We start from the raw sequence: 230,686 nt of genomic DNA, 5'->3' as shown, positions 1-230,686 counted from the left end.
GCACGCGCATCTGGCGGCAGGTGCTCGTGCCAGCGGTGGCACCGCTCATCACACGCGTGCCATTGGACCATGGGCTGAAGATGTACAGCCAGTCCTTCGTCTGCACCGCACGCATCGGCGTGTTTTGACCACCAGCGTTTTCATTGTGCTCCTTGAAAATCATCGTGCGCTCAGGCTGTGAGCCGCCTTTGAGCACTTCCGCAAAAGACGCGCCGTCAAATCCGCCCGGCGAAGCGATGCCGAGCATATCGAGGATCGTCGGCAGCAGATCGACGGTGGAAATCAGGTGCGCCTCATCCACCGCGCCGTCTTTCGTCAAACCGGGCCAGCGAATCATGAGAGGTGTGCGGCTGCTGTGATGGTAGAGCTGCGTTTTCGCAAACGGCAGCGGCATGCCGTGATCGGAGAGGAAGATGATGATGGTGTTTTCCTCCTCACCGCTGGCTTTCAGCGCCGCGAGGATCTCACCGACGCAATCATCCGCGCGACGCACGCTGCTGTAGTAATGCGCCAGCTCTTTGCGCACCACCGGATCGTCCGGCAGAAAGCCCGGCACCGGACTTTCCTCCGGGGTGAAGACTTGGCTCGGCACGTTTTCATCCGGCACCGTCTGACCCTTGTTTCCCTCAGCATAGAAAGGTTTGTGCGGGTCCGCGACATTGAGCAGCAGGCAAAACGGCTTCCCGGCAGCCTTCGCGGCGTCCATGCCGCGTTTCGCCGCACGTCCCCACGACGCGGCGTTCTTCACATCGTCCTTCTTTTCCTCCCGCAGGTCCACATCCCACGGAAACGGCGAGTAGGGCGTGCTGTGCTCCACCTTGTGCCGGATGCCGGTGAACCAGCCCGCGTCCTTCACGAGATCGCCGAGCACGGGATAGGTCTTCGCGGCCTTCGACATCGCACGAAAGCCCTCGATGCCGTTGTTGTGCGGATATTTGCCGCTCCACATCACATTGCGCGAGGGCATGCAGTTCCCTACGACGACATGCGCATGATTGAAACGCAACGACCGCGCTGCGAGCCGGTCCATGTGCGGCGTGGTGTCCTTCAGCTTGCAGCCAAAAGCGCCCACTGAGTCACAGCTCATGTCATCCGTGGTGATGATGAGCAGATTCGGCTTCGCAGCCGTGGCGAGCAGCGGACAAAGTGTGGCGAGAAAAAGAATGAGGCGGCGCATGGCAGTTATCGGGAGGGTTGGGTGAATTCCTCACGCGTCAGTTTGCCATCGTTGTTCTTGTCGAAGCTTTGGAAGCGTTTTGGCGCGTCGTCTTTCTTCGCGAGGCCGTTCGTGTATTCTTCGAGGGTGAGGATGTTGTCGGCGTTTTTGTCCCAGCGCTGGAAAGCGGCGGCGCGGTCCACGGTTGGGGCTTTTTTCGGCTTGGCGGCTGCTTTGACGACGGTGGCGCGGCTGCCGGATTGCACAAAGGGCGTGGGCAGGGTTTTGCGCCAGACGTCGAGCTTGGCTTTGAGTGTGGCGACGACATCAGGCTGCTTGTCCGCGAGGTTCTGCTGCTGCTCGCGGTAGGTGATGACGTTGTAGAGCTCGATGCGGGCGAATTTTTCGTCGTGGAGCAGGACGTGGTCGCCATCGCGGATGGCGTGGGTGGGCCAATCGGCTTCCTGAGAATGCGGACCGCGCCATTCCCAAAAGACGGGGGCTTCGCGTTGGAAAGGCTGGCCTTTGAGGGCGGCGAGCACGTTGAGGCCATCGCTTTGATAACCGGCGGGCGCTTTCACCTCGAGCGCAGCGAGGATCGTGGGCATGACATCGACGCCGGCGAGCACGCTCGTTTTGTCCACGCGGCCTGCGGGCACGACGCCGGGCCAGCGGACGATGAAGGGCACGTTCACGCCGCCGAGGTAGAGGCTGCGTTTGCGCCCGCGAAGGCCGCCGGTGGTGCCGACGCTGTGATAAAATTTTTCGCCGGGCTTGGCGTGCGAGTTTTCGGGGCCGTTGTCGCTGGAGAAGAAGACGAGCGTGTTTTCGGCGAGCTTGAGTTCATCCAGCAGAGCAAGCACGCGGCCGATTTGTTTGTCGGCACGCGTGACGGCTGAGTAGTAGGTGCGCTGCGGCTCCGCAGTGTCGGGATATTCTTTTTTGTCCTCATCGGAAGCGGCGACGAGGTGATGCGTCTCGTGCAGCCAGAGGTTGAGGTAGAAAGGCTTGTCTTTGACGCTGCGGATGAAGCGCAACGCGTTCTCGGCGGCGGCGGTGGTTTGGTAAATGGGGCCTTCTTTAGCGGGCACTTTGGCGAGGCTGGTGCCTTCAAACACATCGCGACCTGGACCGACCCACACGGCGGCATCGTCGTAGCCGTATTCAGCGGGCAGCGGAGCGCTCATGCTCTTCTCCTGGCCGCTGAGATGCCATTTGCCGTAATGCGCGGTGGCGTAGCCGGCCTCATGCAGCGTGCGCGGCAGCAGTGGTGCCTTTGGATCAAGCCAGTCCGGCATGCCGCGAGCGACATTCTCCGCATGACCCGCGAAGTGCTGATGCACGCCATGCCGCGCCGGATACTGGCCGGTGACGATGGCCGTGCGGCTCGGCGAGCAAACCGGATTACACACGGTGAACTGATGGAAGTCCGTGCCCTCACGCGCGAGTCGGTCGAGATTCGGCGTCTTCAAATGCGGATGCCCGTGGCAGGCGAGATCGCCGAAGCCCCAGTCGTCGGCGTAGATGAAGAGGATGTTCGGACGCGGCGGAGCCGCGAATGACGAAACCAGAGCCGAGCAAAGCGAGACAGCCAGCATCGCGAAGCGTATGCTGCCCCGCAGGGGTGAGCGAAGCGAAGCAATGACGAATGATGAAAAGAAGACGGCGAGTGTGCGCATGAGAGCTAAGGATTGCCCACGACGGGCTGGAAGTCGGCTTTCGGAGCGTTCGTGGTGCGGACGCGGAGGACCTCGATCGAGTTTTCATCCACGTTGGCGGAGTTGGACCATTTGAGGCCGATGGCTTTGCCGGGTTGGTCGAGGCGATGAAAAAGGCCGTCGATGACGATCTCGGTGAGCACGGAATTGGCACTGAGAGGGGCCATGTTCGCGCCGATGGGCGGTGTGAGGAAGCCGGCGGCGTAGCGATCATTGTAGATGAAGCGATTGTTCTCCAGCCGGGCCATGGCGAAGTTATCCATGCGCAGATGCTCGGCGCGGTTCGCGTCGAACTCGCAGGCTCGCACGAGGCCGCGTGACACGCTGGCACCGGGCGTGAGGATTTGCAGGCCGATGCCTTCGGCGTTCACCAATGTGGTCTCGCCGCTCCATCCGCAGCCCGCGAAAGAGCTGCGGTCGATGACGAAACCAGCGCTGCGGATCAGCGCACCGCCTGCGCCGCACATATTGAAGACGCTGCGCTCGATGGATACGCTCGGGCAGCCGATGGGATGATGATCGCGAAAGCCAAGGCCACCGATGCGGCTGATGGTGCAGCCTTCGATGGCGAGGAAGATGGTAGCGGTGAAGTCGGGGTTCGCATCCTTCGTGAGATCGCCGATCACGCGAATGCCATCGCCACCGAAGCCGGTGATGGAGACGTTTCGAATGCTCGGAGCATAGCAGCCCATCAACTCGATGGCGTGCTCGTCTTTGTCGCGGCCTTTGCCGACAAGGCGGAGTTTTTCAAAGCTCAGATCATGCAGGAACTGGCCCGCTTTTTTCACGCCCGTGACGCTGAACAACGGTCCGCTGGCACCACGAAACTCAATGCTGGTGAACTCCGAACCGCGACCGCGAAGCGTGGGTGCGGAGGCTCGTGTGTCACCCGGATTGCTGATCGTGAGCGTGCGATGGACGAGGTAACGCTGTGCGGGGAAAAACAGCACGCAGGGCGTCTCGCGGGCAAAGTCGAGTGCGGCCTGGATCGCCGCCGTGTCATCTGAGGGAAAGCCCGTGGCTCCCCAGCGCTCGACGGAATAGACTTCGTCTCCGCGTGGCACTGGGCTTTGCGCCAGAGTGATCTGCGAAAGCAGCACGAGACAAAAAACGACGTGCTTCATGGTGCAGTGATCCAGTCGAGGTTGAAGCGGGCGCATTGGATGTCGTTCTTCGTTTCCCACAGGCACAGCACGGTGCCGTCGGGCAGCACGGCGAGGTCGGAGTAAGCGCTGGGGCCCGCGTCGAGTGTTTTGCTGATGGGCCAGGTCTTGCCGTCGTCGCGACTGAGTTTGATGCTGAGGTTTTCGCGTTTGCCACGGCCTGCGGGCGTTTCTTTGCCGTCCTTGTCGAGCTTCAGCGTGTGGGGATTGGAATAGATGAGCGTTCCGGGCTTGGTGGGATGGGCGGTGATGCTGGCCATGCAGATCGGTTCCCAGAGTTGGTCGTGAAACGCGGGCTTGCTCCAGCCGGTGGCTCCGTTCGGGCTGAGGGTGATGATTTTACGATTCGGCTTCGACACACTGCGCGTGACGAGCATCACGCCGCCATCGGAAAGCTCCGCGAGCATCGTTTCATTCGGATTGCCGAACTCGCTGTTGTTTGGCACGGCGAGATCACCTGCGAGCCAGGTCTTGCCATGGTCGTCGCTGTAGATCGTGGCCGCTGCGGAGGGTGAATGATCGCCTTCTTTGCCGTAAGCGAGCCAGATGGGCACCACGAGGCGCCCGCTTTTGAGCTGAATGCCATGCCCGGGGCCGGTGGCGATGACTTTCCAGTCGTAGTGCTTCCGAAACGGCTCAAACGTGGCTGTGACATCCACCGGCGAGCTCCAGGTGAGGCCATCATCGGTGCTGCGCATCGCGTAGCAGCGGGCGTAGTTGATGCAGTAAAGAAACTCGATGGCCCCCGTCTCGCGATCCACGATGGCGACGGGATTGTTCACCGTCTGCTCCTTCTCGCCGCCGTCCTTTTTCTTGTGCGGATTGCCTTCCAAGCGTGCGCCATGATGCGCGATGTGTTTGGCCGCTTCCCACGTCTTTCCGCCATCCGTGGAGCGGCGTAGGTGGATTTCGATCTCGCCCCAATCGGAGCTGCTGTTCCGCCGTGCTTCTGAGTAAGCCAACACAGTGCCATTTTGCGTCACCACGATGCCCGGAATGCGGTAGCGGGCGATGCCATTCGTGTTGGCGGTGAAGACATCGACTTTTTCGAGAACTGGCTCGGCAGCCGCGATGGAGGCGAAAAGGGTGAGAAGGAGAAAGCGGATCATGGGTGGCGCTTGAGAGAACGCATCGAAGTCGTCAGCCAAGCAGCATTTTTGCAAGAACGCGATAGGTCGTGAGCGGACGACTCAGCGACGGCGGCGCATGATCGCCGCGAAGAGGCCTGTCATGAGCAGCAGTGCACGCGATGGCTCTGGCACGACGACGATGGCGATGGTGCCCGTCGTGGTGAGGGCGCTGATGTCCCAGGCAAAGCCAGTGCCGGAAATATCTGGCAGGTCGAGGCCAGCGGCCTCATCACCATTGCCGAAGAGCTGACTGATGAAGGTGAATTGGCTGCCAAAAGTGGGGGCACTGGCGAGGCCGGTCCAGTCGAGCAGATTGAAAACCTCCGCCGTGGTGGGCACGAGGGTGGCTGGGCCGACAGTGAGATTGGCATTGAAGGTGAGGGTGTTGGTGCCGGTACCGACGATGTCGATGCGGTCGGAGGTTCCGCCAGGGCTGATGCCGAGGATGACGCTGCCCCCAGACTGAAACTGGATGCTGCCAGAGCCGCTGGCGGGCGTGAAGGTGAGTGTGCCGTGGCTGCTCGCATCCGTGGAATCGCCCACCTGGATGGTGGAGCCACTGGCGGCGGTGAAACTGCTGCCGCGGACGTTTCCAGTGCCAAAGAGAGTAGCGGTATTGGCGATGGTGACGGCTCCCGTGCCAGTCTGGCCGGTGCCACTGCTACCGACCTGGAGTGCGCCTGCATTCACAGTGGTGACGCCGTCGTAGGTGTTGGCTCCGGTGAGGGCGAGCGTGCCTGCGCCAGCTTTGATGATGCCTGCAGTGGCTCCACTATTGGAGATGGCACCGGACACGAGCACATCGGTCGTGGCATTGGTGCTGTCATTGATGGTGAAGGTGCGATTGGCTCCATTCAGGTCCACATTGGCTAAGATGGTGCTCATAGAATTGTGAAAGCTGGCCGCGCCAGCGTTGTAGTTCACGGCACCGCCGAGCTTCAAGACGCCACCGCCGGTGGAGTCGATGATCTGGCTGGCGGAGTTCACGACGGTGGTGGAGTTCCCGCTGAGCGTGAGCGTGGTGATGGCATCGCTATGGCCAGCGAGGTCGAGCGAGGAGACACCGCCGAGGCGCTGATCGAGCGTGAGGGGTGTGTCCGGTAGAGCATTGTCCGTGCCGAGCTTGAGCGTGCCAGCGTTGATGGTGGTGGTGCCGTTGTAGGTATTGGCAGCAGAGAGCACGAGCGTGCCAGTGCCTGCCTTGGTGAAGCCTGCGGCGGTGGCACCGCTATTGCTGATGGTGCCACTGATGACGAGTTCCTCGGTGAGGGTGGCATTGTCATTCACGGTGAAGGTGCGGCTGGCGTTGTTGACATCCAGATTGGCGGAGATGGTGGCCTGTCCGTTTTCAAAGCCGACGGAGCCCGCATTGTACGTGGAATTGCCGCTGAGACGGAGGATGCCGCCGGTGGGTGTGTCGAAGACGCTTGCGGTATTGCCCGCGACGGTGGTGGTGGCAGCACCGAGAGTCAGAGAGGTGATGGTTTCCGCCTGTCCGTTGAGCTGGAGGGTGCCTTTGTTGATGGTGACGACTTCGGCGTTCGGGATGACTTCGGAGGCTCCGAGCTTGAGCGTGCCGTTGTTGACGGTGAGCGTGCCGGTGAAGTCGTTGGCCGTGTTATTGAGCGTCAAAGTGCCTGCGCCATCTTTGAGCACCTGATCGACGGGAGTGGTGCCGCCGGAGCCGATGCGGCCACTGGCGATGTGATCGCCATCGCCGCCGAAAGTGACATCGCGTCCCGTGCCACCTGCGGTGATGGCGGAAACGGTGAGCTGTGATCCTGCATCGGCCTGGATGCGTGCATCACTACCGAGGTCGATGGTGCCGGTCCAGGCATTGGTGCCGCTGAGGCTGCGCAGCCCACCCGTGGTGCTGACACCAGAGCCATTGAGAAGCAGCGCCTCACCCGTGACGGTGATGCCGCTAGTGATTTCCAGCGCATCCCCGCTATTCACCGTGGTGCCGCCCACGATGGAGCCGAGCGCATTTGCGTGCTGGATGCGCACGACACCATCCGCCACAGCAAAGACGTCGGCAAAGGTGTTGTTTCCGGTGAGCACGAGGCGTCCGAGGCCATTTTTGGTCAAGGTGCCGACAGCGCCGGTGTTTTGAATGACGGAGGACACGGTGAGATCGGCATCCACCGACGCGGAGTCGTCCACGGTCCAGGTGCGGGGGCCATTGATGTCGATGGTGCCGCCATTGATGAAGGAGGGCTGGCTGTTGACGTTGTCATTGGAGACGAGACTGCCGGTTTGAGTGAGCGTGGCGCCGGAGGCGAGGGTGAGCGTGGCCGGGGTGCTCTGGGCGGTATTGGTGGTAGAGCCAAAGGTGAGCGTGCTCACGGTCTGCGCTGTGTTGTTGAGCTCGACGGTGCCATTGATGATGGCGAGCGAGCCGGTGCCGAGGCTGCCTGTCGAGGTGGTGCGCAGCGTGCCACCCACACCATTCATCGTAGTGGCTCCGGTGTAAGTGCCTGCGCCGGAAAGCGTGAGGATGCTGGTGCCGGTGTAGCTGAGGCCATCCGCTCCGGTGCCTGGGCCGTCTGTGATGGAGCCGGTGATGTCCACCGCCGCAGTGCCCGTGATGGTCTGCGTGCGGCCCTGGTTGTTTTCTCCGAGCACCATGCCGCCGAGCACGAGCTTGTTGCCACTGCCCGCGTCGTTGACGGTGAGGGTGTTCGAGCTGGTGAAGCTAACCGGGCCAAACGTGAGCGTCTTGCTGGTGCCATTCAGCGTGAGAATGCGGCTACCGCCGATGCTGGCCGTGCCATTGGCAAAACTGAGGCTGTGTGTGCCGCCAAAGGCCAGATTGCCACCGATCACGACATTATTGGCTGTGGCGACGGTGATGTCCGCAGCGCTGGTATTGTCGATGGTGCCCGCAGTGAGCGTCAGCGTGCCAGCGCCGATGGCGGAGGCATGGTTCACATTCAGCCGGCCTGCCGTGAGGGTGACCGCACTCGTGGTGCTGGAGCCTGCCAATGTGAGCGTGCCCGCCGCATTGTTCATCGTGGTAGTGCCCGTGTAGGTATTGCTGCTGCCGCCGAGGGTGAGCGTGGAGCTGCCGGTGTAGCTCAGGCTATCCGCGCCAGTGCCCGCACCATCGGTGACTGGTCCGGTGATCTCGATAGCGGCATTGCCAGCAAAGGTTTGTGCACGGGCTTGGTTGCTCTCCGCCAGCACCAAACCGCCGAGCACTAGCTTATTTCCGCTGCCGCCATCATTCACGGTCTGCGTGGTCGCACTGGTGATGGAGAGGGTGCCAAAGGTGAGCGTCTTGCCGGTGCCATTCAGCGTGATCGTGCGGCTGCCAGTGGCGATGCTGGTGCCATTGGCAAAGCTCAGATCATTCGTGCCACCAAAGGTGAAACTACCGCCCCACGTCACCGCATTCGCCGTGCTGAGCGTGAGGGGCGAGCCGCTGCTGTTATCGATGGTCGTCCCCGTGCCGATAGAGAGGGCGCTGGTGCCGATGGCCGAGCTGGTGCCGCCGCTGCCCGCATTATTCAGGTGCAACGTGCCCGTCGTGAGCGTGGTGGCACCGCTATAGGTATTCGCACCGGCCAGCACCCAGGTGCCAGTGCCCGTCTTTGTCACCGCCAGCGTGCCTGAGGCACCGTTCGTGTTTTGGATCACGCCAGAGATGGTGTTGAGGTCTGTATTGCTACCGCTCAGCGTCAGCGTGCGAGGTACCGTGACACCTGCCACGGCCACATTGAAAGTGGGCGCATCCAGCACCAAAGCACCCGTGCCATTGTTCGTGATGCCTCCGCCATTGCCGTGAGTCGCCGTGCTGGTGCCGAGCTGAAAGGTGCGGTCCGAGCTATCTCCACTACCGATGTATTCCAGCGTGCCCGAGCGAAACTGCGAGCCCATCTGGATCGGCACGCCCGCCGTACCCTGGCCCAGGGAGCTGTTCTGGCCGTAATCCGCCATCTTGGGCACCATCGTGACATTCACCGCGAGATTCGTCTGCCCAGTGTAGCTGCTATTCGTCGCCCTCAGCGACAGTGTGCCATCGCCATTCTTCGTGATGCCTCCCGCGCCGCTGAGTGTGCCACTGATGATAGCATCCACGGCAACGGCGGTGGCATTGGTGATCTCCAGCGTGCGCACCGCCGAACCGAGGTCGATGGGGTTCTGGAAATCCACTGTATGCGTCGCAGAATTCGCCCCGAGATATAAAGCCGAACCGTTCGGCACAAAGCTACCCATCGCCCATGTCACCGTAGCTCCCGCTCCGCCGAGATTCACCACGCGATCCGCATTGTAGGCTGCGAAACCTCCACCACCCGTCCACTGCACCTGCGTCACCCCGGTGCCCAGCTCCCGCGTGAAGTCTCCCGTGCCCAGCCCGACCAGACCATTCCCACCGATCCGCAGATTGCTCGTGCCGCCCGTCGTGCCGACACCGCCCGGCAGCGCATTCGCGTGGTTGAGCAGCAGCACACCACCATTCGCATAGGTCTGCCCGGTGTAAGTGCTCGCCGCGGTGAGGCTTAGCGTGCCAGCGCCATTCTTCGTCAGCGCACCCGTGCCCGTGCTGTTCACGAGGCCGCCGCTCATCACCGCATCGATCAGCGCATTCACCGTTCCATTCCCATCGTTCACCGTGACCGTTCGCGTGCCGCCATTCAGATCCACCGGATTTTGGAAATCGACCGTGTGCGTAGCATCCTGCGTATCGGAGCCATTTCCGTAACCAAAGATCAAAGCACTGCCCGTGGGCACAAAGCCGCCCGCATTCCACGTCACCGTGGCACCACTACCGCCGAGATTCACCACGCGGTTCGCATCAAAGGCCGCAAAACCACCCACACCCGTCCACTGCACCTGATTGGCCCCTGTGCCGAGTCCTCGCGTAAAATCCCCCGCGGCCAGTCCCAGCAGCCCACCAGCAAAAGTCAGCCCACTCGTCCCACCTGTCGTGGCCGTGCCGCCAGGGAGTGCATTCGCATGGGTCAGCACCACCACCGCCGTGCCACCCAGCGTCGTCGTGCCGGAGTAGGTATTCGCAGCCGCCAGTGTCAGCCTCGCTCCGCCTGCCGTCGTCAGGCCAAAGCCGCCGCCGCCATCACTGATCACGCCGTTGAGCGTCAGGTTATGAAGAGCCGTGCCATTTGCAGCCACGGTAATCGTTCGCGTGGCATTCAAGACCATGTCGAGACCGATCGCGTCCGTCGTGATGGCATTAAAACTCGTGCTCGTAGAGGCTGTGGTGATGTTTCCACCCAAAGTGATCCGATTTCCGCTCAACGAAAAAGCAGACACGTTCGGGTTCAGATTGTTCGTGAAGTCGATTCCCCCCACCAGCGTATCCACCGCCAGGTTATTCACCGCCCCCAGCCGCGTGCTCCCGCCGAATTGCAGGATGTCTCCCGCCGTGAAAGCCACGCCCGTCCAGTTTCCCACCGTGGACCAGTTATCATCCGCCCCGCCACCATTCCAAACGAGTGTAGCGCCACGCAAAGAAACGCCTGTAATGGCCATGCAGAGAGTGCCGGTGAGTAGTCGGTAAATCATAGGGCTGCCAGTGTGGTAATTACGCGACGCTCCACAGCCTGCGGCTTGTCCCGTCGCCAAGGACGGCGCTTAAACAGAGTGGCATCCAATAATCTAGCAGCCGAACCCAGAAAATATTCCTATACCACCCAAAACCTCCCCAGACCGATTAAAAGAAGCACGGACTGAAGGTGATACACCGTGCCATCGGCAAAAAACGCTATGCTAAGTGGCTACCGCGCACATTTGGAAAGGGTATCGAAATAAATCCACATATCACCGCTCATATGCTCGCGGCCCAGGTAGTGAACGCCTACCTCAAGAGTCTGTCTAGTAGGCCCTTCGGCATCTTATCTCTGATGAAAACAAAGAGATCGTCAAAGACCTTGAAAATGTCATTGCTTGGCTCCAGGCTGAACAAGGGAAAAAAGGGCTTTTTTATCGTTGGGTTGCTGCTCAGTGGGATTACGGCGTTTCCGTTGCTCACGGAGTTGCGGGTGTTGGGTTCATGGTTGGGGATCACGGATCATGCGGCGTATGCGCAGCATACTGGGCTGGTGTGGTGGATCGGCTATGTGTGGCATGGGCTGGAGGAGACGTATGCGCGGTTCCCGTTTATGGCTTATGGCACGGATTGGCTGGCTTTCGGGCACATCATGATCGCGTTTTTCTTCATCGGGCCGTGGCGTGATCCGGTGGGGAATGCCTGGGTGCTGAAGGTGGGGCTTTTTTGCTGCGCAGCGGTGTTCCCACTGGCGCTGATCTGTGGGGCGATCCGCGGCATCCCGCTCTACTGGCAGGTGATTGATTGCAGCTTCGGTGTTTTCGGCTCGTTGCCGCTGCTGTACTGCCTGCGGTTGGTGCGGCAGATGCGTGAGTGAGGCGGGCGCTGCGTGCTGAGCGTCACGCTTTGGCCTTATTCAGCCGCATATCCATCCAGACGGCGAGGATGAGCACGGCACCACGGGCGATGAATTTGCGCTCGGGCTGGAAGGACATGAGCGTCATGCCATTGAGCAGCGCGGTCATGATCATGGCACCCAGGAGCACCCCTAGCACACCACCACGCCCACCGCGTAGGCTTACACCACCGATCACACAGGCTGCGACGGCATCCAGCTCCATGAGCTCGCCCACGGTGGTGGTGGAGGAGCCTGCGTAGGCGGTCTGCATGAAGCCCGTGATGGCGACGATGCCGCCCATGCACGCGAAGGCGGCTACGATGGCCTTTTTCACCGGCACGCCGGAAACGAAGGCCGCTTCGGCATTCCCACCGATGGCATAGAGATGCCGCCCGAATGCGGTATGCTGCGTGAGCACATACACGGCGAATGTCACCGCGCCGAGGATCAATGATGGCAGCGGAATGCCGCGAAACTGCCCCGTGACGATGACGAAGAGGGCCAGCGCCTGCGCCGCGATGAAGATGCGCATGAAGCGTGCCTCACCGCTCTCCACATCAAATCCATGCGCCTGCTGCTGCCGCCGTGCGATGCCGCTGCTGATGATCAAGGCCAGCACCAGCACCGCCGCGAGCACCCAGCCGAGGTGTGCGGGCAAATAATACGTGGTGAGCAGGGAGTAGGCATTGGTCTCTCCACCACGGGCTACGGGCACGGTGGCGTTCTGGATGACCTGCCAGAAGGCTCCTTTGAAGATGAGCAGGGCTCCGAGCGTGACGATGAAGCTGGGCATATTCTCCCGCACGATGAAGCTGCCCATGCCCAGCCAGATCAGCACGCCACAGGCCAGGCCAGCGGCTAGGGCGAGTGGTGCTGGCCATCCGTGATGAAAGACGAGCACGCTGGCGATGCCACCGAGCAGACCCACGCCGCTCCCGGCAGAGAGATCGATGTGACCGGGCAAAATGATCAGCAGCATGCCCATGGCCAGCGTGGCGGTGATGGAGAGCTCCACCATGAGATTGCTCAGATTCCGTGCGCTGAGGAACTCGGGCGCCATAATGGCGAAAAAGGCCATGACGCTCAGTAGGGCGAGCGGGATGGAGAAATCACGGAGGGCGAGGCGTGTCTGCGGCATGTGACCGAGACTAAAATGCCCACGGTGGAATGTCGAATGCCGATTCGGCTGCCGCCATCTGCGCATACGCATCATAATGATGTCAATCGTACAGAGCGAAAATGAGGACAGGATTAACAAGATTTTCAGGATTATGCAGGATTAACGGCCTGTAACTTGTTGGCACCTTAACAATCGAAAGGATAAAGCTTTGAGATCGTCGCGGCCCGACCGAGTTGCCCAGGGAAATCCTGCATAATCCTGTCATCTGTTTGATTGGCTCCAGGTTCACTTGGACAAAAGAGGCGGCACGCATGCACCGCCTCGTGGGAATTCGATTTGGAGAAGTGGGAGGATTATTCCACGCCTTTCCAGGCTCCGAAGTTGGCTCCTTCGGTGATCCATTTCTTGATCAGGTCGATGTTCGCGGCGCTGACGCGGTCGCCTTTGCCTTCTGGTGGCATGGCGAGGTCATCGGACTCGGGGAGGAGCATGGATTTGACCAGCCAGCTCGCATCGGGCTTGCCGGCGACGACGTTTTCGTTCGGGTACTCTTTGCCACCCTTCATGATGACAGCGGCGCCATCGAGGCGGAGGCCGCCTTTGGGCTTCTTCACCTTACCTTCTTCTTCATGCTGTTTCTGGTGGCACTTGAAGCAGCTCTCCTTGAGGACAGGGAGGATTTGCTTTTCGAAGTCCACTTTACCGGCGTCTTGGGCCTGGCTGGTGGTGGTGGCGAGAGACGCGACGAGCGCGAGGGCGGCAGCGGTGAGGGCGAGGGGCTTTTTCATGGGTTAGGATTCGTATGGACGAAGCGGCGCAATTTTTGTTCGAGGGAAGAATGGCGTCAAGAGCGGGATCGGCCACAAATCGCGAAATAGCGCCATGCGCTTTATTCAATGACGGTAGCGGCATCATCCATGTAAATCACTGGCTGGCTGGCGTATTCTCCGGCGCATGAAATGCCTCGTTTTCACCCTACTGATCTGTTCGCTCGCATCCGGTGCCGCAGCGCAGGCCGTCCCGAAAGCCCCCGCCGCAGCTAAAAAGGCGGTGAAGGCCGAGATCACGCGTGTGACGCCGCCTGGGCTGCAAAGTGGCGCAGAGAGCCTATGGACGATCACGGGCAAAAATCTCGATGCAGTGGGCTTGCAGGTGATGAGCTCACACCCGGCGCTGAAGGCGCAGATCGTGCCGAAGTCGATCAAGCCGACCACGGCCCGTGTACGAGTCATGGCGGGTGCAGAGTTGCCCCGTGGGAAGCATGAAGTGTGGCTGAAGAATGAAGCAGGCGAGTCTGCAAAGGTGAAGGTCTTTGCCGATGACCTGCCGATCACCACGCAGCCGGGAAAGGCCGAATCCCTGCCCGCGAGCTTGTGGGGCACACTCACGGCGACGGGGCAGCATGATGCCTGGCGCTTTCAGGCGCGGGCGGGTGAGGAGCTGGTGCTGGATCTGGCGGTGGCGCAGGTGGAGAGCAAGGCGAAGTCACCGACGCTGGAGATCATGGATGCCAGCGGCACCGTGCTGGCGGTGAATCGCGGCCTAGACAGTGGCAGTGACCCATTTCTGGCCTGGAAAGCACCTGCAGATGGCGAGTACACCGCTGTGGTGAGCAATACCACGATGGATGGCAGCGCCGAGCATGTTTACCGGCTGAATATCGGTGCGCTGCCCTATGTCACGGGTTGGTCCCCGCTCACTGCGCAGGCCGGCCAGGAGACGAAGATTACACTCATCGGCCATCATCTCGGAGAAAAGGCCACGGTGATGATGAAGCCGGATAAAGAAGGCATGGCCAATGTGCCGCTGGATGCCAAGACGCTGCGTTTCCGCTCGCAGCCCGTGCTACGCGTCAATGCACTGCCCCAGGTGCGTGAGGCGGATGCTGTGGCTGCACAGTCGGTGACGCTACCGGCGACGATCCATGCGGCTTTGTCCCGAGTGGGTGAGGTGGACACCTTCGCCTTTGATGCCAAGAAAGGGCAGCAGTGGATCATCGAGACGCTGGCCGGCCAGGCTGGATCACCTGCGGATACGAAGATCGAGCTGCTCGATGCGCAGGGCCAGCCGGTGCCGCGCATGCGCATGCAGGCCATGCGTGACAGCTACAATAACTTCCGCAGCGTCGATGCGAACAATCCAGACATCCGCCTGCAAAACTGGGAGGAGATGGAGCTCAATGAGTATGTGTGGTTCGCGGGCGATGTGATGCGCATCGTGCGCATGCCGCGTGGGCCGGATGGCGGCTGCTTTTTCTACGCACAGGCAGGCATGCGCCGCGCCTACTTTGACACCAGCGCCACCTCACACTCATTGGATGAGCCATGCTACATCGTGGAGCCGCGTGCGCTGGGCAGCCAGATCGTGGCGAATGGGCTACCCGTCTTCACCCTGCATTACGCGAATGATGACAGCGGTGATCGGAAGCTCGGCAGGGACTCGCGGCTGAGCTTCACGGCACCGGCGGATGGGCGCTACGCCGTGCGAGTGACCGATACGCGTGGTCAAGGCGGTGAGCGTGCCGTGTATGCACTGACGATTCGCCATCCGCGCCCGGATTTCTCCGTCAAGCTAGCCGGTGCAGATGCCAAAGTGATGCCTGGAGCCAGCGTGGGCTTCTCCATCCGTGCGGATCGTCAGGACGGCTTCGATGACGACATCGTGATCGACATCACAGGCCTGCCTGCGGGGTATTTTGCCTCTTCGCCGTTAAAAATCGAAGCGGGGCATGATTTGATCAGCGGATCACTGCACGCGGCGGCAGATGCACCTGTTGGCGCAGATTGGAGTAAGGTGAAAGTGACCGCGCATGCCCGCATCGGCAGCCAGGAGGTGGCGCACACGATCCCTGGCGGCTTGGGCAAAGTCACCCTCGGTGCGAAGCCGAAATTCATCATCGTGATGGAGCCAGATGTGGGCGGAAAAGCCGTGATGCGTGAGCTGAAGGACGAAACCAAGCCGCTGGAGATCACGCTGGTGCCTGGTCAAACAGTGAAGGCCTGGATCAGAGCCGTGCGCCAAGGCGATGAAGGCCTGATCAATCTCGATGTGCATGGATTGCCACACGGCGTGATCGTCGATGACATCGGCCTCAATGGAGTGCAAATCCGCCCAAAGGAGAATGAGCGCCCCATCTTTTTCCGCGCTGCGAAGTGGATGACCGAGCGTGAAGCTCTCTGCCACGCTGCCCTGAGCAGTGCGCGGAACGAGCACGACAGCGCTGGCCTCCAGACGAGTTTCCCGATTCTGCTGAAGATCCGCAAAGCGGAGGTGGCGGCGAATACTCAGCCGAAGCTCTGAATGCGAGATGAACCAGAGTGGTGACGTTTCACCTCTCTCCATGAAACGCCGCTCCTTTTTCAAGCAAACTGCCGCCTATATCTCCGCCCCTGCCATCCTGAGTGCGCGGTCGCCGAACGGAATGTTTCAGGTGGCGTCCATCGGTGTCGGCGGCATGGGCGGGAATACGATGATGAGCGTGCTCCAGCATCCGAAAGTGCGCATCGTGGGCATGTGTGATGTGGATGCGAAGACGCTGGAGCTGGCCACCAAGGGCATGTCCTCCCGGCGAAAAGAACTCCAGGACCCCGCCGCAAAGGAGCGGCTAGGGGATGCGGCGACGTATCGTGATTACCGCGAGATGATCGCGAAAATGGGCGACTCGGTCGATGCGATCACCATCGGCACACCGGATCACATGCATGCACCCATCGCCGTGAGTGCTCTGCGAGCAAAGAAGCACATTTATCTCCAAAAACCGCTCACCCATCACATCCATGAGGCACGCATTCTCGGCGCAGAGGCAGCCAAAGCCGGTGTGACGACGCAAATGGGCACGCAGGGCCATTCCAGCGTGGAGACCTCCCTCGCCGTCGATTTGATCAAAAATGGCGCGATCGGCAAAGTGAAGGAAATCATCTGCTGGGAGAACAAAAAGGCCAATTGGTGGCCCAAAGTGACGCAGCGGAAGCCCCAGGCCGATGCGGTGCCTGCAAACATCGACTGGGATCTATGGCTAGGCATCGCCCAGGAAGTGCCCTTTCTCGAAGGAGCCTACCATCCGTCCATGTGGCGTTCGTGGGTCGATTTTGGCGTGGGGATGATGGGCGATATGGGCTGCCACTACTTCGATGTGGTCTTCGCCTGCCTGGGGCTGGCGGCTCCTACGCGTGTGCGCTGCCTCGATGAGGGCAGCACCGGTGATCTCTATGCGATGAAGCGCCACCTGGAGCTGGAATTCCCCGGCACGGCACTCACAGCGGGTGATACGATCAAGATGACCTGGACCGATGGCGGCTATCCGTATGATCCCAAGGTCGTCATCAAGCCCGCTGCACTGACGAAAGAGGTCACCAGCGGCATATTCTTCATCGGTGAGACCGGCAGCATCTTCAAACCGCACAGCCAGCGCCCCTGGCTGGTGCCGGAGGAGAAATTCACCGGCTTCACCTATCCAAAGACACGCCTCGCCAATCACTACACCGACTGGGTCGATGCCTGCATGAAAGGCGAGAAAGCCGCCACCGATCTGCCGACCTACGGCTGCCCCGTGACCGAGGCCGTGCTCCTGGGCGTGCTAGCGGAGAGGAATCCAGGCAGCTGGATCGAGTGGGATGCCGCCAAAGGTCAAGTGAGCAACAAACCGGAGCTCAATGCCCAGCTCACCCGGAAATACCGGGACGGATGGAGCGTGGCGGGCCTAGGCTAAGCCTAAAACCAGTTTCAAACCGAGAACTGCGAACACCAGTCAAATTCCCCCCCCCACTCCCTATGGGCTCAGCTACTCGCCCTCTGCTGCGTCTGGATGCGGTAGATCATCTCGCGGACATGGGAGGCCTTGCCAGCACGGGGCTTTAGCACCGCCAGACTCTTGCTCATCGAGCCCCAGCGCAGGATGTGAATGTCCACGCGGCGGGTACCCCAGCGGTTCATGAGCCGGGTGGAGGGCTGATAGATGTCGATCGTGCGGGTGCCGACCAAGGCACTGCCATAATCATCGACCACATAGACGGAGGAGTCCCCCTTGATCTGGAAGACCGTGCCTAGCGGGTAAATGGACCAGTCGGCGGCGGCGCTGCGGATTTTCCCACTATTGAGCCGGGTGCCTACGGCACTCTGGGCACCGTATTGGAGATGATCTGCCTCGGAATGCGTGTAGGCCGTGGTGCGCACACCAGAGATGACCTGGCCAGGCTTCGCAGCGGCGACTTGGGCCACAGGGGCCTTTTTCGCGGGTGCGGCAGTGGCGACGGACTTTTGCAACTGGCCAGTGATGGACTGGGCACAGAGGGCGACGACGCAGACGAGTGTATTGGTGATCAAGATGAGGTTGGGGTAGTTTATCACGCCTCCCCAGGCTGGCAGCCAGCCCGAAGAAGGGGCGCGGATGCTGTAGAGATGCCCGGAATGGTCAATTCCGTGAAATTTGCCTCATTATGGCGAGTCGAGTCCCTGGACTGAAAACGCCCGTTTCCACTCAGTTAGCCTTTTTTGTGCCATGACGGCACAGTTTTCGCCCTCCGAGGTAGAAAAAGTTTTCGCTCAGATGTCTCTTTTGCCCGTTTAGCGCCAGCCCATGGGCTGTGTCCAGGCCATTTCCTTCTGATTGGGGAAGGTGGGATTCGGATGCGCCTTCGAGCTAGTAATGACAGCGCGGAAGTAGAGTTCATCACCCGTGGGTCGCCACTCGATGCTGGTGCCGGTGAGCGTGGCGAGTGTAGTCCCGATGTCCGTGCTGTACCGAAGGCGTGTGGGATGCGGATCACCCGCTGGCATGGATTCCTCCTTCGTCGTGGCATCAAAGCCGCGCCGGGTGCCCACGATGCGGGTGGTGTAGGTGATGCCGGGCTCGGCTTTGATCTGAAGATGCAGGGTGCCGCTGGTGAAGCGGACGTCATCGAGCGAGACGCCGCTGCTGGCGTAGAAGTCACCGGCTTTCATGGCATTGACCAGGGCATCAGGCTCCAGGCTGGCAGAGCGGACCATGACCCAGCCGCGTCCGGGGCTGCTCTCCTCGCCGTGGTAGTCGTGGCTGTCATCCGTGCCGACTCCGAAGAGCGGGGCGGCTTTGTATTTGGAGATACGCAGCGTGTTGGCGATGTCCCAGATGCGCTCATGGCCATCCCGCTGGGCATCTCCTTCATAATAGATGAGTGGGTGGCCATTGTAGATCTCAAAGAAGTTCTCCTCAGTCACGGCAGCGAGATCATCGGCGGTCAGTGCCCAGCGGAAGTTCGGGTGATTGATGTGGGTGAAGATGGGGGGGCCGAGCTTCGCCGCCTGCTCGGCGACGAGGCGCAGATTCGCCCGCATGGTCTCCTGGATGCTGACGTGGTCTTTCACCGGCTGGATTTCCTGCTGGATGTTCACCGCATTCATGTGAATGGGCGCTTTTTGGAAGGAGGCGCTGATTTCCTCCGCCTTGACGATGAGGAACTTGCCCGGCTCATCGAATTTCGGGGCGTATTCGCTCATCTGGCGCAGGCGGACCTCGGTGGAGCCGTCCTTCTCGCGGGTGATGACCCAGTCGTTGCCAAAACGAGACCGGTACTTGTCCATGGTGGCCTTTCCCAGCATCTTTCGGCGCTTTTCCACGGCTTTCACATCCATCCACAGCTCCTTGGCCTGGAGCACATTGTGATCGGAGAGCGCGATGAAGTCGTAGCCCTTCGACTTGTACCAGTCGATGATCATTTCTGGGAAGTCATCACCGTCACTCCAGAGCGTGTGGGTGTGCGTGTTGCCCTTGTACCAACGCGTTTCGGCAGATGCGGAGGTGACGAGGAGCAGCAGGGCAGGGAGGAGGGAGCGGAAGGACATGCACCAGTCAGAACGCGCTTCTGCCTGGCATTTTTCCGTTTGCCGGCCAAAGGCTGTGCGTGACAGCCGCCTTACCGGAGGATAAGATTTTTCCAATAATCCCCTTCCGAAAAGCCATGCACCCCGCGCAATCACTCCAAAAAGCAGCCTGCTTTATCGGGTTAGTCTTTTTGAGCGTCGGCTGCGTGAAGCGTGAGGACTACGACCGCGTCCTCGCAGAGAAAAAGGCCCTCCAGACCCAGCTCGATCAGCGTGCAGAGCAGCTCAGGCTCATCTCCACGCAGTACCTCGCCGCCCAGCAGACGCTGGGGCAGCTACCGGAGCTTCAGGCACGGCTGAAGGCCGCCCAGGAGCAGGTGGAGCAGAAACAAAAGGAAATCGACGATGTGAATGCCCGCTGGGACCAGTTCCGCCAAGAGCGGCGCAAGGCCATGCTCGGACGTGAGTACCCAGAGCTGCGCCTCGATGAAGGCCGCGTGCTGAAGCATGTCATCATCACCGCGATTCAGGATGATGAGCTCGCGCTGCGTCATGATGAAGGCGTGATGAAAGTACAGCTCGCCAAGAGCAATGACGAGCTGCGCTGGCAGTCCTGCTATGATCCCTCGGAGAGTGCGGAGTCGAAGCGCAAAGCCATGCTCGCCCGCACCAAGCTGCTGGAGCAGCGCCTCGCGGAGGATGCCAAAAGAGGCACCGCATCCGTTAAAAGCACCACCTCCACGAAGACCAAAGAGGTCCAACTGATGCGTGATGTCATCCGCAACCAGCGCAAAGCACTCAATGATGCCTACTTCCGTCTGCGAAAAGAGCACCCAGATGCTCTACGCGGTGCAGATTGGAACTCTGCCCGTCCAGAGGACAGCGGCCTCATCAATGTCTTTGCCAAGCGCCGCGCCGTCATCGGCATCAATGAGCTCGATAGCCTAGCCACTGCCATCAAAGCCAACTTGCGTAAGCTCAGCGATCTCGAATAGGCAATATCTCCCACCCGACACCCTTTCATCACACACCCAGACAACAGCCCATGAACCACCGCACCCTCCTCCTCGCCACCGCCACCTTTGCCGCCAGCGCACTCAGTGCCGCCGCCGTCGATTACAAATCACAAATCGCACCCATTTTCCGCTCCAAATGCTTCGAGTGCCATAGCGAGACCAAAAAAGTCAAAGGCGACCTCGCTCTCGATGATGCAAAGATGACGGAAAACGTCGGGCCAGGTAAACACATCGTCCCGAACAGTGTCCCCAAGAGCACGCTCTACTATGCCTGCACCCTGCCCGATGATGATGAGGATGTCATGCCCCCCAAAGGCAAAAACCGCCTCACACCCGCCGAGCTGAAGCTGCTGGAGACCTGGATCACCGAAGGTGCACCCCTGACCGCCGGTGGTGCAGCCCCAGCGCCTACCGCTGCCGCACCTGCTGCCGCTGGTGCCCCGATGAAATGGACCAGCAATGATGGCAAAGTCATCGAGGCTAGTTTTGAGCGCCTGGAGGGCGACGGCGTCGTGCTGACCATCGCTGGCAGTGGCTCCTTCCTCGTCCCCCTGAGCCGTCTTTCTCCCGAAAGTCAGGAACAGGCCAAAACAGCGAAAAAATAACACCCCACTCACTCCGCAGCGATGAAGCGGGTTTTTCTCCTCTCGGCAGGTTTGATCGCATTCGTGTCCGCGAGTGCGGAAATGCGCATGTGGACGAATATCACCGGTCAGATCATCGAGGCGGAGATGACCGGTGTGAACGCCGTGAAGCGCAGCGTGCAGATCCGCCTCAAAAACGGCTCCATCGCAGAAATCCCCATCGAAAGCCTCAGTCCGCCTGATAAAGAATACGCACGGCAGCACTGGGAGCAAATGCAGTCCGCAGGAGGCGCACCTGCCGCTAGCACGCCTGCGGTGGATGTGAAAAAGCTGCCACCGCGCTACGCCTCCCGCTTTAGCGCAGATGCACGCCTCGCGAAGCTGCTCGAAAGCGGCCTCACAGCCGATGCAGAGGCCGCCGTCATTCGCTCGCTCGATGGCTTCAAGGCCAAGCAAAATGCAGACGGCTCCTGGGGACGTGGGAACAAGTGTGCCATGACTGGATTCGCCCTCCAGTGCTTCCTCGGTCACGGCGAAACGCCCGATTCAGAGGCCTATGGTGATAGCATCATGCGCGGCCTCATGTTCCTGATCGAAACGGCGAAAAAGAACCCGCACGGCATGCTCGCAGAGACCTGGGAGGGCGGCAAAAGCGGTGCTGGCACCTATGAGCACGCCATCGCCACGGATGCCCTCGGCCAATACACCCTCGCGAGACTCGGTAGTAAGTCGCTGCCTGGATTGCGCGAGGCGTATGAAAAAGCCATCGCCCTCATCATCTCCCAGCAGACTCCAGAGGGATCATGGAGCTACGGCGGCAGAGACATCGCCTACAATCCACAAAAAGGAAAAGACCTCTCACTCGCCAACTGGCATTTCCTCGCACTGCACACCGCGCAGGATTGTGGATTGAAGATCCAGGGGCTCGAATCCGCGATGAAAAAAGCCTCCTCCTATATCCAGGACATGCAGACGAAGGATGGCGGCTTTGGTGCTAGCAGCCGCGAGTTTCACTACAATCAGTGGTCCCTCTCCGGTGGTGCTACCGCCGGTCTGATGCTGCTCGATGACAGTAGCGCCGCACAGGCGCAAAAAGGCATCCGCTTCATTCACAACTACCTCACTGCCGAGCCGCCAGAATGGGATCAAAGCTGCAATCTCTATTGCTGGTATGGCTACACCAATGCCCTGCATCAAGCTGGCGGCGCAGAATGGCTCTCCTACGCGAAAAAAGTCTCCCCCCAGGTCACTGCCGCTCAGGAGTCCGATGGTCGCTTCAAGAGTGGCAGACCGAATTACCCCGCTGGAGACGCCACAGACCCCACCTACCGCCAGGCACTCTGTACGCTGATTTTGGAGACACCCTACCGCATGGCGAAGTGAGGCAAAATCGGGGCTCCAAACCGCCTCCGAGGCGTTGCAGCCCCGCGAAACCGCTGCTAGCTCACGGAAGCCATGCCAACCCCCGCTTTCCACTACCAGCCCCTCCTCGAACTCGGCACCGATGACACCGAATACCGCCTGCTGACGAAGGAACACGTCCGCGTCGAAAAGATCGGCGACAAAGAGCTGCTCGCCGTCGATCCCGAGGCGCTCACGCTGCTGGCGAACCAGGCCTTCCACGACATCAATTTCTTCCTGCGCCCGAAGCACCTCAAGCAGGTCGCCGCCATCCTCGATGACCCCGAAGCGAGCGAGAACGACCGCATGGTCGCCCTCACGATGCTCAAGAACGCCGACGTGGCCTCCGCAGGCCTGCTGCCGTTTTGTCAGGACACCGGCACCGCCATCATCATGGGCAAAAAAGGCCAGCAGGTCTGGACCGGCGGCGGTGACGAGGCCGCGCTCTCGAAGGGCGTCTATCTCGCCTACACGGAGAACAACCTGCGCTACTCGCAAAACGCCGCGCTGAACATGTTCGACGAAAAGAACACCGGCACCAACCTGCCCGCGCAGCTCGATTTGTATGCCACCGATGGCGACGCCTATAAATTCCTCTTCATCGCCAAAGGCGGCGGCTCGGCGAACAAAGCCTTCCTCTACCAAGAGACCCGCGCCGTGCTCAATCCGAAGAGCATCGTGAAGTTCCTCAGCGATAAAATGACCTCGCTCGGCACCGCCGCGTGCCCGCCGTATCACCTGACCTTCGTCATCGGCGGCACCTCGGCCGAATCGACGATGAAACACGTCAAACTCGCCTCCACGAAGTATTACGACGGCCTGCCCACCACCGGCAACGAACACGGCCGCGCCTTCCGCGATGTCGAACTCGAAGCCCAGATGCTCCAGGCCGCCCGCGAGTGCGGCATCGGCGCCCAGTTTGGCGGCAAATACTTCGCGCTCGATGTGCGCGTCATCCGCCTGCCGCGTCACGGCGCCTCATTGCCCATCGGCATCGGCGTTTCCTGCTCCGCCGACCGCCAGGCGAAGGGCAAGATCACACGTGACGGCGTCTTCATCGAGAAGCTCGAAACGAACCCGCTGCAATACATCCCCGAGGAGCTGCGCCACCGCAAAGACACCAACGCCGTGCGCATCGACACGAACCGCCCCATGGCCGAGATCCGCGCCGAGCTCAGCAAGTATCCCACCACCACGCGCCTCCTCATCAACGGCCCCATCATCGTCGCCCGCGACATCGCGCACGCGAAGCTCAAAGAGATGCTCGATGCCGGCAAGCCGCTGCCCGATTACTTCAAAAATCACCCCGTCTATTACGCCGGCCCCGCCAAAACCCCCGCCGGCATGCCCAGCGGCAGTTTTGGACCTACCACCGCGGGCCGCATGGACAGCTACGTCGATCTCTTCCAAAGCCACGGCGGCAGCATGATCATGATCGCTAAAGGAAATCGCGGCCAGCAAGTCACCGACGCCTGCAAAAAGCACGGCGGCTTCTACCTCGGCAGCATCGGCGGCCCTGCAGCCATCCTCGCCAAAGAGAACATCAAAAAAGTCGAAGTCGTCGAGTTCCCCGAACTCGGCATGGAAGCCATCTGGAAGATCGAAGTGGAGGACTTCCCCGCGTTCATCTTGATCGATGACAAGGGGAACGACTTCTTCCAGACCGTCGGGCCGGGGTGCTCGGTGAAGCATTGAGATTCAAGATAGCTGCAGAGGACAAAATCATGAAAATTAAAGTTGTGGCTGCATTGTAGTTTTGTGGTGTGTTCGTCCTGACATGATTGACTCTGGCTCACCTTCACTTGCCAGCCTCCGCGCCAATGATTCCCGTGCGTGGCAAGCGGCTTATCCGCTGCTGTGGCAGGCGGCTTTGGCGGCTGTTTATGCGGTGCTGGGGCCGGTGAAGGCGGATGCGGAAAACATCGCGGCGGATGTGTTAGCGCGAGAGGTCGTTCCCGGTGTTTTGCGCCCCCAGACAGATTCCTTCAATCAAATTTCCAGCTTTGACGATCTACTGGGGATGACACGCAGCATTGCCAGAAACCGGGCCATTGATTTCATCCGCCGTTCCGCACGGCGGCCAGAGGTGCTCATGGATGAGCTGCCGGACATCCCGGCCGCTAGCGCCAGTGGGGCAGGCCCAGACCTTATGGAGATGGTGCAGCGCCACCTCCAGCCGCCAGATCCAGAGCTGTTTCACGCCCGCTTTATCCTGGGCCACACCACGCGGGAGATCGCCGCCCTGCGCGGCATGAGTCATGGCACCGTCGTCAGCCGCTTTGCCCGTGCTCTGGAAAAACTACGTCACTTGCTGCGGGAGGAACTGGAATCATGAATGCCCCACTGAACATGTCAGATCGAGAACGCGAACTGCTCACGCTGGCTGCGCTAGGTGAGTTGACGCCCGAAGATCAGCTTGCGTGGCAGAACCTCATTGAGTCACGTCCAGAGCTGCGGACCGAGGCCGCTGAACTGCAATCTCTCACCACTCGTCTCGCCTTCGCAGGCTCCGAAATGCCTGCGCAGGTTCTCCGGCGGCTGGATGAAGCCCGCTCCGAGCACGTTGTTCACGCTTTAGCGTGTCCGCCGGATTCCCAGAGCACGCTAAAGCGTGAACAACGTACGGGACAACGTACAGCCACCCGCTGGCGGAGCTTCAGCCTCATCGCCATGCCGCTCGCAGCGGCCGTGGTGCTGGGCTTTTTCTTCCTCCAGGAGCAGGGCTTGGCACCTGATCCAGGCTTCAAATCCGGCCCCGTCTCCTTCCCTGAGCAGGCCGTGCAGTGGATCGCCCCGGGGCCAGAGACCCGCTTGCTCCAGCCCACGCTGATGTGGAAAGGCACGCCCGGAAAAACCTACTCCGTCCAGATCACCGATAGCACCGGGAAGGTGCTCGCCAGTGCCAGTGATATCCAGTCTCCATGGTTGGTGGAGACGCCTTTGCCAGTGGGTGCTAGGTTGACGCTAGAGCCTGAGCGCCACGGGTGAGAAAGCTCCCCATACCCATCTCTTCCAGGTTCTTCCTGGGGCCGCACCTTTGAGCGCCGATCTCCTCGCTCAAATGCAGGCGCTAGCCGCCGCAGGAAACAAAACCGACGCCCTCATGCTCCTGATGCGCCTGCCGGAGGATGCCCTCAGCCCGGAGGCGTACGCTGAATGGAAGAAAAAACTCAGCCCAGACGCAATCAAATAGATCTCGCCAACGATTCATCTTCTAGATAGCCTCATTTCCCTTAGCCATGAAAGCCACACTCCTGCTTCTCTGTCTCACCTTGACCACCCACGCCGCCGAGCGCATCGCCCTCGTCATCGGGAATGATGCTTACCAGCACGCACGGAAGCTAAATACCGCCGTCAATGATGCCACGGCGGTCGCCGCCAAACTGAAGCAACTCCAGTTTGACGTCATTTCCTTGCCGAATGCCGGAGTGGAGCAGATGCTCACCGCGCTGGAGAGTCTCAAAACCAAGGCCGCTGATGCCAGAGCCGTGCTGGTTTATTATGCCGGGCACGGCATCGAGAGTGATGGGGCCAATTACCTCGTGCCTGTGGACGCCAAGCTGGAGCGTGAGATTCAGGCTCAAGACTCAGGCCGTGAGCCTGGACAATGTCTTGGACGAGTTGAAGCGCATCAATGTCCCCGCCCGCATGGTCATTCTCGACTGCTGCCGGGACAATCCACTGGAAGGCCGCTCTTGGCTGGCCACCCGCAGCGCAGGAGGTGGTGGTGGTTTGGGTGCCCTGGCACAGGATACGTTGAGCGAGGCCACCCTCGTGGTCTATTCCGCCAGCCCAGGCAAGCCAGCCTTGGATCGCGTCGAGCAGGCAGATGACCACAGCCCCTTTACCAGTGCGCTTCTGGCAGAGATGCCAAAGCCCGGCGTGCATTCCTTCGAGATGTTTGGCCGCGTGGAGGACACGGTGATTCAAAAGACCAGTGGCCGCCAAGCGCCCCGCATTTTTTACAACGGCAGCACCCAACCCTTCCGCAACTTCATCTTCACGCCTGAAACCGCAGCCCCCATCGCCGCAGCGGACACGCCCCCCGCACCTGCTGCGCAGCCGATGCCTCAGCCGCCCAGCGTCGTTTCCAGCCCTCCCTCCACAGCACCACAGCCCGCCATACCAACGCTGCCCGCCAGTGGCTACTTTGATCTGGATGCCCTCTACCTCTCCGGCCCCTACGCCGCCTACAATCGCTACTCCCGCAGCCAGATCCTCAAACAAGCCCAGCAGAAGCTCAAAACCGCCGGCCTCTACACCAGCACCCCCGATGGCGAGTCCGGCCCCGGCACCCAGCGGGCGATCTTGGCTTATCAGCAAGCTCAAAATCTACCACTCACTGGCAAGCTAGACTCCGCCACTCTGGAGAGCTTGGGATTGAGCGGGCAAAGCCAGATGAGTGTCCCGGGTGATCATGAAACCGAGTGTAAGACCAACAACCTCAAGGCCGCGTCCGGCCCAAGTCGCGCCAAAGACCACAGGTCCTCGTTCTATTGATGACATTCTTTTCGGCCGCTGAAATCATCACGCTTATTCCATATACCACCATGAAGACTCCAGTCCCATATCTGAAAAAAAACAGCCTCGTTATTTTGTGCGCAGCACTCATGTGCCAATGCACCTCACCTGACCTCGCTAAACACGGCAAACCGCTCGTCAAAGATGGAATGCTGTACTATCAACCGGTGCAGCTTGAAACGGAGATTGCGAGAAACGTCAAAAAGTTTCTCGCTCTCCACAAAGCCAGCCAGATGACCTGCGTTTACACGGGCAGTGTCACGAAATCAAAAGATGTCAGCCCATCTCAATTTGACCCATCCCAACAAAGAATGGGCATAGTACGAGTCGAAAAAGTGTATCAGTTGGGCGGCGGCCCTTTCATGTGCTCCAAGGATGAGGTTGTCGGCCTTGCCGCCAGCGCTTGGGTTAATGGACAACGGACAGATAATCTCACAGCTGCAGGGGTGGCGGGCAATTTATATGCTATCCAGAGCGATGGCGGCAGAGTTTTAAAAAGAAACGGTGAAACAGTTCTTCTGTTCAGTGGAATGATCGAATTGCTGCCGACAGTTTCATTCCGAGTCTCCGATTCTTTCGGGCCATTTTCCATAAAGGCCAACGCCATCAGCGAATTTGATCCTGTTTCCCAAACTCGTGTTAGCTGTGCAAAATTCCGCCATTCAAGCCGTGCTCATGCGGGTGAGATGGTGCAGGAAGCACTAATCTGCGACGAGGTTCCTGGCAGAGTGCTTACCCTTACCGAAAAAACGCACGATCTTCAAAAGATCGAGCTTCGTTTGGCCAGTGTGACTTATCGGTGACCAAATGGTTTCAGCTACTCCCTTTATCGTACAAACTATACAAACTCATGAACACTGATCCCTCCCGTCGCGAATTTGTCGCACTATCATTAGCAAGCACACTTGGTTGCTTGAGTTCTTGTGTAGCGCCCAGCTCTTCTTCGCGTGCGCCTAATTTGGATTATTCGTATGATCAAAGCGGATTGCCATACGCCTTGAAAATTAAACCATTGAGACCTGACGTATTGACGCCCCTTGCCAAAAGTTTGGGAAGTTTTCTTGATGGGTCAGGGCGCACCTCAGTATCCACAGTCTATTCGGGTCTCCTTAGCGCCTCCAAAACGGACGGCGTGATGATTGTGAATTCTGACAACCGACGCATGGGATCATTGACTGTCACCTATACATGGAGGTTACCCGCCTCTGGCTTGATCGGTGTCAACGTGAAAGCTAAACTCAATGGACAACCCCTCGTTGAATTACCCATGCCGTTTAGTTGGCCTCAAACACCAATTCGCTTAAGCACAACGGGAATGTTCGCCTTTGTCGAATACAATAGTGGAATGAATGCGCCGGAAATTCCTTTCACAGCCTCGAACAGCGGAGAGACATTTAAGCTCAAGTTTATGGGGGATCAGTGGGTATCGGCCTTGGGGCGACAAGTGCCAGTGTGGAATTGGAAACATGTTTCCAAGTTGGCGAATAGGGGCGGCCAATCAGTCAACACAACCTATGATACAATGCTGAGCCCCAAGGTTCCAGGGCAGCTACTATCTTATTCTTATCACAAAGAAATTAATGGTAAGTCCATAGAGTCCTCAACTGGGCAATTGGTAAGCGTTTCTTAGATTCTGTGAATCGTGAGAAAGATGGCGCTAGTCTCCCCAATGTCACCTATCTTTGATCCCCCAGTTTTCACTTAGAACCTATTTCATACAAATTCATGAACACTGACCCCTCTCGCCGCGAATTCCTCACACTGGCCAGTCTCGGTCTTGCCGGAGTCATTCCTGGATGTACTACCAACCAATCCGCGCAGGCGGTGTCAGATTACAAAATTCACATCATTGGGGACTTGGTGCCGGTGAAGTTCTGCAAGGCCGCCAATGAAGCATCAGCATCTGGTCTTATTACTCCTCTAGGGGGCAGCATTGAGCGTTTTTTAGCTAAATCAGGTGGCAAGTCAGTCACCGTAGTTTTTGTGGGAAATTTTGTCACTTCCAAACAATTGCATAACCACTCTCTGCCAACTTATGATCCGAGTCAGCAGCGCTCAGGTGTTCTCCAAACCACAATTACCTACACCGCAGCCAAAGCAGGAAATTTTTCTGTGAAAGCCCATCAAACCCTCAATGGAGTGCCGTGTCAGACCAGTGGCTTTTTTTCGGGCCTTGCCGCTCCATTTTTTATGTTTGATGATGCCTATGGGGTGCCAATTCGATTCGAGAGTCCTGCTCACGGTTGCATGATCAATAACTCTACAGGTGTTGGCTCTCCGGAGATTTCATTTTCTTCCACTGTTGGTCCGGAGGTTTTGAAACTCAGACCCGCAGGCAGCAAACACGTTGTTGCGCTCGGTCGGAGCGTGAACGTCTGGAACTGGAAGCTAAGCACACGCAATACTAACCGAAGCGACCAGCCCGTGCGCCAATTCTATGACACTATGCTGAGCACCGAGATCCCAGGCCAACTCGAATCCTACTCATATCGCTACGAGGTCGGCGGCGACCTGATCGAATCGTCCACCGGTCAACTAGCCAGCATCCGCTAGCCGCCAGCCAGTCCGTTCCATTCATTCGTTGCTCACGCTTTAGCGTGCTCTGATGCCGCTCGGAGCACGCTAAAGCGTGAAGAACAAACTCAAGCCTCCGCCCTTCAAAGTATCGATCTTCGATTGGTCAGTGTGACTTATCGGTGACCAAATAGTTACAACCACACCCTACATTACCTCAAACTCATGAACACGGATCCCTCCCGCCGCGAATTCCTCGCCCTGGCAAGCCTCGGGCTTGCCGGAATCATTCCTGGATGTGCCACGACTCAATCTGCGAGCGACGGGGGAGCACTCAAGATTGATATGAGTTTAGCGCCTAGCATGTTCTGCAAACCTGTTATTGCCGCAGCAACATTAGCGGAACTCACCACACCGCACGGTGGCAGTATTGAACGTCATTTGTCGAAATCAGGCGGCAAGTCGGTCACTGCCGTTTATACAGGCAGCCTTGTCACATCCAAACAAGTTGGTAGCAACATGCTGCCTGCTTCTGATCCAAGAAACCAACGCGCAGGCACCCTCCAAACGACCATCACCTATTCTCTTACAAGACCAGGAGTTTATGGTGCCAGGGTCCATCAAACGTTGAACGGCATTCCTTGTCAGGTGGGCGGATTTTTTGGTGGCTTAGTTGAGCCGTTTTCCTGGTTTCAAAATATCATCATGGGAAACATGCCTGTCCGACTGCACTCACAATATGGATGCTTTATCGACACCTTCACAGGCATTGGGGCACCTGAGGTTTCATTTTCTGGCTCTGCCAGTGGCTATGCCCTCAAACTTAAACCAGCAGGCAGCAGACTGGTTGCTGCGCTCGGCCGAAGCGTGAACGTCTGGAACTGGAAGCTCACCAATCGCGACACCAATCGTTTAGGTCAGTCTGTGCGCACGATCTATGACACCATGCTGAGCACCGAGATCCCAGGCCAACTCGAATCCTACTCATATCGCTACGAGGTCGGCGGCGACCTGATCGAATCGTCCACCGGACAACTGGTCAGCATTCGCTAACCGCCAACCAGGCTGTTCAATTTGTTCGTTGTTCACGCTTTAGCGTGCTCTGATGACGCTTGAGACACGCTAAAGCGTGAACAACGTACTCAAGCCTCCGGCCTTCAGGGCGATTCCTGCGCGGGAGGGCAATTTCGGCATCCTGCCCTCCATTGATTCTCATTCGGAAATAAATGGGCTCATTCGACCGCAGCGATTCATGCAATCAAATCAGCCGCCCTGTCGATTCAGTAGTCAGCCATGAAACGCTTCCTTCTCTGCCTCCTTCTTCCCACTGCGACACTCATCGCCAAGGAGACCACCTTCGCTCCACCCGCACAGCCAGCGGAATACTCAGCCAGCAAGGCTTTAGCGGACTTGGCATCTCCGGCTGAAGTCGCGGCCATGCAGCGCCTCCGCTCCTGGAGCCTGCATCAGTCGTTTGGCGATGCGCAGGAAAACAAGGCAGCCCTGGAGCAGCCACGGAATGCCCTCGCTCTCTGGCTGGCACTGTCCACCCATGCGATTGAGGTCAAGGCCACTTCGCCAGCCGAAGCCTGTGATCTACTGAACCATCTGCATCGCCAAAAAGCGCTCAGTGCGGCCACGGTGGCTTTCTTCTCCCAGCTTTGGCATGACAAAGCCCCACAGCCGCAGCGTGCCGCCGATTTCCTGCGTGGCTGGCTGCAGGAGCAGGCGGTGCCAGCTCTCAGTGCCGCAGAAACCGCTGCGATCCAAGCCGCCATCCGCGCGGGATGCACCGCACTGAGTTGCTTTGAGAAAAATTCACCCGCTGTGCAATCACCCCCCAAGCCCTGACGATCCAGAAGTACGTTGTTCACGCTTCAGCGTGATTCCCCGCCTCCCAGAACACGCTAAAGCGTGAACAACAAACGAGTTCCCAATCCTACGCAATCCCATGAAACCGCTCCTCCTCACCCTCGCACTTCTCACCGCGCCGCTTCACGCCGCGCAGTATGCCGTGATCGCCACCGTCAATGACTACCCTGGCACCGCCAACGATCTCAAAGGCTGCAACGCCGATGGCGATGCCATGGCGCAGATCCTCACCAGCCGCTTCGGCTTCCCAGCGGCGAACATCCTGCGCCTGAAGGACGGTGAAGTTACCACGCCAGCGCTGCGCAAGGCCATCGCCGAACATCTCGTGGGCAAAGCGCAGCCAGGCGATGCGGCGGTGCTTTTTTACTCCGGCCACGGCACCCAGGTGCCCGACATGGATGGCGATGAGCGTGACGATGCCGACGAGGCTCTCTGCACCGTCGATATGACCGCCACCAGCCCGGACTCCTGGCTCAGCGATGACGTGCTGCGCAGTGACTTCTCCAAGCTCAAGACCAACCGTCTCACCATCATCCTGGAGTGCTGCCACTCTGGCACCGGCACACGCGGCGTGGAGAGTGATGCCGCCGAGGGTGGCAAATACCTCGACCTCGGCTTTGGCCGCCCGCAGGAAATCTACCGGAATCTCAGCATCAGCACTGCCATGAAGGCCCCCACAACGAACACCCAGCACGTCCTGCTGGCCGCCTGCGCTTCCCACGAACTGGCACGCGAGGACGGCGTGAAAGGCGGCTACTTCCGCCTCGCTCTGGAAAAAGCCCTCAGCGAGCGCGGTGAGAGCGTGCCGCTGGAGAAGCTCTACGAGCCCATCCGCAGTGACATCACCCAGCGCATGAGCCGCACGTCGAACCCGAAGAAGCAGACCCCACAGATTGAGGGCGACGCCCGCCTCAGTCTGAAAGACCTGCTCGGACCCACCGCACCCGCAGGCACGCCGCTGGCCCAGCCTCCGGCTCCACAACCGCCCGTGATCCTCGCCAATGCCGCCTCACTCGCAGGCGATGTCGGCATCACTCTCACCACGGACAAGACCGACTACGTCGTCGGTGAGCGCATGAGCGTGACCCTTAAGCTCGCCAAAGACGCCCACCTCCGCCTCTACTACACCGATGGTGAGCAAAAGAGCTACCTCATCTTCCCCAACAAATTCCACCCCAGTGACGAAGTGAAGGCCGGTGAGGAAATCAAGCTCCCCAGCGCCGGAGCCGCCTTCGCCTTTGAGATGACTCACCCCCAGGATCGCGGCCCCGCGCCCGTCAGTGAGGTGCTCACCGCCGTGGCCTCCACCGCAGGCTTCTCCGACACCCGCAGCCTCCAGTGGGGAGCCTTCAATTTCATTGAATGCACCGGCCAGCGTTACCATGAGATGATCACCCGTGGCATCGACATCAAAGCAGAGCTTCAGCCCGGCCGTGCCACCACCATCTACCGCGTGCGCCCGAAGAAACCCTAAACCGTACGTTGTTCACGCTTTAGCGTGTCTCTCGGTACGTTGTTCACGCTTGAGCGTGCCTCCCCGACTCCCAGAACATGCTAAAGCCTGAACAACAAAACCAACCCCAAGAAGCCAGACTCCACATTCCTTCATTCCCCGACTCCCACTCCCCAGAACACGCTCAAGCGTGAACAACGTACTCAATCCTATGAAAACGCACCTCCTCCATTCGCACGCTCTCGCGTGCCTTCTCCTCCTCACCACGGCTGCCCTTGCCAAAGACGGCGAGTTCAAAATGCCCGCCGCCCCCGCAGGCAAAAGATCATCCCCGCCGCCGAACTCACCCGCGCCTGGGATGAGACACGCTCCCCTGAATGGCCCCGCCAGTGAGAAGCGCACCACCCGCATCAGTGACGAGCACCTCCGCACCCTCCGCGCCAGCGGAGCCGACCGTGGGATCAGCGTCGTGCCAGATGGTCAGGGGCAAAACCAAATCACCGTCACGGTGAATCCCGCCAGCAGCATCACCTTCCAGAACATTCTCTTCAAACTCAACTCCACCGAGCTAGCCGATGACACCTCCCGCCAGCAGGTGGAGCAGATCGCCCAGGCCATCAAGACCGCCACGGGCAAGACCTTCGTGCTGGAAGGCCACACCTGCGATCTCGGCACCGACGGGCATAATCTCACCCTCTCCGAGCGCCGCTCCGCCGCCATCCTTCAGATGCTCAGCACACGCGGCGTCACTGCCACCCAGCTCCTCCCCCCTCGGCTTTGGCGAGTCCAAACCCGCCGTCCCCAACACCTCCGACGCCAACCGCGAGGAAAACCGCCGCGTCGTCATCTCCCTGCGGCAGTGATCGTCTGTGTACGTTGTTCATCGTACGTTGTTCACGCTTTAGCGTGCTCAAAGAACCCCCGCACCAACCTCCAGACACGCTAAAGCGAGAACAACGTACCCACATAGAGCGTGACGAGCACGATCATCTCATGATAAAACTTGGCCGCCCAAAAATGCCCAGGCTCCTGCTTCAGCATTAGAACCATGAAACCACTCCTCCTCCCCCCTCACCGCTATCACGCTCCTCTGCCACTGCGCCGCCCCATCCGGCACCAGTGGCGGCAACAAGGAGGCTCTCACCACCGCAACAAAAGAACAGCCGTTCGTGAATTCCCTCGGCATGAAATTCGTGCCGGTGGCGGGGACGAACGTCCTTTTCTGCACGACGGAAACGACGGTAGCGCAGTATCAGGCGGCGGGTCTGGGTTATGAGGCACCGCAGTTTAATCAAGGGGGTGATCACCCGGCGGTGAATGTGTCCTGGAACGATGCCAAGGCTTGGTGCGCTTGGCTGAGCAAGGTGGAGGGCAGGAAATACCGTCTGCCCACAGATGCGGAATGGAGTGCAGCCGTGGGCAGCAGCACCTACCCCTGGGGCTATTCCTGGCCACCGCCGAATAACTGCGGAAACTATCCTGGGCAAGAAATGCGATCATGCACCCCTGCGGAGAGAGCTATTTTATTTAAAGGCTTCGATCTCATCGGAGGCTTCAGTGACCGGCACAAATTCACGGCTCCCGTGGGCGCTTACCCCGCCAATACTTACGGTTTGCATGATCTTGGCGGGAACGTGTGGGAGTGGTGTGAGGAAAAGCTTCCGGGTAGCTCCAGCTCCCGCATACTCCGCGGCGGCTCCTGGTTCGGTGACTTTCGGAACTTCTTCGCTTCTTCGAAGCGCATTGGTGCTACACCCATCGGCCGCAACTTCAGCTATGGCTTCCGTTGTGTATTGGTGCGGTAAAGTACTGCGCTCTGGGCTGGGTGGGCTTGGGGTTCGTTGTTCACGGTTCGCTTCGCGGCTTCGCAGCAGCGTGCTCAGGAAACGCCACCGCCACCGCCAGACATGCTAAAGCATGAACAACGTACCCACATACAGCGTGACGAGCACCATCATCTTATGATAAAATTTCTCCGCCACCAATTCCCAATTCCTTCCGCCTCACCCGAAACATGAAACCACTCCTCTTCTCCCTCACCACCCTCACACTCCTCTGCCACTGCGCCGCCCCATCCGGTGGTGGCAGCAGCGGAAACAATGCCGCCCTCGCCTCCGCCACGAAAGAGCAGCCGTTCGTGAACTCTCTCGGCATGAAGTTTGTGCCCGTGCCGGGGACGAATATTTTGATGTGTACCACCGAGACAACGGTGGCGCAGTATCAGGCGGCGGGGATGGGTTATCAGGCTCCACCATTCCCTCAGGGATCGAATCATCCGGCGGTGAATGTCTCCTGGAATGATGCCAAGGCGTATTGCGACTGGTTGAGCAAGAAGGAGGGACGAAAATACCGTCTGCCGAGCGATGCGGAGTGGAGTGCGGCGGTGGGAGCGAGCGCGTTTCCCTGGGGCAACTCGTGGCCTCCGCCGAACAACTGCGGTAACTACATGGGACAGGAACACAAAAGCAGTTCAGCGTCAGTCGCCTTTTTCAGTCGCTTAGTTATGAGAGAGGGATGCTGGGCGTGATTGGCGGGTTTAGGGATGGGCATGTATTCACAGCGCCTGTGGGCAGTTATGTGGCCAACGGATTGGGTGTTCATGACCTAGGAGGCAATGTGTGGGAATGGTGCGAGGACAAGCATCCTGTTGTGTCTGTCGCCCGCGTGTTGCGCGGCGGTTCTTGGGACGTTGATGGGCGCGAGTATCTTGCGTCTTCCTTCCGCTACGGCTTCTCCCCTGCTGGCCATCGCCCCTACGATTACGGTTTCCGTTGTGTGTTGGAGCAATGACGTTCTGCGCCGTGTGCTGGCTGGGCTTGGGGTTCGTTGTTCACGTACTTTCCCCGCAATCAAAAAGCACTGGCCGTCGATTCATCTCCTGACTATCCTCCCCTTGCCATGAAAAGCCTCCTCGCCGCCCTTTCCGTATTTGCTGTCTGTTCCGCTGGGCATCTTCACGCCGCCGAGCGAGTGGCCCTCGTCATAGGCAATGACGCCTACCGTCATGCGCGACCGCTGAAGACCGCCGTGAATGATTCCAGCGCCGTGGCCGCCACGCTGAAGAGCCTGGGCTTTGACACCATCACCGCCAGCAATGCCGGACTGGAGCAGATGGTGGATGCGCTGGAAAAACTCAGGCAGCAGTCCGTCGGCGCACGGGCCGTGCTGGTCTATTACGCCGGGCACGGCATCGAGGCCCAGGGCGGGAACTACCTGGTGCCGGTGGATGCCAAACTGGAGCGTGAGATCCAGCTCAAAACCCAGGCCGTGAGCCTCTCCGACGTGCTGGAGGAGCTCAAGCTCATGGCTGTGCCTGCCCGCATGGTCATCCTGGACTGCTGCCGGGACAATCCCCTGGAAGGCCGCTCCTGGCTGGAAACCCGCGCCTACGGTGGCGGTCTGGCCACTCTGGCGGAGGACTCCTTGCAGGAGGCCACGCTCGTCGTCTATGCCGCCAGCCCTGGTAAACCCGCGCTGGATCGCGTGAGCGGCGCGGACACACAGCCCTTTCACCCAGGCGCTGCTGGACGAATTGCCCCAGCCCGGCGTGCATTCCTTTGAGGTCTTTGGCCGCATCGAGGAGCGTGTGCTGCGCAGCACCGACTCCCGGCAGAAGCCCCGCATCTTCTACAACGGCAGCACGCTGCCCTTCCGCAACTTCACCTTTGCCACGGCTGTTGCTCCCGCCCCTGCGCCCGTCATGCCCGTCGTCGTACAGGCACCTCCCGCTCCGGCTCCCATGCCCCAGTCTACGATCAGCGACGCCCCGCCACCCTCCCAGCCCACCGCGCCAGCGCTGCCCGCCAGCGGCTACTTTGATCTGGATGCCCTCTACCTCTCCGGCCCCTATGCTGCCTACAATCGCTACTCCCGCAGCAGCATCCTGGTGCAGGTGCAGAAGAAGCTGAAAGCCGCAGGCCTCTACACCAGCAGTGCGGATGGCGAGTCAGGACCCGGCACGCAGCGGGCCATCCTGGCCTACCAGCAGGCCCACAGCCTGCCCCCTCACCGGCAAGCTCGACACCGCCACCCTGGAAAGCCTAGGCCTCAGCGGCCAAAGCCAAATGACACCGCCCAAGCCCGCTCCACGGCCTCAAAGCGCCCCGTCTAAGCCCAAACCCCGCCCCCGGCCATCCGCCCCTCAGACGACTTCTTCAGGAATACCTGAGGCCGTGCGTTGTTCACGGTTTTGGGTACGTTGTTCACGCTTTAGCGTGTTCCGAGAGTTTTAGGACACGCTAAAGCGTGAACAACGTATATGAACAACGTTCCAGCTCCGTCAGTCATCCCAGCCTGCTCCATAGTCCAGCACCGGGTAGCTCTTCCATACCCGCACGGCCTCCTCACGTCCCACAGCAGCCAGATAGTCGCTCGCACTGCTGTAGGGCCAGTCCTGCCAGCCCTTCGCCCAACCATGCTTCACCGGATTGTGATGGATGTAATTCAGCGTAGCCCAGAAATGTGCATCGCCCCGGATCTCCCGGTCTGCCGGAGCGCACCAAACCTTCCGCCCACGCTGCCCGTCCTCGCCATTCCAAGCAAAGGAGCAGCGCCCATGCAGTTGACCCAGCGCAGACATGACTTGCTTCAAATCCGGCACATCCACCAGCAGGTGGTAATGATTCGGCAGCACACACCACGCATGAGTCTCAGCCCCGGCCTCATCCAAGGTCCTCAGAAGGTCCACGCTGAAAGTGCCCATCCGCTCCGTGCTCGCACCCACGATCTCCGCATGCTCATAGCAAGCCGCCGTCAGATGAAACCGACCCGGTCCCTCGACAAAATGCGGCGGGCTATGCCAGGGTCGGTTCAGTTGCTGCCGCCACGCCAGCAGGGTGGCCTGGTCATCCTGGTTCAACTTTCTCCAGCGATACATGAGGGTGGATTCAATAGATTCCTTCTGCACGCTTCAGCGTGCAGATTGAGATGTTGTTCACGCTTTAGCGTGTTCAGACAACGCCCGCAACACGCTGAAGCGTGAACAACGTATCAATTACAGCTCCACCACCACCCTGAAGCCATTGTCATTGATGGTGTGATTGACGGGGTCACTGTTGTAAACTCGCGATGAAGCCACATTTCCACGGCTGGCACTCAACCAGGAGCCACCGCGTATGATTTGGCCGTAAACACTCTGATTGCTGCACAGCTCCCAGACATTGCCTCCCAGATCGTGAAGACCCAGACTGTTCGCCGGATAACTGCCCACTGGAGCCGTGAAGATGTGTCGGTCACTGAAGCCGCCGACGATGTTGATGCCTTGGTAAAGCAGGGAACGCTGCGCAGCCGTGGAGCCACGCATCTCCTGCCCGGCATAGTTCCCACAGTTGTTGGGCGGCGGCCATGCAGAGCCCCAAGGGTATTCAGAGGTGCCGACAGCCGAACTCCATTCCAGATCCGTCGGCAGGCGATACTTGCGCCCTTCCACCTGTGAAAGCCACTTGCACCACTTCGCCGCAGTGTAGGAATTAATGTTCACCGCCGGATGATTCGCTCCCTGGGCAAACTGAGGAGCAGGGTTTCCGAGGCCTGCTGCCCGGCACTGCGCCACGGTCGTCTCAGTGGTATACATCAAGATATTAGTGCCGGGGACAGGAACGAACTTCATGCCCAACGAGTTCACGAAGGGCGCGTCCTTGGTGACTGAGGAGAGATTGGTTTTATTGCCATTGCCACCACCAGACGGAGCAGCGCAGGAGGAAAATAGCACAAACAACGTACCAATAGAGCAGGCTGAGCAAATGATCAGGGGTGATTTCATGATCGGAAATGGAATTGACTTTCACTTCATGACTACACAACGAAAGCCGGAGTCTCGGGCACCATATCGAGTCCCAGGTCCTAAGCCGTAGGAAGTTAAGAGTGTGTGGCGAATAGACGAGTACAAGAGCCACCGCGACACACCCCGAGCGTCCCAAGACAAAACGGATGGTAGCTTATCCTCACACCACTCGCGCACATTCCCAGTAAGATCATGGAGCCCCAGTTGGTTCGCTGGGTAACTGCCCACGGGCGAAGTGAACTTGTGCCGGTCAATGAACCCACCGATGAGCAATGCACTTGCTCCACCGGGGTACTTAATACCAAGGGGGTCAAGTAGCCCGTTGTTAATCTGAGATCGCTCCGCAGGCGTATGGCCTCGCATTTCCTGCCCAGCGAGGTTCCCACAGTTGTTGGGCGGCGGCCACTGATTGCCCCACGGATAAGTCCCGCTCCCAACCGCCGCACTCCACTCTGCATCCGTCGGCAGGCGGTACTTCCTCCCCTCTTTCTTGCTTACCCAAGCACACCAGGCTTTTGCGTCATACCAGTTCATCCCAACCGCCGGATGGTTGCTGCCTTGAATGAACGTCTGTGCCTGATAGCCCAGTCCTGCCCCCTGATACTGAGCCACCGTCGTCTCGGTGGTACACATCAAGATGTTCGTTCCAGGCACCGGAACAAACTTCATGCCAAGCGAGTTCACAAACGGCTGTTCTTTCGTAACGGCGGCGAGAGGGGCTTTGTTACCGCTGCCACCAGCAGACGGAGCTGTGCAGGAGGACAATACGACAAGCACCGCACCAACCGAGCAGACTGAGCAAAGGATCAGGGATAGTTTCATGATTCAGAATTGGGGTTCACTTTCACTTCACCACAACACACCGGAAGCCATATCCACCAATAGATTTCCCAATAGACCCGACATCGAAGCGACCCGAGCACGCCAGATTGATCTGACCTACACTGTACCAAGAGCCACCTCGCATCACGCGGTATTCACCTTGTAAATCAGGGTGCCTATCTTCACACCACTCCCACGCATTGCCGCCCAGGTCATGCAGGCCGTAGCCATTCGCGGGGTAGCCCCCCCCCGTGGAAGTGAATTTGTGCCGGTCACTGAACCCGCCGATCAGCGAGTAGCCTTTGAACAAAAGCGCCTGCTCCGCCGGCGTAGAGCCGCGCAGCTCCTGCCCAGCATAATTTCCAACGTTGTTCGGCGGCGGCCAGGAGTTGCCCCAGGGGTAGGTGCTGCCGCCCACCGCTGCGCTCCACTCCGCATCCGTCGGCAGACGGTATTTCCGTCCGTCCCTCTTGCTCAACCAAGCGCACCAAGTCTTCGCGTCGTTCCATGACACATTCACTGCTGGGTGGTTGCTGCCTTGAGGAAACTTCGGAGCCTGATAGCCCAGTCCAGCCGCCTGATACTGCGCCACGGTCGTCTCGGTGGTGCACATCAATATATCCGTCCCTGGCACCGGCACGAACTTCATGCCCAGCGAGTTCACGAAGGGTGCGTCCTTCGTGGCCGACGGGGCACCGCCGCCACCTGAGGTTGGGATGGTGCATTGGGATAAGAAGCAGGCGGCGGTCAAAGCAACGGTGAGCGTGAAGAGATGCTGTTTCATGAGGTGGAGTGTGAATCGTGCTTGAGTCTGCCAAAAGCCCTTTGGCTTGGCAATACATCAATCGAACGCGCCTGCTCTTTGATTGCATGAAGTCAGCTTTTCACCTTTCAGCGTACGTTGTTCACGCTTTAGCGTGTCTGGAGAGTGCCCTGAACACGCTAAAGCGTGAACAACGTATTTCCAAACCGCACGCTAAAGCGTGAACAACGTATTTCAAACCGCACGCTGAAGCGTGAACAACGTATACAGAGCGTGCAATCAGATTTCCGCTGCCAGCGATTCACCCTGGAGCAGCCATGCTGCCGGCTCCACCTCACCACACCTCCTCAACCAATCCCTAAACACGCTAAAGCGTGAACAACGTACCCAAACCAACCCTTCAAGCGTGAACAACGTACTGCCCCCCATGAAAACACCTCTTCTCCTCCTCCTAAGTCTCCTCACCCTGTCCTCCTGTGCTCACCGCGATGGCTCGCAGCTCCAATCTGCCCTGCCGGGCACGCAGATGCGCAGCGGAGACATCCAGCTCGACCTACGCACCGACAAGCCCCGCTACCGAGCAGGCGAAAAAGTGAGCATCACGCTCAAGAGTGACCAGCGCTGCCGGGTGAAGCTCTACAGCCTAGACGCCCAAGGTCAGCGCACGGAGATCTGGCCGCGCCCCCGGCGACCGGGCCACCACCCTGGCTGCTGGACAAACCCTGACTCTACCACCTGCCAATGCCACCTGGGACCTCAAAGCCAGCGAGCCACGCGGGACCAATACCCTAGTGGCAGAGGCCCACACATTGCCAAAGGCCGCCCGCCCTGCTACCCCAGCCAGCACAAGTAGCTCCCCCTATTTCCAACTTCACGGTGGCGGCTGGAAAGGCATGACCGTGGAACCCAAAAAAAAGCCGGCCCCAGAACATGCATTTCAACAAAAACGTTCTGGTGAAGTCCGCTGGCTCTACGAAGTAAAGTGAAGTACTACTCTAGGCATGCTTGTTGCCTGCCAGACCCGCGCGTGCCCTTCTCGCGCCCTTCCAGGGCGCGTTTCGTGTTTCGTGGGCGTTGTCCGGTGGTTTCACCACCGGCTCATTTCTGGCGTGCCTCCGGCACGGGCACCGAATTCGCGATTGCCATCTTACATCCATCTGAAATCCTCCCGCATGGCCTCGACGCATCTCTCGTTGCATTACCATCTCGTGTTCAGCACGAAAAACCGGGAACCCTGGCTCTCACCGACGCATCGGCAACGCGTTCACGCATCCATCGGCGGCATCATCCGAAGCATGGACGGCGTGGCGCATGCCGTGGGCGGCACAGGCGATCACCTCCACATCGCTGCTGGCCTACGGGCGACACATTGTCTGGCGGATGTGATGCGGTAGGTGAAGAGCGAGTCCTCACGCTGGATTCACGAGGAACTGCGGCTGGCGGGCTTCGCGTGGCAGGAGGGCTACGGTGCCTTCACTTTCGCGGCACCGGATCTGGAGGCGGTGCGGGCGTATGTTTTCAACCAGGAGGAGCATCACCGCATGAAGACATTCCAGGACGAATACGTGGCTATGCTGAAACGCGGCATGGTGGCGTATGAGGAGCGGTTTTTGTGGTAGCGGGGACTCAATCGATTTTTGATGCTGGATGAAGAAATCGCCGATCTACGCCGCAAACGCAAAATGCGCCAAATGACGGTGGAACGCGTCTTTAAGCGTGATCACAAGATCAAAGCCCGAAATCGCGAAGACCGCCGCGAGATCGAAAACGACCTGAAGCCAAACCGCAGGTAGTACGGGCAGTGGAGCGGGTGAATGGGGTCTGCGTCATTGGTGATCGGCATAGACCATGCAGCATCGTGATCTTTGATTTCCAACAGATTCAAGGAGGCCAGCGGATTCCTTCTGAAGCCAATCTGCTGGCCTCCCTGAATCTGTTGGGAAAGCCTTTCAGCCCAAGTCCTACTCCAGCCGCTGGAGGCTGGGGATGCGGTACATGCCACCACGGAGGCTCTGGTTATCACGCTCGACGGCTTGGGCATCGAGATGGAGGAAGTGGGGGTAATCATCGAGCTCGATGATGTGGGTGGGGCCTTGGATGGCTTTGAAGGCGGCAGAGAGGTCGTTGAGATCGGCGATGACTTTGCCGTTCACTTTATTGACGACGATGCCGCCGAGTTGGTCATAGCCCTGCACGCTGGGCGTGGGGAGGACGAGGGAGAGGAAGACCAGCTTTTTGCGGCCTGCCCCCTCCAATTCGTCTGGATGACGGGCGATGTGGTCGAGACGGAGGAGGGAGGGATTTTCCTCCTGGCCACCGAAGGCGTCGAGATAGGGGCGTGAGAGCTCCTGAAAGAGCAAGCCGCCCATCAGGACGTAGCGTGGGCCTTTGTCAAAGCGGTACGGGGGCACGAGGTAGTCGTCTGCTGCTTTGCGGGCCAGCTTGCCGCTGAGGGTGAGGGGCTTGCCTGCACGGATGACCTGGAGCTCGAACTGATCCCCGATGTAGCCACGGCCACGCACGAGGTGACTGGCACTGAGTGGGCCATAGACGGGGTCACGGTAGTCGCCGCGTGCGTCGATGTTTTGGCCATTGATGGCGAGGAGGATGTCGTCTTTTTTGAGCCCGGCACGCTCGGCAGAGCCACCTTTGACGACGCCGGTGATGAGGACGCCTGGTGACTCTGGAGCGAGGCCGATGAACTCACGCAACTGCTCATCGAGGGTGAACTGCAGTTCCATGCCGAGTCCAGGAAAGCCCTGGTATTCACCATCGGCGTAGTCTTTGAGGAAGTGCTGGATGATGGGCCCAGGGAGGATGGTGGTGACCTGGTTTTTCGAGTCGTAGGTGAGGAGTAGGCCTGCGAGCTTGCCGTCTTTGATGAGAGGGAGGGTGAAGCTATTGGCCTCGCTGCGGATGATGCCGGTGGCCTCGTAAACGAGGAAGCTGGAGCCTTCGACATTGTAGCGGCGGACGAGCACTTTGCTGATGCGCAGGGGTGTCTCGATGAGGTCGCCTACGCGGCCCGTTTGCCAGACGGCTAGGGTGTCACCGATGCGTGCGGTGGCATCGATGGCCATGGGGCGCAGCGTGGCGAAGAAGGTTTTTGCCTTGGCTTCATCCATGACGGCCTCAATGAGGGCGAGATTGGCCTCGTAATCGACGGCGAGGACTTTCGCAGGGGCTTTTTGGCCGCTCTCGGGGAGCTCGAGCTCGATGTAGGTGGCATCAGCGACGAGCTGGGCTGTGACGAGGACGCGGTTCCCCTGTAGCACGACGCCGAGGCCACGGCTGTTCACGGGAGACTGCTTTTGCCAGGGCAAGTGGAGGTCGTAGGGCTGGGAGGTGACATTGACCTTCAGCAGTGAGCGTGGCTGAGATGGTGCGGCGGGCCGTGCAGCCACGACGGGGGCGGGGGCTGCTGCGGGTGCCTTTTTGCTGCCGGACTCCGGCGTCTGTGCAGCGGAATGGGTGAGAGCGGCCAAAAGGATGCCGAGGGTGAGGATGCGCTGCATGGGCGTGAATCAGTTTTTTGAAAAGTGGGCAGACAGATGGATGCGTGGACTATTCTTTGCCTAGGAAGTGGTCTTCCTGGATGTTGTAGGTCTGCATGATGCGTGGATGGGCACTCTCAGCGAAGACTCGCTTCAGGATGAGCGGACGGCTTTTCTCATGCAGTCGGATCTCGATGAAGGGCTTGTCTTTCTTGGAGAGTGCGGTCTGCACATCGGCGAGGGTTTTGATGGGCATGCCGTTGATCTCTTCGACGATGCCGGGTGCGTAGGGGGCGATCCAGGTATTTACTTCATCGGGGAGGATGCTGGTGAGGACGACGGGGTCTGGGCGCTGGACGTAGAGCTTGTCCGTGAGGTAGCGCTCAAAGATGTAGTTCACGGAGGAGTCGCGGATCTGGTGTGCATCGACGAGATTGCGATCGAGCGGCTGAAAGACGAGGCCGGCATAGACGACGTAGCGCGGGCGCTGATTGTACTGGGAGCCCAGCTTCACGTAGGGGTCGAAGCGCTTGAGCTTGGTGCTGGCGCTTTGTTTTTTGCCTTCACGCATGTAGCTGATCTCGATGGTGTCGCCTGCGTATTTGCGCTCGGCGATCTCGTTCATGTTCACGAGGTCGCCTTCGATACGGACGAGACCGTTGTTGAGGACGGGATTGCCGTCGATGGCGAGCAGGACGTCCCCTGGGCGGAGGATCTCGCCCAGACTGCCCTGCGGCTCAGAGTCACCGATCATCACGCCGATCCCGTCATCTGCCAGCCCCAGGGCGTGGCGCTGGGCAGCATTTTGGATGGCGAAATCGCTGACGGCGAGGTCCACGTAGTGATCGTAGTGGCCGTCTTCGATGTCTTTGAGGAAGCGGCGGATGACGGGCACCGGGATCATGTAGCCGACATTTTGTGCGGTGCGGCCTGTGAGGCCCTGGAAGGCGACGCCGACGACCTTTCCATTTTGCACCACCGGGCCGCCCGAGTTCCCCGGATTGATGGCGGCATCCACCTGGATCGAAAGGTGGGAGTCCACCCCGGTGTGGCTGTATGGGCGGAAGTCGATGCGGGAGACGACGCCACGAGTGACGGACATACGGTCTCCACCGATGGGGTAGCCGACGGCGATGACTTCTGTATTCAGGCGCGGGATACCGCCGAAGGTCATGGGCTGGAGCTTTTCAAAGGGCGTGCCGTCTTCCGCCTCGATGAGGGCGAGGTCGCAATCATGGGCGATGTGGACGATGCGGGCCGGGTGAGGCTTCGGATCATCGCTCGTGCGGATGATGATGCGGGTGCCATTGCTGACGACATGGGCATTGGTGAGGAAACGGTTTTTGCCGATGAGGAAGCCCGTCCCCGTGCCGGAGGAGGGCTGGCCTGCGTTCCAGGGCTCGCGGTAATCTGGGAAGAGGAAGGAGACCTCGATATTGACGATGCCCGCCCATTCATTGGGGGCCTGCGCGGCTACGACAGGTTCCCCGACAGGTAGTTTCACGGGCTCCTCGTCCTGTGCCTGCAGGATGCCGGTGGGCAGAAGCGTCGCAGAAAAAAGCAGGACTTGGGCGAGATGGAGTAGTTTCATTCGTGGGCCGTGTTAAACGCTATCTTTACATGCTTCTTGGCATGATTCAGGGCATACGCAAGAAACAAGGATTTAAGTGCCGCTGACCCAGAGCTTACAAATGAAAGGGCGGACTGAACCTGGAGCCCATTCAATCGATCACAGGATTTGCCGTGGGCGGAAAAGCCAGCGCGGCGCGGATTGATTGAGGGTTGAAGAACAAACGATTGCTGATTGTTGAGGTGTTTTGTCCTCCGCAGCAGCCGGTTTGGTCCCCGAAAATCAACCATCGAGTGAGCCAATTCCGAAACCTCTGTGTTTCTCGGTGCCCTCTGTGGTAGGCCAGGGGCGATCTCCATTGGGATACTTCGCGTCGTGAGGTTTTGTGATTTTTTAACCGCTAATTCGACGCTGACCCGACGCTAATCCCAAACCAAAAATCAGCGTTAAATGAGCGTCATATAAGCAGTTTAGATTCCCCATCTTCTTCTCATGAATTCACAAATCATGATGAAGCGAAACATAATCTGATGGGCTTCTCTGTGTTTCTCGGTGCCCTCTGTGGTAGGCCTGGGGGGATTTACCACAGAGCACACGGAGAAGCACAGAGATTCAGAGGGTTTTGCAACTGGCTTGAATGATCATCCACCGTCATTCCAATAGGTGCTCACTAACTTTTTGAAAGCGTCCAGGTCCACTCCCCTATTACATTCGTAGAGCTCTACTTCATCGTTCTGAAGGTGGGAAGACTGGCTTGCCGAAGCGGAAGCGCGTGGGCAGCGCCTCTGCGCGGATGAGGGGCTCAAGGCGCTCCAGCAAATGGGAACCGATTCCCTTCACTTCCGCGAGGTCTTCCACGCGATGAAACGGACGTTTTTTCAGGATCGCTTTTGCCAAAACGGGGCCGATTCCAGGCAGCGCCACGATCTGCTGCTGCGTGGCCTGATTGATGTCCAGGCGCTGAAGATAACGCTGCATGAGCTGGCGGTGCCGCCCCACCTCCGTCTCGCTGAACACCCAGAGTGTCAGAAACGCCAGTGTGACGATGGCCAAGACACTCCACCACACTGGCACGTGCTCACTCCCTTGCCGTGGCAAGACCGCCCAAGTGCGCAGACGTCTCTTTTCCTTGTTCATCTCCTTGGCTCAGTCATAGCCGAAATAGAGTTAACCACACTTTCACAAGACGATCTCGGCTAGGCACCTGATATTTTCCAGGCTAGACGAGCTGACCTCGAAGCACACATTGGGATAGCGCAAAGACCCAAAGATAAGCGGTTAGCAAGGCGTTGCCAAAGCCCAACAATAAAATCCTGAGGCTTACTCGGCAGTTGCCCCATCGGCTAATTGCGACGGCGACGAAGCAGGCAGCCAAACAGACCCGAAGCGGCGAAAATAATCCGTGAAGGCTCTGGAGCTGCTGACGCAGCGGAGAGAGTACTGTATGAAGGTTGCGCCCCAGATCCAAAGTCAAAGGAGAAGGATCCAGTGTTTCCCCAAAGAATCGTTCCATTCCCCCCTCCTCCCGACAGGTCTAAAATTGCATCCGCGGAAGTATTTGGATCTTCCGGTATTGTAAAACTATGCTTTGCAATTAGAAGTTCAGTTGAAGCACTTAAGGTGGCAGCATTGCCAATTAAAGTATACGCACTTTTGCCAACAAAGGGACTAAGCGCAGGCGTAGCTGCTCCAGCCACACCTTGATACGCACCAGGTGCGACCCAAGTAATCTGAGAACCAAGCTGCGCGAAAGCCGTGCTACCAATAATTGCCGAAAACGTGCTTGGACTCATGGCCATTAAGTCCGCGTCAGTTAGACCTGTGAAGTATCCTAACGCTACAAAGGTATTATTGAGTAAAGTACCAGTGCTATCCGAAATGCCATTGGTGTGAGGTGCATCGCTACCAACGTTGGTAACTGTAATTGTTGCTGCATGCACAGAGGCAGTAATGCCAGTTGCTAGGATTAGAGCTACAAGTCTCGATTTCATATGTAAATTTAGAAATGTTAGAAACATTTAGAGAGAGCTGTAGGCAGCGTCAGGCGTGAGTTTAAGATTTGTGTTGCCACCTCGGCGTTGAATAATGAACCCCGTAGTTAGTGCCGTGCTGCTAGCATCAGTGTTACCAGTGTTTACATTTTTCCAACCAGCAGTAAAGGGGAAAGTAGCCGTTGCATAAAAGTACTTGTCATATGCACCGGAACTATTTGGAAGCCAAACAATATCTGCGCTCGCTGCATTACCATGCGTTAGGAAAGCAGATAGTCCGCAGTTGCCTAACGTAGCCAAGGCAGGAAACGATCTCTCCACATAGTTATAGCCCGTAAAAATCGGTATCGTTGTGGGACTAGTCTTCACTGCACCCGAAAATGTTAAGGCCAGATCAGTCACTTCGCGGCGCTGTATCAACATTGCTTCGTGGTGATAAACTGGAGTATTGGCAGCATTAGTGTTACCTGTATTGACATTTTTCCAACCAGCCGTGAATGGAAAGGTGGCTGTTGCATAATAATACTTGTCAAAGGTTCCACTTCCATTCCCAGTTGATAACCAAATGATGTCGGCGCTAGCTGCATTTCCTGCTTTGATTCCTGATGAGTTAGAGGCACCAAATATGTCTGCTAACGTTGGCAAGCTAAATACCTGATAGGAAGCGCCACCAGAAACAGTGGCGGTAAGATCGCTGTCCACAGTAAGCTGATTGGTAGCAACTGATGTCACGTTCGCCCAAAGCCCAGCACCACTGCCACTTGTGATTTCCACGACCAAGTTGGTCTGGCCCGTCAAAGCGGTGGAAAGATTGACATCGGCATCGGTAATTGAGGTAGCCGAGAGTGAATCCAAAACGCCTACTACTAATGCGGGTTTTAGGAAATTAACCCCTACAAGATTGAAAGCATTGGCTTTCAAAGTCACCGTCTGAAATCCAACCGGTTTAGTTGTCGCCTGGCCGAAAACGCTCGGGGCGGCGAGGAGGGCGGCGCTGAGGATGGAGAGTGGGAGTTGAAGTTTCATGACTAGGAAAGAGTGCGGTTTCAGACAATATATCCCTGAATTCGGGAACTTGTTACAGGATTTCGGGCAAAAAGTCGATATTTTTCTATATGAAGTGCGGAACAGGCTTCTTTGGATGCTGGCGGGGGAAAAGTGTTCGGCAATTTTTCAATTGTCTAAATTGTGTCCGTTTGCCCAGGGTCTGTGGGGCTCTCCGTGGGCGGGCAAACCGGCAGGCAGGGATATTCCCATGCCTCGCGGCATCCAATTTGTGAGGTCCTTTTGCGCCTCGGCCAGATTTGGACCGCTGATCAATGAATTCTGAATGAGCGCCATGTGAGAGCCAGTTGCAAAAATCCTCTGATTCTCCCGAATAACTTGAATTTTTATCCACAGATTTCTCAGATTACGCAGATGGGCTTGCCGAGCCTCGATGATTTTTTGCGCCCGCGTCAGGATTCACCTGAGGAACTCGGGTTGGTCGCGGCTAGTTCTGAGCCCTGCGGTGGCGATGAACTGCTTGTTTTGTGTGATTGTATGAAGCGGGGGTCTGTTGTTGATTGCGTGTTCAGCGTATTGTTTATCCAAATTTCCCCCACAACCCACACATGATCGGCGAAGAGTATTTCGAACTGAGAGGCAGCATCGGCACGGAGCTGGTGGCGCTGGGGGCTGCGGTGCGGGAGGCGGGTGGCGGTGCGGAGGAGGTGGCGATCGTGGAAAACCTGATCACGAGCCTGAAGGAGCCCTTTGTCTTTGTGGTGGTGGGGGAGGTGAATGTGGGGAAATCGACCTTTCTGAATGCGCTCTTTGGCCAGGACTTCTCCCGGACAGGGGTGATGCCGACGACGGATAAGATCCTGTTTTTCCGCCATGGCCCGGAGCATGCAGTGGTGCCGCTGAGCCCCACGCTGGATGAGGTGCGGGCTCCGGCGGAGTTTTTGCGAGATTTCCACATCGTGGACACTCCAGGGACGAACTCGATCGCGGATGAGCACCAGCAGATCACGGAGCGCTTTGTGCCGGTGGCGGATCTGGTGATTTTCGTGTTTTCGGCGATGAATCCGTGGGGGGCGAGTGCGTGGCAGTTCCTGGAGAAAGTACACCGGGACTGGATGCGGAATGTGGTTTTCGTGCTGCAACAGGCAGATCTGCGGAGTGCGGAGGAGCTGGCGGTGATCACGGATTACATGGGGGAGCTGTGCCGGGGCCGGTTTGGCCGCGAATTCCCGATTTTCCCGGTGTCAGGGAAAAAAGCCTGCCTGGCCCGCAGTGGCGAGGCGCTGAATAAGGATGAGCTGCTGGAGCAGAGTGGCTTCATCAAGCTAGAGACGCATCTCTCTGCGCTGGTGCGTGCGCAGCCTGCGCGGCAGCGGAAGCTGGCAGGGACACTGCACCTGGGGCGGCAGATTTTAGAAGGCCTGCGCCACGGGGCTGCTGCACGGCTGCACCTCGCCCAGCGCCGGTCGGTGCTGCTGGGGGAGCTGCTGGATGAGCGTGAGATGCAGGTGGATCGTACGCTGAAGAAGCTCCTGCCCGCACTGGATGCGACGGAGCGTGACTACCATGAGAGCGTGCTGCGTGTGGCGGGCCTGAGCCAGGATCTACTGGCGACACGGCGTGCCTTTGCCCGGCCGCTGCCGCCAGAGGCAGAGGAGGAGCGGCAGCAAAGCCTAGACCGCCGCCTGCTGCAGGAACTGTATCAGCGCACGGGGGACCGCTGGCGGCAGACGAGTCTGATCCTGGATGAGGATACGCGGCAGTATGAGCGCTACATGATGATCCAGGCTGGCGATGTCCTGCCCAAGGAGGCGATCTCTCCGACACCTAGCACCACCGAGATGGCTCCAGATGGTGAGAGCGAGCTGCGCCGGCGTTTCACAACGCGGATCGACTCGGCCCTGCGGCGCTTTGTACTAGGGCTGCGGCTGGACGAGGACATCGAGCCTGGTCTGCTGCGGGCACGGGAGACAGCGCGATGGCTGCCGCGTCTGGCACCCGTGGTGATCCTCGTGGTCCTACTCGCGGGCCTGCTAGGAGACTGGCAAAAGGCGCTGATTCTGCTGCTAGCTGGCCTGATGCTGCTGGGGATGCTCTTTATCGTGACGCAGATGCGCCTGGCCGCTGCGCGGAATGCGATCCTGGATAAGCTGGAGGAATCCTCCGCGACGCTCCGCGAGATGCTGGCGACGCAGCTCAAAGAGGAGGTGGGGCACGGCTTTTCCCGCTTCAAGGACCTGCTGACACCGCTCCAGGCAGATGCGCTCCAGCAGGAGCAGTCTGCGGCGCTCCAAGCGGAGAGGCTGCGCCATCTGGCAGAGTCCTTTGCCACTCTGGTGACGAAAGTGGGCTGATCAGCACCGTGCTGACGACGGCCATATCTCGGTTACACCCACGGAACTCGGATTTTGATCCACCAAGTCATCATGTTTTGTGAAATCAAAGTAGCGGACTGGCAACAGAATGAAGACAACAGAATGCAGATATTCTGTTGTCTTCATTCTGTTGCCAATAATCACAAATCATGGAGGGAGGGAGATATGTCCACCGAGTTCGGGCGATGAATGTGCCTTCACGGCAGCGTGTGCGAGATGCGGCCTAGCGCCGCTCGGAGGGGAAGGCATTTGCGTGGTCACGCACGAACTGCTCACGCTGGAGCTCCATTTTCGCACGGGACTCATCTTCTTCAAAAACCGCGAGGCCGATGACGCCGACATTGGCCGCGCCACCTTTCTTTGACGCGAGGGCATCCGCCACACGGCCAAAGCGGAAGGTGCTGACCGTGCTGGCGTTTTTGCGAAAGCCGTCCACGTCGTAGCTTTCACCCGGTTCGAGGATGTAGCCGTGCTGCGACGGGCTAGCGGCCTTCCCAGTGAGTGTATTGAGCCCATCCACGCTGAGGACGACCTCCACACGCTTCTTGCTGCGATTGCGCAAGCGGACGCGATAATCCTCACCCGCCTCGCCGATGACCACACGGCGTCCGCTGGCCTCATAGTGCGGATAGATGCGGCCATAGCGTGCCAGCCCGGCCTCCAGCCTACCGCCGGCCACGTCAAAGAGGCCGCTATGCTTCATCAGCCCACCACCCAGCACATTGGCCATCGCCTTGGCACCTTTTTCGTCGTTGTAGTGGAAGGAATCGACCGCATCTGGCGCAGAGGATTTACGGATCAGACGGCCCTCTGCCAGATGGGAGTAATGATCATGCCCAGCCTCTGTCCCGAGACCTGGGCGATCCGCCGGACTCGGCGGCGCTGCGGGCATAGCCTCTGCGTAGGATGAGCTGCGTGCCTTTGCAGCGTATGCGTGACTCCCTCCTGCGACATCCTGCCTGGATGCCATGGGGGCACTACTGGGAACCACTCCTGCGCAGGAGGCCAACAGCCCGGCGGTAAGAATGGAGGCGGCGGAAAAGGCGAGACGAATGAGGAGCTTCGGATTCATAAGTAAGTGCAGAAATATCTGCATTTAACAACATTGGCAACACCAAATGCTGTAAATAGTGCATTTTTACTGCTCGCGGATATTTCTCGTCACCGCTTGAATTTGCGGCGACAGGGGACTTGCATGACCCGCTAAATGCAGCATTTTCTGCATTCAATATGGCACGTCACGATCACCTCTCCAAACGCGAACATCAGGCGATGGACATCGTCTATCGCCTGGGAAAGGCTACAGCAGAAGAAATCCAGGACGAGATGCCCGCACCGCCACCATCCTACTCTGCCGTGCGTGCCCTCCTGAGCATCCTCGCGGAGAAAAAACTGCTCAAATACACCCGTGAAGGCCGCCGCTATGTTATGAGGCCCGCCATCGCCCCAGAGCGAGCACGGGATACCGCGCTGAAAAAATCCTGCGCACCTTTTCGACGGATCACCCGGAAAACTCGTCGCCTCACTCCTCGACTCAAAAGACCGCAAACTGCCGCCTGAGGAGCCTCGCCGCCATCCGCCGCATGCTGGATGAACATCCTTCCTCTTGAAGCCATCTATCTGAAGTCGTCCATCTCATCACCCATTTAAGCCAAAGCCATGCAAGCCATTGAAACTGCGTTCGTGATCCAGACGGCGCTTTGGAGCCTCCTCATCTGGGCTGCGGCCTTTGCTGTGCCGGCTTCCTATCCACACATCCGGCGAGCTGTAGCCCTCACGGGTCTGTGGGGACTCTGGGTCATCCCCTGGCTACCCGCCGCGCCTCAGTGGGCGGGATTGGAGAAACAGGGCATTCCCCTGCCCTACCCGAGTGAGGGCACCATCGGGCCACTGGCAGCCATTTGGCCGGAAATCTGGCTCGCAGGCACCATTTGGCAGCTTTTTCGACTCGGACACGAAATGATGCGCAATGCCCGAATCCGCCTTACCGAGCCGCTTTCACTGCCGTGGCTGCCAGAGCACATCAGAGCCTATTATTCGTCTCAAGTCGAAGGCCCATGCATGACAGGCTGGTGGAGCCCCAGAGTCCTACTACCGCTAGGAGCACGCCACTGGCCTGAAAGGGAGCTGCGTGCCGCACTACGGCACGAGATCCAGCACATCCGCCAGCATGACGGCCTACACCGGCTCTACACCGCCCTCCTGCAGGCTCTATTCTGGTGGAATCCAGCCCTGCACGCCCTATGCCGACTCTACGAAACCGAGTCCGAGGTCTGCTGCGACCTAGCCGCCCTAGAAACCCGCACCCACCGCAAAGCCTATGGCGAAATGCTCCTCGCCCACGCGAGCGGCAGCTACTCTGCGCACCGACTCGCGGTGCCCTTTGCTCAAAAAAGCGGCCTACGCAGCCGCATCGAGCGCCTCCTCGGCACCCCAGATGATGCCGCACCCAGGAGGATGTACCCGCTACGCTGGATCGTTGTCCTAGCCCTACTCCTCGCCGCCACGCTTTTACCGGCGACCATCCATAAGCCAAGCGTCCCCGGCAACCCGTCAGAGCCCACCCTCCACACCGAGGCCCAGCTACGCCTCCGCGCAAACCCCTTCCCCGGCCAGCCCTGAGAGCCGCCCGACCGCTGTCCCGGACACAAGAAGACTCAAGCGACCGTGGGCCCTGCAACAATAATGAAGCTGGCTAATAGGTTGGTGTGTTGGTGAGGATTCGTTGTTTGCGTCGGGTTGATGGAGCGGGTAAACCGGAGGGCGTGATGCCGATGCCGCGTTTTGAAGTTGCTACTGCTCAGAAGGTCGTTTTTGGCCCTGGGACTGTCCGGGAGCTGGGGGCTTTGGTGTCGGAGCATGGTGAGCGTGTGCTGCTGGTGACGGGTAGCCGCCCAGAGCGGCATGCAGTGCTACCCGATGCGGTGAGATGGCCGGTTTCTGGAGAACCGACGATGCTCATGATCGAGGACGGTGCTGCTATGGCTCGCAAAATGAATGCCGAGGTCGTGATGGCGGTGGGAGGCGGGAGCGTGATCGATGCTGGAAAGGCGATCGCCGCGATGTGCACCCAACCGGGGAGTCTGAGCCGCTATATCGAGATCGTGGGCGAGGGTAAGCCGCTGGAAGCAGCTCCGCTACCATTCATCGCAGTGCCGACGACGGCGGGGACGGGCGCGGAGGTGACTCGGAATGCGGTGCTGCTGAGTGAGGAGCATGGGGTGAAGGCAAGCCTACGCCATGTGTGGATGCTGCCGCGTTTGGCGCTGATCGATCCAGAGCTCGCTCTGTCGGTGCCGCCAGATGTCACGGCGGCCAGTGGCATGGATGCGCTGACACAGTGCCTGGAGGCGTATGTTTGCTCGCGTGCGCAGCCATTTACGGATGCGCTGTGTGCGGATGGCATCCAGCGTGCGATGCGAGCTCTTCCGCGTGTGTTTGAAAATGGAGAGGATGTGGAGGCGCGGTGTGAGATGGCTCTTTGTGCAATGTATAGTGGCATGGCGCTGGCGAATGCGGGCCTGGGGGCGGTGCATGGCTTTGCCGCTCCGATTGGGGGCATGTTCCACGCACCACATGGGGCGGTGTGCGCAGCACTACTCGCTCCAGTGTGGGCACGGAATGCCAGCCGGGCGGTGAATGGGGAAAAATTCGCTCAAGTGGATGCGTGGCTGGGTGGGGATGCCGTGGAGTGGCTGCGCGGGATGACCGAGCGGCTGCGGATTCCCGGATTGGCACGCTGGGGAGTGACGGTGGCGCATTTTGATGAGATCGCCATCAAAGCGGCTGCGGCTAGCAGCATGCGAGGGAATCCAGTGAGGCTGGAGCATGCAGAGCTGGTGGATCTGCTGCGTGAGGCGCTGTGATCAGCGCACGGGAGTCCAGCGCAGGCGGAAAAACTGCCGCTCAGGTGCGGGTGTGCTGTGAAGCCATGCAGCGCTGTGTGCTGGTGTCGTATCCGCCGTGCGGAAGGTGTGGAGTGCGGTCCAGGAGCCTGCGGTGAGGTCTGGAGAACTCTCGATGACGTAGGTGGCGTAGGGATCGAGGGAGTCCGAGTCGAGATACCACTGTGAGGCCGTGCGGCGGATGGAGAGCGTGGGCCCGGTGCCAGCTACGGCCTGCCAGGCGAGTGCGTAGTCTCGATTGCCTGCGGAGGCAGTGACCTTCAGCATGTATTGACCGGGTGGTAGATTGTAGAGGAAGAGGTGCTCCACATTGTCCACGGCACTGGTGGAGGCACTGAGGAGGGCACCTGGGGTGAATGCCGTGGCGGCATAAAGCTCCAGCGTGAGATCGGTGAGGCTGCTGCTGTAGATGCCGAGGAATTGCGTGACGGAGCGGTGCCAGGTGAGTGCGGCGGAAAAAGTATTCGCCTGACTGCCTGCGGGGATGCTGAAGAAGTAGCGCCTGCCTGCGGCCTGATTCGTGGTGGTGGCAAAGTCCCAGCCGGTGCTACCGCGCTCGGTGGTGGTGGAGTAGGTCTGCTGGCCTGCGGAGAGGATGTGCATGGCGTTGCGGATATTGACCTCACCAGCGCCGAAGACGTCGTCGTAGGGCTCTGCGCTGGAGTCGCGTTGCCACTGCGGCAAGTGGTCTTTGGAGGCTCCGGCAATGAGGATGGCTTTGACGGTTTGCGGCTTGATGGCGTCTGGATCGGCCATGGTATCGCCTTTTTGCAGGAGCATGGCGGCGGCACCTCCGATGATGGGCGCGGCGTGACTGGTGTAGGTGGCGTCAGCGACGAGATCGGGCTTCATGCGGCCGCTGCCATCGGTATTGGTGCCGGTCTGGCTATGAGCACCGGAGCGGACGCCGACGGTGATGCCGTGGTAGTTATTGCCGAGCAGTGGCTGCATCACGGTAGGAGTATTGGCCAGCGGGATGCTGACGATGCGGCTGTCACGCTGGATGAGGAAGTCGATGCGGCGGAGGAGCTCGATGTCATCTGCCTCCACGCCCATGGAGCCAGCCCAACTGTGATTGTGCACGCGGCCGGGCAGGTTTTCTGGCTCATTGCCACTGAACATGCGATCGACGAAGTCACTGGCGGTGTAGTTGTGGATTTCGGTAGCTCCGCGGGCGAGGCCGAAGTTGTTGGCGTAGAAGTAGGTGGCGACAGCAGCGGCGTGACCATTGTCGGTCCCCTGCCCTGAGGCTGGATTGAAAGTTTTTCCGGCGAAAGACCCTGTGCCAGTGAAGGCGGCGGGTCCACCGGCCTGCGGGAGGTAGTCAGGGATGGTGCCACCGTTGTCTGCCTCGGACTGCAGGAGCGGGATGCCCGCGCCAGTGGGCATGGAGGCACCTAGTTCTGCTGCGAGCTGAGTGTATCCGATGTCAGATAGCCAATCTGCCTGCACTGCGACCACCAGGACGAGCCAGATGGACACAAGGCGGACAATGGAGAAGCAGGCAGACATGGATCGCACAACAGGACGGAGCGGCGTGAGACAGCTTCAAGCGCCATTTTGCTGAAATCTAGGGCTTTGGGGCTGTTTTCGCGGTGAGGCTTGCCGCAGGGCTTTTTCAGGTTTAGCACAGAGTCATGATCAAAATCATCACTGGCATTTTTCTCACTGCGCTCACGGTTTTCGCCTGGGAGGCTCTTTCTTGGTCGGTACTGGGCTGGCATGAGCGCAGTTATCGCCAGTTCCGAGACGAATCGCAGATGGCGGAGATTTTCACCTCTTCGCTGAAGAATTCTTCGACCCAGACGGCGAGCGGCGCTGGGGTGTATGTGATGCCTTTTCGCCCAAATGACGATAAGCAGTTCAAGCAGCTCTATGCTCACAGTGATGTGCAAAAGCTCGAGAGTGAGCAAAATAGTGAGGTGCGCAAAAAGGCCATGGAAGCGTATGAGAAGGCTCTCGCAGATGGTCCCTTTGTCTATGCGGTCATCCGCCCCGGAAAACGAGAAATCAGTATGGCGAATAATCTGCTGCTTTCCTTTTTCCGCAGTCTGATCTGCGCTGGGCTGCTGGCGGCAATGCTGTCGCCGATGATGCTGCCGTACGGCCTGCGCATCGCTTTCACTGCCGCAGCAGGCTTATTCGCGGGTTTAGCCTGTGATATGCCGATGTGGATCTGGTTTGAGACCCCGGGTGCTATGACGCTGGTGAATATGCTCGATCACTTCATCACCTGGGTGCTCGGTGGAGCCGTGCTAGGCCTGTTCGTGGGCAAGGATGTGGTGATCACCAAAGGGATGTGATGCTGGAATGCTTCACAATGAAGCTCTGACAGGCACTACCCTCATCAAACAACCATCTAGACTGGCGATGCGGCTTCAGCGAGCACTGCGACGGCGGCGCATGAAGCAGGCAAGGAGCCCGAAGAGGGATAGGAGTGTGCGGGAGGGCTCTGGGACGCCACCGAGGATGCTGTAAATGCCCGTGACGGAATTAAACTGACCGTAGAGGCCACCCGTGAGCCCGAGAGCGGAGTCGTCGATGATGGGGGTGCCGGTGATGCTGCCAGAGGTGAGTGAGAAGAGCTTCCATGCATCTCCCGTGGTGAAGCCGCTGAGGCCGGTAGGATTGAGCAGGACAAAGGTGCCGCCTGCGGTGGCATCGAGGATGCCGACGAGATTGATGAAATCAGAAGCGGAGGCAGTGCCGGAGAGATCACCGCCACGCTGGAAGAGATCAAAGCCGATGGAGCTGGTAGCACCGAGGAGGGTGCTGCCGGCGCCGCTGGTAGCGAGGGTGAGACTGCTGGCGATGGGGGTGCCGAGGGTGGAGTCCCCGATGATGATATCGCCATTGAGGTAAATGCTATTTCCAGAAGCGGGAGCGATGCGCCCCGTGCCAGCTAGCGTGGCTCCGTCAGCGACAGTGATGTCGCCCGTGCCGGTGGCTGATCCGCTGGTGTTGGTGACATTGAGGGTGCCGGTGCTGACGTTGGTGGGACCGGAGTAGGTGTTTCCGGTGGGATTGGAGAGTGTGAGGGTGTCACTGGCGGCTCCCTGCTTGGTGAGGGCTACGGAATGAGTGCCGCCATCCTGGATAGTGCCTGCGTAGCTGCCAGAGGAGACACTGAGGGTGCTATCAGCGGAGCCTGCATTGGTGATGATGTTGGTATTGGTTCCGCTTTGGACAGAGCCGAGAGTGGCGACGGTCTGATTGTATCCATTGAGGTCGTAGGTGTTGGTGACAGTGCCATCGGTGGCATTACCAAGGGTGAGAATGGTGCTGCCAGTGCTACCCACCGTGCTGCTGGAGGGCAGTGCATTGGTGATGCCATTGCGCAGGGTGCCGCCATTTTCGATGTAGGTGGGGCCAGTGTAGGTGTTCTGGGCATTGAGCTGCACGGTGGCGCCGCTGATGATGAGATCGTCGTTGAATTCATCTCCGTCGCCATCGCCATTGATGACACTGTTGATGATGATGTTGCCACCACCATACAAGGTGAGTGCCGTGTCGGTTTTATTGACGGAATTGGCGACAGAGGCACCGACGATGAGCACACTGCCAGGAGAGGCAAACATGCCTGAATACAAGCCCGCGAAACTGATGTTGGAGGACCATGTATTGGTGCCAGAGGAGCTGCCGAGGGCTCCGCGATTGGAGCTGGAGATGCCATAGACGACGAGGGACTCGTTCGCGATATTGACTCCGCCTTCGAGCTGCACGGTGGCACCAGAGGCGACGGTGGTGATGCCTGAGGAGTTGCCGAAGGCATTCACATTGGAGGCGCGGAGAATGCCAGACTCGACTAAAATGTCACCGCCATAACCAGGGCTCCCGACGGGAATGACGAGGAAGCCTGCGCCTTTTTTGGTGATCTGGCCATTGCCAGTGATGCCGCCATTGAGCATGAGCGTGTCTAGGACGGTGAGGACCTGGATGGTGCTATCCGTAGCGACGTTGAGCGTGGTATTGATGACGCTGGTGTTGATGACGTCGATAGCGCCACCAGAGGCAAAACCTGTGCCATTGATGGTGACGGGCTCGGAACCGATGTCCACGGTGTTGAGACGGAGAGTGCCGCCGCTATTGACAATGGTGCCTGCGGATGTGGCACCGAGGCCAGAGCTGTGTTGCACGATCAAAAGGCCACCATTCACCGTCGTGAGGCCGGTGTAGGTATTTTCTGTCTCGAGGATGGTGGTGCCAGTGCCCGCGCGGACGAGGCTGAGGCTGCCGCCACCAGCGCCGTCCTGAATGGTGCCGAAGAAGCTGGTGTTATGGACACCCTGGAGGGTGAAGGTAGCATCTGTGGCAGCGCCATTCTCGATAATGCCAACGCCCTCGATGGAACCGAGGGAGTTGTTGAAGCCATTCAGCCGCACGGTGCCTAAAAGGGTGGATATGGAATCCACACCAAAGGCCTGGGTGGAGCCCGCGACGAGGGTGGAGCCCGCAGCGACATTGAGCGTGCCGGTGTAGGTATTGGCGCCAGAGAAGGTGGTGGTGCCGGTGTTATTGATGACGAGGTTGAGGACGTCAGAGGCGCTTGATTGATTGCTATCACGCAGCGTTCCACTGAAAAGGAAATCACCGGCACCGACAAGGGTGAGGTCGCGTGCTCCATTGAAAACGGAGCCGACATTTCCGCTCCAAACGAGCGTGCCTGAGTCAGAGCGTAGCGTGGTGCCACCACCGCCTCCTGTGAGATTCATGGCTCCGGTGATGGTATTGGTGCCGGAGATGTTGCGAATGAGGCCATTGACCGTGCCTTCGCTGCCGGGGCCGCTGGTGGTCCAGGTGGTATTCCCAAGCGTGATGCCGCCAGTGAGCGCGATCTGGCCCGTTACAGCGCCGCTGGCGAAAATGGTGCTGACGGCTCCCGTGCCGAGAGCATTGTCGGCCGTGGCGGCGATGACGCCACGTGATTGACTGCTACTAGGACTGAGGGTGACGGTTCCAGAGAAGGTATTCTCTCCAGAGAGCTGGAGGACGCCAGAACCGTCCTTGATCAGGCCGCCCGTGCCAGAGATGACGGCTTGGACGTCGAGATCGACGAGTGAGCCCGCGCTGTTGGCGACCGTGAAAGTGCGTGTTGCAGTGCCGAGGCTAAGATTTCCGGTGATGAGTGGTGTGGTCGTTGGATTGCCCGTAGCACTGGTCGTGACGCCACCGCCGAGTGTCAGCGTGCCTACGCCTGTCTGGACGATGGCGGCACTGGTGGAGGTCTGGCCAGAGCCGCCGAGAGCGAGGGAAGCGATGGTGCCGCTGTAACCATTCAGGTCGAGAGTGGCGGTGACGCCTGCTGCGGCAGGATTGACAGTAACAGCGCTCGTAGTGGGGATGGCATTATTGATGCCGTAGCGAACGGTGCCGTTGGTTATGCCCGTGGTGCCCGTGTAGGTATTGGCGGCGGATAGTATGAGCGTGCCCGCATTGGACTTGGTGATATTTCCAGCCGCGCCGCCCGCGCCACTCCAGTTCGCGATGGTGCCTGTGACGTTGGTGGTGCCAGTGCCGCCAAAGGTCAAAGAGCGCCCTGTACCAACGACTTCGGAGAGATTCACGCGTGTGTCGATGGTGACCCCGCCTGTGCTGTTATTGGTGATGTTATTGTTGGCACCATCATTGACCAATGTGCCGATGGTGGTGATTCCAGCCCCCGTAATGGTGAGTGTGCGGGCGGTGATGGCCTCTGCGAGGTGGAGCGATGCGAGGCGGAAGGTGCTGCCGCCAGTTAGATTATTGGTAATGGTGCGACTTGCTGTGCTCTGGGTGGTAGCGCCGCCGATCGTCAGATTGTTCGAGCCTGCGACGGTGAGATTGTTAGAAAGCGTGAGCGCATTTGGGATGGCATTGGCACCGGAGAGATCTGTGCTGGCCTGGAGGGTGCTAGCACCCGTAATGGCTAGTGTACCTGTGCTGAGCGCATCCTTGTGACCGAGGATGAGAGTCCCCTCATTGAGGGAAGTATTGCCCGTGAAGGTGCTGGCGACATTGATGGCCAGACGCGAGCTTGTCGTATTCCAAGTGCCAGATTCATCATTGATGGCAAGATTGCCTGTTCCTGAAATACCCACGTCAGAGATGGTCACCAGCGAGTCTGCATCCCCACCAGCCACAGAAAGGCTCGCATTTCCATTGAGCACGACTCCGCCTGCCAGATTCAGTTCACTCGCGACGTCAGCGAGGTATAGACGGACAATGCTGCCCGCATTGAGATTCACGGCCCCGTTTTGATTGACCGTGTAGTTTGAGGCCAGTGCTCCCGTGTTATCTATCTGGAATTCACCCACTGCGCCAGCGGCATAGCTCAAGGCGCCAGAGCGATCGAGTGAGTTGCCGTCTGTGTTGCGCAAAATCACCCGCCCATATTGGTTAAATTGGATATTCCCGCCAAATCCAGCCGTGGAGGTGATGATAGCCGTGCCCCGGGTCAATCCCAGTTGGCCAGACCAGGTGTTGGCGTTATTACTGAGGGTCAAATTGCCACCGACTTGGTTGCCAGTTGCTGTCGTGTCATTGCTATCCAGGGAGATGCCCGCAGTGCCGCCGATGATTCCTGAAAGAGTGATGTTCCTAGCAGTCGCAGAGGTCACGGCAGAGTTGCCGTCACGCAGATTGATATTGGAAAGGGCGCTGACATTGATCGCTCCACTATAGGTCTGCCCCGCCCCGCCAGCAGAGAGTGTGCCGCCATTCATCGTGATGGGATTGTTCACCGTCCCTGAGGCTGCATTGTTGTAGTAAAAGGCCCCGCCATTGAGGAGGATGTTGGCGGTGTTGTTAAGGAGGCTCGTTCCGAGTGCTCCGGCATGCGTCAGCTCCAGAGTGCCCGCACCGATGGTGATGTCTGAGGTGAGTCCCGTATTGAAAGTGGCCTCCGCAGCGGCGGTAATGCTGACTTTGCCGGAGCCCGCCTTGATCACATCTGCACTGCCCTGCAAGCCGCCGGACAAAGTGAGCGTGGTGGCTGCATCGGCCACCGTCCATGTCTGCGAAGTGCCGACACGGAATGGAGCACTGATCGTGACGGAGGCGGGGCCTCCAGTCGGGATGGCCAGGCCATCCACGTTGCTCTGGGGAGCGACTTCGAGGCGATTGGTGGCGACGGAGCCCGCTCCGATGGTGACGGATACGGGTGTATTCGCGGGATTGGTGCTATGTGGCTCAAAGGAGACCGAATTGACCTTAAAGTTCTGCTCCAAGCCAGTGAGTACAGCGGCATTGCTGGCCGAATCGTATTGGAAGATCACATCAGAGCCCTGTCCAGGCGTAGAGCTCGCGACGATGGTGCCTGCACGGTCCGTGGACCAGTTATCTAGGCTGCCATTCCATGTGGTGTCCGTCAGTCCACGCCAAAAGAGCTCCCCAGTGATGAGGCTGCCCGTGGTGAGGATGATCTGATTGGTCGTGGAATTAGAAAGGGACATGGATGTAAAGCCGCCCGGCGTGTCCCCCAGGTCGTAATAGGAAAGCGTGCGTGTGGTGCCATTGAGGAACCCCCCGCCCACAGCCGTGGCATCCATGAGCACGTAGGAGGTATTGGGATTGAGCCCCGTATCTGTGATGTTCAGAAAGATGGGTGAAGCGCTATCACCAAAGTCGAGGATGCCCCCCGAGACGAGAACGAGTGAGTCCGTGTTGAGTGCATCTCCAGCAGTAGCTAGGTCGCCCACATTGAAGCTAATCCAGGTGTTGTTCACGCTCGCCGGACTACCCAGGGTGAGGCTTGATAGATTGGTGAGCTTATTCCCTGCTCCGTCGATAAAGCTAAGCAGCGCTCCATCTCCCGCCGTCACACTCGTGATGGCATTGGCATTGCTGAGGCCACCTGCCAAAGTGAGGCTACTGCTCATCCCAGTTGCTGAGAGGCTGGTCGTGCCATTGAGCGGCGAATTGATCGTCAGGCTCCCACCACCGCTGGCCGAAGTGGCCCCCTGATATGTCAGTGTGACCCCCGTGGAGATGGTGCCCACACCGGAGCCGACTTTGCTCAGGGACAGTGCGCCTACATCGCTATCGGTGATGGTGTAGCTGCCCCCACCGCCACCGATGGTGACAGCCGCATTCGCCGCCCCCATCGTCAAAGTAGCAGCCGAGGTCGATGTATTGTCGATGGTATGTATGCCCGCTCCATTAAAGGTGAAAGCATTGACCGTTTCGCTATTGCCGTTGAGATCGAAGGCCGCCGTCGTGGCAGCGGCGGGATTGATGATCAGTCCACCATTACCAGCGCCATCGGGGATGACTTCTGAAGCCCCAAGCACCAGAGAACCACTCGTGACACTCAGATTGCCTCCTGTGCCACCGCTCCAGTCACTGCCCGTACCGCCAAGAGTGAGGCTCCCAGTGCCAGAATAGGTGAGCGTGACATCAAATGCCTTATTGGTGGTGATGCTGCCACTGATGATCGTGTCGCCAGAGCCGTTGATGGTGAAAGCACGGGCCTGCGACAGGCTATTGAAGGTCATATTGCCAAAAGTGAGGGTCTCTCCTGCAATGATGTTGTTCGTGAAGGAACTGTTATTCGTGCTCGTCAGCGCCTGGGCGAAGGTGCCAGTGAATGCGAGGCTGTTTTCTCCGATAAAGGCAAACCCAGTATTGGTATTTTGCGTCACCGTGGCGTTCGTCACCGTACGGTCTCCGCCGTGAGCGAACATGCTTGCATTAGATAGAACCAAATTCCCATTCCCAGTCGCAGTAGCACTACCGACGCCGAATGCACCACCGCCGACTGTCATCGTTCCTGTAAAGGTATTGTTCCCACTGAGTATCCATGTCGCGGAACCATCCACAGTGACCGCCAGCGCAGTGCCGCCAATGTGATTGGCCAGATTCGATGAGATCGTATTGCCCCCCGTATTGCTGCCGCGCAGGGCTAAGATTTTCGCCCCAGCGATCATGTCGTTCACCACATTCGTGAGCATCAGCGGGCCAGAGCCATCTGCATGGATTTGTGCGGTGCCTGTCGTGGTGTTTAGCCGGATCATGCGGTCACTCGTCTCTCCCGTGCCCACGTATTGTAGGATGCCACCCGTGGTGCCTGCGTTACCCATAGTAACCGCCTGGGTGCTCGTATTTGCTCCAGTGCTAATGCCCACACTCGTCGCCACTCCACTCAGACTACTATGTCCCAGAGATGTGACGGCGAGCACTCCCCCAGTCACTGCGGTAGTCCCATTGTAGGTATTGGCTCCCAGCAGTTGGAGGATGCCACTACCACTCTTGTTGAGGTTTCCTGTGCCAGTGGAGTTGGAAATGACGCCGGAGATGGTCGCGAAATCCGTGGCTGTATTGGTATTATCATCCACCTGGATGATCCGTGTGCCTCCATTGAGATTGATCGCATTACGCACTTCGATTTCCGCCAGAGAGGTTGTACTATTCAGCAAAAAGGCCCCCGTCGATGTCCCCGCCACACCCATAAACCCTCCACTGCCTCATGTCAGCGCTGTGGGCGAAGACAGGCCCCCGAGCGCCACAATCAGCTTCTCTCCCGCAGCCGCAAAACCCACCGCCCCAGTGCTCAAAGTCGAGTTAAACGTCACCGTATTCGCCGCTGGAGTCGCTGAGATCGCTCGCACCAGCGCACCACTCGTCTGGAAGACCCCGCCACCTGTTGAGCCACCGAGAACAAGCGGGCTGTTGTAGGGCAAGCCCGCTGGGTCCGCGCTATAAGTAGGACTATTGGGGTCAGCCTGAATCGTCGCCTGGAGCACACCGCCCGCCGTCGCCGTCGAGCCAATCTGGGTGTTTCCTGAATAGGTATTGCCCGTGTTCCCCAAAATCCACAATCCCGCCCCCGTCTTCGTGATTCCGGTCTTCAAAGCAGCGTTATCCGTGATTTGCAGATTCATCAGGCTATCCCCCGTCGAGGTGCCCGCTAGCGTGAGGGTCTGCGCCACCGTCGCACTTGCACCGAAGGCGATCGCATTGGTATTGCTGAATGTGAGCGCCGCTTGCGTGGCGGAGTTATTTTCGATTCGTGCTCCACTACCTGCGGCGGAACCATTCAGCGTGAAAAGCCGATCCGTGCTCACGGAATTCGTCCCCACATAGATCAGGCCTCCCGTGGTCCCTGTGAATACCAGACTCGCTGCATTCGTCGCCACGCTAGAGCTGTCACCGCGCCCTATCCCACTCGCAGAGCCGATATTGGCCAAATTTGCCACCGAGATAGAGCCAGTGGACTGAATCGTCGTGGAGCCCGTATAGGTGCTGAGCCCACTCCATGTCTGCACAGCCGTACCCGCTTTGGAGACATTCACCACGCCCACGCCATTTTCGATAATTCCGCTGAATGTTCCTGTTCCGGTACTATTGCCGACCGTCAGTGTTGCCGCCGTCGAGTTCGAGTTTGTCACCTTCCCGCCGCCATTGAATTGCCCAATCGCAGTGCCCGAATTCACGCCATTGAGGTCGAGCGTGGCACCTGCCCGGATATTGGTTGTCATATTGGCTGCGCTCAATCTCCCAGAGCCTGACAGCCGCACCGTTCCTTCATTGATATTGGTCGCACCCGTCTGCGCATTCACCCCACTGAGCACCAGCACTCCATTCCCATTTTTTGTCAGACCACCAGTAGTCCCACTCGTGAGGACGGAGGCGATCGTGAGGAGGTCTGAGGCCCCATCCACACGCACCACCAAGCTACCGCTCCCCCCCGTGCTCAAGCCAGTACCGCCAGTGATCAATGCCCCCGTCGATCCACTCACCAAAATACCGCCAGGAGTAGTCGCCAGTGTTGTCAGGCCCTGATTATTCAGAGTCGTAGTCACTCCAGAATTCAGCGTATAGGTCGTCGTATTGCCTGCGAGCTTGATACCGGCATTTACCGCCGCACTGGCCGCCTGATTAATATTTGTGTTGATCAGATATGGGCTGGTATTGCCCGCCGTGAGGCTACCGGAAGCAGTCGTATAGCTCGCCGCGGTAATACCGCTGCTGTATGTCGCGAAATCCGCTCCATTCGAGTAAACATGGGCATTGATGATGCCATTCGTCACGGGAGGGGCCGTCGTCACAAATGTCACCCCGCCGCCGCCTGAGCCACTGGTGCTAAAATTCAGGCCCGTGCCTGTTGGTATCGTCGCCAAGCTGGTAAACTGTAGGCTCGTCGCACTCCCGGTGGAGGTCAGTTTCACCGTGTGTGCCCCACTATTCAGTGTCAGAGCATTCGAAAAAGCCTCTGTCGATGCCCCACTCGCATGCCCGACGTACTCAAACGTGCCGCCAGAAACCTGCACATTCCCGCTGGCTCCCAGATTCAATATGGAGCCATCATGCAGACTCGTACTTGTTCCAGCGGAGTTCGCCCGCACCCGCAGAGTGCCTTGCAGCACCGTCGTCGGCCCCTGGAAGAGATTTGTATTCAGCGTCGTCGGTGCCAGCACCCATAGGCCTGTATCCACCTTGCTGACCCCCACGTTTCCACCTACATTGTTTTGAGGTATCGCGGAATTGATCGTATTCTCCGCCATACTGCTCCCGCCCAGTGTCAGCACTTTGGCATCATTCGAGGTTCCCCCCGTCGAAGTAAAGCTCGTCGCGTTGAATACAATCGGATCACTACCCACTTGGTTCGCATTGATCGTCGCACCACCTGTCGTGCCTGCCAAGTTGATCACCTTGCTGGTAATGAGTCCTGTAGTGGTCGAGGTGCCCACACCGCCAATATTCAGCACAGCAGACGTCGTCGATGCACCGATATTCAGCTTGTTGGCGTTGTTATTGACTGCTCGGAAGTCGGAAATTTGCAGTGTCCCCGCATCGACAAACACTTCTCCATCCAGCGTCGTCGCAGTACCGGTCATCGTTAGCGTCCCCGTACCAGCTTTGCTGAAGTTATGGTCAAAAGTGGCCCCTCCCGTAGCGACCACATTCCCATTGATCACCGTATTACCGGCACCATTGATCGTCATCTGGCGAGAACCCGTGCTTTCCGAGTTACTCCAGAAATTACCGGTGAACGTCAACACGCCCCCGCCAGTCAAGTTGTTGGTAAAAACCGAGCTACCATTCCCTCCCACGACGGGTGCCGCTCCAAAAGTCGCTCCATATCCATTGCGCCCCACAATGATCAGCGTTTGGCCATCTTCATAGGCAAGTTGGCCAAACGTCGCCGTCCCATTGATCGCCACACCACTCGTTCCGTGATCTAAGAAAAGGCTATTGGCCGTGCTTGAAGCCGTACGCACATACACATTGGCCGCAGCGCCCCCGGCTTGAATCAGTGGCGAATCCATCCGTACTTCCAATAGGCCGCTATTTAGATCAATGACACTGCTCGTCGTCGTGCCTGTGCGTGTACCGAGCACATTGTTTGAAGTGATCCGCACACTGCTGATCGTGCCTGTGGCACTCGAACTCACGCGCAGCGTACCTGAGAAGCCCGCGCTACTCGCAGGATTCAAAAGCAGGGTGCCCGCACCCGTCTTCTCCAAAGTCCCACTCCCAGCCAAGGAACCCGTCAGTAAATAACTACCTGCTCCCGTCATCGTCGCCCCGCCCAGAAGAGTCATGTTCGTACCCGCTGCCCCAGGTGCCGTCAGTGTCCCACTCATCGTCAATTGCCCACCCGTGGAGATAATCCGTGTATTCGCCACGGTGGAGCCCGTAATCGCACCTGAAACTGTGTTATCACGCACACTAACCAGCGCCGCTCCACTGCCCGTCACGGGGCCCAGCCCTTGTAAACTCAGATCACGGCTCACATTCGCTCCCGTCGTGCCATAACCACCCTCCAGCAGTAAAGAACCACCCCCAAAGCCACGCGTCGCCGAGCCCGCCACCACGATCGCCGATGTATCGCTGCCCAGCACTGACTGACTGCCGATGACCAGCGTTCCATTACTAATCGTTGTCACCCCAGTGAAGTTATTCGCCGGATTTTCCAGCCTCACCATGCCCCCACCCGTGATCGTCAGACCAGCATTCCCGCTTAGTTGGGAGCCGATCCGAGTAAAGGACCCCAGCGCCGCACGGATCCCCCCCGTCGTCAGTGTCAGATCCCCCCCACTGAGAAGGTAATTCCCATAAACCTTCAAATCATTCGCCTGACTACCCGATCCCAACGTGATTTCATAAGGACTCACCGTCGGTACGTAAAAGCCGAGGACCGCCGTATCCGCGCTACTCGGCGTACTCGTCAGCCAATTCGTCCCAGTGGACCACAGCCCACTGGTCGTATTCCAGACCTGTTCAGTAGCTTGCAAAGCCCCCATTGGAATGAGCGAGATCGCAGTAAAACTAGCGACAAATTGTTTCCACAGAGCGGGCTTCTGATCAATGTGCATAGAATAAGGCGGCGAATGCTCACATGCAAAAGTCAGGGTAGCCTCTACATGCATTAAAATTTATAAATTCGGACTCGTTTTAACGAATTGGCTCAAAAATCGCCAGTAAAAAAAGCCTCGGAAACCTACCTCCGCCCCTCCATTCAAGGCATTTCACTCTTAACGAACAGCGCCGCCTCAGCAAAAAAAGCGGCTGTCCGTAAACCGGACAGCCGCAAACTAGAACAGGCCTTGTGAATGCCAAAATGGCTTACTTTTTGCCCTTCAGGTCATTGAACATCGCAAAACCCTGCTCAGGCGTCAGCCCTTCATGCACCACGCCACGCACAGCCTTCATCATCGCGATGGGGTCTTCGCTTTGGAAGATATTACGCCCCATATCAACCCCGTTCGCACCTTGCTGGATAGCATTATAGCTCATTTTCAGCGCATCCAGCTCTGGCAGCTTCTTGCCACCTGCAATCACGATCGGCACCGGGCAGCATGAAGTCACAGTATCGAACTCCGTCTCCGTGTAGTAGCACTTCACCACGTTCGCACCCAGTTCCGCCATGATACGAGTCGCTAGGCGGAAATACTGCGGCGTACGAGCCATCGCGCGGCCCACAGCAGTCACGCCCATCACGCCGATGCCGTAACGTGATGCCGCATCGACCAGATCCGTCAGGTTCTTCAGGCTCTGGCGCTCATAAGCACCTCCGATGAACACTTGCACCGCCAGAACACTCGCGTTCAAGCGAATAGCCTCCTCGATATTCAGCGCCGTGGACTCATTGGAAAGCGGCTCGAAGCCGGGGCGGCCAAATTTGGCCTTCTTACCGTCAATTTCACCTTCCCACTCCTCGAATGGGCTAACCATCGAAGTTCCGCCAGAGGCACGCAGCGCGATAGCCTTCGTCGTTGAAGCCGGAATCACGCTACGCTGGATACCACGCGTAAGCATCAGGCAGTCCGCATACGGCTCCAGAGGCAAAATCGTCTGATCGACACGCTCCAGACCAGTAGTCGGACCCTGGAAGTACCCGTGATCAAAGGCCAACATCACCGTACGGCCATCTTTGGGATTAAAAACACGGCTGAGGCGATTTTTAAGCCCCCAATCATACTGATGGGAACCTTTGAGAAAGAAGCCCGGCGTCTCCTGGGGAACGTTGGTGAAGTATTCTTTTTCTTTCTTGTCAGCAGCGGAGGTAGAGATGTCAGCCATAAATAATAAGGGATAAGTGGGGCGTGGATGATGGGCGCATTTCCCCGCCGTGCAAGCAGCCAATCTCACCACCTGACCTTCACCCTCTCCGCTCAGCCTCTCTGAGTCCGGCTAGGACTTTGGGGGAGCTGGCGGTGACGCGTTTCCTCGCCGCACATACCATGTGTCGCCGTCTTGTATGAGGTGCAGGTTAAGCGTGCCACACAGCGCCTCCAATACGCCAAAGGGGCTGTCATGGACTGAGAAAGTCAGCAGTCGCTGGGACTCCGGCGCATCGTCTGGCAAAGGAAAGAACTTCACGCCTGTATCCTTCAGCAAAAAACGCAGGACATCGCCTGCCATCGCTTTGCTGAAATCGTACTGCTGCGGTTTTTGGCTGCGCAGCTTCTCTGCGGCCTCTCCAGGCACCGTCATCGGCATCGGCATCGCGGCGCCCGGTTTGGCCACTACCCAGTAGCGACCGCTCGGTTTCAGCTGTAACCCCGCGTTTTGGCAAACATGCAGCAGCACATCCAGTGGCGGCAATTCCAGATCGAAGCTGATCGTCTGCGGCGGACCCAGATCACCGAGGATGAAGCGCTCCAATTTCGCATCTCCGGCGAGGAAGCGCAGAACATCCATCACATCCGCATTCTTGAAGTTATACAGCTGCGCCTCGGGGGATTTTTGCCGCTGCGTGGAGATCGCATCCGCCCATTCTGTGTCTTTAGTCACACTCGATGCCATGAGCATGAACCACATGTCCGGTGCGGACTCGCCTTCCTTTGCTGGACGCCGAATCGGGCCCACGATCAACGTGTCGCCGTCATTCAGTGTGGCGTGGTCCAGGTGGACTCGTACGCCTTCGTAAATAGGCAACTCATCGCCCTTCACCTTGTCCACATGACGGCCCACTTCGACGCTAAGACCGAGATCACCTTTAAACTTGAGCTTTCCCGCCTTCCGCGACGGCGTGAGTTCCAGAATGGTGCCACCCCAGTCCAGCGCCGGTGTGCCAATGTTTTTCAGACTTGCTTCAACTCCCTTTGAATGCACCACCGAGCTGACTAGCACCTTGTGGTTCAACTTCGTCACCATGCGCGGATAGCTCACCGTTTTCGTCCTCTCGTCCTTTATACATTCTCTCAGCAGGGCGTTGGTGTCCTCCAAAACGTATTGATGCTCGCCCACACGCTTGCCGCTTTTGATGACCAGCGGTGTCGCGGACTCGATGAATTTTACTTCGAAGGCGATCAGTTCGCTGCTTTGGGCCTCCTGCGCCACCAGCCGCACATGCAGTGCCTGCAAACACGCCAGCGCCATCACCAGCGGCAACACCACATGCCGCAGCCGCACCGGGCGACGATTCGGCATATCTTTGGCGATGTGCTCGATGCGCTCGGAGAGTTGGCTGGGCCGCGCCATGCTGGCGACTGCCGGGGAAAGCCATAGCGAGCCGCCGCGCTGCACTTTTTGAGCACAGCGCATCAGCAGCCGACCATAAGCTGAGGAGTCGATGCCACTCGCTAGCACCGTCTCATCACAGCGCTGCTCCTGGGCCAGACGCAGCCGCCTCTCAGCCAACCAAACGAAGGGCGAAGGCCAATGCAGCGCCGTCGCCAGCGCTGCGAGGCAACGCGTCACACCATCACGATGCTGTGCATGTGCCAGCTCATGCTCCAAAGCCGCCCTTTGGTCCTCTGAGGGCCATTTCAGCCACTCCATAGGCATCAAAATCTGCTTACCCGCCGCCATCGGCACGGCAGTGCGCTCACTTACCCGCAGCTCATACGCGGCAGTTTTTTCATGTATCTGCGCAGCAGACCATAAACGCCTCCAAAGCCAGCAACCAACTGCAAATCGGCCCAAAAGCAGCCCCACACCCAAAAACCAAATCAGCATCAAAATCGTCGGAAGAGCACTTTGCGGCGTTTCAGGCATCCAAGTGGTTTGCGGCTGCAAATCGGCTTTTGGCACTAAAATCGGTTCTGGAGTTAGCAGGGGCGATTCGACTACTCCTTCGGTCTCTTGCAGCACTGGAACGTCGATTTGCGGCCACCAGCGTCCTTGCAGCGGAGTGAGTAAGGTCATCATTGCCAAAAAGACACCGATCACCATGCAGCGCTGTGCAGCAGATGCGCCGCGCGAGACGAGCAACCATGCGAAAAGCAAGACACCGAGGAGAGCTCCGGCTGTGAGGTGAGAAATGAGCCAGGATGTGAGGTTTGTATTCATGGGAGTGCCTTATTTGGAGCGTTTCGACTTTGCGTTGCGCAGCACGTCCTCTAGGCGTGCCATTTCTGCGTCATCGATCTTGCCATCCCGCCCATCGGCCATCGCGGCGACGGCGTTGGCCAGGGAGCCTTCGAAAAAGGTGTCTAGCACCTTGCGCAGCATCGAGTGGCTGGCCTTCGCGTGCGAGCGCACTGGCGCATACAAATAGCGTGGCCCGTCCTGGCGGTGTTTGAGGTGCCCTTTTTCGACCAAGATGCGCAGGTGGGTGCGAATGGCCGAGTAACTCGGCGCATCCTCCATCTCGGCCCCCACTTCGGCTGCGGAGATTTCTCCCTTCGCGTAAATGATGTCCATGATCTCCCGCTCACGGCGGCTGAGTTGATGCATTTTTTCCGGCATGCTAAAAATTTAGCACACCTGTGCAGCAGATGTCAATCAGACATGTTAATTTTTTAACACACCCAGGTCGTGGCCTTCGCCCGACTCATTTGAGTGATGCCTGACCGCCCTCGATGTCGAGCGGGGCTGTTACGCTTTTTTGCCTTCGGCGCGGAGGAAGTTCTCCAGCCAACTGATGTCGTAGTTGCCGTTTTGGAAGTCGCTGGTGGTCAAAACTTTGCTTTGCAGCGGGATGGTGGTTTTGATGCCTTCGACGGTGAATTCACCCAATGCGCGGCGCATGCGGCGGATGGCGATTTCACGGGTGGCACCGGTGACGATGAGCTTGGCGATCATGCTATCGTAATACGGCGGGACGCTGTAACCGGCATAGACGTGGGTATCGACGCGGACACCACGGCCACCGGAGGTGTACCAGAGGTTAATTTTGCCTGGGCTGGGGGCAAAGTTGCGGTCGGGGTCTTCGGCGTTGATGCGGCACTCGATGGAGTGGCCACGGGGCTTGGCGTTGCGGACGTGCTCGGAGAGCGGCAGGCCTGCGGCGATGCGGATCTGCTCTTTGATGAGGTCGCAGCCATAGACTTCTTCGGTGATGGGATGCTCCACCTGGATGCGGGTGTTCATCTCCATGAAGTAGAAGTTCTCGCAGGCGTTATCGACGAGGAATTCGATGGTGCCGCAGTTTTCGTAGCCGATCTCTTTGCAGAGCTTGATGGCGGCATCGCCCATCTTTTTGCGGAGTTTGTCGGGGAGCTTGGGCGAGGGGCATTCCTCGATGATCTTCTGGTTGCGGCGCTGCATGGAGCAGTCGCGCTCGCCGAGATGGACGACGTTGCCGTGGGAGTCCGCGACGATCTGGAATTCGATGTGGTGGGGCTTATCGACGAGCTTTTCCATGTACATGGAGCCGTCGCCAAAGCACTTCATGGCCTCTAGGGACGCAGCCTGAAAGGAGGAGATGAGCGTGGCCTCATTGAGCACGGGGCGCATGCCGCGACCGCCGCCGCCGGCGCTGGCTTTGATCATGACGGGGTAGCCGATTTTCCGTGCCCAGTGGAGGGCTTCTTCCTCGGTGGTGATGAGGCCGTCGGAGCCGGGGGTGACAGGGACGCCGGATTTCAGCGCGGTGGCGCGGGCGACGTTTTTGTCGCCCATCATGGAAATGACGCGGGCGGAGGGCCCGATGAACTTGATTTTGCACTTGTCGCAGACTTCCGCGAATTCGGCCTTTTCGGAGAGGAAGCCGTAGCCGGGGTGGATGGCGTCCACGTTGGCGATTTCAGCCGCAGAGATGATGCGGGAGATTTTCAGGTAGCTCTCGCTGCTGGGGCCAGGGCCGATGCAGATGGCCTCGTCGGCGAGGTGGACGTGCATGGAGTCCACGTCGGCTTCGGAATAGACGGCGACGGTTTTGACATCGAGTTCTTTGCAGGCACGGATGACGCGGAGGGCGATTTCACCACGGTTGGCGACGAGGACTTTTTTAAACATCAGAGCAGAGGGCGTAGGACTAAGAGCGAAGGGCGTGGAGGCTGAGTCAGAGGCATCAAGCGGCGAGCGGAGCGAAAAGCAGAGGTTTGGGAACTCTTTGCCCTTCGCCCTAGGGCTTTACGCTTTGAGCTCGAAGAGTGGCTGGCCGTATTGGACGGGTTTACCGTCTTCGGCGAGGATGCGGGTGATGGTGCCACGGGCTTCTGCCTTGATTTCATTCATGACCTTCATGGCCTCGATGATGCAGACAGTGGTGTTTTCATCGACGCTGTCGCCGATGTTGGCGAAGGACTTTTCACCAGGGGCGGCGGAGCGGTAGAAGGTGCCGACCATGGGGGAATTCACGGTGGGGCCAGCGGGGCCGCTGCTGGCGGCTTCTGCGGCAGGGGCCGCTGTCGTGGCCGCAGGGGCCAATGCGACGGGCGCTGGAGCATGTGCGGCGACGGCGACGGGGGCTGCGGCGGGCATGCTCTTGAGCAGGTCGCGTGCGGCCTCCATGTCGCTGCCACGGCGGATTTCGAGCTTGGCGTTGTGATGCTCGAGGTGGAAGTAGGACAGATCGTTGTCTGTCATGAGACCCACGATTTCACGGATCTCACGGAGGTCAAAATTCTCAGAGGACGAGGAGGAGGAAGCGGCGGCCGGCTTGGACTTAGGAGTGGATTTGGCGGCGGCTTTCTTGGTGTTGCGTTTGGGCATGTCGGGAATGGTTTGATGCGCTAAGCGAGTCGGATGCTAGCGGGCTGATTCCCAGGTGGCAAGATCAAAGGCGAGTGGCTGGTCAAATGCCCAGCAGCCTGATCCGTGGTGGTGGGCACGAGGGCGGTGGGCGCTGGAGAGGCGTTTTGTCATGCAGGGGCTTTTTTCCATGCTATCACGGACACCCGCCTTTTTTCACCCCTCCCCCCTGCCCCAGCTCTGCGCATGTCTCCCCCTGTCACTCCTGCCGTCATCACCGCGAAGGATTTGCGCCTGCAATTTGGCCTTCAGCAGGTTTTTCAAGATGCGACGATGAGCATTCATGAGGGCGAAAAGCTCGGCCTCGTCGGTCGGAATGGCAGTGGCAAGACCAGCCTGATGCGCATCCTCATCGGCGCCGAAAAGGCGGACAGTGGCATCATTTCGCGGCGTCAGGGGCTGATCGTGAGCCATCTCGCCCAGGAGTTCACTCTGGATGAGGATGCGAGCGTGGTGGAAAACATCCGCGCAGGGGCATCGCAGCTCCTGGATATGATCACCCGCTATGAATCGGGCGATGTGAAGGGGGACCAGGAGGCGGAGCTGCTGCATCAGATCCAGATGCATGATGGCTGGGGGCTGGAGACACGCATCGCGACAGCGATGAATGAACTCGGTGTGCCCGCAGGGGACCGCGCAGTGCGTGGTCTCTCTGGTGGGGAAAAGCGCCGCGTCGCTCTGGCCCGCACACTGGTCGCGCGGCCAGATTTGTTGCTGCTCGATGAGCCTACGAACCACCTGGACGCTGAGTCGATCGAGTGGCTGGAGATTTTCCTGCGTGATTACGCTGGGGCGCTGCTTTTCGTCACGCATGATCGCTATTTCCTCGATCGTGTGGCCACACGCATCATCGAGATCGACGACGCACGCATTTACAGCCATCCAGGGAATTACAGCGACTATTTGGAGAGCAAGGCCGTGCGTGAATCCATCGAGGCAGGCACGGAGCGGCGGCGGCAGAGCTACTTGCGGCATGAGCTGGAGTTTGTCCGTGCTGGCGTCAAAGCCCAGCGCAGCAAAGCACGCACACGCCTGGATGAGTACGACCGTGTGGCCGCTCTGGATGCGCCAGAGGCAGAGCTGGTCATGGACCTCATCATCCCGCCAGCTCCAGCACTAGCAAATATCGTCGTCGAGACAAACAATCTCGGTGCCCGCATCGACGACCGCTGGCTCTTTAGCCATCTGAATCTCGCCTTTGAGCCCGGCACCTGCACGGGCATCATCGGGCGCAATGGCCTGGGCAAGACCACGCTGCTACGCATGCTGATGGGCCGCACGGAGCCGAATGAGGGCACCGTCACCATCGGCAAGCGCACGGTCTTCAACTACGTGGACCAACAGCGCCTGCTGCTCAATCCAGAGAACAGTGTCATGGAGGAAGTCGCGGGCCCAGGGGCCGACTTTGTCCACTTCGGCGATGAGAAGCTCCACGTCCGCACCTACCTGCGGCGCTTCCTCTTCACCGATGAACGAGCCACTATGCGGGTGAAGGAGCTCAGCGGCGGTGAGCAGAGCCGCGTCCTGCTGGCGAAGATCCTCCGCCTCGGTGGGAATTTCCTCATTCTCGATGAGCCCACGAACGATCTCGATCTCCAGACCATGCGTGTGCTGGAGGAGGCCGTGCTGGCCTTCAAGGGCTGCGCACTCGTCGTGAGCCATGACCGCTGGTTCCTCGATCGTGTGTGCGACCGCATCCTGGCTTTTGAGGGGCATGGCCGCATCCATGAATGCGCGGGGAACTACAGCTACTACCAGGAAAAACGTGCCAAACAGGCCGCAGCGGAGGTCTCCATCGTCCAAGTGAAGGTCGAAAAGCCCAAAGCAGCGCCCACGGCCAAAGTGCGCAAAATGAGCCAAAAAGAGCAACGTGAGCTCGCAGCGCTGGAAGCCGAGATCGCCGCCCAGGAGGCCGAAATCGCCGAAAAAGAGGCCCAACTGGCTGATCCCACCTTTTACGCCAAACTGGGCGCAGACACGCAGAGCCACTTTGATGCCCTGGAGGCCCAAAAAGCCAGTTTAGAGGCCAAATTCACTCGCTGGGCCGAGCTAGAGGAGATCAAAGCCACCTGCGGCGTGTGAAATCCACCGCCACTAGGCAGTTTTTAAAACCTGCCAGCAAAGATCAAGCGAAGCAAAGTAGCCATCTCGCTCCGCCGAGATGAGCTGAAGGCTTTCGCCAGCATGCACGATGTGCGGATATCGTAAACCAGTGGGTTTGCAACGCGTCCGGCTCATCTCGCGGAGCGAGATGGCTACTTTGCTGGCGCCTTTTTCGTTGCCTGTGGACGATTTTCAAACACCGCCCACCAAGTTGTTCTGAGCGCAGCGGAGACTCAGCGCTCACTCCAAAAGGCACCCGAGGAGAGGCCGACGTGCCAGCTACGCAGATGCATGTCGCTGTAGTCGGTCTTGCCCATGGCACCGATGAGCCGCGTGCCGGTGTGGCGCTTCCACTCACCGCTCATGCTTTCGGCAGTGTGGCAGCCCCAGCTCTTGCAGTAGGCATTGCGGGCAAAGGAGCTGCCTTTGATCCGGCCTAACTGGGACTGATGCAGCCAGCAGGTGGAGGTGGCGTAGGTGTCGCTGCTGTAATCAAACATGAAGCTGTATTTGTTCGAGTGACCGAAGTACTCGAAGCCGCTGATCTTGGTGCTCCAGCGGCTCATGCCGCCATTGATGTAGCGGATGAGCTCATCGGTGCTGCGGAACCACACCAGCTTGATGAAGGGGTAAGCCTTTGGCACGCTCTCCACATTATGCGTGTGGGGCTGCCGCTCGGAGGCACCACGGCGCACGTAGCCATCACGGTACACCAGCCAGGTGATGTGTGTGCCTGCGGGTGCGGTCTTGTGGATCTCCTGCATGCGCACGCGGGCGGTGCGGATGAAGTTCCCCCACCAGCGGTCATGCTGCTCACCGGGCTTTCGCAGGTCCTCAAACTGCCGCACAGCAGGCCCGCCGCTGACGACGATGTACTCCGTGTCCGCCAGCGCCGGAGTGGCGATGGCGGTGAGGAAGAGGGCAAAAAGAAACCGCATAAGCATGATGGTCGCAGGAGATTACTTGGTTTCGATGAGCTTGAAGTTCTTGAACTGCACGACCATGGGCGGCCCTTGATGGATCTGGAGAGCGAGCAGGCCTTCCTTCGGCGCATTGGCGCTGTCGTCGTCGGTCACGTCGATGGTCTGCATGCCGTTGATGAAGTGCTGCACATGGTTGCCTTTGGCGATGATTTTGTAGTCATTCCATTGCTCTTCTTTGATGGCGGCCTGGATGGCCGCGGAGTCGCCGACGCTGCCAGTGACTTCCACGGTGGGCTTTTTGCCATCTGCGCCGGGCTTGATGACGGTTTTTTCACCACGCTTGGCGAGGATGCCGCGGCCTCTTTCTTCATAAAGGATGCCACTGTAGGTCTTGCCCGCCTCGAAGTCGGCCTGATAGCCGCTGATGATCGGGCCGAACTCTCCAGGAGTCAGCTCCTTGCTGCGGTATTGCACACCGGAGTTCCCTTTTTCGATGCGGTATTGGAAGGTGAGCTCGAAGTCGCTGACCTTGCCTGCTTTCCAGACGAGGAAGGTATTGTGCTTGATGATGCCTTTGGCGGGATTGGCCGGATCAGCAGGTGTGATGCCGGTGATAGCGCCGTCCTTCACGCTCCAGAGGTCTTTATTGCCCTCCCAGCCTGTGAGGTCTTTGCCATTGAAGATTTCGACTTCGCCAGCGGCGGCGGTCAGAGTGAGTGCAGCGAGGGTGATGAACGTGAGGAGCGGTTTCATGTGTGGATGATGGAGCAGTGAGGGTTTAACGCGCCTGCGCTACGCTGTCTAGCGTGGCTTGACTGCGATGGAGCAGTCCCCTACGCTCGTGCGACCATGCACTCCCGACTCCTCGCGCTCCTCGTCGTCTGCACTGCCGCCGTGTATGGCCGCGAGTGGTCTAGCTCTGACGGCAAAAAGACCTTTGAGGCCACCTTCGTCGCGGTGCAGGGGGAGAAGCTGGTGCTCGATAGCGGTGGCGGCAAAAATGCAGCCTTCCCGCTGGCGGCCTTTTCCGCAGCGGATCGTGAGTTTGCCAAAAATGCGCAGTACATCACTGAGGCGGCGACCAAGCTGGGACCGCAGGCTTTGGAGTTCTCCCACCGCGTGGAGGATGGCAGCGGGTGGATTTGCCGCCTAGCGCTGCCCATAGACCCAAAGGCCACCACGCGGCTCTACACGGGAGAGACGATCTTTCTCGTCACCGCAGACTCCTCCGCGCATCGCCAGGGGGAGCGCATGGAGGGCCGCATGCTCTACGGAGCCGGTGGACGCACCTACCACCCGCTCCAGGGCGATGCCGCGATGGTGCGTGCCTTTGCGCTGAGTGCGGAGGAGGCCACTCGTGTGTGGAGTGAGGTCATGGCCGCCAGCGGTGGCGATACCGCCAAGCAGGCCCCGAACGTGATCGAGCCGGATGTGCAAATCATCACGCGCATCGGCTTCGGGGTGGTGATCGGCAAAAATGGCCTCACCGCCATCGACCCCGAGCTCGCGAAGGACGCGAAGACACTGGTCATCCATCACGATGGCAAAGACCACGTTGCGACGCCTTTTTTCCCCAAAGATAAAGCCGGGGCCGACATCAAAACGCCAGACATCATGCTCCTCACCAGCGCAGTGCCGGTGGAGCCCGCCCGCATCGGCACCAAGAAGACGCCAGAGGTGGGCATGCCCATTTTTGCCCTCAGTTATGAGCTCAAATAGCACGAAAAAAGGCCTCTACGCTCGTCCCACGGTCACACGCGGCATCGTCAGCCGTTTTGGCAGCAGTGGCAGCTTCGAGCATGATGCGCGGCTGACGCCGGAAAATCCCGGCGGCTACGTCATCGGCGAAAAGGGCGATGTTTTCGGCTTTTTCTTCCAAACTCAGACCACAGGCCGCAAAAGCACCCGGAGCAGCAGCGCATCTGAAAAAGACCCCACGTCCGTTCTCGGCTCCTGCGTGGGCACGGCGGCCATCTCGGCCCTCTTGGAGAAAATCCCCGGCCAGACCGGCCTGCGCAGCGGATCACTCACCGATGACATGGAGGCCACTGGGAAGACCCTACTCGCCTCCAGCGTGCTCGTCATCGCCACCACAGAGGTCGCCCAGCCACGCAAGCTCGCCAGCGCAAAATCCCCCGCCCCCACCGCCCCACCCGGCACCGATCCGCCCGCAGGCTGGAGCCTCAGCAAAGCCGGTGTGCGCCACAACGCGAAATGCCAATACTACAACGCCCAATTCCCCTGCCAGCCCACCGACGGCCGCCCCTGCAAAGTCTGCGGCGGCTAACCTCTATCTTCTCTCATCTATCTTCTCTCATCTGTCTTCTCCCAGCTCCCCGCTCCCATGAACGTCCACCACCTCGAACTCTTCTACTTCGTCGCCCGCCACGGCGGCGTCAGCGCAGCGGCGCGGGCCATGCCCTATGGCATCCAGCAGCCAGCGATCAGTGCGCAGATTCTCCAGCTCGAAGACACCCTGGGATGCACGCTCTATCAGCGGCGGCCATTCCAGCTCACGCGTGAGGGCCAGTTGCTCTACGATCACATCACACCCTTCTTTAAAGGGCTCGATGATGTGGCCGAGCGTATCCGTGGTGGCGGCGAGACGCGGCTACGCATCGCCGCGCCAGAGATCGTGCAGCGTGAGTACTTGCCAGAGCTCTGTGCCCGCATGCGCCGCCGCGTGAAGGGCTTTCATTTCACCCTCACAGAGGGCCGCCAGCACAACATCGAGCAACTCCTTGCCACGCAGGAGATCGACCTCGGACTCTCCACCCTCACCGAAAAGCCACCACCCAACATCGAGACACGCGAGCTGCTGCGCCTACCGATGTGCCTGCTCGTTTCAAAAAACACCGGCTACAGCAAAGCCTCGCAGATCCTCGATGCCGACCGCATCGACCTACCGCTCATCGCATTGGATGCCGTGGATGCGCTCGTGCGCGAGTTTCAGTCCGCACTGCGCCAGCGCGGCGCAGAATGGATCACCAGCCTGGAGGTCGGCAGCCTCGATACCGTCGCACGCTACGTCGCAGGCGGCTTTGGGGCCGGATTATCGCTGCACATGCCCCGCGTGCCGCAGCCAGACGGTGTAAAGATGCTCCCGCTGCCCGATTTTCCCGCCATCGCCTTTGGCGCGATGTGGATCGGCCGCCTCACCCCGCTCGGCGAGCAATTCATCGAAGAAGCCCGCGCCATGGCCGCGGAGATGTGAGTGCCTAGCGGAAAAAACAGCTCCCACCAGTGGAACACGACTTGAGAGAATCATCAGCGGCACGTTGTTTTCACCACACACACACTTTTTCATGCGCCCACTCGTCCTCCTCTCCTGCTGCCTCCTCCTCAACGCCGATCTGCTTGCCGCTGGCAAAGAAATCGAAGGTGAACGCGCCGCCGCCACCACCGCTTGCCCCACACCCGAGGAAGCCCGCGCCAAAATGAGCGTCCCGGAAGGCTACGAGGTCCGCTGCTTTGCGCATGAGCCGATGGTGCAAAATCCCGTCGCCATGACCTGGGATCACCGTGGCCGACTCTGGGTCGTGGAGGCCTACGAATACCCCGAGGGCACACCGCTCCCCGTCGAGCAGCGCCCCTTCGGCGCAGAGGCCAAGGATGATCAATACCACCCCATGCCAAAGCTGGGTGACAAGATTCCCCGCGACCGCGTCATCATCCTCGAAGACACCGACAACGACGGCGAGGCCGACAAGCGCACCGTCTTCGTCCAGGGCCTCAATCTTGCCTCCGCGATCATCTGTGGCGATGGCGGCATCTACATCGGCCAGCAGCCGCATTTGATCCACTTCCGCGATGACGACGGCGACGACCAACCGGATGCCTGGCGTGTCGTTTTGACCGGTTTTGGCCGCGAAGACACGCACGAGCTTGTGAACAGCTTCTGCTGGGGCCCCGACGGCTGGCTTTATATGACCCACGGCGTCTTCACGAACAGCAAAGTCCGCCGCCCCGGCCAGCCGGAAAGCGAAGGCTTCAAATTTGATGCGGGCATTGGCCGCGCACGCCCGATGAGCCATGAAAAAGAAGCGAAATGGGAGTTCGAAGTCTTCGCCGATGGCACCAGCAATCCATGGGGCTGCGACTACGACGCTGCGGGGAACTTCTTCGTCAGCGCCTGCGTCATCGACCACTTCTTCCACATGGCTCCCGGCGGCATCTACGTGCGCCAAGGCGGTGCGCCGGAGAATCCGTACGCGTATGAGCTACTGCCCAGCATCGTGAAACATAAACACTTCCGCGCCGCCTATGCCGGCGTGCAGATTTATCAAGGCGGACGTTATCCCGCCGACACGCACGGCCACGCCTTCATCGGCAACATCCACGACAACGCCATCCACGAGGAAGTGCTCACGCCCGTCGGTGCCACCTTCAAATGCGAGCCGCGTCGCGACTTCCTCCGTGCCAACGACGGCTGGTTCCGCCCCGTCAGCACCCAGACCGGCCCCGATGGCTTCCTCTGGATCATGGACTGGTGCGACAAGTATCCCTGCTACCAAAACGCCAAGGCGAATCCCGAAGGCGTGGACCGCCAATACGGCCGGATTTGGCGGGTGGTGCATGGGCAGGAGAAAGGAGCGCGGACACTCCTGTCCGCCGCGAGCGAAGCGAGCCCCCAAGATGCGGACAAGAGTGTCCGCGCTCCCCCCGACCTCAAAAAACTCTCCACCGCCGACCTCGTCAAAACGCTGGAGCATCCCAACAACTGGATGCGCCGGATGGCGAGGAGGATGCTGGTGGAGAGGAATGAATCTTCGCTCAATGCACAGTTGATCGCTGATGGCATCAACTCGGCGAAACCGCTGATCTCACGTATTGAAAGCGTTTGGGCGGTTGCGGGCAGACGAATGCCAACCCTGCAATTGGTTGATGCACTCGCAAAAGACCGCGAGCCATCCTTGCGCATATGGGCCGCACGTCTCACGGGCGAATTCCCTGATGCCACTCTGGTGCCAACTGATGATCGAGAGCAACCCAGCGGGAAAAAGGTGAAGCTGGTCGAATGGCCTTCGATGACGCAACTCTGTTCAGACCCCGAACCTGCCGTCAGGATCGCTGCATCGATAGCTGCTCGAAAGCACTTTGGATTGCTGCTTACAGTCGACAGTGAACGTCTTCCTGGATTTAGAACCTCCGGGCAGTTCTTCCACAACTCAATGGACTACTGGCGTCCGTTGTTGGTATCATCGTCCACGACGAACGATGCTGTTCTGTCCCAGGCTATCTGGATGCTGATGGAAGGACGCATGGAGGCTTATGCGGAAGCACATCTCAACACACTCGCTGAGACAGCTCCTGCCACCCAACCTTTGTCGAGAATCTTGACACTCAAGACAATGCGCCGGCTCTGCGACACGCGGAAGGCGGAGAACCTCGATCTCGCGGTAGAGTTTTGCGACAAGATCGCCGCTCACGACATCCTCCTCGCGCATGCGCTCGATGGCCTCGTGAAAGGCCAAGAAGGTGGCGTGATCAAGCCGGTGAAGGATGCCTCGGCCAGTCTCGCGAGGTGGCGTGCGTCGTCGAATGCGGACGTGCGGAAGCATGCGCAGACGCTCGCGGTGCTGTGGGGCGATGAAGTGGCGGTGAAGGAGATGATCGTGGCACTGCACGATGCCTCGAAGCCGGAGAAAGATCGCATCGCGGTGCTGCAATCGCTGCAGAAGGTCAAAACGGACGCGGTTAAGGAAGGCCTCAAGCCGTTGCTGGCTCCAGGCACCTCCACCACGCTCGCCGTGGCGGCGATTCGTGCGGCGGCGGATCTCGGGGGCGACGAGTTCGTGCTGCCTTTGATTGCGCAAGCTGCATCCAAGGACTTCCATGTGCGCAACGCTGCCATTGAGGCGCTTTCGAGCCGCTCCGATTGGACAAGAGTGCTTCTCAAAGGCATTGCCGATGGTTCAGTCCCTTCCGCAGGCTTTCCCGCGCCGGTGCGGCGTGCATTGGCGACGAGCAAGGACAAGGGCATCCGCGATCTCGCCTTCCAAGTGCTCGGGGCCTGGCAGGATTCGTCGGAAGATGTGAAATCCCTCATCGCGGCGAAGAAGCAGGCCTGTCTCACGGGCGAGCCGGATCTGGCGAATGGTAAGCTGCTATTCACGGCGACGTGCATGGTCTGCCACGAGTTCCACGGCGGCGGGCAGAAGGTGGGACCGGACCTCATCGGCAGCGGACGCAGCAACTTGGATGCGCTTTTGGCCAATGTGATCGACCCCAATCAAATCATCGGCAACGGCTACGAAAACATCACCGTGAGCACGAAGGACGGTCGCACGCTCGCGGGACGCATCGTGGAGGACACGCCGGGGCATGTGAAGCTGCTCGGGGCCGGCGGTGCGGCGCAGATCGTCCCACGCGATCAAATCGCCACGCTCACGAATACGAAGCAGAGCCTCATGCCGATGGGATTCGGCGGTTTGCCGGATGCGGCGTTCCGCGACCTCGTTTGGTATATTCTCGCTCCGCAGGAAGAAGGGCCGCTCACACCCGAAAAGAAGAAATTGCTCATCCAAGGCGTCGAACTGCCTGAAACGGCCTCCAAGCCCAAAGGCACCAATTGGCGTGCCATCGACTGGGAGAGCGTCAGCCTGTGGAATCCCGAGTGGAAGGTCTCCGCGCCCGATTTTGAGCGTACACCGGTCAAACTGGCCGAATACCACGGCAAAACGAACGTGCTGCTCATGCACCCCTTCCCGGATAAGAAGACGCCCGCGAGCTTTGAGCGAAAGCTGAAGGTCGAGAAGGCGAAACTGACCTTCAACGTAGCGGCGGATGATCGCGGCGATTGGGTGGTCAAAGTTTTGGTCAACGGTCAAGAGGTCAAGACGATGACCGTGGATCATGAAAAGCCGCGATGGAAGACGGTGGAGGTCGATTTGACCAAGTGGAAGGGCCAGGAGGTCACGCTGCGCCTCGAAGGCCACGCCAATGGCTGGAGCATGGAGTTCGGCTACTGGCACGGCATCACACTGGAGTGATTCTGGAGGGCTGCTGCTGCTCGTTATGGCTCCATTGAGAAAAACAATGACCGACTAACGCCGCTCTGTGACAGACTGCGGCGATGAAAGACAGTACCCACCACCGATGGCTCCATACACAACTCCCGCTCTGGGAACGCGAGGGGCTACTGAGCACCGAAAATGCCGCCGCACTGCGTCAGCGGCATCCCGTGAATCAAGAGGGCATCGGGCTAGCCCAGCTTTTCATGGGCTCTCTCGGTGCCTTGCTCATTGGCTCAGGCTTGATCGCCTTATTGGCCTATAACTGGGATGACTTCTCTCGACCAGCGAGGTTGATGTGTGCTTTTGGCCCCTTGTTGATCGCGCAGGTCATGAGTTTTTTTGCCCTGCGGGCAGGAGACGCCTGCCCCACCTGGGTGCGGGAAAGCGCCGCACTGCTCCAAATGCTCACCGCCGGGGCCTGTCTGGCTCTGGTGTCTCAGATTTACAACATGGGTGGTGACTGGCCGGATTTCCTTTTTGGGTGGCTGTTGTTGGGCCTTCCGTTGATTTGGAGCATGCGGAGCACGGCTGTTTCCATTCTCTATTTATTAGGGATCGCAGTGTGGGCCGTGAACCAGCCCCAACCAAGTTTGGTCTGCTATCCACGCCCCAAGCCCTATCCGCTACTGCTGCTGGGTTTGCTCCCGCTATGGCCCGGCTGGAAGCTGGAGAAGGACTTATCCATACCGATGCGTTGGATCTGGGCCTCCAGTGCCATTTTCGGATTCTTTGCAGCCGCCCATAGTGCTCAAAGTTGGAACGACGGAAGTTATTGGCGGCATTTCGAGGATACCGTCTGGCTTTGGGCACTGACGTCCGTGGTTTTTGTTTTGTTACCCATGTCTCGTGGTGCTGCTGAGGCCCCACTGCGGCAAAAGCCGCACCTGGTGCTCGGTGGCCTTTTTGTTTTCGGCTACGCCTTGATCATGACATTGCCAAATTCCGCCCAGGAGGTGATGCGCGGCTTCTCCGCAACGACGCGGACACCCTGGGGGTGGCTGCTGGTAGTGCTGACAGTGTTCTTTGGCATTCTTGCAGCCCGACAGCGGCGCTATGCCGTGCTGGCTGTGGGAGCGACATTGCTGACGCCACTCTTTGCTCTTTTGGCGGGGACGCATGCTGCTGCATGGCTGCCGTGGCTATCGACGCTCTATCTCGCTGTCCTGGGTGTCGGGCTGATCATCTTGGAATTCACCGGTAGACAGGGAGCTCCGCGTCTGGGAGCCACACTTCTCTGCATTCTCATTCTCGCACGCATGTTGGAGAGTGAGCTGTCTCTTTTGGTGAAAGGCACAGCCTTCATCCTCATCGGCGTGGCATTCCTTGTCTTTAACATCGCTGTCAGTCGCCTAAGCCGTCAGAAAACAGTCTCCCTGTCATGAAAGCCATCCCTCTCCTCCTTTTCCTCTTTGCGGTGCTCGTGCAGTGGGCCGCTCCGCTGTCCCAAATCTGGACGCATGAGCGAGTCCTCGCGGATGGCGCTCTCCTCCGCCTCAAATGCGCCGCGCCAGATCCCTACGATCCGCTGCGTGGTCGCTACCTCGCCGTCAGGCCGGTGGAGGACACTGTCGCCTCGTCTGCATCGGATTCCTACGACACACCGCTCTATGTGACGTGGACCACGGGTGAGGACGGACTTGCCCGCCTGGCAGCAGCTACGCGTGAAAAACCGACCCAAGGCGATTTTGTGAAGGTTCTTTCACGCTCTCACTCGGCAGGCATCACGCACATCCGCTGGCCCTTTGACCGCTTTTACATCAATGAAAAGCTCGCACCCGAGGCGGACAAGTGGTTCGCAGAAACGGTGCGTGATGCCAAAGGCGTCATCGCCGAGGTGCGTGTGCTCGATGGTCGTGCGGTGCTGCAGGATCTCACGTTCGACGGGAAGTCCTTTCGCGAGATCCTGAAGGGACGGCTGGTGAAGTGACTCAAATCTTCACTTCCCAGCCTTTGCGGTAGCTCTCGCGGCCCCAGAGCTTCTGCGCAGCTGGATTGTCGATGATTTTGCCCGTCTTCGGATCACAGCGAACGACGGTATTGGTGCGGTAGGCCATGTTCCCGAGGTGGCAGAGCATGGTGCTCTTTTGGCCCTCGTCGATGGGGCTATTGAGCTGCGCTTCACCACGGATGGCATCGAGGAAGTTGCCGATATGGGCTTCATCACCGCCCGTGTTGGCCGCTTTGCCCTGGCTGATCTCCACGCCTTTCGGATCATAGATCGTCCAGGTCGTGCGAGAGACGGCCATGCTGCCGTTATCGCCGTAAAACATCACTTCACCCAGGTTTTTCTCCGCCGCACGCGGATGCGAGCTGCTCTGCACCCACTCACAGCCAGCGTGACCGAAGTCATAGACCGCCGTGCCGGTATCTGGCGTCTCCTGTGCATCCTCAAAGAAGTAGCGCCCGCCATTGTAGGTCACACGCAGCGGATACTCGCCCTTCAGGCCCCAGCGCAGGATGTCGAGGCTATGGATGCCGTTGTTCCCCAGTTCACCGTTGCCCCAGTGCCAGAACCAGTGCCAATCGTAGTGCACCATGCTTTTGAAATCGCGGCTAGCATCGTCTGGCACGGGGCCCTGCCATAGGTCGTAGTCGAGCCCCTCTGCCGCAGGCTTTTCGTTCTTCGCTACGGTGCCGCGTTTGTTGTAATAGGTCGCACGGCCATAGCGCACTGGGCCGATGGCACCGCCATGCAGCGCGGCGATGGCGTCCTTCATCCAAGTGCGGCGCTGATTGCCCATCTGCACACGGCGGTCGTATTTCTGTGCTGCGGCGACGATCATCTCTGCCTCCTGCGCAGTCTGGCTGCCGGGTTTTTCCACATAGACATGCTTCCCAGCCTGCATGCAGAGCAGTGCGGCCGGTGTGTGCCAAAAATTCGGCGTCGCGATGAAGACGGCATCCAGCGTCTTATCATCCAAGAAGGTGCGGAAGTCCTTCACGCCCTGACAGGACACGCTCTGCTTATCATGGACGACCTTGAGCCCATTCTCCAAGCGCTTCGGGTCCACCTCTGCGAGGTAGGCGATCTCCACGTTCGGCAGCTTGAGCAGAGCGCCGACATGGCCCATGCCACGTCCCAGGGCCACCACGGCCACCTTGAGCTTTTTCGTAGCCTGATCGGCAGCGCGGAGTTTTGAAAGCGTGGAGGCTGCGGCCAGCGCAGTCGATTGATGGATGAAAGTGCGGCGGTTCATGAGTGTGCCCAGTCCAATCGCACGATGCGGAGGGCCTCTTGCGTGGGCGGGGCATTTCCGGCAGACCAAAACATCTCTCCACACCGCCCTTGCCAGCGGCGAAACATGCTCTAATACTCGCGGCCCCGAGAGATAGGCCAACATAGCTCAGCGGTAGAGCAGCGGTTTTGTAAACCGCCGGTCGTCGGTTCAATTCCGACTGTTGGCTCCACTCTCCGGTTTCACGCCTTCCCGCGTTCCTTCAAAAACGTGCGGTGGTGGACGTTCACGAAATCGGGGTCTCTCGCACGCACCATGGCGTCCTCTAGGGTGATGAAGCCGTAGTTCGTTAGGTGCGTGAGGCTATCATCGATGGTGTGCATGCCGTCTATCCCGCCGATCTGGATCAGATTCGGCAGTTGTGTCAGCCGTTTCGAGCGGATGCAGGAACAGATCGCGCTATTTCCCACCATGACCTCGGAGGCCATCACACGACCTGGCTCGTCGCGGCGCACGATGAGGGACTGGCAAATCACCCCACGCAGCGAGCTGGCGAGCTGTGAGGCTACGAAGTCCTGCTGCTCCTCTGGAAAGGCATCCAGGATGCGCAGGATCGTGCTCGGCGCATCATGCGTATGCAGCGTGCTGATGACGAGGTGGCCCGTCTCGGCGGCGGTGAGGGCGGTGCGCATCGTCTCTAGGTCACGCAGCTCGCTCACCACGATGACGTCGGCATCCTGGCGCAGGGCACTTTTGATCGCGGCAGCAAAGGTATGCGTATCTGCGCCCACCTGGCGCTGGCGGATCACGCTTTGCCCCGGTGTGAAGAGGTACTCGATCGGGTCTTCGATGCTGACCACATTCGCCTTTCGCGTATTGCAGATGTGCTGGGTGAGGGCGGAGAGAGTGGTCGTTTTGCCACAGTTGCTCGTGCCCGTGACTAGCACGAGGCCGTCACGCATCTTCGTGAAGTTCTCCACCGTCGGTCCGTGCCCTAGATCACGGATGGCGGGGATCACATTCGGGATGTAGCGGAAGGAGGCCTCGATGCGCCCCATCACATAGCAGGCATTGCCACGGAAGCGCCCCAGGTTTTCCACCTGGATGGCGAAGTCCAGCTCCCACTCACGCTCCAGCTTTGCGCGTTGGTTTTCTTTCAGCACCTCAAAGATCAGCTCACGCACATCCGTCATTTCCAGCACCTCATCCACCACAGCCTCCAGCACGCCATTGATACGCCCCATGGGCGGACTGCCTACGCTGATGTGTAAGTCAGAGCCGTTCCGGTCGATGACCATGAAGAGATACTCGATGAGGTCGTGGGTGCGCATGACGGGGTGGGGATAAAGGATGATCAGTGCGGTGAGCGGAGCTCCATGTCATCATGAGATGCCCCGCGCTGCACGGCGGAACTCCGCTTCATTTCCACAGGAGGCGATGGCGGTCGGTTCATCGATCATGCCAGCCTCATACGCGGCCACGATGGACTGGAGAAAGGTGCGGCAGTTCGGATCATTCGCACGGCTCATGTATTCATTGATGTCGCCGACTTGGCGGCGGGCGATCCAGTCACGCACGGCCCCGCCGTTTTGCAGATGCTCCACCAGCAGTTTTAGGTTCCCCTGCACATCCGGCACCAGCTTCTGACACAGCACACCCACGAGCTGGTGGGAGAGCAGATGCAGGCCGATGCCCACTTGATCTGCGGGGAAGAGATTCACAAAGCGCTCCATCGTATCCGCCACGGTGGCGCTGTGCATGGATGCCAGCACGAGGTGTCCTGTCTCACAGGCCTGCAGCGCGGTGAAGGCCGTGTCGTAGTCACGGATCTCACCCACAAAGATCACATCCGGTGCCTGGCGCATCGCTGCGCGGAGGCCACGTGGGAAACTGGGCGTGTCGCGGCCCACCTCACGCTGCGTGAACATGCTGCGGTTGTTCGTGAAAATGTATTCCACCGGGTCCTCGATGGTGACGATGTGGCGGGCCACGTTTTGATTCATCCAGTGCAGAGTGCCCGCCAGTGTGGTGGACTTCCCTTGGCCCGTGGAGCCCGTCACCAGCACCATGCCGTGCTCCTGCAGCGCCCAGCGAGTGAGCAGCCACTCTGGAGCACCCAGCATGCTCAGAGAGGGCATATCCGTGCGTACACGGCGCAGCACGCTGGCCAACTTACCCAGCACCTTATGCAGATTCACGCGGAAGCGCACACCCGTACGACTGGTGATGCCAGTATCCACATCCTGGTCCTTCATGGTGTCCCCACCACATGCTTGCCATAGACCGGCCAGTTGCGGCAGCAGCAGTGGCTCGTCGCCGAAAATCATGAGCTGCTCATTGATCTTCATGCGCGGCACCTCGCCTTCTTGGAGGAAAATATCGCTCGCGCTGTGGTCCTCAGCAGCTTGGAGAATGTCATCAATGGAAATAGCCATGCGCGGAGAATGCTAGCGGTTGCTCTACTCACTCACAAGCCCGCTTTGCTGCATTCGTTTCATAAAAATCAGCCCCGCCGACGTGTGAACCGCGCCAGCAGCCCCCACACCAGCAGTGCAGCCCCCAGCGCGATCCATCGCGCCGTGGAGTTCGCCTTAGGCGCGGGTTTCAGCGTCAGTTCTAGCACTGCATGGTCTTTGAGCTTGGTGAAATGATGTGCCTCACCTCCCGTCGGCAGCGTGAGGGCCAGCGAATGCTTCCCCGTGGCTTTGCCAAAGTAGCCCTGTTGCGGTGCAACAGGAGGCTCTGTTGGCTTGGGGGCTGGTACGGCTGCCGATAGATTCGCTTTGAGCTGCGCGGGCTGGTTTAGATCCACAAAGCCACCGGCATTATTGAATGCATTCCCGCGTGCCGTGGAGTTCAGCGTATTGGCACCGAGCATCACCTGTCCACTTTGCCGTTGTGCCTGCACCGCGTTATCCAAGGCCACGCTACCCGTTCCAGAGACCGCTCCGCTTAGAGTGATTGTGTTTCCTGCCGTGATCGTGATCCCACTTCCCCCAGCGATTTGCAACTGCCCCGCATTCACCGTCGTACCGCCGAAGTAGGTATTCGCCACGCACAGGTTGTCATTGAAGACTTGGCCGCCGTTTATGCTCATAACGCCACTAAAGGTATTCGTGCCTTGCTGCTCCAGCTTGCCTGCGCCGCTCTTGTTGAGGCCCCAGGCGGTGTTGCGGTCTTTCCCACTCACAGGTGCCTGGGCTTTCTCTTTGCTCTTAAAGTTGTCATCCAACACGCGGCCTTGTTGCTCGATCTCCAGGTCCATGGCGTCTTTTTCGCCATAGCCGCTATAGCGTTTCACACTCAGCAAACTCGACAGCCCATTGCTCACGATTTGCGACAGCGTGGCCTCTTTCTTCAATTGAATCTTCTTTTGGAGGTCCTTGGCAGAGTCATACGCATTCTTCGCCTCGGCCCCAGCGACATCGGCACGCGATAGCACGCGATTCGCCTCACCTAGCTCGCTGAGCATGCCTTCGAGCTTTTGCAGTTCCTGGATTTCTTGGGCGGTGCGGTCCATGTTGCCGTCCAAATCGGCGATTTGGTGGCTTTTCGGCACCCAGACGGTCCAGGTCGTTCTTTCGGCGGAAAGGCCGTCGAGCTCGGGATCGTCGAGTTTTAGCGAATCAGGCAGTTTAGAGCCATTTTGAGCCTCAAATCGATAAATGAGCTGTACATCGACCGCGCGTTGGCCGGGGCGTGTGTGGATCAGCGGGATCAGGCGCACGCGGCGGCCTGCACGCAGTTCTTCATCCGCACGCACCGGTTCACCGCCGACGCTGACGGCGATTAAGATGGCCTTGTCTGGCAAAACGACCGGTAGGAACTGCAAGCTGCGATTGATCAGCGAATACGTCACCACATCCCAGCGCTGGCCGTCGCTGCGCAGGTGCGTCGCCACATCCGCCAGGGTGACGAGAGCGGCATTCCCCTCGGTCGAGGCGAGCTGCGTGTAGGCCAGCGTCAGCGTGCCGTCGCCCGTGGCGCGGAGGAATTGCGGCCGGGCCATCCCGGTCGGCAAATACGGCACCTGCTCGCGTGTCGCCGCCTCCAGCGCGGTCTGCGTGGTGATCTTGGCCTCGCGGGCACTGGCATTATCCAGCACGAACCACCGCGTCACACGCCCTGCGCTCGGCACCGTGCAAAAAGGCACGCTCAACTCCGCACTCAGCGGCAGATCGAGATCAAACGTGAGCGTCGTCGCGTCCAGCACATCGCTTTGGAAAGAGCAGTCGTAAATGCGCAGGCCGCCCTCCACGCGTGAGCGCATCTCCCGCAGCAGCGGGCCGCTCACCACCGCCTCCGGCAAGGCAGCGGGCAAAGTCAGGCTCACACTTCGCAAAGCACCCTGCTCCACCGTCAGACCGAGCTGCTGCGACACGCGAATGCCAGCATCACTCGCCAAAACCAGCGCCACCGTCTCCGCCGCAAAGCGTGCGGGCTGCCGCGCCAACGTCGCCAGCGTGCTCCAGGTGGCCGCATCGACCTTCAGCGCCCGTTTTTTCTCCATCGGCGGAGCGATGCCGAAGACGCTGTCCAACGCCGCCGGGTCCAGCTCCTGCAACGCCGTGCCGAGCTGCGGCAAGCGCACCTCCACCGCCGCATGTGCCACGATCAGCACCTTCGACGTGTGTTTTTCAAAACCACGCAACTCCAGCGGCTCCACCCGCCACTCCGTCACCGCCTGTGGCACCACACGCGTGATGTGCACCACGAACCGCGCCTCCGCGCCCGTTTGCGGCAGGAAGTGCACGTGCAAATCACGCCCCTCATGCTGCCACGCCGCCACCGCCGGTCCCTGCACCGCCTGCACATCATAACCCTCCGGCAGGCCCACACTCAGGTGCTGCCACACCCCGCGCTTCCGCGTCACCGTCAGCGCCGCGAGGATTTCCGCCTTTTGCTCGCTGAGTTGGAAAACGTATCCCGCATCCACCGCCCCTTGCTGCGCCGCTGCTTTCGACTCAAAACGCAACGCCGCCGTGCCCGTGAAGGCAAAGCTGCTGCTCGTCGCCGTGCTGTCCACCCGCTGCTGCGTGGCCTCCGGCAATGGTTTTAAATCGAAGCCGCCATCATGCGAAAGTGTGATGCGTTGGGAGATGCGCCGCGCGGCGGGGCGTGGGGCATCGAAGAATTGATTTCCCGCAGATTCAGGGAGGCCCGAAGATTTTTTTAATCCATCAGCAGAGGCTTGTTTGGAATCTGTGGGAGAAGCCTGAATGCTGTGACCGCTGCGCCTCACCTCCGCTCCACCGGTGATCTCATGCTGCAAATGCAGCGTGAAGTGCCGTCGTCCTGGCTCCAGGTGCGTTTCGATCTGTGCCATCGGCGCATGTTGGCCGCTGCTGAGCACGCGGATGTCGTCGAGGCGCATCGTTTCGTCATTCAGGCTGAAAGCCAGCGTCCGCCGCGTCGCACCGGGGAACTCAAACATCATGAGGGCATCCCAAGTCGGCGCGGCCAACTCCGCGAGGTGCAGCTTCGCCTCCACACTCGCGGCGGGCACCTCCGCGCTCGCCTGCTCCAGCCCGCGCACCGTGCGCTGGATGTGCAGCTCGCGGTGCACGCCGAGCGGATGCGTGAACACACGCCCGCCCGCGTCATCCACTGCCGTCAGCGCCGGTTTGTCGTTGATGCGCGGCCAGCCTTCCGACCGTCCACCGTGCAGCGCCAGCACACCGCCTGCGGAGGGCGGCAGCTTCATCTTCAGCTCCGTCCAAGCCTTCGGCATCGGCAGTGTCACCGTCAGCGCCACGGCATGCACGCCCGGTTTTTCCAAGGTGAGCACGCCATCCGTCAGCGCCGCCGCTTTGGCATTCACCGAAACCTCGCCCACCAACGCCGCCTTGCCCTCGTCCAAGCGTGCAAAAGGCAGCGCCAGCTTCGACCACTCGCCCCGCGTCACTGCCGTGATGCGTGCGGTCAAAACGAGCCCGTTTTCTTCGATGCGAGCATCATAGAGCGACTCATGGATCACCGCATGCTGCGTCGCATCGTCTTTCGCGAGGGGCTTCGGCTTTCGATTCTCCTTCGCCAACGACCACAGCCGCTGAAACTCCTCGTAACCGAGGTAGTAACGTGATGGAGCCTGCGTCAGAGGCTTCTTCGCGTCGTAAGGGACGATGACGGTGTGGGCTGCGGGGTCAGCAGGTCGCTCCTGCGCGGAAAGCGGAGAGCAAAGGGCAAAGAGACTGAGAAGCGAAGCGCGGAGAAAATTCGTCCTCGTCCTCCTACTCGAACTCGTCCTCGATCCTTCCGCGCCACAATCACCCCAGCACTCCGCGTGGCCCTGAGCCATCGACTTGGAAATTCGTTCCCCGCTTTCGATGAAGACATCGCAGATTCGAGGACGAGTAGGAGTACGAGGACGAGGACGAGGACGAAAAAGGAGGCCCAGGATAGATGAGAGCTTTGGGTTCATACCGCCACCCCCTCTCCACTCACGCTAACCTCACGCCAGGCCCCACGCTCCATGCCCCAGGCCATCACACCCGCGAGCACACGCACGACAAACATCGTCACCCAACCAAACGCAGCCGCATTCGCCAGGGCCAGCGCATCGCCCTCCAGCAGCAGGGGGAAAGCCAACGCGGCGAGGATGATGACCAGCAGCGTCGCGATCCACGGTCGTCGCCGCCACGCGATGAGCGCAAAGGCCACCATCCCTCCCAGCATCGCCAAAACCGCCACCAGCATCTGCCGATCCCACGACACATAACGCAGATGCAGCACCGGCGGAGCCTGATGCCCCGCAAAGCGCAGCAAGCGGCCCTCGGACGGCATTTCGACCGCGAGCGGGATGAGGCCGGATTTGGTGGTGAAGCTTGTGAGTTTGTCTGTCGGCTCAAATAAGCGTATTTGTCCTGGTTCGGCGTTTACTAGCGCACTTTGCGGAATCTGCGGCGCGGCAAAAGGATCGGCGGCTGCCTTCATAAAGGACTTATCAACTTCAGGGGCATTAACCATGTATTCACGCTTCCCTAGCTCCGCACTTTCGATTCCTCGACGAGCGGCGGCGCTTTGAGAATCCAAACGCAGCACGCTTTGGAATTGCGAGATGGCTTGATCGTAATTGCCCGTTTGTAAGCTTGCGTGGGCCTTGAGTAGCCCTTCATCGATGGATGGGACTACCGCTGCTAATTCAGGCCGAGTCTCTGACATGGGAGGCCTGCCCATCGTTATACTGTCGTATGCAATTGGCCCGATTTGAAAGTGAGTCGAAGTTCCATCGGAACTGTTCTTTAAATCAAGCACTCCGAGGCTCTGCAAAGCCGCCACGACCACATTCGGCACTTCTTTCGCATCCAGTGCCTCCAGCGTGGTCTCGGGCTCGGTGATGGAAAAGGTCTTTGGCGTGTGGAGGAGCCAGTTTGTGGCTAAAACAGGCACGTTGGGAGCGAGTTGCACGGGTAGGAGGTCCAGGGTGCCGCTGGGTTGCCAGGGGGTGGTTTGCAGGCGGTATTGGAGCGTGATGGTCGTCGGTGTGTTGGCGCTGCCTGCGGGCAATGGGATGGCGATGGCGTCTCCGCTACTGCGCACGGGCTTCACGGCCTCGCCGTTTGCCAGCGTGCTGAGCAAAACGGCTCCTGGGGGCAGGGTGAGCGACACAAACTGCTCACCGGTGTGCAGCAGCTCCGCGTGAGCCTCATGCAACGCGGTGCCGTGGGCGTCGAGCACGCTGGTCAGGCGCAGTTGCGTGATGACGAGCGGCGCGAGCTCGCTGTGCGCATGACGCTGCGCGGTGAGCGTCAGCGCATGCTCCGCCACGCCAAAGCTGAACGCACTCGTCACGCGGTGCCGTGGCGCATAATCCGCCACCGCAGGCGCTTTCAGCACATCCAGCGGCTGCATGCCCTGCGCTTGCGTGCTGAGTTGCGTGTCGGTGTTCGCCTCGATGATCCAAGTGCCGGTGAAGCGACGGGAGGATGGAATTTCGAGGCGGGGGAGCGTAGCGGTCGTCGTCAGCGAGTCGGCTCCGGCTTCTGCTGCCAAACTCATGCGCCAGCGGATGTTTTGCCGCCCTTTGCTCTCTTGGCGCAGAGTCAGCGTCCAAAGGCCCGTCGCTTCATCGAGCTGTTGTTCGCCGATGAGTGGGGAGGTCACGCGGAGCAGTTTCGCGGTCGCTGGCGGCAGTTTGACCTGAAAACGGCGCAACGGAGCACCGCTGATGTCGAGCGTGAATTGGCCCTCGATCTCGATGCTGCGGGCACGCGGCAGTGCATAGGCCGTGACCTCGGCGGAGAAGACCGCCTCCGCCCGCTCGACCTCGACGGTGAGCGCATGCTCCCGCAGGCCGAACCACGCCATGCGGCCCTTCACCGGCGTGAGGCGTGCATCGCGGTCTTCGAGGCCGTTGGCGCTTTTCAGCGAAACACGCCACGAGTCATCAAAATCCAGCGCCGTGTAACCCGCGACCTTCACCGCCTCTGGGATGCTCAGGTGGCCCAAGGTGAGCGTTTCAGGTGTTTTCGGCCCGCTCCAGGCTTTGAGGAGTTTTTGGCGGCTGGTGATGATGATCTTTTCACCGGTCGAGGTGAATGGCTTGGCAAAAAGCAGCGTGATGGCGCTGCCGACGCGACGCCACGTGAAGTCGGCGAAAATGGGCGCGGAAATGCTGTTCGGAGAGAACGAAATATTGCTAACTGCAATCTGTGACACGTTGGAAATGGAGCCCTGGTCTTGCCGCAGCACAGCGATGAATTCCTCACCTTCCGGCAGCACCAGCTTCACGCTGCTCACGGGTCGGTCGCTGCGCAAATTCAGCGTGCGTTCGATGCGTAGGCTGTCGCGGTCGAGTTTCGCGGCGACATCGACATCCGCCTCTAGGCGGGCAGTGGCGGGGCGCAGGGTGATTTGGGGCGCAGCGGCGGCATCGAGGCGCAGTTTTTTCTCGTGCAGACCATCGAGCGCGAGCAGATCGACGCCCTCGGTGGTGTGCAGATCGGCAGCGAGCGTGAGCGGCAGTTTCAAAGAGGGCAAAACGAGCGTGCTGGCCGCCGTGAGCACCAGTGGTCGGCTCAAAGCGATGTCGATGGGTGCAGCGGCGGTGCTTTGCGAAAGCGTGACGTGCAGCGTCTCGCCGTTTTGCCGCCACGCGAGCACATCGGGGCCGCTGACGGCGGTGACCTGCGTGTCTGCGCCACCGAGAATGGGCCAGGCGGTTTCGTGTTGGCCTTTTTGACCACGACGGACATGCGCGGCGAAGTGCAGGCGCGTTTCCAACCGAGAATCACTCACCCCAAAGTGCATGCTACCGCCGGTGTCGATGAGGCGCAGTGGCTCGATGTCGCTTTCGTGCTGCGGATCGGTCCAGCGGATGCGCACGGCGTCTGGCAGCGTGGCACCGGCGGTTTTTTTGTCGGCAGGGATGCTGGTGAGCGGATCGCCATTGTCACTGCGGCGGATGAAGCGGTGATCGAAGGCCGCAGTTACCGTATAGCCGATTTTTTTTTGCACTGCGGAGCCGGGTAGCAGCTCCGCGCCTTCCGGCAGCGTCAGCGTGATCTGCCCACCGCAGCCGATGTGCTGCAAGTCGAGGCTGCGCTCGCCGCTGCGCAGTCGGTAATACAGCGGCAGCGTGCCCCGGAAGTGCAGCGTGCGCCGTCCCGGCCCACGCACGGCGAGGCTGAGGCTGCGCATCGTTTCCGCAGGCAATTTGTCGGCCTTGAACTCATCCTGCGTGATCCACGCGAGCATGGGGCCTTCACGCGGTGGCTCGGTCTGGCTGATGTCGAAAAAGTATGGCCACGCGAGGCTACCACTGGCCCAACCGTCCGCCGGGACATTCACTGTGAGCACGCCACGCAGCATGATGGAGGTCGCACCCGGCTCCACGGTGCCTTTGAGGTCGAGATGCTCGATCACGAGGCTTTTCGGTGCTTCGAGCGCGGGATCGACTTTCGGCTCCGTTTTGCCTGCATCGCGGATCAGGGCGTTGTACTGCTCTGGAGTGAGAAGAACGGCCTTGGGGTTCTTTTTGAGGAAGGCGTCGAGCTTGGAACTGGGGAGCCAGAGCTCGGTGCGAGTGGGTGGTGTGGGCTCGGCTGCAATGACGAATGCAGAATGTAGAATGACGAATGCAGCGAGAAGAAGGCGCGAGAGCGTCCTGGAGTGCTCCACCCCTGTGGGGCTTTGCGAGGGCCTGGACACGCCCGAAAAGCGCCAGAGGACTGGCGCACTCCAGGACGCTGGCGCGATGGATGAGAGTGCCATGGCTTCAGGGTGCTTCGGTTTTATCCGTGGGGACTTCGGGGACCTCTTCGTTGGAGTCGGTCGGTGGCTCCACAGGTGGTGCGACGGGTCTGATAGGTCCGACTTCTCCGACGGGGCGTTTTTTACGGCGGAAGATGCCGAAGACGCCACTGACGAACCACAAGCCCACGCTGACGGCGACAGCGAGCAGCACGGCCAGCGCGATGCTGACATCCGCCGCAGGTAGCACGCCGGTGAGGAGCAGGGCACCGAGGCCAAAGAAGATCAGGTAACGCAAACGACCACGCAGACTGCGGCGCAGGCCGATGAGCAGGCAGATGAAGAAAGCGGCGGCTTGGCATCCGAAAGTCACTTTCTCCGATCGGAAGCGCACGTCGATGGCTGCGGGCGGCCCGAGGCGGCGCAGGGTCTCGGTGTGGCCGCTTTGACTGATCTGGAAGCCATACAGCGCACGCACATCGTTCGGCACGGCGGGGATATAGGCGGTTTCGCTCTGGGAGGTGGGATCGACCTGCGGGCCAAAGCTGGGCAGCAGATACTGCACGGCGCGGCGGGCCTGCGTCCAGGAGCGGTCGCGGCTGTCGGGCGTGAGCGGGCCGTCAAAGCGGGTGTAGTGCCACTGCGGCGGCAAATAGAGCCGGTGCCGCGTCTGCATGATCGCGACCTCATCCACCACGGGCACGCTGACGCTGAGGCTGCCGAAGTGGCCGAATTTTTCGCCTGCATGGGCACTGGGCACTTCAAAGACGAAGCGCACCGGGAAAGCGGCTCGTGCGGCATCGCCACTCGGTAGGCGGATGAGCAGATCGTCGCTGCCTTCGCGGCGCATGGGCTGCTGGGGCTCGCGATTGACGACGATGTCGGAGTTCAGCTTGCCGCCTTTCGGCAAGCGCACGACGAGGAACTGCTGGTCGTTGTTTTTCACCCAATAGATGACCTCCGTGACCTGGGCATCATCGGTCGCAACGGCGGTGGTGAGATCCGCATGCGTGAGAATGGCACGCGGCACCTGGATGAAGCTGTTTTTCGCCAACTCGACGCCGAGCTTGATCGGCAAGGACCTGTATTTGTAGGCCAAAAACACGCCGGGGCGCTGCAACTCGCCACGCAGCTCGCGGGCGTCGATTTCTTCGAGCGTTTCGGGCGTGGATTGGCGAATCTCCAGCGCATCGGCCTTCACGACGGCGACTTGGCCGGTTTCTTGGAAAGCACCCGGCACATGCACATGCAGCAGCTCCACCGCGCCGGTTTTGCCCGCGTCGATGGTGATGGGTTGCTCCAGGCTGGCGCTGAGAGTGAAAGCGCCGAGCTTTTCGCCACGCAGCACGACTTCCCACAGCTGGTAGCTCGCGGCATCCGGCAGCACGATGGGTTGCGCGGGTTTGTGGTCTTTGTTGATCTCTTTGATCTGCGGATCGACGAAGCGCACCTCCGCCGCGACGGCTTTCGGCACGGCCAAAATGAAGCGATCGGTGGCCGCGTAGGCGACATCAAAGGCGAGCGTCCATTGGTGGCGCACGGACTGCTCCTTCACCTCGACGAGCGTGAGCACCTCGGCGCTGACCTGGCTGCTGCGGCTCTTTAAAGCGAGCACAGCGGGCTTCGCGGCATCGCGGTAACGGAAGGCGAGGCCGGTGGCGTTCGCGTCGTTGTTCTGCGTGGTGCCGAGGGCGCTGACGTCTTCTTGTTGGAAGTCGCCGAGTTCCTTGGTGTTCGGTTCCAATGAAGAATGAATCGTCACGCCGACGAGCGCCTCATGCCGTGTGACGTTTTGCGGAGCGAAGACGGGCAGCGTGACATCGGCGACGGGTTGTGGGCGAGTTTGCCGAGCGGTGAGCGTGAATTTGAATTCGCCGGCGGTTTGTTTCGGCAATTTGATGACCACATTCGCGGCATCGAGGCTCCAGGATTCGATGTCGCCTTTCACATCGCTGACGGTCCAGCCTGCGGGCACGGCGAGGCGTGTCTCGAAGATGCCTACGCGACGCACGAGGTAGCTGAAGTCGGCGCTGAGCGTGGCGGCCTCGCGGCGGACGGTGAGCTGCGTTTTGCTGGTGGCCTCGACCTGCGCGGTGGCCTCCGCGACATCGAAGGAAAGCGCATACGGCTGCCGCAGCAGGCGGAAGGCACCGATCTGAGAGCGCTCCGTGCCCGCGAAGGATCGCGCAGCGGAATCGAGCTTCTTCGGGGTGACGTCGAGCTGTGACTCGGCGGTGACGGTGGCGCTGCCGCGAGCCTGCGCAGCACCGACGATCTCGATGAAGGGCACGGCGACTTCAGCGGGCAATTTGGCCAAAGGAGCCTCCAAATCGAGTTTGAGAGCAAAAGTGTCCTTTTGCGGCTTTTCGAAGGCGATGAGCAGTGTTTTGCGATTTTCGGCAGCTGCGTCGATTTTCCACTCGCGGATGCCTGCGCCGGTGACGCCGAGGATTTCCTGCTCCTGCGGCAAAGCCACGCGTAGCTCCGAAATCGGTGCGCGGAGGATGCGCAGGTTCATCTGCGCCGTGGTGGCGACAGAGGCGGCGGCGATGGAGGTGCCGAGCACCGTGTCCGCGAGGATGAGCGGCTGCATCTGCGTCACGGCCTGCTGCGCACTCCAGGCGATGTTTTGCTCCGTGCCCGCACCGAAGAAGCAGGAGAACCGCGTGCTGCCAGCCTCACTCATCGCGGTGAAAGCCGCCGCTGGCTCCAGCTCAAAGGCGAGGCCCTCTCCCGGCACGGTCATCGTCAGTCGCGAGACGGCGGCGCGGGGCAGGTGGAGCTTTACGCGGCTCTTTCCCTCACTGCGGAGGATGGGGGCGTAAATTTTCAGCGTGATCTCATACACGCCCTTTTCCGGCAGCAGCAGATCCGCGCCATCGGCACGGCTGCGGATGATCGCTTTGCCCGTTTCGGCCTCGCCGATGCCTGGAGCGGCCTTTTCCGTGAGCGGCAGGGTGACCCAGCCTTTCTGAAACGACTCAGCGGTGATTTTCGCCGTGAGGACGACGCTATCGCCTTCGATCACACCGGTGTACTCCGCCCTCGCGAGCACCGCATCCGCCGGTGGCTTCTTTTCGTCCTCGCTGCGCTTCAGCGTGAGTTCGTTCCAGAGCTCCAAGAACTCGCGATAGGGCAGAAACACGCCCTTACCGCCGTCTTGGAAGACTTTTTCCAGATCGTCGAAGGGGACGTACACCTGGCGTTCACGCTCGATCGCAGGGACAGGGGGAGCGGTAGGCGGCGGAGTGAGCGCAGGAACCGGGGGCAGCGGAGGCGGTGGAGTTTGAGCCAACGAGGTCGCAGTGAGAATAGCGAAGGCGACGAAGCGGAGCAGCGGGTGAGCTTGCATAGGAGCGGACGGGTGGAGTGGGCCTGAATTCCGAAAAGCCTAATGACCCGGCCCGTAAAAGGCGAGTCAAGACTTTGTAAAGAACACGCGGGAGGACCGAGAACCTTGGGGGCAAGGATTCTGCCCAATCTCTACCGTGACCGTTTAGGCGAACTTCAGTACATGTTTCTGCCCGTGCTGCTCATGCGCGGGATTCAGGCTGCGCAGCTCGAATTCGACATGCTCCGCCGTGGCGCGGGCCAGCACCCAGCCACTCGGGCGATCTTTGCCAAAAGCGTAGGCCACCGGCGGCAGACTCAGCACGGGGATGCCCGTTTTGTCGTGCTTGCTGAGGCCCCAGTTGTGGATGTGGCCGTGGATGTAGCCTTTGACGTGCTCATGGCTGGCGAGCAGGCTAAAGAGCTTGTCACTATCCTGGAGGCAGCTGGTTTTTTTCTCCATGCTGGCGAGCATCGGATTGTGATGCGCGATGATGAAGGTGGGCTTCGGGGCGAGACCGCGCAGTGTGCGGTCGATCCAGCCGAGCTGGAGCTCCCCCAGCACGCCGGGAGTCACGTTCACCTGATCGAGCGAATCGAGCAGCACCCAGTTCACCAGGGCGCTGGAGACCACCGCGACGTGCTTGTCCTGCACGGGCACCACGCGTTCTGCATTCGGCGGGCCGGGCGGTAGGATGGCATTGATGAAATTCGTGCGCTGGTCGTGATTGCCCAGTGTGCAGTGGACTTGGATGCTATTGCCCGTGAGCGGCTCCATCAGCCGCGCAAAGGTGGTGTAGTCCTCGGGGCGGCCATCGAGCAGGGCGAGATCCCCATTTACAAAAACACCGAAGGGCTTCTGGCCGATTTTGAGCACCTGATTGACACAGCGAGTGAGGTTTTCCGCCATGCAGACCTCGCGGGCGATGGTCTTTTCATCCTCGGCGATGTGGGGATCGGAAAAGAGCACCCAGAGCTGCTCCGGGATCTCTGCGGCAGGCAGGCGTGAGGCCACGATGGCGCTGAGGCTAGCCGCGCTGGCTTGTTTCAGCCAAGAGCGGCGATTCGTGAAGGGAAGGGTGATAGGCATGGCGAATGTGTGGTGCAGAAAACGCAGCGAGAGAGGGCAATCGTGCGGCGGTGGGTGCTCAGCGTTTGCGTTTTTGCATGTCCTGGCTGGCAGCATCCAGGATGCGGCGCTCCTCTGCCGTGAGGCTGTGCATGCCGCTGGCGCTGATTTTATCGAGGATGTCATCCACGGTGGGTTCAGGCGATGTAGACGGTTTCGAGTCCGGCGTGGGCGTCTTGGCAGGCTTTGGAGCGGCCTGGGGGCGGGATGGCATCTGCGGCATCTGCGGGAGAGATAAATTCCCCGTTTCATAGCGAACGACGAGCCATGCGGTGCCCACATTCGCCGCGAGCAGCAGCAGCTCGGCCCAATTTCTCCCAGCCAGGCAACTCAGGGCACTGATGCCGACAAAAATGGCCGCTAGCACCCAGGCATCAATCGTGGTGACGAGGATATTGAACTGCGCCCTCGGATACAGTGTCGCAAAAGCCACAAAAACGGCGAACTCGATCTGCATGAAGCCCACGCAAGCCAGACCGCGCTGCCCCAGCATGCCCAGCACCGAGATGAGAGCCGGAGAAACCAGCAGCAAGAGCAGGAGCATTTTGACAAACACGCGTCTGCCGAGGTGGCGCTCCACCGCCTCACCAAAGCGCCAAAAAATGAAGCACCCCAGCAGGACCCACACGCTGGGGAAATTCACCATTGGCCACGTAATCGGCGTCCAAATGCGCAGGTGCTTAAAAAAGCCGTCGTGGGTGAAAACGAGGTTTTGGATCAGCTCCACCCCGATGATGGCCGTCAGCACCATGCTCCCCGCCGCGATGAGGGCCAAAATACCCGCCAGATAAACAGGCCGCTGCCGCCACCAAGTGAGCGGCAAGTGGTCAGAAGATTCAGGAAGCCAGGAAGAAAACATCGCGGGGCGAGAACCTCCACGCACCTGCGGGATTGCGCAAACAAGGAAAATGGCCCTCAGGCCCATTCCAGGCCGCTAGGCAGCGCAAAGTCGGCAAACTCCACATGCAGGATGCGCCGCCGCCGCTCACTGGTCGATTTTCCTGAAGCATGCAGCAGCAGCGGGCGCATGAGAAGCACATCACCCGCTCTGGCCGCGCAAAGCTGCTCCGAAACATCTGCCCGCAGCATTTGTATGCGCTCTGCATCGAGCTTGCCCAGTGCATGTGTGCCTGGCAGCACACGGAGTGCGCCATTTTCGCCATCGGCATCATCCAGATGCAGCCGCAGAGTCAACATACGCTCCAAAAGCTCCGCCGGTGGCTGCACATGGGGCAGGCCATCCTTCATGCTCCACGGCCCGAAGCCAGCGACCTCTCGTTTCTCACGCACCGCAATGGTGAGGTCCTGGTGCCAAGTCACCAACCAGTTCGTTTCCGGCGATTTATCGAAAAAGATCGCTCGCACGGCTCTGGGACTGTTTGGGAAATAATTTGCCGCCAGATCGAAAAGCAGCCTCGGCGGCGAAAAAGCCTCCAATCGCCGCCCAGCTCCTAAAATCGGCCCCAGCTCACGAATCAGCTCCGTGCAGGCTTCTGCGCTGAATACGCCGCGCATCATTTTATAACCGTCTGTGGCCAGTTTCATGCCGTTTGGAGATGCCGCGCCCAGTTTGGAACGCAAATGGCAAATCCAACGCATTTTCATCCATTGAGCGGCTGAAAATCCAGCGTATGTGGATGGCCCGCCATGCTCATCCCCACGTCTTTCCCCACCTCCAACGGCCCTGCAGAATCCAAACCGCTCATCTCCCAGGAGGGCTGGGTGGTGCAGCATGTCTTTTACACCATCGATCACGGCTACTGGGCCGCACTGACGCCGGAGGAGCGTGATGAGCGCCGGGCGAAATTCACCGCCACTCTCGAAAGCATCCGCCAGCACCCCGGCACGCAGCTTTTATGCTTCGCCATGGTCTCCGCGAAGTCGGACCTGGGCTTCATGCTGCTCACGCCGGATTTGCATGACTCGCAGCGCTTTGAAAAGCAACTCGGGCTCTCGCTCGGCACGGATGTGCTCACACCGTGCTACAGCTACCTCTCCATGACCGAGTGGACCGAGTACTCGCAGAGCGAGGACGAGTTCAAAGTGCAGCTCGAGAAGGCGGAGGGCCTCACCCCCGGCACAGAGGCCTTTGAGAAGCGCCTCAGCGAGTGGAAGGGCCACATGACGAAGTATTTCAATGACCGCCTCTACCCGAATATGCCCGACTGGCAGGTCATGTGCTTTTACCCCATGAGCAAGCGCCGCAGCGTCGGTGCCAACTGGTACGCGAACGACTTCGCCAAGCGCCGCGATCTGATGGGTGGCCATGCCAAGACAGGCCGCAAATACGCCGGCAAAGTGCGCCAGCTCATCACCGGCTCCACCGGCCTCGATAGCCACGAGTGGGGCGTCACCCTCTTCGCCCACGACATGTTCCAGATAAGGAGCATCGTCTATGAGATGCGCTTTGATGAAGTGACCACGCAATACGGCGAGTTCGGCGACTTCTACATCGGCATCCAGCCCCCCACGGCAGAGCTGCTACAGCGGCTGATGCTGGGTTGATTTCGGCCATGTAGGCTCCTAGAATCGCCCCATGACAGCCGCCTCCTACTTCTCGCCTGCGGCACTCCAGATTTTCGAGTTGTTCAAAGCCCTGCACGCCGATGAGCAGGTTTTTGTACGCGAAAACCTAAAGCTTGCGGCGGAGGACGACGGGCCTTGGGACCTGCTGAACGAGCGCCAAAGGCTCTACGAGCAGGGGCTTGATCCCGCGATTCCGTGGGAGGAAGCAAAACAGCACCTTCGCGAAAAATGGGCCCCCAAATAAGAATGGCAGCTTTGGGGAATCGAATGGGATCGCCTGTTTTTTCTCCTCGGTTCTGCGATGCTTAGCGGCGCGAGGGTTGGATTCATCGAGAAGAAAATTCGAGGGGTTCAGCAAGAGTCATCCTGGTTTTGGATGAATTTGGGGCTGATGATCCTTGCTGGGCTGGGCATGGTGGCGCTGGCCTGCTGGGCTTGAGGAATCGATCAGACCCTCTCTTGCGTTTGCACTGGTCGCTTTTCCCTCCATTCAGCAGGGTGCATGGAATCCCTTCGACATTCGGATTTCGGCATTCGTCATTTTCTGCCCCGCTTTCGCTTTGAACTCCGCCCTCACCAACCAGCCCCTCACCATCGCCGACCGCTCATTCACCTCCCGCCTCATGATGGGGACGGGAAAATTCGCCAGTGGCGAGCTCATGCGGGAGGCGATCGTCGCCTCAGAAACCCAGATCGTCACCGTAGCGCTGCGCCGGGCCGATCTCAGTGGCAAAGGCGACCCTTTTGCCAACATCCTCGACTTCATCCCCAAGGACGTCCTTCTGCTGCCAAACACCAGCGGCGCGATGAATGCAGAGGAGGCCGTACGGCTCGCACGCCTCGCTGTAGCCGCCGGTCTGCCGAACTGGGTGAAGCTGGAAATCCACCCCGATCCACGCTACTTGCTGCCAGATCCCATCGAGACGCTCAAAGCGGCAGAAATCCTCGTCAAAGAGGGCTTCACCGTGCTGCCCTACATCAATGCGGACCCTGTTTTGGCCCGTCGCTTGCAGGATGTGGGCACGGCCACCGTCATGCCGCTCGGTTCGCCCATTGGCTCGCATCAGGGCATCACCACCCGGCGGCAGATCGAGATCATCATCGCCCAGGCCACCGTACCCGTCGTTGTCGATGCCGGCATCGGAGCCCCCAGCCACGCCGCAGAGGCCTTTGAGATGGGCGCAGACGCCGTGCTGGTGAATACCGCCATCGCCGTCGCCACCGACCCCGTGCGCATGGCGCAGGCCTTCAAAATGGCTGTGGAAGCCGGACGAGCCGCCTACGAGATCGGCTTGGGCGAGCACACAGACTCCGCGTCAGCCACGAGTCCGCTGACGACATTTTTATATCAGTGATCCAGCCATGAATTAGCCCTTCATCAGGTAGGTGAAAGCGATCACACCGAGGAAGAGGAGAGAGGCGGCAAGCAGCATTCCAGTGGCCATAAGGCTGCGTCAGTAACCCGAAACAACAAGCCTGCCAGTGAAAATTTTCCCTTGCCAAAAATGCTCCCTGCGCCAAGCTCCGCGCCCCTATGGCTAAAACCTGCTGGCTCGAGCGCCAAAAGCGCAAGCTCAAAACTGTCGAAAAATACGCAAAACTCCGCGCCGAACTCAAGGCCGCCGGAGATCACATCGGTCTGTCCCTGCTCCCCCGTGATGCCAGCCCGACACGTCTCACGAATCGCTGCCGCGTTTCGGGTCGTCGTCGCGCCTTCATCCGCCGCTTCCAGATGTCCCGTCTTACCTTCCGTGAAATGGCCTCCCAGGGTATGATCCCCGGCGTGACCAAATCCAGCTGGTAATCCACCTCCATTTTTGGCTATCTAAAGCCCGGCCCGGTCGCAAAACCGGGCCGTTTTCGTGATAAGGCGGCTCCCTCTTTCTCCGCCTCACACGCTGCGAATGCCCACCTACTCCTACATCGCGCAAGACCCTGAAAAGGCCTGTCCGGCCTGTCGGCGTGGTTTTGATCTACGCAGGCCTATGGATCGTGCGGCTCTGGAAGTGTGCCCACTTTGCAAAAAGCCGGTCAAAAAGCTCATTTCCGCCTTCAACACACCCAAATACACGAAGCCGCTCTCCGTCTCCGACGCGAAGAAGGCAGGCTTTACCATCCTGGAAAAGCGCTGCGACGGGAACTATGAAAAGCTCTAAATGAACCTCTTTCTCGCCAGCGCCGCCGTCGAACTGGCTCACGAATGGCATCCAGACCCCTCCTACCATCTCTGGCGGGTCGTCATCATCCTGCTCATCGTGCTGCTGAATGCCTTCTTCGTCGCGGCGGAGTTCGCAATCGTCAAAGTGCGTGACAGCCAGATGCAGGCCGCCATCGAGGACGATGTCCGTGGGGCGAAATTTGCCCGCCAAGTCACTCGGAATCTCGATGCTTACCTTTCAGCAGGGCAGCTCGGCATCACGCTCACCTCCATCGCGCTCGGTATCTTCGGCGAGCCGTATGTCTCGCTCGTCCTACAGCCCTTGCTCTTTAAAATCGGTGTCACCAGCGAGGCCGTCGTGAGCTGGACCGCCATCCTCGTCGCATACGCCCTTGTCACCTACCTCCACGTCGTCTTTGGAGAGCAGGCCCCGAAGGTGCTCGCCATCCGCAAGTCCCTCACCATCACGCTCTGGATCGCACGGCCGCTGCACTTCTTTTATCTGCTCACCCGGCCTGCCATCTGGCTCCTGAGCAGCAGCACCAATCTCGTGCTACGCCTCTTTGGCATCGCCAATGTCTCCGATCACGAGATCGCCCACTCCGAAGAAGAACTGCGCCACATCGTGGCCGAAAGCCAGAAATCCAAAGAAGTAACCGAGACGGAAAAAGACATCCTCCTCAACGCCCTCGCCCTCAATGACCGCTGCGTGCGCGATGTCATGACCCCGCGCAACACGGTCATCTCCCTCGATGCCGATGACAGCTTTGAGGCAAATTTAAAAGTCGCCATCGACAGCAAACACACACGCTACCCGCTCGTCGAAGGCCACCTGGATCACGCCATCGGCCTCATCCACATCAAGGACCTCCTCGCCCTCGTCGGCAAGCCGCAGCCAGACCTGCGGAAGATTAAACGGGACTTCCACATGGTCCCTGAGCTGATGCCCATCGACAAGCTGCTGCGCTTTTTCCTCGACAAGCACGTCCACTTTGCCCTCGCTGTCGATGAATTCGGCGGTGCCGTCGGCGTCGTCACCCTCGACAACGTGCTCGAAGAAATCGTGGGCGACATTCAGGACGAGTTCGACCACGAAATCAGCGAATTCCGCCGCATCAACGATACCGAATTCACCGTCGAAGGCACCTTCAATCTCTACGAACTCGCCGAGCACGCCGGCATCGATCTCGAAAGCGACGAGGTCACCACCATCGGCGGCTACGTCACCCATTTACTCGGCCATCTACCCAAAGTCGGCGAAAAAGTGATCATCGAGGACTACGAAGTCACCACCACCAAAGCCGACCTCCGCCGTGTCGTGCAGCTTCACTTCAAGAAGCTCAGCAAAGAAGCCGCGGAAGAACAAAAGACGGATTGATCCCCCCCCCCCCCCCCCCCCCCCCCCCCCCCCCCCCCCCCCCCCCCCCCCCCCCCTCCCCCCCCCCCCCCCCCCCCCCCCCCCCCCCCCCCCCCCCCCCCCCCCCCCCCCCCCCCCCCCCCCCCCCCCCCCCCCCCCCCCCCCCCCCCCCCCCCCCCCCCCCCCCCCCCCCCCCCCCCCCCCCCCCCCCCCCCCCCCCCCCCCCCCCCCCCCCCCCCCCCCCCCCCCCCCCCCCCCCCCCCCCCCCCCCCCCCCCCCCCCCCCCCCCCCCCCCCCCCCCCCCCCCCCCCCCCCCCCCCCCCCCCCCCCCCTTTTTCTCTCCTTCCCCTTTCCCCCCCCCCCCCCCCCCCCCCCCCCCCCCCCCCCCCCCCCCCCCCCCCCCCCCCCCCCCCCCCCCCCCCCCCCCCCCCCCCCCCCCCCCCCCCCCCGCCCCCCCCCCCCCCCCCCCCCCCCCCCCCCCCCCCCCCCCCCCCCGCCCCCCCCCCCCCCCGCCCCCCCCCCCCCGGCCCCCGCCCCCGCCGCCGCGCCCCCCCCGCCCCCAGCCCCCCCCGGCCCATTGACGTGAAAAACAGAGCAACACTGTTTGTCACGCCTCACCCTCTGCACCGATAGCCCACGCCGCGCACGGTCTCGATGATGTCCTCTGGCTCACGCTCGATCTTTTTGCGCAGTTTCGCGATATGTTGATCCAGGGTGCGGCTCTCTGGCATGTAATCCAGCCCCCAGCAGACATCGAGAAAGACATCCCGGCTGATCACCTGGCCAGCGCGGTCGTGCAGCAGTCGCAGGATGGCGACCTCACGCGGTGTGAGGTCCACGCTGGTGGCGGCCTCATCGCGTATCGCACGCAGCTCGGTGGGAAAGACACGCAGCGGGCCGATTTGGAAGCTCGTGCTCGGTGTTTTTGCGCTGCTGACTCGGCGCAGAGCGCTGTGAATGCGGGCGATGAGCTCGTGCTTGCCAAAGGGCTTCCGCACAAAGTCATCTGCCCCCAGGCGCAGCCCCACGACCACGTCGATCTCCTCGCTTTTCGCTGAAACGAAGAGCACCGGCACCCGCGAGTCTTTTTCCCGTACTCGGCGGCATACTTCGTAGCCATCCATGCCAGGCATCATGATGTCCAGGCACAGCAAGTCTGGTTTGTGCTTCTGCCAAAGTGCCAAAGCCTCGTTCCCGTCCTTCGCCACCAGCACCCGAAAGCCCTCTGGCCGCAGGCATGCGGCCAGTGAGTCGAGAGTGATGGGATCGTCGTCGGCTAGGAGGATGGTCATGGTGTCAGTTTATCCTAATCCTCCTCTTACTCCTACTCTTCCTCCCGTCGCGAGCGTCACTTGGCCCACGCTTCCGGGAGTAGGAGGAAGAGGAAGATTGAAAACAAAACACGCACCCTTCTCCACCCTCACCATTTTCAACTCTCCGCCCATCCTCGTCGCCAGATCCCTCGCGATGCTCAGTCCCAGCCCCGCGCCGCTCACACCAGCGCTCACGCGATCATCCAGACGCTCAAATGGCTCAAAAATACGTTCCGCGTCCTTTTCCGCGATGCCCGCCCCCTCGTCCGAAATCGTCAAAGTGAACGCACGCTCGCATTGCTTGCTATGAAGCCTCGCGGGCACATTCGGCGCATACTTCTCCACGTTGGAGAGCAGGTTTGCGGTGATTTGCGCCAGCGCATCGGCATCCAGCGAGATTTCCGCGTTGGAGCCCTCGTGCGTCTGCGTGACCGAAATGCCGCGCCTCCTCAGCGCAGGCTCAAACTGCCCCAAAACCCTCTCTACGACCTCCACGGGCCTGCACGGGGCATTTTGAAGCTTCAGACGGCCAGCCTCCTTCCGTGAGAAGGTGAGCACATTTTCGATCAGGCGGCTCAAACGACCTGCTTCCTCGCGAATCAGGCCAAATCGGCCCACAGAGGCCTCCGGCAGGCTTTCTTCGATCACATCGAGATTGAGCAGAATATTCGTCATCGGCGTGCGCAGCTCATGGGAGACGCGATTCACGAAGGAAACACGCTGCGCCGCAAGTTTTGCCGCGCGGCGCTGTTGCTCATGCAGCGCTAGGCCGCCCAGCACGATCAAAACACCCAAAGCCATGCCCGCAGTCAGAATAGGCATGTGATAGTTCACGCGGCTCTCCCGCGCATCCCAGGAGGCGAGCTGCCAGCCACCAAAACGCGAGTTGATGCCCATGAGCACATCCGGCGGCCCTTGAGGCACCGCCACTTCACGATGCAAAACCGCTTCGCCATCCTCCCAAAACTCATCCGACTCGCGAAGCGCCAGCGCCACACTCGGCATCTCGATCAAATGCACCGTCATCGCGGCCCGCACTGCAGAGCGGTCGATGGTGAGTGCAAGAAAACCATCATCGCCGAGCCGCGCTACATAAAATAGAGGTTTCCCCACCTCGTCGATCCAACCACCCTTGCTGCTTTTTGAGAATTGCATCTCTGCATTGAGCAACACGCGGGAGCGAGGTATCCCTGAGTGTTCTTTTTTCAGTGTTGGTTCTGGTGGCGGGGAGCTGAGCGGCGGGCCGATATGAACGTGCCTTTCATCCGGGCCGACTTTAATTCGCGGCAACAGCCATGAAACACGCATGATGCCTGTCACCCCCTGAGCGATCTCCCGCGTTTTGCCCTCTGTGGTCTCCCACATCGTGGCGGTGAGATCCTGGCACACGCTGCGCAAATGATCCTCATACAACTGCTCCAGCCGCCGCGTCTCCGCATGCAAGGTGGCAACGAGCTCACGCTGCGCCGTGCGGTCTCGCTCCACCCGCACCTCCACCACCCGCCGTGCTGCGATCACGCCACCGCCTGCGACACAAGCCGCCAGCAGCAAGAGCAAGATGAGCGTGAGGCGGGGCATGGTTAAAATGGTGATGGGAGAATGAAACCATCATTCCAAGCTAGCTTCCAGAAACAGCAACCACACGCGGCCTTCGTCTTTGCGGCCATTCACACCTGTGTCGCCGGGTGGATTCAGCGTGCTGAGGAGGATGGTGCTGCCAGCGGCCTGGCTGTAGCCGGTGGTGATCCTTTGCGATGAGAAGACGGGAACCTCTGGGTAGTGCTCGCTCCAGAGCGGATCGTTTAGGTTTCCCATGAAGCCGGTGTACTCTAAGGCAATGTTTGTCTGGATGATCCCCCTCTTTTCATCCGCAGTCATCTCCGCCTGCCAGTGGAAGCCGATGGGGCGGGCTTCGAAAGCCTTTGTGGATGCATAACCATTTGAAAGGGCGGCAATGCCAGGTTTTTGGGGATCATCGGACTGCTTGGCGGGTTCTCCATCCTCAGGCGGATTAAACTCCGTGCCGTAAAAATGCGGACGTACGGTTTCGTGTTCCATGCGCACGCCTGTCTCGCCAGACACAGTGGCCAGATACTCCAGGACGGCACTTTTGTCTGCGAGCATGGGTTTTAGAGCGGCGAGTAGGGCAGTGTCACTCTCTGCATGAGTGCGTAGCAGCTCCCAGGCACGCGTGCGATCGAGGGAAATGACACGCGGAGTCAACGTCAGATTGCCCGCTACGAGTGATGGCAACTGCGCAGGCGGCGTGATGGGTGGCACACGCGGGGTGATGAAGGTCAGAAGCACCTGACCTGCTCCTACCGCGTGGGAACTGAGCAAGGTAGGCATTTGCACCAACGCGCCTTTTTTGGAAGGACAGCGCTGTTCATGGAAGTCCGCCACGACGACGCCGGGCTGCGTGCGGTCTGCCTTTGAGGCCCGCAGACCGCTAAAGCGCACACGCACAAAGGACTGGGTCATCTTCACAATCGTGGACGAGGGATCGACCGTGGGCTCCATCTCCAAGCGATCACCAGTCTGCGACATCTCAAAAGCCATTGGATACTGAAACCCTTTCTTGCCCGCCAAGCTCCACTCCGTCGGGTAAATCAGTTCATCCACGGACTCCAGCGTGAAGCGAGTGCCCCCAGCCCCACGGGCGAAATGGCAAGCGTCGAGCTTCGCCGTGCCTGCCTTCACCGCAGCGAGCACCTTTTCATGCAGCTTCTCGCGTCCACCAGGAGCCTCTAGCCACGCGGCGAAGTCTGCCTGCGGCAAGATGAAGCTTTCCAACAAGCAGGCGACATCCCTAATCTGCTCCAGAGGCAGCGATTGCACCTCGGTCTTCTTTTTATCTTTAATGAAGGGGTCCTTCTTCGGCGCTTCTTGAGCGGCCAAAACAGTGACGAGGAAGGTGAAAAGCAGCGAGGAAACGAGTTTCATGGCGAAGGAAGACTGGCGCATCCACTCCGAGTTGCGTCAATGCTCGATGAAGGCTGCGTAAAAGTTCTGTCAAAGCGCCAATGTAGAGGCATACCCGCTCTCTTTCCGGCCAGAACGAGCCAGCGAAGCGTGATGTAGGCGCATTCGCCTAAGTGCGAGGGTTTGCCATGAAGCCAGTGGCTTCATGCGGCGGCCTGAGCGGCCTTCTGCGACGTTGGCAGGAAAGGCTCGTGAAACGCGGTGGCGAAATCGTAACCACCATCAAAGTCGGAGAGCTCATCACCTTCATTTCTGCCGAAGTAGCCGACTTCAATGAGATTGTACACGATTTGGCCAACATCGAGACCGCGAGTGAGTCCCCACTCTTCGAGCACAATGGATGAAGCAGGTCCGTACTCGCCCAGCAAGTGCTCGCGGAAGCCCTCCAGCAGTTCTTGGCCACTGACATGCTTGTCATCGGCACCTTGGCGGAATTTGGCACAGGCATGGTGCAGCGCATCGCGAACGAGCTCGTACGCGGCGGGGTTAAAGCGCGGGTCTTTATCTAGGCAGAGGCGCACAGCCGCCGCAAAACTAAGGTCCATCATGAGGGTCCGACTAACATGTGGCGAGTAAGGCGTACAGGCAAGTGGAGTGCAAGCGTATCGATAAACGTGAACCCTACATGCTCGCGAGCAATATCAGAACATGCAGATGAAAAAAAGCCTCCCGGCTTTCACCGGGAGGCTTAGGATTCATTAATCGCACGAGGCGATCAGAATTAGAAGCGGACGTTGAGGGTCACACCACCGAAGAGCACGCTCTTGAAGGGAGAGTCATTGTTGCCAGTTGGGATGCCACCAGGGATCGCCTGGTTGCCAAGGGCACCCATGGGGAAGTTGCCCGCAATGTAGGGAGTAAGTGTTGCACGGCTGTTGAGCTTGATCGGAAGACGAATACCGGTCGTGATGGCTGTCCATCCCGTCAGATCATCTTTTCCGCCGGTAAGACCAGCAACAGAAGCAGGAGTGAACTGCCAGTTGTAGTTCTTACCATAGCCGACATTGAAGAACGGAACGAGACTGATTGAATCCGTGACTGCAATGTTGGTATTGAGGTCGATGTCGAAGTACCAGCTGTCATTCACCCAGTCATAATTGGCAGAGGTGGCCGCATTGATCGGGCCAAGGGCTGTTGCCAAACCGAGGCTCACTTCCTGTCCGTCATTCATGTCCGTACCGACGGCACCAGCAGGAAGGCCCCAGTTGCGATTGTCAGCAAGGTCACCCATGTTTCGGAAGTAACGATAGCCAAGGCTGGCCGTCACAGGTCCGAAATCACGCTGAAAGGCAGCACCAAGCTGGAGACGCTGGAAGTCGAGCTTTCCAGCACCCGCCCCGCCAAGTTGGAAGTGGTCATCTCCGAAAAGAGATCCAAAATTCATATCCCAAGCAAGGCGTGTGCCTTCCATGAGGGGAACAATACCGTTGATGGTACCATCGACCCAATGTTGGCCGTAGTTGAGGCCGCGCCAGATGTAGTTGGTGTGGTAGCCGAGGCCGGCGTTGAGACCGAGGTCGTCATTCACAGATGGCTGTGGCTGCACGGGGTTTTTAGGAGCGGGAGCGCTGGTTCCGGCCACAACAGGAGTAGCGGCCAGAGCCAAGAACCCCAGCGTTTTCAGCAATGCATTCAATTTCATAGTCTGATTATAGTTGGTTTGGTTGGTTGGTTGAGGTCGACACTCGGATCGTTGCTACCCACGACCATTCGCCGGGATAGAACTAACGTGCGCCGTTCAATAATAACTAGCAGGCGAGTTCTGAAGATGAAAGCATATTTTTCACTTTTCTGCATTTTTTGCACCACCCCTCCATAAAGTAAGAAATGCGCCTTAATTGAGACTCAAATTCGAGCCACTGACGCATTTTGTCAGCCTTTTGTTCGCATTCGTGCGATTTGACTGACCCTAAAACTCAAATCTGAGTCAGGTCTGCCCTAAATCAAATCGGCCGCTAACACTGCATGGGCCGATCGCATGGCTAAATCCTTCGCCTGGGCGACTACACGGCCCTTTTCAGTATCAAATCGATAGGCGTGACAGCTAGGACAAGTCACTGCACGCATCACGACAATGGAGCCGCAGCCTTCACAGACTTTGTACTGCTCAGGGTGTGCAGCGATTTTCTCTGCCTGCCGTGTGCGGTTATCTGTGTCTGCCTGATTAATCATGGCTCAAACTACAAACCGATTCAGCTCATGCAACTAGCGCGATCACTTTGTGATCGATTCCCTGCATGACATCCTTTGTGGTGAAGACACAAAGACATTCCTACTCGACATCGACTGGATCAAAGATGTATTATCCCGTCATGGCATCCTCAACCCAGGGAACCAAATTCATCGAGAATTTATACGCCACTCCAGCAGATTGGCAGCGCGATTTGTTTTATTCCGTCGCTCGTGCCGGACATTTGCGAGCTGGCACCGACCATCGCATCGAGCGAGAGACCTATCCTGGCCATGAGCTGATTCTTTGCCTCTCTGGGAGCGGCTGGCTGCGAGTGGCTGGAAAAAAACACGACGTCGCTCCTGGACAACTCATTTGGGTAAACTGCCATCACCCACATGCCTACGGAGCCTTGTCGAGTGATCCCTGGGAACTCTATTGGATGCGTATAGAGGGCCGCCCTCTTGATCGCATCTCGGAATTACTACAAATCCGCAGCCAGCCGGTCTTTGAAAACGTCACTGTGCATTCCCTCACGGCAGAGTTTGAGCGTGTCTTCCGCTGGATGATCGGCTCACGCCCTGGAGATGCGGCGATGGCTAGCGCCGCAGTAGCAGCCGTCATCGGTCTACTCTTTGACGCTCGGTTATCTGAGCCAGGCATCCTCCAACCAGAGCTACCGCTGGCAGTTCAGCGAGCCGTGGAGCGTATGCGCCTCTACTTTCATGAACCCATGCGTGTGGTGGAGCTGGCGCAGCTCTCTGGCATGAGTGAGAGCCACTTCAGCCGCCAATTCAAGGCTGCGATGGGCACTAGCACCATCGACTGGCTACGGCGAGAGCGTATTCATCAGGCGAAGCACCGACTCATTGAGAGCGATGACCCTGTGAAGGAAATCGCCCGGCAAGTCGGCTATCACGATCAGTTTTTCTTTTCCAAAGACTTCAAAAAGATGACCAAGCTCACTCCGACACAGTTTCGCGAGCAAGAGCGGCAGAGTTGAGCATTTTGTCATACCGCTGAGAGAGCCAGGCATGGCTGCGACGGAGGATGAAATCCATGCTCAAGGCCAACACTGCACCACCTATGCCACCGCCAATGGCTCCGAGGAGAGGGATTTGCCACTCAAGGCTACCCGGCCACTGCACAGCGAGCTCCTCTGCGTATCGCACCAAATGATGTCCAGCCCATGCGAGTAATGCTCCGCAGGGAATGCCTGTGAGGATGCCACATTGCAGCAAAAAGACCCGCAGCGCGGTAGCGGGCCTCCGCGTGATGAATCCGAGCACCGCAGAGCTAGAGATGACACCGAGTAGAACCAACGCCGATGCTACCACACAGAGAAAAAGCCCCACGCCTATGCCTGCACCGATGATGATGAGCATGATGATCGAGGCAGTCAGGACGACGACCGACCCCATGCCGAGAAAGAGGGAGTTCATAGCGATCATGGCCAGAGTCTTGCCGAAAAGGGCACCTGAATCACGCGGATTCTCCAAACTTAAATTTCAAAACTTTCATTCCGCGCCACAATCCGCGAAATGATCCCCGCCACTGCCCCACAAGCCCTCCTCGGCATGAAACCTGAGGAAATCGCGACCGTGTTCGCAGAGATGGGAAAACCAGCTTTCCGAGCAAAACAGCTCGTCGAATGGATTTATGCCAAAAGAGCCGCTTCCTTTGATGAAATGACGAATTTGCCAAAAGCGGCCCGTGAGGCCCTGGCGGCTCGATTTACCACCCGCACGATGCATATCGCCACTGTCACGGGCTCGGCCGACACGACGCGTAAATTCTTGCTGCGGCTGCATGATGGGCGCTTTGTCGAGACCGTGCTCATCCCGGCGAATCCTGCGCTCTACGGTGGCAAATCAGATCGCCGCACGCTCTGCGTCTCCAGCCAAGTGGGCTGTGCTTATGACTGCAAATTCTGCGCCAGTGGACTCGCGGGCTTTACGCGGAATCTCTCGGCGGCAGAGATCGTGGAGCAAATCGTGCAAGTCGAAGCCCACGCGGGCGAGCGAGTGGATAACCTTGTTTTTATGGGCATGGGGGAGCCGCTGGCGAATTACTCGAATGTAACCAAAGCGATCGAAATCCTCAATGCGGAATGGGGAGTCGGCATCGGGGCACGCCACATGACGGTCAGCACGAGCGGTTTGGCCCCGCAGATCGAAAAATTAGCCGATTTTCCGCTTCAAATACGCCTCGCTATCTCACTCCATGGCGCCACGGATGCCGTGCGTGAGCAGATCATGCCTGTGAATCGCAAATACCCGCTCTCCGAGCTTTTTGCGGCGCTGGAGTACTGGAATGAACGAAGGAAGCAGTTCCTGACCTTTGAGTTCATCCTCATCCAGGACATCAATGACAGTCCTGAGCAAGCCCGAGCCCTGGCAAAGCGTGCCCGCCAAGTAAACGCCAAGGTCAATCTCATCCCCTACAACACCGTGGATGGCCTGCCGTGGGAGCGCCCCTCCGAGCAGCGCCAGGATGCCTTTTTGAGCATCCTCACGGCCGCAGGAGTCACCGCCACGCTGCGGCGGGAAAAGGGCCATGACATCGCCGCCGCCTGCGGCCAGCTCCGGCTCAAGCAAGAGACCCAGCTCGGCATTATCGAATCCCCCATCCCTGCAAAGCGCATCACCATCGGAGGTGAGCCAGCACTAGCCGCATCCGACATCGCAACCGCAGCTTGAAGAACCACACATCCCCTTTTTCTTCGCGAGAATAGCCCCATGCAGCGACATCGCCTCCCCACCTCCAGCTTTAGCTTGTTTCTTCATATTTGGCCTGTTGCCGTGCTTTTGCTGCTCGTGAGCTGCGTGAGCACGGAGGATGAAATGCAGCGCCGGGATCGTGCGCGGCGGCTCGCTGCCGACTTGGCGACTCTCTCCCCCACTGTATCGAAGGCGGAAGCCCAAAAACTAGCCAGCACCGCCGTCGAGCGGTCTGCGGAGCTCCAGCGCCAATGGAGGCCCATGCACATCGCCTGGGCGAACAATGCGCTGATCAACATGTGCCTCCAGCCGCGCGGACTGTGCTACCACTGGCGTGATGACACTTATCCGCCTCTCCACCATCTCCATCTGCGCACACTCGATGTGCATCTAGCCGCCGCCCGCCGCGCCACACCACGGGAGCATAATGCCCTGGTCATCACCGCACATGGCCAGCCTTTTGAGGAAGGCATCGTGCTGGATGGATGGCGCAGCGGCGGCCCCATGGCCTGGAAGCATGTCAAAAAGGACAAATACCCCTGGAAACCCCTCCCCTGGGAAATCACCCCCATGGAGCTGCGGCCACTCATCATGCCAGATCGTTACCCGACACCGCCTGCGGCCAATCCTCCGCGCTAACGCCTCACACTCAGCTTATGGATGCGCACTCGTGTTTTTTCACTGTGTGTCCCTGCGCCGATGCCGACGTGTGACCACTGCTCTTTCACATAACCAGGAGGCGTAGGCGCATTTTCAAAGACTGGCTTATCATTGACCCACAGCGACATGCCAGAGGTGCTACTGGTCAGCTTGAAGGTGAATCGTGGCTCCACAGTGATCTTTGGCTGCTCCAGCGCGGGACCTAGTCGGTTCGAGAGCATGGCCCGCACCTCCTTTTCTGTGTAAACAAAGCGGATCGCCACCCAGCGCCCGGTGTCTGGATACCCGTAGGAAAACCAACACTGCGTGGCCTCTCCTGGATCAGTGACCTCCACTTCACCCTCCAGAGTGAACTGTGGCCCGATGCGTGCCTCACAGACAGTCGTGCGCCAGGCATCACGCCCACGGTGTAGCCAGGCACCAACGTCCAGCTCCCAGCCGCCACCTTCACGCGACCAACCACGGAATTTCGGCTCCGCAGGCACCAGTGAAGCTGCCTCGCCACTGCGTGCCGCTGACTCGATCTTTGAAAGTGCCAATCGGTGCTCCACATAGTCACGTCCGGCTCCTTTGAGCTTCTCCCCGCCTTCGGACAGTGCGATCTCGTAGTTCTTCACCGCATCAGCCGCGTTGAAGCTCTTTTCCGCCGTTTCGGCACGCTGGAGCTGCGCTCCGACGCCTCCATCCACATACGCATTCGTCTTTCCGACGAGCAATGCCTCATCCACACCCTCCCATTGCTCCAAAGCATAGCGATTCGGCTTCTGATCGAGCTTTTTCAGCCATTCAGCCGCCTCATCGTAGTGGCGGCATTTGAAGGCAAATACCGCGGCATGGGTGCGATCCACGGCACGCCAGGGCGCACGCTTCACTTCAGCCTCCGCGCCATCAAAGACGGCTTTCGCGCTGCTATAGTGGCTGGGGGAGAGCTCTTTGAAATACTCCGCAGGCACATCCCACTCACTCGAGAAGTCCCGATGAGCCTGGAGAAGCACCCATGGCAACCCAGAGTCATACCGCTGCGTCTCCGCGCAGGCCAAGCCGAAGCTGCGCATCTTCTCCAAGCTGCCATGCCAGCGCGGGCGCAGCCCCCAGAGGAGATGTCTGGCGGCCTCTGGCGTGTCCACCTCCACCTTCTGCGCCTCCTCCAGCCAGGTAAACATGCTCTTCACTGCCTGCGCCTCCCCCTGGGAGAGCGCGGCCTCGATCATCGACACCGCAGGCTCTGGGGTCTCGGGCTTCAGCTCCCAGGCCTCCTGGAAAAGCTTCCGCGCCTTCTCCGACTCATGCGCGAAGACCGCCATCCCACTCGAACTCACGCCATCGGCATAGCTGTCCCCGCGCTCATCCCAGGCCCGGCGCAGGCTATGCTGACCCGCGATCCATTTTTTCAGCCAGGGCTTCGCCGCGTCTGTCTTTCCCACTTCCTCCGCCACGCGCTCATGCAGATACTGGAAGAAAATCTCTGCCGTACCACCTCTGAGCATATAGACCGCCACGCGATCATGCAGTTTCGAAAAGCCCTCGGTCGCATCGAGCACCTTACGCAGCGCCTTGAAGGCTGCCTCGATGCGGACCTCTGCCTCTTTTTCACCTTCATCACCGCTCAAAGATACGGCCAACGCCATCGCCACTCGAAAGGCCAATACCTCCTCACCCACTTTCCCATCGACAGCCTTAAAAGCGCTTTGCAGCAGCTCCTGACTTCCGGGCTCGCCCATCAAGACCGTCCCCAGTGCATAAGCACTCACCGGATGCTCACGCCCCACTGGAGCGAGGTCACGAGCCAGACTTTGCAGTTCAAGATTCGACACTTGGTCCGCAGAGCCGCACAGTTTGGCCACTAAGGCCTTCGCAAAAGGCATCCACCGATCCTTCGGCAGATGCGCAGGCTCTGGAGTGAGCCCATTCACTTGAAAAAGTTTTTCTAGCCACTCCCGCATTGGGCGCTGGCCTTCATCCGCGATGACCGCATTCTCCCCGATCACCAGCTTGGAAAAGGAGGAACGGCTCGCCCGTGCAGTGGGTGTGGGCCGGGGTGTAGGAGAGCCCTGGACACCTGGATTGGATGATTGCGGAGTGATTGCCGTCGGAAGCGGGGTGCTCTCGGATGTCTCTGCATCTGTGGGCTGCCTCCCTTTCCAAACGGAATACCCCACCATTCCCGCGATTAGGACGGCCAACATGCCGATGTTGCGCACGAGGGCAGCCTTGTCTGTTTCGTTGTCAGAATCGTAGCTCATGAGGATTAAGGTAGTATTTCGCCACACATCCCAGCACAATTCCACTTAGGCCGTCTATGAAAAAGTTGGCTCCATCTTGGTTTCGTCGGTGATTTGTGAAGAGCACGGCCGCACTGGCGGCACCGTCCGACGAGAGCGAATGAATCGGACGCCTTACTTCCGGCGGACTTCCAGCACTTCTAGCGCGGTGAGCTTCCATTCCCCTTGGATGGGCGTGAGCGTCACACGGGCTTTGTAACCGTTGTAGCGTGGATGGGCGTGGCCCCAGTGGCCGACATTGCCCAGGACGCTCCAGTTGCATTCTGCATCGAATCCGCCGCTCTGCTCATTGGGCGTGGCTTTGTCCACACTGGCCTCGAATTCGGTGATGAGCACCCTTGTGCCCTCACGTCCATCGAGCGTGAGAGCCTGAATGGTATCGAGGTAAAGCTTACGCAGCAGCTCCCCATCCACGCTACGAGCCAGCACATCATACACACGGCTCTCCGTGCGGTGATCAAAGGCTCGATACACATTGCGCAGGAGCGGGCTGACGATTTTCTGAGCCTCCTCTGGAGTGCTGATCCGTGGCACACTGCTCGATCCGCCGACGGAAATGGTCAGCAGTTTGCCAAAGAGGACGAGGCCGAAAACCCACACGCCGAAGTAGGGTAGCCCACCACCCGGTAGGCGATAGTCACGATGCCAGATCCACCAGTAAAAAACTGCTCCCGCGAAAAGCCATGCGAGCAGCCCCACCGGGATACGAGTCGGCTGACCTGGATCAAAGGTGGGCACCGCAGCGAGCGGCGCGGGCCGCACACGCCCCTTGTTCTGCCATTGGATGCGCTTGGTGATGTTGTTCGCCACCGCTCGCTCGCTTAAATTACTGAAGAGCATCGTCACGGGCAGCTCGCGCAGTTCATTGATCCAGCCTTTCCATGTCACATTCACCTCATCCGGGGTTTCGTTCGTGGTGAATTGCCACACGAGTCCCAGCATGCATTGATCGTATGCCAGCTCCTCATTCTCTGTCATGGGCACTGTGGCACCAGGCTTGCCTTTGACAAAATAGGCAACGGGAGCCGCCTGCGGCAGCTTGCCAGAGTGCGTCTCTACGGAGCACCACTCAGCGGCCAGTCCCTCCGCATCACGGATGAGCTGCTGTTGGCGCTCTGCCGTGATGGTGCGCGGGCGTGGATTCTCATCTGGAGAGAGCCAGTTGAATGTCTGCCCCATGTCGAAGAGAGCCTCCACGCGTGTCTGATAAGGCTCCACATAGAGATAGAGCTGCGCCACGGCCCCCGTCGCACTACCAGCAGCCGGCAGTGGCGGAGGAGTGGCGGGCGCTGCACCGGACGCTGCTGGCGCGGCGCCTAGCGGTTGCTGCACGCCTGGCACACCTTCCAGATTCAGGGGCAGCTCGACTCGGTCGATCTTCACCTGAGCAGCGAGCTGCGAGATGAAGGCGAGCGACATGACAGCGACAATAGCTGTCCGGTAGATGAGAGGGCGTTCGATCACAGTGTCCAGGGTTTGCGCCATTCTTTGGAGAGCAGCTTGGATGCTGCCGCATTATCCGCGATGGTTTCCGTCTTCGGGTCCCACTTCAGCGACGTGCTACCGCTACGCAGCGCGATATTGGCCAGATGTGAGATACTGATGCTGCGGTGGCTGACTTCGATGGGAGTGGCGGTGGGTTTGCCGTCGTAGATGCAGCTGAGGAAGTTGTCCGTGTGGTCTTTGCTCTCGTAGAGATGGATTTCGCCATCCTTCGCCTTGTCGCGGAGGATTTCGGGGTCGCTGGAGCTGATCTTGCCCCGATTGACATGGATCCATTTTCCGTCTTCGCCCATGAAGCAGACGCCGATGTGGTCAAAGGGCTTCGCGCCGGGTGTTTTCGCATGCTGGGCCGCTGCGGCCTGCATGATCTGGTGCTCGGGGCTGGCTACATGCATGACGAGTCCATTTTCATACACGCACTCAAAGCTGAACTCCGTGGCCGTGTTATACAGAGCATTCAGGTCCAGCTTCCCACTCACGTTTTTGAGCTCGGTAGGGCCACTCAGGTCCGAGCCCATGCCCCACTGCGCGATGTCGATGTGGTGTGCGCCGAAGTCGGTGATCATCCCGCCGGAGAAATTAAAATTGTGACGCCAGTTCAGAGGCAGCAGCGCCGGACGGTAATCCATCTGCTCCGCAGGGCCTAGCCACATCTCGTAATCGAAGTCTGCTGGTACAGGGGCCGTATTGATCTGATCAGCCATGCCGTTCCAGTTCTTGTGCCCACCAGGCAGGCCTACGAGCACACGCTGGAGCTTGCCGATACGGCCATTGCGCACCTGCTCACAGGCGAGGCGGAAATACAGATCGCTGCGCTGCTGGCTGCCGGTTTGCCAAGTCACGCCTGCTTTCGCCACTTCATCACTCATGAGGCGTCCTTCGGCGATGTTCAGTGCCAGCGGCTTCTGCCCGTAGATGTGCTTGCCCTTCCGTGCGGCATAGACAGCCATGTACGCATGCCAATGGTCCGGCGTGGAGACCTGCACCGCATCCAGGTCCTCTTTTTCCATCATCTCACGGAAGTCCGCATACGCCGTGCAGCCCTTCACCGGCTTGTGCTCGGCTTTGGAGTAGGATTCGTCGATGATTTTGCGCCCAGCCTCACGTCCCCCGGTTTCTTTGCCGTCGTAGCCGTAGTGGCCGTATTCCTTCATCGGATCTGCCACCGCGATGACCTGGCATTTGCCATTGGTGAGGAACGATGGCGTCCAATCACCCGCGATAGTGCCCCAGCCGATTGCTCCGACCGTGATCCGCTCCGAAGGGGCCGGACGACCCGGCTTACCGAAGACCGAGGACGGAACGATGGACGGGAATCCCAGTGCGGCTGCGCTGGAGGCGAGAAAACGACGGCGTGAGAAATGGGGGACTCTGTGGAGCATGGCGAAGCGGTTTATACGCGGGTCGCCTGCTCGGCGCAAAGCCCAAAAACTCAGCCAGCGGCCTGTTTGGTCCGTTTTGTGACTTGGCGTGGTTTGGTGGCTTTGGGAGCCGCAGTGGCCCTCTTGGCTGCTTTTTTAGCCACCGTGCTCTTCGTGCTCTTTTTAGCCTTCGGAGTCGGTTGGGGCTCAGGCTCGGCCTCAGGCACGATTGCCACATCTCCCATCTCGATGCCAAAAAGCGCACTCAGATCCGCCCCGGCCAACTCACCGCCACCATCCACCACGCCAGAGACAGCCGCGTCCTTCGCCTGCGAGAGCAAATCTGCGCCATCCACGCCACGCAGCTTAAAGAGCAGCTCCGGCTGCGCATCCAGCAGCACGCCCACGCCATACAGCACGGCAGAGACATGCTTGCACATGTCCGCATAGTCCGGGCAGGAGCAATCAAAGCGGATCTCACGCGGTTTCGGGAATAGCCCATGCTCTGGATCACTGAGCACCTGCATCACACCATCACCTAGCTTGCCCGCTAGCAGATCCAGCATCGAGCCCACTTGCCCTTCGCACCTCTTCACGGTCTCCTTCCACTGCCCAGGCCGTAGTGGCTGCACATACACCGTCGTCTCATACAGCTCAGAGCCCGCCACCACCGCGCCTAGCTTCCCAGACTCGATTTCAAGATTGTACACACTCCCTTGGCGCAAATAACTACGCCCACGCGGCAGCCGATTCTCATACTGCTGATACGACTCCAGATTCCGGCACCAAGCCTGGCCCCAAAAAGTACTGCAGAGGCTTTTTTTGCCCGCAGGAGCCTCCAGCGGCTCAAATCGCTGCCCTTTCTTCTTCAGCTTCTCGATTTCGCGTTGGACGCGTGCTTTTGAAGACGCTGCGCTTTGGTAAGACCACCACATGATTCGTTTGTTTTGTTAAGATACGAGAATCCCTCTGCGCCGTCTTCATCAACTTACAACCGGGAACTGCGAGCCGAGAACCGCAGAACAATACCAGAGCATGCGCGGCAGGTGAAACGGCCCCTTCCACATATTCCCCTTCAGCTTCACCGATGGCGTCCCATCCCGGTGCAAATAACCGAACCACTCACCATGCTCCGCGTCTGGGAAATGTGTGAAACTCCACTCATGCACCAGCCGGTGCCATTTCGCATACTTCGCATCGCCACTCACCGTCCATGCCAGCAGCGTCGCGATGATCGCTTCATTATGCGGCCACCAGAACTTCATATCATGCCAGTACTCCTGCACTGGCTTCCCAAACACATCGCGGAAGTAAAACAGACCGCCATGCTCCGCATCCCAGCCGCGCTCCCACATGCAGTCCAGGATCGCCAGCCCCAGCCGCGTGTAGCTCTTCTCCCCTCGCCACCGCCCCTCATGTAGGATGAACCACGCGCACTCCAGCGCATGCCCCGGATTCAGCGTGCGACCATCAAAGTGATCGATCACGCTCCCATCCGGTGCCACCACCTCCATCAGCGCCCCAAGCTCTGGCTTATAAAAATGCCGCTCGATCTCCAGAATGAAGCGGTCCACCCACTCCGAGCAGGTGTGACCACTGATCTTCGCATCCCCCAGATTCACCCGCAGCTCCTGCGCCGTCGCGATCCCGATCATGAGTGCCCCGATCCCCATCATCGGCCGCGTCTCCGTATTGAACTTCGGCTGCATCATCCCAGGCTCGAAGCTGTGCTTCAGATATGTCGCAAAATCCCGCCGCGCCTTCTCCGCATAGCTTTCATCTCCAGTCGCCTTCGCATACGCCGCATGCGCGATCGCCGCAAAGGCCTCACTATAAACATAGCGCCGCATCCGCAGCGGCCGCCCCTCCCGCGTCACCGTGAAAAACAGCTTCCCGTCCGTCGCATAGCCATGCGCATCCAGGAAAGCCATGCACGAGCCCGCCGCAGCCAGCCACTCCGCCTTCTTCTCCACCGTATTGAACAGCGTCGCAAACATCCACCCCGCTCGTCCTTGGAACCAAATGCTCTTATCCGTATCCAGCACACTCCCATCGCGATCCAGCGACGTGATCACCCCATCAAACTCACGATCCATCCCATGCCGCAGCCAAAACGGCATCACATCATGGAGAAGCGTATCGCGATACGTCGCCGCATAAGCAGCCCGCTGCGCCGGATGGGTCAAATCGAGGGACATAGGGATCGAATCATTTTTTATGTTCACAAAGCTCAGCCTCAGATTTATTTCTGAAACCACTCTTGGATTATCCAATACCTCGAATCAAACGAGCGACATCAGCGAATTCCAGACCTCCAAACTCCACCATAACCCCACCCAAACGCATCATGACCCCCAAACGCAATCCCGTCGGCTGGTTCGAAATCTATGTTTCCGACATGGCCCGTGCCAGATCCTTCTACGAAACCGTACTCAACATCCAAATGCAGCCTCTACCGAATCCCGAAGGCATGGACGGCGGTTTTGAGATGCTGATGTTCCCCTCCGACATGGAAAACCAAGCTCCCGGCTGTGGTGGCACGCTTTGCAGGATGGAAGGCTTCACACCCGGAGCTGGCGGCACTTTGATCTACTTCTCGTGCGCGGACTGCGGCGTGGAGGCATCCCGTGTCGCAGCCGCTGGAGGCCAAGTGTTTCGTGAAAAGTTCTCCATCGCCCCCTATGGCTGCATCGCCCTCATCATCGACACCGAAGGCAACATGATCGGCCTGCATTCGATGAATTGAGCCGCAGGCCTCCGCCAACTGCGCAGAGAAGCGGCGAACAGAAGCCCTGGCACACACCTGCCCAGCTTTTTGTGAGTGACAAATCAACCGCCGCCTCGCATCCTCAGCGCATGAAGCGCCTCCTCTTTGCCATCGCGTCGTTTTTTCTGTGCAGCCCGCTTTTTGCTCAAAAACCGCTCACCTTGGCCGCTGCGGCAGAAAAAGCCGCCAAAGACCTCCCGCGTGGCTGCATCGTCACGGGCGAGTGGCGTGATGGAAAGGCCGTCTATGCCATCGCGGGCCCAGACAAGCCTGCTGGCGTGGCGGCGGAGAAAGTCGTCTTCGAGATCGGCTCCATCAGCAAAACCTTCACCGGCATCCTGCTCGCCCAGGCCGTGCTGGAAAAGAAGCTCACCTTTGAAACCACGCTCAAACAAGCACTCGATCTCAAACAGACCTTCATCGACGAAAAAGTCGCCGCCATCACGCTCGCACAGCTTACCACGCACACCAGTGGCCTACCACGCATGCCGGACAATGCCGACTTCACCGGCACCGATCCCTATGTGAGCTACGATACGAAAAAACTACGCGAATGGCTCGCCACCGTGAAGCTAGAAAAAGCCGCCCCCCATGAGCTGAGCTACTCCAATGTCGGAATCGCCGTCCTCGGCCATGTGATCGAGCGTGCGCTCGGTGACTCGTGGGAAAACCTCGTGCGGGATCGCATCTGTCAGCCGCTCGGCATGCACGACACCACGCCCAAGCCGAACGCGGAACAGCAAAAGCGTCTCGCTCCGCCTTTTGATAGCAAGGCTGTGGCGCACGCGTGGAATTTTCAGGCCTTCGCCCCCGCTGGTGCCCTACGCAGCACCGCTGCCGACATGATGCTCTACGCCCGCGCTTTGGCCGCGCCTGACAAATCACCGCTCAAAGAAGCCATCGCCCTCGCCACCAAACCACTCGCCGAAGGCATCGGTTGCTGCTTTTTCCTCGATGGAGCGACCATCTCCCACGGCGGCGGCACCGGTGGCTACCGCACACATTTCGAAGCCTCGCCGAAAAACGGCCTCGCACGTCTCATCCTCATCAACAACGCCGCCGTGGATGACTCCAGCGTGATGCGTGAGATCACACGCCAGAACTTTGTCGCTGTCGCAGGCAGCAAATTGACCGAGTCCGAGCTCGCACCCTATCTCGGCGTTTTTGATCTCGGCAAAGAAGCCAAATTCACCTTCATCCTCCGCGATGGTGGTCTGTGGGGAAAACTGACCGGTCAGCCCATTTTGCCCTTCACACATGAAAAGGACGATTCCTTCTTCCACCGCGGTGTAGCAGCTCGTTTGATCTTCAAGCGTGACGCGGCAAAAGCCATCACCGCCGTCGTTCTCGATCAAAACGGCTTCAAACAAACCGCCCAGCGTAGCAGTAGCGAATCCCCCGCCTACCTCTTCCGCCCTGCTAAGGAGCTCGAAGAGATGCCGGCACTTACGACCTGCTGCCGCCCTTCAAAGTCTTCACCATCGAGCTACGACGCGGCACGCTCTTCGTCCAACTCACCGGCCAGTCCTCCATGCCCGTTTTCGAGACAAAAAAGGACCACTTCGAATACGACGTCGTCCCCGCCGCCATCGAATTCGAGCGCGATGCCACGACTGGCCAAATCCTACGCCTCCACCTGCATCAAAATGGCCTCAAACTGCCCGCTCTGCGGCAAAAGAAGGCTCCATGATGTTTCTCAAACATTATGCTCAACATACATAATGTTTGCCAAGATGCATCTAGCCGCATAAACTCCGCGCCATGCATCTCGACTTCGTCAATCGCGTCAAAGAACAGGCCGAACTAGCCGCCGCAGCCCGCAAAGGTGGGCTGCTCGTCGTCTTTGGGCGTCGGCGTGTGGGCAAGAGCCGACTGCTGCGCCACTGGCTCGCTGAAAACGGCGGGCTCTACAGCCAAGCCATCGAGGGACCGCTAGATATGCAGTTGCGCCAAGTTTTTGAAGACATCAAAGGCCGGCTCGACACCCAACTCGTGCCAAAAAGCTGGCTGGAGCTGCTCGAAATCCTGCGCCTGCAAAAGAAGCCTTGGCGGCTCTGTCTGGATGAGTTCCCCTACCTCACCGCCGTCGATCCCTCACTGCCCAGCGTGCTCCAGCGCTGGATCGATCAGTCCATCCCCAAAGGCTGCCTGCTCATTCTCGCCGGATCGAGCACACGGATGATGAACGACCTCTTTTTAAACCGCTCCGCTCCGCTCTATGGTCGTGCCCACAAGCTCCTGCATGTGCGGCCCATGGATTATGCCGCGTTTTGCCAGGCCTGCTCGCTCAGGCCCGCAGATAGCGGCTCCTTTGAAAAATACGCACTCGTCGGCGGCATCCCGAAGTACTGGGAATTCGTCGAAAAAGGCGCGGACGCCATCGCTTTGGCCGAGGCGCTGTACTTCGACTTCGCTCCCTACATGGAGCAGGAGCCGCAGCGCATCCTGCGTGATGAAGGCGTGATCGGAGCCAATGCCGTTTCGGTCTTGGAAGCCGTCGGACGCGGCGCAGAGCGGCCCTCTGAGATCGCCACCCGGCTCGGCACCGCACAGACGAATCTCTCCCGCCTGCTCCAGCAGCTCCTCGATGCCTCTGTGCTCGACCGCGAGCTGCCGTATGGCGAAAGCGTGCGCACCACCAAAAAAATCCTCTACCGCATCGCAGATCCGACCATGCGCTTTTGGTTCCGCGTCTATTCACCGCACCAGAGCCGCTGGAGCAGCTACGCAGCCGATCAAAAGCAAAAACTCATCCACGATCACGCCTCCACCGTCTTTGAAGATGCCTGCCGCGCCCGTTTTCCTGGCTCAGGCCGCTATTGGGAAAAAGACATCGAGCTCGACCTCGTCGCGCCCGATCCCGAAGACGCCAAAGGCCTCCTCGTTGCAGAAGTGAAATGGCGCAAACTCACCGCCGCCGAGCGTCGCCACATTCTCAGCCAGCTCCAAGAAAAATGGTCCCGCACCACCCTCAGCCAAAAGCACCCCAAGGTTCGCTTCGTGGTCTTCGACGCCAGCGAACTGCGGGCTTAGTCGCCTCACGGTAGCACTTCAGCAGGCAGCTCCAGCAGCGACGGAGCCTCATGCTCGCCATCATGCACATGCACTGGGGTGCCGATGCGGCTCTTCTCATAAAACAGCCGCTGCCCATCCTCTGGGCAGCGAATGCAGCCGTGGCTCGTCGGTTTCCCACGCTCAAAACCGCCCACATGCATCCCTACACCATCCGCCGTGAGCCGCATCCACCACGGCATCGCGATCCCTAGATACTCGGTGCCCTCTGGTCGAGGCCCCACATGCTCCCACGTCCGCGCCACCACCACCTCCTGCGTGCCTTTCTTCACATACTGACCGTAAAGATTGGATCGCTTCAGCGGCAGCTTCTCCGTCACTCGAAACCGCCCCATCGGCGTCCGGTGCCCCTCCACCCCAGGTGACACATCCATCTCTGCCAAAACCGTGCCATCCTCCGCCAACAACTGAGCCGTGCTCGTCGCCAGCGACACATCCACCCGCACAGGCCCCTGACATGTCTCCAGCTCTGGCGCAGCCTTCCACCGTGGCAAAAGCGGCTGCGGAGCCACCGGTGGAGGTGGCGTCTGGCATGCCGTCAAAGTGATGGCAGAGAGAATCAGTAAAAAGCAGCGGATCATCATGTGCCATCGTATTGAACTGCCCGTGCCCACCGTCAAAGGAATGAGCGTAAGACACGACAAATGCCCCAAAGCCCGCGTGCTAGCGCCTGCCCATCAAAGAGAATGTGCGGTAAGGCTGCAACAACACACATAACTATAAGCCTGGTTTATAGTTTGTGTCATTCTTTGCCGATTTGAACCGTAGCACGGTGGATCTTTGGGCATTCGAGCATGGTTACTTATTGAAGGTGCGGAAGGTCGAGTGCAGGATAGCATTTGCAGCTCGGAAGCCGACAAAATCCGCCTCACGGCATGGCTCGTCGTCACGTTACCTTTTACATGAATCGCCGCATCTTTGTTTTGATCCTTCTATCGCTGCTCTCCAGGGCTTTCGCCGACGGGGGAGCTGCGTCTTACTACGAGCCTGCGCAGTTTTTCCGCACCCAGATCCAGCCCATCTTTGAACGCCGCTGCTATGAGTGCCACTCCCACCAGCACGAGATCGAAGGTGAGCTGGCCCTCGACTCCAAGCGCGGCTGGGAAACTGGCGGCGAAAGCGGCCCTGCCGTGAAGCCCGGCGACCTCAAGAACAGCCCTCTGATTCAGGCCATCCGCCACCTCGACTCCGATAGCGCCATGCCGCCCAAGAAAAAGCTCCCGCCCATCGAGATCGCTCTGCTCGAAACCTGGGTTCTCCTAGGAGCCCCCGATCCGCGTGGCGGGCCACCAGCGGCCAAGCCATGAAGCAGCTTCACCGCTTCATCCACCGCTGAATTTCATCGAAAATCTCATTCTGGCGGCGGAAGAAGAGAAAGTGGTCCTGACCGTCAAAAGCACGTTTTGTGACCTGCATTCCGCCTTTTTCGAGCTTCACGGCGTAGTCATCTACATAGCTCCACGGCACGCGCACGTCGTTTCGTCCGGAAAGGATGAGCGCGGGGCGATTTGCCAGGCGTTTTGCCAATAAGGCCGGTTGGATCTGAGCGTGCAAAACAGCGCTGAGGAGGATGATCGAGGCGAATCGCGGCCCGCGGGCGGATTCGGCGAGGCAGACGCCTTTTCCGCCATTCGAGAGGCCCATGAGATGGATACTCGCGGGATCGATGGCCGCGTGTTTGTCTGCATCTCGTATGGCGGCGGTGATCGCCTCATACGCCCCGCGCTTTTCCCAGTTCCCGAGGCCAAAGGTGGGCGCGATGACGGTGCTGCCGGTTTGATCAGCCACTTTGGACAGGAGCCAGATGTAGGCTTTGAAGTTCCCGCCGCTACCATGCAGAAAGACAAGCGCTGGCGCGGGCTTGGCGCGGTCGAGTTGAGGCGGGATGTAGTGAAAATAGTGCCCGTGACGAAACTCAGAGAAGGTCACCTCGTCATAAATCGCGCCCAAGGCCGAGCCGCAGGCCGAAAACTCCGCATCTCGCTCCATCTCAGAGTAGATCGCGTCGGTCATCGTCGCGAGTTCCAGCTTCTGCTCCCGCGTAAAGAACCCATCGAATTTCATCGCTGCCGCGTAGCCCAAATGAATCTGGTCGATCTCTGGCAACACGTTGGCGAAGCCGAATCGCAAATAATGCCACCCGCCATCCGCGTAGCGCGAATGCATACGTGCAGTTTCCGGCGTGTGACCATCCGGTGCCTGCATCACCAAACCCGCACCCATCACTAAACCGAGCCCTAGCAGCCCTTTTCCGAGCCAGACCTGCCTCGTGGAGCATCGCTCATCCCCAATGCACCAAAGCAGCGGCCCGCAGCCGATCATCCCCACCGCCAAACCCAGCGCCACCCCAATCCATGTGATCAAGCAAAACCCCAAAACAAACGCCACAGGCAAGCAAACCAGCGCCAGCAGCAGCACGGCAGCTTTCAACAAGGCGAGAGGGGAGGTCATGGCGGGTGCTTCGAAATAAGCGGGTGGGACGAAGTTCCATTTTATTGCCTCAAATCCACCAGGAAGTCGATGGGACGACTGACTCTGAACATAGCTCGTCTTTGAAAACCCACCGGCTGCGATCCGGCGAAGCAAAGTGGCCATCTCGCTCCGCGAGATGAGCGGGACGCTTGGCATACCCTGCTGGCGCGTCATCGGTATCTCTGGATGGTTTTTAAAACACGGCCGAAGCAGATAGGCTGATCGAAAGCAAGCCAATCATCCTCGGCTTGGAGCGGCTCGTGAGGGATGCGCAACGCTCTCTGCGGCATAAATGAGGATGACGTGAGGAGCCGTTCAGGTTAGGACCACGGGCTCTCTCTTCGCCCTTCTTTTCCTCCATGCTTTCTCTCATCCTCACACATCCCGGCGGCGCTCATAAAGACGAACTGCTCGCCTGCGCCCTGCTGGTGGCGGTGCATCGCGTGCCGATTGTTCGCCGGGAGCCGACGCCGGAAGATCTTGCTGATTCCACCATCGCCGTGGTCGATGTGGGCGGCGAGCATGCGCCGGAGAGGCATAACTTTGACCATCATCAGTTCCCCGCCGACCATCCGCCCGTGTGTTCACTGAGCCTCGTGCTGCAGCACCTCGGCGTGTATGATGACGCACGCGAGTTCTGCGACTGGCTGGAGCCGGCCGAGTGGTTCGACACTCGCGGGCCGAATGTGACCGCGAAATGGCTGGGCGTGGATCGAGGCACGATGAACAAACTCAACTCACCCATCGACGTGACCGTCCTGCGCCGCTTCGCCAAAGCGAGGCGGCTGGAGCCCGGTGAGCCGCTGTGGGAAGTCCTCAGCTACATCGGCCAGGACCTGCTGGACTACCTGCGGGAACTGCGCAGCCGCCTCGACTTCATCGCACAGAACGCGGTGATCTGGAACGTGGGCGACCATGAGGTGCTCTTCCTTCCGCGCACCGATCCCGTGCCGGATGATCCCTCCGCCAGCATCGGGCGCTATCTCGAAAGCATCGGCAAAGGCAGCACCGTGGCCGCGCTGATCTACCCCGACCGCCGTGGCAGCGGCTACGGCCTCTCCCGCCACAACGACGACCCACGCTACGACTTCACCCGCATCGAAAAGGAGCCCGATGTCCACTTCGCCCATGCCCGTGGCTTTGTGGCGAAAACCTCGGCATCGGAGCTCGCCCGAGTGAAGGAACTCCTGGCCTTAGCAAAGGTATAGCCCACCACCTCGATCAAGCCAGCCTCCCCTCTTGAAGGACGGGAGATTCGCATCGCAAGACCTTGCGATGAGGGCGCATCTTTCATCGCCATACCCCGGAGCCAGTGCAACGGACAACTTTGAGGGTGCAAAGCTAGCACTGGTTGAGTATGATGTACCCGTCATGAGTGCCCTTGCCCTCGAAATCGATCAAACTCTGCAGCAACTCGACGCGGCGACAGCTTCCCGCCTCGAGCGCCTCGTGCGCGACGCACTGGCATTGGTTAAAGTTCGGCCAGTTTCAAGAGATGCCTCGATTTCGTTTCCGCTCGTGACGGATGCACTTCCCATCTCGGGGGATGAAGTGAATGGATTCCGAGTGATTCCTGCGGAAGGACGTGTCGTCACTTCAGAAATGGTGCAGCACATGATGGAGGAGTCTGAGGCGGCATGATCGCGCTGCTGGATGCGAATATGCTCATCGCGCTTTTCGACGCGGCGCATGTCGATCATCAAAAAGCGCATGCCTGGCTCTCCGCCCATCGCAGTCAGGGCTGGGCCACCTGCCCGCTCACGGAGAATGCCTGCATCCGCATCATGTCGCAGCCCTCTTATCCGGGAAAGCTGACGGTCCAGGACATTGCCGGGCGTCTGTATCGCGCCACGCATGCCTCGGATCATCATTTCTGGCCGGATGACATCCGCCTTAGCGATGCCGCCAAATTCAATCACAGCCTGATGCCGAATCCGAGACATCTGACGGACAACTACTTGCTCGCACTGGCTGTCCACCATGCGGGCTGCCTGGTCACGCTTGATGCAGGAATCCGAATTCAGGCCGTTCAGGGTGCCACGCCCCAGCATCTGGTCGTTCTTTGAGTGACGAACCTCACCGTGAAGTCCAGCCGCGCGGAAGGACTCTGCGTGGGGAGGACGAGACGGTGGGATGCCGTCCGAAGCGAGCCAGCCGTCGAGAGGAAAGGGAGAAGCCACGGCCTCGGCGGTCTTCCTGGCTCTGGAGGTGCCAGAGAATCAGCCACAGCATCGGGGAGGGCTAGCTGTCGATTTGTTACAACTGACATCATTTCCCGGCTCAATTGCTTCAAACCGACTTTGCATCGCACTCTAAACCCACATGCGCTTAATCGTGCGCCAGAGTCTATTTGGCTCGATCTGCCGGTAAGCGGCATTGCTGGCTCGTAGAAGCGTTAGAAAACGCGAGGAGTCACCAAAATAGTTGGGATATGCCTCTTTGATTCCACCGACCGCTTCCGCAGCCAATAACACAACTGCTTGTTGACCGTCTGAAGCCGCCATTTTCTCATAGTCAAGGTAGTTGGACACTGCCAAGTCGAATTCGCTTTTCGCAAAGTTTAGCAACGATAGAGCCTTGTTCTTCACATGAATACTTAGAAGCACATAACCGTCGTGTGGCTTCATTGTTAAGTGCTCGTCGGTGACTTTTAATGTCGATGCAAAGACCTCGAGATTCTCAATAACTTTGAGTTTCGATGACAGCGCATACGCACGCTCAGCAGACTGCACAAAGTGGATTTTCTCAGGACCAAAGAGCTTGCCAACTATGGAATCAACCAAATGTCGCATGTCTTTTGGCTTCGTCAGGTTTAGCCCCTCAATCAGGCTAAACATTACCGAGAGACTCCGAAAGAACTCCTTCCATTCCTCCTTGCCTCGATTCGACTTGATTGCTTGACCGGTAAAGAGATCCACGATCTCGACTCCAGTAGCCCAAGCATGTTGAATTTCGGTGCGCAGTTGAATCTCAATCGACCTCCTGTTCTCAGTTTTGTCTGAGAAGTCCCCGATCAGATGGATTCCTCGGTAGCCATCTGGTTTGGGTTCTTCAATGTAGTCCTTAACGCGCACAGTCTTTCGACGCTTAAACTCTCGAAGAAGCTTGAGCAGCTTTTTATGTGTCGGAAGAATGGCACGACACCCTCCGATGTCTTGCATGTTTCGCAGTTTCATGCCGTCGAAACGCTGTAGTTTTGAGATTATCGACGGAGCGCGTTTCAGTCGTTTTGCCAAGACGACTTTGACCCTGATCTTTTCTGCACATGCTCCGAGCAATGCATAAGCCTCCTCCAAAGGTTTTTCATGCATCGCTCTCCAGTATGATAGGGCGGCCATAGATTGTTCGAACTTTTGTGGCTCTCGCTCCAAAAGTTTCGAGTCGAGCAATGCTTCACCTGCTCGATTTATGGCTTTGCCTGTAAACTGGGTTGATTTGGCCTCGTTTGTCATTCGGTCTAGCTGTATTGATGCCAAAGCCTTGAGGGCATGCGAGACCTATTCAACGCGTTTTGCCAGTTGGCACCTCGACGGGAAAAGCCGAGCGAGGCAGTTTGGAATCGACAGTCATCTGCCGCGTTCAGTCATTGGATGCGCCTCATGGAGCTTAAAAGGCTTGCTTTGCGACGACGACTTCATTATTGCTTAGAATAAATGTCTAATTTGTAAAACATGCCATTCAAACTCTCTGCTTTCTGCTTAGTGTTGCTCATCAGTCCGTTGGTTGCCAGAGCGGATCATGTGATGCTCTTGGATGGCGTAATCGTGCAACGCGATACAATTGAAGCCCACATGAGTTCCGACGAAGGCAAGCTGACGATACAGCTTTGGTGGGGGACAAAAATAGCCACACAGACGGTTATCATCCGTTATCGAGAGAAAGCTGAAGAAGAGTCTGCAAAAAAAGGTTTTGGCGCTTTGCTCAAGGCGCTTCGTAATAGCGAGATCGTCATTTTTGATCACCGACAGTTATCAAATGAGATTGGTTTAACTTGGGATGGCATGAAAACCCCATCAGATCCCAGTGATCCAATTATCAAAATCACACCTTCGCCCGTCGTCACTCCGGTTAAGAAGGTGGTGAAGGTGATGGAGACGACGAATACCGCTCAGCCTAAGCTTGAGGACTTTGGCCTGACTGAGAAAAACGGCCGGATCGAATCACAGACAAAATAGGCTGTCCATAATTGAAGGGGTGCGGACAAGACTGGCCACATCACGGCTACTTCCGTGAAGTAATGTTGCGGACGTGACGATCATTTGCCGCAAGGGGCGCGGCAGTATCGAGGACGATTCTGTGCTCCACGCTATAGGCCCGTTGCTCCATGCTTTCGAAGCGGAGAAGAATCAATAATACTTCACCAGCCCATCCTTCCACAGCGGCTTGAGCTGATCGATGGGGGAATCGATCAAGGTGGTGCCGTTGTGGGAGATGTAGAGATACGGGTCACGCGTGGCTTCGCCGATGATGACGAGGCCGGCTTTTTCGGCGGCGGCGACGTGTTCGGGGGCGATCTCGATGAGGAGGCGGCCGGGCGTTTCACTGAAGAGGAGTTCGGCGGTGGTGAGGCCGCTACCAGTGACAGGCATCTTGTCGGTGGCGATGCGGAGGCCAGCTTTGCCGCTGAAGGCCATTTCCGCGAGGGCGACGGCGAGACCACCTTCACCGATGTCGTGAGCGCTGAGGATGGCGCCTTGCTTCACGAGGTCGAAGTAGCGGCGGTAGGCGGCCATGCTTTCGGCTTCGTCGAAGGACGGGCCGGCGTCGAGGCCGATGCCGCGGGTGTATTTGGCGACGATGCTGCCGCGCAGACCGGCGCTGGCTTTGCCCAAGACGGCGATCTTGCTGCCGACGCGGCGCAGGGAGGCTCCGACGACGTGGCTGGCGTCCTCGACGATGCCGAAGCCGCTGAGCAGGAGCGTGACGGGGATGGAGACGGGGCCTTCGTCGGTGACGAAGTAGTTGTAGAAGCTGTCCTTGCCGCTGACGAAGGGGGCCCCATACGCGATGGCGCTCTTGGCCATGCCCTTGGTGCATTCGACGAGGGCCTCCGGTTCTCGCGCTCGTTGTCGGGATTGCCCATGCAGAAGTTGTCGAGGATGGCGATGCGGTCGGGATTCGAGCCCATGGCGACGAGCTGGCGCACGCACTCATCGACGACGGCGCGGCCCATGAGATGCGGGTCGGTCTTGCCCCATTCCGGCAACAAGGCGCAGGCGAGCGAGACAAGTTGATTGCTGCCATCGACGCGGATGACGCTGCCATCCTGCGGGCAATCGCCCGCCGCACCGGCGAGCGGCTTGAGGACGGTGTTGCCCTGCACTTCGTGGTCGTATTCGCGGATGATCGGCTCGCGGGAGACGATGGAGAAATCGGACAGCAAGGTCTTGAGCGTGGCGGTCCAGGATTCCGGACGCACGGGCACGGCAGGCTGCACATCGGCTGGCGTGCGCCATTTGGCCCGCATCTCGCGGCGCGGGGCCTCGTGCAGCGCGGTGACGTGCAAGTCGCAGACGGTGGTGCCGTGGTGCATGACCTTGAGCCGCTGCGAGCCATCGGCTTTCGCGAGCACGAAGATCTCGGTCTGATAAATGTCGGCAAGCTTTTGCAGCTCGGGCAGATCCTTCTCGTCGATGGCGATGACCATGCGCTCCTGGGATTCGCTGATGAAGACCTGCCAGCTTTCGAGATCGGGCGCTTTCAGCGGCGCATTCTCCAGCCAGACCTCGCCGCCGGTATCGCGCAGCATTTCGCCTGCGGCGGAGCTGAAACCGCCCGCGCCGCAATCGGTCACGAACTGGATGAGGCCCTTCTCACGAGCGGCGAGCACCCAATCGGCGACTTTTTTCTCCTCGATGGGATTGCCGATCTGCACGGCGGTCTGGTCTTCCTCATGCGAGTCGGTGGTGAGCTCGGCGGAGGAGAAGGTGGCGCCTTTGAGGCCGTCTTTGCCGGTGCGACCGCCTGCAGCGATGAGCAAATGACCGGGCTTTACTTCCTTGGCGATGTCCTTGATCGGGATGATGCCGGCGGTGCCGCAGAACACGAGCGGGTTGTAGATGAAGGTGTCGTCGAACTGGATCGCGCCATTGACGGTGGGGATGCCCATGCGATTGCCGTAGTCGCGCACGCCGCGCACCACGCCACGCATGACGCCGAGCGGATGGATGACGTCCTTGGCCTTGATCTGATCCTGCTCGATGTCGGGCGGGCCAAAGCAGAACACATCGAGCGAGGCGACCGGCTTAGCACCCTTGCCCGCGCCGAGGATGTCGCGGATGACACCACCGAGGCCGGTATTCGCACCCGCGTAGGGTTCGATGGCGCTGGGGTGGTTGTGCGTCTCCACCTTGAGGCAGACGGCCTTGTCGTCATCGAGCTTCACAAAGCCCGCGTTGTCCTCGAAGGCGCTGAGCACGAAGTCGGGCTTCGTTTTGCAAATCTCCTCCGTCACATTGCGGATGTAGGTCTTGAAGAGCCCGTCCACGACCTCCTGCTGGCCATTGAGCGTGTGATAAATTTTCGCACCAAAGATGCGGTGCTTGCAGTGCTCGCTCCAGGTCTGCGCGATGACTTCCATCTCCACATCCGTCGGCTCACGGCCTTCATCTTGATAAATCTTCTGCACCGCGAGCATGTCCGCCTTGGAAAGCGAGAGCTTCATGCGCTTCGAGAGATCGAGAAGCTGGTCAGCGGTGAGATCGCGGAGGGGGATGGAGCGGAAAACGGCTTTGGACATGGGTGGGAGCCGTCTGGATTGGCGAGGAATCGGCGGGGTTCAAGACGAACGCCGTTTTTCGAGGTTTTACGGCTGACGGGGGGACTCCAGAAAAAAGCGCCACCGCCTGGAGACAGGCGGTGGCGCTGGTGAGGTGAGAGAATCGGAGGTGCCCGGGGGGTTATTGATTCGGGACTGCTGGAGCGGGTGCAGGAGCCGGGGCGGGCGCTGGAGCAGGAGCAGCGGACTGTTCAGCGGCTTTTTGGGCTTCCTGGATGGCTTGTTGGAAGGCGGGATTGGAGGCCATATCTGCGGCCATTTTACCCTGAATGCCGATGCCGATGAGGATGCAGATCGTCCAGATGATCATGATGTTCTTGAGGCCAAGTGCACCGCTTTTCATCCAGCCCCAGATGAACGCGACGAGACCGCAGGTGATGATGCCGAGGATACCCCAGAGGGCTCCGCCGTGCTTGAAGGACTGGATGAGCACCATGATCCAGCAGATCAGGGAGCCGAGACCGGCGAGGAGGGCGAGCCCCATCACGATGGGTGAAGGAGCGGCGGATTGGAGAGCAACGGGGTCCATAGGAGTGGTTGGTGGGATGATGTTGAGTGTTATAAACCGGCTCCCTCCATAGTCCTTTTCCAGGGCAGGATAGGCTCCGGCATGGGTGGGTAATACCAAAGTCCGAGCAGCCGTAGCAAGCCAAAACATGTAAACAGCAGGAAAATGATCGCCACCAGCCCGGTGCGCCGCTCGATCTTCTCCACTCGATCTGCGAGCGCTACTGCGCCACGAGCTGGTAATGCTGCTCCTAACGTGACGAGCCCCCCCATGAGCACCGCGAAGGGCGCAAAGGGATGCAGGCGGAGCATTTCATGCAAATGACCACGCATGAGGGCAGTGAGCGAGCGTGTCAGCCCGCAGCCTGGGCATGGTAGGTCCAAAAAACGTGCCACAGGGCACGGCCAGAGTCCCCACCCGAGTGTGAAGGCGATGAACACGAGCAGCACCACCCCAAGAAGCACACGGCAAACCCAGCGCTGCCGCAAAAGTGGCGCAAGCCAGGGCTGGAATAAAAAATTACGCTGCATGTGAGCGCTGCTGTACTCCCGCGTGCGGCTCCGTCATGCAAAATGGTGGGTTTTCGTGCTCAACCGGGCGGTGGAGATGCGGATCTCGTCGATCATACTATTCTTGTGACAGAAGCAGTACTAAATGTCTATGCGGTGCTGTTGAGCTTGGAAAGCGAGCGGGAGGAGATTTTGCTCATGAGGAATGATCATCCAGTCGCCAGATTGGTTCCTGAGCCTGAATCCATGGATACCATCGGCGTGTTCGGTGACTTGCATGGAACGCTGGATGATGAAACGGCTAGCAAGATGCTTCGCGGTATCGAAATCGGCCGGAGCAGCGGGAACATGAAGCAAGTGAATAAGGTGACGTGAGGTTCAAAAGTGCCATTTTAGGAGTGGTTTTTCATTTCGACATTTTTTCATTCAATAGCCACACTAGCGGTCACAGACCACAGCAATGCTGCTGGGTAATCCTTAGCCGGTTAATCAACCAAAGTTCGAAGATGTCTGGGAGCACTCAGCTTGCCGGCGAAGAAAATAATGAGCACAATCCTCCGACACCTCATCCTTCCGATTATTTGCATGCTTGCTGGTTTGGCTGGGTGTGTTTGGCTTGCAAGGCATTACCCCGGCACCTTTTGGAGTGTCGTAGTTGTCCTTGTCATGCTTGTACTGATCAACGGATTGCGGCTCAGCGTCAGAGATCGTTGCCGTGGATGGCGAGTCGGCCACCAAGGTCGAGACCGCCTCTATTACGACGAACTCCACGATGGCAGGTGGCTTCGCATCGACATCGACGGAGAAATGGAACTTCATCGCCATGTTGTTTACCTGCGGTCTCTGCAAATTCCCAAATGGGCCACAGACCGACGTGAAGAAATCATTTCAAGGCTGAAGAGCGCATTCCCCGTAACCTCGTATGAATTTTCTGAGTAACTTGGGACGGCTTGGCTATCCCTACTTTTCTCGATCATTCGGATCAAAGCCAAGGATGGTCTTCGCATCGTGATCAGGCAACTTGATCTGATCGATGGAAAACGTGTCCTTCAAGTAAACTGCTAGTCTCTCGCTATGGCCCTCATTCATTAGGACTTTTGAGCCTTGTGGAGTCATGATTCGTATCACCAATACCTCGACATCCCACCCCGAAGGCAGTTTGCGCTCGCGCATCAGTTTGGCGGCCTCTTCAGCACCGATTCGGGAAATGATTTCACTAGGTGTGTCCATTTTCTCGACCTCATCTGCGGCGATCAGCACAGTTTCCAACAGCAGCTTGAGCGTTTCCGGCGTTAGTGGCTGATCGGTTGTCTTTTGGTCGCGGCTAATGCGAAAAACCGGCGCACGATCATTTTCACGTTTGAGGGAGATGGTGGTGGCGTGAATCTCACCGTAGTCGGTCACGAGTGCTTGGCTGATGTGAAGTTCAATCCATGCGCTCTCCAATGCTGCCTTCACATCCTGGGTAAAGTTTCCCTTCGCTTGATGGCTTTGCCCCTCCATTCGAAGAGCTATGCCGCAGAGCAGCAAAATGAATAGAGGTGCGGATCGGCAGCTTTCCATGATTTGATTGTATCCGACAAGCGGAAGTGTTGGAACAAAAAAGAGGCCGCTCGGTGGAGCGGCCTCTTGGTGAGTTTGGGTGCTATGAAAGGCCAGTTGCGCAGCAACTGGGCTACTTTTAGCCGACGTCAGCAGCAGGGGCGGCTTCGCCACCAGCGGCGGCGGCGTCTTTTTCCTTCATGGCGGCTTTGCGGCTCATTTTGATGCGGCCTTTGTCGTCGATGCCGATGCACTTGGCGGTGACGATGTCGCCGGTCTTGACGACGTCTTCGGTCTTGTTGACGCGGAAGTCGGCGAGCTCGCTGATGTGGATGAGGCCGTCTTTTTTGCCACCGAGGTTCATGAAGGCACCGAAGTTCGTGGTGCTGACGACGCGGCCCGTGTAGAGCTTGCCGACTTCGATCTCCTGGGAGGTGCCGCTGATCATTTCGATCGCACGCTCGATGCCTTCTTTGCGGTTGGCATAGACGTACACGGTGCCGTCGTCTTCGATGCTGATTTCAGCGCCGGACTCGGCCTGGATGGCTTTGATGTTTTTGCCGCCAGGGCCGATGAGCTCACCGATCTTGTCAGGGTTGATCTTGATGATCTCGATGCGTGGGGCGTAGGGGCTGAGGGGCTTCACTTCGGCGATGGCCTGGGCCATGGCGGCGAGCACCTGGGTGCGGCCTTCCTTGGCTTTGACGATGGCTTCTTCGAGGATGCGCAGAGGGATGCCAGGGAGCTTGAGGTCGAGCTGGTAGCCGGTGACGCCTTCGGTGGTGCCACAGAGTTTGAAGTCCATGTCGCCGAAGTGGTCTTCGCTGCCGATGATGTCGAGCATCGTCAAGTAGCGCTTCATGTTGTCGCCTTCGAATTCGGTCACAAGACCGACGCTGATGCCGCCGACGGGGCGCTTGATGGGCACACCAGCGTCGAGGAGGGCCATGACGCCGGAGCAAACGGAGGCCATGGAGGTGGAGCCGTTGGATTCCATGACTTCGCTGCTGACGCGGATGGCGTAGGGGAAGACTTCCTTGGCTGGGATGACAGGCTCGATGGAGCGCTCTGCGAGGGCTCCGTGGCCGATTTCACGACGGTTCTGACCACCGAAGCGGCCAGTCTCACCGACGGAGAACGGAGGGAAGTTGTAGTGCAGGATGAAGCGCTTCGAGTCTGGGCCACCGGCGTAGGTGTCCATTTCCTGGGCTTCGTCGGCTGGGGCGAGCGTGGCGATGGAGAGGGCCATCGTCTCACCACGGGTGAAGCTGGCGGAGCCGTGGGTGCGGGGAAGCACGGAGGCCTCACCAGAGAGCTGGCGGAGCTGGTCGATGCCACGGCCGTCGCAGCGGCTCTGCTTGTCGAGGATGGAGATGCGGAAGGCTTTCTTCTGGAGGTAGTCAAAGGCCTGGCTGATCTCGAAGCCGGTGGCTTCAGGGAACTTGGCTTTGATGGCCTGCTCGACTTCGTCTTTCAATGCGCCGACGGCTTTGCCACGGGCAACTTTGGAGGGGGTGTAGAGTGCGCCTTCGATGCGATCACCAGCGACGGCGTAGGCGATTTCGAGGAGCTCATCTTTGACGAGCATGAGGGGGACTTCACGCTTGGTTTTGCCAGCGAGCTTGGTGAGCTCTTCCTGGGCGGCGACGATCTTGGTGACTTCGGCTTGAGCGAAGTGGAGAGCTTTGACGAATTCAGCCTCGGGCAGCTCATTGGCGGCACCTTCGATCATGATGACGTCGGTCTTGTTGCCGACGTACACGAGGTCGAGGTCGCTATCGAGACGCTGGGCCTGGGTAGGATTGATGACGAATTCACCGTTGAGGCGGCCGATGCGCACGGCACCGACGGGGCCTGCGAAGGGAATGTCGGAGACGCAGAGGGCGGCGGAGGCACCGTTCATGGCGCAGATGTCCGGGTCGTTCTCGCCATCGGCACTGAGGAGGATGGCGACGACCTGAGTGTCGTAGTAGTAGCCTTTCGGGAAGAGCGGGCGCAGTGGGCGGTCCGTCATGCGGCAGGTGAGGATTTCCTTTTCCGTGGGGCGGCCTTCGCGCTTGAAGTAACCACCGGGGAAGCGGCCTGCGGCGGAGGCTTTTTCCTTGTACTCGACGGAGAGGGGGAAGAAGTCCTGGCCGTCTTTCACTTTCGTGGCGGAGACGGCGGTGACGAGGACGATGGTGTCACCGAGACGCACGGTGACGGCGCCGTCGGCGAGTTTGGCGAATTTGCCGGTTTCGATTTGGAGTGAGCCAGCACCGAGCTGGATGTTTTGTGTGTGGATAGCCATGGTGGCAGTGTGTTTCGTTGGTTTATGTGTTTAGGGGAAAGGGGTAGCCGCAGAGAGCTAAGGGCGTAGGGCAGAGAGACAGGCTCCGGTATGCGGGTGCGCTGAGGGTATAAGGCTGCGCCAAAAACGGGGACGATCATGCGTCCCTAAGATGGCTCTATGCTCTTCGCCCTTTGCTTGACGCGGCTTAAAACACGAAGGGCGATGCACTTGGCATCACCCTTCGAGAAATTTGGCGGTTAGCGGCGCAGGCCGAGGCTCTTGATGGCTGCCTGATAGCGCTCCGTAGCGGTGGCTTTCAGGTAGTCGAGCAGCTTGCGGCGGCGGGCGACCATTTGCAGGAGGCCGCGGCGGGTGGAGTGATCTTTAGAATGCACGCTGAGGTGCTGCGTGAGTTCATTGATCCGCTTCGTCAGGAGGGCGACCTGCACGTCGGCACTGCCGGTGTCCTTGGCGTGAAGTTTGAAGTTGGCGGAATCGATGGTGATGGCTTCGCTCATTTTTGTAGTGGGGGGAGTTGCGGGCTACTTGCCTGCGGAGTGTGATTTTGTGGGTTGGAGGGCGGCGATTTTGGCACCGAAGGATGCTTTGGCAAGTGGAAGTTTCCCATGTGCCACCTGCGTTTCGCCACCTGCCCGGCCTGTGACCAGTGGGGAGAGGGGTCATTGTTTCACAAAGCCGCTGACGAGGACATTGTCGCCGATGGGGAGGACTTTGGCGTCGATGAGCTCGACGGAGGCGGGGAATGCAGGGCCGGCGAGGGCGGGGCGGCCGCCGCCACAGAGCAGTGGGGCGATGTACCAGTGGGCTTCATCGACGAGCCGCTCACGGAAGGCATGGCCGAGGATGATGCCGCCGCCTTCGATGAGGACGGTGACGACGCCGCGCTCGCTGAGCTGCTTGAGCACATCCCGGAGCTCGATGCCTTGCATGATGAGGGTGCGGTCTTTGTGCTCATCGGTGAGGAGGTGGCAATCTGCGGGAATGTCGCCACTGCGGCTGAGGATGACACGCCAGGGCTGCTCTTTGCCAGAGGCGGCACAGCCGTCGCGGAGGGTGAGGCGGGGATTGTCCTTCCGCACGGTCTCTGCTCCGACGATGATGGCATCTGCTCGCATGCGTAAGCGGCGGCCGTGGATGCGGGCGGAGTTGCTGGTGAGCCACTGGCTCTCTCCGGGAGGGCGAGTGAGGCGTCCATCGAGGCTCTGGCCTGCTTTGGCGATGACGTAAGGCAGACCGGTGGTGATCCATTTGGTGAAGGGGCGAATGAGGGCCTCACATTCCTCTACGAGCACGCCATGCCTCTCGCTGATGCCTGCGAGGAGCAAAATCTGCCGCGCCATGCCGTGGTGGGCGGGATTGGGGTCACTGGCACCATAGACGACGCGTTTGATGCCTGCGGCTTTGATGGCCTCGGTGCAGGGCGGGGTGCGTCCGTGGGTGCAGCAGGGCTCGAGGGTGATGTAAATGGTGGCTCCAGGGAGGAGCTTGGGGGCGTTTTTTTGTGCGTCGCGGATGGCCTCGACTTCTGCGTGTGGTGCACCGGCTTTGGTATGCCAGCCGCGGCCGATGACGCGGTCTTGGGCGATGATCACGGCCCCGACGGGCGGATTCGGGCTAGTGAGGCCGACGCCGCGCTTCGCCTCATCGAGTGCGAGGCGCATCCCATGGGCATCGGGGTCGTTTCTGTCGGTAGCAGCCATTTTGGCGGCCAGAGTAGGCTCAAGCGCCAACTTTGGGCAAGTAGTCGATTGTCAAAATGTCACAAGGACTGGAGCTGGGAGTGAGATTCCGGTGTGAACGCGAGTTCACACGGCATCACCACTTCTTCTTGAAGCCGCCGCCACCTCCGCCGAAGCCGCCTTTTTTAAAGCCACCTCCGCCGAAGCCGCCGCCGCCTCCTCCGCCACCGAAGCCGCCTTTTTTAAAGCCGCCACCGCCGAAGCCGCCACCACCACCACCGCCGCCGTAACCGGGGCCAGGGCCTTCGCCGTCACCCATGGCCGGGCCGCGTGGTTTGAAGCCACCTTGCTTGAAGCCGCCGCCGAAGCCGCCTTTTTTAAAGCCACCTCCGCCAAAGCCGCCACCGCCACCGAAGCCGCCTTTTTTGAAGCCGCCGCCGCCAAAGCCACCACCACCGCCGAAGCGCTTCGGACGGATGCCACCCGTGTCATCTGGGCGATCTGCGTAGTCCATGCGGACCTCACGGCCACGCACCACGGGGGCTTGCTGGCGGATGTTTTCGAGTACGGCTTCGACGCTCTCCTCTGGCACTTCCACGAAGCTGCATTTCTCCAGCACGTCGATGGTGCCTACGCTGCCGGGCTTCAGGTCCTGCACGGTGCTGTAAAGCATGCCTGCGATGTCTGCGGGGCGTGCGCCATCCATGCCGCCGACATTGACGAACATGCGGACCATGCCGGAGCGTGGGCCTTTTTGGGCGAAGCTGGTCTGGCGCTTCGGTAGAGAGGGCTCATCGTCGTCAAAATCAGATGCGGGGGCCGGGGCGGGTGCACGCGGAGCGGCGGCGGGCTTCTCAGACTGGTCTGAGGTGTCCGTTTCCTGGCCTGCGGCATCGGCCGGAGCTACCTCAGAGGCGGCGCTGCCTTCCACCGCCATGGGGCGCGGCTTAAAGGCCTGCTGCGGAGCGGGGTTTTTGCGTGCGGTGCGGTCTTCGACGATCTGCTCGCCTTCGCGGACGCTTTCTTTGATCCAGAGGTCCATGAGGGCACTGGCGATCTCCGTGGCGGTGAAGCCGGCATCGAGCAGGCGCTGGATGCTGTGCTCGTGCTTGGTGTAGGTGCCTGCTTCGAGGGCTGCTTTGAGCTTCTCGTAGGTCTGGTCCATGCGGGTGGCCTCGATCTCTTCCTGGGAGGGAACTTTGGCGCGGGTGATGCGGGCGTTGATGAAACGCTGGATGCGCTGGATGAGGAAGATTTCACGCCCAGCGACGAGGCTGATGGCGGTGCCGCTTTTGCCTGCACGACCGGTGCGGCCGATGCGGTGGACGTAGTCTTCGCAGTCGTAGGGGAGCTCAAAATTGACGATCAGGTCGATGTCGTTCACGTCGAGGCCACGGGCGGCGACGTCGGTGGCGACGAGGATTTCGACGTTGCCACTGCGGAAGTTCCGCATGACGCGTTCGCGCATGATTTGGTTCAGGTCGCCGTGCAGGCGGTCTGCGGCGTAACCACGGCCGACGAGGGCGTCCACGACGTCATCGACGGCTTTTTTCGTGTTCGCGAAGACGATCGTCAGACGCGGGGTGTCGATATCGAGCACGCGGCAGAGCACTTCCGTCTTCGAGCGGCCATGCACCTCGTAGTAGCGCTGCTCGATAGTGGGCACGGTCATCGCTTTTTGCTCGATGGTGATCGTCGCAGCATTGCGTGTGTAGTTTTCCACCAGACGGCGGATGCGTGGCTCAAAGGTGGCGCTGAAGAAAATCGTCTGCCTGTCCTCTGGCACGGCCTGCATGATGGCCTCGATGGCATCTGCGAAGCCCATATCGAGCATTTCATCTGCCTCATCAAAGACGAGCATCTTCAGCGCATCGAGCGTGAGCGTGCCGCGCTCCATGAAGTCCAGGATACGCCCTGGGGTGCCGACCACGATCTGCGCACCACCCTGGAGGGCACGGATCTGTCTGTCATACGATGCGCCGCCATAGACCGGCGTGGCGCGGACGCCTTCTTTATGCACGGCGAGCTTATGAATCTCCGCACAGACCTGCATGGCCAGCTCACGTGTGGGGCAGAGGATCAGCGCCTGCACGCGGCGCAGAGCACCATCGACACGCTCCACTGCGGGGATGCCAAAGGCCATCGTTTTGCCTGATCCGGTGTGGCTCTGGCCCACGACATCACGCCCGGCGAGAGCCACGGGTATGGCCTGGGCCTGGATGGGGGAGGGCTGCTCGAATCCGAGTTCTTTGACGGCCTCAAGCATCTGCGGGGAGATGCCCAGTTCGGGGAAGGTGTGTTTGTCCATGCTTGCGGTTCCCCCTTTGATTTTGAGGGGGGCGATACTCCCATGTATCGACGTATTCGCAAGGTGTTTGATGCTCCCCCGCTCCGCCACGGCCCCATCCGAGCCACTCTCCGGGGTAAAAAAACCATCCTGAGCGGCGTAATTACCTGCCTAAAGCCATGTCCTCGATCCTCCAGCCCCCATCAGTCATTCGTTGTGCCGGTCCGCTCTCGCGGCGTGGCTTCATGCAGTTCGGACTGAGCGGGCTGGCCACGCTGAGCTGGCCGGGGCTGCTGAAATTACGTGCTGCCAATGCTGCCCTGCCCCAGAGCCAGCGCAAATCCATCATCATGGTCTGGCTACCGGGCGGCCAGTCCCACATCGACACCTACGACCCGAAGCCAGATGCCAGCAGCGAATACCGCGGCCCCTTCAAGACCATCAGCACCAAAGTCCCCGGCACACGCTTCACCGAGCTGCTGCCGATGAATGCTAAAATCGCCGACAAATTCACCATCGTGCGCTCGATGAACCAGAGCGCGGGCGGACACCCCGCTGGCACGATGCAGATGTTCTCCGGTGACAAGGACACCCGCGACAAGCCAAAACCCCGCCTGCCAGACTGGATGTCCGTCGTCCACTACCTGCGCTCCAAGCAAGGCGGGCGCAGCAATCCGCTGCCGAACTACATCGGCGTGCCCGCCGCCTCGCCCGAGTACTCCAGCCCCGCCTACCTCGGTGATGCGTATGCCCCCTTCGCCGTCAGTGATGACCCGAACCGCCCCAGCTTTCAGGTGCCGAACATCGGCCTCGATGACGAGGCAGAGACACGCCGCCTCAGTGACCGCCTCGCCCTGCGCCGCAGCCTGGATAAAATGGAGCGAGCCTTCGACCGCGAAGGCGAGCTCGGAGCTCTCGATGAATTCGAAGCGCAAGCCGCCACCCTGCTCACCAATCCCCGCACGCGTGACGCCTTTGACCTCAGCAAAGAAGAGCCCACCACGCGTGATCGCTATGGCCGCAATCGCTGGGGCCAGCAGCTCCTCCTCGCCCGCCGCCTCGTCGAAGCAGGCGTGGAAATCGTCACCAGCAGCCTCAGCGGCCCACTCTGTGGCCGCGTGAACAACTGGGACGATCACGCCGTCAATCAGCATCAGTTCGAGGCCCTGCGCTTTCGCATGCCCACCTACGACCGCGCCGTCTCCGCACTCATCGAGGACATCTACGCACGCGGGCTCGATCAGCGTGTGCTCGTCGTCGTCACGGGTGAATTTGGCCGCACACCCAAGATCAGCTTTGATCGCAGCACCGGCGCAGGGGACGCCAGCGCCCCCGCAGGCACCCTCCAGCCCGGACGCGATCACTGGCCGCGGGCCTTCACCAATGTCTGGGCCGGCGGCGGCATCCAGACCGGCGGTGTCATTGGAGCCAGTGACAAGCGCGGCGAAGACGTCGTCGAGCGGCCCTGCAACGCCGCAGACTTCCTCGCCACCATTTATCACCACCTCGGGGTCGATTACACCAAAGTCACCATCGACGACCTGAACGGCCGCCCCGTCCACATCGTCGAAAACGGCCGCGCGATTCCCGAACTCATCGCTTGATCCAGCGTAGCGCTCCCGCTTCTCTACGCAGAGAATGAATCTGCACCTCGTACAGCTCGATCCAGCCTGGGAAGACCGCGTCGCCAATCACGCCCGCGCTCGCAAACTCATCTCCGCAGCCCATCCAGCTCCAGGATCGCTCATCGTGCTCCCAGAGACCTTTTCGACCGGATTCAGCCTCCGCACCGAAATCACCGCCGAGCCCGAAAAAGGCCCCACCGAGCAATTTTTGCGCGAAATCGCCATCGAACATCAAAGCTGCGTCCTAGGCGGCCTCGTCACGAAAAACGCCCACGGAGGCTGCGCCAATCAAGCGCTCGCCATCTCGCCCGAAGGCCACATTTTAGCCCGCTACGACAAAAATCGGCCCTTCAGCATGATCGGAGAGGACAAAGCACACACCGCAGGCCGCGACGTCACCATCTTTGAGTATCAGGGCATGAAAATCGCCCCGCTCATCTGCTACGACCTACGCTTCCCAGAGCTCGCCCGCGCCGCCGTCCGCGCCGGGGCCGAGGTGCTCATCTACATCGCCGCATGGCCCATCAAGCGTGTCCAGCACTGGGTCACCCTGCTCCAGGCCCGTGCCATCGAGAACCTCGCCTGGGTCATCGGCGTGAACCGCTGCGGCACCGATCCCGACTTCACCTATCCAGGCCGCAGCCTCGTCGTCGATCCACACGGCATCATCACCGCAGACGCAGCCGATCGCGAGCAAGTCATCCACACCCAGCTCGACATCCGCGTCGCTCGTGATTGGCGTGCGCAGTTCCCCGCCCTCCGTGATGCGCAGCTCCTCCCAGTCTGACTTCTTCAGTCCACAGACCTCCCTCTTTGGCCTGATCGAAACGACATGCCTCCTCGGCCTCGCAGGCACCTGGATCGGCTCGCTCGGGCGGTGGCATTGGATTTGGGACTTATTCGCCCACTTCCGGCCGCAATACGCCATACTCAGCCTGCTGGTGCTCCTCTTTGCCCTGCTGCGGCGCAGGCGGGGACTCGCTGTTTTTGCCCTCATCACCCTCGCGTGGAATGCATGGCTCATCGCCAGCGTGCACCACACCGCAGCAGGCCACGCCAGCGGCCCACCACTCCGCGTGATGACCTTCAACGTCCTCACCAGCAATCCGCATCCGCAGCAGGCCATCCAGCACGTCCTAGATGCCGATCCAGACATCGTCCTGCTCCTGGAGCCCAGCGCGAGCTGGAGCCACTTCCTCGAACCTCTGCGCAAAAAATACCCGCATCGGCTCGAAGACCTGCCCTACGGCGGAAATTTCGGCATCGCCTGCTACACACGCCTGCCGCTGAAAAGCAGCCGCATCCTCCATCTCGTGGATGAATCCATCCCCAGCATCCAGATCGAGTGTGAGCACGCCGGTCAGCCGCTCACCTTCATCGGCACGCATCCCATCCCGCCCATGACCAGGGAGAACTCCCTCCGCTACCGCACCCAGCTCAGCCTCCTCTCCAAACTCGTCGCCGCCATCCCCCACCGCGTCATCGTCGCCGGTGATCTCAATGCCACGCCCTGGAGCGAAGGCATGCGCCTGCTGAAAAGCGAAAGCGGGCTCGACTTTCACTCCGCCGCGCCCGTCTGGCTGCCCACCTGGGGCAGACATCTCCCCATGATGATGCCCATCGACCACATCCTCACCCGAGCCGGCCTCCAAGTCACCCAACGCGAAATCGGCCCCGACCTCAGCTCCGATCACCGCAGCATCCTCGTCGAGCTACGGTGAAGTCTGAAGCAGCGGCCACTCTATCTCTGCGGAGTGGATTCAGAACGTTTCATGCGCCAGAGCCAGTCCTGGTAGGAGGAACGGAGCGTGTAGCCGCCCGATTCGAGCCGGTAGTCTGGCCGCTGGCCTGGCCGCGCGGGATCATCGACGACGAAACCTTTCAGCTCCGGCAAGCGATCTGGATACACGCCGTGCAGCATGCGGTACTTTTCCAATTCACAGGCGAGGATGAGGCAGCGGCGGTGAAAGAGCGTCTCGGCGGCAGCAGGCCAGAGGTTGCCGATGTTTGGCATGGCCATTGCGCCGATTTTGCGTCGCATGTTCCATTCGACGTGGCGGTATTCGTCTTTGAGGCGGCTTTGGAAGGCTGCGTAGCGTTCTCCGACATCCAGCCAGGCCGTTTCGCCTTTCGGGCCGACGAGATCGAGCATGCGCTCGACGTAGAAAGCGGTGTTGGCATCATGCCAGCCGGTGGGGCCGTAGATGTAGCCGAGGCGGGTGAGTTTGGAGTTCCAGGATTGATGCTCGGCGCCGAAGTGGAGCATTTTGGTTGCGAGGCCGTCTTTGCGGCAGCTTTCACGGATAAATAGACCGACGCCATATCCAGTGAGTGTCTCCATGCTCAAGCCGCGCTCGATGACTTCGAGGTCGTTGATCTTGCCGAGCTGGAGTTGGAGGGCGCGGAGGCTTTCCTCGGTCCACACGGGTTGGCCGAGGGCGTCTTGCAGCGCCTCAAAGGCGATCCCGTGCGCAGCGGTGCTCACCAGCGAGCCGATGAGCCAGTGATGCGAGGTGGCGGTCTCGGGAAACAAGCGCAGCACGATGAGCGCGGTGTTGCGTGTCTTTTCCACATCACCTGCGGCTGCGGCGGCGCGGAGATGCAGACCGAGATCGCGCATGTGCTGGTTCACATTGCTGATGTTGGGTTGGCTCACATCATACGGATTGGCACCTGCGGTGGTCAGTTCGTCGCGCTGATGCGGTTTCATGGCTGAAAACGGACGCGAGAGCCCTGCGGCGAGTTTGGGGAGCAAACCGTTGCCGTCGCCGAGTTCGCGGTTCAGGGCGGTTGCGGGCGATTCGCCCTTCAAATCGCGATTTTTTGCCCAACTGGCCAAATCAACGCGGGAAGTGCCATCGGCCTCATTTTCGAGGATGGCTGGTGAAACGATATTTGGCGGAAATAAGGCGTTTTTCGGGATGGCGTAGCGAACCAGCCGTTCTTCACGGTACATCCATTGCTCCACGACGGGCAACGCGAAGAAATTCTGCTCATCCGGTACGACGGGCGGCGCAAGGTCGAGCCAGTTTTCGGTGCCGATGCGGGCGATGAGGCGCTCCCGCGCCTCTTTGAGCTCACGAGCGCTGCGTCGATTTTCCCACTGATAATACAGCGTGAGTAACGATACGGAGGTGATGACCGTCCACGCGACACGGCGATTCCACACCAAGCGGAAGAGCCAGCGGGCGAAGCGGAGAGTGTACCAGGTTTCGGTGTTCATGGAGTGCGTTTCATGCGCCAGAGCCAGTCTTTGTCGGTGTCGCCGTGGTCGTCGATGGCGTCGGGTCCAGCTGACCAGAGGAGATAGCCATTCGGTTCCAGGCGATAACTGGGCAGATGCCCAGGACGGGCGGGATCGCTGAGTTCGTAGCCTTTCAGCTCCGGCAATGCGGTGGGATAACTGCCGTGCTGCATGCGGTGCTTTTCCAATTCGCAGGCGAAGATGAGGCAGCGGCGGTGGAAGAGCGTCTTGGCGGCGGAGGTGTGGATGCCGCCGAAGTTGGGTGTGACGACGCTGGTCATGAAGCGCCGAGGGTTCGGAATCGGGACACCGGCGATGAAGCTCACATTGCTGCGGAGTTGTTGCTCCTCATCACGACGTTTGTCGGCGTCCAGCCAGGCATCCTCAGCGTTCGGGCCGATGTGGAGGCGGATGCAGCGCAGATAGTGTGCCGTGTCTGCATCATGCCAGCCGATGGGCCCCATAACTATAGCCCATTTGCAGATGCGCTCCGATGGCTCGCCGAACGAGAGTTGGTCCAACAGGTCATCACTCCGCCATGCGAGGCGGCGCTCCCTGCCTCGGAGGAATTGAGCGTGCATCCACAAGGTTTCACGACCGAGTGCGCTTACGGTGTAATGAAGGTCATTTTCCTTTGCCAACTGCGCTTGCAGAAGCGCAAGGCCTCGCTCCTCCCATACGGGCCGCGAAAGAGCATCCTGCAAACCACGGAAGGCGATGTTGTGCGAGGCGAGGGCCACCAGCGCGGAAACAAATGAGCCGTGGGAGGCTGCAGATTCGGGAAAAAGGCGCAGGCTGATCATGGCGAGCTGCCATGCTTTGGTACGGTCACCCGCCATTGCGGCGCAGCGCAGATGGAGATCAAGGGCACGCTGGTGCTGGTTGAGCGAACCGATGTTGGGTATGACCGTGTTCCATAGTTCTCCCAGAGCCGACTCCTGAGCCTCACGCAGACCGGGTTTGAGGCATGAGAATGGCCGGTTGAGACCCTCGACCAGCTTTGGCAGCAAGCCGTTCATATCGCCGAGTTTTCGATTTAGCGCTACAGCGGGTGATTCGCCCTCCAGATCGCTGCTGGCGGCCCATTTGACCTGCGAGATGCCCCCGACTTCGTTTTCGAGGAGTTCGGGCCTGGGCAATCCCTTCGGCCAGAAAGCATCCTCGGGAATGTGATAGCGTTTGTAGTGGCTTCCAGGCTCCAGCGGCTCGGTAGCCCAGGCTTCAATGGAGGGGATGGCAAAGTAGTTTTCGTGATCGGCAATCTTTGGCGGTGCAAAGGCGAGCGGATCATCCGTGCCGATGCGCTCGATCAATTGCCGACGCATTTCCTTCAGCTCGCGGGCGCTGCGCCAGTTTTCCCACTGCCAGAGCACGGTGACGAGTGAGAGGAAGCAAACGGTGGCCCAGAAGAGCCTGCGTAGCCATTTAAAGCGGCGGGGTGGGGCCGTAGTGGTGTTCGAGGAGTTCATGAGCGAGGGACTCGATGTGTTCGAGGTGGGCAAAGAATTGCGAGGGGGTGATGGCGGGCAGTTTGGCGTAGTTTTGCAGCGTGGACTGCGGCACGGCCTCTGGCGTGGTGAGTTTGAAGTAGAGGGCGAGTAGCCAGCAGGCGGCGAGTGGCAGGCGCAATGGTCGCGGGATGAAGGCGAGCCATGCGAGCGGGCTGCGGCGTGTGCATGAGTCGCGTTGCTCGCGGAAAGCTCCAGAGGGCTGGAGCACTCCAGGACGCTGGCGCGACTCAGTGAGCGCTCGTTCCAAAGTTTGCTTCAAGAACTCAGGTGGCGGGTCACGCCAGCGGAGGGTGCGGAGTTGGTCTTCGATATTCATGGCAGTTGGGCGCGGAGTTTTTCCAAGGCATAGCGGTAGCGGCTGGCGACGGTTTGGGTGGGTAGGGAAAGCATCTCGCCGATCTCGCGGAAGGTCATTTCTTCCCACACATGCAGGTGGATGACGCTGCGCTGCTCCTCGGGCAGTGTGGCGAGGGCGGTGGTGATCTGCTCTGGGTCGGTGGTGGGTTCAAACCAGGTTGGCAACGGCTGCTCGAGGCTACTGAGGGCGTCTCGCTCGCGGGTGCGGCGGCGCAGGGCATCCAGGGCGAGGTTGCGTGCCAGGGTGAAGATCATGCCGCGTTCGGAGTGGGCGCTGGTGACCGCATCGGCATCGCGTGCGAGTTTGAGGAAGAGCTCCTGCACCACGTCTTCGGCCATGGAGGCATCCTTCGTGATGCTCCACGCGAAGCGATACACGCTGAGGGCGTGATCGGCATGGAGTCGGGTGAGCGTTTCTTCGGTAGGCGGCATCCGCGTGTGCTGGAGTATCCGCTGACGACGCGTGTGAGAGGCAGTTTTATTTAACCCGACAGCTTTTTTGTCGCTGCCTGTGGCCAAACTTGATCGTGAAGTTTGGCGACCCCTACGAGAATCGAACTCGTGTCGCATCCGTGAAAGGGATGTGTCCTAACCGCTAGACGAAGGGGTCTTTTTTGCGGGGCGCGATATTCGGAGCATTCCCTTTTTTGGCAAGGGAAAATCCTGGAAGCATCAAAAAATCAGTCATCCTACCCGGCTGGAGGCGCGGGGACCTGCGAAGTAAGGCCTGCCGGAACGACTAAAAGAGGCGAACTGATGCGGTGAGGGCATGGAGCTAAAAAGGATGAAAAAAGCGTTGAATTACACATCCTTGATATTTAATATACGCGAATTAATTAAACCTAAGATTACGGTTTTGATTATAAAAACTAGATTTTTCACACCAGCTTGCTATTTTGGTGAGCTTGGCTGTTCCAATCGGCCATGACCCAGTCCTTCCGAGCGATGCCTCCGCAAACTCCGACGCCTCCGGCTTTCGGAGAAGGCGTGATGCCCACTTTGATGGGACAGGGGCATGGGACGATGGCCGCCGGGTATCCCACAAGTCACTTTCAGCCTGCCATGCAAGCCTCATCGGTCCTCACTCCCGCAGCTCCCATGTCCCCATTCCAGTTCGCTGGGGGGGGCTCCCCTCTGTTTAAAACCACTGGCAATGAGCCTGTAGAGGCTCCGCCGATCAATGCACCGAGCGGCATGAGCCCCTTTAGCATGACTAGCGCATCCCCGACGAATCTGGCACTGACCGTGGGTGATGTGATGAACCAATTACCACCTGAGCTGGTGCGTGGAGGGGCACTCCCTGCGGAGCAGTCGATCAATCTACCACCGACGCTGCTGGAGAATGCTCTGCGTAGCGGCCAAGCGGCAGTGCCGGTGTTTGAGATTTACCGTGTGTGCCCTGCCCTATTTCAAACGCCAGTTTCTCCCCAGGACCCACGCACGGTGGCACTGCCTGCGGCGAAACTGCCAGGCCTGATCGCCTCTGCACGCCATGCGGGTCAATCGGGTGCTGGGATGGCAGGCTCGCCCTTTGCGGCAGCTACCCCTGCACCGGCTTCGCCCTTCGGTGCGGCCCCCGCCTCACCATTCAGTGGCATGGTATCGCCTTTCGGTATGCCAGCCCCGCAGGCCGCACCCGCTGCGGAGCCGGCTCGCCCCGTGGCAGAGTCCGCCCCGCCTGCGCCCAGTGTCTTCCCCGTGAGCCCCTTTGGCACGATGGCCAGTGGGCCCTCCACCACCCCTTCGCAGCCGCTGGTGCCAGCACCGGCACCGATATTCTCGCCTTTCGCAGCCCAGGCCGCGACTCCACCTGCCCCGGCAGCGCCAGAGCCAGCGCTACCAGCGGCACCAGCTAGTCCTTTCGCTGCGATGAATGGGGCACTGGCGGCCATGCCAAGCCCGTTTGCTTTGGCACCAATGGCTGCACCAGCGGCCAGTCCCTCCCCCTTTGCGGCTGCGGCGGTGCAGATGCCCTCACTATTCGCTCCTGCAGCAGGAGTAGGAAGAGCCCCGGAGAGCCAAGAATCATCTCCGCCGCCCGCCCCTTTTGCAGCGGTGCCCCCACAGCCTGCGATCCAGCCTGCGGCTTCCTCTCCCTTTGCTCAGGATCTACCCGCCACGCCGGCCATCACTGGTCTGCTACTCCCGAAGAACGATACCGCAGCCCCACCGCAGGTCAGTGGAGCTAAAACCAAGCTCTCGCTAGCCCATGCACTGCAAGGTTACTCCGTGGAAGAGCTGGGATTTGATTCAAAAAACATCCCAAGCTGGGTGATCACCCAGTTCGATCAAAGTGAAATCCAACAGCAGCCTGAGACGGGTCAAATCCTGGTATCGCTGGCGACTTTGATCGAAGGCGTGTCCGACCTCGGCTTCCGCAACATGCTGGGCGGCGCACGGCGTGATTTTCAGATCCAGCTAGACCCAAGAGAGCTCCTCCATGGGCAGACCGGAGCGAGCATGCCCGCCAGCCAATACACCGCACCACCGGCCAGCGTAGCCCCCATGCAGGCCATCCAGCCAGTGGCACCACCAACACACGGCGGGATGATGACGATCATGCCCAGTGGGGCTCCTAGCCAAGCTCCTACGATACCCACTTTCCAAAATGCGGCACCCGCGCCAGAACCCGCCGCTCCAGCCTCACCGATTTTTCAGGCAGCCTTTGCACCGGCCTCTCAGGCCCCAGCAGCACAGGCCCCGACAGCTCCATTGCAGCCAGTCATGGGTGCCGTGAATGCCTTTGCTACAGCTTCAACGAGCCCTGCTCTATCTGCCCTACCGGGCATCGTGAAGGCCTTTGATCCCTTCGCGGCTGCGACACCGAAAAATGAAGCACCCGGACTGAGCAGCGCCCAGCTCCTAGGCCAGGGAGCGAGTGTGCCAGCCTCCTTCCTCCCACATGCTCAGGGCACCCAGCCCCTGAGGGACCCCTTTGCAGCAAAAAATACTGTCCCCATGCCGGAAGCGGCCCCCATGACAGCAGAGGAAAGAAAGCCGACCGTACCGCTTTTCGCCGCACAGCACGCACCAGCCGCCCCCGCCGCCCCAGAGGCAGCCGCCACGGCCAGCGAGCCCCTCACGCCGATGCCGGCCATCCAGCCGCTCCCAGTCTTTTTCACCCCGAAGGACGAGCCAGTGGCCAAACCAGCCGCACAGCCTGCCGCTGCCCCGACAGCCTCGACAAGCTCTGTAAGCCGCCAATCCTTCCTAGGACTCAATCCCGTCGATACAGAGACCGATCAGCTGCTCCTCCGTGCCCTTTTGAGCACCGAAGAAATGCTGGATGCCAAACGCGTCGTGGAAATGGTAGGCTCCCTGCCAGGACTCAGCGCCTGCGTCTGCCTGCATCGCTCGGAGGTGATCAGCCACGTCGATCCCTCCGTCACCGAGGCCGCCACCTTTAGCCACCAGGCCGGAGACATCGCCCGCCAGCTCCGTGCACTCGCACCGCTGATCGGTATCGAAGGCGCAGAAACCTTCACACTGAACGCCAGCGGCAAGCTCATCACCTTCTGCTTCCCCGGCGCAGTCACCGTGGGCGTCCTCCACGCTGGAGAACCCACCACAGGCCTGCGGGATAAAGTCACCCTCATCGCCCGCGAGCTCGCCCGCATGCTCGGTTAGCACGCACAGAGGTGCCCCGCCCTGCTCACAGCCCTCCGACCTCCCCGCCCTTTTTTCGATACCCACCACCTCACCTCTCCACCACCCCAACCGAGAATTGAGAACCGGGAGCCGAGAACTGGGAACAGAGAACCAGGAACCGAAACCACCCTATGCCCAGCATCAACCACGAGGAACGCACGATCAGCTTCAAGATCGTCTATTGCGGCACACCGCTGTGCGGAAAGACCACCAACATCCAGCAAATCCATGCCAAGCTCGATCCACGCGGTCGCAGCGACTTGATCAGCCTCTCCACGGCACAGGATCGCACCTTGTTCTTTGATTTCCTCAGCATCGAGGCAGATGCCATCCCCGGCTACAAGACCAGCTTTCACCTCTACACCGTGCCCGGCCAGGTGACATATAATGCCACCCTCCAGCTCGTATTGCGCCAGGCAGACGGCGTCGTCTTTGTCGTCGATTCCCAGATGGACCGCCAGCGCGATAACTTGCAGGCCTATCAGAGCCTAGAGGCCAACTTACGCCTGAACGACAGCAGCATCGAAAAGCTCCCCGTCGTCATCCAATACAACAAACGCGACCTGCCAAACGCTGCCCCCATCGAGTACCTCGAATACCTCTTCAATAACCGCGCCGTGCCTCTGCTTGGCTTTGAGACCGATGCCCGCAGCGGCCGGAATATCCTCGCCACACTCAATGCCATCTCGCAGGCAGTGCTACACCAGTTCCGCCTCTCCCAGCTCCCCTCCGTGCCCACAGGCGCAGCACGCCCCACCGCAGCCCCCACACTCGCAGCCGCTTAAAAAAGCTCCGCAGCAGTCAGAGACGGAGAAAAAAGAGAGAGCGGCACCTCCCCTGCCCCGGCCTGCTTCCCTGGATAATCCACCATCTGCCCGGTAGCTTCTCGTCCTAGCCGACGTTTACTCCGGCTCCGTATGCTCACCTTTGACGCCCATCTCGATCTCAGTCTCAATGCGCTAGAATACAACCGCGACCTGCGCCTCCCCGTCCACGAGCTACGCCAGCGTGAAGCCGGCATGAAGGACATGAAAGGCCGCGAAGCAGGCACCACTGCCTTTCCAGAAATGCGCAAAGCCCAAATCGGGCTCTGCGTCGCTACACAGCTCGCAGGCTGCATGAAAGGCGCACGCCCCATCGCCAACTGGATGTCCCCAGAGCAGGCTTGGGCACAAACACAGGGCCAACTAGCCTGGTATCGTGCCATGGAAGAAGTCGGCCAAATGGCCCAGATCACCAATCTACGCGAGCTCGATGAAATCCTCGGACTCTGGTCCGACACCAGCATCCCAGATGAGGACAAAGTCATCGGCTACATCTTGAGCCTCGAAGGCGCAGACTCCATCCGCAGCGTCGGCCACCTGGAGGATGCCTACGCCCAGGGCCTCCGCGCCCTAGGGCCAGCACATTATGGCGTATGTCGCTACGCACTCGGCCATGATCAGACCGGCCCGCTACGCCCAGGCGGCAAAGAATTGATCCAGGAGATGGACCGCCTCGGCATCATCCTCGACCTCACCCACCTCAGTGATGAATGCTTCTACCAGGCGCTCGAGCTCTACCACGGCACCGTCTGGGCCAGCCATAGCAACTGCCGCGCCCTCGTCCCCGATCCACGCCAATTCAGCGATGATCAAATCAAAGCCCTCATCGAGCGTGGCGGCGTCATGGGAGCCGCCCTTGATGCCTGGATGATGGTCCCCGGCTGGACACGCGGCCAAACCACCCCACAGCAAGCTGGCCTGAAGCTCGAAGTCATCTGTGACCACATCGACCACGTCTGCCAGCTCGCTGGAAACAGCCTCCACAGCGGCATCGGCACCGATCTAGATGGCGGCTTCGGCACCGAGCAGACCCCCGCCGACCTAGACACCATCGTCGACCTCGCCCGCATCCCCGCCATGCTCAAAAACCGTGGTTACAACGACGAAGACATCGCCAACATCATGCACGGCAACTTCCTTCGCATGCTCCGCGAAGCATGGGCCGAGTAAGCCCCATCTGGGTTGCCCCAGCGCTCCCACTAGTCTGCAGCAATAAATGCAATTGTTAGCATGGCTACTTATTGCGTGAACTGCGAAAGCACGTCTTACAGCTTGTGGAAGGCCAACAGCATCCTTTCAGGCCTCTCCACGTGCGCGATGCAGTTTCGCCACCAGTTCGGCGCGTCGCGCGCGATGCCGTTCCTGCGCCTGCTCGAGTTCCGCGCCCTTGGACATGTTCATCACCGCCGCCACCAGCGCGAAAATGCCCATGCCGACTGGCACCAAGGCGAAAATGCCAGGGCCTGGCATTTGGGAGGCGAAACCGCTCATTCCAAAGCACACGCAGGCAAAAAAGATCGCAAACGCGAGCCCGAACATCGAGCTGCTCGGCCGCTGCGGCCCGTTTTTGCCGTGAATCATGTAACCTGCTTCCGTCTGCGACCATTCGCGATCCACACGCTCGATCTCATTTTGCAATTCGATCACCTCCAGGCTCTCCGCCATGCGTCCGGTGTTCTCCGCGATCTTCGCGACTTCCTCCGTGAAGATGGATGAGTCCGTGCGCTTCACCTCCAGATTGCTCTGGCAGAACTGGCAGGTGACGAAGCGCGTGCTTTCCGAGACAGACAGCGGTGCTCCGCAGTGGTTGCAGCGAACTGAGAGTGTTTCCATGCGTCGTAGGCTATCTTCGCCTCTTTGCAAATGCAACGACCGCGTTTGAGGGCCTTCCACTTCCGAATTAGAAATTAGTAGCCAGGTCTTGAACCTGGACCGGGTTGGAAGGGGAATGATCGAGGTGAAAGCGAACCACGGATAGGACTGATACGACGGATTGAACGGATGCAATGAATGAAAGCAAATGAGCCAACTCCTCGGCCACAATCCATTGCAGGGGCATTCCTGAGCGGTGCAGTGCATCGGTGGAATCCGTTTCATCCGTTCCATCCGTGGTTGCCTCTCCGATCCCGCCCAACCGCGAACAGGGAACATTTCGTTTACCCGGCGACTTGGTGCTAGGCCATGTGACTCCTGATCACTTGCCAAGGCTGCCGGAACACGCGAAGCCACACACGCATGATCTCTCGCGTCTTCGTTGTCCTAGCTGTTCTGTTGGTGCCCCTCTGCCTTGGGCATGCGCAGGCTCCCACGCACCCAAACGTGCCTTACGGACCCCATGAGAAGCAGGTGCTGGATTTCTGGCAAGCGAAGTCGGACGGGGCAAAGACACCACTGTTGTTCTTTGTACATGGCGGTGGGTGGATGACGGGGGATAAGGCAAATCCTGACTTTCTGGCGAAATGCCTCGAAAACGGCATCTCGGTGGTGTCCATCAACTACCGGCTCATCCAGGATGCGCAGGCGGCAAAGATCGATCCGCCGGTGAAGGCCTGTTTGGATGATTCGGCGCGGGCGTTGCAGTTCGTGCGGAGCCAGGCGGACATGTGGAAGATCGACAAGGAGCGCATCGGTGGCTGCGGCGGCTCAGCGGGCGGCTTCACAGTGCTGTGGCTGGCCTTTTCACCGGACATGGCAGACGCGAAGAGCACGGACGCGGTGGCGCGTGAATCGACACGGCTGCGCTGCGTGATGGCCTTTGTGCCGCAGACGACGCTGGACCCGAAGCAGATGCAGGCCTGGATCCCGAACAACACGTATGGAAACCACGCCTTTGGCCTGCCGAGCATGGACGACTTTGTGGCGAAGCGTGACACGCTGCTGCCGTGGATCGAGCGCTTCTCGCCGTATGCGCTCGCCAGTGCGGACGACCCGCCGGTGCTGCTGTTTTATGACAATGCACCGAACCTGGGCCAGCCCTACAAAGACCCGCCGCACTGCGGGAACTTCGGCGCGGGCATCGCGGAGAAGCTGAAGGCGGTCGGCATCGAGCACGAGATCAATTACAACAACGACTACGCGCACATGCGCTGGCCGGACTTGTTCGGCTTCATCGCGGAGAAGCTCAAAAAGTGAGCCTGAGCCGCCTGTCCAACTAGCCAAGCCACGGATTACATGATCGAGCATGTGCTTACTTTTGTTCTTACTTTGCCCATTGGGGGACGTGAAACCTTGATTTTACAAGGTGGAGGCGAGGGCGGGAATTGAACCCGCGCATACCGGTTTTGCAGACCAGTGCATTACCACTTTGCTACCTCGCCGTTTCCTTGTCCGAAGGAGAACGCGCCGATCCTAGGCGCGGCTCTAGGGTGTGTCAAATGAAGCGACAGAGTAGCGGACGGAGCTCTTCGATGGTCTTTTCTGGCCAGTGGGAGCGGTGGGTCATGATGGCGCCTTCGAGGGCGCGGTGCTCTGGCCAGTCGGGCTCGGTGGGTATGCGCGGGATGACGCGGGCGAGGACGGCCTTGGCAGCGGCGACGTTCGCGTGGAGGTGGGCGACGACGGCGTCGGCGGTGACGGGCTCTTCTTCGACCTTCCAGCAGTCGTAGTCGGTGATCATGGCGAGGGTGGCGAGGGCGATTTCGGCCTCGCGGGCGAGTTTGGCCTCCGGCAGATTGGTCATGCCGATGACGTCAAAGCCGAGCTGGCGGTGCGCATTGGACTCTGCCCGCGTGGAGAAGGCGGGGCCGTCCATGCAGACGTAGGTGCCGCCGTTATGGGTGGTGAGGTTTAGGGCGGTGGCCTCGGTGTGCAAAAGGGTGCGCAGGCCGGTGGAGATGGGATCGCCGAAGGCGACATGACCGACGATGCCACGGCCAAAGAAGGTGTGGTGCTCACGGCGGCTGGTGCGGTCAAAAAACTGGTCTGGGAGCACGATGTCACGCGGCTGATAGCGCTCTTGGAGGCTGCCGACGGCGGTGACGGCGATGATCCAGCGTACGCCGAGGCTGCGGAGGGCCCAGATGTTCGCACGGTGATTGAGCTCGGTGGGCAGGATGCGGTGGCCTTTGCCGTGGCGGGGTAAAAAGACGACGCGGCGGCCTGCGAAGTCTCCGCAGAGGAGCTTGTCACTCGGGGGGCCGAAGGGGGTGTCGATTTGGAGCTCCTGCGGATTGGTGAAGCCTTCGAGGTCGTATAGACCGGAGCCACCGATGATGCCGATGGCGTGGGGGGATGTGGTAGTGGACATGAGTGGGTGCTTTTCGGCTTGGAGTGGCATTCGGGCAAAAGGTTTTCTTTTGAGCGCAGAGATGGAAAGTCCTGTCTCTTGCGAGGCGTTTTCCCGCCTTGTCTTCTCATGATTACCCTGACTCGACATCTGCCCTTCGCTGTCCTCGTGCTCCTGCTCGGGGCTTGTGCCCTACCAGACATTCAGTCTGCGCCGGGGCCGCATGTGATCCGTACAAAGGATGGCCGCGAGATCGCCTGTGTGGGAGCACCCGTGTTGCAGGAAAAGACGGGCTACTATCGCTATAAAAAGACGGATCACACGGATGGCGTGATTCATCCCGATCAGGTGGTGTCGATCATGAAGGGGAACTCGTGAGTAGGGCTGTGTGGACTGGTGATGTGCTCGTTCTCGCCTCTGCCTCACCGCGGCGTGCGGAGCTACTGGGGCGTGAAGGCATCGCCCATGAGGTGGTCTCGCCGCAGGTGGAGGAGGCGCATGATGCGAGCCTGACGCCGGAGGAGCTGACGGTGGAAAATGCACGGCGGAAGGCGATTGCGGGCAGTCTGATGAAGCCGGGCCGGCTGGTCCTGGGTGCGGATACGCTGGTGTATGTCGATGGTGAGCCGCTGGCGAAGCCTGCCGATATGGAGGAGGCCTGCGTGATGCTGAGGCGTCTCTCTGGCCGCCAGCATGAAGTGTGCACCGGTGTGGTGCTGGCCCGTGATGGGGCCGTGGTGGATGCGTTTCACGTCATCACGCATGTGGTATTCAAAAAACTCACCGATGATGTCATCCGTGCCTACCACGCTCTGGTGAGTCCTTTGGACAAAGCGGGCGGCTATGGCATCCAGTCGCACACGGACATGCTTTTGGAGCGGATGGAGGGCTGTTTTGACAATGTGGTGGGCCTACCGGTCCGCATGGTGGTGCAGCGGCTGAAAATGCTGCGTGGTCTGGGGGCGTGAGCACTGGACTGGGTGCGATCGAGCCCTGCCGCTTGCTTTCATGGACCGGCGTGCTCCTATAACATCCCTAATCCCCCAAAATACACCTGTCTGTCATGTCTGCCCCCTCTCACCACTCTGAAGAAAACAAAGGTTCCATCTGGTCTGTGCTGAATATCATCATCGGAGCTGGTTTGTCTGGCACGGCGCTCTTTTGGGTGCTCGCGTTCATGTTCAAAGGCATCGCCAGCCTGGAGCCAAAGCCTAAGGCCACTGAGAGCGCTCCTGCACCTGCTGCCGCCGCTGCTGCGCCTGCTGCCGCCACCGCTACTCCGGCACCAGCTCCTGCCCCAGCCGCACCTGCGGCTGCCACTCCGGCCCCTGCGGCTGCTCCTACTGCTGCGGCTGCCGCTCCAGCTGCCGCGAGTGCTGCCGTCGTCTCAGAAATCACCATCAAGCCAGATGCTGCTGACCCCACGGGCATGAAGTACGACGTGAAGAGCTTCAAGGTCAAAGCTGGGCAGCAGATCAAGCTCACCTTTGAAAACAACCATCCCACGCTGCCGCAGCCGCACAATGTCTGCATCGGCAAGCTGGGTAGCAAGGCCACCATCATCCAGGTCGCCATGTCTGCCGCCACCATGCCGAACGCCATGGAAAAAGGCTTCATCCCCGAGTCGCCAGACATCATCGCCCACACGAAGCTGCTCCAGATGGGCCAAAAAGAGACCATCGAGTTCACATTGCCTGCCGCAGGTGAGTATCCCTACATCTGCACCTTTCCAGGTCACGGCCTGCTCATGAACGGCACCATCACTGCCGAGTAATCGCGCAGGGTGGCCTCGCTGGCCGCGATTCGTCTTCTTTTCACCCTTTTGCTTCCTGACTCATGGCTGTTTCCATCACCGTCGATTACACAGGTGGCCTGCGCTGCTCTGCCACGCATGGCCCATCGAAGAACACCCTGATCACGGATGCTCCGGTCGATAATCACGGCAAAGGCGAGTCCTTTTCCCCCACCGACCTCGTCGCCACGGCGCTCGCCACCTGCATGGCCACGGTCATCGGCATCAAGGCGGAGCAAAAGGGGCTCGATGTCACCGGTATGAAAGTCAGTGTGGAAAAGCACATGAGTGAGGACTCTCCGCGCCGCATCGTGCGGCTACCACTGACCATCGAGCTGCCGCTGCCCCCAGATCATCCAGAGAGGAAGCTGCTGGAGGCTACCGCCCTCGGCTGCCCGGTGCATCACAGCGTGCACGCAGACATCGAAAAGCCAGTCACCTTCATCTGGAGCGGCCGCTGAGGCACCTGGCGCGGTTTTTTTGGAGTAAGTTGCATCTTTGTCGCCAGCACGGGCTTGCAAGGCATGCCTAGCGGCGAGAGTATGAGCCTTCACCCTCAAAAAACGCCCCGTCACCTCCCTCTCATGCCCGACTGGCTTGCTGCCATCCTCCTCGGAGTCGTCGAAGGACTCACCGAGTTCATCCCTGTCTCCTCCACTGGTCACCTCCTCATCGTGGAGGATTGGATGGCGAGGCGCGGCATCGCCACTCCACTCCTCGGTGATGCCGTGAGGAAAGAGGCCTTCACCATCATCGTGCAAAGCGCTGCCGCATTGGCATTGGTGCCTCTTTTTTGGAAAAAAATCAGCGGCATGCTCTTCCACCACCGCGAGCCCCAAAACCGGGATCTCTTGATGAAGCTCATGACGGCCTTCGTCATCACCGCTGGGGCAGGGATGGTCTTTAAGAAGCTGGGACTGGAGCTGGATGAAGGCTACGTCGAGGTCGCCTGGGCCACCCTGATCGGCGGATTCGTGATTTTTGCGGTCGAGGCCTGGTGCAAGCGGCGGGTGATGAGCGATCAGCTCACCTGGCTGATCGTGCTCGCCTTTGCGGTGGGGCAGGTCATCGCCATGGTCTTTCCTGGTGCTTCGCGTTCTGGCTCGACCATCATGCTCGCACTCGTGCTCGGTCTGGCACGGCCTGCGGCCACGGAGTTTTCCTTTCTGTTGGGTGTGCCCACCCTGCTGGCAGCGGGCGGATATGAGTTCCTCAAACTGGCTAAAAGTGGCGCACTCGCAGGCACACCATGGGGGCTCTTTGCCCTGGGGCTAGCGGCCTCTGGCGTGAGTGCCTTCATCGTCGTGCGTTGGCTCATCCGCTTTGTGCAGGGGCATACGTTCAATATCTTTGCTTGGTACCGCATCGCGCTCGGAGCCGCGCTGCTGGCACTAGCGGGCAGCCTGGGAGGGAGCTGATCGTGGAAGCATTCTGGCACAGAACACGGCTATGGTTCCGGCGCTCCGTCTTTCAGACGTATCGCTTTCTGAAGCATCCGCGGAAGCTGCGCAACAATGCTGCGCTGCGCTGGTTCGCACGCCACTTTCTCGATAAGCAGGTGTGGAAGCCCTCACAGCATACCATGGCTGGAGGAGTCGCCATCGGCAGCTTCATCACGCTCCAGCTCCTGCCCATCCAGATGCCCACGGCCACCATCCTGTGCGCCCTCTTCCGCGTGAATATTCCCATCGCGCTCCTGCTCTGCTGGATCAGCAATCCTGTCACCGTGCCCTTCCTCGCTGCGCTGGAGTATCAGATCGGAAAATGGTTTCTCAGCCTCTACACGAATGTGCCCACCACGCCATTCCCCACGCATCTGCCAGAGTCCTTTGTCGATGTCTGGATCGTGATGAAAGAGCATGCACCTGTCATGCTCGCGGGTGGGGTGATTCTCGGTGCCGCCTGTGCCCTGGTGGGCTACGTGATCACGTGGTTCTCCTGGAGCCTGATCAGCCGCGCCGATCCTGTGAAAAAGGCCGCAGTGCCCCCCGTGGGCAGTTGAGATGCTTTGATCAGACTAGGCCGTGAATAAAAGTGCTTAGTTCTCAGTGCTCAGTTCTTAGTGGAAGCAGCCGAGAGAGCAAACTTCCCTAAACTAAGCACTAAGCACTAAGCACTGAAAACTGAGAACTGCCCCCCGGTCACATTCAGATGGCAGATCCCGGCCTATGGGCTGCATTTTGCACTCCGCCTGATGACGATGACTCTCCGTCTGCGTTACTCTAGCCCGCCCCATGAAAATAACCCTGTCCGCTCTGATCCTGATGTCCGCTACCGCCTTTGCCCAAGGGCCGGATTACACCAAGCAGATCGCGCCACTGCTCGATCAATACTGCGTGGACTGCCACAGCGCGGATGAGGCAGATGGTGAATTCATCATCGACACGCATGCCCAGGTCATGAAAAGCGGTGAAGAAGGCCCTGCCGTGCTCCCTGGCAAATCTGCCGACAGTTTGCTCATCAAATTCCTCGAAGGCCGCAGTGGTCGCGGTGGCAAAAACGAATCCATGCCGCCCGGCAAACGCGAGAAGCTCAAAAAAGAAGAAATCGCCCTCATCCGCGCCTGGATCGATGCCGGCGCAAAAGGCCCCACCACCGCAGAGAGCAAACCGGTGCCCAAGGAAGTCATCACCGCGAAAATCATGCCCACCGTGCCACCCAAGCGGGCCATCCAGGCAGTCGCCTTTTCTCCGAAGGCTCAACTCATCGCCGTAGGGCGCTATGGAGTCGTCGAGCTGCTCCATCCGGCCACCCAGGCCGTCGTGCGGCAGCTCACCGGCACCCGCGGCAAGGCCAACGCCGTTGCTTTCTCACCCACTGGCGACGCGGTCTATGCCGCAGGCGGCGAAGCCGGCATCATCGGCGAAGTGAAGCGCTGGAAGACCAGCGACGGCACGCTGGAGCGCTCCTTTGAAGGCCACACCGATGCCGCTTACGCACTCGCCGTCTCACCAGATGGCAAATACATCGCCACAGGTGCCTATGACCAAAAAATCCGCCTTTGGGACACCGCCACAGGCAAAGAGCTCGCGCTACTCAAAGGCCACAACGGCGCAGTGAATGGACTCACCTTCCGCGCCGATGGCAAAGTGCTCGCTAGCGCCAGTGCAGACCGCACTGTGAAGCTCTGGAGCATCCCCACCGGTCAGCGGCTCGATACACTCTCCCAGCCCACCAAAGAGCAGACCAGCGTCATCTTCAGCGCAGATGGCAAACGGCTCTACGGCGCAGGCGCAGACAATCGCATCCGCGTCTGGAGCATCAGCCCCACCGCCGCAGAGGGCACCAATCGGCTGCTGGAGAGCCGCTATGCCCATGAAGGCGGCATTTTAGGCCTCGCACGCTCCGCAGACGGCAAATGGCTCGCCTCCTCCGCCAGCGATAAATCCGTCAAAATCTGGGAGCTAGCCAGCCTCAGCGAAAAACAGCTCCTCGCTCGTCAACCCGACTGGACGCACGCTCTAGCTTTCACCGATCAAATGCAGCTCATCACAGGCCGCGTCGATGGCAGCCTCTCCATCGAGCAGATGAAGAAATAAGCCAGCGAGCTCAAAAGGCTGCCTACGGAGTGGAGCTTGCCGCCAGAGACATCGTAGCCTATCGCTGCCGCCCCTCAATCCATCCTACCTATGCCTGCGATCCCCACTGAGTTCACCGGAGTCACCGCCATCACCAAAGCGAATGTCTATTTTGACGGCAAAGTCGTCAGTCACAGCATCCTTTTCCCAGATGAAAGCAAAAAGACCCTGGGACTCATCTATCCAGGCACCTATCATTTCGGCACCGCCAAAGCAGAGCGCATGGAAATCGTCGCAGGTGCCTGCGCGGTAAAGCTCGACGGAGCAGAGGCGACGACAGAGTACACCGCCGGCCAGTATTTTGATGTGCCCGCCAATAGCGGCTTCGATATCCGCGTGGACTCTGGCATCTGTGAGTACATCTGTTCCTTCCTGGATTGAGTGCTTGAGTCCGAGCGCGCAGCCATGACTATGCACTCCCGTGTCGCATGCCGTTCCGTGAGACCTTGCTGAATCTCGCCATCACATTTGTGCTGGTACTCATCCTTGTTTTAGTGGCCCTCCTACTGAAGCAAAGCAAGACCGTGCCCGTGGCCATGCCAATAGGCAAAGCGCACACCACGGAGCAGGCGGTCAAGAATACCGCCGCCTCAAAACCCGTGAATACAGGCCTGCCGGAGTTCAAAGTCTTCCCAAAAGCAAAGCTCATCGACAGCAAGAACAACGAGGCAGACACCCTGCGCATCCTACCTGCTGAGGGCGAGGAAGAAGGCGTCTTCACGCTCTACTTTGTCGATGCGCCAGACATGACACTCACGCATCCGCAGCGGGTGCAGGAGCAAGCACGCTACTTTGAGGCCTCACAGGAAGGCGTGATGAAAACCGGAGTCGAAGCAACCGCCTACGTCACCCAACTGCTCAAAGAGCGCCCCTTCATGCTCCTCACACGCTGGGAGCCCGTCCCAGACCGCACACGGCACTACGCACTCATCCTGGTGCAGGTTGGCAATGAGCGCATCTATCTGGCTGATCTACTCATGACAAAGGGCTACGCACGACTCGCTGGCCTGACCTGTGAGCTACCTGGCGAAGTAAAAGGCATCGACGACTACGGAGCACACCTGTTTGACTTGGGCAAAAAAGCCCGCGAGAAAAAAATCGGCGTCTGGGGCCGCAAATAGGCGGCAGCTCACTTCCCCGCAGCCATTTTAGACCGAGCATCTCCATAGTCTGTGATGCGCCACAGAGCACCTGAACCCAAGAGCGCTTGATTGTAGGACGGAGAGTAACTTTTGAGTGTATCCACAGATTGCGCAGATTTCACAGATGGAAGCCCATCTGCGTCATCTGAGAAATCTGTGGATAAAAATTCAAGTTATTCGGGAGTCATGAAGACCCGCAGATTTTCTGAACGGTAAGTGGACCACGCTGGAGTCGTTTACCGCAGGCGGAGTTGTCGCACAGCGGAGGAAAAATGGCGGGGATCACCACCAGCGGCTCCGTAGCGGCCTGTGGCATAGTTTTCTGCCAGTGGTGTGATGTCCATCTGGGGGGTGCGGATACGCTGGGCGTAGTGCAGCGGACCCTCGCCGGGGTGGCGTGCGGGGAAGCCGGCGCGGCGCAGTTTTTCGCACAGCTTCAACCATGCGCGGGCCCATGGGTCCGCTGGCGCTGCACGGCGGCTCAGCCAGCGGTAGATCAGGAGGAGTGCGATGCTCAAAAGGACAAAACTGATCCCCAGTAGGTGCCAGGGCCGCCACCAGCGCCCACCTCCGATCAACCACGCGAGTGAGGCGAGCCAGCTCTGCTGCGACTCTTCGTCATACTCCACCACGCTCTCCTGCCAGGCGAAATTAAGCCTGTCCCAGAAGAGTCGTGTTTCAAAGACCATCATGTCCCAAGTGCCCATGTCTGCCATGGCTCCACTGCCTGCGCCGCTGGTGAGGTAGCCGCGCAGCGGGTTCTCCACACGCCCTGGTGCGAGTGCGGCAGTGGGATCTAGCCGCGTCCAGCCAGTGTCCTCTAGCCAGACTTCCACCCATGCATGGGCATCACTCTGGCGCACGATCATCTGACGTGTCTTTTCCGAGTATTCACCGCCCAGGAAGCCGATGACGACACGCGATGGCACGCCTGCGATGCGCATCAATGTGGCAAAACTGGCCGCGAAGTGCTCACAGAAGCCGTTGCGCCCCTCAAAGAGGAATTGCTCCAAAGCATCTGGCCCTGTGTACTCATCCGGCGTGAGGGTGTATTTGAATCCGTTCTGCTGAATGTGCTGCACGCCGCGGTTGACGATTTCGAGGTCGGAATTCGCGTCCGCACGGAATTGGAGTGCGAGCTGCCGCACGCGTGGTGGCATTTCCGCAGGGAGTTGCAGGACTAGGCGGCGCTCGTTCATCGCCAGTGGAGCAGGCTTGCGCTGCAAGGGCCGAGACCATGCTTTGTAGCGCTGGAGCCCACGGATCTGGATGGGTGCGTAGAGGGTGTCGTCCGCGAGGGGCTGTAGGCGTGATCCACCTGCCTCCTCCACCAGCAGCGGCACATCGAGCGCTGGCAGCCAGTGTGCTCCATGTGGCTCCAGCAGGATCGTTTGCTCCAGATCGGTGGCGTCAGGCTGTGGTGGTGGTCCTTTGGCTACGTAATCGCCATGTTTCCGCCAACTAAATCCCCGGCACTCTGTCAGCGTGAGGCAGCGCCAGTAGCGCAGTTCATTGGCGGGAATTTGTCCGCCGGGGAACTCCACGCGGAAGGCTTTGTCCAGTCGCATGGCCATCTGGGTGATGGAGCCAGGATCGAGCTCACTGGAGATGCCTGACTGGCCGAAGCGTGATGAGAGCAGCGTATTGAGACTGAGCACGCCACGCGGCAGCAGCATGAAGAGCAGTACCACCAGCGGCACGGCTTGGAGGAAAAGAGTCGCGGTGAGACGCAAAGGCCGCGCCATGCCCACCGCGCTGCTGCGCAGCCTCACCATGCACGCACAGATCAGCAAGAACACGCCTAGGCACCAAAGCGTGCGCGGCAGTGAGTTATCCAGGATCAGGATGCACAGACACAGGAACCAGCCGATCAATGCGAGCACCTGAAACTCACGCGGCACGCGGCTCTCCAGCATCTTCACCCCGGCTAGCGTGACGAGCAGTGCCATGCCTGCCTCCATGCTGCTCTGACCGGAGTAGAGCATGACCGTGATCACCACACCTGCGATCATGATGAAGATCCGCAGCGCCAGTGAGGGCACTTTTTTGCCCGACATGACACGAAAGATCATGCACAGCAGCGCAAAGCCCAGGCACGGTGCCGCGATGAAATCCAACAGCGGCAGCATCGCCGCTACCAAAGCGGCTGCGAGCATCCAAAACGGCCCACGCGGCAATTCCGCCGTGGTTTCATGCCCTGCGGCCACACGGGCGCTGGAGGCACGCTGCCCGCCCTCCGCACCAGAGGCGGCTTCAGAGGCTGCCTGGCTCTGCAGCAGAAAATCAGCCAGTGCATCCAGACAGCGCCGTGCATGCGCATCACCACATCCGGGCTGTATTTCCGCTGCACCGGGCAATCTCAGTGCATACGGCACCGCATCACGCTCGCAGAGCTCGATCCACCGGGCGATCTGCCCTGCCCGCTCGCCTTCTGGCAGCGGCACGGTGTCCCAATCCAGCTCCACGGATCCACTCGCTGATGAGGCCCATGTTTTGACCACCAGCGGCCTGCCTCGCGCCACCGCACGCCAGTCGATGTGCCGCGGCGAGTCCCCTGGCTGAAACTCACGCGTCCCGGCGAAATCATCTCCGCCACGCACGGCGCTAGATGCTGCCCGCGATGTACCCTGTGCGCGATCCTGCGCTGAAAAGGGCCGCATGGCCGGTAGCGGCAGCTTCCCGGCTGGGCGTGGATGCACACGGCGCACCGTCGCCGTCTCGGTCACTCGCTCCATGCTAAAAAGACCCAGCGGATACGCACTGCGTGCCAGCAGCCGCAGGGCCGTGCCAGATGCCCGCTTCGGAGCCGGCAGATCGACCAGTCTGGACTGTCCAGGACCGAGCTGATCGATGAACACACTCTGCTGTGCACCCACCACCTGCACCTCGATCCCGCATGCGGGCCGCGCTGCATCGTTGGAGATCTCCACTCGCACGCGGGCTTTTGCTCCATCATGGGCGCTGCCTACTGCACGCACTCGCATGCGCAGCCCGCTCAGATTTGCCCGTGCATGCAGCACGCTGATGAGTGCGATGAGCCCCGCTAGCAATCCCAGCAAATACGCAGCTCCATTCGACTGCGCCTCAGCCGCATACCACATCGCCACGAGCATCAAGACCGCCGTGAGTGTGTGCCAGGTGGTCTTGAGTTTCATGGGCGGCGATGAGTGTGTACCGGTATGAAGCGGTGGCTCGCTAGGCTAGGGCACGGGCACTTCTGCCATCAGCGCGGCGGCGGTCTCAGCACCGCTTTGACCGTCGATAGCGTGCTCTAGCCGGTGGCCCATCACAGCGACAGCCACCGCCCGCACATCCTCTGGCAGCACCATCGGCCTGCCACTCAGCAGCGCCCATGCCCGCGCAGCCGCTAGCAGCGCCAGTCCCGCTCGCGGTGATAAACCGCGTCCAGCAGCACGACTCGCGGCCAAGATGTCCTGCAAATAATCCAGTAGCGCCTCACTCACATGCACGCTGCGCACCATCGCCTGTAGCTCATGCAATTCCGCCGCACTGAGCGTGTGCGGCAGGGTTTTGAGCATCTCGCGGCGGTCCACGCCTTGCAGCAGTGCACGCTCAGCATCGCGATCGGGTGCCCCGAGTCCCAAGCGCATCAAAAAGCGGTCCAACTGCGACTCTGGCAGCATGTAGGTCCCTGTTTGTGAAGAAGGATTCTGCGTGGCGATGACAAAAAAGGGCTCTGGCAGTGCATGCGTGCCGCCATCCGCTGTGACGCGGCCCTCCTCCATCGCCTCCAGCAGCGCGGACTGTGTTTTCGGTGTGGCGCGGTTGATTTCATCCGCCAGCAGCACCTGGGCAAAAACCGGCCCTTTGTGAAACCGGAAGCTGCCGGACTCCTTTTCATAAATGGAGGCCCCCAGGATGTCTGCGGGCAGCAAATCGCTGGTGAACTGCACACGGCGGAATTGCAGCCCCAGCACTTGCGCCAGGGATTGCGACAGGATCGTCTTCCCCACGCCGGGCTGATCCTCCAGGAGCAGATGCCCGCGTGCGAGCAGACAGGCGACCGCGAGGCGGATGGTGTCATCCTTGCCCAAGATGACCTGGGACACCGCCTCCACGAGGGCGTCGATGCGTTGCTTGGCGAGCACCGCGCTCGCCGCTGGCAGCGCGGCATCAGCCGGAGAAGTTTGAAGTCGAGAGGACACGGCTAAATCGAGTGGGTGAATATGTGGAATCGAGCGGTACTCTCGCCGTACTTTGCCGAAAAAGGCAAGAGAGATGTCGAGGGAGAGCGGGAGATTTTTGGGATCAAAAATCCACAAAATACATTCTCCTGTCCTACAAATGGGCCGCCCGTGTCACGCATGAGGCAAATGAATGGACTCAGAACTGGCCGCCAACCTCCAACACCTGCACCCGGACGCCTTCGGGTGGGCGGTGCATTGCTGCGGCGGCGATGCAGGCCGCGCAGAGGACGTGCTGCAAAATGCCTATCTGAAACTCGCGGCGGAAAAAGCCCGCTTCGATGGCCGCAGTGCCTTCAAGACCTGGTGGTTCGGTGTGATCCGACTCACCGCGCACGAGGAGCTGCGGCGGGCACGTTTTCGCGAGTCCTTGGTGGGCAGACTGCTCACCAGCTTCACCGAAGAGACGCAGCCGCCGCCCACGCGGCATCTGGAGCTGGAGGAACAGGCCCGCGAGCTTCGCAGCGCATTGGCGCAGTTGCCCGCACGGCAGGCAGAGGTGCTGCATCTCTCTTTTTATCAAGACCTCTCGCTCTCCGAGGCGGCGCAGGTCATGCGCATCAGCCTGGGCAGTGCCCGCACGCATTACGAGCGCGGGAAGGCACGATTACGCGAACTCCTACCACGCCATGAATGAGCCCCACGACCATGATTTAAAGGCCCGCTTCGCTGTGCTACGGCGTGATGAGCATGCAGCCGCGCCAGCGTGGCACCCGCGCCTTTTGCGTGTCCAGAAGCCAGAAAGCACGCAGGTGTGGAAATGGGCTTTTGCGGCCATTTTCGCCTCATTAGCCGCTTTTTGGCTACTGCGGCCTGTGGAGCCTGTGCAGCCTGCATGGGCGGATTTTCCGCCGCTGCTGGAAAATGAGTCTGCGCCGCTGTTTGCCAGTTTGCAGCCGGATTCGACCGATTTTCTCCTCCCCACGCACCTCACCATCGACCTACCATGAAACGCATCGTCCTTAGCCTCCTCATCGTCGCCACCAGCGCCTTCGCGGGCCCTGAGCAGCTCCTCCAACACGGCCTTATCAGCCCAGAGATCATCCAGCAGATCAAGCCCCAGCTAGCACTGACGCAGGAGCAAGAAACGAAGATGACAGACATCATCCGTGCAGCCCGCGAAAAGGGGTCGCCGCTGGAATCTGCCGCCAAAGAACAGCAGCAGGCCCTGCATCAAATGCTGCGTGAGGCTGGCACCACGGCAGACAGCGCCAGTGCACAGCTCGCGAAGTCGGTGGCCGCCGAAGCGGCGGTGAAGGACCTGCAACTGCGCACCTTGATCGCTCTGCGTGATGTGCTGACTCCAGAGCAGCAGAAGAAGGCGCTAGCGCTGAGCTTATCGAAGAAAGTCACGGCAAAAACCGATCTGGAAGCCGCCGTGAAGGCCAAGGCAAACAAACTCCGCGCTGCCGTGGATGCACTGGCCGATAAACCGACCGAGGCGATGGCCTACCGGGGCGAAGAGATCGAAAAAATGATCAAAGAGGGCGATTGGCAATCCGCCGATGCAGCGCTGGATCGACTCATCGAGGACTCGCATTTTGCTGAGCTGGAAAAAGAAGCTCCAGCGCCCGACTTTAGCCAATCAGAGCCTGGAGACACCAGCCTGGAGTCGCTCCAGTCGCGGTTCGAGGCGGTGAAGCTCAATGCACAAGAAATCGTGTCACTGCCACTGCTGCGTGATTTGCTCAAAGCGAAGGATGCCTTTGAGGAAGCGAAGGCCGCGAAAGACGCCGATAAAGTCGGCCGCATCCTGACCTGGGTGGAGCAGAGGATGAAGGCGAAGTGAGTGAAAGGTGCTCTGCGTGAGCTTGGTTTTTGATGGATGCGCTTTTCATTCTTCGCTTCGTTGGTCGTACTCGCTTTCAGCACGCTGCGGGCGGATGAATTCGATGCGCTGCGGCTGGTGGTGAAGACGGCGGTGGAGAAAAAGAATCCCGCAGGCGCGGTGATGCTGTTTGAGAGCGGGGAGCGGCGGCTGACGCAGGTGGAGGGCCTGCGGGCCGTGCTGCCTGCGGAGGAGCCGATGACGGAGGATACCGTCTTTGATGCGGCATCCCTGACGAAGGTGCTGGCGACGCTGCCCTGTGTGATGCTGCTGATGGAGGAGGGCAAGATCGAGCTGGAGGCGGAGGTGCGGCGCTATCTGCCGCAGATGCGTGCGGGGATCACGATCCGGCATCTGCTGACGCATACTTCCGGCCTGCGGCCAGGCATCCCGCGTGAGCCCGCGTGGCATGGCTATGAGACGGGTATCGCCAGAGCGATCGATTTGGAGCCAGAGGGGGCTCCAGACCGGTTTTTTCGCTATTCGGACATCAATTTCATCCTCCTGGGCGAGATCGTGCAAAAAGTGGCTGGAGTGCCGCTGAACGATTTTGCGGCGAAAAGAGTGTTTGGGCCGCTGGGGATGGAATCGACGCGTTTTTTGCCTCCGGCGGATTGGCAGCCACGCATCGCTCCGACGGAAAAGGATGAAAATGGCCAGATGCTGCGCGGTGTGGTGCATGATCCGACCTCACGACGCATGGGCGGCGTGACGGGGCATGCGGGACTCTTCACCACGGCGGCGGATGTGGCCAAATATGCCCGCATGCTGGTGAATGGTGGCGCGGGGCTTTTGAAGCCGGAGACGGTGCGGCTGATGACCGCGCCGCAGACCGTGGCGACGGTGTTTGAGCGGCGTGGGCTGGGATGGGATGTGGACTCGGCCTTCAGCAGGCCGCGTGGGAAGGTGTTTCCGCTGGGCTCGTTCGGGCACACAGGTTTCACGGGCACGAGTGTGTGGATCGATCCGCCATCGCGGTCGTTCGTGATTTTCATGAGCTCCCGGCTGCACCCAGATGGAAAGGGCAGTGTGCGTGATTTGTATGAGGAGCTGGGTGCCGCAGCGGGGCGGATGGTGAGCTTTTTGCCGCGTCATGGGCCGCCGTGGGAGCGTGGGGAGAAGGAGGTGCCGACGGTGCTCCAGGGCATTGATGTGCTGGTGCGGCGGCAGTTTGCGGATCTGAAGGGGCTGCGCATCGGCCTGATCACGAATCAGACGGGCATCGATGCACAGCGCAGGAGCACGATCGATCTGCTGGCGGATGCTGCGAAGGATGGAGTGCAGCTGGTGAAGCTCTTCAGCCCGGAGCATGGCATCCGTGGCATGCTGGATCAGGAAAAGATCGGTGACACGCGAGATAAAAAAACGGGGCTACCGGTGCTGAGTCTGTATGGTGAGCGGCGTGCACCGACGCCGGAGCAACTGGCGGATGTGGATGCGCTGGTTTTTGATATTCAGGACATCGGCTGCCGCTTTTATACCTACATCAGCACGATGCGTGTGTGCATGGAGTCTGCGGCGAAGGAGAAGAAGCCTTTCTACGTGTTGGATCGTGCGAATCCGCTGGGCGGTGTGGCCGTGGAGGGCCCTGCGGTGCCGGATAAGGAGGCCTTCACCGCGACGCATGCCATCCCGCTGCGCCATGGCATGACGGCGGGTGAACTGGCCGCGATGATGAATGCGGAACGGCAGATGGGCTGTGATCTGCGTGTGATCGCGTGTGAGGGATGGCGGCGCGGAATGCTGCATGATGCCACGGGCCTGCCGTGGGTGAATCCTTCACCGAACATGCGGTCGCTGAATGCCGCGCTGCTTTATCCAGGCATCGGACTGAGTGAGTTCAGCGTGAGTGTGGGGCGCGGGACGGATACGCCTTTCGAGGTGGTGGGTGCGCCGTATGTGGATGATCTGCGACTTGCGCATGAGCTGAATAAGCTGGCGCTGCCGGGTGTGCAGTTCACTCCGCTGCGCTTCACGCCGACAGCGAGTGTTTTCAAAGGAGAAGCCTGTGGTGGTGTGCGCATCAGCATCACCGAGCGGGCTGCTTTGCGCCCGGTGGAGCTGGGCGTGGCGCTGGTCTGCACGCTGCAGCGGCTTTATCCGAAAGAGTTCGCCCTGGAGAAGGTGAACACGCTGCTCAACAACGCCGCGCTGCTGAAAAGCATCCGTGAGGGCAAAGCCTGGCGCGATGTGTCCATGCAGTGGGCGCTGGAGACCTCAGCCTTCGAAGCGCGGCGAGCGGGCTTTCTGCGGTATGAATGAGGGTCTGCGCGGTTTTGACCACACTCCGGGTGGGAGGGGTGTTGGGTGGTTGCGGGGCGGCTGGGAGGAAAGGAGTGCTTAGTTCTCAGTGCTTAGTGCTCAGAAACTGAGAACTGAGAACTAAGCACTAAGCCCTCGCCCCCACTAAACAGCAACGGGCGTCTTCACAGCCTCCTGCTCGACGAGTGTGGCGATCTGCTCGGCGCTGTCGCGCACGGCTTGGTTTTGCGCGGCTTTTTTCATCGCGGCGGCTTTGGCGGAGTCGGAGAGGATGCTGCGGACGACATCGGTGAGGGTGTCGGCATTGAGCTGGGACTCGGGCATCATGATGGCGGCTCCGGCTTTGTGGAAGATCTCGGCGTTCCGCGTCTGGTGATCTTCTGCGGCGTGCGGATAGGGCACCAGGAGGCTGGGGACGCCGAACCACGCGAGCTCCGTCATGCTGCTGGCTCCGCTGCGTGCGATGGCGAGGTCTGCGACACGATAGGCCAGATCCATGCGGTGACAAAAGGCGGCGACGTGCTGAGCGAGCAGCGGGTGCTTCGCATAGACGTCACGCACCTCTTCGTAATCGCCAGGGCCGGCGATGTGGAGGACTTGGATGCCCATTTTTTCAAAGTGATCGAGTGCCATGCCGACGGCGCGATTGATGCCGCGTGCGCCCTGACTGCCACCCATGATGAGGAGGGTGCGCTTGTCTTTCTCGAGCTTGAAGAAGGCGTGGGGATCGTCGCTGTTGGCCTCACGCATGTTGGAGCGGATGGGCGTGCCGACGACGCGGACGTCTGTGTGCTTTTCAAAGAGCGGTTTGCAGGCCTCCAGGCCACAGAGGACGATGTCGGAGTAGCGTGCGTTGAGCTTGTTCGCTTTGCCGGGGATGGCGTTGCTCTCGTGGATGAGGGTGCGGCAATTTTCTTTTTTGCCGGCGTAGAGCGGGGCAAAGGAGGTGAAGCCGCCCATGCCGAGTACGACTTTGACATCATGCTCGCGGATGATCTGGCGGCAGCGGCGCATGCCACCCCAGAGTCCACGGAGGAAGCCGACCATCTTCGGCGACCACGGACGCGGCATGGCCAGGAAGGGCATTTTCTCAAAGCGCAGGTCTTTGTGGCCACTGGCGGCGAGGGAGTCGATCTTCTTCTCGCTGATGAGGAGGGTGACATCATGCCCGCGCTGGGCCAGCACCTCACCGACGGCGATGCCTGGAAATAAGTGCCCGCCCGTGCCGCCGCATGCGATCAGGACGTGGATGGGAGATGAGCTAGAGGTTTTCAAAAAAGGAGAAAAGGTGGAGCGGGCCATTTACGAGGCCCTAGCGAAGAATCGAGCGACAAAATGGGCATTTTCGGGCCTAAGACCTCTGGGACTGCTCCTGCAGGGTGAATCCAAGCGACCAAGGAATGTTTGATCTTTGACACGCAGGAATTAGCCTTGGGAAGACCATACTAGCCATGAACTCGTATTTAATGCATGCCGAACTGCTCCGTACCGTGGGGACTCTGGGCTGGTTTGCGATGTTCATTATAGGTCCGATAAGGAGGAAGCAGTATTCCGAATTACTGATCCCAGTTCTCTTCTACATGCTCTCGGGTGGCCGCCCCTGGCTGGTGGCTTTGAGCGCTAGAGTAATTGAATTGGCCTATTCCTTCCAAATACGGCCTACGCCGGTGCGGAAGGAGCGTTCGAGGCTCTGGAAGAGTGAATTGAGCCGGGCTTCTTCTTTGATGGCGAATTCGACGGTGTGGGAGTGGGTGGTGTTGGGGTAGTCTTTGACCACTTTGGCCTCGGTGAGCGTGGGGGAGACGCGGCCGGCGGCTTGCTCGACGAGTCCTTTGGCCCGCTCGATGGCCTGGGTGCCCGCCGCGACGAAATTGCTACCCGTTTCCACCTTCACAGGCTCAAAGAAATAAAAGCGCACGATCTGCGAGGAGCTGAGGGTGATATTCACCTCCACCACGCGTGCGGCGGCATTGGCGATGTATTCGTGTTTGGACAGGGCGATGATGGACTGCGCACGGACGATGTAGTTCCCGCCTTTGAGCCGGCCATCCCACAGGCCGTCACGGGTGGTCTCCTCCTGCTGCTGGCCGCCCTGGCCCTGTGGCGTCTGCCCTGGCGCGGACTGGGCAAGTGCATGATGGGATAGAAGGAGGAGGCTGAGAGCGGTGAAGAGGAGTTTTTTCATATAAAGGTGCTCAGATGCTAGCATGGACCTGACGCGGAGGGATAACCCTTTCTTTGCGGGATCGTTTCGCGGGCATGAGTGAGTGATCGGCACTGGGTCTGGCGTTTCCAGCATTGCTATGAGTCCCCTTCCCGCTTCCTACTCCCGTCGCCGTGCGCTCCAGACCCTGTTTTGCTCCAGTGCGGCGCTGGCGCTGAATGTGCGCCGCGCATCTGCGGCAGAGATCAGCAAAGACGGGCTGCATTTGCTGGCGATCGGTGATTTCGGCACCGGTGGCGCGGATCAAAAGCGAGTGGCGGCGGCGATGCGCAGCTTCATCACCGCGCAGGGGATCAAACCGGAGGCGATGCTGCTGCTGGGCGATAATTTTTACAGCAAGGACAAGGCTCCCGGCGGCTTCTCCACCGAATCGCCACGCTGGAAGAATGAGATCGAGGACATGTATCCCGCTGCGGCCTTCCCCGGCCCGATGCACGCGATCCTGGGCAATCATGACTACCACGACAATGAGGGCGGGCAGAAGGTACAGCTCGCCTACGCGAAGAAGCCCGGCGTGCGCTGGCACATGCCATCGAAGTGGTATCGCGTGGATCTGGGCTCCCAGCTCACGCTGATCTGCCTGGATACGAATCTGCCTGCCGTGAGTGGTGCCAAAGACAAGAAAAGTGGCAAGCCGCGTTCCTCGATGACAGCGGATGAGGAGCGTGAGCAGCTAGCGTGGCTGAAGGCGGAGCTGGAGAAGCCGCGTGGAGCCTTCACCATGGTGCTGGGGCATCACCCACTGTACTCCAATGGTGATCACGGTGATACCAAGACCCTGATCCAGCAGTGGGATGGCCTTTTCCAGCAGCATCATGTGCATGCCTACCTCTGCGGTCATGATCACGACCTGCAGCACCTCGAAATCGAGGGAAAATACACCTCCCACATCCTCAGCGGTGGTGGCGGGGCCAAGACGCGGGCGCTGGAGGTCACGCACAAGGTGCCTTTCGGCAAAATGACGCACGGTTTCACGCACATCTCGGTGACGGCTGAGGCGCTGCGCTTCACCCACCTGGATGACCAGGGGCTGGTGCTGCACAGCTTCACCAAGAAGCCGGACGGCAGCGTGGTGCTGGGCTGATGCTGCCGAAACTGGACGAATCACTCCTCCTTTTTCAGCGCGGGAGCTTTCTCCGGCATGATCACGGCTGACTCTCCGCCCAGGTAGCCGAGTGAGGCGAGGAAGACGTGCATTTGCTGCGCGGTCACTTGGGTCCAGGGCTCGCGATTGAAGAAGCCATGCGGCATCTCGGCGGCGGTCCACATTTCCGCGCGGAGCCCGAGTTCGCGTGCTTTGCGCATGTATTCATCCGCGCCAGTTTTGAGCTTGTCTGCGGTGCCGAAGAAGAAAATGGCCGGCGGGGTGTCCTTGGCGATGAAGCGGTTCGGCGTGATGGCCTCCGCCATTTCGAGCGTGAAGCCTTTGGTGTCACCAGTGACGCGTTCTTTAAAAAGAGTGTCGATATTCATCGCGGGATTGAAGAGCACCATCGCATCTGGGCGGCAGGAAATGGCGGCATCATCGCCAGGGGCGTCGTAGGCCTTTACCAGCGCCGTGCAGGCAGCGAGGTGCCCGCCTGCGGAGCCGCCCGCAGCGATGATTTTCCCCGGATCGATGCCCAACTCCGTGGAATGGCCACGCACCCAGCGGATGGCACTTTTCGCGTCCTCGACCGCTTTGTCCGGCAGCGTGCCATGGACATTCAGGATGCGGTAATCGGCACAGGCAGCCACCATGCCGCGTGAGGCGAGGTACTCGGCCTGCGGCACGAATTGCAGGTAGGAGCCGTTTTTCCAGCCACCGCCGAAAAAGAACACGATGCAGGGCCGCAGCGCGGTGATGCCCACTTCGCCTGCCGGACGATAAAAATGCAGCTTCAGCTCGCCTTCTGGCGTCTTTTTATAAACGACCTCGCTGGTGGCGACCTGGGCCGTGGTGAGCTTCACGGGTGGAGTTTTCTTCTTCCCGGCCTTGGGGGCCTGCGCATGCGCTACGAGGGGCAAAAGGGCGAGGAAAAGCAGTAAATAGCGGTGGTGCATGAAAAAAGATGGTTCCGACGATCAGAAACGTGTGGCCTGAAGTGCTGTTTCCGGCTTTTCTCCTGTCTGAATGAGTCGAGTGAAGAAACCTGTCCCGAAAACTGCCCCTAAGCCTGCCAGAGAGGAGCTGAATATCGGCATCGAAGAAGTGGGCATGCTCGTCTCGCAAGCGGGAGAGCTGGACCTATTCGCCGAAGGAGTCCTCGGCACCCCGCGACAGGTTCTTTATATTTTCAGCTTCCAGACGCAGAAGTTCAGCACTGGCCAAGACCAGGTTTACAGCCTTTATGGCTACAAACCAGGCGAGGTCGAGAAATCCTACAAAGATGGCTGGGATGGCATCATCCACCCTGAGGATAAGCCCGCCTACCGCAGTATGAACGAGCAGCTCCAGGCAGGGAAAGAGAATGGCCTGCAAACTCTGCGCATGCGCGTGCGGCGCAAAAGCGGTGATTATGAATGGATCCAGTGGCATGCACGCGTTTTCGAGCGCGACGATCAAGGGAAGGTCATCTCGCAAATCGGTCATGTGCGGATCATCACACCGCTCGTCGCGGCTGAACAGGCCCTCCAGCAATCAGAGGAGCGCTACCGCCAGCTATTTCAAAATAGCACCGTGGCCGTGCTGACCTTCAATAAGCAATTCATCATCCAAGATGCCAATCCTGCATGCTGCCAGATGCTCGGCCACAAACTGAACAGCTTGCGGCGCATGGAGATCACGGACATCACGGCACCGGGAGCCCGTGCCTCACTGCGCCGGCGGCTACTCAGCATGAAAAATGGAGGCTGTGGACCGACCGTCTTTGATACCGTGCTTGAGCGTGCAGATGGCAGTCGCATCGAGGTACAATGCAGTCCCACCTGCATCACGAGCGACTCTAACAGCCAGTGCATGCTCGTCATTCATGACATGACTGGCCGTAATAGGGAGGAAGAAGACCGCCGCCGCGCCGCACTGCTCACAGGTATCCTGCTCGACAATGCACCGATCGCCATTGCCCTACTGGACACAGATGGTCGCATTTTGAGGATCAATCGCACCGCCGAGGCTGTCTTTGGCATCCCCGCGAGTCAGTCCGTGGGCCATGAGCTGTGGTCCATGCCCATTTTTAATGCGGAGGACATCGACGCATCAAAGAAACGTTTCCTCTCGGTACTCACTGGTAGCACCGATAAAGTCGGCTCCACACTCACTCTACGAGCAAAGGACGGCTCACCGCGCATCATCGCCAGCGAGACCACCGCCGTGCGAAGGGCGCAGGGCGGCACAGACTTCCTCGTCGTCACAGGTATGGATATGACCGAAAGGCGGCGGCTGGAGGCAGAGGTCATCCGTGCCGCCCAGCAGGAGCAGCTCCGCATCGGCCACGATCTGCATGATGGCGTGGGGCAGACGCTGGCAGGAATTTCTGCGATGGTGCAAACATTGGCAGACGGGCTGGAGGGCACCCACCGGCAGGATGCCCAGCGTATCCATGAGCTCGTGCATGGAGCCCTGGAGGAAGTGCGGCGGCTCTCCCACGGCCTCTCCACAGCCGCCGTTCGCCGAGGCGGGCTCGCTGGTGGATTACGCCTGCTGGCAGAGAGTCTGCGAAAGGATTTCCGCAGGCAGTGCGACTGCCAGATCGATGAGAGCTTGGTCTTTCAAAACGAGGAAATGCAGCTTCATCTCCTACGCATCGCTCAGGAGGCGGTGAACAATGCGATGCGCCACGGCAATGCTCAAAAGATCCACCTTTCCCTACGCCGACAAGACGCAAACACCCTTGTATTGGAGATCACAGATAATGGCCAGGGGATGAGAAAAAACGCTGTCGTAGGAGAGGGCGCCCCACCTGCTGGAATAGGTATTCAGGTCATGGAATACCGGGCCAATCTCATCGGCGGGCACTTGAACGTCCAGGAAGTCTCCCGGAAAGGTGTTCGTGTGACCTGCCATTTTCCTGACCAATTCCTTAAGCCAGAGCTATTGACAAAACCCTCATCTCCAGGCACAAAGGGATACCGTGAAAAGTAAAATCTATATACTCGACGACCATCCCATCGTTATCGAAGGGCTTAAGAAACTCATTGATTCGCAGGAGGACATGCAAGTCATCGGCAGCGCCGAAGACGCCAACACTGCTCTCCAACAAGCAGGCAAACTAAAGCCTGATCTTGTCATCCTCGACATCACGCTGAAAGACCGCAGCGGAGTGGACCTCATCAAAAAAATCAAGGCCACTCATCCCAACATCCAAGTGCTCGTTTACTCGATGCACGACGAGAACGTGTATGCCGAGCGCTGCCTCCGTGCTGGTGCTATGGGCTATGTCATGAAGGCAGAGCAGCCCACCCGCGTGCTCCAGGGACTGCGCCAAATCGTCAGCGGCTCGTTCTTCTTCAGCGCCGCTCTGCTGGGCAGCATCGTCTCTGGCGGCAGCCCCCGTAGTGGTGCCCGTGGAGAGCCCGCTCGCATGCTCAGTGACCGCCAGCTCGAAATCTTCGAAATGGTCGGCCGTGGCTTCGACTCACACTCCATCGCGGAAAAACTAGGCCTCAGCGCCAAAACCGTCGATGCACACAAGGCAAATATCCGCCAGAAACTCGCCCTCGCCTCTGCCCGTGAGCTCCTCATGGAAGCTGTCCGCTGGGTCGAAAAATAGGCCGCCACATCAACTCTCTCAAAAAGCAAACAGGCGCTGGAGTGACTCCAGCGCCTGTTTTGTTGATTGGGCGGTCAGATCAAGCCGCTGCCTGCCGCGCAGCTCTCACCATCGCCATGAAGAGGTCACGCTCCTTTTTGAGTGCCGCCACGGGATCACCATCCGGCAGCTTATGAGCCTCTAGGCAGACGTGGCCTTCGTAATCGGCATCGACGAGCAGTTTGGCCAGTTTGTCATGGGGATAGGCCACCTGACCGACGCCGCGGATGTGGACGGTGTGGCCGAGACGCTCCCGCACGAGGGCAAAATTCGCCTCCAGGCCCTCGCCTTGCAGATCTGTGTCATTGGAGTTCCAGCAGACGCGGACATTTTCAGCATCGGCACAGGCCTCCATGATCTTCTTCACATTCGGCAGCAGCGAGGTGTCCTTCCCATGCACTTCGAGACGGATCTCCTGGCCGAAACCGAGTGAGTAGGCACCCAACTCCGCCAGCGCTTTGCCGATCTGGGCCAGCGTCTGCTCAGCAGGCACGTCTTTGACCAGCGAGTTCGGCTTCACCTTCACCCCCGTGCCCCCGATGTCATGACTGAGCTTGATGAAGGCCTTTGCGCCCTCCACGTTCTTCTTCAGCACCTCAGGATCAGCCGCGTGGAATTCAAAATTGGTACCCAGGCCCAATAATTTAACTGGGGAGTCCTCAAACTGCTGCCGCACCTCCGAGCGCTGCTTCGGGGTCAAATCAACCGTCACGCCGTGCTTATGCTCCACGCGTAATTCCACGCCCGTGACCTCTGCCTCCGCGCAGTTCTTGATCAGCGTGGCGATGTCCCAGTCCTTCCCCCACTGATAGGTGACGAGTCCGAACTGGATATTCTCCCCTTTGAAAGAGAGCTTCGCGGCATCCTGCCCGCGTAGCGAGGTGGCAGCCGTAGCGCCGAGGATGGTGGAGAAAAAGTGGCGACGTGTGTTCATGATCAAGGATGCAGGGTGAGGAGGTGGAGAATTTGTAGTTTGCCAGAGCCGGAGGCGTGTTGTCACCTGGGAAATCCATGTCTGCAACGCTCACACCAGCCGTTTTCTTCGATCGCGATGGCGTCGTCAATGCCTCTCCAGGGGATGGCTATGTGCTCTGCGTGGAGGATTTTCGATTGAGCCCCGGAATCGTCGATGCGCTCTCTCTATGCCGTGAGCGTGGCTACAAGCTCATCCTCGTCACCAGCCAACAAGGCGTGGGAAAAGGGCGCATGACGCAGGCCACGCTCGATGACATCCATGCGCAGATGCAGAGCATGCTGGCGATGCGCGGGGCTCAGTTCGATGGCATTTATGCCTGCACGCACCTCGCGGGCACCTGCACTTGCCGCAAACCGTCCCCAGAGATGATTTTCCACGCCTGTGAGGTCCACGGGCTCGATCTGAGCCGGAGCTGGCTCGTCGGTGATCATGATCGCGATATCCAAATGGCGAAAAATGCCAGCGTGCCCTGCACCGTGCGCATCCTGAGCCATCATGAGCCAAATGTGGTCGCCACCCATACTCTGGCCGACACGCTGAAGCTGGCAGGCTGCCTGCGGGAGCACCTGCCGAGTGTGCTTTGAGCGGCATTTTTTGACGTAAGACGCATCTCATGCGAGGGAGGCGGCCTGTGAGTAACACGACAACACGCACCTTCCGCAACGAGCTATGGCGCTCCTTGCCCGCAGGGGTGCTAGACACGCTCACAGCCACCTTTGGCATGCTGCTGGCCGTCCGCGTGCATCACATGGGGGATGTGGCAAAGGCCTCCTTCCTCGCAGCGACGAGTGGTGGCATGGTGACGAGTCTATTCGTCGTACCGCTGCTTTTGCGCATGCGCAGCACCATCGCCCGCACCGCCGCAAAGGTGCAGATCCTCGGCGGAGCGTGCATGGGCATCTCGGCCGCATTTCCGCACCATGCGTGGCTTTTTCTCACCGGGCTGGGCATGGGCATTTTTTGCTTTTCCATGCAGATCCCGCTCATGACCCAGATTTACCGCATGAACTACCCAGAGGCGGAGCGTGGCCGACTCTATGCCGTGACGGGCGTCACGCGTGCGGCGGCGGCGGCCCTCTTCGGCTGGTTGGCGGGGCGTGCGCTGGAGCTGGACTTGCAGCGCTACTCCTGGCTGCTGTGGGCCTTTGCCCTCTGTGGGATCGTCAGCGGCCTGTGGACCTATGGATTACCCGCAGTGCCATGGGAGCCCGCAGCGGGTCAAAACCACGGCCTGTGGAGCTCCCTCCGCTGGATACGTGCGGATCGTGATTTTCGCACCTTACTCATCTCCTGGATGATCATGGGCGTGGGCAATCTCATCGCCGCGAGTCTTTTCGTCGAGTATCTGGCCAATCCGGTGCACGGAATCAATTTACCAGAGAAGGAAGTCGCCTTTGTGACCTGCGTGGTGCCAGTGCTATCACGGCTGGTCTTCTCTTATCCGTGGGGGCTGGTGTATGATCGGTTTCACCTCTTCACGGTGCGTGCGGCACTGAATCTATTCTTTGCAGCAGGCATCCTCGTCTTTTATCTCGGCCATGGCATGGTGTGGTGGACGCTAGGCATGGCCCTCTGGGGCATGGCCAATGCCGGTGGCAATGTCACCTGGGCACTGTGGGTGACGAAACTGGCCCCGCCGCATGCCGTCGCTGAGTACATGAGCGTCCACACCTTCCTCACCGGCATGCGGGGCCTGCTCACACCGTTTCTGGCCTTCGCCTTGCTGAAGGTGATGTCTTTTGACACACTCGCGATGATCTGTGGCGCGGGCATCATCAGCGCCAGCGCCTTCATCACGATGCAGACTCCTGGCGCGGGGCCAGCCTCCGCCGGTGCGGCCCGCCGGGAGAGATTGTGAAGCAGGCACCCGCAAAGGATCTCAAATAAGCAGGAAAAGGCTCCCGCAGAGAATCGCTAGCTTGACTTCCCGTTCGACAATCGACATTCCGCATTCGTCATTGTCCATCCATGCTCCGCTTTCTCCTCAGCCGCCTCATCCAGGGCCTAATCGTGATCCTCGCGGTGATCACGATTACCTTTGCGCTTTCGCGCATGCTCCCTGGTGGGCCGATCCAGAGTGAGAAAAACACCTCGCCAGAGGCCATCGCGGCACAACGTGCCTACTTGGGGCTCGATAAGCCCTGGTATGTGCAATTGGGCATGCAGATCGGGCATTATGCACGGCTGGATCTGCCAGAGTCCTTCCATTTTAAAGGCAGAGGTGTCGATGAGATCATCGCCTCTGGGTTTCCAGTCTCAGGAGCAGTCGGTCTGACAGCGCTGGTCATCGCGCTCGCTCTCGGAGTGCCACTGGGAGCCCTAGCGGCCCTGAAACCGAACACGCTGGAGGATCGTGCGTGCATGCTGGCGGCTACCTGCGGCATCTGCACACCGAGCATGATTTTGGGGCCCGTCATCGCCTTGCTCCTCGGCCTGAAGCTGCGCTGGTTCAATGCCTCTGGCTGGTACGATCCCTCCGATGTCGTGATGCCCGCTTTGACACTGGGCATCATCTACAGTGCCCAGATCGCCCGCCTCACGCGTGGCAGCCTGCGGGAGACACTGGCCCAGGAATTCATCCGCACCGCAAGGGCCAAAGGAGCGAGCGAAAGCTCTGTCGTCTTCCTCCATGCGCTGAAGCTTGCCTGCTTGCCGGTGCTGAATTTTCTCGGTCCAGCGGCTGCTGGGCTACTCACGGGCAGCATTGTCGTAGAATCCGTGTTTCAACTGCCGGGTCTGGGCCAGTTCTTCATCGCCTCAGCCATCAATCGGGACATGAATCTCGCTATCGGCATCTCTGTCTTCTACGCCACGCTCATCGTCGGCTTTAACCTGCTGGTGGACGTCCTCCAGGCCTGGCTCAATCCGCGCATCCGTCTCAATGCATGAGTGAATCAGACCCACAGAGCCTCTCGCCGATGCGGGCCGCCTGGAGGCGGTTCCGCAGGTATCGGCTCAATGTGATCGCGCTATGGTTCCTCATCGCGCTGGTGGTGCTGTGTCTGTTCGGGCCGTATTTTTCTCCTTATGCGCCTGATGTGCAGGATTTGGAGCTCAAAGCCACGAGCCTCAGCCCGCAGCACTGGCTGGGCACTGACACGCTGGGTCGTGACATGCTCACTCGCATCCTACATGGTGGCCGCGTATCGCTCGCGGTCGGGCTACTAGCCACCGCAGTCGCAGCCTGCATCGGTGTAGCCTACGGACTCATCAGCGGCCTCGCTGGTGGGCGCATCGACGCCGTGATGATGCGCCTCGTGGACATCCTTTACGCCTTCCCATTCATCAATTTCGTGATCCTGCTCATGGTCGTGTTTGGGAGGCACTTCTGGCTCATTTTTATCGCCATCGGTGCTGTGGAATGGCTCACCATGGCCCGTGTGGTGCGCGGGCAGGTGCTCTCACTGAAAAATCTCGAATTCGTCACCGCAGCAAAGGCCTGTGGTGCGGGCTTCTGGCATATCGTGGTGAAGCATCTGCTGCCAAACGTCCTCGGCCCGGTCATCATCTATGCCAGCCTCACTGTGCCAGGCGTGATGTTGCTAGAGGCCACCCTGAGCTTTCTCGGACTCGGCATCCAGCCGCCGAAATCCAGTTGGGGCGTGCTACTCGGTGATGGCTCGCAAGTGATGCAGACCTATCCGTGGTTGCTGCTTTATCCGGGTCTCTTTTTCAGCAGCACACTGTTGGCACTCAACATCCTCGGTGATGGCCTACGTGATGCCTTTGACCCGAAGTCTGCTGCTCAGGAGTGAGTCTTCCGACGATCAGCGGCCCATCTTTGAAAATATTTTTTCATCTCGCCTGAATAGCAGATGTGGGGGCTCGTCACAGAGTGCGGAAAATGATTTCCACAAACACCTATGAAAACCTCCCTCGCTCTCCTCGCTGCCGCCGCTGTTCTTGGTTTTGCAGCTCCCTCTTCAGCCAAGGCTGATCACCTCTGCAATGGTAGCACGCGTGTCGTGGGCTACACCTCTTGTGGCACACCGATTGTCGCCGTTTACCGCATCGTCGGCTACGATCACTGTGGTCGCCCCGTGGGTCAGTGGGTGACGCAGCCTGCCCGCCCGAGCTATGGCTCCAGCGGCTATCGCCCTGGTTACGCTGGGAGTAGCCATCATCGGAGCCACCACGGACATCCTGGCTATAGCCCCCGCAGCGGTGTGAATTTCAGCTTCGGTTTCAGCAGGTAGTAGCGCTGAGCTGGAGAATTTGAAAACCCCACGCGGCCTCATGCTTCACGGCATGAGGCCGTTTTGTTGCCACAGAGAGCGTCGCGTGTCATGGTCGGTGCTCTATGAGCTGGCTTTTTCGTGTTTTTGCATTCCTGGCGCTTTGTGTGGGTGTGGCGTGGTTTCACCATGTGCGCACAGGCAGGCCTACGCGTGTGGATGAGGCGACTCGGCAGGGGATTTTGCTCCTCGGGAATGGATCGGAGCCTGCGACGCTCGATCCGCATCTGGCGACAGGTCAGCCAGAGCACATGATCTTCCATGCGATCTTTGAGGGGCTGGTCGCTCCAGGAGCGGATGATCCAGATGGTGATGCTCCCGGCGCTGCGGCTGCGTGGACACATGAGGCGTTCACGACGTGGACTTTCCGGCTTCAGCCCCTGGGAAAGTGGAGCGATGGCGTGCCGGTGACGGCGCAAGATTTCGTGTACGCGTATGAGCGCATCCTGACGGCAAATTTGGGCGCGGATTACGCGAATATGCTTTATCCGCTAAAAAACGCGGAGGAGTTCCACACGGGCAAAATCAGGGAATTTAGCCAAGTGGGCGTGCAGGCGGTGGATGAGCACACACTGCGGCTAACGCTGAAGGGACCCGCCCCATACCTACCGAGCATGCTGAAGCATTACTCATGGTTCCCAGTGCCGAAGCATGTGATTGAACGTTTTGGCAGCATGGATGCGCGGAATACGAAGTGGACACGCCCTGGGAACTTGGTGGGCAATGGCCCATTCAAACTTAAAACCTGGCGTGTGAATCAAAACATCGAGGTGGAGCGCAATCCGCACTACTGGGAGGCTGCGCGGGTGAAGCTCAATGGCATCGTCTTTGTGCCGATCAGCAGCCCACCGACGGAGGAGCGTGCTTTTTTGGACAAACAACTCCACATGACCATGGAGGTGCCACTTTCCAAAATACCGGGCTATATCGAAAGCAAGTCGCCGCTGTTTCACGCAGACCCGTTGCTCAGCGTGTATTTTTACCGCTGCAATGTGACGAAGAAGCCTTTCAATGATGCACGAGTGCGACGTGCACTGGCGCTGGCGATCGACCGCGAGAGTATCGTGAAGAATGTACTGCGCTGTGGGCAACAGCCCGCGACGGGGCTGACGCCGCCAGGCACACTCAAGGAATACCCGCCAGTACAGGCCATGCGTTTTGATCCGGCTGAGGCGCGGAGGCTGTTGGCGGAGGCCGGTTATCCAGATGGCAAGGGTTTCCCGCCTTTCGAAATCCTGATTAACACAAGCGAATCCCACCGCATGCTGGCGGAGACCGTACAGGCGATGTGGAAGCAGCATCTGAAGATCCCCGCAGGCGTGCTCAATCAGGACTGGGGTGTGTATCTGGAGTCGCAGCGCAGTCTGAAATTCGATGTATGCCGCGCTGGCTGGGTCGGTGATTATTTGGATCCATCCACTTTCCTAGCGCTTTGGCAGACAGGGGATGGGAACAATAACACAGGCTGGAGCAGCCCTAAGTATGATGCGCTGATCAAACAGAGCTTTATCGAGGGAGATCCAGCGAGGCGCCTCGCGATCCTGCGTGAGGCAGAGACTCTGATGCTCGATGAGGCCCCGATCCTTCCCGTCTATTGGTACGTGCGCCCACATCTGATGCGGCCCGAAGTGCGGAATATGAAGTCCTCTCTACTGGAGCATCATTGCTACAAGGCGGTGGAGCTAGTGGCTCCGTGATAGCGGCTATTTTTTGCCCTCGGGATTCGTGTCTTTGATTGGCTGGGCTTTGGGCGTGCGTGCTTGCTCAGCGTAAAAGACCATCGGCAGGCTAGTGCTCTCTTTGGATCCGACCGTCATCAAGAGAAGCGGATGAATGATACGGTAGGGGAAGCTGGGCTCAGGATCGAAATTCTTATCAAAAGCGAGCATGTGACCTCGATAGATGAGGTCCCGCCATTCGCTGTAATTGCCTGAGAAGAGATCAAAGAAGTATTCTGTGCGGGCAGAGAATGGAGTCATGACAAAGCCACCCACGGTGGCGTTGCGGCCATCCGTGAGCTTCTTCATGGTGGCAAAGTCCTCGCGCTGGGTAGGTAGATTCACAGCAGGCACACCCGCGTACCAGGCGATGAAGTGCGGTGCATCCGTAAATACATATTCACCAGGACGGACATACCGATTGAGGATCACCACACGGTCTGGGACATAGGGGGGCCAGTGGGGATCAATGCTGTTACCTTTAGCGAGACCGTATTTGAGGAAAACAGGCAGATTCGCATACATGGGGATGGCACAGAGCACCAGCGCGATGACCGGCCCGCCCCACTGTGGCCAAAAGGTCGTTCCTGCATTGGGGCCTAGGAAGCGTGACCAGAGAATGACCAACATGGCGGCACCATAGATGCACATGGCTGGCATGATGACGATGTAGAGTGCCATATCATCCTTCACACCACCAGATAGGCCGATAAGAGTCATGCCAATGACGACACTGCCAAAAGTGACCGCGAGCGTCCACCGCGCCGCAGAGGCCTCTGCACGGCGGAACTGGTGCAACAGTGCGATGAAGAAAAACAACGCCACCACCACATGTCCACAGTGCGAGTAGAAGCGCCCACTCTGATCTTCGGTGTTGAGCCCCATACGCCTTAGCAAGTCATCTACCACGATGGTGGCGAATCCAGGCGTGAAATCCCGTGTGACAAGCTCATGCCCCATGGCCGCGAATTGGGATTGCCACACGGCCCGCAGGCCACCGAGCACCTCACCACACAGTCGTGCCTGCCACCAGCCCCAGGCTCCTGCTGCGAGCACGACGGGCGCGAGTACCAGCAGCAGAGTCGTCGTATGATTGCCCTTGAGGAAAAAAGTAGCTCCAATAGCCAAGCCGAGCACCAGCCATAGCGCGAGAGGATGAGTGAGCAGCATAAGTGCGGAGATCACTCCCAGTGTCACCAGATATAGAGCCGTGGAACGCCCCGCCGCATGACGCATGGCGATGCTGACAAATAGGCGAAAGGCCAATGCAAACTCCATGATCAGCAGCATGCGTGATGAGCCACTCACAGCTAGATCCCATGCAGGCTGGCACACCAGCAGTGCCACCGCAGCGATGGCGGCCACCTTTTCATCAAAAAGCTGCCGTGCGGCCCCATGCGTGAGATAGATAGCTATAAGCCACCATAGGACCCCAAAGCCTGCGATGACACGATCATAAATGTAAATGCGCCCACCTCCATCCAGCGGTGCATACTCCGCCTGGCCACTGAAAGCACGAAAGCCGAGTGACCAGATCAGTGGTTGGACGGGTAGCTGCGTGGTCTCTGGCATGGCCAGAGGCGTAGGAGTGCGTCCATTGCGCTCGAGCTGTGCCCATGCATAAGGCTGCACCGCGAGCGTCTGCCACACGCCTTTTTGTGCGAGATTCCGCGCTAGCTGCGCCTGGTACATCCCCTCGGTGCTATTGATCCCACGGAAGGTGACGAAGACATGGATGAGCGCGAGTGCGACTGCGGCCACATAGAAAGCCAGGCGCAGCATGCTGCCGGTTGTTTGTTGTTTGACGGCCATCGGAGGAATTGGGTGGACTGAAAAGGAAGCCTCAGACTACGGGGAAAACGCCAGATGACGAACTCAGATTATGCCGGAATCCACTTTCAGCCCCCATCATGAGGCTCGAAGGCGATATTGCTACACGCTGCGCGGCCAGACTCCCCCGCACAACGCCATTGCCAGCGCTGCGTCTGGCGCACCAGCGGCTCCAGATCGCCCTCTAGGATGCGGAACTGGCCTAGCAATTCGGCCCCCTTCCGCACATCGAGTGATCTCGCCGCTACCGTGCCGCTCAAAGTAGCCCCAGGCTCCAGCGTCACGGCACCGTGGCAGATGAAGTCGCCCTTCACCTGGCCGCTGTTCACAAAGGAGCGCGTACGCACCTCGCTGAGGAAAGTCACCTCGCAGTCTGGTGCCACCTCCAGCCGCTCGCAGAGCACTGCATCGGCCACGATGCCACTGGCCTCGATCACCCGCGAGGGTAGCGGCAGCGGAGACTGGTCCTCACGCCGCAGTTTTTGCTGACAGAGCGGACAGGTCGGAGTGATGGCGTCTCCAGCCGTGATAGTGACGAAAAGAAAGTCCCTCCTATCTGGTGGTAATGCCAATAAGGCCGCATTCAGCGCCGCTGCGTCCACCGATTCAATACGGTGCTGCTGTGCGGCATGCAGTGCCGCTGTGTTAAAGCCTGCGGGGGCGATCAGGATGCCACGCGCATCCTTTGCCGTCGCGACTTCTTTGGCAAAGCGCTCCACCGTCCCAGATGTGGCTCCCCACTCATTCCACGGGGTGAGTTTGACCAACGCACGACTGGGATGCGCCGATTTTGGCTGCTCGATCATGCCAAAGAGGACGCTGCCATCTGCCATGGCTCGTGAGCCTGCCAGTTCACACCCGGCTTCTGCCGCTAAGGCACGAGCCAGCTCGGATAATCGCACCCAATCGAGTCCAGCGATGAGTTCAGCACTCCATCCTAAACTGAAAGGCACCTGCGCAGAGGCTCCATTCTCGTCTTGCCGGGAAAAACCGGCCTCATGGAGAGTTTCAAAAGGGTCGAGCATCGCGTGAGCAAAAAAAACGGGCGGCACACGAAGGCACCGCCCGTTTTGAAGGCAAGTTTGTTCTTCTGGAATGAATTAGAAGTTCACAGAGAAGCCCACAGAGCCGTACATCGAGGTGTCAGCTGTTCCGCGGCCGCTATAGTCTGCATAACCAGCAGCCAGTGTCAGGGCAGACATCGGGCAGGTGGCGATTTTGATGAAGCCACCGACGCGGCGCTCGTTGAACTGGGCGTCATTCAGGTAGATGAATTCAGGGCCGACGGTCACGCGTTCGCACACTTTGTAACCTACGCGAGCGCGGGTCCAGATAGCGTTTTCAATGGTGCTGTACTGACCGATGAGGCCGATATCGAATGCACCGAGGCTACCGTGCGCATCAAGCACGAAACGTGCACCCCAATCGGTGCCTACTGGATTCGCAGGGTCGATGGCGGTCAGATTGCGATCACGCAGATGTGCACCTGCGTAAGCACCGAGCACGAAGGAACCGACTGGCAGACGATAGCCCAGACCGAGGTCCGCATCGAAAAGCTGGCCCGTGGTGTGGCCAGCGCCAGGGATGGTGTCATAGTTGTAGGAGCCGAAACCCGTGAAAGCACGCAGGTAGAGACCGCCGTCTCCCATGTTGCCATTGAGATCGTGCTGGATGCCGCCGTGCATGTAGTAGGAATCATGGCGGAAGTCATATCCTGCAAAAACGGTGTTCGCATAGGAGCCCGTGGGAACGGGGGCCGTAGGCGTGCACGAAGTGCAGGTGGATGTGCCTGCAAAGCTGGTGCCAGCGAGCAGGAGGGTGGCGAGGAGTGTGTTTAGTTTGGTCATGGTGAGTGATGTGAGCGGTGGATAGCCTATACGTCCGCAGAAAGGCGAGCAATCCATTACTTCTAAAATTTCTTCATTTTATAGCAATTGCCTCAACGGAGCTCGTGAATGCGGAACGCAGTGTTATTCAGGCCACGTGGGATCGCACGATATGGAACCACCTCGTTGCCGAGACGTCTCTGGCATGGGCGATCCCCTACGATGACCAAAAGGGCTTCATCTCCTGTCACGAGCGCAGAAGCATGTAGCAGACGATCATGCTCAAAACCGCTCGGCGCAGGCAAAAACAGCCCCCAGGCTCCATTGGCCAAACATGGCACCCAATTGCCTCCCAGGCCTTTTTCACGCGTCGCATGCATGAATCCAGAGAGACGCACCATGCGGTGCCAATCGACGGAATAGAGGCTGCGCTGCAAACGACCCCGCGTGGCATCGTCTGCGCACTGCATTTCCATGAGCTCACCTGTGACGTCCTTTACCTGGACCATCACACAATCGCCCGGGGTGAGGATTTGAATTCGTTGTCCACTTTGCGGCCGCGTTTTCCAATTCACCTCCGCCTGTTGGGTGGACAACCGCCGCGTATGGCCGATCCAGGCTCCATTTTCGTCTAAAATGGGCAGTTGGACCTCAAAGAGATACTCCCGGTGCGTGCGGCGAGTAAGCCGCACGCTATCATGAATCCATGTCCATGAGCGCCAACAGTTCACCAACACCCACAAAGCTGCGAGCCCCAGGAGCCAAGGTCCACCATCTGGTGGCCGATCCGAGCCCCACACCCCAGTTAGCCGTAACACGGCCGCGAGGATAGCGAGCACACTAGCGACCAAGAGCAGGATGTGCATGGCCAGCTTCCCCCACGAAACCCGCCCCAGCACATTCTTGAGCGAAATCTGCCAGGCCATCTTCTTCCCAAATAGCCCCCGCGTGCTCTCAATCTGCATGAAGAGCTTCCCCATGGAAAAGACCTGCCCGGCAAAGAAGCGCACGTAGCCCGCGCAAGCCACCACCAGCAGCGCTGCGAGCAGCATCGGATACAAAATGAGCATCAATGCCGTGAAAACACCCGGCTCAAAGGGGGACACGAAAAAAACCATGCTGATGACCGGCACCAGCACATAGACCAGCTGTGTCCAGCCACTCAGCATATCCACCGCCATCAATAGGTAGCCAATTCGTTGTCGAAGCGGCAAACCGCAGCGCCCAAAAATCCCCTCCAGCGCAAAGCCCTGAAGGTTCCCATAAGTCCAGCGGCGACGTGTTTTATAAAACTCGGTCACATCCGATGCCGCGACGCCCCACGCCACCGGCTCATTCACCCACACAGTCTTCCAGCCCTTTTTGTGAAACAGAATCGAGCTATGCAAATCCTCTGTCAGCGTGGCCTCTGGAAATCCACCGATGTCGTCCAATGCAGCTCGGCTGTAAACGCATCCCGTGCCCACACAGGAGCTGCTGTCACTCAGATCACGATGGCTCTGGATCACATCCATGAAATTCAACTGCTCGTGCCAGCGCCCCGCACCGATCACCACATCGCGGTAGAGGAAGGCATCTTCGTTGTAAAACATCTGCGGCGTCTGTGCCACGGCGACCCGCGAGTCTTTCAGATAGCCCACCAGCATATCCAGGGACTCGCGTTTCGGAATATGGTCCGCATCAAACACCGCCACCGCAGTGGCTCGGCTATGTTGCAGCGCGTAGTTCAGATTTCCCGCTTTTGCTCCCTGATTGGTCGGCCGCCGCAGATACCGGATGCCATATTTCTCCGCCAGAGCCTTGAGTTCATCCCTTTTACCATCATCGAGCAACCAAGTCTCATGCGGATAGTCGATCGACACTGCTCCCTGCACGGTGAGCTCGATCATCCCGGCTGGCTCGGTGTACACGGGCAAAAAAACATCCACCTTGGGCCGATAGTCGAGTGGGGGAGCCTCCCGCACTCGGATGCTCCACGATTGAATCACATAGGATACACCTAGCAGCGCCCCCAACAGGTCCGCCATGAGGAAGACCACCGAATACACCATCGCATGCTCATTGAGCACCGTCGTCCGCCAGACCACATAGCCAGCGAGGAGGATCAGATAGGCCACCGAGGCGATTCGGCGTCTTTTGAGTCGGACCTGGAGATAGTGAGCTACCTCTTCAGCGTGGCTAAACATGATGAGACGTGGAGTTGAGTGTCATCGGGATTCACCACACACCGAGTTTTTCGAGCTGCTTTGTCGCTGCACCGGCCCAGTCACGGTTCGCGGCGGGGCTGGCGGGACTGGGGTGGAGCACGCGGCCGGTTTTGAAGCCGCCCCCCAGGGCCTCCTTCGCACGCACGGCGCATTCTTCCGCGTAGGCTCCCACGCCGATCACCCACTGCGGCTCTAGGGCCGTGATCACAGCACGCAAATGGGCATCGCAGTGTGCGTTGAGCGCGGCGGCCTCTGCGGCGGGTAGCTTGTCTGGCGTGAAATTCTTCCCTCCGGCCTCGAGGAACACGAGTGGGCAAAAATTCGCCACAAAGTGCTCTCGGAAGAAATTCTCCCCCGGGCCAAATTTCGCCGCGAAGTGGCCCCATAGCCGCCTGCCGCTCACTTCTGACTGCGGACAGGCGAATCCCAGCACGGGCCGCTTCGGGTGCTCACGCTCAGGTTTGCCCACGGGCTCGCAGATCTGCATCCAATCACGCACTGCGGCGATCTCACCAAATGGCACCCCCGTCTGCGTCATGCCAAAGGGGCCTGGATTCATGCCGACGAACACGACTTTCTTCCGCGTGGCGCCGAACCGTGTCAGATAGGCCGCATGAGGTGCCCACGCATACTCGAGTGGCTGATAGACATACTCCACGGGCTCCGCGAAGCGGAGCGGACGTAATTCCTCACGCAGAGCGAGAGCGGCGGCGATGAGTTTTTCTGCGGGCATGGAGCGTCCCTCGTCGTCGCAGACACCGCGCCCGTCAAGACCACCCGCACGCAGGCCCCTCACTAGACCAGCCTGCCCGTCACATACTGCTCTGTCAGTCGGTCTTTGGGCATGGTGAAGAGGTCCATCGTATCACTCCGCTCGATCAGGCGGCCTTTGTAAAAAAAGGCGGTTTGGTCAGCGATCCGCTTGGCCTGCTCCATGTTATGCGTGACGATGATGAAGGTGTAGCGATCCCTGAGCTGCAAAATGAGCTCTTCGATGCGTGCCGTGGCGATGGGATCGAGCGCGGCACAGGGCTCATCCATGAGCAGGATGCGCGGCTGGAGTGCGATGGCCCGGGCGATGCAGAGACGCTGCTGCTGACCACCAGAGAGCCCCGTGGCCATCTCATGCAGGCGGTCTTTGACCTCATCCCACAGAGCGGCAGACTTCAGGCTGCTCTCTGCGGCATCCATGAGCTCGTGCTTATCTGTCACGCCGGCGACTCGCAGGCCATAGACGGCATTTTCAAAGATGGAGCGGGGGAAAGGATTGTACTTCTGGAATACCATGCCCACCTGCCGCCGCAGCGCGATGGGATCGACCTGCGGGGTGTATAAATCCACGCCGTCGATGCGGATGGTGCCACTGACGACACGGGCGCTGTCCACCAGATCGTTGATGCGATTGATCGCACGCAGCAGCGTGCTCTTACCGCAGCCCGATGGGCCGATGAAGGCAGTGACGTCTTCACTGCGGATCGGCAGATCGACATCAAAGAGCACCTGGTGGTCCCCGTAGGCATAATTAAAGCGCTCTACGGAGAGGAAGGGATGGTTGGAAGAGGCTGGCGACACGTCTGGCAAGTGAGGGAGGGGTATTTGGCCCATTCACCACACACTGTCAGCGATTCCAGGCAACAAAAACGTCACAAACAAAACGTCACAAACAACACTCAATGCAGCGTCACCGGCTGCGGACGCTGGTACACGACGCTGTCCATCGCCTGATCGAGCGCTAGGCCGCTGAGTATTTCCGCCAAATCGGGATGCTGGGCTGCTTCTTCGACTTTTTTCATCTGCATGAGCCCCGCGAAGTCCTGCCGCTCGATCGCTTTACGCACCTCTGCATCGTGCCCCAGCTCGATGATGCGCGGGTGATTGAGTGCCTGGGCCGTTTTCGGATTCTGGGCTGCGAGACGCTGCCACATGCTGCCCTCTGGCCATAGGATGAGCAGGCGGGACAGATTCGCAGTAGCGCGGATGTCGTATGGGTCGAGCTTTTGGGCGATCGCTCCCAGGAAGCTACTGTCCATGCGCTGGCTCAGGCTGGCAAAGATGGACTGCGCCTGCGACTGCACTTTGCCGTTCTTTTTCACGATCTCGGCGGCACTTTCCAGACTATCCAGGCTGCCGAGCAGCCGCAGCGACATGCTCGCGATCCATAGTAGGAAGCTGGAGGGGAAGGCGCTCAGGAGCATACCACGCCAGCCCGTGAGTCCGCTGACGAGATTGAGCAAACCGAAGGCGCTGAGCAGATACACGCCCGCTTTGCAGATAAAGTATGCCAGCAGACCCGCCGCAGCGGAGAGAAAGAGCAGCCGATTGGTCGTCATGGCGATACCCGCCGCGCCGAAGATGTCCGCACGATTGCGAAAGACATACCAGGCCACCCCGGCGGAGATGGCCAGTGAGAACATGCCCACGAGCTGCCGCATCACGCCGCGTGAAAAGGCCAACCCAGCCGCAAAAGCGATGAAGCCTACCGTGCCCGCAGTGACCCAGATGGTGGAGGGCACTTTCTGGACGGTATCGAGGACTTCGCTGGTATTCGGCAGGGGCACGGCGCGGATCGTAACACATCATCGAACGAGCGCTAGTGTGCCTTCTGCCCTCCAGCGCCGGCGGGAGCATCATCCGCGTGGGTGAAATTTCCGATGCGTCTCCTTCAGTCGGGATTGATCGACGTGGGTGTAGATCTGTGTGGTGGCGATGTCAGCGTGGCCCAGCATTTCCTGGATCACGCGTAAATCCGCCCCGTGGGTGAGAAGATGCGTGGCGAAGCTGTGACGCATCTTATGCGGGTGGACATGCTTTTCGAAGCCACAGGCCGCTGCTCGCTCCCGGAAGATGGCCTGAATGCGCTCGCTGGTGAGGCGGAGGCCGTTTTTGCTCAAAAACACAAAACTTTGCGTCTTTGGCCTCACCAGCCCTGGCCGACCATGCTCGATATACGCCGCTAGGGCATCCCGTGCGGCTGCACCGACCGGTGCGAGGCGTGTTTTACGCCCTTTGCCCGTGACGCGTATCCAGCCTTCTTCCAGGCTCAGATTCTCCAGCCGTGCATCGAGCAACTCAGAGAGCCGTAGGCCGCTGGCATAAAAAAGCTCGAAAATCGCCCGATCACGGCGGTCGAGCGGGCTCGTGCCATCCACGGATTCGATGAGCTTTTTCACGTCCAGCTCGCCCAGAGTGCCGGGGAGGCGTTTTTCCAGCCGCGGTGGCAGCAGCGCATCCGCAGGGTCTTTCGTGATGTAGCGCCGGGCGGCCAAAAAGCGGAAAAAAATCTTCAGCGCGATCAGCTCTAGCCGCGCAGAGGAGGCGGCGATGCCGTCTTTTTTCCGCTGCGCCAGGAAATCGCCCAAAATCTCCGTGGTGACGGCTGAGGGAGCCTCCAGGGCCATCTGCACCCGCAACCAGGAGGCAAAGGACTCCAGCACACGACGCACCAGTAGCTGGTAATTCACGGAGAGACCGCGTTCCGTGGCGAGATGGAGAATAAAGGCGTCGATGAGGTCCAGCACGCCGCCAGCATGCCACGGGGGAGCTTTGAAGACAAAAAATACATTGCCGGGAAGCGCCGCCCCCGGCAATGATGGCAGCTCTCCTCTCCTATTTATGGCCTCCTACAACAAAGTCATGCTCATCGGCAATCTCACCCGCGACCCCGAGGTGCGCTACACGCCGAAGGGCAGCGCCGTGTGTGACATCGGCCTCGCGGTGAACCGCGTCTATACCTCTGACAGCGGGGAGAAGGTGGAGGAAGTCACCTTCGTCGATGTGGTGCTCTGGTCCAAGATGGCCGAGCTCGCCGGCAAATATCTGCACAAAGGCCGCCCCGTCTTTATCGAAGGCCGTCTCCAAATGGATTCCTGGGAGGACAAGCAGACCGGCCAGAAGCGCACACGCCTCCGCGTCGTCGGGGAGCAGATGCAATTCCTCGGCAGCCCAGGTGATCGCGGTGCCCCTGCTGGCGGCGGCGGTTATGAAGACGAAGGCGGCAGCAATGGTGGTGGTGGTGGCGGCGGCGGCTATGGCGGCGGAGGCGGCAATGGTGGCGGTGGTTACAGCCGTCCTGCCCAGCGTCCGATGCAGCGCTCTGCTGCTCCAGCGCAGCGTCCAGCCCAGCGCCCTGCCCCAGCCCAGCAGAATGATGACTTCGGCGACGGACCCATCACCGAGGGCATGGAAGACGACGAGATCCCATTTTGATTCCCACTTTCCGAAAAAAAGAGCGGCCAGGCATCACAGCCAGCCGCTCTTTTTTATTTTAGCCCAGTCACTGCACGGGCGAGAAGTCCGTCGCTTTCATGTACACACTTTTCACGCCCTCAGCCTGTGGCTGGATGGTGAGCGGGCCACCATTGGCAGCCTCACTCGCAGACTTGGCTTTGATCCAGTCTGGATCAGCACGGAAGGCAGTGAAGGACGCGATACCGGCCTCCTTGCTGTCATGGGAGAGGATGTAGATGAGCTTGGTGCCTGCGCCTTTGTCCTCATCCGTGGGTGTCCAGTAGGCGAGGTGGCTCATGCCGTGCTTGGAGAAAAGCTTCATCGTGTGATCCCTGAAGCGGGCATGCAGCGCATCGAGCTTGCCCGGAGGGGTGATGTAGGTGCGCAGTTCAAAGACGCGTGGCTTGCTGCCTTTTTCGATCTTTAGCACCGGGGAGTACGGCGTGGTGGTCATGAAGACCGACTCGATCTTCGCCACGATCTTGCCATCTGCCTCGCTCGCCTTTGCAGCAGCCTGCCACTCTGGATCGGTGCCAAAGGCCTTGAAGCTCGCCTTCGCGGCATCACGGCTAGCATGCTCCAAAACATAGATGAGCGTGGTTTTGGAGCCATTCTCCTCATCCACTGGCACCCAGTAGCCCACGTTCTTCATGCCATGCTTTTCAAACAGCTTGCAGGTGTGGTCGCGGAAGCGTGTGAGCAGCGCATCGAGCCGCCCCTCATGGCATGTATAGATGCGTAGCTCATAGACGGGGTCCGCGTGAGCAGTGGAAAAGGCAGTGAAGAGAAGAGAAGCCGCAGTGGCGAGAAGTCGGAGCATTTTCATGGCGGTGCGGATGCTGGCGCGGATTCGCTTCAGCGCAAAGATGCTTTTCTTCCTGCACCTTGCCCCTCGCTACTTCCTGCCTATGCGGAGCAGGACATGACTACCACGCTCATCCTCAAGTGTCTCGCCATTGGCGTCGTTAGCGGCATCATCGCGGCGCTCTGCGGTGTCGGCGGCGGTGTGGTGATGGTCCCGGCCTTTGTCCTACTGCTCGATATGCCGCAGAAAACCGCCGTCGCCACCTCCCTAGCCATCATCATCCCCACAGCACTCATGGCCACCACCCAGAACGCCCGCGCTGGCCTGGTGAACTGGCAAGTCGTGCTCTACACCGCCATCGCATCCTCCATCCTGGCCTACTTCGGCGCGGGATGGCTCAAGCGCCTCAGCAACGAGACGCTCAGTCAGGGCTTCGGCGTGCTTTTGATCATCTTTGGCATCCGCATGCTCTGGGCTGGCCGGGCCTAGTGATCCACGGCAGTACTACTCCCACTGCGCCTTCTGCACGCCGACGACGCTCATGCTCAGGCCGATGACGATGTGAACCAGGAGCACAAATCCGGCGATGGACGGAGCGACGAGGTCGGTATCGGTGACTTGCTTCACCGCATCATAAAAGGCGGTGCTGCGCATGCTCGTCAAACTACCGCTCCAGCTCCAAAAGGCTGCGATGAGTGGCTGCACCCAGCTTTCCAGCCAATCCGGCAAAGTCAGCACTGCGCCAGAGAGCGGGAGCTGGAAACCGACGAGGTAGATACTCAGGATCGTGGCTTTTTCTGGACTGCGGCTGGTGGCGGAGATGCCTAGGCACACGCTGGTCATCGCAGCGGATGCTAGCACGAGTAGGAGGAGTTTCGTGATCAGATCCCCCGGTAGCCCACCGGTGATCATTTCCACGAAGAATCCCATCCATAAACTCTGCGCGAGCACAAAGACGCCGAGGAAGAGCACCTTGCTGCCTACGTAAGCGAGCGGATCGAGCCCACCGAGCTTCTCACGCTCCAAAATGAGCCTTTCGGAGGCGATTTCACGCGCGGCGTTGTTGCTGGCCATCAGGGTGACGAGGACGACTTGCAGCATGATCAGCCCGCTGACGAGTGCGCCGGCATCGAGTTGCTCCAGCAAGTGCTGAGAGCGTTTATTGAGCTCCACGGCCACATTGCTGTCCTGATAGGTCGAAAGCGAGCGCAGGGGCTTGATGCCATCGAGCGCAAAAATGGCCACCAGCAGCGGAAAGCCCAGCAGCATGGCGATGTGCAGCCAAACCTGCGATTTATCCCGGCGGAAGATTGTCCAGCGGCGGCGTAGCAGCTCAAAAAGCTGCGCCATGGCCGATGGCAGCTCGATGGGCGGAAATTCGTGATGCGCGATGGCATCCTCCTCGGTCACTGGAGGCCGCTCCTCCTTCAATTCGACTTTTTGGGGCGATTTCACATCGAAGCCGAATTGCTCGTAATAGCTCGCTCGCTTCCGGTTCCATGATTCTGCCCATTCCTGCGCCGGACGCTCTGTGAGGCGGCGATAGACGTCTTCCGGGTGCTCCACGCCGAAGTAGTGCATCAGTGCCTTGGGCGGCCCGTGGTAGGTCAGGCGGCCTTGGTACATGACCATGATGCTGTCGTAGTCGTTTAAGCTGGCGAGGCTGTGTGTGACATTCACGACGACGCGCTTCGGATGGCCGCGTGAGAGCGTGCGGAGCAGTTTGGTGATCTCTGCCTCGCTTTTGGGATCGAGTCCGCTCGTCACCTCATCACAGAGGAGGAGGCAGGGATCTGTCACCAGGCTCAGAGCGAGCCCGAGGCGCCTTTTTTGCCCACCGGAGAGCACTTTGACCGATCTCTCGGCCAGATGGGTGAGTCCGGTCACTTCCAGGATGTAATCGAGCGCAGGGATGAACTCATCCGTCGTGGCCAACTGCGTGCGCAGCGCCATCGCACTGGCGATGCTCTCCTCCACGGTGAGCAAATCATAGGCCACACTGAACTGGGGAACATAACCGAGATCCCCCGGGTGCAGATCTTCTTCCTCCTTCAAGTCACGCCCATCCCACTTCATTTCACCTTCTGTCTGCTCCATGATGCCGGTGATGACCTTTAGCAGTGTGGTCTTTCCGCAACCAGACGGTCCCACGATGGCCAGCAGATGCTCTGGCGGCACGGTGAAGCTCACTTCATCGAGCAAACGCAGCGTGGCGTTCTCCTCGGTGTCGCCGGGGCCATCGACTTCAAGACGGAGATTGTGTGCTTCGAGCATGGTGCGCGATCATTTCTCCAAAGCGGAGGGTATGGCGGGCTCTGGGGCGTATCACCCGCTTTGACCGTGGTGACGAGGCGCTTGATGCCCTGCTGGGCCATCTCACTGCCGGGGAACATGCGGCGGGCTTTCAGATACCAAGCTAGGGCGGAGCCGGTCTGGCGCTTCTCCTCATGCTGGCGGCCATTTTCCACGGCGGTGACGAATTCACTGGCCTTCACGCCGAGATCCGCGCGGAGTTTATTGAGCTCGGGATCTTCAGGGAATTGCTTGGCCTCTTTTTCCACCTTTTCCCATGCGGCGGCGTGCACGCCGGAGCCGGAGAGCTCTTTGGCACCCTCCATCACGATCTGCACGCGGCCCATGTCCTTGAGCACCTTTTCAAGCTGCTGCTTGCGGGCAGGATCTTCGCCCAGAGCGGCAATGAAGACGCCCTGGTCCTGGAAAATCTGCCGGTAATTGCGCTGACTCATCAGGCGATCAAACTCCAAGAGCGCCTGTGAGCGCATGTCGCTGCTCTTGACCAGATTCCCGGTGAATTGCTTCAGGTCTGGATTCATCGGCCAGGCCTCGGCGGCGCTTTTCATCTCGGATTCGAGCGCTTTCATGTCTTTGTTCGCCGCAGCCATTTGAGCTTTGCTGACGTGCAGGGAGCTGACGGTCTTGGCCGTCTGGATGGCAGCGAGCGGACGTGCGTACTCGAAGTCCTGCGCCTCACTTTTTGAGCTCATTGACGACGACTTCCGCCTCCGCGAAGTCCTTCATCTCCATGAAGCCGAGGAGCTTGTTTTTCTTCCGCACGAAATCGAGCACCTTGGTCTTTTCTGTCATCGGCAGACGCCGCACGCGGGGGAGGTATTCTCCGACACCAAAGGCCTCCAGGAGGCGATTGCTGGCGCTGTCCACATCCCGGCGGGTGATGAGGTTTTCAAAGGAAACGAGGGATTCATCGACCGTGCGGATGGCCTCCAGCGAGAGGCCGTCGATCATCGAGACGGTGGGTGGCACGCCGAAGCTGCTGGAGAGCATTTTTTGCACGTCACTGTCTTTATCGAGCTGGAGGACGCTATCGCCGTCACGGAAGAGATTCGGGTAAAAGCGGCAGGCGATGACTGCATGCTCAAAGCGGCGCTGGAGGAACATCTGGATGATGAGAGCCTGGAACTGCGTCTTGCTGGTGATCTCGCTGAGTCCTGCGGCGGTTTCATTGAGCTTTTTCCGCGCTTCGATTTCGGCGATGCCTTTGATGTAGCCGCTGGTGCGGCCAAACATGGCGCTATTGGTCTGATTGTTCTGATTTGCCTGCTGATTGCTGTTGCCAGCGCCTTTTGGGGAACCACCACCAACTGCCGGAGCTAGCTGGGACTGACTGAGGCCCATCTCGCTATTCCACTCGAGCTGCCGACGGCGCTCATCCATGGCGACGTTCGCGGCCTTGAGGTTGTTTTGTTTGCGCTGGGAGAGCCACACGTCCCAGATCGAGTTGGCGATGGCATTGCAGAGGCCGCCGTCGATTTTGTAGGTGCCCGCTTCTGGCAGCAGGGCAAAAGCCTTCATCGGATCAGGCGCGGGCTTGTTCGTGGGAGCGAGGAGCTGCTGGATCTGCCCCATGAGATCGCGGTAAGCCTGATCCTCCGCAGTAGCGGCCTCTGGCGTGGTGAGGTAGGTCTCAAAGCGTGAGCGCATGAGGCGATTGTTCGTCACATTCCAGAGCTTGCCATTGAAGGCCACGTTCTCACTGCCAGGATCCATCATGGGCATATTGCCCAGCGCTGTCTGCGTATCGGTCTGGCGATCGGAGGCACTGCCGGGGACCATGTTGTAGTTGTTATTCGACGTCGTGGTCGTTGGTGCTGGAGCCGCAGCAGGGCCGGGTAGGACCTGCGCGTGGAGCGTGCAGGTGGCCAGAGCTACCGTCGCAGTCAGGAGATGGAGTGAAGTCGTTTTCATCGGATCAAATCGGCTTATGGGGATGAGCAGTTAGACTTTGAGCAGTTCTAGCACCTCCAGCACGCCGCTTTCCTGCACACGCACTTTAAAGGTGTAGCGCTGTCCGCGCTGGATATTCGCACCCTGGTAATCTGGCGGCACCCAAACGGGCACGAAGCTATTTCCGCTGCCGTCATTGACCTGCACACTAAAGAGACGGCCATCTGCCTGGCGCCAGCCCTGATCGAGTCGGTCATCGACGATGCCCTCCACTCGGTAGATGTTGCCACTGAGCGCGGAGGCATTTTCCAGATATTCGGCAGCCACCAGCTCCGTCACTCCAGTCATCGGGTCCACACTACGATTGAGTAGGGCGAATCCCCCACCCCCGAGTACGGCCAGCAATAAAATGAGGCCAAGTAGGTGTGAGAAGCGGATGCTGGATTGAGCGCGGCGGGCCATGAGGAAAAATCGGGACTTTGGAGGGTGTGGCGGATTCTAGCGGGCATTCTAGCATGGAGGCGAGCAAAAAAGCGGGCCATATTCGCTAGTCAGCCCCCGGAGGCCACGCCAACATGCCCGTGTGAACGAACCCCGCGACTTCCTCAGCCGTTACGCCCGACTGCCAGAAAGCAACGGCTGCCGCAACGCCTGCATCACCCACCTGGTGATGATGACGCTGCTTTTCATCCTCGCTGTCTCCTGGATCGTGCGGAACCGAGCCTGGGAGTACGTGATCAAAATCGAGTGGTGACCCACCCAACAACTGCGGGAATATCCATTGTACGATACAATCAGCACCCGCAGCGGCGTCATTTCATGGAAGGTGCTTTGTGAACAACCCCGGGCCTCTTTTGACAAAAAAAAGCAAGCAAAGCCCTCCACCCTGTGTCTAGCTGACCCTCCACCCCACCCCCAGCCAACGACATGTCTGACGATCCTTTTGGCAGTAATAACGAAAACGGCAATCGCCGCCGCAATCCAGAGCCCCAGTTCAACTGGCGCGGCTTCATGTTCTTTGGCCTCGCTCTGCTACTCATCGGCGCAGCCTATTATCAGGGCATGGGCAAAGGTGCCGCGAAAATCTCGACTACACCGGCTTCAAAAAGGCGGTGGAGGAAAACCGCATCGACCGCAGCATCCCCCTGCGCCTCGTCAATTTCGATACCAGCCCCCGGCAGGTCATCCGTGGCCTGTATCATGAAAAAAGCCGCGCAAACCTACCCAGCGTCGCCCCTGCGCAGGAAGTGACAAAAACCGATACCGATGCTGAGGCTCCCAAGGACGTCGAACTACCCGTCATCACCCCTCCACAGCCGCCCGCCACCGGGAAAGTCACCCTCCCCAGCGGAGCCCGCCCATTCGAGGTCGAAGTGAATGTGGAATTCCAAAAAGAGGAGCTCCTCAAGCTGCTCGAAACCCATAAGCTCGAATACATCGCCGAATACGACACCAATGAGTGGGCCATGCTCGGCTTCCTCCTGCCTCTGGCGCTGGTGCTGGGGATGTTTTACTTCCTCGTGCGGCAGCAAATCCGTAGCGCAGGCCGTGGAGCACTCAGTTTTGGAAAAAGCCGTGCCAAAATGCTCTCCCAGGACCGCAACAAGGTGACCTTCAAAGACGTCGCTGGCGTAGAAGAGGCCAAAGAGGAAGTGCAGGAGCTGGTCGAATTCCTCAAAGACCCGAAAAAGTTCCAGCGCCTGGGCGGTAAGATGCCCAAAGGCGTGCTCATGATCGGTCCTCCCGGCACGGGCAAGACACTGCTCGCCAAAGCCATCGCGGGTGAGGCTGATGTGCCCTTCTTCAGCATCAGCGGCAGTGACTTCGTGGAGATGTTCGTCGGCGTCGGTGCTAGCCGTGTGCGTGACATGTTCGAGCAAGGTCGCAAGAACGCCCCCTGCCTCATTTTCATCGACGAAATCGACGCCGTCGGTCGCCATCGCGGTCACGGACTCGGTGGTGGCCATGATGAGCGGGAGCAGACGCTCAATGCCATGCTCGTCGAGATGGACGGCTTTGATACACAGGAGGGCATCATCATCATCGCTGCTACGAACCGCCACGACGTGCTCGATCCCGCGCTGCTGCGCCCAGGTCGCTTTGACCGCCAAGTCACCGTCAGCCTGCCAGATGCGGAAAGGCCGTTAGGAAATCCTCCGCGTCCACGCCAAGAAAGTGAAGCTCTCCGAGAACGCGGATCTCTCCAAAATCGCCCGCGGCACCCCCGGTTTCTCTGGTGCAGAGCTGGCGAACTTGCTCAATGAGGCCGCCTTGCTGGCTGCACGGCAGAATTTGAAATCCATCGGCAATCGCGAACTCGAAGAAGCCCGCGACAAAGTGCGCTGGGGCCGCGAACGCCGCAGCATGGCCATGAGTGAGAAGGAAAAGACCTCCACCGCATGGCATGAGGCCGGGCACGCCATCCTCAGTGTGCTGCTCGATCACACCGATCCGCTTCATAAAGTCACCATCATCCCCCGTGGACCCGCACTGGGCGTCACCATGAGCCTACCAGAGGGAGACCAGCACTCCTACATGCGTAAAAAAGCCCTCGATAATATCGCCATGATCGCTGGTGGTCGCATCGCAGAAGAGCTCTACACCCAGGACCTCTCCACTGGGGCCTCTGGCGACATCCGCCAGATGACCAGCCTCGCCCGCCACATGGTGTGTGAATGGGGCATGAGTGATAAGCTCGGCATGGTCGATTACGGCGAAAACGAAGGCAGCCTCTTCCTCGGACGCGACATCAATCGCAATCGTGGTTACAGCGAAGCCACCGCTGTGGAGATCGATCAAGAAGTCCGCCGCCTCGTCGATGATGGCTATGAACGTGCCAAGAAGCTCATCATGGAGCACCGCGACAAAGTCGAGCTCATCGCCAATGCACTCGTCGAATTCGAAACCCTCGATGGGGATCAAGTCCGTGACCTCGTGACCCTCGGGCACATGCGCAACCCGCCAGAGCCCCCAAGCAAGCCCCCAGCTCCCCCACCCATCCCCAAATCGCCCACACCGCGTCCTGCGCAGGTCGAAAATGAAGACGAAGGTGGCCTAGCTCCAGGACTCGCAGGCGCTGCGGCCTAATCCATCCGCCCACGCGTTCATCTTTCCTGCGGCTCCCACCCGACAGGGAGGTGCAGTGACCAGATCTCGTTCGAGAGCGGCCGAGCGTGGCCGCCGATGATCCAGATTTTATCTTGGAAAACGAGGGCGCTGTGCTCGTGGCGGGCTTTCCAGCAATGGGGTGTTTGCAGGCGCTGCCAGTGGCGGCCGTCTGTGCTGTGCCAGACGTCGGCGAAGTTGTCTTTTCCCTGGACCAGCCTCCAAGGACCCACATGCGACCGCGATAAACCACGGCACTGAACCACAGTCGCGGAGACCATGGCGCGGCGGCGGTTTCGCAGGTCCAACTGGTGCCGTCCACGCTGGACCAGACATCGTTCCGTGCGTGGTAGGTGGGTGTGTAGTTGCCGCCGCCGAAAAGGTAGATGCGTCCGCCAAGGCTTATCGCCTGCTGGTAGGCTCGGGCGGGCCATGGGGCCTGCGCGGTGGCGAGCGCCCACTTTTTTCCGTCCACAGAGGACCAAACATCGTTTTTCAGGCTGCTTTCATCTCCAAAGTAGTAGTCCTCCGTGCCGCCGAGTAGCCACAGGCGTCCCTGGTGCTCCACCAGGCCAGCGGCCAGCCGTGGGGACCACTCTGCTGCTGAAGTAGTCTGTTCCCATGTTTCGCCATTGGCCGAGGACCACACTTCATGACTGGCGGAGTGGCCGGGGAGTCTGCCATTGAACCAGCCGCCCATGATCCACATTTTCTTCCCAAAGGTGATGCTCATGGCCAGGTCGCTGTGCTTCCAGGGGGCGGTTTCGGTGATGCGTTGCCAGTTTTTGCCATCTGGCGAGTTCCAGACATCCCGTGGTGGGGCTTCATGGGACTGGAACCAGCCACCGCCGATCCAGAGTCGATCCTGAAAGACCCATTCTGCCTGTGAATCCCGTGCCTGCCATGTGGCGCGGCCCTCTAGCAGCCAGTCTGGAGGGGAATCTTCGGCCATGGAGAGGCTGGCTAGCCCGAGGAAGAGGAGGTGCCGTTTCATGAGCTGAAAAAATTTGCGGGCAAAGGGACGCGGGGAGGCTATGTTCACCGCCCCACCTCCTCCATACTGCTTATGCTCGACAATCTTCTCACACCGGCGAACACATTCTTCATTGGCCTCGGGCTGAGCGGCATTTTCCTGGTGATGTCCATCTTCGGCCACTGGAAGACGAAACGTGAATTCCGCCGCTACAAGACCCACCTGAGGATCGGCTGGAGCCGATGCCAAACAGCTCCAGGACAACAATAAGGAAAAAACACGCCTCTCACAGGAGGCGGAAAATCTCCGCATGCAGGTCGCCCGGCTCAATGAGCGGCCTGATAACAAAATGCAGCGCGAGCTAGAAATCCTCGCCAGAGCGGAAAAGCACATGATGATCAATGCCCCCGGTTTTGCGCCTGCATGGGAGATGGCGAAGTCGCAGGCACTCAGCCAGATCGAGACCGAAGAACGGGGCAATTCCTTCCCCCAGAAGATTTTCCGTGCTCTAAAGGGCTCTGGCCAGAGCGGCCAAACGGTCGCTTTGCCTGAGCATGCGGTGCAGGCCGCGAAGTCGAGCGAAAACGCTGCCGCATGAACCGCACAGAGGCTTATCTGGCGCTGAATCTGCTCCCGCAAACGGGGCCGGTTCGCACAAAGAGGCTGCTTCAGCGATTCGGCAGCCCAGAGGCTATCTTGGCGGCCAAGTCATCGGATTTGGCTCAAGTCGAGGGCATCGGGACAGCGCATGCGGACTCGATCTCTCGCTGGGAAGACCAGGTGGACTTGATCGGAGAGAAAGGAAGATCGAAGAGCGCGGCCTCACACTCCTGACGCAGGAGGACAAGCTGTATCCGCGGCTTTTGAGCCAGATCCACGATGCTCCCGTGCTCCTCTACGTATGGGGCCGCCTGGAGGAGCGCGATCAGCATGCTATCGGTGTCGTAGGCAGTCGGCACGCGACGCACTATGGACTTTCATCGACGAAAAAGCTCAGTTTTCAGATCGCCTACGCGGGATACACCGTGGTGAGTGGCCTAGCACGGGGCATCGATACGGCGGCGCATGAGGCGGCCCTAGCCGCAAAGGGCCGTACGATAGCCGTTATTGGTAGTGGGATCGGAAAGCTCTATCCGCCGGAAAATTTGGCCCTGGCAGAGCGGATTGCAGAAAATGGGGCCGTCATCAGTGAATACCCGGTGGATCGCATCGCGGATAAGCAGACCTTTCCGTATCGAAATCGCATCGTGGCGGGCTGGAGCCATGGCTTGATCGTGGTGGAGGCACCGGTGCGGAGTGGCTCACTCATCACGGCGCAGCAGGCCGCAGACCAAGGGCGCACCGTCTATGCAGTGCCAGGGCCCATTGACCGCCCGACCTCCACAGGCTGCAACCGCCTCATTCAGCAGGGGGCAAAGCTCATTTTGGATGGCAATGATGTGCTGGATGATCTCATGACGCTCTTTCCCACAGCACCGCGTGCTCCTACGGTGCAGGAGGTGGCTCCCGCAGTGGAGTTGTCCTTAGAAGAACGGATTCTGTATGATGCCATTGGCCACGAAGAGGCCCATATCAATGACATCACCGCCAAATCGGGGCTGACCATCGGTACCGTCTCCGCCACGGTGATGCGCTTAGAGATGAAAAGGCTCATTCGGGCCCTCCCTGGCCGCCGATACGTGCGGATAGTGTGAGCGGTATGAGTAACTCTCTCCGTAAAATGTGGGCTATGTTCGATTATCGCCAAATTCGCAAATATGAGACTATTTATCAATTTAATTATCAAATTTATTGTAATCTTGTAAATTATATGTGATTGGTCTTACATGACCAGGACAGATGCCACTTCCCGATTGGCTTGCCTTCTTCTGAGCCAATTGATTACCTCATTCGGATTCTTCTTTACCGCAGAGAAACCTACCTATGCCCAAAATTTTCTGTTTTGGGATAGTAATGGCAATGGGCATCTGACTCAGAAGGACGGATCGAGTAACTGGAATCCTATCGGAAAGAGGGAGTGGTGGAATGGTGCCTCGAATGTGAATTGGGACAATGCTTCCGATTCCATCGCGGTTTTCGGCAACGGAAACAGCGGCGGAATAGCCGGTGTGATCACGGTAACGCATGAGATACAAGCCCAGGGCATCCGGTTTGAGACGACTAGCGGCAGTTATACACTCCAGAACACAGCGGGAAATTCGATTATTTTGGGTGATGCAGGCATCCTTGCGAGCACCAGCGCTACGGTCCATGCACAGGTGACATTGGCGGAGGGGCAGTCGTGGGAGGTTGCGAATTCTGAACGCCTCGTTTTTGGCGGTACGATCATTGGTTCCGTCCCACTGGAGAAGAGCGGTGAGGGGTGTCTAGTCTTTACGGCTGCTTCCCCAGCTATGAGCGGTACCGTGACGGTGAGCAGTGGTACCCTTCAAGTATTGAATGCATCTGGCAGCGCGACTGGTACGGGCGCAGTTTTTGTGGGCAACGCTGCTACTCTGGAGGGCACAGGCAGCATCGCTGGGCCGGTGCAAGTGAACGCAGGTGGCTCCGTAGCTCCAGGCTACTCTGGCTCAGGAAATGTGGGCACACTCACATTTAATGGTGGGCTGCTACTCGCGGGCGGTGCCTCTGCACATTTTCAGCTCGGTTCAGTGTCGAGTTTTGACCGATTGGTCATCAATGGCGCACTGAGTTTATCGAGCACCACACAACTGATGGTGGGCGTGATGGATGGTTTTGTTCCGCAACTCGGGCAGAGCTTCGATCTTTTGGATTGGGGCACTCTTAATTTTTCTGAAGACAAATTAGACACTTGCCTAGTCCTACCAAACATATCTGCTCATCATCTCGCGTGGGACACCTCTCTTTTTCAGGAATCAGGGGCCATCAGCATCACCACGGCTGCACCAGAACCCGGGCGGACTTGCCTGAGCCTGTTAGGCATTTTGTGCATCTTGAATAAGCGGCGCTGGCATTAGATAAGCCGATATAATTTCAATTATTTCAACAATTACGGCGAGACATTGTCATAATTTATGCTTATTTATGTAAAATATATAAAGGCTAAGTTTAACATGTCGAATTCCTATCCAATACTGAACAAGTGGTGTCTGCCACGACAAATGGCAAAGACTGCCATCTACTTGATCCTAGCAGCGACATCACTCTTTGGTCAGACTTATCGCTATTGGGACTCCAACGGCAATGGTAATCCATCCATTCTGGATGGCAGCGGAACGTGGAATGTCAGTGGATCAAAAGAGTGGTACAACGGCACCACGAACGTAAACTGGGATAACTCCGCCGGTTGGACAGCGGTGCTGGGAAATGGCGGCACCGCAGGTACCGTGACTGTAAGCAGCACGATCGTGGCCACGGGTATCGTCCTCCAACCAGCAACGGGTAGCTATACCTTGGCTGGCACGATGGGTATGCCGCTTCAGCTTGGCAGTGGGGGGATCACGGCGAATGACTCCGCGACGATCACGACCGACATCCAACTCAATGCAGCGCAGTCGTGGACAGTCGCCGGGGGGCAATCCGTTCAGTTCAGCGGGACGATCATCGGCAGTGTGAGCCTACAAAAGGACGGTACTGGTACGCTGGCCTTCACGGCCGCATCTCCTTCCATGAGCGGCACGGTGACGGTGAGCGCGGGCAAACTCAGCGTGACGAATACGAGCGGCAGTGCCACCGGTACGGGCGGTGTGATCATTGGCAATGGCGGGACGCTGGAGGGTACAGGCTTCATCACTGGGCTCGTCCAGGTGCAGAGTGGCGGGATCATCGCGCCAGGAGTGAGCTCGGCGACGGGGATCGGCACACTCACGCTGGGCAGTGCCAGTGTGGCTGCTGGAGGCAGCATCAATCTGGGGATCAGCTCTACGAGCAGCTTTGACCGATTGGTGATCAATAACAATCTCAGCATGAGCACCAGTGGGGCGATCAATTTGACACTCAATGCAGGTTTTACGCCCGCAGCGGGGCAGAGCTTCGATCTGGTGGACTGGGGCTCTCTGAGCTTCGGAGGGGCAAATCTAGCCTCGACACTGTCTTTGCCGGATATTTCTGCCTACAATCTCGCATGGGACTCTAGCGCTTTTAACGCCACGGGGACGGTCAGCATCGTCGCCGCCATCCCAGAGCCTGGACGTGCACTTTTGACCGGTCTGGGCCTGTGTGCGACTCTGCTGCGCCGTCGCCGTGCCGCAGCTCGATAAAAAAGCGTTTGCTGCCGCTGGCTGCTGCCGATAAGCACGCGGCCCATGAGTATCGACGGCATTCACGACAAGGTTTTGGCTCTCTTATTGGCTGACTCCCGCGCAGCGGGCTGGCGCAGCTATCTGGATATCGGTGCCGGGCATGGGACCCTGATCAAAAAGGTCAAATCAAAGCTCCAGGTCACCTCCAGCGTCTGCGACTACACGGACACGCTCATGAAACTGCCGGATCAGAAGGTGGACATCGCAAATCTCAACCATGAGCCTCTCCCCTACCCAGATGCCAGCTTCGACATCGTCACGGCCACCGAGGTCATCGAGCACCTAGAGGACTTCCGCCTGGTCGTGCGTGAGATCCACCGTGTGCTACGCCCAGGTGGTGTCTGCATCCTCAGCACTCCGAATATCCTGAATCTGAACTCCCGCCTGCGCTTCCTCTGGTTTGGGTTCTGGAACCTCTTCGGCCCGCTCCCAGTGAGAAACAGCGCTCTCTACTCCACGGGCGGTCACATCAATCCCGTCTCCTGGTTCTACGTCGCTCATGCCATGCTGGATAGTGGGTTTGAGGGTGTAGAGCCGCACATTGATAAGGTCCAGCGCTCCTCCCTTCTCAAATACGTCCTGCTCATCCCCTTCATCCGGCTCTTTGGCTGGATGGCCATGCGCCGTGAGCGCCATCGCTACCATACCCTCGATGAGGCGAACGAGCCGCTCGTACGAGCGATGAATAGCACACCGATTTTGCTCGGACGCACCATCATTGCCCTGGGGCGCAAAGTCTGATCCCAGCGCGGGCATTATTCACGGTTGCCAGCACAGAGGCGTCAGCCTACAATCGACATCGCTCCCCCTGTAAGATATCAACATCTGCTCATCAAAAATGTCCCTCGTCCGAATCCTCCTCGCCGCCCTCCTCACTTCCGCAGTGGTTTCCTGTACCTCACACAAGGCCGATCTCAAATTCCCTACTGTGGCGGAGGCGGATGACTTCGATGTCGCCAATGGCCTGCCACGCCGCAAGACACGCGGTGGTCCGAAGCAAATCTACAAATACAGCGCCAGTGAAGCCGCCGCTCTGGGCTCTGCTCAGGGCAATGCACCCTCCACTCCTGCCCCCGCTTCTCGTGCAGCTGCGGAGATTTCCGCTCCTACCCCGGCCCCAGCGCTTGAACCAGCGCCGCAGCCCTCTGTCACTGTGCCTTCGAATTTGCGCTGATCCGGCACTCCCCTCCTCGCTGCTCCTGCGGCAGGAACGTGCCACATCCCTACTCGCGTCGTGAAAAAAGCCCTCCTGCTCTGCCCATTCGTCTTTCTCAGTCTCCTCAGCCCATCTTCCGCACAGCTCCCAGTGCCGGAAAAGCTCCAACCAGCGGCCACCGCTCCCGTCGGCGCAGACATTGATAAACTAGCAGATGAGGCCCAGCGCTCCGTCTTCCAGGCCGCAGACAAAAATGGCACCTCTACCGCTGCCAAACCCAGTGGCACCACCACCGCCGCCCCGCCTTTGGTCAGCGCCCCCACACGCGGCACCTACACCGTCCCCGCTCTCACTGCCCGCGAAGACCCCGCACTCTGGCCCAAGGACTCCGTGCATAAACTCGCCATCATGCAGGTTTCCTTCGGTGGCACCGAGGAGGAAGTCGTCATCGAGCTCTATAAAAACTCTGCCCCCAATACCGTCGCGAACTTCATCGACCTCTGCAGCAGCAAATTCTATGACGGGCTCGCCTTTCACCGCGCTATCGAGGACTTCCTAGTCCAGACCGGCGACCCACTCACTGCTGATGACGACAAACGCGATCAATGGGGCACCGGAGGGGAAACTCGCACCCTCCCCTATGAAAGCAGCAAGCGCCCCCATCGACTCGGCACTGTCGCCATGGCACGCCGTGCCGACAGCGTGAATCCTGAGCGCCGCAACAACAGCAGCCAGTTTTACTTCGCCCTAGGCCACTATGACTTCCTCGAAGGAAAGTACACCGCCTTTGGCCAAGTCGTCTCCGGCCTCGAAACGCTCGAATACATCTCCCGCATGCCCGTGGACAGCAACGACTGCCCCATCGCCCGCATCGAGATCGCCTCCATCCGCGTCATTGATCACAAAGGCCCGCTCATACCCCGTGCCATCGCCGGAAAACGTGGTAGCAAAAAGTCCTCTGCCCCGCAGGGCATGTTCGGTCGCTTTCTCAGCCGCGTCTGGTGAGGTAGGAACGGGGGAGAAACAGGCCTCACGCCATCCGCGCACGATCCACGAGCCCACCATGCCCACCGCACCCACCAGCCTACGCCGTCTGATGGATGAAATCGGCCCCGTGGACACTCTCGGCATCGAGGAACGAGTCGCCAAGTACACCACCCGCAGCATCAAGAAAAACGCCAAGGTCTTCGGCCTCCGCCTCGCCGTCTCCATGGTCGATCTCACCACCTTGGAGGGCAAAGACACCCCTGGCAAAGTCGCCTCACTCTGCCAAAAAGCGCTGCGCCCGCATGACCACAGCGACATCCCCTCCACCGCAGCCGTTTGCGTCTATCCGAGCATGGTACGACATGCCAAAAAGCACCTCACAGGCAACGCGGTCAAAATCGCATCCGTCGCTACCGCCTTTCCCAGTGGCCAGACCTCCCTCACCACCCGCCTAGCAGAAGTCCGCAGCGCCGTCGCCGATGGAGCGGATGAAATCGACATGGTCATCAACCGTGGTGCCTTCCTCAGCGGCGATCTCCACCGCGTACAGGACGAAATCTCCGCCGTCCTCACCGCCTGTGGCAAAGCCACCCTCAAAGTCATCCTCGAGGTCAGCGAACTCGAAACCTACGACAACATCCGCGCCGCAAGCTTCCTCGCCATGCGTGTACTCAGGCCTGGTGACTTCATCAAAACCAGCACCGGCAAGACCTCTTCCAACGCCACCCTCGGCAACAATCAGGTCATGCTGGAGGCCATCCGTGACCACTTTCTCTCCACCGGCATCCCCATCGCCATGAAGCCCGCTGGCGGCATCCGCACGGCCAAACAAGCCCTGCACTTCCTCATCGCCGTCAAAGAAACCCTTGGCGATACATGGCTCCACAACAGTCGCTACCGCTTCGGAGCATCCGCGCTGCTCAATGACCTCGTTCGCCACTGAAAAGAGCGCACCGGTGCCTACCAGGCCCCCTGGACCTTCAGTGAAGCCACCGAAGGCTACTGAGAGAGCCGCCAACAGCAGGCCCCATTTCCTCAAAAAATGCAGTTCCCAAAGCTGCGGAATCGCAGAACGTATCCACCAGGAAAACATGCCAAAGCCCCACCACCTCGCCAAACTCCTTCTCACGGCCATTTGGGTCTGTGTGGCTAGTTTGCAGGCCGAAACGCGGTTTTTCGTCAGCACCGCCGGATCGCTCTTGGAGGCAGAAATCATCGCCGTAGCAGCAGACGCCGTCATGTTGCGAAAAAAGGATGATGGCAAAGAAATACGCGTCCCCCGCAACACCCTCTGCAAGGAAGACCACGCCTACATCGACGCCTGGGCCGCTGCACATCCAGAGACTGCCACCGCCGCACCTGCCGCCACCGCGCCCACTGCGGCAGGGACCAAAAAATTCAGCCTCACCACGCTCGTACGCAGCAAAAAAAGCACCCGTGGCTTCGCTGATGGTGGCTACCGCTCCATCGACATCAGTTACGGCTACAGCATCCAGAACCGCGAAGTCACTCGCCACATACGCGACGCAAAAGCAACCATCCTCACCTTCGCCAAAGAGGCCTCCAACGATCAAGGAACCCACCTCTACGTCACCCAAAAGATCGAGCATGAGCTCAATCTGACCCCGCAGGCGAAAATGGAAAACGCCACCCCCGACGTACGCCTCTCCTATTACGAAGGCGGCGCCTACCGCAGTGGAGCCAAAGAATACGGCTACATGCTCATCATCACCGACTCCGCAGGCGAAATACAGCGTGTGGACGCCAATCCAGACACCCTCAGCAAATACGCCAAAGAAGCCCTCACACTCACCGCCCCCAGTGTCGTCAGCCGCGAGTTCCGCATCATCAATACCTCCTTCTCCACATACATCTCTGTCACCACACCCTGAAGAAGCACCTGCTCTCATCCATGAAAAAGCCCTCCGCATCCTCCTCGCCGCCATCATGACCCTCAGCAGCGCCATCGCCGCAGACAGTGGCATTCACGCCATCACCATCCAGGATATCCAGGGCAAAGAGAAAAGCCTCAAAGACTACGCTGGCAAAGTCATGCTCATCGTCAACGTCGCTTCCGAATGTGGCTACACCCCGCAATATGAAGGACTACAGGCCCTCCATGAAAAATATGCAGCCCAGGGACTCATCGTCCTCGGTGTGCCATGCAACGACTTCGGCGGCCAAGAACCCGGCGCAGAGCCGCAAATCATCGCCTTCTGCACAGAGCGATACAAGGTCACCTTTCCCATGACCGCCAAAGTGGCCATCCTCGGAGCCTCCAAACATCCGCTCTACACCGCACTCACCCAGACTGGTGGTGACGTAGGCTGGAACTTTGAAAAATTCCTCGTCGGCAAAGACGGCAAGGTCTTGCAGCGCTTCGGCTCCGATGTCGAGCCCACCGCCCCAGAGCTCACCACCGCGATCGACGCCGCCTTGAAGTAAGAGGCTTGTGCCCGCCGCCAAAACATGGCAAAAAAGCCGCACGTCATGCGCCTACCTCACCTCCGCTTTCTCCTCCTAGCCGCCGCCACGGCCTGGCTATCTGCCTGCGGACCAGCGGATAACTCCGGTGGAGATCCCTTTGCCCAGCACGACAAAGATTTGCGCAAATCCGAGGACGGCAACTCCCTGCTCGGAGAGATCCGCCCGCCACCAGAAATCGCCCGCACCTTTGGTATCACGGCCAAAGACGACCGCTCCGAAATCCTCCTCCTGCAAGGCAACGCAAAACTCGCCTACCCACTCTATCAAAAAGCCGTCCTCAGCGTCCTCAGTGGCAGGCAGAATGGAATGAAGCTCACCACGCTTGATGCCGCCGATGACGCCGAAAAGCAGGTCGCACAATTCCGTGCCGCCCTTGATCGCAAGCCCATCGCTATCCTCCTCGATCCCGCAGACGGCGCTGACTTTTCCAGCGTATTGCCAGCAGCCACTCAGGCAGGCATCTTCGTCATAGGCCTCCAAAAAGGCCTCAAAGGCTGCTCCAGCCTCGTTTACTGCGATCCCGCTGCCATCGGCCACACCGCCGCAGAGATCGCCCTCGATGCCCTCAAACGAAAAGCCGCTGAAGAGCAAAAATCAGAAGTCGCAGGCCGCATCGTGCAGATACGTGGCGCAGAGAAGTCCCCGCTCAGTCAGCAGATCTCCATTGGGCTCGAAGAGGGCCTACGCAAGCAGCCTGGAGTCATCCTAGTGCATGATGCACCCGCCGGATGGACTCCTGAGACCGTCTTTCACCGCTTCTCAGAGGCGGTGAACATTCAGAAGCAATTTGACGTCGTTTTTGCACACAGCGACGTGCTCGCACAGGCCGTCGCCAAAGCCGCCACGCATTACAACACCCGCGAGCAATTATTGATCATCGGCGTCGATGGCCTGGATAGTCGAAATGAAGGCCTCGACCTCCTGCGCAATGGCGAAATCGATGCCACTGTAGCTCGACCGCTACTGGTGGACCTCGCCCTCAGCCTAGCCCTCAAAAAGAAGGCAGATCCCGCCTTCCAGCCCAAAGAAAGCTACGTCGTGCCCCCCATCGCCGTCACGCCGAAGAATCACAGCGCCTTCAGTGCCCGCCGGGAATTCGCCCTCCCCTCACTTTGAGCCTTCTGCAAAAGATCCGAGTTGATCACACGGATGAACGATGGTGCGCGGTGCAGGGTTCGAACCGGCAAGCAAGCCTCGGAAACACAAGGGCGAGCGCGAGCACCTGCACCAAAATACGCCACAAGCCTCCCCTGATTTCGTCGAGATTGCTGAGGTATGGCCTGAATTGCCTGCTGAACTGAAAGCCGCCGTTCTAGCGATGGTGCAGTCCTGGAAAGGAGGGCGGAAGTGATGAAATCGCGAGATTACACGATTCGTCGCACTCCCCTTGAGCAGCCAGGGGGCGCAAGCGGAGCGCGACACCTGGCCGCTCAAGGGGCGGCAGCGGGTTTATCCAAGCTGCATAACGGAACAAATGGAGTAAACCGATTTGAGAAGCCGCCGTCACGTATAACCTTTTATCCAGGAGCTTCTTTGATTGATGTAGAAGTACCTTTGCCGCGTGTTCCTTCAAAGAATGGAAGTGCCAAGAAGAGGCAAAAGGTAACCGAATGGAGCACGTCTAGCCGCACACGTTTAAAGCGATGCTTGGGTATGATGCGACGTGCTGAGCTTGGCAGAGCACTCGTGGTCACATTGACCTATCCCGCCGAATATCCAGCCCCAGACAATCACGAGGTCTATAAGTATCACCTGAAGAAATTCATAACCTACCTTCTGCGAAGATGGCCGCGATGCTCGGGCATTTGGAAACTGGAGTTTCAAGCAAGAGGGGCTGCTCATTATCACCTCATGCTCTTTGGACTTTGGGAGGTGCTGATAGAGGATGTGCGCAAGTGGGTGAAGGAAAAGTGGTATCAAATAGCCCACAACGGAGACAAGCATTTGGGCGAGGCCGGGACTCAAGTTGACCGCATCAAAAGCATTGGAGGAGCGATGAACTATTTTGCCAAGTACATGAGCAAAGGAGATCAAACTAGGCCGGGTAATTTCACGGGCAGGTATTGGGGGAAAATCAACGCGGAGATGCTTCCGGTTCCAGAAGCCGTATCATTGCCACTGGATGGGAAGAAGGCGTTTCAGATCAGGCGCATAGCCCGGCGAAAGATGGAAGACGACGTGAACCGCGGATTCTGGCGGAGATTTCTTGAAAGTATGGATGGAGAAACACCCAATAAAGTTATTGGTTCACGCTTGGGATGGGAACAGGGCCTTGCCCAGCTCCGAGAAGGGAAGGAAAAACTCGTGTGGTGGCGTTGGAATCGTGGAGGTGTCGTCGATGATGAGGAGTTCAGCTTCTATGTTGAGCCGCATCTCGATCAGTGGATTTGCTATAAGGAGTTTCTGATGAATAGAAGATCCTCAATGCCCAAACGCTGGAAGGCACGGAACAATGATCGCGTGCGCTTGCTGTGTGACGCGTCCGCTTTCGTCGAAGCGATTAGCCGTCTTGATGCACCAGCTTCTTCATTCGCTCAGTGGAGCCGCCAAAAGGATGCGTAGCATCCGGTAGAAAACGAGACTCTGGAAGGCGGCGGGGTTGCTACTCTGCAATGCCGGGGGAGTCAGTCGGCGAGCGGCAGCGTTCGTTCTTCAGTGCAACGCCAGTGCCACCTCAAGACGGATTGTGATTTTATTGTTTTCTCGAAAATCTACATTGACTCCAAATTGCTTATATTGTCTAACTTCGACGCCAATATGTGGCCCGTTGCATCCGAGTTGGTGCTCGTTGGTTGATACACATACTTCATAGCAAGAGGGCTTGGTACGTCCTCGCCGGAAACAAACATCTCTTCAGTGAATCCGCCCGGCACGGATTCACTACTCACCTCCCTGGAGGCGAGAGTTAACCTTGGGTTTGTTCTACTGCATGTGCGGTAGGCCCTGGGTTATTTCATCATGTTAAGCTATGAATTATATCCCCTCAGACAAAGCGTACCTAACCCTTCCCGAAGTTGCACCTATCTTGCGGCGATCACGCCGCACCATCCAAAGGATGGTGGCAGACCGGCAGCTCAAAGCACATAAGCTTCGTAACCGTTGGGTTGTGAAGCCAGAATGCCTTGAACACTTCCTCAAGAAACTCCCTTCCAGCTTTTGAATTATGCCTGTCTATCTCGTAAAACCTCGAAAGGGTGGAAGTCGCTATTGGCGCTTTTATTACTACATCAACAATCCACAGGAACGCGTCTATGGATGCACGAAGCGTACGGATAAGCGGTTGGCTCAACGAATCGCCGATCAAGCCTTCAAAGAAGCCCTTGAAGAACATGATGGCGTTGCGGCTCCAAAGGCGATGCGCGAGGCTGCCAAGCACGAACTTTCCGTACATCTGGAGGGTTTCTTGCGCTCGCTCGAAATTGCCGGTGATGTCTCCAAGTATGTGCGAGCACGTGAAAAGCAGCTCCAGCGCATCTTTTCGGAGTGCGCCTGGAGTTTACCGCGTGATCTACGCCGTGACTCCTTTGAGAAGTGGCGATCACGGCAGACTTTCGGCCCCAAAACGCTTAACGATTACCGGTGTGCTCTGCATTCCTTCGCTGAGTGGATGGTCAAGATGGAGCGTTTAGAGCGTAATCCCTTTGCAAGTGTCGAGAACGTATCTACCGCAGGAAAAGAGACAATGCGCCGCCGCGCTTTCACTGCTGAGGAACTGACTCGATTGTTGCGTGTTTCAGGTCAACGCGCCGCAACATATATCACCGCTGCCTTCACAGGTCTTCGCCGTAGCGAGCTGCAGCAAGTTCGCTGGTGCGATGTTGACCTTTCTGCTACGCCTACAATCACGGCCAGGGCATCGACTACGAAGAACGGAAAAGAGGCTCGCATACCATTGCGCTTCGAGGTTGTGAAGGCGCTTCAGGAGATTCGGCCTTCAAAATTTGGCCCTACGGATCGCGTATTCAAAGGCCTTGTGCCACGCATGCCGCGCTTCAAAGCAGACCTCGAAGAGGCAGGTATTCCTTATGTTGATGCAAAGGGGGAAACGGCTGACTTCCATGCTCTGCGCACGACTCTTTGCACGGAATTGAATAAGAGCGGTGTAGCGCCTCGTGTAGCCATGGAAATCATGCGTCACAGTGACATCAAGCTGACGATGAGAACCTACACTGACGCGGGCCAGCTTCCTTTAGCTGAGGCGCTGCGTTCACTGCCAGGCATCACCAAACCTGCTCAAAATACGCCACAAGATTTGGTCTTAAAGTGTCCAACTGCGTCTTCGACTGCCCAAAAGAACATCTTGCTTCCATCCTCTGAAACCCCTGAAAACAAGCTAATTGGCGCACTTAGTCCAACTGTGTCCAAAAATGGAAATGGTGCGCGGTGCAGGGTTCGAACCTGCGACCCCTGCCGTGTGAAGGCAGTGCTCTACCGCTGAGCTAACCGCGCGGAATGATCGTGGGGCCTGCCTAAAGCAGAGTTGCCCCCTCACAGCAAACGGAAAATCCAATCGCGGCGCACTCCCATGCACCATTTACTGCGCTAGCATTCCATCATTTCCATGCACGGAGCCGCCACGCACCGTGAGCTTTTCCCGTGCCTCCTCCACCGGCACATGGCGCGGTGTTTTTGCGGCCACTCCCTGTGGGCGTGCCCAGCGGATGCCGTTTGCGATCACTCGCTGGATCTCAGGGTGATGGTAGATCGGATAGACCTCATGACCTGGACTGAAGTAAAAAATGCGCCCACTACCGCGTGTCCAGGTCGCTCCACTGCGAAAGACCTCTCCACCCTGGAACCATGACACAAAAATCAACTCATCAGGCGTCGGGATGCCAAAGGGCTCACCATACATCTCGGAGTGCTCGATCTCGATATGCTCTCCCCAGCCCCTCCGCAATCGGATGACCCGGATTTACGACCCACACACGCTCCCGCTCACCTGCTTCACGCCAACACAGCGCACAGCTCGTGCCCATCAGCCGCTTAAAGACCTTTGACCAGTGCCCCGAGTGCAAAACGATCAATCCCATGCCCGCGATCACCCGCTGCTGCACCCGTGTCACCGTCTCATCGAGCACCGAGTCATGCGCCGCATGCCCCCACCACAAAAGCACATCTGTCTGATCTAGGACATCCTGCGAGAGCCCCTGCTCCGCTTCCTCCAGCGTAGCCGTCCGAATGACCAAGTCCGTATGGACTCCCAGAGCCTCCTGGAGTGCTCCATGGATACCTCTGGGATAAATCTCTGCGACCACGGGATTTTGACGTTCATGGACGAATTCGTTCCAGATAGTGACGCGGATCGGGGAATGCATGGTTGAGGCTAATTGTTCACGATAGAGCTCTTTTGCACGCTGTGATGCACGAGGTGGGTTGCAAGAAAAAAGCCGCGCAGGGTCGCTGCGCGGCTTTTTGAGTATTTCGAGCAAAGTAGCTTTGTTGCTGCGCAACAAAGGCTGGTGGCCAGTTGCACCGCAACTGGGCAACTTTTACTTCGCGGCTTTCTTGAGAGCGTCGGCCTTGTTGGTGAGCTCCCAGATGATGTCCTTGTCGTCGATCTTGCCGAAATGACCGCAGTTGGGTGACTATTTAACGCGGGCCTTGCCTTGGTCGGCCTTAGTTGTTTTATCGTTACCAACTAGTTACATCTCTATTTCCAAAAACCTTCGTGATTGTATAGATTTGGATGCTGCCTAGTTTTAAATAACCCAAATCGTTTAAAATGCAGTCCGAACTGAGAGAAAACCCCCGTATGCGAATCATTCGGAAACTCGTTTCTTGCGGGGAGTGTATCTCCGTGATCTTGCAGGGGGGCGCGGCCTATACTGGCGTGGTTAGTGAGGTTGGTGATGAATATTTGCTGATCTTTGCCTCCGGTAAAACGCGTTGCGTGTTTACCGAAGGTATCATCTCGATTGAAAGCGCCTCTTCTGAAGCCGGGCAAAAGACACCTGAGATTTCTGCTGCGGAGCCAGAAGCTCCCTCCGAGGAACAGCTTATTCCGCCATTTAAACCTGGCGACGATGAACTAGACAGTTTCGTCTCTCAGTTGCGGCAGATGTTGGAGGTGGATTCGGAAGACTTCGCCAGGGCGATGGAAATAGTGAGCCAAATCACCTCTCGTTTTATTCGTTCGTCTCCAGACGTGAGAACTGATCAAGTCATGCGGAATACAGGCATGGTTTCCATCTTCAAGCTAGTGGAGAAGTGCCGCGAAAGGGCGAAAGCTCGCATGGCATCAAGCGAGGTTGAACTTTGCTCAAGAATGCTTCTGGAGGTCAACCGGGCCTTGCGTTCTGGCAGTCGGGACATGGATTTGATCGAACAGTTTATTGATGGGCACCTCTGGAAACCTCCTTTCCCCAGGCAATTCATTGATCGAGAGCAACCATAGGCCATAAAAGGGGCCATGAAGCGCTACCGCAAGACAGAACGAGGCGGCGGACTGTTCTCCGCCATTGAACATGAGCAGGCCGTCGCCGCCAAAACCCTCGGCATCCTCAAGCTGCGCGACGTTATCTCTTGGGAAAGTTTCCGCCCGCTGCTCGAAGATCTCACTGGCTACGCCACCCGCGACTGGACCAAGGGCGGCAAGCCCCCGTTCGACCCCGTGCTGATGTTCAAAGTCCTTGTGCTACAGAAGTTCCACGGCCTCAGCGACGACGCCACCGAGGAGCAAATCTTTGACCGCACCAGTTTTAAAGCCTTCCTCGGCCTGCGCATCGGCGACGACATCCCTGACGCCAAAACCATCTGGGACTTTAAGCAACGCATTGAGGCAGATGGACGAGAAGGCAGTCGCAAACTCTTCGACACCTTCGGCCAGATGCTCGAAAGCAAAGGCATCGTCGCGCGAGAAGGCAGCATCGTGGACGCCAGCTTCACGGAAGCCCCACGCCAGCGCAACAGCCGCGAGGCGAACCAGCGCATCAAGCAGGGCGAACGCCCCGAAGAGTTCGACGAGAACCCCGCCGTGGGCCGCCAGAAAGACAGCGAAGCACGCTGGACGAAGAAGAACAACGAGTCGCACTACGGCTGGAAGAACCATGTGAAGGCCGACTTGAAAACCAAGATCATCATCAACTCCACCACCACGCCCGCCAGTGTCCACGACAGCCAAGTGTTTGAAGGACTGCTTGATGACAAAGATCAGGCCGTGCTCGCCGACTCGGCCTATCACAGCGCGGAGCACGAGGCGTATCTCATCAAGCTCAACGCGCAGGAGTTCCTGATGCGCAAAGCCACACGAGGTCACCCGCTGAGCGAAGCTGAAATGCAGACCAACCACACGATCAGCCGGATGCGTGTGAGGGTAGAGCACATCTTCGCGCGAATGACGCAGATGGGAGCCGATCTGTGTCGGAGCATTGGATTGAAACGAGCCACACAGCACAACCACCTCAGCAATCTGGTCTACAACATGGACCGCTATGCCTGTTTGGTTCGCTAAAGCACCCGTAAAGGGTGCTGAAAGTCAGAAAAGGCACCTGCACAGCCTCCAAAGAGCCGAATCCCAGCGCCACAAAGCGAAACAAGCCCACTGCAAAGCAAGACAGGAAGGTCGAACAATCGTTTTTTTCGCTCCCAAAAACGGACTTCAAAAAAACACCCCCTATCCAGAGGTGCCCTGATGCCTATCACTTTCTGGTGGCTGCGGCAGGTGATGCCTATACTTGGGAGGAGCAGGCTTGGGTTTCTACTGCTGACTGGCAAGAGTTGGGCGTCGTTCTCAAACAAGCCCATGAACTCTGGGCTCCTCAAATCGAAAAAGATGCACGCATCACCGACGCATGGCGGAAGCGGCCATATCTACAATCTGGTTTCTACAAAAGGAGATCCCTGATCTGTTCCGCCATCGCACATTACAACTGGGAAAGACTACCAGATGACCAAATCGGGGCCCTGCGGCGTGAGTCGCGCGAATGGGCGGCTATCTCACTGCGAACCTCTTTGCCTCCTTCGCTAGAGCCTCAGGCTGCCGGGCGGATCACCTCTTTCGGCAATGGGGGCTTTGGCTTTTTGCGAAACCGCGTTGGAGAGGACTTTCAGTTCCGTCTGTCTGATGTGATAGATCCAGAGATCCGTACAAGAATCTCAGAATCGCAGGGTCATTACGATATCGCTGTGGATTTCGACTCCGCTGCAAAAGATTCACTTTATGCGAAGTACTGGCGTGCCCAAAACATCAGAGCACCAGGCTTCAAGGTTTTTCAGGTGGACAGTATTCATGACCAATCTTCTCCAGGGCATGGCTTTATGACTGCCATTGAAAGCGGATTTAGAAACACGGATATTGAAGCCTACTTCAGTCTTCTTTTCCTACCATTAACCCTTCAGGAGATTCCAAGCGCAGGTGACTTGTTTTTGGCTTCCGTCGATCATAAGCCACATTCATACCATCGGGCGCAATTCACTTGCCGGGAAATGCGGGAAATCTGGCGAGCCGACAGAGAATCGAGCAAGAAGGATACATCATTATCTATTCCGCAGGCTGTCGTTCGTTCCAAGGAATTCCTCGAACTAGCGCGTTCCGCCACAATCGAGGAGGATTACCAAAAGGCGATTCAGTACTATGAGGACTGCATGACGCTAAAAGTCTGGCCTGACTGCGTGTACCGCTTTGCTGCGTTGCTGAAAAACCTGGAACGAGATGATGAGGCCGCAGAGGTCTATAGGCGTGGGATGGCCATCTGGCCCGATAAGTATAAAATTTTCGAGGATGCTGGAGTGCATGCGATGTCCCAGCGAGATCACGTTAAAGCCCTGCCTTTACTCAGGAGAGCCGTTGAACTTGCCCATGCTGCCCCAGGAAGAGTCGGAGAAAAAGGCGCTCTGCTGGCTCTTGGAAGAGCCTTATCAGACATTGGAACTCAAGAGGCTCTGCAGGAGGCACTACTGGTCTACCATAATTATTTTGAAGCCTATGGCGAAGAGGCCTTCCTCGCTGGCAGGGTTCCATCACGGGACATTCACGCCTGGGAGAAGGTCAAAGAACAGACGCGCGAGTTTTCACGGCAAGTCTCCCTGAGCGAAGAAGTAATGAAGGCCATTGCCTTTTTTCAAAATGCGGGATTCAAACACCAGAATTCTAAAGTTTCGGAACAAGGCTGGACGGACCTCGTTTTTGACACACCTGCGGATTGGGAGGAGGTTCGCCTCCGGCAGCAGGTCTTCGTTCGCTGCTTGAGCCAAGAATATCGAAAGGGGGTGGATTTGGACGGAGTCCAAGAGGAGGTCAAAAATGACTACCCAGCTGTTGACCAAGCCATTGCATTTCTGATCGCCGCTCAGTTTAGCGAAGGCCTGAAGGCTAATTTAGCAAGTCGGCTGCATTCAAGTAAAAACACAGTGGATGGCTTCAAGCTGTTCTTTGTGGACATGACTTATGGCGAAGTTGCCGAGTCATCCGACGCCCGCAAAACATTGCATGATCGAATCACCAACAGAATTGCAGATCGAGACGCTTTCGCTGTGGCCTCCGTAGTTCAAACACTGCAATTTTTTGGCCGAGAGGCGCTCTTGGCCGAAGTCAGCAACCTTGTCTTGCAGGATCAGGCTGTGGGCATTTTTGGTCTTCGCAGGTCTGGCAAGACTTCCTTTTTAGCTAAATTTGAGGAGCAGCAGCGAGCAAAGGACAACTTAACAGTTCGTGTAGATTGCCAAGTGAAGGGAACGGCCGATGCAACCTATCAAGCGATAGGCGAGCTACTCTATGATCAAGTAGAGCGAAAACACCCTGGCACAATCCAATGGTATTACTGCGATAAAAACACTAGGGCGGCAGGTATTGACTTTATAGATGGTCTTTTAAAGGACTTGGAGAGTATAATCCGGTTATTTCGTCAGCTTCCGCGTGAGGATCGACCCCGCATCCTTGTGTTTTTGGATGAGTTTGATTATCTTGTCGAGAACCAAGAGGCTGACGCCTTCAGTCTGATAGGCGGATTGAGGGGACTTCACCAAATCCATCCTGAGTCACTAGGGTTAATCGTCGCTGCACCCAATGTCAGCCTACAGGAAATAGTATGAGTGGCTGATCGGCGGTTTCCCAACAGGATGATGGATAATCCTTTGTTTCAATACCTAGTCGCCAAGTACCTTCCTTTTCTCAACGAACGGGAGACGGCTGAAATGCTGATGGAACTCGGCGGCTCAATGGGCATTCCCTTTGATAAGGATGTTTGCATGTACATCCACAACCTAACGGCAGGACATCCTATGATCACACGTTGTTTTGCTAGTCTGGTGGTCACCCGTTTCCGGGCCGACAAGCATCGCGCAGTCGAGGTGCAATGTTCTCATGTCACCTCAGCGGCTCATGACTATCTCAATGAAACCGGACCTGCATATCAAAGTGGCTATCCCGGGGGTGCCAAGGGCCATTTTGAGGAAATATTAGACCGTCTTAAGCGCAGTCACCCTGATGAACGCATTGCTCTAGATATTCTCGCTCAAAGCAACACGCCAGTCCCAATTCAAAACATGCAGTCCGCTGGCTGCGTGCATTTGATACGCTATCAACTCGTTCAGGAAAAAGATGGCTGCCTAAGTATACGAATAGCACTTCTCAAACAATATTTGAATCAAATCAGAACCAGAGCTTGAAGATGTCACGCCCTTTCGAAAACCACTTGGAGTATCTGCGGAGTCCCGACCTCTTTAAGGAAGGACGGGTGGTGTTGATCGGCGGCAAGTCATCTGGAAAGTCCGCTTTGATTAAGCGATTTCGTGAAACCTGGGCCACCCCCGACTATCCAAAGCAAGCACACGATCAAAATGGCTCGGTTCGTATCGTCACCGTATTGGATTTGCGAGATTTCAAAGACAAGACGCCGGGCCAAATCTGGTCCAGGCTATTTGATTCCTTGAGCCGGGATCTTGACTCACGCATCACTGGGCTTTCGTTGCCCCGCATTTCAGCTTCGGCTGAGGGACTCGACGCTTCTCGTTTCGGCCAAGAATTGAACATCTTATTGGCTCCCTGTGGATGTGTTAATGTGGAAGTCGTTGTCGCACTGAAGCGTGTGCATCTTTTGGAAGACTCATCTTGGCTTGCGCAAGACACGGCGCAGCAGTTTCTGCTGAGTTTAAAGGGGGTCTGGGATACCTGTCCGCGTTGTAAGATTGCGTGGATTATTTGCGGTGAACCCGGGCTTCTTGTGATGGCGGATAACCTAGCAAAGTTGAATGTCGCTGGCTCCACTTGGATACAAGAAGCCAAAGTATGCTTCTTTTACAACCTTGGCATTGAGCAGACACGCCAGCTCTTGAAAGAGGCACATGAGGGGATTGATGAAGAAACGGTGAAATGGTTGCATCAACAGTCTGGTGGACAGATCAAGATCGTAGACCTGCTCAGCAAGACGATTCTAAATGCGATGAATAGGGAGCAAGATGTTGCCTCTGAAGAATGGCGCGATCAAACCTGTGCAGAGCTTCTCACGGCGTGTTCCGGCACATTCAGGATATGGTATGACGGTCTTTCTCAACCTTCTCTAGCATGTGTGGATCGTCTTCGACATGAAGATGTGATAACCATCGGCCACATGAATGATTCAGCCGCGATCCAATGCGCTTGCACAGGCTTCGCTGCTTTTGATAACTCCAAAAGAACTCTGAGGAAGGCGAACGCTTTGTTCTGGCAGTGGTTTTCTACTCAAAGCCTGATTCCACAAGCACCAGCTCCCAAAACGAGCGTTGGTACCGCCATCAACACGACAAGTGGCAGCAAAGATCAAAAGAACAAAATACCTAAACTGAAACAGCAGGTTTTCTTTGAC

Annotated in this window: 193 protein-coding genes, 4 tRNA genes and 5 pseudogenes (2 of these 202 only partly in view); 111 read left to right on the top strand and 91 right to left on the bottom strand. The window is 59.1% G+C overall.

The window, feature by feature from the left end:
* From IPK32_08180 to IPK32_08160, 5 genes are all read right to left on the bottom strand, one after another.
* On the bottom strand, positions 1-1,177 hold the 5' portion of the coding sequence (locus IPK32_08180; protein MBK8091949.1) for a sulfatase-like hydrolase/transferase. 626 nt of this gene lie to the left of the window's left edge; 1,177 of the gene's 1,803 nt are visible here — the first part of the coding sequence; it begins with the start codon at positions 1,175-1,177; its stop codon lies beyond the left edge, outside the window.
* A 5-nt stretch (positions 1,178-1,182) separates the two neighbouring features.
* Positions 1,183-2,835, bottom strand: coding sequence for a sulfatase-like hydrolase/transferase (locus IPK32_08175; protein MBK8091948.1), 1,653 nt, complete (start codon positions 2,833-2,835; stop codon positions 1,183-1,185).
* A 5-nt stretch (positions 2,836-2,840) separates the two neighbouring features.
* A complete protein-coding gene (locus IPK32_08170) occupies positions 2,841-3,998 on the bottom strand; it encodes a right-handed parallel beta-helix repeat-containing protein (protein ID MBK8091947.1) in 1,158 nt (385 codons plus the stop codon).
* Positions 3,995-5,146, bottom strand: coding sequence for an exo-alpha-sialidase (locus IPK32_08165; protein MBK8091946.1), 1,152 nt, complete (start codon positions 5,144-5,146; stop codon positions 3,995-3,997). Before IPK32_08165 ends, IPK32_08170 begins: the two co-directional genes overlap by 4 nt.
* A gap of 81 nt (positions 5,147-5,227) precedes the next feature.
* Positions 5,228-10,693 (bottom strand): autotransporter-associated beta strand repeat-containing protein, encoded by a 5,466-nt coding sequence (locus tag IPK32_08160; protein ID MBK8091945.1) that lies wholly within the window; start codon positions 10,691-10,693, stop codon positions 5,228-5,230.
* Between the two features lie 371 nt (positions 10,694-11,064).
* On the opposite strand from IPK32_08160, the gene IPK32_08155 reads away from it, so the two are divergent.
* Positions 11,065-11,553, top strand: coding sequence for a hypothetical protein (locus tag IPK32_08155; GenBank protein ID MBK8091944.1), 489 nt, complete (start codon positions 11,065-11,067; stop codon positions 11,551-11,553).
* Between the two features lie 22 nt (positions 11,554-11,575).
* Here the strand turns inward: IPK32_08155 and IPK32_08150 are convergent, their stop codons facing one another.
* On the bottom strand, positions 11,576-12,712 hold the full coding sequence (locus IPK32_08150; protein MBK8091943.1) for an ATPase: 1,137 nt from the start codon (positions 12,710-12,712) through the stop codon (positions 11,576-11,578).
* Between the two features lie 335 nt (positions 12,713-13,047).
* Positions 13,048-13,482, bottom strand: coding sequence for a hypothetical protein (locus IPK32_08145; GenBank protein MBK8091942.1), 435 nt, complete (start codon positions 13,480-13,482; stop codon positions 13,048-13,050).
* Between the two features lie 166 nt (positions 13,483-13,648).
* Here IPK32_08145 and IPK32_08140 point away from each other — a divergent pair, with 166 nt between their 5' ends.
* Entirely contained in the window at positions 13,649-15,994 is a 2,346-nt protein-coding gene (locus IPK32_08140) for a hypothetical protein (protein ID MBK8091941.1), read from the top strand.
* 40 nt (positions 15,995-16,034) lie between these two features.
* On the top strand, positions 16,035-17,402 hold the full coding sequence (locus tag IPK32_08135; GenBank protein MBK8091940.1) for a Gfo/Idh/MocA family oxidoreductase: 1,368 nt from the start codon (positions 16,035-16,037) through the stop codon (positions 17,400-17,402).
* A gap of 68 nt (positions 17,403-17,470) precedes the next feature.
* Here IPK32_08135 and IPK32_08130 read toward each other — a convergent pair whose 3' ends face one another.
* Positions 17,471-18,016 (bottom strand): 3D domain-containing protein, encoded by a 546-nt coding sequence (locus IPK32_08130; protein MBK8091939.1) that lies wholly within the window; start codon positions 18,014-18,016, stop codon positions 17,471-17,473.
* A 240-nt stretch (positions 18,017-18,256) separates the two neighbouring features.
* Positions 18,257-19,513, bottom strand: a complete 1,257-nt coding sequence (locus tag IPK32_08125; GenBank protein MBK8091938.1) for a hypothetical protein — start codon at positions 19,511-19,513, stop codon at positions 18,257-18,259.
* 116 nt (positions 19,514-19,629) lie between these two features.
* Between IPK32_08125 and IPK32_08120 the strand changes: the two genes are divergently transcribed.
* From IPK32_08120 to IPK32_08020, 21 genes are all read left to right on the top strand, one after another.
* Positions 19,630-20,487, top strand: a complete 858-nt coding sequence (locus IPK32_08120) for a hypothetical protein (GenBank protein MBK8091937.1) — start codon at positions 19,630-19,632, stop codon at positions 20,485-20,487.
* A 50-nt stretch (positions 20,488-20,537) separates the two neighbouring features.
* On the top strand, positions 20,538-21,113 hold the full coding sequence (locus IPK32_08115; protein MBK8091936.1) for a hypothetical protein: 576 nt from the start codon (positions 20,538-20,540) through the stop codon (positions 21,111-21,113).
* Positions 21,114-21,176: 63 nt separating this feature from the next.
* Positions 21,177-22,475 (top strand): hypothetical protein, encoded by a 1,299-nt coding sequence (locus tag IPK32_08110; protein ID MBK8091935.1) that lies wholly within the window; start codon positions 21,177-21,179, stop codon positions 22,473-22,475.
* Between the two features lie 72 nt (positions 22,476-22,547).
* A complete protein-coding gene (locus IPK32_08105; GenBank protein MBK8091934.1) occupies positions 22,548-24,188 on the top strand; it encodes a fumarate hydratase in 1,641 nt (546 codons plus the stop codon).
* 82 nt (positions 24,189-24,270) lie between these two features.
* Entirely contained in the window at positions 24,271-24,828 is a 558-nt protein-coding gene (locus tag IPK32_08100) for an RNA polymerase sigma factor (protein ID MBK8091933.1), read from the top strand.
* Positions 24,825-25,481 carry a hypothetical protein gene (locus IPK32_08095; protein ID MBK8091932.1) on the top strand — a complete coding sequence of 219 codons (657 nt, stop codon included), beginning with the start codon at positions 24,825-24,827 and terminating at the stop codon, positions 25,479-25,481. Before IPK32_08100 ends, IPK32_08095 begins: the two co-directional genes overlap by 4 nt.
* 49 nt (positions 25,482-25,530) lie before the next feature.
* Complete coding sequence (locus IPK32_08090) at positions 25,531-25,686, top strand: hypothetical protein (protein ID MBK8091931.1); 156 nt, start codon at positions 25,531-25,533, stop codon at positions 25,684-25,686.
* Between the two features lie 46 nt (positions 25,687-25,732).
* Complete coding sequence (locus IPK32_08085) at positions 25,733-26,326, top strand: caspase family protein (protein MBK8091930.1); 594 nt, start codon at positions 25,733-25,735, stop codon at positions 26,324-26,326.
* The gene (locus IPK32_08080; protein MBK8091929.1) at positions 26,268-26,993 is read left to right on the top strand and encodes a peptidoglycan-binding protein; all 726 of its coding nucleotides are present in this window, start codon (positions 26,268-26,270) and stop codon (positions 26,991-26,993) included. Before IPK32_08085 ends, IPK32_08080 begins: the two co-directional genes overlap by 59 nt.
* A gap of 50 nt (positions 26,994-27,043) precedes the next feature.
* Positions 27,044-27,817, top strand: a complete 774-nt coding sequence (locus tag IPK32_08075; protein ID MBK8091928.1) for a hypothetical protein — start codon at positions 27,044-27,046, stop codon at positions 27,815-27,817.
* A 47-nt stretch (positions 27,818-27,864) separates the two neighbouring features.
* Entirely contained in the window at positions 27,865-28,644 is a 780-nt protein-coding gene (locus tag IPK32_08070; protein MBK8091927.1) for a hypothetical protein, read from the top strand.
* Between the two features lie 95 nt (positions 28,645-28,739).
* Positions 28,740-29,567, top strand: a complete 828-nt coding sequence (locus tag IPK32_08065) for a hypothetical protein (GenBank protein MBK8091926.1) — start codon at positions 28,740-28,742, stop codon at positions 29,565-29,567.
* Between the two features lie 186 nt (positions 29,568-29,753).
* Positions 29,754-30,581, top strand: coding sequence for a hypothetical protein (locus IPK32_08060; GenBank protein MBK8091925.1), 828 nt, complete (start codon positions 29,754-29,756; stop codon positions 30,579-30,581).
* Between the two features lie 240 nt (positions 30,582-30,821).
* Positions 30,822-31,379, top strand: a complete 558-nt coding sequence (locus IPK32_08055; protein MBK8091924.1) for a hypothetical protein — start codon at positions 30,822-30,824, stop codon at positions 31,377-31,379.
* Between the two features lie 100 nt (positions 31,380-31,479).
* Entirely contained in the window at positions 31,480-32,874 is a 1,395-nt protein-coding gene (locus IPK32_08050) for a caspase family protein (protein MBK8091923.1), read from the top strand.
* A 190-nt stretch (positions 32,875-33,064) separates the two neighbouring features.
* A complete protein-coding gene (locus IPK32_08045) occupies positions 33,065-33,799 on the top strand; it encodes an OmpA family protein (GenBank protein ID MBK8091922.1) in 735 nt (244 codons plus the stop codon).
* Positions 33,800-34,022: 223 nt separating this feature from the next.
* Positions 34,023-34,658 (top strand): SUMF1/EgtB/PvdO family nonheme iron enzyme, encoded by a 636-nt coding sequence (locus IPK32_08040; GenBank protein MBK8091921.1) that lies wholly within the window; start codon positions 34,023-34,025, stop codon positions 34,656-34,658.
* Between the two features lie 209 nt (positions 34,659-34,867).
* Positions 34,868-35,380, top strand: coding sequence for an SUMF1/EgtB/PvdO family nonheme iron enzyme (locus tag IPK32_08035; GenBank protein ID MBK8091920.1), 513 nt, complete (start codon positions 34,868-34,870; stop codon positions 35,378-35,380).
* Positions 35,381-35,418: 38 nt separating this feature from the next.
* Positions 35,419-35,643, top strand: a complete 225-nt coding sequence (locus IPK32_08030) for an SUMF1/EgtB/PvdO family nonheme iron enzyme (GenBank protein ID MBK8091919.1) — start codon at positions 35,419-35,421, stop codon at positions 35,641-35,643.
* A 108-nt stretch (positions 35,644-35,751) separates the two neighbouring features.
* Positions 35,752-36,414 carry a caspase family protein gene (locus IPK32_08025; protein ID MBK8091918.1) on the top strand — a complete coding sequence of 221 codons (663 nt, stop codon included), beginning with the start codon at positions 35,752-35,754 and terminating at the stop codon, positions 36,412-36,414.
* Positions 36,386-36,964 carry a peptidoglycan-binding protein gene (locus IPK32_08020; GenBank protein MBK8091917.1) on the top strand — a complete coding sequence of 193 codons (579 nt, stop codon included), beginning with the start codon at positions 36,386-36,388 and terminating at the stop codon, positions 36,962-36,964. The genes IPK32_08025 and IPK32_08020 overlap by 29 nt, the downstream gene beginning before the upstream one ends.
* 168 nt (positions 36,965-37,132) lie before the next feature.
* Here IPK32_08020 and IPK32_08015 read toward each other — a convergent pair whose 3' ends face one another.
* From IPK32_08015 to IPK32_08000, 4 genes are all read right to left on the bottom strand, one after another.
* Positions 37,133-37,729: a transposase gene (locus IPK32_08015; GenBank protein MBK8091916.1), complete on the bottom strand. Its 597-nt coding sequence runs from the start codon at positions 37,727-37,729 to the stop codon at positions 37,133-37,135.
* A gap of 117 nt (positions 37,730-37,846) precedes the next feature.
* Complete coding sequence (locus IPK32_08010; GenBank protein MBK8091915.1) at positions 37,847-38,614, bottom strand: SUMF1/EgtB/PvdO family nonheme iron enzyme; 768 nt, start codon at positions 38,612-38,614, stop codon at positions 37,847-37,849.
* Positions 38,615-38,635: 21 nt separating this feature from the next.
* The gene (locus IPK32_08005) at positions 38,636-39,457 is read right to left on the bottom strand and encodes an SUMF1/EgtB/PvdO family nonheme iron enzyme (GenBank protein MBK8091914.1); all 822 of its coding nucleotides are present in this window, start codon (positions 39,455-39,457) and stop codon (positions 38,636-38,638) included.
* A 22-nt stretch (positions 39,458-39,479) separates the two neighbouring features.
* Positions 39,480-40,241: an SUMF1/EgtB/PvdO family nonheme iron enzyme gene (locus IPK32_08000; protein MBK8091913.1), complete on the bottom strand. Its 762-nt coding sequence runs from the start codon at positions 40,239-40,241 to the stop codon at positions 39,480-39,482.
* A 406-nt stretch (positions 40,242-40,647) separates the two neighbouring features.
* Between IPK32_08000 and IPK32_07995 the strand changes: the two genes are divergently transcribed.
* The 3 genes and pseudogenes from IPK32_07995 to IPK32_07985 all read left to right on the top strand — a co-directional run bounded on the left by IPK32_07995 (position 40,648) and on the right by IPK32_07985 (position 42,013).
* Entirely contained in the window at positions 40,648-41,073 is a 426-nt protein-coding gene (locus tag IPK32_07995) for a hypothetical protein (protein ID MBK8091912.1), read from the top strand.
* 319 nt (positions 41,074-41,392) lie between these two features.
* A pseudogene (gene tnpA, locus IPK32_07990) lies at positions 41,393-41,839 on the top strand (IS200/IS605 family transposase).
* Between the two features lie 21 nt (positions 41,840-41,860).
* Complete coding sequence (locus IPK32_07985) at positions 41,861-42,013, top strand: hypothetical protein (protein ID MBK8091911.1); 153 nt, start codon at positions 41,861-41,863, stop codon at positions 42,011-42,013.
* Positions 42,014-42,181: 168 nt separating this feature from the next.
* On the opposite strand, the gene IPK32_07980 is transcribed toward IPK32_07985, so the two are convergent.
* The 5 genes from IPK32_07980 to IPK32_07960 form a co-directional block, all read right to left on the bottom strand.
* Positions 42,182-43,735, bottom strand: coding sequence for a PDZ domain-containing protein (locus IPK32_07980; protein ID MBK8091910.1), 1,554 nt, complete (start codon positions 43,733-43,735; stop codon positions 42,182-42,184).
* A 49-nt stretch (positions 43,736-43,784) separates the two neighbouring features.
* A complete protein-coding gene (locus IPK32_07975) occupies positions 43,785-45,305 on the bottom strand; it encodes a trypsin-like peptidase domain-containing protein (GenBank protein ID MBK8091909.1) in 1,521 nt (506 codons plus the stop codon).
* A 705-nt stretch (positions 45,306-46,010) separates the two neighbouring features.
* On the bottom strand, positions 46,011-46,262 hold the full coding sequence (locus IPK32_07970; protein MBK8091908.1) for a helix-hairpin-helix domain-containing protein: 252 nt from the start codon (positions 46,260-46,262) through the stop codon (positions 46,011-46,013).
* Between the two features lie 365 nt (positions 46,263-46,627).
* Positions 46,628-47,275, bottom strand: coding sequence for a hypothetical protein (locus IPK32_07965; GenBank protein MBK8091907.1), 648 nt, complete (start codon positions 47,273-47,275; stop codon positions 46,628-46,630).
* Positions 47,276-47,302: 27 nt separating this feature from the next.
* On the bottom strand, positions 47,303-48,301 hold the full coding sequence (locus IPK32_07960; protein ID MBK8091906.1) for a TIGR02597 family protein: 999 nt from the start codon (positions 48,299-48,301) through the stop codon (positions 47,303-47,305).
* Positions 48,302-48,888: 587 nt separating this feature from the next.
* Here IPK32_07960 and IPK32_07955 point away from each other — a divergent pair.
* On the top strand, positions 48,889-50,634 hold the full coding sequence (locus IPK32_07955; protein MBK8091905.1) for a dynamin family protein: 1,746 nt from the start codon (positions 48,889-48,891) through the stop codon (positions 50,632-50,634).
* Between the two features lie 244 nt (positions 50,635-50,878).
* Here the strand turns inward: IPK32_07955 and IPK32_07950 are convergent, their stop codons facing one another.
* Positions 50,879-51,727 carry a hypothetical protein gene (locus IPK32_07950; GenBank protein MBK8091904.1) on the bottom strand — a complete coding sequence of 283 codons (849 nt, stop codon included), beginning with the start codon at positions 51,725-51,727 and terminating at the stop codon, positions 50,879-50,881.
* Between the two features lie 158 nt (positions 51,728-51,885).
* On the opposite strand from IPK32_07950, the gene IPK32_07945 reads away from it, so the two are divergent.
* From IPK32_07945 to IPK32_07935, 3 genes are all read left to right on the top strand, one after another.
* Positions 51,886-52,215, top strand: a complete 330-nt coding sequence (locus IPK32_07945; protein MBK8091903.1) for a BlaI/MecI/CopY family transcriptional regulator — start codon at positions 51,886-51,888, stop codon at positions 52,213-52,215.
* A 99-nt stretch (positions 52,216-52,314) separates the two neighbouring features.
* Complete coding sequence (locus IPK32_07940; protein ID MBK8091902.1) at positions 52,315-53,277, top strand: M56 family metallopeptidase; 963 nt, start codon at positions 52,315-52,317, stop codon at positions 53,275-53,277.
* Between the two features lie 146 nt (positions 53,278-53,423).
* A complete protein-coding gene (locus tag IPK32_07935; protein ID MBK8091901.1) occupies positions 53,424-54,521 on the top strand; it encodes an iron-containing alcohol dehydrogenase in 1,098 nt (365 codons plus the stop codon).
* On the opposite strand, the gene IPK32_07930 is transcribed toward IPK32_07935, so the two are convergent.
* Positions 54,522-56,072: a hypothetical protein gene (locus tag IPK32_07930; protein MBK8091900.1), complete on the bottom strand. Its 1,551-nt coding sequence runs from the start codon at positions 56,070-56,072 to the stop codon at positions 54,522-54,524. It lies immediately after the preceding gene.
* Positions 56,073-56,197: 125 nt separating this feature from the next.
* Between IPK32_07930 and IPK32_07925 the strand changes: the two genes are divergently transcribed.
* On the top strand, positions 56,198-56,863 hold the full coding sequence (locus IPK32_07925; protein ID MBK8091899.1) for a hypothetical protein: 666 nt from the start codon (positions 56,198-56,200) through the stop codon (positions 56,861-56,863).
* A gap of 75 nt (positions 56,864-56,938) precedes the next feature.
* On the opposite strand, the gene IPK32_07920 is transcribed toward IPK32_07925, so the two are convergent.
* The 7 genes from IPK32_07920 to accB all read right to left on the bottom strand — a co-directional run bounded on the left by IPK32_07920 (position 56,939) and on the right by accB (position 73,865).
* A complete protein-coding gene (locus tag IPK32_07920; protein ID MBK8091898.1) occupies positions 56,939-63,952 on the bottom strand; it encodes an autotransporter-associated beta strand repeat-containing protein in 7,014 nt (2,337 codons plus the stop codon).
* Between the two features lie 48 nt (positions 63,953-64,000).
* On the bottom strand, positions 64,001-67,774 hold the full coding sequence (locus IPK32_07915) for an autotransporter-associated beta strand repeat-containing protein (protein ID MBK8091897.1): 3,774 nt from the start codon (positions 67,772-67,774) through the stop codon (positions 64,001-64,003).
* Positions 67,775-68,105: 331 nt separating this feature from the next.
* Positions 68,106-69,062: a 3-hydroxy-5-phosphonooxypentane-2,4-dione thiolase gene (locus IPK32_07910; protein ID MBK8091896.1), complete on the bottom strand. Its 957-nt coding sequence runs from the start codon at positions 69,060-69,062 to the stop codon at positions 68,106-68,108.
* Positions 69,063-69,173: 111 nt separating this feature from the next.
* Complete coding sequence (locus IPK32_07905; GenBank protein MBK8091895.1) at positions 69,174-71,276, bottom strand: M56 family metallopeptidase; 2,103 nt, start codon at positions 71,274-71,276, stop codon at positions 69,174-69,176.
* A gap of 9 nt (positions 71,277-71,285) precedes the next feature.
* The gene (locus IPK32_07900) at positions 71,286-71,675 is read right to left on the bottom strand and encodes a BlaI/MecI/CopY family transcriptional regulator (protein MBK8091894.1); all 390 of its coding nucleotides are present in this window, start codon (positions 71,673-71,675) and stop codon (positions 71,286-71,288) included.
* A gap of 129 nt (positions 71,676-71,804) precedes the next feature.
* Complete coding sequence (gene accC, locus IPK32_07895) at positions 71,805-73,166, bottom strand: acetyl-CoA carboxylase biotin carboxylase subunit (GenBank protein ID MBK8091893.1); 1,362 nt, start codon at positions 73,164-73,166, stop codon at positions 71,805-71,807.
* 117 nt (positions 73,167-73,283) lie between these two features.
* Positions 73,284-73,865, bottom strand: coding sequence for an acetyl-CoA carboxylase biotin carboxyl carrier protein (accB, locus tag IPK32_07890; protein MBK8091892.1), 582 nt, complete (start codon positions 73,863-73,865; stop codon positions 73,284-73,286).
* Positions 73,866-74,090: 225 nt separating this feature from the next.
* On the opposite strand from accB, the gene IPK32_07885 reads away from it, so the two are divergent.
* Positions 74,091-75,986, top strand: coding sequence for an ABC-F family ATP-binding cassette domain-containing protein (locus IPK32_07885; protein MBK8091891.1), 1,896 nt, complete (start codon positions 74,091-74,093; stop codon positions 75,984-75,986).
* Positions 75,987-76,240: 254 nt separating this feature from the next.
* Here the strand turns inward: IPK32_07885 and IPK32_07880 are convergent, their stop codons facing one another.
* A complete protein-coding gene (locus IPK32_07880; GenBank protein ID MBK8091890.1) occupies positions 76,241-76,945 on the bottom strand; it encodes a hypothetical protein in 705 nt (234 codons plus the stop codon).
* Between the two features lie 21 nt (positions 76,946-76,966).
* Entirely contained in the window at positions 76,967-77,683 is a 717-nt protein-coding gene (locus IPK32_07875; GenBank protein ID MBK8091889.1) for a DUF1080 domain-containing protein, read from the bottom strand.
* 96 nt (positions 77,684-77,779) lie between these two features.
* On the opposite strand from IPK32_07875, the gene IPK32_07870 reads away from it, so the two are divergent.
* From IPK32_07870 to IPK32_07845, 6 genes are all read left to right on the top strand, one after another.
* Complete coding sequence (locus tag IPK32_07870; protein ID MBK8091888.1) at positions 77,780-78,649, top strand: hypothetical protein; 870 nt, start codon at positions 77,780-77,782, stop codon at positions 78,647-78,649.
* On the top strand, positions 78,636-79,217 hold the full coding sequence (locus IPK32_07865) for a hypothetical protein (GenBank protein MBK8091887.1): 582 nt from the start codon (positions 78,636-78,638) through the stop codon (positions 79,215-79,217). Before IPK32_07870 ends, IPK32_07865 begins: the two co-directional genes overlap by 14 nt.
* Before the next feature lie 57 nt (positions 79,218-79,274).
* The gene (locus tag IPK32_07860; GenBank protein ID MBK8091886.1) at positions 79,275-80,144 is read left to right on the top strand and encodes a LysR family transcriptional regulator; all 870 of its coding nucleotides are present in this window, start codon (positions 79,275-79,277) and stop codon (positions 80,142-80,144) included.
* 91 nt (positions 80,145-80,235) lie between these two features.
* A complete protein-coding gene (locus tag IPK32_07855) occupies positions 80,236-83,922 on the top strand; it encodes a c-type cytochrome (protein ID MBK8091885.1) in 3,687 nt (1,228 codons plus the stop codon).
* An 83-nt stretch (positions 83,923-84,005) separates the two neighbouring features.
* Positions 84,006-85,328 carry a DUF2157 domain-containing protein gene (locus IPK32_07850; GenBank protein MBK8091884.1) on the top strand — a complete coding sequence of 441 codons (1,323 nt, stop codon included), beginning with the start codon at positions 84,006-84,008 and terminating at the stop codon, positions 85,326-85,328.
* Positions 85,325-85,873, top strand: a complete 549-nt coding sequence (locus IPK32_07845) for a GDYXXLXY domain-containing protein (protein MBK8091883.1) — start codon at positions 85,325-85,327, stop codon at positions 85,871-85,873. The genes IPK32_07850 and IPK32_07845 overlap by 4 nt, the downstream gene beginning before the upstream one ends.
* Position 85,874: 1 nt before the next feature.
* Here IPK32_07845 and IPK32_07840 read toward each other — a convergent pair whose 3' ends face one another.
* A complete protein-coding gene (locus IPK32_07840; GenBank protein ID MBK8091882.1) occupies positions 85,875-87,143 on the bottom strand; it encodes a Gfo/Idh/MocA family oxidoreductase in 1,269 nt (422 codons plus the stop codon).
* A 136-nt stretch (positions 87,144-87,279) separates the two neighbouring features.
* Between IPK32_07840 and IPK32_07835 the strand changes: the two genes are divergently transcribed.
* Positions 87,280-87,354 (top strand) — tRNA-Thr (locus IPK32_07835).
* Between the two features lie 10 nt (positions 87,355-87,364).
* Here IPK32_07835 and IPK32_07830 read toward each other — a convergent pair.
* From IPK32_07830 to IPK32_07795, 8 genes are all read right to left on the bottom strand, one after another.
* Positions 87,365-88,453 (bottom strand): PilT/PilU family type 4a pilus ATPase, encoded by a 1,089-nt coding sequence (locus IPK32_07830; protein ID MBK8091881.1) that lies wholly within the window; start codon positions 88,451-88,453, stop codon positions 87,365-87,367.
* Positions 88,454-88,504: 51 nt separating this feature from the next.
* Positions 88,505-89,557 carry a Flp pilus assembly complex ATPase component TadA gene (gene tadA, locus IPK32_07825; GenBank protein MBK8091880.1) on the bottom strand — a complete coding sequence of 351 codons (1,053 nt, stop codon included), beginning with the start codon at positions 89,555-89,557 and terminating at the stop codon, positions 88,505-88,507.
* A 68-nt stretch (positions 89,558-89,625) separates the two neighbouring features.
* Positions 89,626-93,420 (bottom strand): hypothetical protein, encoded by a 3,795-nt coding sequence (locus tag IPK32_07820; GenBank protein MBK8091879.1) that lies wholly within the window; start codon positions 93,418-93,420, stop codon positions 89,626-89,628.
* Positions 93,421-93,539: 119 nt separating this feature from the next.
* A complete protein-coding gene (locus IPK32_07815) occupies positions 93,540-97,334 on the bottom strand; it encodes a hypothetical protein (GenBank protein ID MBK8091878.1) in 3,795 nt (1,264 codons plus the stop codon).
* Positions 97,335-97,338: 4 nt separating this feature from the next.
* On the bottom strand, positions 97,339-100,665 hold the full coding sequence (locus IPK32_07810) for a hypothetical protein (protein MBK8091877.1): 3,327 nt from the start codon (positions 100,663-100,665) through the stop codon (positions 97,339-97,341).
* A 144-nt stretch (positions 100,666-100,809) separates the two neighbouring features.
* Positions 100,810-101,733 carry a metallophosphoesterase gene (locus IPK32_07805; protein MBK8091876.1) on the bottom strand — a complete coding sequence of 308 codons (924 nt, stop codon included), beginning with the start codon at positions 101,731-101,733 and terminating at the stop codon, positions 100,810-100,812.
* 58 nt (positions 101,734-101,791) lie between these two features.
* The gene (locus tag IPK32_07800; protein MBK8091875.1) at positions 101,792-102,595 is read right to left on the bottom strand and encodes a hypothetical protein; all 804 of its coding nucleotides are present in this window, start codon (positions 102,593-102,595) and stop codon (positions 101,792-101,794) included.
* Between the two features lie 92 nt (positions 102,596-102,687).
* Positions 102,688-103,317, bottom strand: a complete 630-nt coding sequence (locus tag IPK32_07795; GenBank protein ID MBK8091874.1) for a phytanoyl-CoA dioxygenase family protein — start codon at positions 103,315-103,317, stop codon at positions 102,688-102,690.
* A 102-nt stretch (positions 103,318-103,419) separates the two neighbouring features.
* Between IPK32_07795 and IPK32_07790 the strand changes: the two genes are divergently transcribed.
* From IPK32_07790 to IPK32_07765, 6 genes are all read left to right on the top strand, one after another.
* Complete coding sequence (locus IPK32_07790; protein ID MBK8091873.1) at positions 103,420-104,277, top strand: heme-dependent peroxidase; 858 nt, start codon at positions 103,420-103,422, stop codon at positions 104,275-104,277.
* A gap of 31 nt (positions 104,278-104,308) precedes the next feature.
* Positions 104,309-104,542 carry a hypothetical protein gene (locus IPK32_07785; protein MBK8091872.1) on the top strand — a complete coding sequence of 78 codons (234 nt, stop codon included), beginning with the start codon at positions 104,309-104,311 and terminating at the stop codon, positions 104,540-104,542.
* A 379-nt stretch (positions 104,543-104,921) separates the two neighbouring features.
* Positions 104,922-105,653: a thiazole synthase gene (locus tag IPK32_07780; protein ID MBK8091871.1), complete on the top strand. Its 732-nt coding sequence runs from the start codon at positions 104,922-104,924 to the stop codon at positions 105,651-105,653.
* A 179-nt stretch (positions 105,654-105,832) separates the two neighbouring features.
* On the top strand, positions 105,833-106,102 hold the full coding sequence (gene rpsN / locus IPK32_07775) for a 30S ribosomal protein S14 (protein MBK8091870.1): 270 nt from the start codon (positions 105,833-105,835) through the stop codon (positions 106,100-106,102).
* Between the two features lie 100 nt (positions 106,103-106,202).
* Positions 106,203-106,454 carry a zinc ribbon domain-containing protein gene (locus tag IPK32_07770; protein MBK8091869.1) on the top strand — a complete coding sequence of 84 codons (252 nt, stop codon included), beginning with the start codon at positions 106,203-106,205 and terminating at the stop codon, positions 106,452-106,454.
* Positions 106,455-107,834 carry an HlyC/CorC family transporter gene (locus IPK32_07765; GenBank protein ID MBK8091868.1) on the top strand — a complete coding sequence of 460 codons (1,380 nt, stop codon included), beginning with the start codon at positions 106,455-106,457 and terminating at the stop codon, positions 107,832-107,834.
* A 593-nt stretch (positions 107,835-108,427) separates the two neighbouring features.
* Here the strand turns inward: IPK32_07765 and IPK32_07760 are convergent.
* The 5 genes from IPK32_07760 to IPK32_07740 form a co-directional block, all read right to left on the bottom strand.
* The gene (locus IPK32_07760; GenBank protein MBK8091867.1) at positions 108,428-109,105 is read right to left on the bottom strand and encodes a response regulator transcription factor; all 678 of its coding nucleotides are present in this window, start codon (positions 109,103-109,105) and stop codon (positions 108,428-108,430) included.
* Positions 109,106-109,114: 9 nt separating this feature from the next.
* Positions 109,115-110,704: a HAMP domain-containing histidine kinase gene (locus IPK32_07755; GenBank protein ID MBK8091866.1), complete on the bottom strand. Its 1,590-nt coding sequence runs from the start codon at positions 110,702-110,704 to the stop codon at positions 109,115-109,117.
* Between the two features lie 30 nt (positions 110,705-110,734).
* Positions 110,735-112,069: a hypothetical protein gene (locus tag IPK32_07750; GenBank protein ID MBK8091865.1), complete on the bottom strand. Its 1,335-nt coding sequence runs from the start codon at positions 112,067-112,069 to the stop codon at positions 110,735-110,737.
* A gap of 182 nt (positions 112,070-112,251) precedes the next feature.
* Positions 112,252-112,656 carry a hypothetical protein gene (locus IPK32_07745; GenBank protein ID MBK8091864.1) on the bottom strand — a complete coding sequence of 135 codons (405 nt, stop codon included), beginning with the start codon at positions 112,654-112,656 and terminating at the stop codon, positions 112,252-112,254.
* Positions 112,657-112,829: 173 nt separating this feature from the next.
* Complete coding sequence (locus IPK32_07740) at positions 112,830-113,750, bottom strand: hypothetical protein (protein ID MBK8091863.1); 921 nt, start codon at positions 113,748-113,750, stop codon at positions 112,830-112,832.
* Between the two features lie 670 nt (positions 113,751-114,420).
* On the opposite strand from IPK32_07740, the gene IPK32_07735 reads away from it, so the two are divergent.
* Positions 114,421-115,281, top strand: coding sequence for an AraC family transcriptional regulator (locus tag IPK32_07735; protein MBK8091862.1), 861 nt, complete (start codon positions 114,421-114,423; stop codon positions 115,279-115,281).
* Here the strand turns inward: IPK32_07735 and IPK32_07730 are convergent.
* A complete protein-coding gene (locus tag IPK32_07730) occupies positions 115,241-115,720 on the bottom strand; it encodes a hypothetical protein (GenBank protein ID MBK8091861.1) in 480 nt (159 codons plus the stop codon). The two genes, IPK32_07735 and IPK32_07730, sit on opposite strands and share 41 nt — an antisense overlap.
* Positions 115,721-115,819: 99 nt before the next feature.
* Between IPK32_07730 and rlmN the strand changes: the two genes are divergently transcribed.
* Together rlmN and IPK32_07720 are read left to right on the top strand one after the other, a co-directional pair.
* Positions 115,820-116,977 (top strand): 23S rRNA (adenine(2503)-C(2))-methyltransferase RlmN, encoded by a 1,158-nt coding sequence (gene rlmN, locus IPK32_07725; GenBank protein MBK8091860.1) that lies wholly within the window; start codon positions 115,820-115,822, stop codon positions 116,975-116,977.
* 102 nt (positions 116,978-117,079) lie between these two features.
* The gene (locus IPK32_07720) at positions 117,080-117,637 is read left to right on the top strand and encodes a hypothetical protein (protein ID MBK8091859.1); all 558 of its coding nucleotides are present in this window, start codon (positions 117,080-117,082) and stop codon (positions 117,635-117,637) included.
* Here the strand turns inward: IPK32_07720 and IPK32_07715 are convergent.
* The 5 genes from IPK32_07715 to IPK32_07695 form a co-directional block, all read right to left on the bottom strand.
* Positions 117,634-119,901, bottom strand: coding sequence for a hypothetical protein (locus IPK32_07715; protein ID MBK8091858.1), 2,268 nt, complete (start codon positions 119,899-119,901; stop codon positions 117,634-117,636). The two genes, IPK32_07720 and IPK32_07715, sit on opposite strands and share 4 nt — an antisense overlap.
* A 153-nt stretch (positions 119,902-120,054) precedes the next feature.
* Positions 120,055-121,404, bottom strand: coding sequence for a hypothetical protein (locus tag IPK32_07710; protein MBK8091857.1), 1,350 nt, complete (start codon positions 121,402-121,404; stop codon positions 120,055-120,057).
* The gene (locus IPK32_07705; protein MBK8091856.1) at positions 121,401-122,825 is read right to left on the bottom strand and encodes a Gfo/Idh/MocA family oxidoreductase; all 1,425 of its coding nucleotides are present in this window, start codon (positions 122,823-122,825) and stop codon (positions 121,401-121,403) included. Before IPK32_07705 ends, IPK32_07710 begins: the two co-directional genes overlap by 4 nt.
* Before the next feature lie 50 nt (positions 122,826-122,875).
* Complete coding sequence (locus IPK32_07700) at positions 122,876-123,739, bottom strand: SWIM zinc finger family protein (GenBank protein ID MBK8091855.1); 864 nt, start codon at positions 123,737-123,739, stop codon at positions 122,876-122,878.
* Between the two features lie 48 nt (positions 123,740-123,787).
* On the bottom strand, positions 123,788-125,002 hold the full coding sequence (locus IPK32_07695) for an AGE family epimerase/isomerase (protein ID MBK8091854.1): 1,215 nt from the start codon (positions 125,000-125,002) through the stop codon (positions 123,788-123,790).
* Positions 125,003-125,151: 149 nt separating this feature from the next.
* On the opposite strand from IPK32_07695, the gene IPK32_07690 reads away from it, so the two are divergent.
* The 3 genes from IPK32_07690 to IPK32_07680 all read left to right on the top strand — a co-directional run bounded on the left by IPK32_07690 (position 125,152) and on the right by IPK32_07680 (position 128,604).
* A complete protein-coding gene (locus IPK32_07690; protein MBK8091853.1) occupies positions 125,152-125,550 on the top strand; it encodes a VOC family protein in 399 nt (132 codons plus the stop codon).
* Positions 125,551-125,660: 110 nt separating this feature from the next.
* Positions 125,661-127,322: a beta-lactamase family protein gene (locus IPK32_07685; GenBank protein MBK8091852.1), complete on the top strand. Its 1,662-nt coding sequence runs from the start codon at positions 125,661-125,663 to the stop codon at positions 127,320-127,322.
* A 10-nt stretch (positions 127,323-127,332) separates the two neighbouring features.
* Entirely contained in the window at positions 127,333-128,604 is a 1,272-nt protein-coding gene (locus IPK32_07680) for an ATP-binding protein (GenBank protein ID MBK8091851.1), read from the top strand.
* 5 nt (positions 128,605-128,609) lie between these two features.
* Here the strand turns inward: IPK32_07680 and IPK32_07675 are convergent, their stop codons facing one another.
* Positions 128,610-129,227: a L,D-transpeptidase gene (locus IPK32_07675; protein MBK8091850.1), complete on the bottom strand. Its 618-nt coding sequence runs from the start codon at positions 129,225-129,227 to the stop codon at positions 128,610-128,612.
* Positions 129,228-129,545: 318 nt separating this feature from the next.
* Here IPK32_07675 and IPK32_07670 point away from each other — a divergent pair, with 318 nt between their 5' ends.
* The gene (locus tag IPK32_07670; GenBank protein ID MBK8091849.1) at positions 129,546-129,950 is read left to right on the top strand and encodes a hypothetical protein; all 405 of its coding nucleotides are present in this window, start codon (positions 129,546-129,548) and stop codon (positions 129,948-129,950) included.
* A 7-nt stretch (positions 129,951-129,957) separates the two neighbouring features.
* On the opposite strand, the gene IPK32_07665 is transcribed toward IPK32_07670, so the two are convergent.
* The gene (locus IPK32_07665) at positions 129,958-131,094 is read right to left on the bottom strand and encodes an alpha/beta fold hydrolase (GenBank protein MBK8091848.1); all 1,137 of its coding nucleotides are present in this window, start codon (positions 131,092-131,094) and stop codon (positions 129,958-129,960) included.
* Between the two features lie 380 nt (positions 131,095-131,474).
* Between IPK32_07665 and IPK32_07660 the strand changes: the two genes are divergently transcribed.
* From IPK32_07660 to IPK32_07650, 3 genes are all read left to right on the top strand, one after another.
* Entirely contained in the window at positions 131,475-132,323 is an 849-nt protein-coding gene (locus IPK32_07660) for an MYG1 family protein (protein ID MBK8091847.1), read from the top strand.
* A gap of 163 nt (positions 132,324-132,486) precedes the next feature.
* On the top strand, positions 132,487-132,756 hold the full coding sequence (locus IPK32_07655) for a hypothetical protein (protein ID MBK8091846.1): 270 nt from the start codon (positions 132,487-132,489) through the stop codon (positions 132,754-132,756).
* Positions 132,753-133,181: a VapC toxin family PIN domain ribonuclease gene (locus IPK32_07650; protein ID MBK8091845.1), complete on the top strand. Its 429-nt coding sequence runs from the start codon at positions 132,753-132,755 to the stop codon at positions 133,179-133,181. The genes IPK32_07655 and IPK32_07650 overlap by 4 nt, the downstream gene beginning before the upstream one ends.
* Positions 133,182-133,427: 246 nt before the next feature.
* On the opposite strand, the gene IPK32_07645 is transcribed toward IPK32_07650, so the two are convergent.
* Positions 133,428-134,567, bottom strand: a complete 1,140-nt coding sequence (locus IPK32_07645) for a RelA/SpoT domain-containing protein (protein MBK8091844.1) — start codon at positions 134,565-134,567, stop codon at positions 133,428-133,430.
* 219 nt (positions 134,568-134,786) lie between these two features.
* Between IPK32_07645 and IPK32_07640 the strand changes: the two genes are divergently transcribed.
* Positions 134,787-135,290 (top strand): hypothetical protein, encoded by a 504-nt coding sequence (locus tag IPK32_07640; GenBank protein ID MBK8091843.1) that lies wholly within the window; start codon positions 134,787-134,789, stop codon positions 135,288-135,290.
* 171 nt (positions 135,291-135,461) lie between these two features.
* Here the strand turns inward: IPK32_07640 and IPK32_07635 are convergent, their stop codons facing one another.
* The 4 genes from IPK32_07635 to IPK32_07620 form a co-directional block, all read right to left on the bottom strand.
* Positions 135,462-135,848, bottom strand: coding sequence for a hypothetical protein (locus IPK32_07635; GenBank protein MBK8091842.1), 387 nt, complete (start codon positions 135,846-135,848; stop codon positions 135,462-135,464).
* Complete coding sequence (locus IPK32_07630) at positions 135,815-137,854, bottom strand: phosphoribosylformylglycinamidine synthase subunit PurL (protein ID MBK8091841.1); 2,040 nt, start codon at positions 137,852-137,854, stop codon at positions 135,815-135,817. Before IPK32_07630 ends, IPK32_07635 begins: the two co-directional genes overlap by 34 nt.
* 160 nt (positions 137,855-138,014) lie before the next feature.
* The gene (locus tag IPK32_07625; GenBank protein MBK8091840.1) at positions 138,015-138,422 is read right to left on the bottom strand and encodes a hypothetical protein; all 408 of its coding nucleotides are present in this window, start codon (positions 138,420-138,422) and stop codon (positions 138,015-138,017) included.
* Between the two features lie 29 nt (positions 138,423-138,451).
* The gene (locus IPK32_07620) at positions 138,452-138,931 is read right to left on the bottom strand and encodes a DUF2752 domain-containing protein (GenBank protein ID MBK8091839.1); all 480 of its coding nucleotides are present in this window, start codon (positions 138,929-138,931) and stop codon (positions 138,452-138,454) included.
* Positions 138,932-138,973: 42 nt separating this feature from the next.
* Here IPK32_07620 and IPK32_07615 point away from each other — a divergent pair, with 42 nt between their 5' ends.
* Positions 138,974-139,285 carry a hypothetical protein gene (locus tag IPK32_07615; GenBank protein MBK8091838.1) on the top strand — a complete coding sequence of 104 codons (312 nt, stop codon included), beginning with the start codon at positions 138,974-138,976 and terminating at the stop codon, positions 139,283-139,285.
* 114 nt (positions 139,286-139,399) lie between these two features.
* Here IPK32_07615 and IPK32_07610 read toward each other — a convergent pair whose 3' ends face one another.
* The 6 genes from IPK32_07610 to IPK32_07585 form a co-directional block, all read right to left on the bottom strand.
* Positions 139,400-139,729 (bottom strand): hypothetical protein, encoded by a 330-nt coding sequence (locus IPK32_07610; GenBank protein MBK8091837.1) that lies wholly within the window; start codon positions 139,727-139,729, stop codon positions 139,400-139,402.
* Positions 139,730-139,870: 141 nt separating this feature from the next.
* Positions 139,871-140,626 (bottom strand): hypothetical protein, encoded by a 756-nt coding sequence (locus IPK32_07605; protein ID MBK8091836.1) that lies wholly within the window; start codon positions 140,624-140,626, stop codon positions 139,871-139,873.
* Positions 140,592-142,742, bottom strand: coding sequence for a polyribonucleotide nucleotidyltransferase (locus tag IPK32_07600; GenBank protein MBK8091835.1), 2,151 nt, complete (start codon positions 142,740-142,742; stop codon positions 140,592-140,594). Before IPK32_07600 ends, IPK32_07605 begins: the two co-directional genes overlap by 35 nt.
* 239 nt (positions 142,743-142,981) lie before the next feature.
* The gene (gene rpsO, locus IPK32_07595) at positions 142,982-143,242 is read right to left on the bottom strand and encodes a 30S ribosomal protein S15 (protein MBK8091834.1); all 261 of its coding nucleotides are present in this window, start codon (positions 143,240-143,242) and stop codon (positions 142,982-142,984) included.
* A 162-nt stretch (positions 143,243-143,404) separates the two neighbouring features.
* Positions 143,405-144,406 (bottom strand): bifunctional diaminohydroxyphosphoribosylaminopyrimidine deaminase/5-amino-6-(5-phosphoribosylamino)uracil reductase RibD, encoded by a 1,002-nt coding sequence (gene ribD / locus IPK32_07590; protein MBK8091833.1) that lies wholly within the window; start codon positions 144,404-144,406, stop codon positions 143,405-143,407.
* A gap of 154 nt (positions 144,407-144,560) precedes the next feature.
* Entirely contained in the window at positions 144,561-146,732 is a 2,172-nt protein-coding gene (locus IPK32_07585) for a DEAD/DEAH box helicase (GenBank protein MBK8091832.1), read from the bottom strand.
* Between the two features lie 158 nt (positions 146,733-146,890).
* On the opposite strand from IPK32_07585, the gene IPK32_07580 reads away from it, so the two are divergent.
* Genes IPK32_07580 through IPK32_07570 form a run of 3 tightly spaced genes read left to right on the top strand, consistent with a single transcriptional unit; the run spans position 146,891 to position 150,057 of the window.
* Positions 146,891-148,315 carry a DUF1501 domain-containing protein gene (locus IPK32_07580; protein MBK8091831.1) on the top strand — a complete coding sequence of 475 codons (1,425 nt, stop codon included), beginning with the start codon at positions 146,891-146,893 and terminating at the stop codon, positions 148,313-148,315.
* Between the two features lie 34 nt (positions 148,316-148,349).
* Positions 148,350-149,123, top strand: coding sequence for a carbon-nitrogen family hydrolase (locus IPK32_07575; GenBank protein ID MBK8091830.1), 774 nt, complete (start codon positions 148,350-148,352; stop codon positions 149,121-149,123).
* On the top strand, positions 149,101-150,057 hold the full coding sequence (locus IPK32_07570; GenBank protein ID MBK8091829.1) for an endonuclease/exonuclease/phosphatase family protein: 957 nt from the start codon (positions 149,101-149,103) through the stop codon (positions 150,055-150,057). Before IPK32_07575 ends, IPK32_07570 begins: the two co-directional genes overlap by 23 nt.
* A gap of 20 nt (positions 150,058-150,077) precedes the next feature.
* Here IPK32_07570 and IPK32_07565 read toward each other — a convergent pair whose 3' ends face one another.
* The 5 genes from IPK32_07565 to IPK32_07545 form a co-directional block, all read right to left on the bottom strand.
* Positions 150,078-151,559: a hypothetical protein gene (locus IPK32_07565; GenBank protein ID MBK8091828.1), complete on the bottom strand. Its 1,482-nt coding sequence runs from the start codon at positions 151,557-151,559 to the stop codon at positions 150,078-150,080.
* A complete protein-coding gene (locus IPK32_07560; protein ID MBK8091827.1) occupies positions 151,556-153,049 on the bottom strand; it encodes a hypothetical protein in 1,494 nt (497 codons plus the stop codon). The genes IPK32_07565 and IPK32_07560 overlap by 4 nt, the downstream gene beginning before the upstream one ends.
* Positions 153,006-153,407: a hypothetical protein gene (locus IPK32_07555; GenBank protein ID MBK8091826.1), complete on the bottom strand. Its 402-nt coding sequence runs from the start codon at positions 153,405-153,407 to the stop codon at positions 153,006-153,008. Before IPK32_07555 ends, IPK32_07560 begins: the two co-directional genes overlap by 44 nt.
* Positions 153,404-153,880 carry an RNA polymerase sigma factor gene (locus IPK32_07550; protein MBK8091825.1) on the bottom strand — a complete coding sequence of 159 codons (477 nt, stop codon included), beginning with the start codon at positions 153,878-153,880 and terminating at the stop codon, positions 153,404-153,406. The genes IPK32_07555 and IPK32_07550 overlap by 4 nt, the downstream gene beginning before the upstream one ends.
* A gap of 103 nt (positions 153,881-153,983) precedes the next feature.
* Positions 153,984-154,058, bottom strand: a tRNA-Glu gene (locus tag IPK32_07545).
* A gap of 488 nt (positions 154,059-154,546) precedes the next feature.
* Here IPK32_07545 and IPK32_07540 point away from each other — a divergent pair.
* The 3 genes from IPK32_07540 (at position 154,547) to IPK32_07530 (ending at position 159,090) form a co-directional block, all read left to right on the top strand.
* Positions 154,547-157,075, top strand: a complete 2,529-nt coding sequence (locus tag IPK32_07540) for a hypothetical protein (GenBank protein MBK8091824.1) — start codon at positions 154,547-154,549, stop codon at positions 157,073-157,075.
* A gap of 152 nt (positions 157,076-157,227) precedes the next feature.
* Positions 157,228-157,881: a gliding-motility protein MglA gene (locus IPK32_07535; protein ID MBK8091823.1), complete on the top strand. Its 654-nt coding sequence runs from the start codon at positions 157,228-157,230 to the stop codon at positions 157,879-157,881.
* 132 nt (positions 157,882-158,013) lie between these two features.
* On the top strand, positions 158,014-159,090 hold the full coding sequence (locus tag IPK32_07530) for a membrane dipeptidase (GenBank protein MBK8091822.1): 1,077 nt from the start codon (positions 158,014-158,016) through the stop codon (positions 159,088-159,090).
* Positions 159,091-159,216: 126 nt separating this feature from the next.
* Here IPK32_07530 and IPK32_07525 read toward each other — a convergent pair whose 3' ends face one another.
* Complete coding sequence (locus tag IPK32_07525) at positions 159,217-159,651, bottom strand: hypothetical protein (GenBank protein MBK8091821.1); 435 nt, start codon at positions 159,649-159,651, stop codon at positions 159,217-159,219.
* A gap of 504 nt (positions 159,652-160,155) precedes the next feature.
* On the opposite strand from IPK32_07525, the gene IPK32_07520 reads away from it, so the two are divergent.
* A complete protein-coding gene (locus tag IPK32_07520; protein MBK8091820.1) occupies positions 160,156-161,052 on the top strand; it encodes an alpha/beta hydrolase fold domain-containing protein in 897 nt (298 codons plus the stop codon).
* 110 nt (positions 161,053-161,162) lie between these two features.
* Here the strand turns inward: IPK32_07520 and IPK32_07515 are convergent.
* Together IPK32_07515 and mtnP are read right to left on the bottom strand one after the other, a co-directional pair.
* Positions 161,163-161,237 (bottom strand) — tRNA-Cys (locus tag IPK32_07515).
* A gap of 53 nt (positions 161,238-161,290) precedes the next feature.
* Positions 161,291-162,166, bottom strand: a complete 876-nt coding sequence (gene mtnP / locus IPK32_07510) for an S-methyl-5'-thioadenosine phosphorylase (GenBank protein MBK8091819.1) — start codon at positions 162,164-162,166, stop codon at positions 161,291-161,293.
* Positions 162,167-162,274: 108 nt separating this feature from the next.
* Between mtnP and IPK32_07505 the strand changes: the two genes are divergently transcribed.
* The 9 genes from IPK32_07505 (at position 162,275) to IPK32_07465 (ending at position 168,636) form a co-directional block, all read left to right on the top strand.
* Positions 162,275-162,523: a DUF903 domain-containing protein gene (locus IPK32_07505; protein ID MBK8091818.1), complete on the top strand. Its 249-nt coding sequence runs from the start codon at positions 162,275-162,277 to the stop codon at positions 162,521-162,523.
* The gene (gene maf / locus IPK32_07500) at positions 162,520-163,113 is read left to right on the top strand and encodes a septum formation protein Maf (protein ID MBK8091817.1); all 594 of its coding nucleotides are present in this window, start codon (positions 162,520-162,522) and stop codon (positions 163,111-163,113) included. Before IPK32_07505 ends, maf begins: the two co-directional genes overlap by 4 nt.
* 95 nt (positions 163,114-163,208) lie before the next feature.
* Positions 163,209-163,919: an azurin gene (locus tag IPK32_07495; GenBank protein ID MBK8091816.1), complete on the top strand. Its 711-nt coding sequence runs from the start codon at positions 163,209-163,211 to the stop codon at positions 163,917-163,919.
* 62 nt (positions 163,920-163,981) lie between these two features.
* The gene (locus IPK32_07490; protein MBK8091815.1) at positions 163,982-164,398 is read left to right on the top strand and encodes an OsmC family protein; all 417 of its coding nucleotides are present in this window, start codon (positions 163,982-163,984) and stop codon (positions 164,396-164,398) included.
* 81 nt (positions 164,399-164,479) lie between these two features.
* The gene (locus IPK32_07485) at positions 164,480-165,355 is read left to right on the top strand and encodes an undecaprenyl-diphosphate phosphatase (GenBank protein ID MBK8091814.1); all 876 of its coding nucleotides are present in this window, start codon (positions 164,480-164,482) and stop codon (positions 165,353-165,355) included.
* 2 nt (positions 165,356-165,357) lie between these two features.
* Positions 165,358-165,939 (top strand): DUF2062 domain-containing protein, encoded by a 582-nt coding sequence (locus IPK32_07480; GenBank protein MBK8091813.1) that lies wholly within the window; start codon positions 165,358-165,360, stop codon positions 165,937-165,939.
* A 232-nt stretch (positions 165,940-166,171) separates the two neighbouring features.
* Positions 166,172-167,476, top strand: coding sequence for a hypothetical protein (locus IPK32_07475; protein MBK8091812.1), 1,305 nt, complete (start codon positions 166,172-166,174; stop codon positions 167,474-167,476).
* A 90-nt stretch (positions 167,477-167,566) separates the two neighbouring features.
* Positions 167,567-167,896 (top strand): pyrimidine/purine nucleoside phosphorylase, encoded by a 330-nt coding sequence (locus IPK32_07470; protein MBK8091811.1) that lies wholly within the window; start codon positions 167,567-167,569, stop codon positions 167,894-167,896.
* Between the two features lie 47 nt (positions 167,897-167,943).
* Entirely contained in the window at positions 167,944-168,636 is a 693-nt protein-coding gene (locus IPK32_07465; GenBank protein ID MBK8091810.1) for a hypothetical protein, read from the top strand.
* 257 nt (positions 168,637-168,893) lie between these two features.
* Here the strand turns inward: IPK32_07465 and IPK32_07460 are convergent, their stop codons facing one another.
* Both IPK32_07460 and IPK32_07455 read right to left on the bottom strand, forming a co-directional pair.
* Positions 168,894-171,812 carry a DUF3488 domain-containing protein gene (locus tag IPK32_07460; protein ID MBK8091809.1) on the bottom strand — a complete coding sequence of 973 codons (2,919 nt, stop codon included), beginning with the start codon at positions 171,810-171,812 and terminating at the stop codon, positions 168,894-168,896.
* Between the two features lie 45 nt (positions 171,813-171,857).
* Positions 171,858-172,766, bottom strand: a complete 909-nt coding sequence (locus IPK32_07455) for an AAA family ATPase (GenBank protein ID MBK8091808.1) — start codon at positions 172,764-172,766, stop codon at positions 171,858-171,860.
* Positions 172,767-172,995: 229 nt separating this feature from the next.
* On the opposite strand from IPK32_07455, the gene IPK32_07450 reads away from it, so the two are divergent.
* From IPK32_07450 to IPK32_07435, 4 genes are read left to right on the top strand one after another with little or no spacing between them, the layout of a single operon-like run.
* A complete protein-coding gene (locus IPK32_07450; GenBank protein MBK8091807.1) occupies positions 172,996-173,499 on the top strand; it encodes a sigma-70 family RNA polymerase sigma factor in 504 nt (167 codons plus the stop codon).
* Positions 173,492-173,812 carry a hypothetical protein gene (locus IPK32_07445; protein ID MBK8091806.1) on the top strand — a complete coding sequence of 107 codons (321 nt, stop codon included), beginning with the start codon at positions 173,492-173,494 and terminating at the stop codon, positions 173,810-173,812. The genes IPK32_07450 and IPK32_07445 overlap by 8 nt, the downstream gene beginning before the upstream one ends.
* Positions 173,809-174,651, top strand: a complete 843-nt coding sequence (locus IPK32_07440; protein MBK8091805.1) for a Spy/CpxP family protein refolding chaperone — start codon at positions 173,809-173,811, stop codon at positions 174,649-174,651. The genes IPK32_07445 and IPK32_07440 overlap by 4 nt, the downstream gene beginning before the upstream one ends.
* Positions 174,652-174,687: 36 nt before the next feature.
* Positions 174,688-176,952 (top strand): DUF1343 domain-containing protein, encoded by a 2,265-nt coding sequence (locus IPK32_07435; protein ID MBK8091804.1) that lies wholly within the window; start codon positions 174,688-174,690, stop codon positions 176,950-176,952.
* A 144-nt stretch (positions 176,953-177,096) separates the two neighbouring features.
* On the opposite strand, the gene murG is transcribed toward IPK32_07435, so the two are convergent.
* Together murG and IPK32_07425 are read right to left on the bottom strand one after the other, a co-directional pair.
* Complete coding sequence (gene murG, locus IPK32_07430; GenBank protein ID MBK8091803.1) at positions 177,097-178,227, bottom strand: undecaprenyldiphospho-muramoylpentapeptide beta-N-acetylglucosaminyltransferase; 1,131 nt, start codon at positions 178,225-178,227, stop codon at positions 177,097-177,099.
* Between the two features lie 364 nt (positions 178,228-178,591).
* On the bottom strand, positions 178,592-179,137 hold the full coding sequence (locus IPK32_07425; protein MBK8091802.1) for a hypothetical protein: 546 nt from the start codon (positions 179,135-179,137) through the stop codon (positions 178,592-178,594).
* 118 nt (positions 179,138-179,255) lie between these two features.
* On the opposite strand from IPK32_07425, the gene IPK32_07420 reads away from it, so the two are divergent.
* On the top strand, positions 179,256-180,260 hold the full coding sequence (locus IPK32_07420; protein ID MBK8091801.1) for a metallophosphoesterase: 1,005 nt from the start codon (positions 179,256-179,258) through the stop codon (positions 180,258-180,260).
* A 20-nt stretch (positions 180,261-180,280) separates the two neighbouring features.
* Here the strand turns inward: IPK32_07420 and IPK32_07415 are convergent, their stop codons facing one another.
* A complete protein-coding gene (locus tag IPK32_07415; protein ID MBK8091800.1) occupies positions 180,281-181,219 on the bottom strand; it encodes an alpha/beta hydrolase in 939 nt (312 codons plus the stop codon).
* Between the two features lie 79 nt (positions 181,220-181,298).
* On the opposite strand from IPK32_07415, the gene IPK32_07410 reads away from it, so the two are divergent.
* Both IPK32_07410 and IPK32_07405 read left to right on the top strand, forming a co-directional pair.
* Positions 181,299-183,239: a PAS domain S-box protein gene (locus IPK32_07410; protein ID MBK8091799.1), complete on the top strand. Its 1,941-nt coding sequence runs from the start codon at positions 181,299-181,301 to the stop codon at positions 183,237-183,239.
* Positions 183,229-183,867 carry a response regulator transcription factor gene (locus IPK32_07405; protein MBK8091798.1) on the top strand — a complete coding sequence of 213 codons (639 nt, stop codon included), beginning with the start codon at positions 183,229-183,231 and terminating at the stop codon, positions 183,865-183,867. The genes IPK32_07410 and IPK32_07405 overlap by 11 nt, the downstream gene beginning before the upstream one ends.
* A 79-nt stretch (positions 183,868-183,946) precedes the next feature.
* Here the strand turns inward: IPK32_07405 and IPK32_07400 are convergent, their stop codons facing one another.
* Positions 183,947-184,840 (bottom strand): sugar phosphate isomerase/epimerase, encoded by an 894-nt coding sequence (locus IPK32_07400; GenBank protein MBK8091797.1) that lies wholly within the window; start codon positions 184,838-184,840, stop codon positions 183,947-183,949.
* 77 nt (positions 184,841-184,917) lie between these two features.
* On the opposite strand from IPK32_07400, the gene IPK32_07395 reads away from it, so the two are divergent.
* The 6 genes from IPK32_07395 (at position 184,918) to IPK32_07370 (ending at position 190,814) form a co-directional block, all read left to right on the top strand.
* Positions 184,918-185,466, top strand: a complete 549-nt coding sequence (locus IPK32_07395; protein MBK8091796.1) for an HAD-IIIA family hydrolase — start codon at positions 184,918-184,920, stop codon at positions 185,464-185,466.
* Between the two features lie 47 nt (positions 185,467-185,513).
* Positions 185,514-186,740: an MFS transporter gene (locus IPK32_07390; protein ID MBK8091795.1), complete on the top strand. Its 1,227-nt coding sequence runs from the start codon at positions 185,514-185,516 to the stop codon at positions 186,738-186,740.
* A gap of 110 nt (positions 186,741-186,850) precedes the next feature.
* Positions 186,851-187,771 carry an ABC transporter permease gene (locus IPK32_07385; GenBank protein MBK8091794.1) on the top strand — a complete coding sequence of 307 codons (921 nt, stop codon included), beginning with the start codon at positions 186,851-186,853 and terminating at the stop codon, positions 187,769-187,771.
* The gene (locus IPK32_07380) at positions 187,768-188,637 is read left to right on the top strand and encodes an ABC transporter permease (protein MBK8091793.1); all 870 of its coding nucleotides are present in this window, start codon (positions 187,768-187,770) and stop codon (positions 188,635-188,637) included. The genes IPK32_07385 and IPK32_07380 overlap by 4 nt, the downstream gene beginning before the upstream one ends.
* A 108-nt stretch (positions 188,638-188,745) precedes the next feature.
* Entirely contained in the window at positions 188,746-189,078 is a 333-nt protein-coding gene (locus IPK32_07375) for a hypothetical protein (GenBank protein ID MBK8091792.1), read from the top strand.
* A 104-nt stretch (positions 189,079-189,182) separates the two neighbouring features.
* Positions 189,183-190,814: a peptide ABC transporter substrate-binding protein gene (locus IPK32_07370; GenBank protein ID MBK8091791.1), complete on the top strand. Its 1,632-nt coding sequence runs from the start codon at positions 189,183-189,185 to the stop codon at positions 190,812-190,814.
* A 6-nt stretch (positions 190,815-190,820) separates the two neighbouring features.
* On the opposite strand, the gene IPK32_07365 is transcribed toward IPK32_07370, so the two are convergent.
* The 8 genes from IPK32_07365 to IPK32_07330 form a co-directional block, all read right to left on the bottom strand.
* The gene (locus IPK32_07365; protein MBK8091790.1) at positions 190,821-192,617 is read right to left on the bottom strand and encodes a hypothetical protein; all 1,797 of its coding nucleotides are present in this window, start codon (positions 192,615-192,617) and stop codon (positions 190,821-190,823) included.
* A gap of 116 nt (positions 192,618-192,733) precedes the next feature.
* Positions 192,734-193,690, bottom strand: a complete 957-nt coding sequence (locus IPK32_07360) for a polymer-forming cytoskeletal protein (GenBank protein ID MBK8091789.1) — start codon at positions 193,688-193,690, stop codon at positions 192,734-192,736.
* 75 nt (positions 193,691-193,765) lie between these two features.
* Positions 193,766-194,512: a cellulose biosynthesis protein BcsS gene (gene bcsS / locus IPK32_07355; GenBank protein ID MBK8091788.1), complete on the bottom strand. Its 747-nt coding sequence runs from the start codon at positions 194,510-194,512 to the stop codon at positions 193,766-193,768.
* 92 nt (positions 194,513-194,604) lie between these two features.
* On the bottom strand, positions 194,605-196,677 hold the full coding sequence (locus tag IPK32_07350; protein ID MBK8091787.1) for a glycosyltransferase: 2,073 nt from the start codon (positions 196,675-196,677) through the stop codon (positions 194,605-194,607).
* Between the two features lie 31 nt (positions 196,678-196,708).
* Positions 196,709-197,431, bottom strand: coding sequence for a single-stranded DNA-binding protein (locus IPK32_07345; protein MBK8091786.1), 723 nt, complete (start codon positions 197,429-197,431; stop codon positions 196,709-196,711).
* Positions 197,432-197,493: 62 nt separating this feature from the next.
* The gene (gene pstB, locus IPK32_07340; protein ID MBK8091785.1) at positions 197,494-198,303 is read right to left on the bottom strand and encodes a phosphate ABC transporter ATP-binding protein; all 810 of its coding nucleotides are present in this window, start codon (positions 198,301-198,303) and stop codon (positions 197,494-197,496) included.
* Positions 198,304-198,368: 65 nt separating this feature from the next.
* Positions 198,369-199,256, bottom strand: coding sequence for a hypothetical protein (locus IPK32_07335; protein MBK8091784.1), 888 nt, complete (start codon positions 199,254-199,256; stop codon positions 198,369-198,371).
* Positions 199,257-199,325: 69 nt separating this feature from the next.
* On the bottom strand, positions 199,326-200,216 hold the full coding sequence (locus IPK32_07330; GenBank protein ID MBK8091783.1) for a tyrosine recombinase: 891 nt from the start codon (positions 200,214-200,216) through the stop codon (positions 199,326-199,328).
* A 94-nt stretch (positions 200,217-200,310) separates the two neighbouring features.
* Between IPK32_07330 and ssb the strand changes: the two genes are divergently transcribed.
* Entirely contained in the window at positions 200,311-200,904 is a 594-nt protein-coding gene (ssb, locus tag IPK32_07325) for a single-stranded DNA-binding protein (GenBank protein ID MBK8091782.1), read from the top strand.
* A gap of 67 nt (positions 200,905-200,971) precedes the next feature.
* On the opposite strand, the gene IPK32_07320 is transcribed toward ssb, so the two are convergent.
* Positions 200,972-201,751, bottom strand: coding sequence for an NIPSNAP family protein (locus IPK32_07320; GenBank protein ID MBK8091781.1), 780 nt, complete (start codon positions 201,749-201,751; stop codon positions 200,972-200,974).
* Between the two features lie 96 nt (positions 201,752-201,847).
* Here IPK32_07320 and IPK32_07315 point away from each other — a divergent pair, with 96 nt between their 5' ends.
* Complete coding sequence (locus tag IPK32_07315; protein ID MBK8091780.1) at positions 201,848-202,219, top strand: sulfite exporter TauE/SafE family protein; 372 nt, start codon at positions 201,848-201,850, stop codon at positions 202,217-202,219.
* A gap of 15 nt (positions 202,220-202,234) precedes the next feature.
* Here the strand turns inward: IPK32_07315 and IPK32_07310 are convergent, their stop codons facing one another.
* The 4 genes from IPK32_07310 to IPK32_07295 are packed head-to-tail and all read right to left on the bottom strand — an operon-like array spanning position 202,235 to position 206,395.
* Positions 202,235-204,004: an ABC transporter ATP-binding protein gene (locus IPK32_07310; protein ID MBK8091779.1), complete on the bottom strand. Its 1,770-nt coding sequence runs from the start codon at positions 204,002-204,004 to the stop codon at positions 202,235-202,237.
* Entirely contained in the window at positions 203,917-204,735 is an 819-nt protein-coding gene (locus IPK32_07305) for a hypothetical protein (GenBank protein MBK8091778.1), read from the bottom strand. Before IPK32_07305 ends, IPK32_07310 begins: the two co-directional genes overlap by 88 nt.
* On the bottom strand, positions 204,719-205,954 hold the full coding sequence (locus IPK32_07300) for a hypothetical protein (GenBank protein ID MBK8091777.1): 1,236 nt from the start codon (positions 205,952-205,954) through the stop codon (positions 204,719-204,721). Before IPK32_07300 ends, IPK32_07305 begins: the two co-directional genes overlap by 17 nt.
* A gap of 30 nt (positions 205,955-205,984) precedes the next feature.
* The gene (locus IPK32_07295) at positions 205,985-206,395 is read right to left on the bottom strand and encodes a hypothetical protein (GenBank protein MBK8091776.1); all 411 of its coding nucleotides are present in this window, start codon (positions 206,393-206,395) and stop codon (positions 205,985-205,987) included.
* A gap of 121 nt (positions 206,396-206,516) precedes the next feature.
* Between IPK32_07295 and IPK32_07290 the strand changes: the two genes are divergently transcribed.
* The 17 genes and pseudogenes from IPK32_07290 to IPK32_07210 all read left to right on the top strand — a co-directional run bounded on the left by IPK32_07290 (position 206,517) and on the right by IPK32_07210 (position 223,077).
* Positions 206,517-206,687, top strand: coding sequence for a hypothetical protein (locus IPK32_07290; GenBank protein MBK8091775.1), 171 nt, complete (start codon positions 206,517-206,519; stop codon positions 206,685-206,687).
* A 712-nt stretch (positions 206,688-207,399) separates the two neighbouring features.
* Positions 207,400-209,020 (top strand): annotated as a pseudogene (ftsH, locus tag IPK32_07285) (ATP-dependent zinc metalloprotease FtsH).
* A gap of 1,084 nt (positions 209,021-210,104) precedes the next feature.
* Positions 210,105-210,281: a hypothetical protein gene (locus IPK32_07280; GenBank protein ID MBK8091774.1), complete on the top strand. Its 177-nt coding sequence runs from the start codon at positions 210,105-210,107 to the stop codon at positions 210,279-210,281.
* A 40-nt stretch (positions 210,282-210,321) separates the two neighbouring features.
* Positions 210,322-210,609, top strand: coding sequence for a hypothetical protein (locus IPK32_07275; GenBank protein ID MBK8091773.1), 288 nt, complete (start codon positions 210,322-210,324; stop codon positions 210,607-210,609).
* Positions 210,606-211,705 (top strand): annotated as a pseudogene (dprA, locus tag IPK32_07270) (DNA-protecting protein DprA). Before IPK32_07275 ends, dprA begins: the two are co-directional and overlap by 4 nt.
* A 132-nt stretch (positions 211,706-211,837) precedes the next feature.
* Positions 211,838-212,989, top strand: coding sequence for a hypothetical protein (locus tag IPK32_07265; protein MBK8091772.1), 1,152 nt, complete (start codon positions 211,838-211,840; stop codon positions 212,987-212,989).
* A 144-nt stretch (positions 212,990-213,133) separates the two neighbouring features.
* The gene (locus tag IPK32_07260; protein MBK8091771.1) at positions 213,134-214,231 is read left to right on the top strand and encodes a PEP-CTERM sorting domain-containing protein; all 1,098 of its coding nucleotides are present in this window, start codon (positions 213,134-213,136) and stop codon (positions 214,229-214,231) included.
* Positions 214,232-214,276: 45 nt separating this feature from the next.
* Positions 214,277-215,014 carry a class I SAM-dependent methyltransferase gene (locus tag IPK32_07255; protein ID MBK8091770.1) on the top strand — a complete coding sequence of 246 codons (738 nt, stop codon included), beginning with the start codon at positions 214,277-214,279 and terminating at the stop codon, positions 215,012-215,014.
* Between the two features lie 97 nt (positions 215,015-215,111).
* Positions 215,112-215,447: a hypothetical protein gene (locus IPK32_07250; protein MBK8091769.1), complete on the top strand. Its 336-nt coding sequence runs from the start codon at positions 215,112-215,114 to the stop codon at positions 215,445-215,447.
* Between the two features lie 60 nt (positions 215,448-215,507).
* Positions 215,508-216,434 carry a peptidylprolyl isomerase gene (locus tag IPK32_07245; protein MBK8091768.1) on the top strand — a complete coding sequence of 309 codons (927 nt, stop codon included), beginning with the start codon at positions 215,508-215,510 and terminating at the stop codon, positions 216,432-216,434.
* A gap of 58 nt (positions 216,435-216,492) precedes the next feature.
* Positions 216,493-217,359 (top strand): deoxyribose-phosphate aldolase, encoded by an 867-nt coding sequence (gene deoC, locus IPK32_07240; GenBank protein MBK8091767.1) that lies wholly within the window; start codon positions 216,493-216,495, stop codon positions 217,357-217,359.
* A 148-nt stretch (positions 217,360-217,507) separates the two neighbouring features.
* Entirely contained in the window at positions 217,508-218,308 is an 801-nt protein-coding gene (locus tag IPK32_07235; protein MBK8091766.1) for a hypothetical protein, read from the top strand.
* A 55-nt stretch (positions 218,309-218,363) separates the two neighbouring features.
* On the top strand, positions 218,364-218,861 hold the full coding sequence (locus tag IPK32_07230) for a glutathione peroxidase (GenBank protein ID MBK8091765.1): 498 nt from the start codon (positions 218,364-218,366) through the stop codon (positions 218,859-218,861).
* A 45-nt stretch (positions 218,862-218,906) separates the two neighbouring features.
* Positions 218,907-220,019, top strand: a complete 1,113-nt coding sequence (locus IPK32_07225) for a substrate-binding domain-containing protein (GenBank protein ID MBK8091764.1) — start codon at positions 218,907-218,909, stop codon at positions 220,017-220,019.
* Positions 220,020-220,754: 735 nt separating this feature from the next.
* The gene (locus IPK32_07220) at positions 220,755-221,465 is read left to right on the top strand and encodes a hypothetical protein (GenBank protein ID MBK8091763.1); all 711 of its coding nucleotides are present in this window, start codon (positions 220,755-220,757) and stop codon (positions 221,463-221,465) included.
* A gap of 406 nt (positions 221,466-221,871) precedes the next feature.
* Positions 221,872-222,063, top strand: a complete 192-nt coding sequence (locus IPK32_07215; GenBank protein MBK8091762.1) for a helix-turn-helix domain-containing protein — start codon at positions 221,872-221,874, stop codon at positions 222,061-222,063.
* A 3-nt stretch (positions 222,064-222,066) separates the two neighbouring features.
* A pseudogene (locus IPK32_07210) lies at positions 222,067-223,077 on the top strand (site-specific integrase).
* Between the two features lie 200 nt (positions 223,078-223,277).
* Here the strand turns inward: IPK32_07210 and IPK32_07205 are convergent.
* Positions 223,278-223,352: transfer RNA gene (locus IPK32_07205), tRNA-Val, on the bottom strand.
* 85 nt (positions 223,353-223,437) lie between these two features.
* Positions 223,438-224,221: pseudogene (locus tag IPK32_07200) on the bottom strand (ThuA domain-containing protein).
* 407 nt (positions 224,222-224,628) lie between these two features.
* Between IPK32_07200 and IPK32_07195 the strand changes: the two are divergent.
* The 5 genes in view from IPK32_07195 to IPK32_07175 are tightly spaced (at most 27 nt apart) and all read left to right on the top strand, a layout consistent with a single transcriptional unit that may run on beyond the window.
* Positions 224,629-225,300 (top strand): hypothetical protein, encoded by a 672-nt coding sequence (locus tag IPK32_07195; protein MBK8091761.1) that lies wholly within the window; start codon positions 224,629-224,631, stop codon positions 225,298-225,300.
* 15 nt (positions 225,301-225,315) lie between these two features.
* A complete protein-coding gene (locus IPK32_07190; protein MBK8091760.1) occupies positions 225,316-226,356 on the top strand; it encodes an IS5 family transposase in 1,041 nt (346 codons plus the stop codon).
* Between the two features lie 14 nt (positions 226,357-226,370).
* Positions 226,371-228,935 (top strand): hypothetical protein, encoded by a 2,565-nt coding sequence (locus tag IPK32_07185; protein MBK8091759.1) that lies wholly within the window; start codon positions 226,371-226,373, stop codon positions 228,933-228,935.
* A gap of 27 nt (positions 228,936-228,962) precedes the next feature.
* A complete protein-coding gene (locus tag IPK32_07180; GenBank protein MBK8091758.1) occupies positions 228,963-229,511 on the top strand; it encodes a hypothetical protein in 549 nt (182 codons plus the stop codon).
* A 2-nt stretch (positions 229,512-229,513) separates the two neighbouring features.
* On the top strand, positions 229,514-230,686 hold the 5' portion of the coding sequence (locus tag IPK32_07175) for an ATP-binding protein (protein ID MBK8091757.1). 396 nt of this gene lie beyond the right edge of the window; only the first 1,173 of its 1,569 coding nucleotides appear in the window; its start codon is at positions 229,514-229,516; the stop codon falls past the right edge of the window.

Source organism: Verrucomicrobiaceae bacterium (assembly GCA_016713035.1).
Classification (GTDB): domain Bacteria; phylum Verrucomicrobiota; class Verrucomicrobiia; order Verrucomicrobiales; family Verrucomicrobiaceae; genus Prosthecobacter.
The sequence above is the reverse complement of the archived record's forward strand: the minus strand, read 5'-3'. Positions and strand labels throughout refer to the sequence as shown.

What these genes read in the sequence shown, in the direction of transcription:
- IPK32_08175 (MBK8091948.1), bottom strand. Translation starts at nt 2,835, where the DNA reads ATGCGCACACTCGCCGTCTTCTTTTCATCATTCGTCATTGCTTCGCTT.
- IPK32_08170 (MBK8091947.1), bottom strand. Translation starts at nt 3,998, where the DNA reads ATGAAGCACGTCGTTTTTTGTCTCGTGCTGCTTTCGCAGATCACTCTG.
- IPK32_08165 (MBK8091946.1), bottom strand. Translation starts at nt 5,146, where the DNA reads ATGATCCGCTTTCTCCTTCTCACCCTTTTCGCCTCCATCGCGGCTGCC.
- IPK32_08160 (MBK8091945.1), bottom strand. Translation starts at nt 10,693, where the DNA reads ATGATTTACCGACTACTCACCGGCACTCTCTGCATGGCCATTACAGGC.
- IPK32_08155 (MBK8091944.1), top strand. Translation starts at nt 11,065, where the DNA reads ATGTCATTGCTTGGCTCCAGGCTGAACAAGGGAAAAAAGGGCTTTTTT.
- IPK32_08150 (MBK8091943.1), bottom strand. Translation starts at nt 12,712, where the DNA reads ATGCCGCAGACACGCCTCGCCCTCCGTGATTTCTCCATCCCGCTCGCC.
- IPK32_08145 (MBK8091942.1), bottom strand. Translation starts at nt 13,482, where the DNA reads ATGAAAAAGCCCCTCGCCCTCACCGCTGCCGCCCTCGCGCTCGTCGCG.
- IPK32_08140 (MBK8091941.1), top strand. Translation starts at nt 13,649, where the DNA reads ATGAAATGCCTCGTTTTCACCCTACTGATCTGTTCGCTCGCATCCGGT.
- IPK32_08135 (MBK8091940.1), top strand. Translation starts at nt 16,035, where the DNA reads ATGAAACGCCGCTCCTTTTTCAAGCAAACTGCCGCCTATATCTCCGCC.
- IPK32_08125 (MBK8091938.1), bottom strand. Translation starts at nt 19,513, where the DNA reads ATGTCCTTCCGCTCCCTCCTCCCTGCCCTGCTGCTCCTCGTCACCTCC.
- IPK32_08120 (MBK8091937.1), top strand. Translation starts at nt 19,630, where the DNA reads ATGCACCCCGCGCAATCACTCCAAAAAGCAGCCTGCTTTATCGGGTTA.
- IPK32_08115 (MBK8091936.1), top strand. Translation starts at nt 20,538, where the DNA reads ATGAACCACCGCACCCTCCTCCTCGCCACCGCCACCTTTGCCGCCAGC.
- IPK32_08105 (MBK8091934.1), top strand. Translation starts at nt 22,548, where the DNA reads ATGCCAACCCCCGCTTTCCACTACCAGCCCCTCCTCGAACTCGGCACC.
- IPK32_08100 (MBK8091933.1), top strand. Translation starts at nt 24,271, where the DNA reads ATGATTGACTCTGGCTCACCTTCACTTGCCAGCCTCCGCGCCAATGAT.
- IPK32_08095 (MBK8091932.1), top strand. Translation starts at nt 24,825, where the DNA reads ATGAATGCCCCACTGAACATGTCAGATCGAGAACGCGAACTGCTCACG.
- IPK32_08085 (MBK8091930.1), top strand. Translation starts at nt 25,733, where the DNA reads ATGAAAGCCACACTCCTGCTTCTCTGTCTCACCTTGACCACCCACGCC.
- IPK32_08075 (MBK8091928.1), top strand. Translation starts at nt 27,044, where the DNA reads ATGAAGACTCCAGTCCCATATCTGAAAAAAAACAGCCTCGTTATTTTG.
- IPK32_08070 (MBK8091927.1), top strand. Translation starts at nt 27,865, where the DNA reads ATGAACACTGATCCCTCCCGTCGCGAATTTGTCGCACTATCATTAGCA.
- IPK32_08065 (MBK8091926.1), top strand. Translation starts at nt 28,740, where the DNA reads ATGAACACTGACCCCTCTCGCCGCGAATTCCTCACACTGGCCAGTCTC.
- IPK32_08060 (MBK8091925.1), top strand. Translation starts at nt 29,754, where the DNA reads ATGAACACGGATCCCTCCCGCCGCGAATTCCTCGCCCTGGCAAGCCTC.
- IPK32_08055 (MBK8091924.1), top strand. Translation starts at nt 30,822, where the DNA reads ATGAAACGCTTCCTTCTCTGCCTCCTTCTTCCCACTGCGACACTCATC.
- IPK32_08050 (MBK8091923.1), top strand. Translation starts at nt 31,480, where the DNA reads ATGAAACCGCTCCTCCTCACCCTCGCACTTCTCACCGCGCCGCTTCAC.
- IPK32_08045 (MBK8091922.1), top strand. Translation starts at nt 33,065, where the DNA reads ATGAAAACGCACCTCCTCCATTCGCACGCTCTCGCGTGCCTTCTCCTC.
- IPK32_08035 (MBK8091920.1), top strand. Translation starts at nt 34,868, where the DNA reads ATGAAACCACTCCTCTTCTCCCTCACCACCCTCACACTCCTCTGCCAC.
- IPK32_08025 (MBK8091918.1), top strand. Translation starts at nt 35,752, where the DNA reads ATGAAAAGCCTCCTCGCCGCCCTTTCCGTATTTGCTGTCTGTTCCGCT.
- IPK32_08015 (MBK8091916.1), bottom strand. Translation starts at nt 37,729, where the DNA reads ATGTATCGCTGGAGAAAGTTGAACCAGGATGACCAGGCCACCCTGCTG.
- IPK32_08010 (MBK8091915.1), bottom strand. Translation starts at nt 38,614, where the DNA reads ATGAAATCACCCCTGATCATTTGCTCAGCCTGCTCTATTGGTACGTTG.
- IPK32_08005 (MBK8091914.1), bottom strand. Translation starts at nt 39,457, where the DNA reads ATGAAACTATCCCTGATCCTTTGCTCAGTCTGCTCGGTTGGTGCGGTG.
- IPK32_08000 (MBK8091913.1), bottom strand. Translation starts at nt 40,241, where the DNA reads ATGAAACAGCATCTCTTCACGCTCACCGTTGCTTTGACCGCCGCCTGC.
- IPK32_07995 (MBK8091912.1), top strand. Translation starts at nt 40,648, where the DNA reads ATGAAAACACCTCTTCTCCTCCTCCTAAGTCTCCTCACCCTGTCCTCC.
- IPK32_07985 (MBK8091911.1), top strand. Translation starts at nt 41,861, where the DNA reads ATGCTGGATGAAGAAATCGCCGATCTACGCCGCAAACGCAAAATGCGC.
- IPK32_07980 (MBK8091910.1), bottom strand. Translation starts at nt 43,735, where the DNA reads ATGCAGCGCATCCTCACCCTCGGCATCCTTTTGGCCGCTCTCACCCAT.
- IPK32_07975 (MBK8091909.1), bottom strand. Translation starts at nt 45,305, where the DNA reads ATGAAACTACTCCATCTCGCCCAAGTCCTGCTTTTTTCTGCGACGCTT.
- IPK32_07970 (MBK8091908.1), bottom strand. Translation starts at nt 46,262, where the DNA reads ATGCAGCGTTATCTTCAGCGCCTGGACATCAATCAGGCCACGCAGCAG.
- IPK32_07965 (MBK8091907.1), bottom strand. Translation starts at nt 47,275, where the DNA reads ATGAAATCGAGACTTGTAGCTCTAATCCTAGCAACTGGCATTACTGCC.
- IPK32_07960 (MBK8091906.1), bottom strand. Translation starts at nt 48,301, where the DNA reads ATGAAACTTCAACTCCCACTCTCCATCCTCAGCGCCGCCCTCCTCGCC.
- IPK32_07955 (MBK8091905.1), top strand. Translation starts at nt 48,889, where the DNA reads ATGATCGGCGAAGAGTATTTCGAACTGAGAGGCAGCATCGGCACGGAG.
- IPK32_07950 (MBK8091904.1), bottom strand. Translation starts at nt 51,727, where the DNA reads ATGAATCCGAAGCTCCTCATTCGTCTCGCCTTTTCCGCCGCCTCCATT.
- IPK32_07945 (MBK8091903.1), top strand. Translation starts at nt 51,886, where the DNA reads ATGGCACGTCACGATCACCTCTCCAAACGCGAACATCAGGCGATGGAC.
- IPK32_07940 (MBK8091902.1), top strand. Translation starts at nt 52,315, where the DNA reads ATGCAAGCCATTGAAACTGCGTTCGTGATCCAGACGGCGCTTTGGAGC.
- IPK32_07935 (MBK8091901.1), top strand. Translation starts at nt 53,424, where the DNA reads ATGCCGATGCCGCGTTTTGAAGTTGCTACTGCTCAGAAGGTCGTTTTT.
- IPK32_07930 (MBK8091900.1), bottom strand. Translation starts at nt 56,072, where the DNA reads ATGTCTGCCTGCTTCTCCATTGTCCGCCTTGTGTCCATCTGGCTCGTC.
- IPK32_07925 (MBK8091899.1), top strand. Translation starts at nt 56,198, where the DNA reads ATGATCAAAATCATCACTGGCATTTTTCTCACTGCGCTCACGGTTTTC.
- IPK32_07910 (MBK8091896.1), bottom strand. Translation starts at nt 69,062, where the DNA reads ATGGCTGACATCTCTACCTCCGCTGCTGACAAGAAAGAAAAAGAATAC.
- IPK32_07905 (MBK8091895.1), bottom strand. Translation starts at nt 71,276, where the DNA reads ATGAATACAAACCTCACATCCTGGCTCATTTCTCACCTCACAGCCGGA.
- IPK32_07900 (MBK8091894.1), bottom strand. Translation starts at nt 71,675, where the DNA reads ATGCCGGAAAAAATGCATCAACTCAGCCGCCGTGAGCGGGAGATCATG.
- accC (MBK8091893.1), bottom strand. Translation starts at nt 73,166, where the DNA reads ATGTTTAAAAAAGTCCTCGTCGCCAACCGTGGTGAAATCGCCCTCCGC.
- accB (MBK8091892.1), bottom strand. Translation starts at nt 73,865, where the DNA reads ATGCCCAAACGCAACACCAAGAAAGCCGCCGCCAAATCCACTCCTAAG.
- IPK32_07885 (MBK8091891.1), top strand. Translation starts at nt 74,091, where the DNA reads ATGTCTCCCCCTGTCACTCCTGCCGTCATCACCGCGAAGGATTTGCGC.
- IPK32_07880 (MBK8091890.1), bottom strand. Translation starts at nt 76,945, where the DNA reads ATGCGGTTTCTTTTTGCCCTCTTCCTCACCGCCATCGCCACTCCGGCG.
- IPK32_07875 (MBK8091889.1), bottom strand. Translation starts at nt 77,683, where the DNA reads ATGAAACCGCTCCTCACGTTCATCACCCTCGCTGCACTCACTCTGACC.
- IPK32_07870 (MBK8091888.1), top strand. Translation starts at nt 77,780, where the DNA reads ATGCACTCCCGACTCCTCGCGCTCCTCGTCGTCTGCACTGCCGCCGTG.
- IPK32_07865 (MBK8091887.1), top strand. Translation starts at nt 78,636, where the DNA reads ATGAGCTCAAATAGCACGAAAAAAGGCCTCTACGCTCGTCCCACGGTC.
- IPK32_07860 (MBK8091886.1), top strand. Translation starts at nt 79,275, where the DNA reads ATGAACGTCCACCACCTCGAACTCTTCTACTTCGTCGCCCGCCACGGC.
- IPK32_07855 (MBK8091885.1), top strand. Translation starts at nt 80,236, where the DNA reads ATGCGCCCACTCGTCCTCCTCTCCTGCTGCCTCCTCCTCAACGCCGAT.
- IPK32_07850 (MBK8091884.1), top strand. Translation starts at nt 84,006, where the DNA reads ATGAAAGACAGTACCCACCACCGATGGCTCCATACACAACTCCCGCTC.
- IPK32_07845 (MBK8091883.1), top strand. Translation starts at nt 85,325, where the DNA reads ATGAAAGCCATCCCTCTCCTCCTTTTCCTCTTTGCGGTGCTCGTGCAG.
- IPK32_07840 (MBK8091882.1), bottom strand. Translation starts at nt 87,143, where the DNA reads ATGAACCGCCGCACTTTCATCCATCAATCGACTGCGCTGGCCGCAGCC.
- IPK32_07830 (MBK8091881.1), bottom strand. Translation starts at nt 88,453, where the DNA reads ATGCGCACCCACGACCTCATCGAGTATCTCTTCATGGTCATCGACCGG.
- tadA (MBK8091880.1), bottom strand. Translation starts at nt 89,557, where the DNA reads ATGGCTATTTCCATTGATGACATTCTCCAAGCTGCTGAGGACCACAGC.
- IPK32_07820 (MBK8091879.1), bottom strand. Translation starts at nt 93,420, where the DNA reads ATGGCTCAGGGCCACGCGGAGTGCTGGGGTGATTGTGGCGCGGAAGGA.
- IPK32_07815 (MBK8091878.1), bottom strand. Translation starts at nt 97,334, where the DNA reads ATGGCACTCTCATCCATCGCGCCAGCGTCCTGGAGTGCGCCAGTCCTC.
- IPK32_07810 (MBK8091877.1), bottom strand. Translation starts at nt 100,665, where the DNA reads ATGCAAGCTCACCCGCTGCTCCGCTTCGTCGCCTTCGCTATTCTCACT.
- IPK32_07805 (MBK8091876.1), bottom strand. Translation starts at nt 101,733, where the DNA reads ATGCCTATCACCCTTCCCTTCACGAATCGCCGCTCTTGGCTGAAACAA.
- IPK32_07795 (MBK8091874.1), bottom strand. Translation starts at nt 103,317, where the DNA reads ATGAAACTGGCCACAGACGGTTATAAAATGATGCGCGGCGTATTCAGC.
- IPK32_07790 (MBK8091873.1), top strand. Translation starts at nt 103,420, where the DNA reads ATGCTCATCCCCACGTCTTTCCCCACCTCCAACGGCCCTGCAGAATCC.
- IPK32_07785 (MBK8091872.1), top strand. Translation starts at nt 104,309, where the DNA reads ATGACAGCCGCCTCCTACTTCTCGCCTGCGGCACTCCAGATTTTCGAG.
- IPK32_07780 (MBK8091871.1), top strand. Translation starts at nt 104,922, where the DNA reads ATGATGGGGACGGGAAAATTCGCCAGTGGCGAGCTCATGCGGGAGGCG.
- rpsN (MBK8091870.1), top strand. Translation starts at nt 105,833, where the DNA reads ATGGCTAAAACCTGCTGGCTCGAGCGCCAAAAGCGCAAGCTCAAAACT.
- IPK32_07770 (MBK8091869.1), top strand. Translation starts at nt 106,203, where the DNA reads ATGCCCACCTACTCCTACATCGCGCAAGACCCTGAAAAGGCCTGTCCG.
- IPK32_07765 (MBK8091868.1), top strand. Translation starts at nt 106,455, where the DNA reads ATGAACCTCTTTCTCGCCAGCGCCGCCGTCGAACTGGCTCACGAATGG.
- IPK32_07760 (MBK8091867.1), bottom strand. Translation starts at nt 109,105, where the DNA reads ATGACCATCCTCCTAGCCGACGACGATCCCATCACTCTCGACTCACTG.
- IPK32_07755 (MBK8091866.1), bottom strand. Translation starts at nt 110,704, where the DNA reads ATGCCCCGCCTCACGCTCATCTTGCTCTTGCTGCTGGCGGCTTGTGTC.
- IPK32_07750 (MBK8091865.1), bottom strand. Translation starts at nt 112,069, where the DNA reads ATGAAACTCGTTTCCTCGCTGCTTTTCACCTTCCTCGTCACTGTTTTG.
- IPK32_07745 (MBK8091864.1), bottom strand. Translation starts at nt 112,656, where the DNA reads ATGATGGACCTTAGTTTTGCGGCGGCTGTGCGCCTCTGCCTAGATAAA.
- IPK32_07740 (MBK8091863.1), bottom strand. Translation starts at nt 113,750, where the DNA reads ATGAAATTGAATGCATTGCTGAAAACGCTGGGGTTCTTGGCTCTGGCC.
- IPK32_07735 (MBK8091862.1), top strand. Translation starts at nt 114,421, where the DNA reads ATGGCATCCTCAACCCAGGGAACCAAATTCATCGAGAATTTATACGCC.
- IPK32_07730 (MBK8091861.1), bottom strand. Translation starts at nt 115,720, where the DNA reads ATGAACTCCCTCTTTCTCGGCATGGGGTCGGTCGTCGTCCTGACTGCC.
- rlmN (MBK8091860.1), top strand. Translation starts at nt 115,820, where the DNA reads ATGATCCCCGCCACTGCCCCACAAGCCCTCCTCGGCATGAAACCTGAG.
- IPK32_07715 (MBK8091858.1), bottom strand. Translation starts at nt 119,901, where the DNA reads ATGAGCTACGATTCTGACAACGAAACAGACAAGGCTGCCCTCGTGCGC.
- IPK32_07705 (MBK8091856.1), bottom strand. Translation starts at nt 122,825, where the DNA reads ATGCTCCACAGAGTCCCCCATTTCTCACGCCGTCGTTTTCTCGCCTCC.
- IPK32_07700 (MBK8091855.1), bottom strand. Translation starts at nt 123,739, where the DNA reads ATGTGGTGGTCTTACCAAAGCGCAGCGTCTTCAAAAGCACGCGTCCAA.
- IPK32_07695 (MBK8091854.1), bottom strand. Translation starts at nt 125,002, where the DNA reads ATGTCCCTCGATTTGACCCATCCGGCGCAGCGGGCTGCTTATGCGGCG.
- IPK32_07690 (MBK8091853.1), top strand. Translation starts at nt 125,152, where the DNA reads ATGACCCCCAAACGCAATCCCGTCGGCTGGTTCGAAATCTATGTTTCC.
- IPK32_07685 (MBK8091852.1), top strand. Translation starts at nt 125,661, where the DNA reads ATGAAGCGCCTCCTCTTTGCCATCGCGTCGTTTTTTCTGTGCAGCCCG.
- IPK32_07680 (MBK8091851.1), top strand. Translation starts at nt 127,333, where the DNA reads ATGCATCTCGACTTCGTCAATCGCGTCAAAGAACAGGCCGAACTAGCC.
- IPK32_07675 (MBK8091850.1), bottom strand. Translation starts at nt 129,227, where the DNA reads ATGATGATCCGCTGCTTTTTACTGATTCTCTCTGCCATCACTTTGACG.
- IPK32_07670 (MBK8091849.1), top strand. Translation starts at nt 129,546, where the DNA reads ATGAATCGCCGCATCTTTGTTTTGATCCTTCTATCGCTGCTCTCCAGG.
- IPK32_07665 (MBK8091848.1), bottom strand. Translation starts at nt 131,094, where the DNA reads ATGACCTCCCCTCTCGCCTTGTTGAAAGCTGCCGTGCTGCTGCTGGCG.
- IPK32_07660 (MBK8091847.1), top strand. Translation starts at nt 131,475, where the DNA reads ATGCTTTCTCTCATCCTCACACATCCCGGCGGCGCTCATAAAGACGAA.
- IPK32_07655 (MBK8091846.1), top strand. Translation starts at nt 132,487, where the DNA reads ATGAGTGCCCTTGCCCTCGAAATCGATCAAACTCTGCAGCAACTCGAC.
- IPK32_07650 (MBK8091845.1), top strand. Translation starts at nt 132,753, where the DNA reads ATGATCGCGCTGCTGGATGCGAATATGCTCATCGCGCTTTTCGACGCG.
- IPK32_07645 (MBK8091844.1), bottom strand. Translation starts at nt 134,567, where the DNA reads ATGACAAACGAGGCCAAATCAACCCAGTTTACAGGCAAAGCCATAAAT.
- IPK32_07640 (MBK8091843.1), top strand. Translation starts at nt 134,787, where the DNA reads ATGCCATTCAAACTCTCTGCTTTCTGCTTAGTGTTGCTCATCAGTCCG.
- IPK32_07635 (MBK8091842.1), bottom strand. Translation starts at nt 135,848, where the DNA reads ATGGCCGCCTACCGCCGCTACTTCGACCTCGTGAAGCAAGGCGCCATC.
- IPK32_07630 (MBK8091841.1), bottom strand. Translation starts at nt 137,854, where the DNA reads ATGTCCAAAGCCGTTTTCCGCTCCATCCCCCTCCGCGATCTCACCGCT.
- IPK32_07625 (MBK8091840.1), bottom strand. Translation starts at nt 138,422, where the DNA reads ATGGACCCCGTTGCTCTCCAATCCGCCGCTCCTTCACCCATCGTGATG.
- IPK32_07620 (MBK8091839.1), bottom strand. Translation starts at nt 138,931, where the DNA reads ATGCAGCGTAATTTTTTATTCCAGCCCTGGCTTGCGCCACTTTTGCGG.
- IPK32_07615 (MBK8091838.1), top strand. Translation starts at nt 138,974, where the DNA reads ATGGTGGGTTTTCGTGCTCAACCGGGCGGTGGAGATGCGGATCTCGTC.
- IPK32_07610 (MBK8091837.1), bottom strand. Translation starts at nt 139,729, where the DNA reads ATGAAGTTCCATTTCTCCGTCGATGTCGATGCGAAGCCACCTGCCATC.
- IPK32_07600 (MBK8091835.1), bottom strand. Translation starts at nt 142,742, where the DNA reads ATGGCTATCCACACACAAAACATCCAGCTCGGTGCTGGCTCACTCCAA.
- rpsO (MBK8091834.1), bottom strand. Translation starts at nt 143,242, where the DNA reads ATGAGCGAAGCCATCACCATCGATTCCGCCAACTTCAAACTTCACGCC.
- ribD (MBK8091833.1), bottom strand. Translation starts at nt 144,406, where the DNA reads ATGCGCCTCGCACTCGATGAGGCGAAGCGCGGCGTCGGCCTCACTAGC.
- IPK32_07585 (MBK8091832.1), bottom strand. Translation starts at nt 146,732, where the DNA reads ATGGACAAACACACCTTCCCCGAACTGGGCATCTCCCCGCAGATGCTT.
- IPK32_07580 (MBK8091831.1), top strand. Translation starts at nt 146,891, where the DNA reads ATGTCCTCGATCCTCCAGCCCCCATCAGTCATTCGTTGTGCCGGTCCG.
- IPK32_07575 (MBK8091830.1), top strand. Translation starts at nt 148,350, where the DNA reads ATGAATCTGCACCTCGTACAGCTCGATCCAGCCTGGGAAGACCGCGTC.
- IPK32_07570 (MBK8091829.1), top strand. Translation starts at nt 149,101, where the DNA reads ATGCGCAGCTCCTCCCAGTCTGACTTCTTCAGTCCACAGACCTCCCTC.
- IPK32_07565 (MBK8091828.1), bottom strand. Translation starts at nt 151,559, where the DNA reads ATGAACACCGAAACCTGGTACACTCTCCGCTTCGCCCGCTGGCTCTTC.
- IPK32_07560 (MBK8091827.1), bottom strand. Translation starts at nt 153,049, where the DNA reads ATGAACTCCTCGAACACCACTACGGCCCCACCCCGCCGCTTTAAATGG.
- IPK32_07555 (MBK8091826.1), bottom strand. Translation starts at nt 153,407, where the DNA reads ATGAATATCGAAGACCAACTCCGCACCCTCCGCTGGCGTGACCCGCCA.
- IPK32_07550 (MBK8091825.1), bottom strand. Translation starts at nt 153,880, where the DNA reads ATGCCGCCTACCGAAGAAACGCTCACCCGACTCCATGCCGATCACGCC.
- IPK32_07540 (MBK8091824.1), top strand. Translation starts at nt 154,547, where the DNA reads ATGTCCCCATTCCAGTTCGCTGGGGGGGGCTCCCCTCTGTTTAAAACC.
- IPK32_07535 (MBK8091823.1), top strand. Translation starts at nt 157,228, where the DNA reads ATGCCCAGCATCAACCACGAGGAACGCACGATCAGCTTCAAGATCGTC.
- IPK32_07530 (MBK8091822.1), top strand. Translation starts at nt 158,014, where the DNA reads ATGCTCACCTTTGACGCCCATCTCGATCTCAGTCTCAATGCGCTAGAA.
- IPK32_07520 (MBK8091820.1), top strand. Translation starts at nt 160,156, where the DNA reads ATGATCTCTCGCGTCTTCGTTGTCCTAGCTGTTCTGTTGGTGCCCCTC.
- mtnP (MBK8091819.1), bottom strand. Translation starts at nt 162,166, where the DNA reads ATGTCCACTACCACATCCCCCCACGCCATCGGCATCATCGGTGGCTCC.
- IPK32_07505 (MBK8091818.1), top strand. Translation starts at nt 162,275, where the DNA reads ATGATTACCCTGACTCGACATCTGCCCTTCGCTGTCCTCGTGCTCCTG.
- IPK32_07495 (MBK8091816.1), top strand. Translation starts at nt 163,209, where the DNA reads ATGTCTGCCCCCTCTCACCACTCTGAAGAAAACAAAGGTTCCATCTGG.
- IPK32_07490 (MBK8091815.1), top strand. Translation starts at nt 163,982, where the DNA reads ATGGCTGTTTCCATCACCGTCGATTACACAGGTGGCCTGCGCTGCTCT.
- IPK32_07485 (MBK8091814.1), top strand. Translation starts at nt 164,480, where the DNA reads ATGAGCCTTCACCCTCAAAAAACGCCCCGTCACCTCCCTCTCATGCCC.
- IPK32_07475 (MBK8091812.1), top strand. Translation starts at nt 166,172, where the DNA reads ATGAAAATAACCCTGTCCGCTCTGATCCTGATGTCCGCTACCGCCTTT.
- IPK32_07470 (MBK8091811.1), top strand. Translation starts at nt 167,567, where the DNA reads ATGCCTGCGATCCCCACTGAGTTCACCGGAGTCACCGCCATCACCAAA.
- IPK32_07465 (MBK8091810.1), top strand. Translation starts at nt 167,944, where the DNA reads ATGCCGTTCCGTGAGACCTTGCTGAATCTCGCCATCACATTTGTGCTG.
- IPK32_07460 (MBK8091809.1), bottom strand. Translation starts at nt 171,812, where the DNA reads ATGAAACTCAAGACCACCTGGCACACACTCACGGCGGTCTTGATGCTC.
- IPK32_07450 (MBK8091807.1), top strand. Translation starts at nt 172,996, where the DNA reads ATGGACTCAGAACTGGCCGCCAACCTCCAACACCTGCACCCGGACGCC.
- IPK32_07445 (MBK8091806.1), top strand. Translation starts at nt 173,492, where the DNA reads ATGAATGAGCCCCACGACCATGATTTAAAGGCCCGCTTCGCTGTGCTA.
- IPK32_07440 (MBK8091805.1), top strand. Translation starts at nt 173,809, where the DNA reads ATGAAACGCATCGTCCTTAGCCTCCTCATCGTCGCCACCAGCGCCTTC.
- IPK32_07435 (MBK8091804.1), top strand. Translation starts at nt 174,688, where the DNA reads ATGCGCTTTTCATTCTTCGCTTCGTTGGTCGTACTCGCTTTCAGCACG.
- IPK32_07425 (MBK8091802.1), bottom strand. Translation starts at nt 179,137, where the DNA reads ATGAAAAAACTCCTCTTCACCGCTCTCAGCCTCCTCCTTCTATCCCAT.
- IPK32_07420 (MBK8091801.1), top strand. Translation starts at nt 179,256, where the DNA reads ATGAGTCCCCTTCCCGCTTCCTACTCCCGTCGCCGTGCGCTCCAGACC.
- IPK32_07415 (MBK8091800.1), bottom strand. Translation starts at nt 181,219, where the DNA reads ATGCACCACCGCTATTTACTGCTTTTCCTCGCCCTTTTGCCCCTCGTA.
- IPK32_07400 (MBK8091797.1), bottom strand. Translation starts at nt 184,840, where the DNA reads ATGAACACACGTCGCCACTTTTTCTCCACCATCCTCGGCGCTACGGCT.
- IPK32_07395 (MBK8091796.1), top strand. Translation starts at nt 184,918, where the DNA reads ATGTCTGCAACGCTCACACCAGCCGTTTTCTTCGATCGCGATGGCGTC.
- IPK32_07385 (MBK8091794.1), top strand. Translation starts at nt 186,851, where the DNA reads ATGCTCCGCTTTCTCCTCAGCCGCCTCATCCAGGGCCTAATCGTGATC.
- IPK32_07380 (MBK8091793.1), top strand. Translation starts at nt 187,768, where the DNA reads ATGAGTGAATCAGACCCACAGAGCCTCTCGCCGATGCGGGCCGCCTGG.
- IPK32_07375 (MBK8091792.1), top strand. Translation starts at nt 188,746, where the DNA reads ATGAAAACCTCCCTCGCTCTCCTCGCTGCCGCCGCTGTTCTTGGTTTT.
- IPK32_07370 (MBK8091791.1), top strand. Translation starts at nt 189,183, where the DNA reads ATGAGCTGGCTTTTTCGTGTTTTTGCATTCCTGGCGCTTTGTGTGGGT.
- IPK32_07365 (MBK8091790.1), bottom strand. Translation starts at nt 192,617, where the DNA reads ATGCTGCGCCTGGCTTTCTATGTGGCCGCAGTCGCACTCGCGCTCATC.
- IPK32_07360 (MBK8091789.1), bottom strand. Translation starts at nt 193,690, where the DNA reads ATGCTCGACCCTTTTGAAACTCTCCATGAGGCCGGTTTTTCCCGGCAA.
- bcsS (MBK8091788.1), bottom strand. Translation starts at nt 194,512, where the DNA reads ATGACCAAACTAAACACACTCCTCGCCACCCTCCTGCTCGCTGGCACC.
- IPK32_07350 (MBK8091787.1), bottom strand. Translation starts at nt 196,677, where the DNA reads ATGTTTAGCCACGCTGAAGAGGTAGCTCACTATCTCCAGGTCCGACTC.
- IPK32_07345 (MBK8091786.1), bottom strand. Translation starts at nt 197,431, where the DNA reads ATGCCCGCAGAAAAACTCATCGCCGCCGCTCTCGCTCTGCGTGAGGAA.
- pstB (MBK8091785.1), bottom strand. Translation starts at nt 198,303, where the DNA reads ATGGGCCAAATACCCCTCCCTCACTTGCCAGACGTGTCGCCAGCCTCT.
- ssb (MBK8091782.1), top strand. Translation starts at nt 200,311, where the DNA reads ATGGCCTCCTACAACAAAGTCATGCTCATCGGCAATCTCACCCGCGAC.
- IPK32_07320 (MBK8091781.1), bottom strand. Translation starts at nt 201,751, where the DNA reads ATGAAAATGCTCCGACTTCTCGCCACTGCGGCTTCTCTTCTCTTCACT.
- IPK32_07315 (MBK8091780.1), top strand. Translation starts at nt 201,848, where the DNA reads ATGACTACCACGCTCATCCTCAAGTGTCTCGCCATTGGCGTCGTTAGC.
- IPK32_07310 (MBK8091779.1), bottom strand. Translation starts at nt 204,004, where the DNA reads ATGCTCGAAGCACACAATCTCCGTCTTGAAGTCGATGGCCCCGGCGAC.
- IPK32_07305 (MBK8091778.1), bottom strand. Translation starts at nt 204,735, where the DNA reads ATGAGCTCAAAAAGTGAGGCGCAGGACTTCGAGTACGCACGTCCGCTC.
- IPK32_07300 (MBK8091777.1), bottom strand. Translation starts at nt 205,954, where the DNA reads ATGAAAACGACTTCACTCCATCTCCTGACTGCGACGGTAGCTCTGGCC.
- IPK32_07295 (MBK8091776.1), bottom strand. Translation starts at nt 206,395, where the DNA reads ATGGCCCGCCGCGCTCAATCCAGCATCCGCTTCTCACACCTACTTGGC.
- IPK32_07280 (MBK8091774.1), top strand. Translation starts at nt 210,105, where the DNA reads ATGCTCGACAATCTTCTCACACCGGCGAACACATTCTTCATTGGCCTC.
- IPK32_07275 (MBK8091773.1), top strand. Translation starts at nt 210,322, where the DNA reads ATGCAGGTCGCCCGGCTCAATGAGCGGCCTGATAACAAAATGCAGCGC.
- IPK32_07265 (MBK8091772.1), top strand. Translation starts at nt 211,838, where the DNA reads ATGACCAGGACAGATGCCACTTCCCGATTGGCTTGCCTTCTTCTGAGC.
- IPK32_07260 (MBK8091771.1), top strand. Translation starts at nt 213,134, where the DNA reads ATGGCAAAGACTGCCATCTACTTGATCCTAGCAGCGACATCACTCTTT.
- IPK32_07255 (MBK8091770.1), top strand. Translation starts at nt 214,277, where the DNA reads ATGAGTATCGACGGCATTCACGACAAGGTTTTGGCTCTCTTATTGGCT.
- IPK32_07250 (MBK8091769.1), top strand. Translation starts at nt 215,112, where the DNA reads ATGTCCCTCGTCCGAATCCTCCTCGCCGCCCTCCTCACTTCCGCAGTG.
- deoC (MBK8091767.1), top strand. Translation starts at nt 216,493, where the DNA reads ATGCCCACCGCACCCACCAGCCTACGCCGTCTGATGGATGAAATCGGC.
- IPK32_07235 (MBK8091766.1), top strand. Translation starts at nt 217,508, where the DNA reads ATGCCAAAGCCCCACCACCTCGCCAAACTCCTTCTCACGGCCATTTGG.
- IPK32_07230 (MBK8091765.1), top strand. Translation starts at nt 218,364, where the DNA reads ATGACCCTCAGCAGCGCCATCGCCGCAGACAGTGGCATTCACGCCATC.
- IPK32_07225 (MBK8091764.1), top strand. Translation starts at nt 218,907, where the DNA reads ATGCGCCTACCTCACCTCCGCTTTCTCCTCCTAGCCGCCGCCACGGCC.
- IPK32_07220 (MBK8091763.1), top strand. Translation starts at nt 220,755, where the DNA reads ATGCTCTTTGGACTTTGGGAGGTGCTGATAGAGGATGTGCGCAAGTGG.
- IPK32_07215 (MBK8091762.1), top strand. Translation starts at nt 221,872, where the DNA reads ATGAATTATATCCCCTCAGACAAAGCGTACCTAACCCTTCCCGAAGTT.
- IPK32_07195 (MBK8091761.1), top strand. Translation starts at nt 224,629, where the DNA reads ATGCAGTCCGAACTGAGAGAAAACCCCCGTATGCGAATCATTCGGAAA.
- IPK32_07190 (MBK8091760.1), top strand. Translation starts at nt 225,316, where the DNA reads ATGAAGCGCTACCGCAAGACAGAACGAGGCGGCGGACTGTTCTCCGCC.
- IPK32_07180 (MBK8091758.1), top strand. Translation starts at nt 228,963, where the DNA reads ATGATGGATAATCCTTTGTTTCAATACCTAGTCGCCAAGTACCTTCCT.